This window comes from Streptomyces sp. R-07, from assembly GCF_049913175.1.
Taxonomy (GTDB): Bacteria; Actinomycetota; Actinomycetes; order Streptomycetales; family Streptomycetaceae; genus Streptomyces.
This window is the reverse complement of sequence record NZ_CP183978.1, coordinates 6,159,042-6,384,603: the sequence shown is the minus strand read 5'-3', so window position 1 is coordinate 6,384,603 and position 225,562 is coordinate 6,159,042. Positions and strand designations below refer to the sequence as shown.

Here is a 225,562-nt window from a genome sequence, read left to right as displayed (position 1 = left end):
CGGAGGAGGTCGACTTCGGCGAGCTCCACGTCTTCGTGGGCCCGGACTTCCTCATCACGGTCCGGCACGGCGCCGCCCCGGACCTCTCGGCCGTCCGTCGCCGCATGGAGGAGAACCCGGACCTGCTGGCCCTGGGCCCCGAAGCGGTCCTGTACGCGATCCTCGACGCGGTGGTCGACGGCTACGCCCCGGTGGTGGCGGGCGTCCAGAACGACATCGACGAGATCGAGACGGAGGTCTTCGGCGGCGACCCGGCGGTCTCCCGCCGCATCTACGAACTCTCCCGAGAAATGGTCGAGTTCCAGCGCGCCACCCGCCCCCTGGTGGGCATGCTCCACGCGCTCATGGCCGGCTTCGCCAAGTACGGCACGGACGAGGAACTCCAGCGCTACCTCCGCGACGTCGCCGACCACGTCACCCACACCAGCGAACGCGTGGACGGCTTCCGCCAGGCCCTGACGGACATCCTCACGGTCAACGCGACCCTGGTCACCCAGCAACAGAACGCGGAGATGCGGGCCTTGGCGGAGGCGGGCTTCGAACAGAACGAGGAGATCAAGAAGATCTCCTCCTGGGCCGCCATCCTGTTCGCACCCACGCTGGTGGGAACCATCTACGGCATGAACTTCGACCACATGCCGGAGCTGCACTGGGCAGGCGGGTATCCGTTCGCGGTGGTGCTGATGGCGGTGGTGTGCGTGAGCCTGTACGTGGTCTTCAAGAAGAAGGACTGGCTGTAGCAGCCCACCCCAAACTCTTGATCGTCAGCGTCCGGCTCGATGGTTCTTGAGGTACGCCTCGCCATTCTGGCCGGCCAGGTACGCGTGTACGTGCCGGGCGGCGGGGTTCGGGCGGCGTCACGCCGGCCCCTGGTGGGAGGGCGGTTCGCGTCTGGGACCATGAGCGGATGTCCGAGGAGTCGCACCTGATGTCAGGCCTGTGGCCGCTCGCGCCATCCGGGGCCACGGATTGGCTGCTGGAGCTGTGCGGCGACGGCATCACCGGGTTCATGCCTCCGGCGATGCCCGACGCGGTGTGGGTGCTCAACGCCATGTACGAGCACGAGCAAGGGCCGGCCGACGTGTCGTACCACGAGCACCACCAGGCGCGGCTGGCGGACGGGAGTGTCCAGCGGCACGTGTTCGCGGGCATCGACCTCGACGCCGTGGGCGTCGCCACGGGGGGAGGGCTCGGCCGCGCCGAGCACCCGGGGCCCGGTTGGCGGCGGCTGCGCTGGGCCGAGCTTGCCCGGCGAACCGGCGACCAGGTCGTGGCCGACGGACTGATGCCCTCCTACCGTTGCTTTCCCTTGGCCAAGAAGGAGGGCAGCTGGCCGCTGGGCGTGGTCCCGCCGACCGAGGGCAGCCTGGACCGTGAGACCTGGAACCGGCTGATCGCCATCCTCACCCAGTACAGTCCCACGGGCCCGGACACCCGCTGTCTGGCCTACTACAACCCGCTGATGCTCGGGGCCGTCGACTTCGACAACCCCCACGTGCGTGCGGGTCGGCTCGGCGACGCCGAGGTCCTGTACGACCAGTCCGAGGCCGACTTCAGCCCGTCCAACCTCTGGGCCGATGACCACTCGTGGGTCCTGTGCACCGACTACGACCTGTGGGCCACCAAGGTCGCCGGGCCCCCAGCCCTCATCGACGCGTTGCTGAACGACTGTGAAATCGAGGCGGTCCGTCTGCCTTGGGCCCACTGACGACGATCTGCTCGGACTCTTCTCCAGCGCCGAAGCGCGGGCGCGTTCCTGTTCCTGACCGCTGGGGTCGGCCTGCCCTGGAGTGCGTGGTCGGTTCCGTGGTGGAGAGGCGTCCGGGCGCTCTCCTGTCGCTGCCGAGTTTCTGCGCCGGCTGGACCTGATGGGTACCGACGATCGAGGCGGAGCTTCTGAACGACGACCGGCTGGGCCGGGCCCTGGACGCCGTCGCGCCGCACCTGACGGAGCTCACCGACAGTATCGGGGCCTACCACCTGCGCCGCCCCGGCCCGGACTTCGTGATCCTGGACGCCCAGCCGACCGCGGGCGGGGCCTGGCAGCACACCTGGGACTCCCTGCACCTCCTCTCCCCCGCTCCGTACTCCTCCCTGCCTGGCCGACTGATGCCGCCGCAGTCCCGCCGACTTCACCGGCCGCCGCGTGATCGTCGTCGGAGGCGGCAACTCCGGCGCCCAGATCGCCGCGGACCTCGCGTACGACACCGACCTCACCTGGTCACCCTCCGCGAACCCCGTCACCTCCCCGACGACATCGACGGCCGCGCCCTCTTCGACCACGCCACCGCGCGTCGCCGCGCCCTGGACGAGGGCCGCGCCGACACGGGTGGCGTGGCCTCGCTCGGCGACGTCGTGGCCCTCCCGCCCGTGCGCGCCGCCCGCGACGCCGCCGCCTCCACCTCCTCGGCTACGGCGGCTGGACCGGCCCCGCCTCCGCCACCCTCATCGGCGTCGGCCGCCCGGCCCGCGAGGCCGCACGTGCCCTCGCCGACTTCCTCAACCGTCCTCGGTGAGGGTGAGCTGGCGTCGGTGGAAGTCGAAGTGCCGGGTCGGATACCGGTACAGCTCCGCGACGGTCATGAAGTCGTCGAAGAAGGGGTCCCAGCGGTCGGGGTAGGGCATGCCGCGCGCCAGCCCTATCTCCGCTTCGGAGTCCAGCCGGTGGTGGAGGTCGGCGATGACGTGGTCGAACAGGGCAGTCATTCGGCGGGGTCGAAGCACCCTGACGGCGCCGACGGGGCCGAGATAGTTGACGAGGTCGAACGGCCGCGTTCCTGCGTTCAGCACGCCGGCGAAGGCTCGGCCGGCACGGTCGGGAAGCCGCTGGAAGACGCGCATCACGATCAGCAGCGGGCGGATCAGGATGTAGCCGAAGAGCATGTGGACGAGCAGCTGCTCGTTGGTCCAGCGCGTGCCTGCCGTGCGCCTGTGTAGTTCTTCCTCGGTGGCATCGGCCACAAGGTGATGGAAGGCGCTACGTGCCCGCTCAAGCTCTCCATGGATCACCTGACGGTCCACCGGCGGCTCATCTGTCATCGGAGCCACCCGCTCTCGGGACGCCTCAGGCCATCCGGCCGATGGCCGCCTGATCTCTTGATGCCCCGTGTGGTGTTGCACTTACCTCTGGGCAGCCGGGTCAGTCGACGTGGGGGCTGCGGCGCTCGACGAGGACGGTGTCGCGCCAGCGGCCGTGGTGGCGGCCGATCCGCTCACGTCTGCCGATCACCCGGAAACCGGCCCTCTCGTGGAGGGCCAGGCTCGCGGTGTTCTCCGGGAAGATGCCGGACTGGATCGTCCAGATCCCGGCAGCCTCGGTGGAGTCGATCAGCGCCTTCAAGAGGGCACCCGCGACTCCGCGGCCCCTGGCGTCGGGGTGGACGTACACCGAGTGCTCGACGACGCCCGTGTACACGCACCGGTCGGAGACGGCGGTGGCGGCGACCCAGCCGAGGACGCTACCGCCGCCGCTGTCGAGGGCGACGAACCGGTGCTCGGGCGACTTGGACGCGTCGAAGATCTCCCACGTCGGCGCGGTGGTCTCGAAGGTGGCGTTGCCCTCGTCGATGCCGGCCTGGTAGATCGCCAGGACCTGCCCGGCGTGGTCGGCGGCCATCGGGGCCACGACGAACTCAGCACTCATCGGGCACCTCCTCCCCCATGATCGCCCGCACGGCGCGCGGGAACACCGACAGACAGGTGCGGTTCACGGCGTACAAGGTCGAGGTGCCCTGCTTCTCGGGCAGGACGAAGCGGACCTCGGCCAGGATCTTCAGGTGGTGGGAGACGGTCGACTGCCCGATGTCCACCTGGGTGACGAGCTCTCCCACGGTCATCGGGCGCCCTGCCCCGGCGAGCAGATGCAGGAGCCGTACGCGGGTGGGGTCGCCGAGGGCGCGGAACCACGTGGCGTACGTACGGGCCTGTTCTTCGGTGAGCGACTCGGATGCCTTCATCGATCATCGATGATATTCGATGAAGGAGGCCTTTGGCCAGAGCGGCGACGGTCGACGACGCGCTCGGTCACCCCGACTCGGAGTGGCCGTTCCGCACCACGCGAGCCACGAGCGTCCGCGACATCGATGTCGCGGCCCGTCGACTCCGGGGGCACGTGGGTCGGGGTCATGACGGATTCCTGCCCGCACCATCGCGTTCTACCGCCGCAGCGGCTTCGTCCCGACGGGCCACGAGGAGCCGTACCCGCTCGATGAGAGCCGGCGGGAATGTCGCCGCTGCCCAGGCCACACCGCTCAGGACCTCTGCGCTCCCGCCCGCCCCGCACGACGTGCAGGCGTCGCAGCGTCTCGTTCACGGCGACGGCGGAGACCATGGCGCTGAGCGGGCCGTAACCGGGGGCCTCGTCCTGGCGGTGCTCGCACCGTTCCGGGAACCCCGGTCCCACGTGCAGGGGCTCGGCGCCGTGCTCCGCCGTAGACGTCGGCCGGTTTCCCGCCCGGGACGTGAGGTGCAAGCTGGAAGGGAGACCGTCCTCCCATCCCGGGAACGGGCTCGGGCGCGGTCTCGCCACTCCGAGTGAGCTCCTCGCAGCTCGGCTGGAGGAAGCGATATGACACAGCAGGCCACCACCGGCACGCGCTGGCATCTGGCCGGCGACTGGTTCGACGTATGCAAGTGCGCGATTCCGTGCCCGTGCACGTTCGCGCAGCCCCCGACCTACGGCGACTGCGAAGGCGTCATGGTCTGGCACATCCGGGAAGGCAACTTCGGGGACGTACGGCTCGACGACCTCAATGTCCTGATGCTCGGGTCGTTCGAGGGCAACCCGTGGGCCGGCACGCATACCGACCCGTACGCCGCGGTCTTCCTGGACGAACGTGCCGACGATGAGCAGCGGGCCGCGCTGGGGACCGTGTTCGGCGGTGAGGCGGGCGGATGGCCGGCGGAGTTCGGGGCGATGTTCCACCCCGAGATGCGGGGCATGGACGTCGTCCCGATCCACGTGGAGATCGACGAGGGTCTCGCCACGTGGCGAGCCGAGATCCCGGGCCTCGTCACGGCGACCGCCGAGGCGCTCACCGGCCCGACCACCCCGAACGGCGAACGCGTCCAGGTCCTCAACTCCCCGGGCTCCGAGGTGGGGCCGGGCCAGATCGCCACGTGGGGGCGGTCCACCGTCGACCGCGCCGACGCGTTCGGCTTCTCCTGGGAACGCACCGGGAAGTCGAGCAAGTACTTCCCCTTCGACTGGAGCGGCCCTGACTGAAAGCCCGTCTGCCCGGCCCGTGCCCCCGTAGGAGTGCAGCACCAGGACTGCCTGCCGCCCAGGACTCCGGGTCCCGATGGCATCGATGGGCGGCTCCCCTCTCACCTGGGCTTTCGGGAGCGAGCTGCCGCCGGCCGGCCGTCGACAGCTGAAGACACCCGCGTCGCTGGACACGCAGAACGGCACCAGGAAGGTGAACGGCACCCGCAGCAGGCCCGGCCAGGCTCGGTGACCTGGGCTGGGACCCCGGCCCGGGCTGAGGGGTCAAGCCGTTCGCGCCACCGCGGACGGACGGCTCCGCCTCCGGGATCCGGACGCTGAACGTCGGTCTGCGAAGCAGGTCGACGAGAGGGACGGGCACGAGGGTGACGCCGTCGGTTGAGGTGGACGAAGCCACTCCGCGCGCGTCACGGCGTAACCCTCCGCATCCCCGCGAGCACGACTGGCTGTAGTCGACACATCGACACCAGGCCCGGCCGGCGCCGGGGCGGCGAAAAGCCTGGCGCGCGGGGCCGACGGAACCGGGTAACGTCTTTGTCATGTTCTTCCAGACGCCGATTTACGAGTGAGAGCGTGACGGGCCCCTGCTGACCTGCTTCGACGTCGCCGCGCCCGTCCCCCACCGTTGAATCCGTAGATCACTTCACATCATCCCCGGGAGAGCCCGTGACCGACAGCAAGAACATCAACAACCCAGTGGGCCAGGGCGGCGGCCCGCGCAAGAAGCTGTCCCGCGCCGAACGGCAGAACAACGGCCCGCACCGCAACCTCGACCGCAAGAGTGCCGCCGACCGTAAGGCGGAGCTGGTGCGCAAGATGCGCGAGAAGGCAGCCGCAGCCGAGGGCGCCGGGCAGGCGAGCGACGACACCGCACAGAGCTGACACACCGCCGCCGCAGGGCGGCACCGCACGGGGCAGGGCCCGGACCGCGACGAGCGGTCCGGGCCCTGTTGCCGTACCGGGCACGGCCGGTCCCGCTCGGCTCTCGGCAGACCAGGCGCGGCATCCGCAGCGAGGCGGCGCGTCAGCCACTCGGCGCGGAGGCGCGAGGCGCGCCTCGCCCTGCTGCGGGCCGCCGCTCGTCCATCCCGAACCTCGCCCCGCCGAGGGAGGCGTCAGAGGTGCCTCAGCGCGCTGCGGGCCGCGTTGTAGCCGCACATGCCGTGGGCGCCGGCTCCGGGCGGGGTGGCGGCGGAGCAGAGGTAGACGCCGGGGATGCCGGTGGCGTACGGGTCGAGTGCCACGCGCGGCCGGAAGACCAGCTGCAGGGGATCGTTGGCGCCGGTCACGATGTCACCGGCGACGTAGTTCTCGTTGTGTCGGCTCATGTCCGTGGTGGTGCGCACGTGCATGGCCCGGATCCGGTCCCGGAAGCCGGGGGCGTACCGCTCGATCTGTGCGGTGATCGTCTCGGTGGCGTCGCCCGTGTAGCCGGCCGGCACATGGGCGTAGGCGTAGAGCGGGTGCACGTCGCGGGCCGAGCGGGTCGGGTCGGCGAGGTACTGCTGACCGACGAGGACGAACGGCCGCTCGGGCATCCGGCCGGCCACCACGTCCTTCTCGGCGGCGGCGATCTCCGCGACGCTGCCGCCCAGGTGCACCGTGCCGGCGGAGCGCGAGCCCTCGTGCGTCCACGGCACGCCGCCCTCGACGGCGTAGTCGACCTTGAACGCGCCGGGCCCGTGCCGGTACCTGGTGTACGCCCGGCGCACTCCCGCCGGCAGCCGGTTCCCCGCGATCCGGACGGCGGCGGACGGCGAGGTGTCCAGCATCACGAGGTCCGGGTCCTCCAGTTCGTCCAGCGAGGTCACCCGGCGGCCGGTCTCGAACTTCACCCCGCGCTCGGTCGCGCGGCGGACGATCGCGTCCCGGAGCGCAGCCGAGCCACCCTCGGCGACCGGCCAGCCATAGGCGTGGGCGGCCGCGGTCAGGGCGACCCCGATGGCGGAGGAGAAGAGCGTGTTCAGCGGTCGGAAGCTGTGCGCCGCCGTGCCGATCCACAGGGCGCGCGTCTCGGGCGAGCCGAAGCGGCGGGCGAGGAGCGTGGCGGGCAGACCGCCGTACATGCCGAGCCGGGCCAGGTGGAGGGGGTGGCGCGGGATGTGCAGCACCGGCTGCAGGAACTCCTGGCTGATGGTCCCGAACCGCTCGGCGAGCGGACCGAAGACGGCCTTCCAGCCGGAGCCGCCCGCCCCGAGCCCGGCCGCGGTCCCGGTGACGGAGCGGAGGGCGACCGCGCCGCGACCGCCGTCGAGCGGGTGGGAGAACTCGACGGGTGCCCAACGCCAGGTGAGCCCGGCGCCGGCCAGGTCGAAGCGCTGGGCGAAGGCCGAGCCGGGGCCCAGGGGGTGCATGCCGGAGCACTCGTCGTGGAGGAGGCCGGGCAGGGTCAGTTCGCTGGAGCGGACGCCGCCGCCGAGGACGTCCGCGGCCTCGATGACCCGGACGCGGACGCCTTCGGCGGCGAGGGTGAGGGCGGCGGCGAGCCCGTTGGGCCCGCTGCCGACCACGACTGCGGTGGTCATGTGACGGCCTCTTTCCCGTCTGCGGCCCGGTGGGCCGGGTGGTGCTGGGGGTGGCGCCGGGTGATCCGGAGCGGGAGGGAGCCGTTGGGCAGCCAGGGCTGCCGGCCGCCGAGGTCGCGCACGTGCCAGCGGCCCCGCTCGACGATGCCCGGGGCGGCGTCCATCACGAAGCACTCCTACTCCTGGACGGCCGGTGGATCGATTCCACCCAGAAGACCACGAACTCGCCCGGCGCGAAGTGTAAGCGGCGCTGGATCGCCTCGATCGGCTGATCGTCGTGGGACGGGCCGTTCACGGAGGCGCTCCTCGGCGCCCGTCGCCGTCGCCCGGACCGCCGACGCCCAGCGTGGTGGACCCCTGCCGCGGACGAGGGAGCACCCGAGGAGGCCTCCGGCGACGAGGCATCCGGCGAGGCCGGCCGGTTCGGGTCGGTCCTGCTGCTCCCCCTCCGGGCCCACCACACCCTCGACGACATACAGAGCGGCATCGGCTTCGCCCACAACGCGTTGATCTTCACTTCGGCTCTGCGAGGCTGACCACTCGGCGAAGTCACCTGTGGAGGTGGGAAGGTGCGCGAGGAATACGGTGCGGTGAGCGTGCTCGTCGGCCAGGACCGGGGCGCGTACCCGTACGGCAACTCACTGCTCGTACGGGGTACGTCCGAATCACTGGTCGTCGATCCGTCGCTGTCGCTCGTCGCAGGAGCACCGGCGGCGGACGTGGTCCTGGTGAGCCACGCCCACGAGGACCACATCGCCGGTCTGGGCAGCTACGAGGTGCCGGTCCACGTCCACGAGGGCGATGTGGAGGCCCTCAGGTCGCGCGAGGTCATGCTCGCGGGCCTCGGGCTTCCGCCGGAAGCGGTTCCCGGCATGGACAGGATGCTGCGCGAGCAGTTCCACGTGCGGGGCCGGCCGGACGCGAAGGGCTTCGAGGACGGCACGGTGTTCGACCTCGGGGGCCGCACGGTGACGGTCGTGCACCTGCCGGGCCACACGGCGGGGCACAGCGGCTTCCTGATCGAGCCGGACGGCTTCCTGTTCGTGGCGGACATCGACCTGACGTCCTTCGGTCCGTACTACGGCGACCTCGGCAGCAGCCTCGTGGAATTCGAGGCGTCTATGCGCCGGTGCCGGGAGATCGACGCCCGCTGGTACGGAACGTCCCACCAGAAGGGCGTGATCGAGGGCGCGGCGGAGTTCCGGCGCCGCCTCGACGCGTTCGCGGCCGTGGTGGCGAAGCGGGACGCCGCACTGCTCGGCTTCCTGGCCGAGCCGCGCACGGTCGAGGAGATCGTCGAGCACCGGCTGGTCTACCGCCCGCACGTCGAGGGCGCCCACGTGAGGCCGGTGGAGCGGCGGACCGCCGTGCAGCACCTGGACCGGCTGACGGCCGGCGGGCTGGTCACCGAGGCGGAGGAGGGAAGGTTCCGCGCGACACCCGGAGCGGGCACGTGACGTCTTCGGCATGAATTTCGGCAACATGCCGGAGCCGCGCCGGGCCGTCGGGCATCGGTTGGCCATCCTGCTTCCACGTCATTCTCGAGAAAGCGGGAGCGGGCCATGGGTGATCTCCTCCTGATCCGGCACGGCGAGACGGAGTGGAGCGCCGCCGGACGGCACACCGGGCGCACCGATCTGCCGCTCACACCGGACGGCGAGGCCGAGGCGCGGTCTCTCGCACCGTTCTTCGAGGGCCGCGCCTTCGCCTTCGTGCTCACCAGTCCGCTGCGGCGGGCCCGGCACACGGCCGAGCTGGCCGGGCTGCGGGACGCGGAGCCGGACGAGGACCTGTGCGAGTGGGACTACGGCGGGTACGAGGGCCTGACGACAGCCCGGATCCACGAGACCCGGCCGGACTGGTCCCTGTGGCGCGACGGCGTGCCCCCGCACCCCGACGGCCGGCCGGGCGAGTCGGCCGAGGACGTGGGCCGGCGCGCCGACCGGGTCCTGTCACGCGTCACGCCCCGCCTCGCGGCATCCGCGGAGGACGGTGTGCTGGTGGCACACGCCCACCTGCTGCGGGTCCTCACCGCCCGGTACCTGGCCCTGCCGGCGTCGGAGGGCCGGCTGTTCCTCCTGACGACGGCGACGGTCGGCCGCCTGTCGACGGAACACGGACTGCCGGTGATCGCGGGCTGGAACCAGCGGCCCCTACCCCGTACCGGCACCTGACGGCTCGGTCCGCGATCGTGCGGTGCTCGGGGATATTCGCTGGTCGCTGCTTGCCGGTGGTGTCCATACTGCCGCCATGGATCCGGTGACTCTTGAGACCGACCGTCTGGTGCTTCGGGCCTTCACACCTGCCGACGTGGATGCGGTGTACGAAGCCTGCCAGGACGAGGACATCCAGTTCTACACGCCGGTGCCGGTGCCGTACCGGCGCACGGACGCGGAGAAGCTCGTCGGCGAGAAGCTGCCCGCTCAGTGGGCCGAGGACAGGGACTACACCCTCGGCGCGTTCCGCAGGGACACCGGCGCCCTGGTCGGCTCGTACTGCCTGACCCTGCTCAGCCGCGGCGTCTGGGAGCTCGGTTACTGGGCGGTCAGGGAACAGCGCGGACGCGGGTACTCGGTGGAGGCCGCTCGGGCCCTGTGCGACTGGGGCTGGGCCACCCTCGACGTCCACCGCATCGAGTGGTGGGCCATGGCCGGGAACACCGGCTCGCGTGCCGTGGCCGAGAAGCTCGGCTTCACCGTCGAAGGGACACTGCGCCATCGCAGCATCGCCAACGACGGCGAACCTCACGACTGGTGGGTGGGCGGACTGCTGAGGCCCTGACGCCCGGTCCGGTGCGAGTCGGAGCTTCGTGAGCGGCGTGGCGCCGCGCGGCGGCGGGAGGCCGATGCGCGGCGGCGAGGACCCTCTCCGTCTCTCCGTCTCTCCGTCAGACGCTGTCCAGGGCTGAGACGAGGCTGGCCACCGTGACGGTGTTGAAGACGAACGCGATGCACGCGTTGGCCGTCACGGTCCGGCGCATCTCCCGGGACGTCACGTTGACGTCGGTGGTGCCGAACGTCGTCATGACCGAGAAGGCGAAGTACACGTAGTCGACCCAGATCGGCTTCTCCTCGCCGGGGAACTCCAGCGCCCCTTCGTCCTCCACGAGGTTGTCGCCCTGGAAGGCGACCGCGAAGGAGATCGCCACGCAGATCCAGGCGAGGGCGACCATGACGAGCGCCACCGCCGCGCGGGCAGCCGGCTCGAACGAGGAGCCGATGTGCCCGGGACGCCACACCACGGCCACCACGAGCGCGGCGGCCGAGATGAAGATCGAGACCCCCGGTCCGGGCGCCGTGCCGTACACGTACCGCTGGAGGACCGTGCCCCGTGACGAACGGCCGGCCCACCTGCGGACCCGTTCCGGGGACGCGGTCGAGAAGGCGACCGTCGTGAGCATGAGGTACGGGAAGAGGTAGGCGAGCAGCAGCAGGACGCACACGTCCGTCCCGGAGATCTCCGTCCAGGTGCCGTCGAGGACGAGGAGCAGCGCCGCCGTACCCGCCGCGACGACTCCGCTCACCGTCGACCGGCGGCGCTCGGAGAGCCACTGGTTCCGGCTGTGTGGGGAGTGGTTCTGAGGCACGGACGGGACTCCTCGGAGTACAGGGCACCGTTACGGCGAGGCGAAGGTCAGGGCGTCGGGGCGGTTCCCCGGCGGGTCGCTCGGGGCTCCGTCGGGGCGGTTCACCGGCCGGTTCCTCGGGCTCCGTCACGGCGACTCCGCGGCCGGTCGCCCGGGGCTCCGTCACGACGACTCCGCGGCCGGTCCCTCGGGCTCCCTTACGGCGACTCCGAGGCCGGTCGCCCGCGGCGGCCGAACGCGAGGCCGAGGACCCGCCGCCACCGCACGGGCGGCACGGGTGCCGGGACGCCGGGGCGGTCGCGCGGTACCTGGACCCGCAGGGCGCGCGGGCGCAGCGTGACCACGACCGGGGTGGGCATCCGCAGCGCCTCGCCGTCCACCGCCACCGGGATCTCGTCCGTGTCTGCGGTCACCTCGACGCGGCGTGCGGTCAGGACGGTGATGCCGTTGGACTGCAAGCCCCGTACGGCCAGGTCCGCGGCCTGCGCCGCGTCCTCCACCCGGATGCCGAGCACCCCCAGCTCGCCGTCGTCGAGGCTGGTCCGGCGGCCGCCGCCGCTGAGCTCGTCGGGCGAGACGTACGGGTTGTTGCTGACGAGGAGCGCCTGCTGGGACGAGAGCGCCGTGCCGTCGGCCCGTGCGTCGAGCCGTCGCAGGCCCTCGCCGAGCAGCAGGTCGGGCATGAGGGTGAGGGCCGTGCCCGCCTTGTCGTCGCGGTACTCGGGGCGCTGGACGACGTCGGCGTACACCCCGAAGGACACGGTGTTGACGAAGGCCCGGCCCGCGACGTCGCCGAGGTCGATCCGGAGCTCCTCGCCGTCGGTCAGCGCGTCGAGGCAGCGGGACGGGTCGGAGCGGTCGAGGCCGAGGTCCAGAGCGAAGTGGTTGCGGGTGCCGGCGGAGACCACCAGGAACGGCAGGTCGTGTTCGGCGGCGACGGCCGCGACCAGGGCCTGGGTGCCGTCGCCGCCCGCGACGCCGAGCAGGTCCGCGCCGTCGGCCACGGCCCCGTGGGCCAGCGCGGCGACGTCGGCCGGGGCGGACGGGTCGAGCAGGATGACCCGCGCGCCGAGCTCCTCCGCCCGCTCGACGAGGCCGAAGCGGCCGACCTTCCCGCCCCCGGACTTGGGGTTCATGATCAGGACCGGTCGTTTCGGCCGGGGTGCCGCGACCGCCCGCTGCGACCGCGCAGGACGCGATCTGCGCAGCGCGGCCCTCGCGCAGGCCAGGGCCGCGCCCCAGCACAGGCAGAGGATCAGCGCCGTCAGCCACAGGCCGCCGTGTGCGAAGAGGACGAGGACGGCGGCGGGGGCGGCGACCGCGAGGAGCGCCCCGAGGAGGCGTACGGCGCCGCGGTGCGCCACGAACCACCAGACGCCGACGGCGAGGAGGACGAGACCGAGGAACCCGCCCCCGACCACCAGGAGGCCGCCGTCCCCCAGCGCGAGCAGGAGCACGACCAGCGAACCGGCCGCCGCGAGCAGGGCCAGCCGCGCCAGCAGCCGCGCGGCCGGGGTCCCCCCTTCGGGGCCTGACACTTCCATGCCGTCCTCTCCCTGCCGTGCTCGACCGCGAGGCCGCGGGACCCCGGGGCCTCGAAGCCGCGGCACCGCGGGGCCGTGGGGCCGTGGGGCCGTGGGGCCGTGCGGCCGTGCGGCCGCGTGCCCGGTCCGAGGCACCAGCGTGCCCATTCCCGGTCCGGAGGGCACCCTGACGCGGTCCGTTCGGGGCCGGACGGGACGGCCCCTCACCTTCACATTCACCTTCGGGTCGAGATCGTGTCGTGCAGCAGGACGCTCAGCAGGATCAGGCGACGGCGAAGACGATGGACGTGACACCCCGCGAGCATGCCGCCCGACGGCCGCGGGGCCCGACCCCCGTCCGGGCGAATTCGGGGACGTCGGGCCCCGCGGCTTTCCGGCCGGTGGTCAGGCGCGGCAGCGCAGCATCTCGAAGGGCGGGTTGGCGAGGCAGTCCGCCCAGAAGTCCGCGCCGAACGCCCGGACGCCGGCCTCGGACACCTGCAGCGGGATCCACGTCAGCCCGCCGAATCCGGCCGCCCGCAGCGAGTCCTCGTACACCTCGCGGCGCGGACAGGCGCCGACGAACGAGACCGGCGGGTCTAGCAGCGCCGTGATCCGCACGCGCGGGCCGGTCTCGATCTCCTCGCCGGTCGGCTCGCAGAGGAAGCCGTACTTGGCCAGGGACGGCCCGTCGAAGCGGTAGTCGGGCTTCTGGGCGAGCACGAAGAACTCGGCTCCGGGCTTCAGGCTCCGGTGCACGTTGCGGCACATCCGCTCCATGGCGGCGATGTCCGGCGCGTAGTTGAGCAGCTGGACCCCGAGCGCGAGGTCGAAGGGCTCGTCGAGGGTCCGCAGGTCGGACACGTCGCCCACCTCGTAGCGCACGCCCAGCGGTTCCGCCTCCTCGAACGCCTGGGCCACGGCGACCATTTCGCCGGAGATGTCGATGCCGAGCACCTCGGAGGCGCCGCGCCGCTTGAACTCCCTGCTGTAGAAGCCGGTGCCGGAGGCGAGGTCGAGGACCGACTTCCCCGTCACGTCACCGACCATGCCCAGGAAGCTGGGCACCTCCCCGTACTGCGTCATCGGCAGGGACTTGAACCCCTCGAACGCTTCACCGATCTCGTCGTACAGCTGTACGCTCATCGCGCTGTCCTCCCCAGTGCTTGGTCATGTCCCTGGTGATCAGTCGTGCCTTGGCAGTCTTGCCGGACCGCGACGGAACTCCGTACTGGCAGATCCCACGAAGTCCCGGCCGCCGGGCTGACCTCCCGTACGGGAGGACGCAAGGCTCCGAGGGGCCGCCGGAGATTCCGGAACTCGTCCGCCGATTCCTGTTATCGGACCGGCTCGGCGTGATCTCCCAGGTGTTGGCGGTCGACGACAGCGGGAACAGGCAGGGTGATTCGGAGCATGGGCGCACAGCACGGTACGGAACTGGTCAGGGCGGCACAGAGCGGAGACCCGCGGGCGCAGGACCGGCTCATCGCGCTCCACCTGCCCCTGGTCTACAACATCGTGGGCCGGGCGATGAACGGTCACCACGACGTCGACGACGTCGTGCAGGAGACGATGCTGCGGGCGCTCGCGGGGCTCGGCGGCCTCCGCTCCCCCGACAGCTTCAGGTCCTGGCTGGTGGCCATCACCATGAACGGCGTCCGCGGCCACTGGCACCGGCAGCAGCAGGCCGGTCTCCCCGCGGGCGGCCTCGACGACGCCCGTGAGATCGCGCAGCCGGGGGCCGATTTCGTGGAGCTGGCCGTCGTGCGCCTGAACCTTTCCGGCCAGCGGCGCGAGACCGCCGAGGCGACCCGTTGGATGGAGCCGGACGACCGGGACCTGCTGTCCCTGTGGTGGCTGGAATGTGCCGGTGAGCTGAGCCGCCACGAGGTGGCCGCCGCCCTCCAGCTGTCCCCCCAGCACACCGCGGTGCGCGTCCAGCGGATGAAGGAGCGCCTCGAGGCCGCGCGGGTCGTCGTACGGGCCCTGTCGCAGAACCCGCCCTGCCCCACCCTGCGGTACGAGATCGACACCTGGGACGGCCGTCCCTCCGCCCTCTGGCGCAAGCGCATCGCCCGGCACGCGCGCGCGTGCGCGCACTGCGCCGGCCTGTGGACCGGCCTCGTCCCGGCGGAGGGGCTGCTCGCCGGACTGCTTCTGGTGCCCCCGGCCGCGATGCTCCTCGCGGGCGTCCGCGCGCGGGCCGGCTTCGGGACCACCGCGGCGACCGCCCGGACCGCCATGCCGTTCGGCACGCCGCTCGACACGCCGTTCGCCGACCCGGTCGCCGACCCGGCGGCCGACCCGCTCGCGTCGTCGCACCACGGCGTAGCGACCGACTCCGGGCCCGGTGGAGGCCCGACGGGCCGTGGTCCCCGGAGCAGCCGCGCCGCCCGGCGCCGGCGGCGGCAGCGGCGTGGCCGCAGGCGCGCCGTCATCGCGGCGGGCATAGCCGTGGTGGCCGTCACCGGCGGCGCCTTCACCCTGACCACCGGCCCCGACGAGGGCGCGGAGGCCAGGGACACGACGCTCGCAGCGACCACCGGCGCCGGCCTGCCCAGCCCGCAGGAGACGACCGCGGACCCGGTGGCCACCTCCACCTCGGCGAGCCCTTCGCCGTCGGCGACACCGACCGTCCGCAAGACGCCCAAGCCGTCCCGGCCCACGCCGACCGCCTCCCGCACCACCCCGACGGCCGCGCCCCGGCCGCCGCGCACGACCGCGCCCGCGCCGGCGCCCCGCCCCACCAGCACACAGACGACCTCAGGATCCGGTTCCGGTTCCGGTTCCGGTTCCACCGCGCAGCAGGTCATCAGTCTGGTCAATTCGGAGCGGGCCAAGGCGGGCTGCGGGCCGCTCGCCGAGCACCCCCTGCTGACCAAGGCCGCCCAGGGGCATTCCGACGACATGGCCGCGCGGGACTTCTTCGACCACACCAACCCGGACGGAGACGGCCCCGGCGAGCGCATCACGGCCGCCGGATACACGTGGTCGGCGTACGGCGAGAACATCGCGAAGGGCCAGACCACCGCGGCCCAGGTGATGGAGTCCTGGATGAACAGCCCCGGCCACCGGGCGAACATCCTGAACTGCGACTTCAAGGAGATCGGCGTCGGCATCCACACCGCCGGCGGTCCGTACTGGACGCAGGCCTTCGGCAGCCGCTGAGCGGGGCCCGCCGTGGCGGCGTACGGCCCCGGTGTGACGAGTACGACGTCCGACAGGGGGATCTTGACGGTTCCCTGACGCGTGACCCCGGATCGGGGGCTCGCGGGCTGCTTAGGCTTGCCCGGCCGTCCAACTGATGGCCGAAAGTCGACAGCCAGGTCGACCACTCGTCGACACACCAGCACCCAGGGACACCCGATGGCCACCACGAAGGACGCCCGCACCGGACGATTGCGCGCGTGGATGCTGGAGGGCCTCTCCGACATGGGGAAGGGCAAGCCCTCCCGGCCCGTGGAAGCGGCGCCGGACGCCGGCCACAAGGGGCAGCGCTGGTGGCGGGTGATGTGCCTGACCGGTGTCGACTACTTCTCGACCCTCGGCTATCAGCCCGGCATCGCCGCCCTGGCCGCCGGGCTCCTCTCCCCCGTCGCGACGATCGTCCTGGTGATCGTGACGCTGGCGGGCGCGCTGCCCGTCTACCGGCGGGTGGCGGAGGAGAGCCCGCACGGCGAGGGCTCGATCGCGATGCTGTCGCGGCTGCTGTCCTTCTGGAAGGGCAAGCTCTTCGTCCTGACGCTGCTGGGCTTCGCCGCGACCGACTTCCTCATCACCATCACCCTGTCGGCGGCCGACGCCTCCACCCACCTGGTGGAGAACCCGCACCTGGAGTCGGCCCTGCAGGACAAGCAGGTCCTGATCACGATGATCCTCATCGCGCTGCTCGGCGCGGTGTTCCTCAAGGGCTTCCTGGAGGCGATCGGGGTCGCCGTCGCGCTCGTCGGCGTCTATCTCGCGCTCAACGTGGTCGTCGTGATCACCGGCCTGTGGCACGTCCTCACCGAGGGCCACGTCGTCACGGACTGGACGGCCGCCCTCACCGCCGAGCACGGGAACGTGTTCGCGATGGTCGGCGTGGCGCTGCTCGTCTTCCCGAAGCTGGCGCTGGGCCTGTCCGGCTTCGAGACCGGTGTGGCGGTCATGCCGCACGTCCAGGGCGACCCGGACGACACCGAGAAGAAGCCGACCGGCCGGATCCGCGACACGAAGAAGCTGCTGACCACGGCCGCGCTCGTCATGAGCGTGTTCCTCATCTTCACCAGCTTCATCACCACGGTCCTCATCCCGCAGAAGGAGTTCGAGTCCGGCGGCCAGGCGAACGGCCGCGCGCTCGCCTACCTCGCCCACGAGTACCTCGGCAACACCTTCGGCACCGTCTACGACGTCTCGACGATCGCGATCCTCTGGTTCGCGGGCGCCTCCGCCATGGCCGGCCTGCTCAACCTGATGCCCCGATACCTGCCGAAGTACGGCATGGCACCCCACTGGGCCCGCGCCGTGCGCCCGATGGTCATCGTCTTCACCCTGGTCGCCTTCCTCGTCACCTGGATCTTCGACGCCGACGTCGACGCCCAGGGCGGCGCCTACGCCACCGGTGTCCTCGTCCTGATCTGCTCCGCGGCCATCGCCGTGACGATCGTCGCGCGCAAGGCCGGGCAGAAGGGCTGGACGATCGGCTTCGCCGTCATCTCCGCCGTCTTCCTCTACACCACCGTCGTCAACGTCATCGAGCGCCCCGACGGCGTGAAGATCGGCGCCTGCTTCATCGCCGGCATCATCCTCATCTCGCTGCTCTCCCGGCTCGGCCGCGCCTTCGAGCTGCGCGTCACCCACATCGACCTCGACGAGATGGCCCAGCGGTTCATCCAGGACATCTCCCGCCGCACGCCGCGCTTCATCGCGAACGAACCGGACAAGCGGGACATCGCCGAGTACCGCGACAAGATCGAGCAGATCCGCGCCGACAACGACCTGCCGACCACCGAGGACTTCGTCTTCATCGAGGTCACCGTCACCGACCCGTCCGAGTTCGAGGCCGGTCTGACCGTCCGCGGCGAGGTCCTCCACGACCGCTACCGCGTCCTCACCGTCGAGTCCTCCTCCGTCCCCAACGCCCTCGCGGCCCTGCTGCTCCACTCCCGCGACCTCACCGGCACCCGCCCGCACATCTACTTCGAGTGGACCGAGGGCAACCCCTTCGCCAACTTCTTCCGCTTCTTCCTCCTCGGCCAGGGCGAGGTCGCCCCCGTCACCCGCGAGGTCCTGCGCGAGGCGGAGTCCGACCGGGAGCTCCGCCCCCGCGTCCACGTCGGCTGAGCCCCGGCCGCGATCTCACACGCCGGCGGGCCGGTGCGTGCGGGGGGTGTAACCCCCGGGGCTCCTGAGGTGTGACGGGCCGAAATTCGATCTTCCTACGGTGCTGGTCGTGGGACCGTTCCGCCCGGGGCGGCACGGCCCCGGCTCTGGACGGTACGTGCCGTGAGGTGGGATTTCGGTGGGATCAGGCTCGAACACCGACGGGAACGACGGCAGCGTCCGCACCGTCTGCTCCTACTGCGGGGTCGGCTGCGGAATCGTCCTGGACGTGCGGCGGGACCCCGCCACCGGGCGCCGCCGCGCCGTGAAGGCCTCCGGGGACAAGGCGCACCCCGCCAACGCCGGACGCCTGTGCACCAAGGGGGCGACCAGCGCGGACATGCTGGCGGCGCCCGGGCGGGCGGCGAAGGCGCTGGTCCGTCCGGAGCGGGGCGCGCAGCCGGTCGAGACGGACGTGGACGAGGCGATCGGGTCGGTCGCCGCCCGGCTGAAGGCGGTCCTGGAGGAGCACGGGCCGGACGCGCTGGCCTTCTACGTGTCGGGGCAGATGTCCCTGGAGGCGCAGTACCTGGCGAACAAACTGGCCAAGGGTTTCGTCCGCACCAGCCGGATCGAGTCGAACTCCCGGCTCTGCATGGCCTCCGCCGGGTCCGGCTACAAGCTGTCGCTCGGCGCGGACGGGCCGCCCGGCTCGTACCAGGACCTCGACCACGCGGACGTGTTCTTCGTGATCGGCGCCAACATGGCGGACTGCCACCCGATCCTGTTCCTGCGCATGATGGACCGGGTCAAGGCCGGCGCCAAGCTGATCGTCGTCGACCCGCGCCGCAGCGCCACCGCCGACAGGGCGGACCTCCACCTGCCGATCAGGCCCGGCACCGACCTGGCCCTGCTCAACGGCCTGCTGCACCTGCTCGTCGAGAACGGCCACACCGACGAGGAGTTCATCGCCGAGTTCACGGAGGGCTGGGAGCAGATGCCCGGCCTCCTCGCCGACCACCCTCCCCACCGGGTCGCGGAGATCACCGGTCTCGCCGAGGAGGACATCCGGCGGGCCGCCCGGTGGATCGGCGAGGCCGGAGCGTGGACGAGCTGCTGGACCATGGGCCTGAACCAGTCCACCCACGGCACCTGGAACACCAACGCCCTGGTGAACCTGCACCTCGCCACCGGCGCGATCTGCCGCCCCGGTGCCGGCCCCTTCTCGCTGACCGGCCAGCCCAACGCCATGGGCGGCCGCGAGATGGGCTACATGGGGCCCGGTCTGCCCGGCCAGCGCTCGGTGCTCGTCGCCGAGGAACGCGCCTTCGTCGAGCGGCTGTGGGACATCCCCGAGGGCTCCCTGCGCACCGAGGCCGGCAGCGGCACCATCGAGATGTTCGAGCGGATGGCCGCGGGCGACATCAAGGCCTGCTGGATCATCTGCACCAACCCCGTCGCCTCCGTCGCCAACCGGAAGACCGTCATCGCCGGCCTGGAGGCCGCCGAACTCGTCGTCACCCAGGACGTGTTCGCCGAGACCGAGACCAACGCGTACGCCGACGTCGTCCTTCCGGCGACGCTGTGGGCGGAGTCCGACGGCGTGATGGTGAACTCCGAGCGGAACCTCACCCTCGTCCAGGGGGTCGTCGACCCGCCCGGGCAGGCGCTGCCCGACTGGGAGCTGATCGCCCGGGTCGCCCGCGCCATGGGATTCGCCGACGCCTTCGCGTACTCCTGCGCCGAGGAGGTCTTCGAGGAGCTCAAGCAGGCGTGGAACCCGGCGACCGGCTGGGACCTGCGCGGTGTCACGTACGAACGGCTGCGCGCCACCCCGGTCCAGTGGCCGGCCCCGGACGCCGACGGCCCCGACCGCAACCCGATCCGCTATCTCAACGACGGCGTCAGCCGGACCCTCCTGGAGCGCGCGGACGGCACCCGCCCCCGGCTGGCCTTCCCGACCGCGAGCGGGCGCGCCCGGTTCTTCGCCCGCCCGCACCTGCCGGCGGCCGAACTCCCCGACGACGACTATCCGTTCGTCCTGAACACGGGCCGCCTCCAGCACCAGTGGCACACCATGACGAAGACCGGCAAGGTCGAGAAGCTCGCCAGGCTCCACCCGGGCCCGTTCGTCGAGATCCACCCCGAGGACGCCTGGGGCCTCGGGATCGCGGAGGGCGACCACGTGGAGATCGCCTCCCGCCGCGGGCGCGCCGTCCTGCCCGCGGTGGTCACCGACCGGGTGCTGCCGGGGACCTGCTTCGCGCCCTTCCACTGGAACGACCTGTTCGGCGAGTACGTCAGCATCAACGCCGTCACCCACGACGCCGTCGACCCCGTCTCCTTCCAGCCCGGCTTCAAGGCCTGTGCCGTCACCCTCACCAGGACGGCCGCGCCCGTGACGGCCGAAGCGCCTGAGGCCGCGGGCACGAGGGCGGAGCCCGCGTCCGTGGCCGCAACACCCTTTGCCGCGGACCCCGTTGCGGCGCTGGCCTCGCTGCTCGGGATCGACGACCTGGCCCCCGTACCGCTCGCCGCACCGGAGCGCCGCTATCTCGCGGGCTTCCTCTCGGGGCTCGCCCTCGCCCCGCCCGACGGGCGCGTCCCGGTGCTGCCGGCCGACGCGCCGTTCGCCCCGGACCCCGCCACGTGGGTCAACGGCGTGCTCGCCGGCATGTTCTCCCGTACGGCCGCGCCCGAACCCGTATTCGAGTCCCCTGAGGAACCGGCGGCGGACCCGGCCGCGCCCGCCCGCCGGCTGCTGATCCTGTGGGCCTCGCAGACCGGTACCGCCGAGGAGTTCGCCGTCACCGCCGCCGCGCGTCTGACCGCCGCCGGCCGCGTCCCCGAGTTGCTGCCCATGACGGACCTCACCCCGGCCCGGCTCGCCCCCGGCACCGATCTGCTCGTCGTCACCAGCACCTTCGGCGACGGGGACGCCCCCGACAACGGCGCCGGTTTCTGGGAGGCGTTGTCCGCCCCGGACGCCGCGTCCCTGGAGGGCGTCCGGTACGCCGTGCTGGCCTTCGGCGACACCTCGTACGACGACTTCTGCGGCCACGGCCGGCGCGTCGACGAACGGCTCGCCGCGCTCGGCGGCACCCGCCTCGTCCCGCGTACGGACTGCGAGCCCGACTTCGAGGAGGCGGCCGAGCAGTGGCTCGGCCAGGTCGTCACGGCCCTGGGCGCGGCCGGGGAACGGCGGACCGCCGCCCCCGTACGACCGAGCACCCCCACCAAGGCATCGCCCTTCGCGACCCTCCTCGTCGGCAACAGGCTGCTGAGCCTGCCCGGTTCGCAGAAGGAGGTGCGGGAGTTCGCCTTCGACACCCGTGACGGCGAACTCGCCTACGAGGCCGGTGACGCCCTCGGCGTGTGGCCGGTCAACGGCGCCGCGCTCGTGGCCGAATGGCTGGCCCTCACCGGCCTCGACCCCGCCGGACCCGTGAACCTCGGGGACGGGTCGCCGCTCCCCTTCGAGGAGGCCCTGCGCACCCGCCTGGACATCTCCCGCATCACCACCGAGCTGCTGCGGTTCCTGGCGACGCGCACCGGCAGCCACGAGCTGAAGCGGCTGCTGCGCCCCGACAACAAGGAGGCGCTGGCGAAGTGGAGCTGGGGCCGGCAGGCGGCCGACGTCGTCGCCGCGTTCCCCGTCCGGGCCTCCGCCGAGGAGTGGGCCGCCGCCCTCGGGCGTCTGCGGCCCCGCCTGTACTCGATCTCCTCCAGCCCCCTCGCGCACCCCGGCGAGGTGCGGCTCACCGTCTCCGTCGTCCGGTACACGAACGACCTCGGCCGGGACCGCAGGGGCGTGTGCTCGACCTATCTGGCCGACTGCGCCGACGACGGCCCGGTGCAGGTCTTCGTCCGGCGCTCGCCCGGCTTCCGCCCGCCCGCCGACCCCTCGACGCCCATGATCATGGTCGGTCCCGGCACCGGCGTGGCCCCGTTCATCGGCTTCCTCCAGGACCGTCTCGCCCGCGGCCACACGGCTCCCAACTGGCTCTTCTTCGGCGAGCAGCGCGAGGCCACGGACTTCTACCACCGCCGGGAGCTGGAGGCGTACCGGGAGTCCGGTCACCTCGACCGTCTCGACCTGGCCTTCTCGCGCGACCAGCGGAACAAGGTGTACGTCCAGGACCGGATGCGGGAGAACGGCGCCCGCCTGTGGCAGTGGCTCCGGGACGGCGCCCACTTCTACGTGTGCGGCGACGCGGAGCGCATGGCCAAGGACGTCGACCGGGCCCTCAGGGACGTGGTCGCCGCCCACGGCGGCATGGAGGCCGACGAGGCCGCCGCCTACGTCCGGCGGCTCGCCGCGGACAAGCGGTACGTCCGGGACGTGTACTGACGGAGGCGGGGCCGCCGGTCCCGGTCTCCCGTGTTACGCGCGGGCGGCGGGCGGGCACACATGCGGTTCCCGTCCGTCGCCGAGGTGGAGGATTCCCCGACATGAGCGTGCCCGAGTCGCCGAGGTCCCGGGGGGAGGGCTTCCGCCGGGAGGTGTCGCCGCTGGAGCTGTTCTACGACCTCGTCTTCGTCTTCGCGGTCTCGCAGCTCTCCCACCACCTCCTGGAGCACCTCACCTGGCGCGGCGCGGCGAGGACGTCCTCACGGCCTTCCTGGAGCTCACCGACGACCCGGTGCGGTCCGTCCGGCTCGGCGTGAACAGCGCCTATCTCGTCCTCGCCGCCCTGGTCGCCCTCGCGGTGGGCAGCGAGCTCGCGATCGCCCACCCGCTGGGCGACGGCTCCGCCACCCTGGCCCTGCTCCTCTTCGGCGGGCCGGCGCTCTATCTCGCCACCACGGCCTGGTTCTACCGCGCGACCACCGGCGGGGCGTGGGCCGAGCGGCTGCTCGGCTGCGCGGCCCTCGCCGCCGGGGGCGTCGCCGCCGTCTGGCTGCCGCCGCTCGCCTCCGTCGCCCTCCTGGACGTCGTCCTCGTCGCGTCCGTCACCGTCCTCGTCCGCGCCCACCGGAACCTGACCCGCGCGCTGCGGGGGGCGGCGGCGTAGGGGGACTCAGGGCAGCTGGACGATCTGGATGAGGTTGCCGCAGGTGTCGTCGAGGACCGCGATGGTGACCGGGCCGGCCTCGGTCGGCTCCTGCGCGAAGCGGACCCCGAGGGCGCTCAGGCGCTCGTGCTCCGCGCGGACGTCCTCCACGGCGAAGGAGGTGACCGGGATGCCGTCCGCCCGCAGCGCCTTCGTGTACGACCTGGCGGCGGGGTGCGCGTCGGGCTCCAGGAGCAGTTCGGTGCCGTCGGGGGCCTCGGGCGAGACGACGGTCAGCCAGCGGTAGTCGCCGAGGGGGACCTCGGTCTTCTTCACGAAGCCCAGTTTCTCGGTGTAGAAGCGGAGGGCCTTGTCCTGGTCGTCGACGAAGACGCTGGTGACGTGGATCCTCATGACGTTTCCTCCGGTGGGACGGGCAGGTGCGTGGCGCGGGCGGGCGTGCCGTCGGGGCCGGTGCCCCGCGGTGACCCCCGGTGCCGTCGGACGACGGTACCGGGGCATCCGGTGGCACGCCCGGCGAAGGGTCAGGTGATCGCGAGCGGGTCGTTCGGGGCGAGCGCGGCCGCGATGCGCTCGGCGACCACCTCGGCCGTGTTGCCTTCGGGCGTGTCCGGGGTCTTCGTCGAGGAGACCGCGATGGCGAGCCGCTCGGAGGGGAGGTACGCCTGGATCGCCGCGTACCCGGAGAACGACGGGTTCTGCAGCACCCAGCCGTTGATGACGATGACGCCGAGGCCGAAGTGCTTGGCCTCGGTCTGCTTCAGGCAGACCGTGGCGGGGCAGTGGGCGGTCGCGCCGCCGAGGCCGACCGTGCCCGGGTTCAGGAGGGTGCGGTAGGAGCGGTACGAGAGGAGTTCGCCGCTGCCGATCGCCCGCGCGGACGTGGCGAGGTCGCAGATGTGGGTGGTGATGACCGCGCCGGGCGCGGTGGTCCACGAGGGGTTCCAGAAGGTGGACTCCTCGTAGAAGCCGCGCTCCGAGGTGAAGGCGTGCAGGACCGGGCGCGGGATGTCGGGGGTGAAGTTGTTCTGCGTGTCGCGCAGGCGGAGGGGGCCGGTGACCCGCTCCTCCACGAGCCGGTCGATGCGGGTGCCGGTGATCTTCTCCAGCGCGGCGACGAGGAGGACGTAGTTGGCGTGGGAGTAGCTCCAGCTGGTCCCCGGCTCGTACCAGAAGGAGTGCTTGAGGGGGTAGGCGACGAGCTGGGCCGGGGTCCACTGGCGGAAGGGGTGTGCCTCCAGCTCGGCGAGGAAGGCCGGGTCGGTGACGTAGTCGTGGAGTCCCGTGGTGTTGGTGGCCAGCATCCGCAGGGTGATCCGGTCCGCCTTGGGCAGGTCGGGCAGCCACCGCTCCACGGTGTCGTCGAGGTCGACCCTGCCCTCCTCGACGAGCTGGAGGAGGGCCGTGGCGATGTGGGCGAAGGCCACGGAGCCGGCCCGGAAGTGCATGTCCGGCTCGGCGGGGACGCCGGTCATGGACTCGCCCAGGGCGTCGGTGACGACCTCGTGTCCGTCGACGGTGACCCGTAGCTCGACGGACTTGAGCTTGAGGTCGCTCTTGGCCTTGCGGGCGATGTCGAGGATCCGGCGGGCCTTGCCGTCGAGGGGCCGCTCGGTCCGCACGCAGTCCCGCCCGTGGTGACCGGGGCCGCCCGGGCCCTGGGGGCGCGAGGCGAGTGCCGGGGCGGCGGCGGTCTGGACGGTGAGGGCGAGGAGGGCGGCGCAGAGCAGCGCTCTGCGGGTCCGGGTCCGTGTGGGGGTGGGTGTCATGCCCCGCACTATGTCGGGACGAACCGTCATGATCCGGTCGAACACTCCACAGTCGGGACGAGAGACATCCATGTGGGGCAGACGGAAGAGCCGGCACCCTGGGGCACCGGCTCTTCCGCGGGAGTACGCGGGCCGTCAGGCGGCGAGCCCCTCCCGCTGCGTCTCGTCGGCGGCGGGTGCCGGCTTGACGTCCCGCATGACCAGGGTGGCGAGGGCGGCCGCCGCGAGGACCCCGATGGCGCTGATCGTGAAGGTGGTGGACATCGAGGAGGTGAAGGCGTCCCGGGCGGCGGCGACCAGTCCGGGGTCGCCCTGGGCGGCGGCCAGCGCGCCGCCGATGGACTGCTTCGCCTGCTCGGGGGCGTCGGCCGGCATCTCGCGGGAGAAGGTGCTGGTGAGGAGCGAGCCGAGGATGGCGATGCCGAGCGCGGTACCGGCCTGCTGGATGGTGTCGTTGAGGGCGGAGCCGACGCCGGCCTTCTCCTCGGGGATGGTGCTCATCAGCGCGCCGACCGCGGCCGGCATGGCGAGCCCGGCGCCGAGGCCGAGGAGCCCGAGGGCGATGGCGGGGACGGTGAAGCCGGAGTGCGCGTCGACGGTGGTGAGCAGGGCGAAGGAGGCGGCCATGACGAGCATGCCGGCGAGGATGAGGATCCGGTTGCCGATCTTGGCGGCGAGCCCGGCTCCGGCGCCGTTGCCGATGAGGGCGGCGACGGCGAGCGGCACGAAGGCGAGGCCGGCCTTGACGGGCGAGTAGCCGAGGACGAACTGCAGGTACTGGGTGAGGACGAGGAGCAGTCCGCCGTTGCCGATCTGCACGAGGGTCAGCGAGAGCGAGCCGCCGCTGAAGTTGCGGTGCTTGAAGAGGACCAGCGGCACCATCGGCTCGGGGGTGACGTTCTCCCAGATCACGAAGCCGACGAGGGTGACGACCGCGACCGCGAGGGTGATCAGCGAGCGGCCCTCGAAGGCGCCGTGCTGCGGGATCTCGATGATCCACCAGATCAGCGCGGTCATGCCGACGGCGGAGAGGATCGCGCCGAGCGGGTCGGGCTTCTGCCAGGGGCCCTTCGACTCGGGCATGAGGGTGAGCGCGGCGAGGACGGCGAGGGCGACGACCGGGACGTTGATGAAGAAGATCGAGTGCCAGGAGAAGTGGTCGATCAGGACGCCGCCGAGGACCGGGCTGCCGACCAGGCCGAGCATGGACACGGAGCCCCAGGCGGCCATGGCGCGGGGTCGCTCGTCCTCGTCGAAGACGGTGATGAGGATGGAGAGGGTCGAGGGCATGATCAGCGCGCCGCCGACGCCCATGGTGATCCGGGCGGCGATGACCTCGCCGGGTGTGGTGCAGACCGTGGCGGCGAGTGAGGCCGCGCCGAAGAGCAGCAGGCCGGTGACCATGACCTTCCGGCGGCCGAAGCGGTCACCGAGGCTTCCCGAGGTCAGCAGGAGTCCCGCGAAGACCAGGATGTAGGAGTCCAGGATCCACTGGATGTCCTGGGCGCTCGCCCCGATGTCCCCCGTCATGGACGGGACGGCGACGGTGAGGGCCATGCTGTCGACGACCAGGACCAGGGTGCTGAGGCACAGCACGACCAGGATCCACCAGCGGCGTGGGTTGCGGGTGTCCATCGGGAGTTCCCCCTCGGGTTTCGTTCGCGCCCTCTTGGAGCGCCCTTCGATGCGAACACTGTACGCAGCTGCGCACACTGTTCGCAACCCAGGAGACCTGTACGCTGGATGCGAACGCCGTACGCAGTGAAGGAGGACCATGGCCGCCAAGGCGAACCCCGTCCCGTCCGTGTGGGCCCGCGAGCAGTCCGCCCCCGATCAGCCCGCGCTCAGCCGGGCCGCGATCGTCCGCGAGGCCGTCGTCATGCTCGACGCCGACGGCATCGAGGCGCTCAGCATGCGCAAGCTCGGCGCGCGGCTGAACGCCGGCGCGACCTCCCTCTACCGCCATGTCGCCACCAAGGACGAGCTGATGGAGCTCGCCGTGGACGAGGTCGCCGCCGAGATCGCCGTCCCGCCCGCGGGCAGCCCCTGGCGGGCCGCCGCCACCGAGGCCGCCGGGTCCTTCCGCGCGACGGCCCTGCGTCACCCCTGGCTCTCGTCGACCCTCGGCCAGGCGGGCCTCGCCTACCTGGGTCCCAACCTGATGTCGTACTCGGAGCGGCTCGCCGCCCTGTTCTCGGCGGCCGGGTTCCCCGAGCCGAGCCGAGCGATCGACACCCTCCTGTCGTACGTCATCGGCATGAGCACCACGGAGGCCGCCTGGCTCACCACGGTCGCCCGCTCCGGCGAGACCGAGGCCGGGTTCATCGCCCGCCTCATGCCCGCCGCCCAGCAGGCGGCGTCCGGCCACGACCACCTGGCCGAGGCGTACGCCGACGCCGCCACGCACGCGGCGGTCGACCCGGTCGCCATCAGGGACGCCAAGTTCGCCTACGGGCTGGACGTGGTCCTGGACGGTCTGGAGATGCGGCTCCCCCGCTAGGGGGTGTCTTGTCGATGCGGAACGGGTGCGCGTGGTGCGCACCGGACCCGGCCAGGTGCGGGTGACCGGCCGGGAGTCCGGGGTGGACGTGGTCGAGCTCGGCCGGGTCCTCGCGGGGCCAGAGGAGCGCCGCGCCCACGGCCCCGAGGAGGGCGAGGGCGGCGAGCACGGCCGCCGAGGCGGCGGGTCCCGCCCACGCGGCGAGCCCGCCGGCGAGCGGGTAGGCGAGCAGCCAGCAGGCGTGCGAGAGGGAGAACCGGGCGGCGAAGGCGGCCGGCAGGTCGCCGCTGCCGACCGAGCGGCGCACCACCCTGCCGCCGGGGGTGAGGACCGCCGAACCGGCCGCGCCGGCGAGCAGCCAGACCGCGAGGAGCGCGGGCCAGGACCAGGCGCCGGGGGCGGCGGCGAGGCCGAGGGCGAGGAGGGCGAGGGCCCCGGGCAGGACGAAGGCCGCCCGCACCATGACGGCCCGGTCGTCCGCCCGCCTCAGGACGCGCGGCAGCAGCAGCGCCACGGCCATGGACCCCGCCCCGTAGGCCCCGAGCGCGAGCGGGACGTCCCCGGCGGGGCGGCCGAGGGTGTCGCGGACGAGGAGCACGGTGTCGACGAGGACGACGGCCCCGGCCGCCGCGACGGCGAGGTCGAGCGCGAGGAGGGCGCGCAGGCGCGGGGTGGCGAGGAGGAGCCGGATGCCGAAGGCCACCTTGGCGTACAGACGCTCCCCGGCTCCCTCCGTCCCGGTGTCGGGCGGTGCGGGCAGGGTGGTCGTCCGGACGAGGAGGGCCGAGGCGAGGAATCCGGCGGCGGTGCCGGTGAAGAGCCAGGAGTACGGGACGACGGTGAGCAGCGCGGCGGCGAGCACGGGGCTGACCAGGCTCTCCAGGTCGTAGGCGAGCCGGGAGAGCGAGAGGGCCTCGGTGTAGTCGCGCTCCTCGGGCAGCACCTGCGGGATCGTCGCCTGGAAGGCGGGGGTGAAGGCGGCGGAGGCGGCCTGGAGCAGGAGGATCAGGACGTACACCTGCCACACCTGCGTCACGAACGGCAGGGCGAGCGCGACGGTCGCCCGCGCCAGGTCCATCGAGACGAGCAGCGTCCGCCGGGGCACGCGGTCGGCGAGCGCGCCGGCGAGCGGGGCGATCCCCACGTACGCGGCCATCTTGAGGGCGAGGGCGGTGCCGAGCACGGCGGCGGCGTCCGCCCCGGCCAGGTCGTACGCGAGGAGGCTGAGCGCCACGGTCGCGAGGCCGGCGCCCGCGAGGGCGACGACCTGCGCGCCGAGGAGACGGCGGTAGGTGCGGTTGCGCAGCACGGACAGCATGAGGGCGCCCCCGGTCGGCCACGGCGGACGGCTGAGACCTCCACCGTAGCCGACGCGTGCACGAGTGCGCACATGTTCACGTCAGTCGTGCCAGGGCTCTCCGGTCACCTGGTGGTCGGCGCGGCTGATCGCCTCGACGACCAGGCGCTTCAGGTGCCCGTCCGGCATCGCGTACACGACCCGGCGCCCGTCCTTGCGGGTCGTGACGAGCCCGCCGAGGCGCAGCTTGGCGAGGTGCTGGCTGACGGCGGGACGCGCGGCGCCGCACGCCTCGGTCAGGGCGCTCACGTCGGCCTCGCCCCGGGTGAGCAGCCACAGCAGATGGAGCCGGGTGGGGTCGGAGAGCAGCCCGAACACCTCGGCCGCCGCCGCGAGTTCACGCGCTCCCGGGGTCCGCTCGTGCGGGCGGGCGGCGGCAGCGGGGTCTACGGACTCGGGCGTGGACATGGGCCCACCGTACCCAGGAAGCGGATGTGCGGGCGCCCCTCGGGCCCGGGTTGGGTCACGGCGCTGCGGACCCGGTAGACCTCGGCGATGAGCTCCTCGGTGAGGACCTCGTCCGGGGTGCCGCTCGCGACCACCCGGCCCCGGGCGAGGACCACGAGCCGGTCGCAGTGCATCGCCGCGAGGTTGAGGTCGTGCAGGGCGACGACGGCGGTGAGGCGGAGGTCCGCGACGAGGGCGAGGAGGTCGAGCTGGTGCTGGATGTCGAGGTGGTTGGTGGGTTCGTCGAGGAGGAGTTCGCGCGGTTCCTGGGCGAGGGCGCGGGCGATCTGCACGCGCTGGCGTTCGCCGCCGGAGAGGGTCCGCCAGGGCTGCCGGGCGCGTTCGGTGAGCCCGGTCCGTTCGAGGGCGGTGCGGACGGCGGTCTCGTCGGCCGCCGACGGCGGCGTCCAGGCCCTGCGGTGCGGGATACGGCCGAGGCGTACGACGTCGGCGACGGTCAGGTCGGTCTGGGTGTCGGCCTGCTGCTCGACCGTGGCGAGGCGCCGGGCGACCGTGCGGCGGCCGAGCCCGGCCAGCGGGTCGCCGTCGAGGGTGACGACTCCGGCGTCGGGGGCGAGGACGCCGGCGAGCAGGCTCAGGAGGGTGGACTTGCCCGAACCGTTGGGCCCGAGCAGCCCGGTGACGGTGCCGGGAGCGAGGGTGAGGCTGACCCCGTCGAGGACGAGGGTGCCGCCGGCCGTGCGCGAGACCCGCTCGGCGCGAAGCCCTGCGCCCGCGTGGGCGCTCGCGCTCATCGGCTGCTCCTGGTGCGGTACAGGACGAGGACGAAGGCCGGTACGCCGATCAGCGAGGTCACCACGCCCACCGGCACCTCCTGCGGGTCGAGGACCGTACGGGCGAGCGTGTCGGCCCAGACGAGGAACACCGCCCCGGCCAGCGCGGTGACCGGCAGGAGGCGGGCGTGCCCGGGGCCGGCGAGGGCACGGGCGGCGTGCGGCAGGACGAGGCCGACGAAGCCGATCGCGCCGGCGGCGGAGACCAGGGCGGCCGTCAGGAGGGCGGTGACGCACAGCAGGACGAGCCGGGTCCGCGCGACGGCGACGCCGAGGGCGGCGGCGGCCTCCTCCCCGAAGGCGAAGGCGTCGAGGGTCCTCGCGTGTCCGCCGCAGACCAGCAGCGCCGCCGCGAGGACGGCGAGGCACACCCACACGTCGCTCCAGCCGGCCCCGGCGAGCGAGCCGAGGAGCCAGAAGAGCACGCCCCGGGTGGTCTCCGCGTCGGCGGCGGTCATCACGACGAAGGAGGTGAGGGCGGAGAAGAGCTGCATCGCGGCGACGCCCGCGAGCACCACCCGGTCCGTCGAGCCGCCGAGCGTGTGGCTGAGCAGCAGGACGAGCGCGAAGGAGACCACCGCTCCCAGGAACGCCCCGCCGGTGACGGAGAGGACTCCTCCGCCGACGCCGAGGACGACGACCGCGACGGCGCCGGTCGAGGCGCCGGAGGAGACGCCGAGGACGAAGGGGTCGGCGAGCGGGTTGCGCAGGAGCGACTGCATCACCGCCCCGCAGACGGCGAGTCCGGCGCCGCAGACGGCGGCGAGGACGGTGCGGGGCAGCCGCAGGTCCCAGACGATCCCGTCGCGGATCGGGGAGAGTGCGGAGACGCCGCCGCCGAGGTGGGCGGCGACCACGGAGCCGACCTCGCCGACGCCGATGTCCGCCGGGCCGATGGTGATGGCGACGGCCGCCGACAGGACGAGGAGGGCGAGGCCGGCGGCCGTCCACAGCAGCGCCGTGGCACCGGCGCGTACCGGCGTGGCCGCGGACGAAGGCGTGGGCGTAGGCGGCGCGGGCGTGGGCGTCAGAGAGGTCGTGCTCACTTCGCGAGACCGTACGAGCGGAGCGCGGCCGCCACCTTCTCGACGCCCTCGACGGTGCGGAGGGTGGGGTTCATGGCCTGGCCGCTGAGCAGGACGTACCGCTTGTGCCGCACCGCCGTCATGTTCCGGGTGACGGGGTCGGACTCCAGGAACTCGATCTTCTTGGCGGCGCTCTCGGCCGACTGCGCGCGGCGGCTCAGGTCGCCGATCACGAGGACGTCGGGGTCGCGGTCGGCGACGGTCTCCCAGTTGACCTGGGGCCATTCCTCGCGCGTGTCGTCGAAGACGTTCTTCGCGCCGAGCGCGTTCGTGACGATGCCGGGGGCTCCGCAACAGCCCGCCATGTAGGGCGCCTTGGCGTCGGAGTACCAGTAGAGGACGGTGGCGTCGGTGAAGTCGGCCGCCGCCGTGGCCCTCGCCACCCGGGCCTTGAGCCCGGCGACGAGCTTCTCGCCCCGCTCGGGGACCGCGAACACCCGGGCCAGGTCGCGGATCTCGCCGTAGACCGTCTCCATGGTGAGCGGGCGGGTGCGGACGCCGTCGCCGTCGCCGCTGTTGTCCTTCCCGACGCAGTCGGTGGGCGACAGGTAGGTGGGGACGCCGAGCTGCTCGAAGCGCTCGCGGGGAGCCACGCCGCCCTTGCCGAGGGTGTACGCGAACGAGGCGGCCGCGAAGTCGGGTTCGGTGTCGAGGACCTTCTCGAAGGAGGGGTAGCGGTCGGCCAGGCGCGGCACCTTCGCGTTCTCCTTCTCCAGGCCCTTCAGGACCGGGTCCGTCCAGGTGGCGGTGCCCACCATGCGGTCGGCGAGGCCGAGGGAGAGCATGATCTCCGCCGCTCCCTGGTCGAGGGCGACGGCCCGGCGCGGGGCGCGGTCGACGCGGACCGGCCGTCCGCAGTTGTCGTCGAGGGTCACGGGGTGGCCGCGCTCCGGGGACCCGGCCGCGTCCCGCGCGGACGCGTCCTTCCCGGACGGCCGGGCGGATCCGCCGCCGCAGCCGGTCAGCGTCGCGGTGAGGAGCAGGACGCCGGCCAGGGAGAGCACGGCGGAGCGGACGGGGTGTGCGAGCGGCACGGGGACTTCCTCTGCGGCCACGGCTCATACGCGGAGCCTGTCGTACGGTGCTCCCCGGGCAGCGGCGTGCCGCCGGGGCCGCCAGCAGGTCTTCGGACTCGGGGTCAGCCGGACGGAGCGCCTTCCCGGGCCCGTCGTGCCGCCCAGTGGCCGATGCTCCGCCCGTCGCCCTCACCGCTGCGCGTCAGTTCCGGTCTTCCACCGGATTCCCTGACCCGTGCACGTACCCGTTCAGGTGCGTACAAAGGTGCGACTGGCCTCGGCACAGTACCACCGGCCGATCTTCGTGCCGGGGGCCCCGGCCGGTGTCAGAGGCGCAGCTCCTTGGCCTCGAAGCGGCCGTCGCCGAGGACCAGGACGAAGGAGACCTGCTGCCCCTCGGAGACCGTGCGGTCCGCGCCCTCGATGTCCTCGGCGCTGAAGTACACCTGCTCCTCGGAGCCCACGGGGACGACGAAGCCGTACCCGCCGAGACGGTTGAAGGACTGCACGAACCCTTTGCTTCTGCCTTCCACGGCGGCCTCCTCGTCGTCACGGCGACGCGGGCGAGGGTGTCCGGGCCGGGGCGCCCGAGTCCGCGTCTCAGGGGAGATGTACCCCGTCGGTCCGTGCTTCGCCACCGCCGTCGTGTGCGCCGTTCACCCCGACGATCTCGTACAATGTTCAACAGAGGCCCGCTGCCGGATATCCCCCGTGTCCGTCAGCGGGCCTCGTCTACCCTCCGGGCCCCCACGGATCAGGCGCGGCCGCCCGGGTACGCGATCCGCGCCGTGATCCTGGCGATGCGCCGCGCGGACTCCTCCGGCGGGGCCACGGGCTGGACGATGTGGCTGACGGTGAGCCGCACGATCGTCTCGACGGCGAGTCCGCGGGACTCCTCGTCGACGTCGGGCCAGGCCTCGATCGCGTACGCGTCGAGCATCGCCATCGCGGTGCCGAAGACCGGCTCCGGGCGGGTCGTGAGGTAGGCGAGGAGATCGTCCTCGCCGCCGCGCGCCGCGAGCAGGACGCTCTTGATGAGGGGGTTGTCCACGGCCTGCTGGAGCGTGTAGCCGACGCCCGCCACGGCCGCCGCCTCCAGCTCTCCCCGGTGGGAGTCGAGTTCGCGCTGGATGCCGACCAGGAAGCCCTCCAGCTCGCGCTGGATCAGGGCGTTGCCGATGGCCTCCTTCGAGCCGAACTCGTTGTAGAGCGTCTGGCGACTGATGCCAGCGGCCCGCGCGATGGCGGTCATGCGCAGCACGCCCCAGCCGTCGGCGGCCACGAGCCGGTAGGCGGCGTCGAGCACCTGCTCACGCAGGAGGGACCGAACACTCTCGCGAAAACGTGTCATCGTGCCCCCACTTTATCCACCGGGCACTGTCCAGAGGATTGACGCTCAAGGGGCTTTCCGTCTATCAACTGGACAGAACGCATGTGAAGTGTCCACCCTCTCCGAGGAGCCGGCCTTGGCCCTGCACAGCGACTCCCCCGAAGCCCCCGCCGCCTGGCGCGACCCCAAGCGCTGGCTCTGGCTGCTCGGCCTGCTCATCCCGGCCTTCCCCTTCCTCTCCTGGGGACTGGTGAACGCCACCGGACTCCGCCTCTTCTGGTGGACCGGGATCCTCGTCCTGTACGCGATCTTCCCGGTCGTCGACCACCTCATCGGCAAGGACTCCGCCAACCCGCCGGACAGCGCGATCGCCCACCTCGAACAGGACCGCTACTACCGCTGGTGCACCTACCTCTACCTCCCCCTCCAGTACGGCGGTCTCGTCCTCGGCTGCTGGCTGATCACCCGGGGCGACCTCTCCCTCGTGGACAGGATCGGACTGACCTTCACCCTCGGCGGGGTCGCCGGCATCGCCATCAACACCGCCCACGAACTGGGGCACAAGACGGAGTCCCTGGAGCGCTGGCTCTCCCGGATCGCGCTCGCCCAGACCTGGTACGGCCACTTCTACGTCGAGCACAACCACGGCCACCACATCCGCGTCGCCACCCCCGAGGACCCGGCGAGCGCCCGGCTCGGCGAGAGCTTCTGGCGCTTCCTGCCCCGGACCGTCCTCGGCAGCCTCACCTCGGCCTGGCGCCTGGAGAAGCGCCGGCTCGCCCGCCGCGGCCGGTCCGTGTGGAGCCCGCGCAACACGGTCCTCGGCTCCTGGGCGCTGTCGCTCGCGCTCTTCGCGGGGCTCGCGCTCGCCTTCGGCCCGGGGGTCCTGCCGTACCTCGCGGTCCAGGCGGTCTTCGGCTTCTGTCTGCTCGAAGTCATCAACTACACCGAGCACTACGGCCTCAAGCGGGAGCTCACCGCGAGCGGGCGGTACGAGCGCTGCGCCCCGCGCCACAGCTGGAACAGCGACAACGTCGCCTCGAACGTCTTCCTCTACCACCTCCAGCGGCACAGCGACCACCACGCCCACCCCACCCGGCGCTACCAGTCGCTGCGCCACTTCGACGAGGCCCCCGAGATGCCGACGGGGTACGCGGGGATGATCGTCCTCGCGTACGTCCCCCCGCTCTGGCGCCGGGTCATGGACCCCCGGGTCCTCGCCCACTACGACGGGGACGTGACCCGCGCGAACCTCCAGCCGTCCCGCCGGGCCCGTCTGCTCGCCCGGTACGGGACCGCGAGCGGGTGAGCGTCAGCCGCCCCAGGTGGGCCGGCCGCCCAGGTACGTCGCCGTGACCCGCGCCTCCTCCGGGAGCTGTGCGGCCGGGACGGTGTACGGGTCGCGGGCGAGGACCGTGAGGTCGGCGCGCAGGCCCGGGCGCAGCGAGCCGGTCTCCCCGTCGAGGTGGAGCTGCCAGGCCGGGTGCGCGGTGACGGCGAGGAGCGCCTCGTCGAGGGTGAGGCGTTCCGCGGTGCCGTGGATCCGGCCGCTGGCCGGGGTGCGGCGGGTGAGGGCGGTCGCGACCGAGGCGAGCGGGTCGGTCGGGGAGCACATGCCGTCGTTGTGGAGCGAGACGCGGTGGCCCGCGTCCCAGGCGGAGCGGACGGCCATCCAGCGGTCGGCGACCTCGGGGCCGAAGAGGTCGTCCGCGAGGACGTCCCCCCACCAGCGCAGGTGGTCCATGAACAGGCTGACGGTGGCGCCGAGTCCGGCGGCCGCGCGGTACTGGGCGGGGGTGACCGCCCCGCAGTGCTCCATGCGGGGACGCAGGGCGCGGAAGGCCTCGGGGTCGGCGGCGGCCGCGCGGGTGTAGGCGGCGAGGACGGCGTCGAAGGTGACGTCGCCGTGGACGTGGCAGGCCACCGGATAGCCCTGGGCGGTGAACGCCGTGGCGAGTTCCGCGAGGTGGTCGGGGGTGTAGTTCATGGGGGCGTGGTCGCAGCGGCCCGGCCCCATCGCCCGGGTGGCGGGGCTGTCCAGATAGGGGAAGCTGGTCGCGACCGTGCCCTCCCAGGCCGTGCCGTCGGCCCACAGCTTCATGCCGGAGACGCCGAACAGCTCCTCGGCGGGGGCGTGTCCGGCGAAGCGGCGGCCGGGGTCGGCGGCGAGTTCGGGGGTGCCGATGAGGTACGAGCGGACGCGGACGGCGGCGCCGGGGCGCCGTGCCGCGGCGTGCAGCGCGGGCAGGAAGCGCGGTTCCGTGGCGAGGTCGGCGACGGTGGTGATGCCGACCCGGGCGTGCTCCGCGTACGACCAGTCGAGGGCGGCGGCCAGCCGGTCGGGCTTGAGCCGGTCCCCGGCGACCACCCAGAGGAGGGCTTCGACGGCCGCGCCTTCGTGCGCCTCGCCGGTGGGTTCGCCGCTCGCGTCGCGCAGGAACCGGGCGCCCGCCGGGTCGGGGGTGTCCCGGGTGATGCCGGCGGCGCGCAGGGCGGCCGAGTTGGCCCAGGCGGCGTGGCCGCTGTTCGCGACGACGACGAGGGGCGCGTCGGGTCGGAGCGCGTCGAGCGAGGCCCGGGTCGGCGGGGTCAGGTCGCGCTGGAGCAGCGGGTCGACGCCGTAGGCGCAGACGGGTTCGCCGGGCGCGGCGGCGGCCACGGCGGCGCGGATCCGGTCCATGGCCAGCGCGCCGGTGGGGACGGTGAAGGGCCGGACGTCGACGGCGGGCGGGGCGACGGCGAGGGCGAGCATGACGGGGTGGCCGTGGGCCTCGACGAAGCCGGGCAGCAGGGCGCGCCCGGCCAGGTCGACGACCTCGGTGGTACGGCCCCGCAGGCGCAGGACCTCGTCGCGCGAGCCGACGGCGGTGATGCGTCCGGCGCGGACCGCGAGGGCCTCGGCGCGGGGGCGGGCCGGGTCCATGGTGAGGACGGGGCCGCCGGTGAACACGAGCTCGGGCGGGGTGTCAGGCACCGGGGGTCTCCTTCGTCGGCGCCGGGGCGGCGGCCACCGTGGACGGGCCGGCAGCCGTCAGCCACGGGGCGGCGGCCGCGAGGAGGGCGGTCACGCCGAGGGGGATCGTCGGGCCGGGTACGGGGGCGAAGTGCGGGGAGTGGTTGGCGGGGACGGTGTCGGGGAGGCCGTTCTCCAGGAGGGAGTCGGGGTCGATGCCCGCGTACAGGGCGGGGTCGCCGCCGCCGAAGTGCCAGAAGACGGACGGGACGCCGAGCGCGGTCCCGAAGACGCCGAAGTCCTCGCTGCCGGTGACGGCCTGCTGGAGCGTGAAGACCCGCCCCTCGCCGAGGGCTTCGGCGAGCGCGGCCTGCACGACGGCCGTCGCCTCCGGCTCGTTCACGGTGACCGGGAAGGAGTTGATGGGGGCGATCTCGGGCTCCTTGGGGGCGCCCGAGGCGGCGGCCTCCGCGCGGACGATCCGCTCGACGGCGGCGAGGACCCGGTCGCGGACCGCCGGGGTGGTCGAGCGGATGTTGACCTTGAGCTCGGCGGTGTCCGGGATGATGTTCTCCTTCGTCCCGGCGTGCAGCGAGCCGACGGTCACGACCGCCGTCTGCGAGGCGCCGATCTCCCGGGAGACGACGGTCTGCAGCCGCATGACGACCGCGGCGGCCATCACCACGGGGTCCACGGCCGTCTCGGGCGTGGAGCCGTGCCCGCCGCGTCCGAAGAGGGTCACCCGGAGGCTGTCGGACGCGGCCATCACCGGTCCCGGTCGGGTGCCGAGGAAGCCGACGGGGGCCGGGGCGACGTGCTGGGCGAGGCAGACCTCGGCGCGCGGGAAGCGGTCGAGGAAGCCGTCCTCGATCATGGCGGGCGCGCCGCCGACCTCCTCGGCGGGCTGGAAGACGGCGACGACGGTGCCGTGCCAGGCGCCCCGGTGGGCGGCGAGCTGCCCGGTGGCGCCGAGCAGGCAGGTGACGTGCATGTCGTGCCCGCAGGCGTGCATGACGGGCACGTCGTGGCCGTCGGGGTCGGTGCCGGTCGCGGTGGAGGCGTACGGCAGTCCGGTCTCCTCCTTGACGGGGAGGGCGTCCATGTCGGCGCGGAGCAGCACGACGGGGCCGGGGCCGTTGGCGAGGACGCCGACGACGCCGGTGCGGCCGACGCCCTCGGTGACCTCCCAGCCCTGGGCGCGCAGCCGCTCGGCGACGACACCCGCGGTGCGGAACTCCTGGAACGACAGCTCGGGGTGGGCGTGCAGGTCCTCGTAGAGGGCGCGCAGTCCGGGCAGGCGGGCATCGAGTCCGGCGAGGAGCGGGGTGACGGAGGCGGCGGAGGCCCGCGGCGTGGATCCGGCGGCCGGCGGGATGGCGGCGGAGGCCCGCGGGGTGGATCCGGCGGCCGGCGGGATGGCGGCGGAGGCCCGCGGGGTGGATCCGGCGGCCGGCGGGGTGGCGGCGGAGGCCCGCGGTGTGGATCCGGTGGCCGGCGGGGTGGCGGCGGTGGTCATGCGGCGGGTTCCTTTGCGGTGCGGGAGGGGCGGGGCGCGCGGTCGGCGGCGGCGCGGAAGGCGTCGGCGTCCTGCGGGGTCAGGCAGGCCATGACGGCGGCGATCAGCGCGCCGAGGACGAGGAAGCCGAAGGCGACCCGGAAGGAGAAGGCGTCGGCGAGCGCGCCCATGACGGGCGGCGCGACCATGCCGGCGACCTGGCCGCCCAGGATGATGACGGCGCTGCCGACGCCCACGTACGCGGGGGTGAGCCCGGCGAGGGGGACGGCGAAGATCGGCATGTAGGCGAGGGAGGCGGAGAAGACGGCGACGGTGCCGAAGACGACGAAGCCGGTGAGGGAGGGCGTGTTCGCCATGAGGAGCAGGGCTACGGCGGCGACGGCCATGCCGGGGACGATGATCACGCGGTGCCGGCCGCCGAGGCGGTCGGAGATCCGCCCGCCGAGGACGGTGGCGACGGCGGCGCCGAGCGCGGGAACGGCGAGGAGGGCGCCGGCGGAGGTGAGGGAGACGCCGTGCTCCTCGCTGAGGTACGAGGGGACCCAGGTGTTGAGGCCCCAGATGATGGTGTTGTAGCCGAACATCATGAGGGCGAAGCGCCACAGGACGCCCTTGCGCAGGACGGCGCGCAGCTCCGGGCGAGGGGCCTCGGCGTCGTCCGTACGGGGCAGCGGGGCCGGGAGCCAGAGCCGTACCGCGAGGAGGACGAGGACGCCGAGGGCGGCGGTGGACCAGAAGGCCGAGCGCCAGCCGAAGGCGGCGACGAGCGGGGCGACGGCGAGGGGCGTGATGACGGCGGCGAGGGCGTTGGAGCTCATCACCGTGCCGTTGGCGCTGCTGCGTTCCTCGAGCCGGGTGCGTTCGAACAGGACCTTCATGGAGGCGGGCGGGAAGACGCCCTCGGCCGCGCCGAAGGCGAAGCGCAGGGCGAGGAGGACCGCGAAGGACCAGGCGAAGCCGGTGAGGGCGGTGAAGACCGACCAGGAGAGGAGCGCCCAGAGGGTCACCCGCCGGCCGCCGAACCGGTCGGCGAGCAGGCCGCCGGGGATCTGGCAGAGGGCGTAGGCGAGGAAGAAGGCGGAGACGACGAGGCCCTGCCGCGTGCGGTCGATGTCGAACTCGGCGCCGATGGACGGCAGGACGAGGTTGATCACGAGCCGGTCGGCGTAGTCGACCAGCCAGGCCGCGAAGAGCAGGACGACCGTGAGCCGGACGGTTCTGCGGTGCGCGGGCGGCGCCGCCGGGGACGCGGGATGGGTCGGAGCAGGCACGGTACTCCTCTCACGGGTGGCCGGAACTGGTGGTCCGGCCGGAAGTGCCCCTACGATCCGGTCCGTGAGCGAGAACCCTCCGGGATTGCCGGAAAGCATCTTCGGAAGGGCCATTACGCCGGATTCCCGCACCGGAGGGTCCACCGCGGCCTTCTCCGAGCTGGATCTGGCGCTGATCGACGCCCTCCAGGCCGCGCCCCGGGCGCCCTGGACGCGGATCGGGCGGGCGCTCGGGGTGAACCCGACGACGGCCGCCCGGCGGTTCGAACGGCTCCGCGCCGAGGGGCTCGCCTGGGTCACCGCGTACGACGCGGCGAAGACGGCCACGGTCGCCTATGTGGAGGTGCGGTGCCGGCCGCGCGCCTTCGACCGGGTGAGCGCGGCGGTCACGGCGATGCCGTGGGTGTTCAGCGTCGACGAGACGGCCGGGGACTTCGACCTGTTCCTCTCCGTCGCCGCCCCGGACCTGCCGTCCCTGGGCCGCGCGGTGCACACCGGGATCGGCGGACTGCGCGGCGTCCGCTCCACCCGGACCCGGCTGGGCATGACCCTGTACGGGGAGGGGCGGGACTGGCGGATGCGGGCGATGAACCCGGCCGAGCGGGCCGGGCTCAGCGAACCGGGCAGCGCCGCCCGGGCCCGGACGTACAGCACGCATCTCCACGCGCGGCCCTCGCCCGAGGACCAGGCGCTGGTGACCGCGCTGGGTGCCGACGGGCGGCTCGGGTACGGGGAGCTGGGCGCTCTCACGGGCATGAGCGAGCACACGGCGCGGCGCCGGCTCCAGCGGCTGATCCGGGACGGGGACATCACGCTGCGCTGCGATCTGGCGCACCCGCTGGCGGGGCTCTCCACGATGGTGATCTACCGGACGTCGGTGCCGCACGCCCTGCTGGAGCAGACCGGCAACGCGCTGGCCCGGCACGAACAGGTGCGCATGTGCGTGTCGGTGAGCGGCCCGTACAACCTGCTCGTCCTGGTCTGGCTGCACGGGCTCGGCGCGGTGGACCCCTTCGAGGCGCTGCTCGCGGAGCGCTTCCCGGCCCTTGAGGTGCGCGACCGTACGGTGGCCCTGCACTCCCCCAAGCGCATGAGCTGGCTCCTGGACGAGCACGGGCGGGCCACGGGCCGGGTCGCGCTGGGGCTGCCCGAACACTGAGGACGCGGGCGGGGGAAGGGTTGGTGCCACGGCGCGCCGTCGCTCCCGTTCTGACCCGGTCGGGGGTGGGCCCGGGGGGAGGCGGCGGTGCGCCGTGGCACCGGTCTGGGGCGGCCGGTCAGGACACGATGCTCGGGTCCGGGTCGAGGGCGGGCGTCTCGTCCTCGAGGACGCCGACCGCACTCGCGGCGCCGAGGGCGGTGGCCTGCCGGAGCGTCTCCGTCAGGTTCTGGCGGTCGATGGCGGGCCGGGTGTCGTGGCGGGCGAGGACGAGGGAGGCGTTCCAGCGCATCCGGGGCACGCCGGGGAGGGGGCGCAGAGCACCGGTCTCCTCGTGTTCGGCGACGAGGGCCATGGGGAGCATGGCGCAGCCGAGGCCCGACTGGGTGGCGGCGCGGACGCCCGCCATGGAGCCGAGCTCGTGGATCTCGGGCGGGCTGTCGCAGCGGAGCCGGAGGAACTCGGGGAGCCAGCGCTGGGAGGGACAGTCGGGGTCGGCGATGACGACCTGCCGGCCGTGGCCGCCGGGCCGCCGGGCGACGCCGGTGACGGGCGCGAACTCCACTTCCTGGAGCCGTACTTCGGTCAGCTCGTCGGAGCGGTCGGGGTAGGACGGGTCGGCCAGCAGGTCGGCCGGGTCGTCGACGACGGTGAGGACGAGGGCGCCGTCGATCGTGCCGGCCCGGAAGGCGTCGTGGACCTCGGCCGTTCCCATGATGCGCAGGGCGAGCTGGACGCCGGAGAGGAGCCGCCGCCCGACGTGGGTGACCCGGGCGAGCTGCTGCCCGTACGCCAGGGCGGGGACGATGCCCACGGTCAGGCGCGGCGGGTTGGCCGCGGGCCGGCGCAGGGCGGTCTCCATCTCGCCGACGAGGGTGAGGATCTGGCGCGCGTAGTCACGCAGGACGGTTCCGGCGTGGGTGAGCCGGACGCCGCTGGGGAGCCGCTCGAAGACGGGTTCGCCCACCTGCCTCTCCAGGGCACGCATCTGTGCCGTGACGCTGGACTGTGAGTATCCGAGACGGCGCGCCGCCTGGGTGAACGACCCGGTGAGGGTCACCTCGCGGAAGGTCCGAAGGGTTCTTGCGTCGATGTCCACGTGATTCCCCCCTGCCGCGCGCGGGCGGCAGATTCCTCGCACCAGGTGGTTGGTCCGCCACCCGCTTCGATCGCCCCAGTCGGTCAAACAGCCGCAGGGGTGCCGGACGCCACGTCGCGCCCGGCACCCCTGCTCGGCGCGAAGACTCTACTCGGCGAGCTGGGCCGGGACCAACGGAAAGTCCAAGTCCGGCTGCGCAACGTGATTGAAGAAGTTCGACAGCACGTTGAGCGCGACGTGGCCGACGACCTCCGCGATCTCGGCGTCGGTCACCCCGGCGGCGCGGGCGTCGGCGAGGGCCTCGTCGGTGACGCGGCCGGCGGTCGCCATGACGGTGCCGGTGAACCGGAGCACCTGGTCCATGTGCGGGTCGCCGGCGTCGCCGCCGCGGCGCGTGTCGAGCAGTTCCTGCTCGCTCAGGCCGACCTTGCCGCCGCGCAGGGTGTGCGCGGAGACGCAGTACGTGCAGTCGTTGCGCTGCGCGATGTAGAGCGCGAGCTGCTCGCGCTGCCGGGCGCTGAAGCTGCCGCCGACGAGGGCCTCGCGCATGGCGAGGTAACCACGGAGCGCGGCGGGCCCGTTGGCGAGGGAGGCGTACAGGTTGGGCAGCTTGCCGAGCTGCTTGAGGGTGCCTTCGAGCAGCTCGCGCTGCTCCTCGTTGGCGGTCTCGACGGTCAGTTGGGGCAGGCGGGGCATGGAGCTCTCCTTGAGCCGGAGCAGAACGGAACTGGTCGGTACCATCCAGACGGTACCGATCGGTTCCGTCTTGCGCAACGGGAGTCCACCACTCCGCCGTTCACATCGGAATCCCTGATACGGCACCGAGTGGTACCGTCTGGTATGGCCACGAACGCGAAAGAACGGCTCCTCAGCGCGGCGGAGCGTCTGTTCTACGAAGAGGGGATCCGGGCCGTCGGGATCGAGCGGATCCTGTCCGAGTCCGGAGTCGGCCGCGCCTCCTTCTACCGCCACTTCCCCAGCAAGGACGACGTCGTCGTCGAGGTGCTGCGCCGGCGCGACGGCATGTGGCGCGCCTGGCTCGACGGGCGCATCGCCGCCAGCGGACGCTCCCCCGAGGAACTGCCGCTCGCCCTCTTCGACGGACTCGCGGAGCGGTTCGGCGCGGCCGAGTTCCGCGGCTGCGCCTTCATCAACACGATGGTCGAGACGGCGGACCCCGACAGCCCGGCCCACCAGGTGGCCGCCGAGCACAAGGAGAGGGTCATCGCGGTCCTCGACCGGCTGCTGACCGAGGGCGGCTACCGCGACCACGAGGCCCTGGCCCGCCAGCTCGCCCTGCTCGGCGACGGCGCGATCGTCACCGCCGTGCGCGAGGGCACGACGGAGGCGGCGGTACGGGCCAGGGGCGTGGCGGAGGTCCTTCTGCGCACGGCGGACCGGGAACCGGTCAGGACGTAGCGCCTGGCCGGCGGAGTTCGGACCCTCGTGCCACCGCGTCGTGGGCATGCGTTCCGTCAGGGCCTGACGGAACGCGGGCGCAGTTCGCCGCGCCGCACCTTGCCCGAGCGGGTGCGGGGCAGGCGGGGGACGACGTCGACGCCGCGCGGGACGAAGACGGGCGCGAGCCGTTCGGCGGCCAGGGCGAGGAGCTCGGCGCGGATCCGTTCGCGCCGGTCACCCGACGGCCCGGCGTCGATCCGTACGCGCCGGTCGCCCGACCGCTCGGCGTCGATCCGCTCGCGCCGGTCGCCCGACCGCTCGGCTCCCGGCTCGTGCAGTTCCACCACCGCGTACGGCGCCAGACCGCCCGCCGGGTCCGGGCAGGGGATCACCGCCGCGTCGGCGACCTCCGGGTGGGTGCGCAGGACCGCCTCGATCTCCGGCGGGGACACCCGGTGGCCGTGGGACTTGAAGACCTCGTCCATCCGGCCGAGCAGCCGGATGGAGCCGTCCGCGCACCGCTCGCCCCGGTCGCCCGTGCGGTACAGGCCGCCGGCGAAGGCCTCCGCCGTGCGCCCGGGCAGGTCGGCGTACCCGCGCATGAGGCCCGGCGGACGGTCCGTCAGGTCCACGCACACCTCACCGGCCTCGCCCGGCTCCCCCGTCTCCGGGTCGCGCAGCACGATCCGGTAGCCGGGGAGCGGGTGCCCGAGCGGGGTGAGCGGTTCGGGGCCGCCGGGGGCGCGGCCGATGAGGGCCGTGGCCTCGGTCTGGCCGTACCCGTCGCGTACCCGTACCCCCCAGGCGGCATCGACGCGCTCCACCGTCTCGGCGGTCAGGGGCTCACCCGCCGCCGTGGCCTCGCGCAGCCGGGGGGCGCCCGCTCCCCCGGTGACGTGCGGGAGCATCGACCGCCAGGCGCTGGGCGGCGCGCAGAAGCTGGTGACGCGGTGCTCGGCGAGCACGCGGGGCAGTACGGCCGGCGGGAGGCCGCCGTCCGGGGGTGCGAGGACGGTCGCCTCCGCCGCCCACGGGACGAAGAAGCTGGACCAGGAGTGCTTGGCCCAGCCGGGCGCGGAGAGGTTGAGGTGCCGGTCGCCGGGGCGCAGCCCGCTCCAGTACAGGCTGGAGAGGTGGCCGACGCCGTACCCGGCGTGGCTGTGCTCGACGAGTTTCGGCAGGGAGGTCGTCCCTGAGGTGAAGTAGCAGAAGGACGGGTCGGCGGCCCGGGTGGGCCCGTCCGGCACGAAGGGCCGCCGGCCGGGGCCGCGCGTGTCGGGGTACGGGGACCAGCCGGCCCGGTGGGCGCCGGGTGCCATGCGGAGGCCCTTGACCGGCAACTCGTGGAGCAGCGGCACGAGTTCGGGTGCGCAGACCACGTGCCGGATGCGGCCCCGGGTGATCCGGTCGGCCGCCTCGTCCCGGGTGAGGTCCTGGTAGGCGGGCACGACGACGGCTCCGAGCTTCACGCAGCCGAGCAGGGTCTCCCACAGTTCGGTCCTGGTGCCGAGCAGCACGAGGACGCGGTCGCCCCGGGCGACCCCCCGCTCCCGCAGGGCGTTCGCCAACGCGCCGGAGCGCGCGGAGAGTTCGGCGAAGGAGACCCGGTCGACGACGGGAACGGCGCCGTCCGGGTCCGGGTGGCCGAGGAGTTCCAGGGCCGGCCGGTCGTTGCCCTCGGCGATGACGTCGAACCAGTCGAGGGCCCAGTTGAAGTGCTCGGCGCGCGGCCACCGGAAGGCGGCGCGGGCCGCCTCGTGCTCGCCCCGCAGCCGGAGGAGCAGATCACGGGCGGCCCGGTACTCCTCGTGGGCGGCCGTACGGACGGCGCTCACGCGGCATCGCCTCCCAGGAGGGCCGCCGCGATCGCGTCCGCGTCGCGGGTGAAGGAACCCCAGGGGCCCGGTCGGCCGCTGCCGACCTGGGTGAACCAGCGGGTGTGTTCACTGGGGATGCCGATGACGTGCGTGCTGGTGTCCACCGATCCGTCCGCCCGTACCGGGTGGAAGGGGGAGTCGGTGCAGTCGAGGCCGCCGGTGGCGAACTCCCCCGCTCCCTCCGCCGCGTTGGTGAAGGTACGGATCTCGCCGTCGACCATCAGGCCCCGGATCAGCGGATCGCGGTCCGCCGCCAGGTCGGTGCCCGGCACCCGGGCGTCGACGACGACGTCGAGGGCCACCCAGGAGTTCTCGACCTGCGCGGACTCCACCGCGAACCGGCCCTCGACGGGGTCGGCCTCGAACCGGGCGCCGGGTCCGACCGGTTCGAGGACCCCGGCGGCGAGCAGGGCGAGGAACTGCTCCGAGCGCAGCTGCGGCGGCCCGGTGGAGACCATCGCGGCGACGGGGCCGAACTCGGCGAGGAACCAGCGGTGCGAGTCGGGGGTGAGCCCGCCGAAGTCGACCACGGTACGGATCGTCTGCCGGACGTCCCGCAGCACGTCGGCGGCGGCCTTGAGGGGGCCGTCGGCGTTCCCCCGGCGGGCCTCCGCCAGGTCGGCGCGGAGCCACTCGGTGAGCACCTTGTGGTACTCGGCGGAGGAGCCGAAGCGCCGGCCGGCGAACGGGCGGGCGAGCGCGTCGAGTCCGGTGAGCGGCCGCGGGTCGACCCGGTAGCCGTAGCCGGCGGCGAGCCGCTCCAGGAGCCGGGGGCGCGGATCGGCGAGGTCGGCGAGGAGCGCCACACCGCGCTCGGTGAACTCCTCGGCCGCCGCCGGGCCGTGGAACTGCCGGATCCGGGTGGCGAGGAGCACCAGGTTCACCTCGGCCAGCAGCCAGGGAAGGACGGTCCGCTCGAAGTCGAGCGGCGCCTCGGCCGCCCTGAGCGCGGCCATCCGCTCGGGGGTGAAGAGCCGGGCCTGGTAGCGGTGTTCGGGTCCCTTCTGGTTGGCGCCCCGGGTGAGCAGCGGCACTCCCCCGCGCGAACCGGCCAGGATCCTGGGCTCCTTGCCGCTGGGCAGGTAGAGGAGTCCCTCCTCGCCGTGGGTGAAGGTGCCGCCGCGCCCGAGGGTGAGCTCGGTGAGGATGTCGTAGAAGGTGAGCCCCATGCCGAGGATGCCGACGCTCGCGCCCGCCGGGATCTCGGCGAGCGGCATCTCGCTCGCGGAGCCGCCTGCCACGTACCGGACGGGCCGGGCGGGGGTGCTGTGCTCGCGGGCGAACCGCTGCCAGGCGCGCTGCTCGGCGTCGAGTTCGGTGAGGGGGTGTCCGGTGGCGAGGACGAGCCGGTCGACGGTGAGGACGTCGCCCCGGTCGAGCCGCAGCCGGTGCGCGCCGCTCTCCGCGCCCGCCGTGCCGTCGGGCCGGTCGCCGTCCCGCGGGCGGTCGGCGCAGATCACCCGGGCCGGGACGCGGTGGACGGTGAGGGAGGGCGGCAGGGTCTCCTCGATGCGGGCCATGACGTACGTCAGGTACCGGCCGTAGACGGCGCGCGGCGCGTATCCCTCGGGATCGGCGGCGGCCGGGTCGTGCTGCGCCCACCACTCGCCGAGGGTGGGCCCCGCGCCGGGCCGGTGCGGTCCGTCGTCGGCGGGCCCGGAGAACATGGTGACCTCCTGGGCCGGGGTGTTCATGAGGAACCAGGGCGACTGGTCCGTGCGCCAGATGCGGCCGGCCCCCGCCTCGTACGGATCGACCGCGAACACCTCCACGGGTCGCGCGGGCGGCTCCTCGGCGCAGCGGGCGGCGAGCCGCTCCAGTACGGAAAGGCCCCGCGGGCCCATGCCGGCGAACGCGACGCGCAGCGGCGTGCCGGTCGGCGGCGGAGCGGCGCGGGGCGCCGGGTCGGGGGTCGGGTGGGTCTCGGCGGCCCGGTCGTGTTCGCGGGCGACACGGCCGAGCATGCCGGAGAGCTGGCGCGAGGTCATCGGAGTGGTCCTCCTGCGGGTGGTGAGCAGCGGCAGCGCGCCCAGGTCGGTCCACTGCAGGCGCCCGTCGGGTGCGACGGTGGACCGGACGGCGCCGCGGTTGTCCGGGTGCAGGCAGAACGGCACGTCGAGGAGGCCCCGGTCGAAGGCCTTCAGGAGGGCGACGCCGAGGTCGTCGGAGAGCGCGAGGACGGTGGTGACGAGCGCGCGGGCCTCGGCGTAGGTCTCCTCGCCGTCGGCCCCCGCGCCGGAGGGGGTGCCGTGGGCGGCGCGGGCCGCGTCGGCGGCGATCCGCAGGGCGGTCAGGTTCTCCTGGACGGTGGGGATCCGGTGCGCCTCGGTCTCGGTCTTCACGATGAGGCGCTGCGCCCCGCCGCGTACGGCCAGTTCGGCGCTGCGGCGCAGCAGGAGCCGGGCGCCGTGCACGGTCTTCGGGTACACGCCCATGTACGTGTAGAGCACGATGTGGCGGTCGACCGACGGCGGCAGGAACTCGTCGGCGAGCCTCCGCAGCGCGGTGAGGGCGCCCGTGTCCTGCGCGGGGTGGGTCTGCTGGGCGTAGCTGAGGGAGACGCTGGTCGCGCCGTTGGCCACGAAGAAGAGGCATTCGAGGACCGAGACGGCGACGAGCAGCGAGGGCGGGCAGAGCTGGCCGAGCAGGCAGCCGCCGAAGGATTCGAGGTGGGCGCGGCGGCCGCGCTTGCGGCTCTCCTCCGTCAGGAACTGGACGGAGTCGCGCCAGGCGGCGACGGATTCGGCGAGCGGGGTGCGGCCGTAGGGCAGGCAGTACGAGACGGGGCCGCCCTCGGAGGCGGCGAGCCCGGCGGCGGCCATGGTGCGGAAGATGGCCATCGGGTCGGCTGAGCCGTGCCGGACCTGGACGGGGGTGCCGCGTCCGGCCGCGGCGGCGACCCGGGCGCCGGTCCTCGGGCCGTGGCTGACCAGCGGGAAGCCGTTGAGGGGGCGTCCGGCGCGGAGGGCGGCGGTGGCGGCGGCGTGGTCGCCGACGCGGGTGTAGCTGTCGATGGTGAGGGTGGCGACGGTCCGTTCGGGCAGCTCGGCGACGGCGGCGACTCCGTGGGCCATCTCCTCGGGCCCGGCCATGCCCATGCGGGGCTGGACGACCAGTTCGCCGGCGTCGGCCGACGCCCGGACGAAGGCGCCGAGGTCACCGGCGGCGAGCGCGGACGGGGGCGGGGGCAGGGCGGAGGTGGTCACGCCGCGGCCCGCCCGGTACACGCGCCGCCGAGACCGGCGAGCCGGCGCAGCAGCGCCGTGGGCGGGGTGCCGTCCCCGTACACCTCGTCGTATCCGGCGTCGAGGAGTTCGGCGGTGCGGGTGGCGGCGCCCTCCGGGGAGATGCCGAGGAGTCCGCCGATGACCATCGGGACGGAGCGGGTGCGGTCGTCGGCGCGCAGGGCGCGGGCGGCGCGCAGTCCGTCCTGGTGGCCGTGGCCGTTGACGGAGGAGAGGACGACGAGGTCGGGGCTCGTCATCCGGGCGGTGTCGACGAGCAGCTGCTCGGGGACGCACGGGCCGAGGTTGAGCACGGAGTGCCCGTGCTCCTCCAGGAAGAGCTGGAGGTGGACGAGGTTCCAGGTGTGGGCGTCGGAGGAACCGGTGGTGAGCAGGACCCGGCGGGAGGGCTCGGGACTGCGCAGGGACTGCGGCCGTGCGGACGGTGTCATGGCGTCTCTCTCCGGAAGTGTCTACGGGCGGGGTGCGGGTACAGCGCGAGGCCGCCGGGCCCGTGCGAGGGGCCCGGTGGCCTCGGGGTGTTCGGGGTGGGTCGGGCGGCCGGGCGCCAGTGCTGGAGCCCGGTGGCCTCGGGGTGTTCGGGGTGGTTCGGGCGGCCGGGCGCCATTGCTGGAGCCCGGTGGCCTCGGTGCCTTCGGGTCGGTCAGGCGCCCGCGCCGACGCCCGTGGTGATCTCGCCGGCCTCCGGGGCGCGGCCGGCGGCGGGGCGGGCGCGGACGGCGAGGACGGTGCAGCCCTCGGCGCTGGACATCTGGTGCCGGGTGCCCGGCTCCTCGACGACGAGGTCGCCGCGGTGGAAGCGGCGCCCGTCGCTGTGGTCGAGGGTGCCGTCGAGGACGAGCATCAGCTCGTGGCCGAGGTGTTCGTGGAAGTCGCCGTGCGCCCCGGGCGGGAAGCGCAGCAGGAGGGAGGAGGAGTCCTCGTCCCGGGCGGGGTCGGGGCCCCAGAGCACGACGTACTCGACGCCGACGCGGCCGGGTTCGGTCCACGGCACCCAGGGCAGGTCGGTCTGGTCGAAGCCGCTGCGGAGCACGTCGCGGAAGACGGTGACGTCAGGCACGGGCGGGAACCTCCGGGGCGCGCTGGGCGACGATGGACGGGATGCCGTCGGGGCCCCACGGCTGGGGTCCGTGGACGATGGGGGCGCCGATGAGGGAGCCGAACTCGCGCCAGGCGCCGTCGTAGTTGCGGACGTCGGGGAGGCCGAGGAGCTCGCTGAGGACGAACCAGCTGTGGGCGGAGCGCCAGCCGACCCGGCAGTACAGGACGGTGGGGGCGTCGGTGCGGACGGCCGCGTAGGCGCGGGCCAGTTCCTCGTGGTCACGGAAGGTGCCGTCGGGGCGGACGGCGGTGTGCCAGGGGATGTGCTCGGCGGAGAGGGCGTGGCCGCACCGCACGCCGAGGTCCTCGGGGACGCCGGGCGGGGTGTTGCTCTGCCCGAGGTACTCCTCCAGGGAGCGCACGTCGAGGAGTTGGTGGCGGCCGATGTGGTCGAGCATGTCCTCGCGGCGGGCGCGGACGGTCTCGTCGACGGCGGGTACGGGGTAGGTGACGGGCTCGCGCTCCGGGACGTCCCGGGTGAGGGGGCCGCCGAGCGCCTCCCAGCGGGCCCGGCCGCCGTCGAGGAGGCGCAGCTCCCGGTGGCCGTACAGCTTGAACTGCCAGTATCCGGCGGCGGCCCACCAGTTGTTGTTGCCGCTGAGGAGGACGACGGTGTGCTCGGCGGTGATTCCGTGCCGGCCGAGGAGCGCGGCGAAGGCCTCGGGGCCGATGAGGTCCCGGCGTACCGGGTCCTGGAGGTCGCCGGTCCAGTCCAGCCGGACGGAGCCGGGGACGCGGCCGAGCTCGCTGCCGCCGTCGGTGATCTCGACGAGGACGGTGCGCTCGTCCCGGGCCGCGGGGTTCCGCAGCTGTTCCCTGACCTGCTCGCAGCTGACGAGCAGTCTGTCTCGGTTCACGGGGCCTCCGTTGAGGGTGCGGGCGGGAAGGGGGGCGGGGGTCACCACCAGTACGTCGGGTACTTGCCGATCACGCCGAGCCGGGAGGCGAGCAGGCCCACGAGGACGAGCAGTGCGCTGCCGACGGCGAGCAGGACGAGGAAGCGCAGGGGCGCGGGGTCCTGGAGGACGGCGAGGACGGCGGTGGCGGCGGCGGGCGCGTGGACGGCCCGCAGCAGCAGCATCAGGCCGACGCTGAGTCCGGCGGCGACGGCGGCCACCCAGAGGGAGTGGCCGAAGAGGGCGACGGCGACGAGGCCGAGGACCCCGGAGCCGACCTGGCCGAGGAGGACACCGCGGGGCTGGGCCGGGGGCAGGGCGGGGGTGGAGCAGATGATCATGGCGGTGGCGGCCAGCGGGGCGATCATCAGGAGGTACCCGGTGGCCTCGCCGAGTGCCACCAGGATCAGCAGCGACACGACGGTGGCGAGGGCGCCGAGGGCGGCGGGCCGGGTGCCGGGGAAGGGCGGGGCGCCGCCCGCCCACCGGCTCCGGGCGGGCGGGGCCGCCGCACCCGCGGGGGTCTGGGTCTGGTTGCTCACGGTGTACTCCTCGTGCGAAGGGCGGGGGCGGCGGGACGGCGGGGACGGGTCAGCGGTGGGAGCCGTTGAAGTAGCGCTCGGCCTGGCAGTGGACGACCTTGCCGATGCGGTGGCCCATCTCGATGCCGGGCTCGTTGTCGAAGCTCCAGTGCATGCCGCCGTAGACCCGGGAGATGCCGGCCTGGTGGGCGGCGTCGCTGAAGGTGGGCCAGTGCAGGACGACGTCGGTGCGCGGGGTGAGGCCCGGCTCGACGGTGGAGGCGCCGGCCTTGAAGCGGTACGAGTCGCCGAAGGAGTCGGAGCCGGTGAAGCGGCGGAGGAACTCGGCGGCGGCGCCGGAGAAGGTGCTGTGTCCGGAGACGGTGGCCGGGAAGGGCGGAACGGCCACGTACGCCTGCCAGTTCACGCCGTCCATGGTGACGGTGCCCTGTCCGGGGCCGCCCCAGGCACGGATCTGCTGCCCGCGCCGGTCGTACGGGACGAGGGTCGAGGGACGCGCGAAGTTGTACTGGGCCTTGACGGCCCAGGAGCCGATGGCGGCGTCGCACTCGGCCATGTTGAGGCCGAAGAAGAGCCGGGCGTCCTCGTCGACGCCGTGGCCGTCGCGGGCGGAGACGTACCGTCCCCACATCTGCTGCGCGCCGGGCGGGGTGACGTCGTCGTTGAGCCAGAACTCGGCTATCGCCTTCTGCTCGTCCGTCAGGTCGGCGCTGATGGCGAGGAGTTCCTCGATGGCGGCCGTCATGCGGACGGAGGGGTACGCGGGCGGGGCGGGGACCGTGAACTGGTCGGGGCGGCTCAGGGCGAAGGGCTGCATCACCGCGAACTGCGGGGTGAGGTAGCGCTGCGTCTTGCCGTTCACGATCAGCGGGGTCCAGTGCGCCGGGTCCGTGATCGTGGACGGGTCGAAGGCCCCGGCGATCTGCGGGCTGTTGCGCGGCTGGTAGCCGGTGGTGTCGGTGTACGCGGGGGTGCCGAGCTGGTTGGCGCCGTCGGCGTGCCGGTACTCGAGGACGGCGCGGGCGGTGCGGAGGCCGATCCAGGCGGGGCTGTACGGGCGGGGGTCCGTGAGCTCGGGGTCGCCGCCGAGGCTGCGCAGCATGGAGTCGATGGCGACCTTGTACTCGGGGTACAGGTCGAGCAGGGCGAGGTGCGCCGCGTAGCTGATGGCCTCGTTCTTGTTGTCGAGGGTCCGCTCGGCGCGGGGCCGGCGCAGGGAGCCGCCGAAGCGGGTGCCGACGGCCTGGCGGTCGTAGCAGGCCCAGGCGTCGTAGATGGCGTTGTGGACGATCGCGAGGGCGCGGGCGTTCACGGTGGCGGGGCCGAAGCGGTTGCCGGCGGCCTGGTAGCGGCCGAGGATCGCGTCCATGGCGGCCTGGTTCCAGCGGATGACGACGCTGGGGTCGGCGACGGCGCCGGGGGCGCGGCGGCCGGTGCGGGTCTCCGCCTCGAAGCTGGTGGGGACGGCCCAGGCCGCGGTGCCGGGCAGGGCGAGTGCCCCGGCCGCGGCGGCGGACGTGGTGAGCACCCGGCGCCGGGTGAGCGGGGTGCGGGCCGCGGCGGTCGTGGTGGGGGCGGGGGCGGCGGGTCGGTGGGTCATCCGTGGATTCCTTCGCAAGGTGCCGGAGCGGACGGACTCGGTCCGGGTCCATGGATCACCCGCGGAGCACGCATGGATCGCCGCCCATGGGTCGCCCGTGGATCAAACACAAACTCGAACAGTTCTCAGGCTGGCGAGAATTGATCGCGTCCGGCAACGGCCGATCGACTTCTTCCATCGCAGGCATGCAAGGAAGCGATGGGCGTCGCGGGGGCCCTCGGGGGGTCGTTAGCGTGAGCCCACGGCGTCCGCCCCTCCGGCCTCGATTTCGGCGTGATCCGAGCGGTCCACCGCCCGGCTCCGCCCCGTCCGGCCTCGATCCGCCCCGTCCGGCCCCGTCCGGCCCCGCGTCGACTCGTGTTGGAGATGCCCGCGCATGACCGTTTCCTCCGAACTGACACCTCCCGTCACGACCTCCGTCCCAGGACCCGTCCCGCCGCCGCCCGCCGGCGTCTTCGACCGGCTCGCGCCACGGCTGCACCTCTACGGCCTGGGCATGCTCCGGGCAGGCCTCGGCGGGGTGTTCGTCTGGTTCGGCGTGCTCAAGGTCGCCGGTCTCAGCCCGGCGGCCGCGCTCGTCGTCGCCGTCCTGCCGTTCCCCGCCGGGGCCTGGTTCGTGCCCGCCCTCGGCGTGGCCGAGGTGGCCCTCGGCGTCTGGCTGGTGTCGGGCCGCGCCCGCGCCGCCGCACTCCCGGTGCTGGTCGGCCACCTCTGCGGCACCTTCGCGGTCCTGGTGCTCACGCCGTCGGTCGCCTTCGCCCACTCCAACCCGCTGCTGCTCACGCTGGTCGGCGAGTTCGTCGTCAAGAACGTGGTGCTGCTCGCGGGCGCGGTGGTGGTCCTGACGCACCCGCGGCGCACCACCAGGCCCTGACGACGGCCGGGCACATCGCGACGGAACACGCCCTCTGCCACTGAGAGGTTCATCGGGCCTGCCCCGAGACGAACCTCGTACAATACCAAGCAGTCGGTTTAAGGCCGTCGGGGGGCACGGCACGACGGGGCATGCGCCGGTGCCGCCGCGACACGTGGTGCTACTGGAGCCATCGGTGACCAAACAAGAGCGGTCCGCACGGACCCGCGACGCGCTGATCAAGTCGGCGGCCAGGGAATTCGACCGGCACGGCTACGCCCTGGCCACGCTGTCCGCGATCAGCTCGGGAGCGGGCGTGAGCCCCGGCGCGCTCCACTTCCACTTCGAGAACAAGGCGGCGGTCGCCGGCGCCGTCGAGAGCGAGGCGTGCACCGCCCTGCGCCGGACCGCCCGGATCGTGTACGGGCAAGGGTCGAACGCCCTGCAGAACCTCGCCGACACCTCGCACGCCCTGGCCCGGCTGCTCCGCGACGACATCGTCGTCCGCGCCGGCTTCCGGCTCAGCTGCGCCGACGAGGCGCGTACGGAGCTGAACCTGCGCCAGGAGTGGCAGAGCTGCGTCCAGCTGCGGCTCGCGGAGGCCGCCGACGAAGGCCTGCTCGCCGCCGGCACCGGGCGTCGACAGGACCTCGCCAGCACGATCGTGGCGGCGACGATCGGCCTGGTGGCCCTCTGCCGGGACAACGGCGAATGGCTCTCGCCCAAGACGGTCACGGGCCTGTGGCGCACTCTGCTGCCGATGGTGGCGGGACCCGAATCGCTCGCCACGCTCGAACCGGCGGGCACGCCGACCGCCGTGGCCCCCGCCCCTGTCGGCTGAGGCGCCGGCCCCGGACGCCGCCCGCCGCCCGGGGTGAGGACGGCGGCGGTGGGGCGTCAGAGCGCGCTGCCGCCCGACACGTCCACGTACTGGCCGGTGATCCAGCGCGCGTCGTCGGAGACGAGGAAACCGACCACGTCCGCGATGTCGGCCGGCGTCCCGAGCCGGTTGAAGACCGAGTAGGCGGCGAGGGCGGCGGTCGCCTCCGGCGTCGTGCGCCGCCGCGCGTTCATGTCGGTCGCCACGTAACCGGGGGCCACGGCGTTGACCGTGATGCCCCGGGGCCCCAGCTCCTTGGCGAGGGCCAGGGTCATCGTGTCGACGGCCCCCTTGGTCATCGCGTACGTGACGGAGTCGGGGAAGGCGTTCTTCGTCGCCCCCGAGGAGATGTTGACGATCCGCCCACCGTCGCGCAGCCGGTCGAGGCCCCGTTGGATGATGAAGAGCGGGGCCTTGACGTTGATCGCGAAGAGCCGGTCGAAGACCTCGGTGGTCAACTGGTGGATCCGCCCCGAGCCGCTCCCCGCCGCGTTGTTGACGAGGATGTCGAACCCGGGGCCGGCGCCCTGCTCCGCGAGACCGGCCTCCAGTGCGGCGTAGAACGTGTCCACGGCGTCGGGCTCCGCGAGTTCCGCACGGAACGCGAAGGCCCGGCCGCCCGCCTCCTCGATGATCTTCACCGTCTCCTGGGCGGCCGCCTCGTTGTTGCCGAAGTGCACGGCCACCAGGGCGCCGTCCCTGGCCAGCCGCTCGGCGATTCCTCTGCCGATGCCGCGGCTCGCCCCGGTGACGATCGCGGTCTTTCCGTCCAGCGCGGGCATGCGGGGTTCCTTCTGTTCAGAGTGGTTCTTCGTCAGGAGTGGCCGAGGAGGCCCCGGTACCACGGCATGTGGTCCGCGATCGTCGCGGCGAAGCCCGGCCCCGGGTCGCAGCCCCACTCCCGCCAGGGCCGGTCGTCCTCGAACCAGTGGTCGCCGGCGAGCATGGCCAGGTGGTGCTGCGCGAAGGGGAGGTCCGCGAGCAGAGCGCGGGCCTCGGCGACGTCCACCGCGGGTCCGCGGGCCGGGCCCGCCCGTGCGGCGAGGAGTGCCTCCCCGGAGGCGAGCAGTTCCGCCACTGCAACCGGCTCCGGGTGGTTGACGAAGTGGGCGCCCGCCCGCGTCCGCGGCGAGAGCGCCGCGCCGAGCAGGGCCCGCGCGAGGGTGTCCACGTCGATCAGGGAGTGCAGCGAGGAACCCCCGTCGAGCGGGCCGGGCAGCGCGGCGAGCAGCTGGACGATGCCGGGCATCAGCTGCCGGTCGCCCGTGCCGTACACGAGGTGGGGCCGCAGTACGGTTCCGCCCGCGTCCAGGACGTGCCGCTCCCCCGCGGCCCTGGTGCGGCTGGTCGCGGAGCCGGGGGCGAGCGGCAGCGTGCCGGGGGCCGCCGCGCGGAAGGGGCCGCGGCCATGGACGGAGGCGGTGCTCAGGGAGACGATCCGGGTCACCCCTGCGCGTACGGCCGCGTCGATCAGGGCCCGGGTCCCCTCGTCGTTGACGGCGCGGGCCACGTCCTCGTCCGCGCCGATCGCCGAGGCGCAGTGGATCAGTACGTCGACGCCCTCGCAGGCGCGGCGCAGCGAGCCGGGGTCACGGAGGTCGCCGATGACGGTCTCGGCCGTCGGTCCCCCGCGGTCCCCCGCTCCACCGGCCGGCGGCGTGAGGGGGCGGCGGGCGAGCAGTCGCACGGGCAGGAGCTCCGCCACCGCCGTCGCCGTCAGCCGGCCGCCGATGAACCCGGTCGCGCCGGTGATCAGTATGCGAGGGCCCATCGATCCGATCCGGTTCAGCTCGCCAGCCGGCTGTCGAGGCCGACTCCGGCCACCGCCAGTTCCGGGGACGGAGAAGTGAGCGTACACATGAAGACCGGCTGGTCCTCCTGCCGGCCGGTGACCCGGACGACGGTCGTCGAGGGGTCGGGGCCGGACACGACCTCGGCCTCTATCCAGCACGGGCTGTCGAGTTCGGCGTAGCGCTCGAAGGAGATGTCCACGCCGGTGGGCAGGAAGGCGCCGCCGCCGACCGCGATCGTCGCGGCCTGCCGGGCGGCCTCGATGAGCGTCATCCCCGGCACGTGGTCGTTCTTGCGCCGGAAGAGGATGGCGTGGCCGGTGTCGATCCGCAGCTGCCACTGGCCCGCCCAGGCGCCCGGGCCCAGGACGACGTCCTGCGGCCGCCGCCGGCCGACCAGGTGCGGGGCCACTCCCTGGATCAGCGGGACCGGCCGGCCGAGTGCGGCCATCCGCTCGCCCCGCAGCCGGCGGTAGGCGAGTGCCGAGGTGTAGCCGGCCAGGCCGCCACCGGTGGCGAGCAGTCGGCCGCCCCGGGTGATGCGCACGGTGGTGGGCAGGTTCCGGGGCCTGCCTCGACGGCCGTCGAGACCGGAGAAGGCGATGTCGACGGTGACGTCCGACGGGAGGCCGTCGACGGCGAGGGCCTCGGGGTCGGCGGTGAAGTGGAGGTCCCACATGACGAACTGATCGTCGACGGGTACCCCGAGTTCGGCATGAGCGACGAGCATGGTGGCCTGGCGTATCGTCTCGGCCACCAGTACGGGGTCGTGCCGGTCCCCTGCCACCGGAGAGAAGAAGGGATGTGCGGCAGGCCATCGGGCAGCGACGGAGAATCGGTTCTCCCGCAGCTGCGTCCAGCCCGTGGGGAAGATGTCCGCGGGATCCGCTCGGTGAACGAACTCACCGGGGACCTGTGCCGTCACTCCTTGGCGGTTCTCGTCCATGGATCCCCCTAGTGTCCCCACACCCCGGGCGGCATACCCGCCCGGTCGTAGAGTACGTACACTGCGGTTTTCTTTTCAATGCTTCACGTCACACGTCGAGCACAGACAGCGATACAGCAGGAGGCGCTTTGGCGCAGCAAGCGCGTGCGATCCGAACGCGGCGGACGATCCTGGAATCGGCGGCCGCTGTCTTCGCGGAGCGCGGCTACGAGCGGACGACCATCGGGGAGATCCTGGTGCGCGCCGGGGTGACCAAGGGCGCACTGTATTTCCACTTTGCTTCCAAGGAAGATCTCGCCCTCGGCGTGCTCGACGCCCAGATGCTCGACGTGCCGCTCGCTCCGCAGCCCATCAAACTCCAGGAGCTGGTGGACCAGGGCTTCCTCCTCGCCCACCGCCTGCAGCGCGACCCGCTCGTGCGCGCGAGCGTCGCCCTGGCCCTGGACAGCGGAGCCACCGGGATCGACCGGGCGGCCCCGTTCCGGGCCTGGATCGACCAGGTGTCGGAGGGCCTGACGGTCGCGAAGGCGCGCGGGGAGCTCCTCGGCCACGTGAACGTGACGGACACGGCCGAACTCTTCTCGGGCGCGTACGCGGGAATCCAGACCATGTCCCAGATCCTGTGCGATCGCAACGACCTGACCCATCGGGTCCTGGTGCTGCTCCAGCACGTCCTGCCGACCATCTGTACGCCGGTCCTGCTGACCCGGCTGGAGATCACCGAGGACCGCGCCCGGAAGCTCGGCGCCGAGTACGACGCGCACAGGCTCCGGCAGGACGAGGCGAATCTGACGGAAACGCGGAGTTAAGAAAACCGACCGATCGGTTCTTTGAGCGCCCCGACGCAGTTCTGCGTCGGGGCGCTCTGGCGTCATGGCACTGAGTGTGTTTTGCTGAGGGTACTCAGTGCCACAAGCGTCTAGGGGAGCTCCACATCATGGGTAAGGACTTCGACCTGTATCGGCCCTCCGAGGAGCACGACATGCTCCGGGAGTCGGTGCGTGCCCTCGCGGAGGCGAAGATCGTGCCGTTCGCGGCGGCGGTGGACGAGGAGGGCCGGTTCCCGCAGGAGGCCCTGGACGCGCTGGTCGCCAACGACCTGCACGCCGTGCACGTCCCCGAGACCTACGGCGGCGCCGGCGCGGACGCGCTCGCGACGGTGATCGTGATCGAGGAGGTCGCGCGCGCGTGCGGCTCCTCCTCGCTGATCCCGGCGGTCAACAAGCTGGGCTCGCTGCCGGTGATCCTGTCCGGCTCGGAGGAGCTCAAGCACAAGTACCTCGGCCCGCTCGCCAAGGGCGACGCGATGTTCTCCTACGCGCTGTCCGAGCCCGACGCGGGCTCCGACGCGGCCGGCATGAAGACCCGCGCGGTGCGCGACGGCGACTTCTGGGTCCTCAACGGCGTCAAGCGGTGGATCACCAACGCCGGCGTCTCGGAGTACTACACCGTGATGGCCGTCACCGACCCCGACAAGCGCTCCAAGGGCATCTCCGCGTTCGTGGTGGAGAAGTCCGACGAGGGCGTGTCCTTCGGCGCCCCGGAGAAGAAGCTCGGCATCAAGGGCTCCCCGACCCGCGAGGTCTACCTCGACAACGTCCGCATCCCCGCCGACCGCATGATCGGCGCCGAGGGCACCGGCTTCGCCACCGCCATGAAGACCCTCGACCACACCCGCATCACCATCGCCGCCCAGGCCATCGGCATCGCCCAGGGCGCCCTCGACTACGCCAAGGGCTACGTCAAGGAGCGCAAGCAGTTCGGCAAGCCCATCGCCGACTTCCAGGGCGTGCAGTTCATGCTCGCCGACATGGCCATGAAGCTCGAGGCCGCCCGCCAGCTCACCTACGCCGCCGCCGCCAAGAGCGAGCGCGTGTCCGCCGGAGGTGACAAGGAAGACCTCACCTTCTTCGGCGCCGCGGCCAAGTGCTTCGCCTCCGACGTCGCCATGGAGGTCACCACCGACGCCGTCCAGCTCCTCGGCGGCTACGGCTACACCCGCGACTACCCCGTCGAGCGCATGATGCGCGACGCCAAGATCACCCAGATCTACGAAGGCACCAACCAGGTCCAGCGCATCGTCATGGCCCGCAACCTCCCGTAACCACCAGCCTCTCGAAAGGAGACAGGCCGTGACCCTGAAGATCGCTGTCTGTGTGAAGTACGTCCCCGACGCGACCGGCGACCGCGGTTTCGCCGACGACCTGACGACCGACCGTGAGGCCGTCGACGGGCTGCTCTCGGAGCTCGACGAGTACGCGGTGGAGCAGGCCCTGCGCATCTCCGAGGAGTCCGACGACGCCGAGGTCACCGTCGTGACCGTGGGCCCGGACGACGCCAAGGACGCGCTGCGCAAGGCGCTGTCGATGGGCGCCGACAAGGCCGTCCACGTCAACGACGACGACATCCACGGCTCCGACGTGATCGCGACCTCCGCGATCCTGGCCAAGGCCCTGGAGAAGACCGGCTTCGACCTGGTCGTCTGCGGCATGGCCTCGACCGACGGCACGATGGGCGTCCTGCCCGCGCTGCTCGCCGAGCGCCTGAGCCTGCCGCAGGTCACGCTGCTGTCGGAGCTCTCCGTCGAGGACGGTCTCGTGAAGGGCCGCCGCGACGGCGACGCCGCCACCGAGCTCCTGGAGGCCCCGCTGCCGGCCGTCGTCTCGGTCACCGACCAGTCCGGCGAGGCCCGTTACCCCTCCTTCAAGGGGATCATGGCCGCCAAGAAGAAGCCGGTCGAGGAGCTGGACCTGGACGACCTCGACATCGACGCCGACGAGGTGGGCCTGGCCGGGGCCTGGACCCTGGTCGACTCCGCCACCGCGCGTCCGGCCCGTACCCAGGGCACGATCGTCACGGACGAGGGCGACGGCGGCAAGCAGCTCGCCGCCTTCCTCGCCACCCAGAAGTTCATCTGACCCACCGTCATCCCACCTCAGGAGCAAGGAATCATGGCTGAGATCCTGGTTCTCGTGGACCACGCCGACGGTGCGGTCCGCAAGCCGGCCCTCGAACTGCTGACGCTGGCCCGCCGCATCGGCGAGCCCACGGCGGTCGTCCTCGGCGCCGGCGAGGCCGCCGCCTCGATCGCCGCCACGGCCGGCGAATACGGCGCGGCCACCGTGTACGTCGCGGACGGTGCCGAGTTCACCGAGCAGCTCGTCGTCCCGAAGGTCGACGCGCTCACCCAGCTGGCCAAGGAGAAGGGGGCGGCCGCCGTCCTGGTGACCTCCTCCGGCGAGGGCAAGGAGATCGCGGCCCGTGTCGCGCTCCGCCTCGGCTCCGGCCTGATCACCGACGCGGTGGAGCTGGAGGCCGGCGAGAACGGCCCGGTCGCCACCCAGTCCGTCTTCGCCGCCTCGTACCAGGTGAAGTCGACGGTCTCGCACGGCGTCCCGGTCATCACCGTCAAGCCGAACTCCGCCGCCCCGGAGGCCGCTCCGGCCGCCGGCACGGTCGAGAACGTCACCGTCGCCTTCACCGGCAACGCCGCACGGGTCGTCTCGCGCACCCCGCGCGTCTCCACCGGCCGCCCCGAGCTGACCGAGTCCGCGATCGTGGTCTCCGGCGGCCGCGGTGTCGGTGCCGCCGAGGGCTTCGCGGTCGTCGAGAAGCTGGCCGACTCGCTCGGCGCGGCCGTCGGCGCCTCCCGCGCCGCCGTGGACGCCGGCTGGTACCCGCACTCCAACCAGGTCGGTCAGACCGGCAAGCAGGTCTCGCCGCAGCTGTACGTGGCGGCGGGCATCTCCGGCGCGATCCAGCACCGGGCCGGCATGCAGACCTCGAAGACGATCGTCGCGGTCAACAAGGACCCCGAGGCCCCGATCTTCGACCTGGTCGACTACGGCGTGGTCGGCGACCTCTTCGAGGTCCTGCCGCAGCTGACGGACGAGATCGGCGCGCGCTGATCCCGTAGACGGAAAAGAAGGGGCGGGTGGCACTCTGTGCCACCCGCCCCTTCCTCGTGTCCGCGCTCAGTACCAGCCGTCGAGCGGGACCTCCTCGCAGAGCCGGACGACCGGCCGGCGCCCGGAGACCGCCGTTCCGGAGACCTTGACCCGGACTCCGGGGCGCACCGCGTGCAGGGGTCCGTCGACGCGGCAGCGGACGACGAAGCCCTCCGTCATGTGGACCGGCCAGAGGTCGGCGTCGGCGGCGGCGACCCCGCGGCGTACGGAGATCACGCCCTCGCCCTCGCTGAGTTCGGGCGCGAGGTCGGTCGACCCGCAGGTCGGACAGAGCAGGCGCTGGAACGTCGTGGTGTGGCACCAGCGGCAGCGCTGGAAGTACAGCTCGGGGTCGGGGGCCGTCTCTTCGGCCTGGACGGCGGTCCCGCTCCTCAGTCCCGTGTGGAACACGATGCCTTCTCCTTGCACTCGGCGGCTCAACCGTGCATGGAGCAAAGATATGGCACTGAGTGCCATCAAATAAAGACCTGAGTTCCCTCAATTAGAGATACTCGGAACCCTGCGCCGCCCGTCAGCTCTCCCCGAGGCTCGACTCCACCTCGCGCACCACCCGCCACATGGGGGTGGACCGCTTGGTGATGACCACGACGACGTCCTCGGCCTCCTCGGCCGGGGCGTCCGCGACCTGGCCGGGGGCCCAGGTGGTGCGCACGAACTCCAGGGCTCCGTCGACCTCGGCCAGCGGGTCGCCCTCGCCGCCCGAGCGCAGCCAGTGCCGCAGGGCGTGGTTGTGGGCGGCGACCACGGCCGCCGCGACGACGTTGGCGCGCAGGGTGCCGTCCCTGCGGTCGGCCCAGCGGGTGCGCAGGTAGTCGCCGAGGGTCTTCTCGTACCGCCAGACCACCGACAGCTCGTACGTGCGCAGTCCGGTCACCTCGCGGGTGAGCCGGTAGCGCTGCACGGAGAAGGTGGGGTTCTCGGCGTACATCCGCATGACGAGCCGGGCGGCGTCGCAGACGCGGACGACCGGGTCGTCGGAGTCGGCGCTCGCGGCGAGGAAGCGGGTCATGTCGGCGAGGCACTGCTCGTGGTCGGGGAAGACCACGTCCTCCTTCGACGGGAAGTACCGGAAGAAGGACCGCCGGCCGACGCCCGCGAGCGTGACGATGTCGTCGACGGTGGTCTGCTCGTAGCCCCGCTCCAGGAAGAGCTGGAAGGCCGCGGCGATGAGGGAGTCCCGCATCGCGGGCTTCGTGGAGTTCGTCGACGCTGTTCCCATGGCCCGAACCTAACACCCGGACGGGCCTCGGCGGCACTTGGTGCCGGAATAATCCGGCACCGAGTGCTGCGAAGAGGGTACGGAGGCTCAGCGCACGGCCATGGCCTCCGCAGGCTCGTCAGGGCCTCGGCGGTCCGTCAGGAGCTCATCGCGCCGTCATGCGGAGCGCGCCGTCCATGCGGATCGTCTCGCCGTTGAGGTAGTCGTGCTCGGCGATCATCGTCACGAGCCGGGCGTACTCCTCCGGACGCGCGAGGCGCTGCGGGAAGGTGACGCTCGCCGCGAGACCGGCCCGGACGTCCTCGCCGAAGCCGGCCATCATCGGGGTGTCGACGATGCCGGGGGCGATCGTGACGACCCGGATGCCGAACTGCGCCAGGTCGCGCGCGGCGGTGACGGTCATCCCGGCGACGCCCGCCTTGGAGGCGGCGTACGCGATCTGCCCGACCTGGCCCTCGAAGGCGGCGATCGAGGCGGTGTTGACGACGAGGCCGCGCTGCCCGTGCTCGTCGGGCTCGTGCCGGGCGATGGCCTCGGCGGCGAGCCGCATCACGTTGAAGGTGCCGAGCAGGTTGACGTTGAGCACCGCGCGGAACAGGTCGAGGTCGTGCGGTCCCTTGCGGCCCAGGATGCGGGCGGACGGGGCGATGCCGGCGCAGTTCACGGCGAGCCGCAGCTCGGCGCCGTCTGCGTCGATCGCGGCGAGGGCCTCGCGGACCTGGTCCTCGTCGGTGACGTCCGCGGCGAGCAGCCGGACGCCCTCGGGCAGCTGCCCGGCGGCGGCCACGGCCTTGTCCAGGTCCAGGCCGTAGACGGTGGCGCCACCGGCGGCGAGCGCGGCGGCGGTGGCGGCACCGAGGCCGGAGGCGGCGCCGGTGACGAGAGCGGCGGAGCCTGCGATGTCCATGGAACTCCTCGTTCGTGTCGTGCGGGTGCGACCCTGCCGCCGGGATGGCCGCCGGATCGGGCGCGTGCCCGCGGAGGACCGCGCGGTCCGCGCGATCTGCGCCGCCCACCATAGAACCGCGTGCGGCGCCGCCGGAAGCGGAGGCCGAGCACGGGCGGGGAAGGAAGTAGTCGACCGGTCGTACACTCTCGCCATGGGGCGAACGAGTGACGCGCGCGAGCGCATCCTGGCCGCCGCGAGGACGCTCATGCTGTCGCGCGGCTACTCCGCCCTGGGCGTGGCCGAGATCTGCGCGGCGGCCGGTGTGCCGAAGGGCAGCTTCTACTACTTCTTCGCGTCGAAGGAGGAGCTCGCCCTCGCCGTCGTCGAGGAGCACTGGGCGGAGCAGCGCGCCACGTGGACGCGCGCACTCGACGGGGACGTCCCTCCGCTCGGGCGGCTGCGGCGGCTCTACGAGTCCACCGGGGCCGAGCTGCGCGCCGGCCGGGAGAGCTGTGGCGCCGTCACGGGCTGTCTCCTCGGGAACCTCGCCCTGGAGCTGAGCACCCGCACGGAGAGCGTCCGCGAGCGGCTGCGGGAGATCTTCGACGAGCAGGTCGCCCTGGTCGCCGGGACCGTCGCCGAGGCTCTCGCGCGCGGCGAGGTCACGGTCGCCGACACCGACGCGGCCGCGCGGGCCCTGGTCGCCCAGCTGGAGGGCAGGGTCCTCCTCGCCAAGCTGTACGACGATCCGGGCCGCCTCGACGCCCTGTGGGCCGACTCGCTGGCCCTGCTGGGTGCCGGGCAGACCCGGATCGCTGGCTGACCGACCGTCAGAAGGGCTTGGTCGGCAGGTACTTGCCGTCGAGGGTGATGACGGCGCGCTCGCCGCCCTCGGGGTCGGCGACCTTCTTCACGTCCAGCTTGAAGTTGATCGCGGAGATGATCCCGTCGCCGAACTGCTCGTGCACCAGCTCCTTGAGCGTGGTGCCGTAGACCTGGAGCATCTCGTAGAAGCGGTAGATGGTCGGGTCGGTGGGGACGGCACCGTCGAGGGAGCCGCGGGTGGGGATCGTCCGCAGCAGGCGGACCGCGTCCTCGTCCAGGCCGAGGAGCTCGGCGACGGCCCGGGCGGACTCCTCCGGCAGGGCGTGCTGGCCGAGGACGGCGGCGGTGGTGAAGGCGACGGAGAGGCCGGAGGCGTCCGCGATCTGCTGCCAGCTCAGGTCCTTGCGGATCTTGGCGTCGACGGCGGCGATCGCGAGGGCGCGGCGGGCGGTGGGGTCGAACTGGGCGTGCACCATGAGAGGTACGTCCTTTTCTCTGGAGATCGGTGGGGTCAGGCGGCGAGCGCGGGGCGCGCCGTGGTGGGGAGTTCCTCGACGGTGCCGTCGGCGATGTCGAAGACCCAGCCGTGCAGCCGCACTTCGCCCGCGGCCAGGGCGCGGGCCACCGAGGGGTGGGTGGCCAGGTTCGCCAGCTGCGCGGCGACGTTCTCCCGGACCAGGGCGGCCACGTCGACCGTGCCGCCGGCGGCGGCGCGGGCGAGGGAGGCGTCGGCGTGCCGCAGCCAGGCGGCGACGGCGGGCGCGCCGCTCAGGTCGTGTCCCTCGGCGAGCGCGGTCATCGCGCCGCAGGCGGAGTGCCCGCAGACGACGATGTCCCGCACGCCCAGGACGGCGACGGCGTACTCGACGCCGGCGGTGACTCCGTCGGCGCCCGGGGTGTGGGCGGGGACGAGGTTGCCGGCGTTGCGGATGACGAAGAGCTCGCCGGGATCGGTCTGGGTGATCAGTTCGGGGACGACACGGGCGTCCGAGCAGCCGATGAACAGCGTGCCGGGCCGGTGGGCGGAGGCCAGGCGGGCGAAGAGGCCGGCCTTGGCAGGGAAGACCTCCCGCTGGAAGCGGGCGATTCCCTCGGCGAAGTGGGGCATGTCCCTACCGTGCACGACCAGTGCCTATAGCGTCCAAGACCTGCTGTCGATCTCTGCTATAGATGACATCTATAGTCGGCCGTATGCAGCCGGAACTCCGTCATCTCCGCTATCTGCTCGCCGTCGCCGAGCACGCCAACTTCACCCGCGCCGCCGAAGAGCTCCGCATCGCCCAGCCCACGCTGTCCCAGCAGATCAAGCAGCTGGAGAAGGCCCTCGGGGCGCAGCTCCTGGACCGCACCGGCCGCACCGTGCGCCTCACGGACGCCGGGGAGACCTACGCGCGCTACGCCCGGCGCGCCCTGCGGGACCTGGCGGCCGGCGAGCGGGCGGTGCTCGACGTGCACGACCTGTCCAGGGGCCACCTCCGGCTCGCGGTCACCCCCACCTTCACCGCGTACCTCACCGGCCCCCTGGTCGCCGGCTTCCACACCCGCCATCCGGGCATCAGCGTGGAGGTGCGGGAGCTGCCCCAGGACCGCATCGAGGCCGAGCTCCTCGCCGACCGGCTCGATCTCGGCATCGCCTTCCACGGCGAGCACCTCCCGGGCGTCGAGGCCACGGAGCTGTTCACCGAGACCCTCGGTCTCGTCGTGGGTCCCGGCCATCCCTTCGCGGGCCGGACGGAGCCCGTACCGGCCGGCGAGCTGAACGACCATCACCTCGCGCTCCTGAGCCGGGACTTCGCCACCCGCCTGCACATCGACGCGTACGTCTCCGAGCACCGCGTCCGGCCCCGGATCGCGGTGGAGGCCGACTCCGTCAGCGCCCTCACCGAGATCGTCCGGCGCACCTCGCTGGCCACCGTCCTGCCCGACGCCGTCACCCGGGACCACCCCTGGCTGAGCCCGGTGCCGCTCTCCCCCGCGCTTCCGTCCCGCGCCGTGGCCCTCCTCCGGCGGGCGGCCGGCTACCGGAGCGCTGCGGCCGGGGCCTTCGCCGAACTGGCCGCGCGGTGGGGAGAAGAGGTGCGGGGCCGGCCGGCGGGCGAGGAGACGGAGGGGCGGTGAGCCGCCCGGGGTCGACCGATCGGATGACCCCTGGGTCCACCGTTGCGGGCACCGGGTGCAGCCGGGACGACGACGGGTGGCGGCAGGGTACGCCCCGAGGATGGAGAGCAGAGCGGGCCACGGTTCCCGACGGCCCCCGCGGTTCCCCGAGTTCACTGGAGCAGATCCCATGAAGCACGTGAAGAAGGCCTCCTCGCGCACCCGTGTCGTGACCGGTGGCGCGATCGTCGCCGCCCTCGCCCTCGGCGGCTTCGGGGCCTACTCCGCGAGCGCCACCGGCGAGGACACGGCCGCCGCGCCGGCCGCAGCCGTCGCCAAGGCGGACGCCAAGAACAAGAACACGACGGAGTCCACGCACCTGACGATCGAGGCCGCCACCAAGGCCGCGCAGGCGACGCTGGACGCGGCCGAGAAGGAGAACCAGCGGGTCTCGGTCGCGGTGGTCGACCGCAACGGCAACACCCTCGTGACCCTGCGCGGCGACGGCGCCGGCCCGCAGTCCTACGAGTCGGCCGTGAAGAAGGCGTACACCGCCGTCTCCTGGAACGCCCCGACCTCCGAGCTGGCCAAGCGCCTCACCAACGCGCCGACCCTGAAGGACATCCCCGGCACCCTCTTCCTCGCCGGCGGCGCCCCCGTCACCGCCAAGGGCGCCCCCATCGCGGGCATCGGTGTCGCCGGTGCCCCGTCGGGCGACCTCGACGAGAAGTTCGCGCAGGCCGGCGTCGCCACGCTCGGCAAGTAAGTCCCGCAGCAGGCGCCCGCGTACGAGGAAACCCGCCATGAACGCGCTCGACCACACCCTCCTGGCGGCCGCCGCGCACGGTGACACCGTCGCCGTACGCGCGGCCCTCGACGCGGGCGCCCGCGTCGACGTCCGCGACCGGCACCGCCGCACCCCGCTGCTGCGGGCCGCGCTGCGCGACCACGTCCCCGCCGCCCGGGCGCTCCTCGCCGCGGGCGCCGACCCGAACGCACAGGACGACCGCTCCGACAGCCCGTGGCTGGTCACCGGCGTCACGGGCAGCGTCGCCATGATGCGGACCCTGCTCCCGGCGGGCCCCGACCTGAGGCTGACCGACCGCTACGGCGGCACCGCGCTCATCCCCGCCGCGGAACGCGGCCACGTGCCGTACGTCCGTGCCGTGCTCCACGAGACCGCGATCGACGTCGACCACGTCAACCGGCTCGGCTGGACCGCCCTCCTGGAGGCCGTGATCCTCGGCTCGGGCGCCCGCGCCCACCAGGACGTCGTCGCGCTCCTCCTCACGGCGGGTGCCGACCCCGAACTCCCCGACCCGTACGGCCGCACGGCCCTCCACCACGCCGAACGCCACGGCCTCGGCGAGATCGCCACCCTCCTCAGGTGCGGGCCCGGGGTCAGGGGACGTCGGTGACGGACTCGCAGCGCGCGGCGACGTCGGCGGTGCCGGCCGTGAGGGGCAGAGCCCTGCAGGACCTCCAGGCCTCCGAGCGATGGGCAGAACCAGGTCTGCCCCGCTGCACGGCGCTTCGGACGCACCTGATCCGTTTGCCGCAGGCCCGTCGCTCGAACAGGCCCCGCGGCCGCCCGTCGGCCGAAGAGCCTGCGATCCGCGCTCGACCTGCTATTTCCCGGTCTGGGCGAGCCCCCGGCTGATGACCAGGCGCTGGATCTGGTTGGTGCCCTCGAAGATCTGCATGATCTTCGCCTCGCGCATGTAGCGCTCGACGGGGAAGTCGCGGGTGTAGCCGTAGCCGCCGAAGACCTGGACGGCGTCCGTGGTGACCTTCATCGCCGTGTCGGTGGCGATGAGCTTGGCCGCGCTGGCCTGGCGGCTGAAGGGGCGGCCCAGGTCGCGGCGGCGGGCCGCGTCCAGGTAGGTGGCGCGGGCCGCGTCGACGGCGGCGGCCATGTCGGCGAGGAGGAAGCCGAGGCCCTGGTGGTCGACGATCCGGCGGCCGAAGGTGGTGCGCTCGTTGGCGTACGCCACGGCGGCGTCGAGCGCGGCCTGGGCGAGGCCCGTGGCGCAGGCGGCGATGCCGAGGCGGCCGCTGTCGAGGGCGCTGAAGGCGATCTGGAGGCCCTGGCCCTCGTCCCCGATGCGCCGGTCCTCCTCGATGACGGCGCCGTCCCAGTACGCGGCCGTCGTCGGCACGGCCTGGAGGCCCATCTTGCGCTCCGGGGCGCCGAAGCTCAGGCCCTCCGCGCTGCCCGGCGCGAGGAAGCAGGAGATGCCGTGGCTGCCGGGGGCGGTGCGGGCGAAGAGCGCGTAGAAGTCGGCCTTGCCGCCGTGGGTGATCCAGGCCTTGGTGCCGGTGACCCGGTAGCCGCTGCCGTCGTCGAGGCGCTCGGCCTTGCAGGTGAGGGCGGCGGCGTCGGAGCCGGCCTGCGGCTCGGAGAGGCTGTAGCCGCCGACGGTCCGGCCCTCGAGGATCGCGGGCAGCCAGCGCTCCTTCTGCTCCGGGGTGCCGAAGGTGTGGAGGGGGTGGCTGGCGAGCGTGTGGACGCTGGTGGCGACGGCGACGGCGGCCCAGCGCGCGGCGAGCTCCTCCAGGACCTGGAGGTAGACCTCGTAGGGCTGGCCTCCGCCGCCGTACTGCTCGGGGTACGGCAGGCCGAGGAGTCCGGCCTCTCCGAGGGTCGCGAAGAGCCCTTCGGGATAGGTCTCGGCGGCCTCGTGCTCGTTCACCCGCGGAGAGAGCTCCTTGTCGGCGATCTCCCGGGTGAGGGCGATGAGGTCCGCTGCCTCGGGGGTGGGAAGCAGGCGGTCGACATCCATGGCGACTCCAGCGGCGCGCAAAGTGGTACTGGGAAAGGTACTGCAGTACCGCTGAGAGTAGCGCAGAAGGATGCCGCCGTAACCCCCTGAACGGGCGGCCTGGAATACTGGCGGGGTGATCGAGACCTCCGCCGCCGACGCCCCCCAGCTGACGGGCCGCGGAGCGGCGCGCCGCTCCGCCCTCTTCGAGGAGCTCGTCGCCCTCCTCGTCGGCGAGGGCTTCGCCCGGCTGACCCTCGACGATCTCGCCGCGCGGCTGCGCTGCTCGAAGCGGACCCTGTACGGCCTGGCCGGCAGCAAGGAGCAGCTGGTCCGGGCGGCGGTCGTGCACTTCTTCCGGCGCGCCACGGCCCGGGTCGAGGCGGTCCTCGCCGCCGCGACGGATCCGGCCGAGCGGCTCGCCGCCTATCTGCGGGCGGTTTCGGCCGAGCTGGCCCCCGTCTCGCCGCAGTTCTTCGACGACGTGGCGGCCTTCGAGCCGGCGGCCGAGGTGTACGAGCGGAACACCCGCGCGGCGGCGGGCCGGGTGCAGCAGCTCATCGAGGAAGGTGTGCGGGCCGGCGTCTTCCGCGAGGTGCACGTGACCTTCGCGGCCGATGTCATCTCCTCGGTGATGGTCCGCATCCAGCGGCGCCAGGTGGCCGCGGCGACCGGACTCGCCGACGCCGAGGCGTACGAACAGCTGGCCGAGCTGCTGCTCAGCGGACTCCGCAAGGCCTGAGCCCCGAGGGGCCCGGATGGCCGGTTCTCGCCCCGCGTTCGATCACTCTGCGCAGGTGATCCACTACTGTGTGCGGCGCCACTGACCACCCCACCCCAGGGAGCCTCCGCGTGGAGCGCAGCCGTACCGTCCTCAGGATCCGTGCCGTCCTCGCCGCCATGGGCGTCACCGCCGCCCTCGCCGCGGCCCCCGCGGCGCAGGCCGCGCCCGCCGGGAAGCCCGTCGCCGCTCCCCCGGCCCCCTGCACCGGGGAGTTCGAGGGCGACAAGCGGCTCGGCCCGAAGTTCCTGCCGAAGAAGTGGCAGGAGCCGGTCGGCCCGCTGCTCAACCGCTACCACCGGACCGGGACGCTCTCCTCCGCCGACTTCCTCAAGAAGTACTGGGAGGGTCCGGCCGACACGGGCAGCTGGAAGTACCCGCCGAACGACGGTTTCGGCGAGGTCAACGGCACCGTCGACAAGGCTCCCGAGGTCCTGGCCGAGGGCGAGCGGCTCGACCGCTTCGGCTCGGAGTACGGCGGCTATCTGGCCCCGGCCGGCGACGACTACGCGAAGCGGGCGCTGCCCCCGCAGAACCTCAACACCCGTGACGCGGCCTTCCCCTGCGACTACCACCTGTACGAGGTGACGAGGAGCTTCGTCGTCTGGGAGGGCTCCATCGCGCCCTGGTTCGAGCAGCCGGGCGGCGGCCGCCAGATCAAGCTCGACGCGGCGTTCCTGGACCCCGGCCAGGGCCAGCGGCTCAACGTGAAGTGGCTGCTCGACAACGGCTACCTGGTGCGCGTCCCGGCGTGACGGACCGCCGCACCCTCGCGCGGGCACTCCGGGAGGCCGGGGTGCCCGCCGCGTACTACTGGATCGAGGGCGTCCACGAACCGGCGCCCACCCCGCCCGACTTCGTCTATCTGCGGACGAGGCCGGGCGCGGGCGGGGGCGGCGAAGGCGGCGTAGGCGGCTGGGAGACCGGGGTGTACGAGCGGGGCGCGTACGAACCGGTGGCCACGCACGCGACGGAGGCGGAGGCCTGCGCCCACCTCCGGAGCCTGCTGGGCGTGTGAGCGCGCGGACCGGTCCCGGAGGCCGCTAGGCGTGCAGCGCGCGGTGGGCGCGGACCAGTTCCGCGTACCGCCGTCCGCTCGTCTTCACGGTGCGGCGCTGGGTCGCGTAGTCGACGTGGACGAGCCCGAAGCGCTTGTCGTAGCCGTAGGCCCATTCGAAGTTGTCGAGCAGGGACCAGGCGTAGTACCCGGCGAGCGGGACGCCCTTGCGCAGGGCGCGGGCGCAGGCGGCGAGGTGCTGTTCCAGGTAGCGGGTGCGCTCCGGGTCGTGGACCGCGCCGTCGGGGCCGGCGGCGTCGGGGAAGGCGGAGCCGTTCTCGGTGACGTACAGCCTGCGCACGCCGTACTCCTCGGTGAGCCGCAGCAGGAGGGCCTCCAGGCCGCCCGCGTCGATCTGCCAGTCCATGCCGGTGCGGGGCACGTCGGGGAGGCGTACCTCGCGGGCGCACGGGACGGGGCCCGTCGGGTCGTCGGCGACGGTGACCGGGAAGTAGTAGTTGAGGCCGTGCCAGTCGAGCGGGGCGGCGATGGTCTCCAGGTCGCCGGGCCGCTCGGGGAGTTCGACGCCGTACAGCTCGCGCAGGTCGGCGGGGAAGCCGCGGCCGTACACCGGGTCGAGCCACCAGCGGTTGGTGTGGCCGTCCATGCGGGCGGCGGCGGCGACGTCCTCGGGGCGGGTGCTCGCGGGGGCGACGGTGGAGTGGTTGGTGACCAGGCCGACCTGGGCGCCGGGGGCGGCGGCGCGGACGGCGGCGGTGGCGAGGCCGTGGCCGAGCAGCAGGTGGTACGAGGCGCGTACGGCGGCCGTGAGGTCGGTGAGGCCCGGCGCCATCCGGCCCTCCAGGTGGCCGATCCAGGCGGAGCAGAGCGGTTCGTTGAGGGTGGCCCACTGGGTGACGCGGTCGCCGAGGCGCGCGGCGACGACGCCGGCGTAGGCGGCGAGGTGCTCGGCGGTGTCGCGGACGGTCCAGCCGCCGCGGTCCTGGAGGGCCTGCGGCAGGTCCCAGTGGTAGAGGGTGACGGAGGGGGTGATCCCGGCGTCGAGGAGGCCGTCGACGAGCCGGTCGTAGAAGTCGAGTCCGGCCTTGTTGACGGGTCCGTCGCCGCCGGGGACGACGCGGGGCCAGGCGACGGAGAGCCGGTAGGCGTCGGTGCCGAGGCCCTTCATCAGGGCGATGTCCTCGGGCCAGCGGTGGTAGTGGTCGCAGGCGGTGTCGCCGTGGTCGCCGTGGTCGATCGCGCCGGGGACGCGGGAGAAGGTGTCCCAGATGGACGGGGCGCGGCCGTCCTCGGCGACGGCGCCCTCGATCTGGTACGCGGAGGTGGCCGTGCCCCAGGCGAAGGAGGCCGGGAAGGCGGCGAGGTCGAGCGGTTCTGACACGGGAGTCCTTTCGGGCCGGGGGGTCGTCACTTGACCGCGCCCGCGGTGAGGCCGGTGACGAGGTAGCGCTGGAGGAGCAGGAACCCGGCGACGACGGGGACGCTCACCACGAGGGAGGCGGCCATCACCTGGTTCCAGTAGACGTCGTTCTGGGTGGCGTAGCCCTGGAGGCCGACGGCGAGGGTGCGGGTGGTGTCGGTGGTCATGACGGAGGCGAAGAGGACCTCGCCCCAGGCGGTCATGAAGGCGTAGACGCCGACGGCGACGATGCCGGGGACCGCGGCGGGGACGACGACCCGGAAGAGGGCGCCGAGCGGACCGCAGCCGTCGACCTTGGCGGCCTCGTCGAGGTCGCGCGGGACGGCGTCGAAGTAGCCGATGAGCATCCAGATGGAGAACGGCAGCGAGAAGGTCAGATAGGTGAGGATCAGACCGCCGCGGGAGCCGAAGAGCGCGATGCCGGTGGCGTTGCCGATGTTGACGTAGAGGAGGAACAGCGGCAGCAGGAAGAGGATGCCGGGGAACATCTGGGTGGAGAGCACCGTCACGGTGAAGACGCGTCTGCCGCGGAAGGCGTAGCGGCTGACGGCGTAGGCGGCGAAGACCGCGACGACGAGGGAGCAGACGGTGGCCGTGCCCGCGACGACCAGGGAGTTCACGAAGTAGTCGGCGAGCGGGACGGTCCGCCAGATGTCGACGTACGGGCGGAGGGTGAGGCCGGAGGGGATCCACCGGAACTTCCCCGAGACGTCCGCGAGCGGTTTCAGGGAGCTGGAGACCATCACGTACACCGGCAGCAGGACGAAGCCGGTGAGCAGGGTGAGGAAGATGCGCCGGCTCCAGAGGAAGGAGCGGGGCGCGGCCATGGGCGAGCGGGGCCGGTGTCTACGGGGCATCGGTGGCCCTCCCTTCCCCGGGCGTTCGCGGCCCACGGGTCGTCCGGTTCGCCCGGGCCGTGAGCAGCAGGTAGGCGCCGGTGACCGCGAGCAGGAACAGCAGCAGGAGCACCGACATCGCCGAGCCCGTACCGAAGTTCCAGGTCTGGAACGAGGACTGGTAGATGTGCAGGGAGATCAGGTCGGCGGCTTCGGGGGCCGCCTTGCCGAAGAGGACGAAGGGGGTGTTGAAGTCGTTGAAGGTCCACAGGAACAGGACGAGGACGAGGACCTGGTTGACCGGCCGCAGGGACGGCAGGGTGATGTGCCGGAGCTGCTTCCACAGGCCTGCGCCGTCGAGGGCGGCGGCCTCGTACATCTCCCGGGGGATGTTCTGGAGTCCGGCCATCAGGACGAGGAAGGCGAAGGGCCAGCCCTTCCAGACGGAGACGACGAGCAGGGTGACGAAGGCGTTGTCGCCGATGAGCCAGAAGGCGGGGCTGTCGCCGATGCCGAGCTGGTCGTGCAGGACGTGGTTCACGAGGCCGTTGTCCCGCTGGAACATGAACGCCCAGGTGATGACGGCCGCGTAGACCGGCAGGGCGTACGGGACGAGGAAGAGCGCGCGGAGGAAGCCCCGGCCGCGGAAGGTCTCCTGCATGAAGACGGCCGCGGCGGCGCCGAGGAGCCAGCACAGGCCGACCGAGCAGAGGGTGAAGAGGCAGGTCGTGACGAACGACTTCAGGAGCGCCTCGCCGACGGGGGCGTCGAAGTCGACGGAGACCGCGTAGTTGTCGAGTCCCGCCCAGGGGGCGGCGACCCAGTCGCGGATGAAGAACTGGGTGAGCTCTTTGAAGCTCATCACGATGCCGATGAGCATCGGGACGAGGTGGACGAGGAGTTCGAGGAGGAGGGCCGGAAGCAGCAGGAGGTAGGGCAGGGCGCGGGCCCGGAGCCGCCCGGGGCGGCGCCGGCGCGGGGCCGCCCCGGGGGTGTGCCTCTGTCCGGTCCGCCCGTGGGGCTTCTTGATGGCGGTGGTGGTCATGGTGGCGTCGGGGCTCACTTGTTGGGCATCTGCTGCTGGGCCTTGTCGAGCTCGGCCCGTACGGACTCGGTGGTGACCGGTCGGCCCGCGGCGGCGTCGGCGAAGAGTTCCTTGACGGCGGTGCCGACGACGGTCTCGAACTGCGACTCCTCGGGGACCTGCGGCAGGGCGGCGGCGCTGGTGGCGAGGGTCTGCTTGAGGACGGTGACGGTGGGGCCGGCGAAGGCGGGGTCCTGCTGGGCGGTCTTGACCGGGGGGATCGAGCCGTAGGCGCGGTTGAGCATCTTCTGCTCGTCGTCGCCGGTCATGAACTTCACGAACTTCAGGGCGCCGTCGCGGTTCTTCGTGTTCTTGAAGACGGCGAGGTTGATGCCGGCGACCATGGAGTTGATCTGCCGGCCCTGGCCGGGGGTGCCGGTGGGGACGGGGGCGGGGGCGACGCCCCAGTCGTCGGGGCCCATGCCCTGGGCCTCGAAGGTCGTGCCGGGGGTCTGCCAGAGGACCATGGCGGTGCGGTCCTTGGCGAAATCGGCGAGGGACTGGTTCTGGGCGTACTCGGCGTTGCCGGGGGCGACGATCTTGTGGGCGGCCATGAGGTCGACGTACTGCTTGACGGCGGCGACGGCGCCGTCGGAGGTGAAGTCGGCCTTGCCGTCGGGGGTGAAGAAGTCGGCGCCGTGCTGCTTGCCGAGGACGAAGACCTGGTGGATGTTGTTGGCGAGGCTGCCGCCCTCGACGCCGATGGCGGACTTGCCGTCCTTGCTGAGCTTCTTGCCGTCGGCGATCAGCTCGTCCCAGGTGGCCGGCGGCTTCGCTATGCCGGCGTCCTTGAACATCTTCTTGTTGTAGTAGAGCGCGTAGGCCATGGAGTAGAGCGGGACGGCGGCCGGGTCCTGGCCGGTGGCGCCGGTGGAGCCGAGCGCGGAGTCGACGAAGCGGTCCTTGCCGCCGATGGCCTCGAAGTTCTTCGCGTCCCAGGGCAGCAGGGCGCCGCTGGCCTGGAGGGAGGCGCTCCAGGTGTTGCCGATGTTGAGGACGTCGGGGCCCTGGCCCGAGGTGGTGGCGGTGAGGATGCGGTTGAGCAGGTCGGACCAGGGGATGACCTCCAGCTTGACCTTGATGCCGGTCTGCTTCTCGAACTGGTCGAGTTCCGGCTGGAGGACCTTCTTGTCGACCTCCAGGCTCGCGCCCTGGTTGGAGGCCCAGTAGGTGAGGGTCTTGCCGCCGCCGGAGCCGGAGCCGTCGGTCGGGGAGCCGCCTCCGCAGGCCGCGGCGGTGAGGACGAGGGAGAGGGTGACGGCACCGGCGGCCGCGGCTCTGATTCTGCGCATGGCTCCTCATGGCCCTTTCGGGGAGTGACGGGGAGCTGGGGAGGGCGGGGTCGGTGGACGCGTCCCGCGTTCAGGAGGTGAAGGCTCCGACGGCCCCTCCCCGGCTTATTTCAGGACGTGAGTTAAACCTCAAGAGAAGGTCGCGTCAAGGGTCCCGGCAGCGGTATGTTGCGGTCAGGACTACTTCACCAGGGGGCCCAAGTGACCATGCGGAACGGCCGCACCGTGCGTGACCTGCGACGCGAGAACCGCACCGCCGTCCTCCAGCGCCTGTACTTCGACGGCCCCATGAGCCGCTTCTCGCTGGGCCCCGCCACCGGACTGAGCTCCGGCTCCGTCAGCAACGTCGTCGCGGAGCTCGTCGCGGAGGGCCTCGTCGAGGAGGCCGGCAGCGTCGACTCGGCGGGCGGGCGCCCCCGTACCCTCCTTCGCATCACCCCGGGCAGCGGCTGCATGATCGGCGTGGACGTCGGCGAGACCCGGGTCAGGATCGAGCTGTTCGACCTCACCCTCACCGAACTCGCCCGCACCGAGCGCCCCTTGGCGGTCGAACGGCCGAACCCGCACGACCGGTACGAGGTCGGGGTCGTCGTCGACCACGTCCGCGCGGGCATCGCGGAGGTCCTCAGGACCGCGGGCGTCCCCGCCGAGCGCCTGCTCGGCGTCGGCGTCGGCGTGCCCGGCATCGTGGCCCGCACCGCCGAGGAGGGCGCGGTCGTGCACGGCCAGACCATCGGCTGGGACGCGGTCCCGCTGGAGCGGCTGCTCCGCGCGAGCGTGGACCTGCCGGCCTCGGTGCCGTACTGGATCGACAACGGCGCCAAGACCCTCGGCCAGGCCGAGATGTGGTTCGGCGCGGGGCGGGGCGCGCGCAGCGCCGTGGTCGTGCTCTTCGGCTCGGGCGTCGGCGCCTGTGTCGTCACGGACCCGATGGGGCCCGGCCGGGCGCTCGAATGGGGCCACCTGACGGTACGGGTGCGGGGGCGCCGCTGCCGCTGCGGCGCCCGGGGCTGCCTGGAGGCGTACGCGGGCGCGGAGGCGCTGTTGGAGCGCTGGCGCGAGGCGGGCGGGCGGCCTCCGGCGGGCGCGGACGAGGAGACGGCACTGACGGCGATGCTGGCGGCGGCGTACCCGGTCGGAGCGGGGATCGAGCCGGACGCCACGGCCCGCGAGGTCCTGGAGGAGACGGCCGAGTACCTGGGCGCGGGATTCGCCGATCTGATCAACCTCTTCCAGCCCGAGCGCATCCTCGTCGGCGGCTGGGCGGGCCTCCAGCTCGGCGCCCGCTTCCTGGAGACCGTGAAGGGGTACGCCGCCGAGTACGCCCTGAAGTACCCGGCGGCCCGCGTCGGCATCGACATGGGGACCCTGGGCCCGGACGCGGTGACGGTCGGCGCGGCGATCCTGCCGCTCGCGGACTTCTTCGCCCGGGGCGGCCGGCGGGCCGAGGCGGAGGCCGTGGAGGAGCAGCCGGCCTGGGCGTCGACCGTACGGGAAAGGGCGGCGCACTGAGCGTGCGCCGCCCTCCGCCTCACCCGGTGGGGGTCAGGGGTACGAGACCACCGTGGACGGCACGGTGGCGGTGCCCGAGGTCGGGGCCCCCACGCCGTTGATGACGTGCTCGTACTGGCCGTTGCCGCCGAGCGAGACGACCAGCAGGTCGTGGAACTTCACGCCGGGCTTCACCGGGGCCCGGAAGCCGTGGTCCTGACGGATCGTCGGGTCCACGTTGTAGTAGCAGTAGCTGCCGAGCGCCCAGCCCTCGTGGGTGTTCACGGAGTCGTCGACGCGGTAGGCCGCGTACCCCTTGTACGGGCCGTCCTGGACGGCGGCCTGGTTCGGGGCGTCGTACGCCTTCTCGTTCTGGAAGAAGATCGTGCGGCCGCGCTCGCCGAACCACTCGACGTCGTACTTGTTGAAGTGCTCGACGAACAGTCCGGTGGCGAGGACGTCGTCGCCGTAGACGCGAACGCCGTAGTCGGAGCGGTTGGTCTCCCAGCCGACGCCCTCGCCGTGGTCGGCGCGCCAGACCCAGGTGTGGTCGACGATCGTGTCGTCGCTGTGCACCGCCATGGCGACGGTCGCCTTTCCGGGGCCCGCGCCGCCGACGCGGAGGTACACGTCCTGCACGGTGGTCGGGTTCGCCGCGTGGTCGGCGGCGGCGTTCTGCGGGCCGATCTCCAGGAGGACCGGGGAGTTGACCGGTCCTGCGTCGACGAGGAAGCCGGCGAGCCGGACGCCGTCGACGTCGCCGACCTTCAGCGCGGTGACGCCGTTGTCGGGGACGACGGTGGCGAGTCCGAGGCCGAGGACGATCGTGTCGGGCCGGTCGACCTGGATGGGCCGGTCGACGTGGTAGACGCCCGGGGTGAGGAGCAGGTGGAGGCCCTGGCGCAGGGCCGCGTTCATGGTGGCGGCGGTGGTGCCGGGCTTGACGACGTAGAACTGGCTGAGCGGGATCGACCGGCCCTGCGGGGTGCCGGAGGCCCAGCTGGTGCCCCGGGCGTTGACGCGCTTGGCCGGGGCGAAGACCTTGAACTCGCCGCCCTCCCAGTACAGGTAGGGCTTCTCGCGGGAGACGGGGGTGGTGTCGAGCGTGGTGTACGGCGGGTCGGGGAAGCCGGTGGCGGGGGCGCCCTCGACGCCCGAGAAGGCCATGTTCCAGACGCCGTTGAGCCAGCCGCCGATGGAGCTGTCCCGGGTGTACCACTGCTGCTGGGAGTACGGCTGGACGGTGCCGTCGATCTTCGAGTCGGCGATGTAGCCGCCGCTGGCCCAGCCGTAGCCGCTGGGGGCGAGGTTGAGGTTGCCCTTGACGTGCATGCGGCGGAAGGAGGAGGCCTGGGAGACGGCCCAGCGGTCGGTGCCGTTGACCGGGTTGAGCGCGAGGTTCTCGGCGGCGCGCCAGAAGTTCTGGGTGGCGTTGCCGTTGAACCAGCCCGCGTCGACGGTCACGTCGCCGTTGATGGTGGTGTCGTCGGGGCGCAGTCCGAGACCGGCGATCTGGGTGTAGAAGCCGATCTGGGCGTTGAGGCCGTCGTAGGTGCCGGGCTTGAGGAGGAAGGCGTGCCGGCCGCCTCCGAACTGGGCCGACTCCTGCTGGGCGAACACCTCGTCCAGCTTGGCCTGGATGCCGGGCGTGGACGGGTCGAAGACGTGCACATTGGGCCCGAGGTCGCCGCCGCCGGGCAGCGGGGGGCCGTCGTCGCCGGTGCCGTAGACCTGGAACTCCCAGAGGGAGTAACCGTATCCGGTGGCCCGCTGGGTGCCGTACACGCGCACGTACCGGGCGGTGCCGGTGACCGGCAGGGACTCGTTGCCGCCGGGGCCGTTCGCGGTGCTGTAGGCGGTGGTCCAGTCGGTGCCGTTGCCGGACAGCTCGATGCGGTACGCCTTGCCGTAGGCGGCCTCCCAGCGCAGGTCCACCCTGCTGAGCGCGGCCGGGGCGCCCAGGTCCACCTGGATCCACTGCGGATCGGCGAAGGCGCTGGACCAGCGGGTGCCGGGGTCGCCGTCGACGGCGGCGGCCGCGGGGGTGCCGGCGTTCTCCTGGCTGGAGGCGGTGACGTTCCTGCCCTGCGAGAGCAGGACGGGGGCGGCCGCGGCGGGCGGCGCGGCGACGAGCGCGAGCAGGCCGGCGAGGAGCGCGGTGACGAGCGTGGCGGCGGTGGCGCGGGGCCTTGGACGTGGGGGTGGCGCGAGGCGGGTGCCGACTGCGGGCATGGGTCGAACTCCTCGGATATGAGGGGGAGTCGGGGAAAGGGAGCGCGCTCTCCGCAGCAGATGCTGACGGTTGGCCCTTACGGGGGTCAAGGCATCCGACACTACTTTTCTTTTGGCTTGCATTAAGTGTCGAGCGAGATGCCGAGGACAGACCTCGAAGCTCCTCCGGGCACGCCGGAGCCCCGGACCGCCCGCCGGCCCGGTCACCCGCGCGGAAGCGTTCCGGGGCTAACGGCCGGTGGACAACGGGGACTTGGCGTTCATCATCAGACCCGCGGTCAGGCCTGCGAGAAGCAGGAGGACGACCGCCCACCAGGGCGGCCCGCCGAGGCTGCCGACCATCGCGGCGCCGAATCCGGCGCCCACCGTCTGGGCCGTGACGACGGCGGCCGAGGCCGCGCCCGAGTGCCCGCCGAGCCCGGCGGCGACCACGGTGGCGAGGATCGGCATGAAGGCCAGTCCGACGCCCAGGCCCGCGAGGAGCATGAACGGGAGCAGGGCCGGGTATCCCCCGCCGCTGTTGATGCCGACGATGGTCAGGGCCACGCCGAGCGGCGTGACCACCAGGCCCGCGACGATCAGGACGCGTGGCGCCACGGCGCGGTTCAGGAGGCGCGGGGCGACCTGGGTGGCGCCGACGGCGATCGCGGCGACCATGGGCAGCATGGCGAGCCCGGCCGTGGTCGCGGAGTACCCGAGGTTCCACATCATGATGGCGGCCAGGGTCGGCATCAGGGCGAGGCCGCCGGCACCGGCGAGGAACATGGTGAGGAGACCGCCGAGCCGCCCGCGGTCCTTGAGGACGTACGGGGGAAGCAGCGGGTTCGACGCGGCGCTCTGCCGCCACAGGAAGGCCGCGAGCAGGACGACACCACCCGCGAGCAGGCCCAGGACCAGGGGGCTGTCCCAGCCCAGCGGCACCCTGATGGAGCCGTACACGACCAGGGCGATCCCGAGGGCGCCGAGCAGGACTCCGGGCAGGTCGAAGCGGCTGCCGGTGCGGTCCGGGCGGTCCTGGGGCAGGACGCGCGTCCCGGCCAGGGCGATCAGGGCGAGGATCGCGACGACGCCCAGGACCGGGCCCCAGCCCAGCGGTCCGTTCACGAGCAGTTCGAGGGCCGTGCCGCCGATGCCGGCCGTGGCGTAGACACCGAAGGCCCGGATCCGCTCCCCCGGTTCGGGGAAGGCGGTGGCCACCAGCGTCAGCGCAGCCGCCGTCACCAGCGCGCCGAACCCGCCCTGCAGGACGCGGGCCACGATCAGCCAGACGTCGGCGACGGCGACGGCCGCGCTACCGAGCGCGGAGGAGGCCGCGAGTCCCGACAGGCCGACGACCAGCGCCCGTCTGCCGCCCACACGGTCGGCGATGTGGCCGCCGAGCAGCAGGAGCGCCGAGAAGGGCACCGCGAAGGCGTACAGGTGCGGGCTCTCGCGGCCGAGGTCGTAGGGATCCTGCGTCGCCGCCCCGACCAGCACCGCCAGCTGGGCGAGCACGATCACCGCCAGGCCCCGCAGGCGGCGGGGCGCCGGGACGGCGACCTCGTGGGCCGGAGCGGTCGGGGTGTACGCGGCGGCCGGGGCACGCGTGGGGGCCTCCACGGGCGCCGCGACGGCCGGGGCGGGGGCCGGCGCGGCGGCCGGGGTCCGGGGCGCCGTCTCCGTGACGGGCTCGGTGGCGGGCGTCTCAGCTCGCGCGACCGGCACAAAGTCCAGCAACTGCGCCGCGTGCCGCCCCAGTTGGACCAGGACCTCTCCCGGCAGCCAGACCCCGCCCTCGTCCGCGCCGGTGAGGTCGGCGATCCGCTCGGGGGTGGGCCGGGCGGCCGGGTCCTTCTCCAGACAGGCACGGACGAGATCGAGCAGCGACTCCGGTACGCCCGTGAGGTCGGGCTCCTCCTCGGCGACCCGGAAGAGGTGGGCGTTCAGGCCGGTGTCGGTGGCGCCGAAGAGGAGGCGTCCGGTCGCCGCGTACACGAGGACCGCCCCGAGACAGAACACGTCGCTGGCGGGGGTGAGTTCGAGGCCGCGGACCTGCTCCGGCGACATGAAGCCGGGCGAGCCGATCAGCATGCCGGTGCGGGTGTGCAGGCTGTCGCCGGCCAGGCTGTCCATCGCGCGGGCGATGCCGAAGTCGATGACGCGGGGCCCGTCCACCGTCACCAGGACGTTGGAGGGCTTGAGGTCGCGGTGGATCAGGCCCGCCTCGTGCACGACCCGGAGGGCGAGGGCCAGGCGGTTGGCGAGGACGCGGACCGAGTGCTCGGGCAGCGGGCCGAAGTCCCGGGCGACGACGGTGGTCAGATCGGGTCCCGCGATGTACTGGGTGGCCACCCACGGCACCGCGACCTCGGCGTCCGTGTCCGCGTCGAGGACGTCCGCCGTCCAGCTGCCGCCCACCCGCCGGGCGGCCGCCACCTCGCGGGCGAAGCGCCTGCGGAACTCCGGCTGGGCGGCGTACTCGGACTGCACCACCTTGACGGCGACCGTGCGGCCGACGTCGGAACGGCCGAGGTAGACGAGGCCCATACCGCCCGCCCCCAGACGGGCGATGAGGCGGTACGGGCCTACGTGCGTCGGGTCTTCGGAGGTCAGCGGGTCCACCCGGGAAATCTAGCCGAGGCCTCCGGCCCCGTCCGGGAAACGGGGTGACGCGACCGAACCTACGCGCCCGCCCGGGAAACCGGGTTACGCGACCGAACCTATGCGCCCGTCCGGCTCGCGGGGGCCGTCGTGGTGGATCGGGGTGTGGGCGCCGGTGAGGGAACGGCCGCTGCCGCCCCGGCGGTTGGCGACGATCTCGGCGCCGATCGACAGGGCGGTCTCCTCCGGCGTACGCGCGCCGAGGTCGAGGCCTATCGGGGAGCGCAGGCGGGCGAGTTCGAGTTCGGTGACGCCGACCCCGCGGAGGCGCTCGTTGCGGTCCTCGTGGGTGCGGCGGGAGCCCATCGCGCCGATGTAGGCGACGGGAAGCTTGAGGGCGGCCCGGAGGAGGGGCACGTCGAACTTGGCGTCGTGGGTGAGGACGCAGAGGACGGTGCGGCCGTCGACCTCCGTCGACTCCAGGTAGCGGTGGGGCCAGTCGACGACGATCTCGTCGGCCTCGGGGAAGCGGGCCGGCGTCGCGAAGACGGGCCGCGCGTCGCAGACGGTGACGTGGTAGCCGAGGAACTTGCCGACCCGGACGAGGGCGGCGGCGAAGTCGATGGCACCGAAGACGATCATGCGGGGGGCGGGGACGGAGGACTCGACCAGGAGGCTCAGCGGCTGTCCGCAGCGGCTGCCGTCCTCGCCGATCTCCACGGTGCCGGTGCGGCCCGCGTCGAGCATCGCGCGCGCCTCGCCGGCGGCGGTGCGGTCCAGCTCGGGGTGGCCGCCGAGCTTCCCCTCGTACGAGCCGTCGGGACGGACGAGCAGCGCCTGCCCCAACAGGTCCGCGGGTCCGTCCACGATCCGGGCCAGGGCCGCGGCCTCCCCCGAGACGGCGGAGGCCAGCGCGGCGGGGAAGACCCCGCCGCGGACCGGGGTGACGAGGATGTCGATGATGCCGCCGCAGGTCAGACCGACGGCGAAGGCGTCCTCGTCGCTGTAGCCGAAGCGCTCGACGACGGTCCTGCCGTCTTCGAGGGCCTGGACGCACAGGTCGTAGACCGCGCCCTCCACACACCCGCCGGAGACCGATCCGATCGCCGTGCCCTCGCTGTCGACGGCGAGGGCGGCTCCCGGCTGCCGGGGCGCGCTGCCGCCGACCGCCACCACGGTGGCGACGGCGAACGTGCGTCCCTGCTCGACCCACCGGTGCAGCTCTTCGGCGATGTCCAGCATTTCGGTCTCCTTGGCTGTGTGTGGAGGGCGACGGTCGGGCGTCAGCTGACGCCCAGCCATCCCTCGATCGGGTGGAGGGCGAAGAACACGATGAAGATCGCGGTCAGGGCCCACATGAACGCGCCGACCTCGCGCGCCTTGCCCTGCGCCACCTTGATGACGGTGTAGGCGATGACGCCGCCCGCGACTCCCGGGGTGATGCTGTAGGTGAACGGCATCAGTACCACGGTGAGGAAGACCGGGATGGCGACGGAGCTGTCGCCCCAGTTGACGTGCTTGGCGTTCATCATCATCATCGCGCCGATGACGACCAGGGCGGCGGAGCCGACCTCACGGGGGACGATCTGGGTGATCGGGGTGAAGAAGATGGCGGCCGCGAAGAACAGGCCGGTGATCACCGAGGAGAAGCCGGTGCGGGCGCCTTCGCCGACGCCGGTGGCGGACTCCACGAAGACGGTCTGGCCGGAGGCGCCGGAGACGCCGCCGATCGCGCCGCCCGCGCCGTCGATGAACAGCGCCTTGGAGAGGCCGGGCATCCGGCCCTTGTCGTCGGCGAGGTTGGCCTCGGTGCCGACGCCGATGATGGTGGCCATCGCGTCGAAGAAGCCGGCGAGGACGAGGGTGAAGACGATGACGCCGACGGTGATGTAGCCGACGTCGCCCCAGCCGCCGAAGGAGACGTCGCCGAAGAGCGAGAAGTCCGGGCTGGAGACCGCGCTGCCCTTGAGTTCGGGAGCGCCGTTGGCCCAGGAGCCCGGGCCCTTGGCCGGGATGTCGGCGACCGCGTTCACGATCAGCGAGACGATGGTGCCGGCGACGATGCCGATGAGGATCGCGCCCGGGACCTTGCGGGCCTGGAGGGCGAAGATCGCGAGCAGGGTGACCGCGAAGATCAGGACCGGCCAGCCGACGAGTTCGCCGCCGGCGCCGAGGGTGATGGGCGGGCCGAACTGCGGACCGGCGCCGACGAAGCCGGCCTTGTTGAAGCCGATCAGCGCGATGAAGAGGCCGATGCCGATGGTGATGCCGTGCTTGAGCGGCAGCGGGATCGCGTTCATGATCATCTCGCGGAGACCGGTGACCACCAGGAGGCAGATCACCAGACCGTAGACGACGCACATGCCCATGGCCTGGGGCCAGGTCATCTGCGGCACGACCTGCGTGGCGAGCACACCGGAGACGCTGAGTCCCGCCGCGAGGACGAGCGGCACCTTGCCGACGAAGCCCATCAGCAGGGTGGTCACCGCCGCCGCGAAGGCGGTCGCCGTGATGACGGCGGAGGCGGCGAGGACGTGCTTGTCGACGTCCGGACCACCGAGGAGGATCGGGTTGAGCAGGAGAATGTACGCCATCGCCATGAAGGTGGTGATGCCGCCGCGGATCTCCGTCGAGACGGAGGATCCTCTCTCCGAGATGTGAAAGTACCGGTCGAGCCAAGAACGGCCGGCGGGGACGTTGGAGCCGGAGCCCGCGTCCTCCGATGCGGTCTTGGGCTCCACAGACGACTGGGTCATGGGGCCTACTCCCAAGGTTCAAAGGGGCACCCGCATCAGACTTCGAAGGACTTCTGATCTGGCGAGACTGCGGGATTTGGGATGCTGCGTGGGCTGCACGACCCGGGGGACGGCCCGAGACGGACGGGGGTGAATCGGTACTGCGGGTACTGCGGGTACTGCGGGTGGTGCGGTACTGCGGTGGGGAGAGCGCTCCGGGCGGTGCGAGCGGTGGAAGTGTGACGTTCCTGGGAGGCACACACCGCCCGGAGAGTCCTACAGGGTGCCGGTGAGCGCCTCGGGGCGGACCGGCGTCTTGTTGAGCTCCAGGCCCGTCGCCGCCCGGATCGCCGCGAGGACGGCCGGGGTGGACGACAGGGTCGGGGCCTCTCCGATACCCCGGACGCCGTAGGGCGCGTTGGGGTCGGCCAGCTCGAGGTAGTCGACCGGGATGGTCGGCGTGTCGAGGATGGTCGGGATCAGGTAGTCCGTGAAGGAGGGGTTGCGCACCTTCGCGGTCTTCGGGTCGACGATGATCTCCTCCATCACCGCGACGCCCAGGCCCTGGGTGGTGCCACCCTGGATCTGGCCGACCACGGAGAGCGGGTTGACCGCCTTGCCGACGTCCTGGGCGCAGGCCAGCTCGATCACCTTCACGAGGCCGAGCTCGGTGTCCACCTCCACCACCGCGCGGTGCGCGGCGAAGGCGTACTGGACGTGGCCGTCGCCCTGGCCGGTGACGAGGTCGAAGGCCTGGGTCGGACGGTGCCGCCACTCCTCCTCGACCTCCACGGCCTGGTCCTCCAGGACGTCCGCGATGGTGGCGAGGGCCTCGCCGCCGTCGGTGACGACCTTGCCGCCCTCCAGGAGGAGTTCGGCGTTGGCCCAGGCCGGGTGGTACGAGCCGAACTTGCGCCGGCCGATCTCCAGGACCTTCTCGCGGACGATCTCGCAGGAGTTCTTGATGGCGCCGCCGGTCATGTACGTCTGGCGGCCCGCGGAGGTCGAACCGGCCGAGCCCACCTGGGTGTCGGCGGGGTGGATGGTGACCTGCTGGACGCCGAGCTCGGTGCGGGCGATCTGCGCGTGGATGGTGACGCCGCCCTGGCCGACCTCCGCCATGGCGGTGTGGACGGTGGCGACGGCCTCGCCGTTGATGACCTCGATGCGGATCTTGGCGGTCGAGTAGTCGTCGAAGCCCTCGGAGAAGCCGACGTTCTTGATGCCGACGGCGTAGCCGATGCCCCGTACGACGCCCTCGCCGTGCGAGGTGTTGGACAGGCCGCCCGGCAGCGCGCGGACGTCCGCGCCCTCGCCGGCGGTCTCCCACTGGCGCTCCGGCGGCAGCGGACGGGCCTTGACCCGGCGGAGGAGCTCGGCGACCGGGGCCGGGGAGTCCACGACCTGGCCGGTCGGCATGATCGTGCCCTGCTCCATGGCGTTGAGCTGGCGCAGCTCCACCGGGTCCATGCCCAGCTTCGCCGCGAGCTTGTCCATCTGCGCCTCGTAGGCGAAGCAGGCCTGGACCGCGCCGAAGCCGCGCATGGCGCCGCAGGGCGGGTTGTTGGTGTAGAGGCCGATCGCCTCGATCTCGACGTCCTCGATGACGTACGGGCCGACCGAGAGGGAGGAGGCGTTGCCGACGACCGAGGCCGTGGACGAGGCGTACGCGCCGCCGTCCAGCACGATCTTGCACTTCATGTGCGTGAGCTTGCCGTCCTTGGTGGCGCCGTGCTCGTAGTAGAGCTTCGCCGGGTGCCGGTGGACGTGCCCGAAGAAGGACTCGTACCGGTTGTAGACCATCTTGACCGGCTTGCCGGTGCGCAGGGCGAGGATGGAGGCGAGGATCTGCATCGAGATGTCCTCGCGGCCGCCGAACGCGCCGCCGACGCCCGCCATGGTCATGCGGACCTTCTCCTCGGGCAGGCCGAGGCAGGGGGCGATCTGCTTGAGGTCCGAGTGCAGCCACTGGGTGGCGACGTAGAGGTCGACGCCGCCGTCCTCGGCCGGTACGGCGAGGCCGGACTCGGGGCCGAGGAAGGCCTGGTCCTGCATGCCGAAGGTGTACTCGCCCTTGACGATGACGTCGGCGCGCTTGGCGGCCTCGTCGGCGTTGCCGCGGATGATCGGCTGGCGGTGCACGATGTTCGGGTGCGGGACGTGACCCGAGTGGTGGTCGTCGCGGTTCTCGTGGACCAGGATCGCGTCAGGGGCGATGGCCGAGGCCTCGTCCGTGATGACCGGGAGCTCCCGGTACTCGATCTTGATCTTGGCGGCGGCGCGGCGGGCGGTCTCCGGGTGGTCGGCGGCCACGAGGGCGACCGGCTCACCGTGGTGACGGACCTTGCCGTAGGCGAGGACCGGGGTGTCCTGGAACTCCATGCCGTAGTTCTTCGCGGCCGGCAGGTCCTCGTGGGTCAGGACGGCGTAGACGCCGTCCATCACGAGGGCCTCGGAGGTGTCGATGGACACGATCTCGGCGTGCGCGACGGTGGAGCGCAGGATCTGGCCCCACAGCATGTCCTCGTGCCACATGTCCGAGGAGTAGGCGAACTCGCCGGTGACCTTGAGGGTGCCGTCCGGGCGGAGCGTGGACTCGCCGATGCCGCCCTTGACGTGGTTCTGGGTGACGTCGGTGGGCGTGCCCACCGGTACGGTACGCGTGTTCTGAGCCATCGTCAGACCGCCTCTCCCTGACGCTCCTGGCGAGCGGCCGCGAGGCGGACCGCGTCGAGGATCTTCTCGTAACCGGTGCAGCGGCAGAGGTTGCCGGAGAGCGCCTCGCGGATGTCCGCGTCCGTCGGGGACGGGTTGCGCTCCAGCATCTCGTCGGCCGCGACGAGCAGGCCGGGGGTGCAGAAACCGCACTGGACGGCGCCGGCGTCGATGAACGCCTGCTGGATCGGGGAGAGTTCGACACCCTCACCGGTCTGGGAGTCCTGCGCGGGCTTGGCCTCCCACTTCTTGGCGGCGTCGACCGAGGTGCCGCAGGCGCCGCTCGCGCAGCCGCCGTGCTCCTCGCGCTGCTTGGCGAAGTCCGCCAGGCCCTCGACGGTGACGACCTCGCGGCCCTCGACCTGACCGGCGGCGACCAGGCAGGAACAGACCGGCACCCCGTCGAGACGGACGGTGCAGGAACCGCACTCGCCCTGCTCGCACGCGTTCTTGGAGCCGGGCAGCCCCAGGCGCTCACGCAGAACGTAGAGGAGGGACTCGCCCTCCCAGACGTCGTCGGCTTCCTGCGGACGACCGTTGACCGTGAAATTGACGCGCATGGTTATGCAGCTCCCTCAAGCGTGCGGCCGGCGCCGCGGTACTGCTCCCAGGTCCAGCCGAGCTGGCGGCGAGCCATGATGCCGACGGCGTGGCGCCGGTACTTGGCGGTGCCGCGGACGTCGTCGATCGGGTTGGCGGCGGCCGAGCAGAGGTCGGCGAACTGCTTCGCGACCGACGGGGTGATGATCTTGCCGTTGTCCCAGAAACCGCCCTCCTCCAGAGCCGCGTTCAGGAAGGCCTCGGCCTCCTTGGCGCGGATCGGGGTCGGCGCGGCGGAGCCGATGCCGGTGCGCACGGTCCGGGTCTCCGGGTGCAGGGCCAGGCCGAAGGCGCAGACGGCGATGACCATCGCGTTGCGGGTGCCGACCTTGGAGTACTGCTGGGGGCCGTCCGCCTTCTTGATGTGGACGGTCTTGATGAGTTCGTCGGGCTGGAGCGCGTTGCGCTTCACACCCGTGTAGAACTCGTCGATCGGGATGAAGCGGTTGCCGCGCACCGACTCGACCTCGACCTCGGCGCCCGCGGCGAGCAGGGCAGGGTGGGCGTCGCCGGCGGGCGAGGCCGTGCCGAGGTTGCCGCCGACGCCGCCGCGGTTGCGGATCTGCGGGGAGGCGACCGTGTGCGAGGCGAGCGCGAGACCGGGCAGCTCGGCCCGGAGGTTCTCCATGATCTGGGTGTACGGCACGGAGGCGCCGAGGCGGACGCTCTCCTCGCCGACCTCCCACTCGCGCAGCAGCTCGATACGGTTCAGGTCCAGGAGGTACTCGGGGCGCCGGTGGTCGAAGTTGATCTCGACCATGACGTCGGTACCACCGGCGATGGGCACGGCCGTGGGGTGCTCGGCCTTGGCGGCGAGCGCCTCCTCCCAGCTGGCGGGGCGAAGGAAGTCCATGGTGGCTCTCTTCTAGTGATTCTGGTGATCGGGGGTCGAGCTACTGGGTCCGGGGGGACGGCCGGCCCTCGACATCGTGTTCATGTGCTGTTCACGCGGTGTGTGGCCTAGTACACAAGCCACACTCGCCCGGGTGCAGTCACCGAAAACATGAAGGAGTTGGCTGGTGCCCATCGTCGTCTTGTAGATTCGAACGAAAGGCGGGGAACAGATACCTCGCCGTTTCCCCCTGGAAACGGTGGCACCACCCCACCGTCGACAACGCGACACCCACCATCACCGAACGAAGGAACGGCGGCGACACGATGCGGCTGCGCGCACTGCTGGAGAACGACGCGCTCGGGCTGCGCCTGCTCGGCGGCGACGACGAGCTGGACCGGACCGTCCGAGGCGTGATGACGACGGACCTCAAGGACCCCAGCCGGTACCTCTCCGGCGGGGAGCTGGTGCTCACCGGCCTCGCCTGGCGGACGGAACCGGCCGACGCCGAGCCCTTCGTCCGGATCCTGGCGTCGGCCGGAGTGGCCGCCCTCGCCGCGGGCGAGGCCGAGCTCGGCGACATCCCCGACGATCTCGTAGAGGCGTGTTTGCGCCACCGGCTTCCGCTGTTCGCAGTGAACGAGTCCGTTGCGTTCGCGACGATCACCGAACATGTTGTTCGACAGGTCTCCGGCGAGCGGGCCGGCGACCTGGCGGCCGTCGTCGACCGGCACCGGCGGCTCATGACCTCGGGACCGGCGGGCGGCGGGCCCGAGGTCGTCCTCGACCTCCTCGGCTCCGACCTCGACCTGCGGGCCTGGGTCCTCTCCCCCACCGGCCGCCAGATCGCGGGCGCGGGCGAGCCCCTGGAGCCCGGGCTCGCCGCCACCCTGGCCGGTGAGCACCTGGCCGCCACCCGGACCGGACGGCGCGGCCCGCACCGGCTCAGCGTCGCCGGAGCCTCGTACTCGCTCTTCCCGATCCGCAACACCGGCCGGGGCGCCGCGCCCGCCTCCCGGGACGTGCGCGAGACGGTCCTGTCGGACTGGCTGCTCGCCGTCGAGGCCGACGCCGGGGAATGGCCGGCCGCCCGGCTCGACCTGCTCCAGGGCGTCACCCAGCTGATCGCCGTCGAGCGGGACCGGCGCGACGCGGCCCGCACGGTACGGCGCCGGCTCGCCCAGGAGGTCCTGGAGCTGGTGCAGACGGGCGCCGCGCCCGCCGAGATCGCCGCCCGGCTCCGGGTCGCCGCCCCCGTGCTGCTGCCCGGGCTCGGCACGGCCCCGCACTGGCAGGTGGTCGTCGCCCGCGTGGAGTGGGACCAGGAGGCCGGTCAGGCCCCCGTGGACAGCGGGCCGGTCGCGCAGGCGCTCCTGGAGGAGATCCTCGTCGACCCGGCGACCGTCGGCGCCGAGTCGGCCGACCGGATCGCGGTCGCGCACAGCGGCGACGAGGCGATCGCCCTGGTCCCGCTGGCCGCGAGCCCGCTGCCGGAGAGCGAGGACGAGGGCCCGGCCCCCGCCCTCGGCCTCCACGCGGACGCGCTCCTCGCCTCCGTACGGGCGCCGCTCTCCTCGGGTCTCGACGGCGACGGGCGCCTCACGCTGGGCGTCAGCGCGGCCGTGCACTCGGCGGAGGGCCTGCGCGGGGCCCTGGAGGAGGCCCGGCACGCCCGCCGGGTGGCCGCCGCCCGCCCGGGCCGGGTCTGCGCCGCCGGGCACCACGAGCTGGCCTCGCACGTGCTGCTGCTGCCGTTCGTCCCGGACGACGTCCGGCGCGCCTTCACGGCCCGGCTGCTGGACCCGCTGCGCGACTACGACCGGCGTCACCGGGCGGAGCTCATCCCGACCCTGGAGGCGTTCCTGGACTGCGACGGCTCCTGGACCCGCTGCGCGACCCGCCTGCACCTGCACGTGAACACGCTGCGCTACCGGGTGGGCCGGATCGAGCAGCTCACCGGCCGTGACCTCTCCCGCCTGGAGGACAAGCTCGACTTCTTCCTCGCCCTGCGGATGAGCTGAGTCGAACGGTTCGGGATTCACCCCTTCGGGCGAGTCCGGAGGGGTGACGTCCGGGCCCGCGGCGGACCCGCGGCGCGGGGTCCCGCGGACCGGGCCCGGGCCTGATCACCGGCTTGATCACGGGCCGAACGGCCCTCTGACGGTCCGCCGGAACCGGTCGGTGCGGGGACCCCCGCACCCTCCGGCGTCTTGTGAAATTTTTCACCCGACCCCTTGGCCGGGTGCTCTCCTTCGTGCTGAGATGCCGTCCTACTCAACAGCTCAATGGCGCGCTCGGGGAGGGCAATGTGGCGGATACCGCCATGTCTGGTTCCGAATCAAGGGGTGGCGAAGATCCGTCCCTCGCCTACGGCAAGGAGACACCTGTGGAGACCGCCATATGGCGGCTCCGCTCCCGGGGTTGCTGGACGGACGCGGCGGCGCTGCTCGCGCCGCGCGCGACCGAACCGGCCGCCGCACTCGAACGTGCCGCGCTGCTCATCGAGCGCTGCCTCTACACCGAGAAGGGCTGGGCCGACGCCGAGGAGGCCCTCCGGGCGGCCGAGGCGGTCGCCAGGACCGACGAGGAACGCGGGGCCGCGGCCTGCGAACGCGGCTATCTCGCCTACGCCTCCACCCTGTTGGGGGTACGCGACCGGGCCGACGAGGCCCGGATGGCGCTGGGCCGGGCGGCGGCGCTCATCGCCCCCGCCGCCGAGGGCCGGCCGCTGCTGGACTTCCGGCGCGGGCTGATCGCGCAGAACCTCGGCGACTCCCCGCAGGCGGCCCGCGCCGCTTACCGCAGGGCACACGCCGGGGCGACCGCCCAGGGGGACTCGCTGCTGCTCTCGTTCACCTGGCGGCACCTCGCCGGACTCGCCCTGCGCGAGGGGGAGTTGGCGGAGGCGCGGCACGGTTTCGCCGAGTCCCTGCGGATCCGCGAGGAGCTCGGCTACCTGGTCGGCACGGCCCCCGCCCTCACGGCGCTCGCGGACACGGAGACGGAGCCGGAGGCCGGCCGCCTGCGCGCCGAGGCGAGACGCCTCTTCCGTCTGCTCGGCGGGGTGCCGACCTGGCTGGGGACCCAGCTGACACCCCGGGCGGCCACCTGAAGTCACCTGCACGGGGCCTCTGCTGAGGTCCCGTCAGGTTTCAGCTCCTCGGCACGAGGCACACCAGGCTCTCGTCGGTGCCGACGAGCAGGGCGCCGGCGCCGGTGACCGCGACCGCGCGGACCGGGGGGCCCGGACGGAAGGCGAGCGTCGGGCCGCCCTCCGGCCGGTGGAGTTCGACCAGACCGTCGGCCCAGGCCGCGGCGACCAGCGGCCCGTGCGGGGTCTCCGTCGCGTGCAGGGAGACGACCGGCGAGGGGCGTTCGGCGAGGGGCGCGGGCCGCGGTTCGCGGCCGGGGGTCCAGAGCCGGACGGTCCCGTCGGCGCCGCCGGAACAGACGAAGGGGGTCTCGGACTCGACCGCCGCGACGGCCGTGACCCGGCCGCTGTGCGAGGCCGACTGGTGAAGGCCCGTCAGGCCGAAGGCGTGGACGGAGCCCAGCCGGTCCCCCACCACCACCGAGCCCGCGATCGCCGCGAGGGCCGTACCGGGGTGGCGGGCCAGGGTCGCCGAGACCGCCTCGGTGAGCCGCTCCAGGTACGGGGGCCGGGGCGCCGTTCCCCGTACGGCGTGCAGCCGGCCCCGGTCGTCCAGGAGCAGCACCGTGCCGTCGGGGGCGGGCGCGAGCGCGGTGACCCGGCCGGGGACGGTGTGCGCGAGGCGCCCCGCGGGGCTCGCGTCGGCCTCGTGGAGCAGTCGTACGGTGCCGGTGGGGTCGCCGACGAGGAGGGTGCCCTCCAGCGGGCCGCCCGCCGCGCCGAGCACGGTGACCGGGCCCGGCCAGGGCGGGGTCAGGTCGCCGCGGTGACGGGCCCACCGGACCCGCCAGGGCGCGCCCTCCGCGAGGGCGGCGAGCGCGGGGCGGAGCCGGGGGTCGGCGCCGTCGCCGAGCGCGGCGAGGAGGACCAACGCCCGCTCGGCCGGGGCCTGTTCGCGGCAGAGCGACTGCCCGGCGCGCATCCAGGCGGTGCGGAGTCCGCCGTGCTCGTCGACGGTGCCCTCACCGGGCCGGGCGGACGGTTCGGGTCCGTCGAGGGTGCCCGGCACCCCGGCGAGGGCGGCGCCGGTGACGTACGCCGTGGTGACGAGCAGCGGGTCGGCGGCGCAGACGGCCACCGGGTCGGAGAGGTCCGGCAGCGGCGGGGCCGGCTCGTCCCGGGCGCCGTCGGCGGTCTCGGGTTCGCCGTCGAGGTCGACGACGGTGACCCGGCGCTCGGCGCGCAGGACGGCGGGGGCCGGGGTGCCGCTCCGGGCCTCGACCACGAGACGGATCCTCCCGACGCCCGCGAGCTCGGCGATGAGCCGGGTGAGTGCGGCGGGTTCGGCGGCGGCGTGGAGGTCCGTGAGGAGGAGCACGGCCCGGCCGCCGGGCCGTACCTCGCTGGTGGCGAGGGCGTGGACGAGGTCGCCGGGCGACCGGGCCACCACGCCGAGGCGGTCGGCGATCGTCCAGGCCGCGCCGAGCGCGCTCTGCCCGGCGAGCGGGACGAGCACCCGCGCCGCGCGGCGGCGGGTGCGGCCGGAGCGCGGACCGTAGGCGGCGAGCCAGCCGAGGAGGGCCGTCTTGCCGCTGCCCGGGGCGCCGGTGACGAGGCAGAGCCGGGGCGCCTCGGGATCGGTGAGCCAGCCGAGCAGCGCGGTGGCCTCGGCTTCCGTACCGTCCCACACCTGGGACGGAGTCGCGGACGGCATGGGACACCTCACGGGTGACACGGTGCGGGCAGCTGACGCCTCCGACCTTAGTCGTCCGGGGGGCCGGGGGAAGCCCTGTCGATCAGGCCGGTCCGAGGGCTGGTCCGCGCCGGACGGACCTAAGGGGTGTCTTGTCGGTCAGGCCGGTCCGAGGGCTTGTCCGCGCGGGGACTGCCTCAGCACTCCGATCCGGTGAAGTGCTCTCGTACGAGGCTCTGGACGACGGTCAGGTCCTGGGCGATCAGGGCGTCGAGCAGGGCGGTGTGCTCGGCGGCGTCGGCGACGAGGACGCCGTGGCGGAGGGCGGGGGCGCTGATCAGGGGCCACTGGGAGCGGCGGTGGAGGTCGTCGGCGACGGCGAGCAGCTGCTCGTTCCCCGCGAGGGAGAGGACGGCCCGGTGGAAGGCCCGGTCGGCCTCGGCGTAGTGGGCACGGTCGCCCCGGGCGGCGGCGGCCGAGGTCGCCTCGGCGAGCGGCCGGAGCTCGGCCCAGCGGGCGGCCGGGATCGTGCGGGCGAGCCGCAGCATGACGGGGACCTCGATGAGCGCACGGACCTCGGCGAGCTCGGCGAGCTCGCGGGGGGTGCGCTCGGTGACGCGGAAGCCGCGGTTCGGCACGACCTCGACGGCTCCCTCGACGGCGAGGCGCTGCATGGCCTCGCGGACGGGGGTCGCGGAGACGCCGAAGCGTTCGGCGAGGGCGGGGGCGGAGTACACCTCGCCGGGGCGGAGCTCGCCGCCGACGAGGGCGGTGCGGAGGGCTTCGAGGATCTGGCCGCGGACGGAGTGCCGGCGCACGGCGCGGGGGCCGAGGGCCACCGGTTCGTCGTGGGTGTGCTCGCCCCGGGCGTGCTCGGCGCCCCGGGCCGCGTCCGCACCGCACGCCTGCTCCGGCACCCGTACGGACTGCGCGTGTGCGGCGTCACCGAAGGGCGGGGACGGTATCTCCGTCGCCCGCTCGCGTGCTGCGCCCTGCTCCACCCGGGTCCTCCTGCGGCCTCGTGCCGGGCCCGGCTCGCGTCGCCCGGGTCCCCTGTGCACCATAGGCGAACGGACCGACATCCGGGGCATACGGGCTGCCCCGCAGGTGGGAGGGGTTCGTCGGCGGTGAGAGGCCACCCCAAATCGGGTAAGGTAAGGCTAACCTGCCAACGCTCGCGATTCGGTGGTACGCATGACCGTCCCCGCCCTGTTGCCCGCTCCCCCCACCTCGCCCGTCGCGGCCTCCTACGCCCGGCTGGCCGAGGTCTTCCCCCCTCTGCGGATGGAGGAACACGTCGAGGGCCGGCGGCTGCCGAGCGGGGCGGGCTGGGTCGGCGCCGCGGACCTCGCCGCCGGCGGCCCCGACCTCGACGCCTTCCTCGCCTGGGACGACGCGCAGGTGCTCCGCGACCACGGCGCCCGGGCCCGTCCCGACGTCGTGGCCGGTTTCGGGCTGCACCGCTACGCCTGGCCCGCCTGTCTCCTCGTCACCGTCCCGTGGTTCCTGGACCGGCGGGTGCCCCGGCTGCCCGTCCGGAACGTGGCCTTCCAGCGCGCTCGCGGCCACATGGCGGTGCGGGTGGAGGAGTTCGCCTGCCTGCCGGGCGACCCCGCGACCGCCCTGCCCGGCGCCCGGGTCGTCGCCGACGAGGAGGCGCTGCGGGCCGAGGTGCGCGCCTCGCTCGCCGAGCACTTCGAGGCCGTCCTCGACGGCTTCGGTCCCCGGATGCGGCGCGGCCGCCGGGCCCTGTGGGGCATGGCCACGGACGAGATCGTCGAGGGCCTCTGGTACATCGCGGCCCTGCTGGGCGAGGAGCACCGGGCCATGGCCGAGCTCGAACTCCTCCTGCCGGGCACCCCCAAGCCGTACAAGCCGTACGCGGGCAGGGCGGGCTTCCGCGAGCTCGCGGGCGCCGAGGGGCCGGACGGCGCTCCGCGCGCCACCCGCGACCGGGCCACCTGCTGCTTCTTCTACACCCTGCGCCCCGCGGACACCTGCCTCACCTGCCCGCGCACCTGTGACGCCGAGCGCGTCCGCCGTCTGACCGCGGCCGCCTGAGACCTCCCGGGCCGCGGCGGCGATTACGCCACCCTTTCGGGTGGCGTGAATCGAACTCAATCCCCTTTCCCTGCACGCGCGTTCGACCAGATCGCACCTATTCGTATGCCGCGTGACCCCGATGGCGTGCTCTTGCCCGGAAACCCCTTGAGCGCCCCACGGGGTCGGCCAGTATGGGCCGCCAAACGCCCTACTGCGATGCAAGGGACACCGCATGAGACTGACCGACATATCGCTGGACTGGCTGCTTCCGGGCGGCGTGATGGTGGCCGGAGTCCTGACGGCGGTGGCGGTGCTCGCGCGCGGGAAGCGCGCCGGTGACCAGGCCGCGGCCGACGACTCCTGGGAACGCAGCGAGGAGCGCCGCAGACGCAAGGAGGCCGTCTACGGCTTCGCCTCGTACGGGCTGCTCTTCCTCTGCGCGGCCGTCGCGGCGGCGCTCTCCTTCCACGGCCTCGTGGGCTTCGGCCGGCAGAACCTGAACCTCGCCGGGGGCTGGGAGTACCTCGTCCCCTTCGGCCTCGACGGCGCCGCCATGTTCTGCTCGGTGCTCGCGGTCCGCGAGGCCAGCCACGGCGACGCGGCCCTCGGCTCGCGCCTGCTCGTCTGGCTGTTCGCCGGCGCGGCGGCCTGGTTCAACTGGGTGCACGCACCGCGCGGCATGGGCCACGACGGGGCCCCGCACTTCTTCGCCGGCATGTCCCTCTCGGCGGCCGTCCTCTTCGACCGGGCCCTGAAGCAGACCCGCAGGGCCGCGCTGCGCGAGCAGGGCCTGGTGCCCCGCCCGCTGCCGCAGATCCGCATCGTGCGGTGGCTGAGGGCGCCCCGGGAGACCTTCGCGGCCTGGTCCCTGATGCTCCTGGAGGGCGTACGGACCCTGGACGAGGCGGTCGACGAGGTGCGCGAGGACCGACGGGAGAAGGAGGAGAACCGGCTCCGCCGGCGCGACCAGGTCAAGCTCGACCGGGCGAGACTCAAGGCGATCAACCGTCAGCACCGTGCCTTCGGGCTCGGCCGCGGCGGCGGACGCGAGGTCGAGATGGCGGCGCTCAACTCCTCGGCCGGCGCTGGTCCCGGCCCGGGTGCGGGCGGCGGTTCGGGCTCCGCGACGGGGGCCGTGCAGGCCGCCGTCGCGGAGCCCGCCATAGCGGACCCCGGACAGCTGCCGCTTCGACCCCGGCCCTCCCTGCAAGCCGTCAAGGGCGCTGAACCGCGCCCCGGCGAGTCCCGGACGGTGGACCTCACCGCCGAGGACGACACCCAGGCGCTGCCCCGTCTCGACTCCCTGGAGCGCAAGCTCAAGGATCTGGAGCAGCAGTTCGGCTGAGCACGGGACATGGAAGGAAGACCGGCGGGGCCGCCTCTCAGGCGGCCCCGCCGTTCAGTTCGAACCACACCACCTTGCCCGCCCCGTGCTCCTCGACTCCCCAGGAGTCGGCGAGGGCCTGGACGAGGACGAGCCCCCGGCCGTTCGTACCGTCGTCGGCGGGCGGTACGCGCGGTCGCGCGAGTCCGGGCACGAAGTCGCGGACCTCGACCCTCAGCTGCTCGGGGACGACCGTCGCGGTCACGACGGCCCCGTGCTCGGTGTGGACCAGAGCGTTGGTCACCAGTTCGCTGGTGAGCAGTTCGGCCACGTCGGAGGCGCCCGGTCCGCCCCATTTCCGCAGCAGTTCACGCAGGGCATGTCGCACCTCCGGCACCGCGGTGAGATCCGCGCATCCCACCTTTCTGAGCAGTTGAGTCGGCTGTCGTGCCTCCCCGGCCATATCCCCCACCCACAGGTCGCGTCGAACAGGCTCACGGGGATGCATGCCCCGCATCACCGTCCGCATTCATGAGGTGGTGGTGGACCGTACGGATGTGTCCGGACATCGCCTCAGGGCCTGGGCACGTTCCGCAGGTTGGAGCGGGCCATCTGGAGCATCCGGCCCACGCCGCCGTCGAGGACGATCTTGCTCGCGGAGAGGGCGAAGCCGGTCACCATCTCGGCGCTGATCTTCGGCGGGATGGAGAGCGCGTTCGGGTCGGTGACGACGTCGACCAGCGCCGGTCCCTTGTGCTTGAAGGCGTCCTTGAGCGCGCCCGCGAGGTGCTTGGGCTTCTCGACCCGGACGCCGTAGGCCCCGGCCGCGCGGGCGACGGCGGCGAAGTCGGGGTTCTTGTTCGCCGTGCCGTACGAGGGGAGCCCGGAGACGAGCATCTCCAGCTCCACCATGCCGAGGGAGGAGTTGTTGAAGACGATCACCTTCACGGGCAGGTCGTACTGGACCAGGGTGAGGAAGTCGCCCATGAGCATGGAGAATCCGCCGTCGCCGGAGAGCGAGACGACCTGGCGGTCCCGGTCGGTGAACTGGGCGCCGATGGCCTGCGGCAGCGCGTTCGCCATGGAGCCGTGGGTGAACGAACCGATGATCCTGCGACGCCCGTTGGGCGAGAGGTAGCGGGCCGCCCACACGTTGCACATGCCGGTGTCGACCGTGAACACGGCATCGTCGGCGGCGAGTTCGTCGATGACGGAGGCGACGTACTCGGGGTGCAGGGGGACGTGCTTCTCGACCTTGCGGGTGTAGGCCTTGACGACGCCCTCCAGCGCGTCGGCGTGCTTCTTCAGCATCTTGTCGAGGAAGCGGCGGTCGGTCTTGGCGCGGACGCGCGGCACGATGCAGCGCAGCGTCTCGCGGACGTCCCCCCAGACGGCGAGGTCGAGCCGGGAGCGGCGGCCGAGGTGCTCGGGCCGCATGTCCACCTGGACGATCCTGACGTCGTCGGGCAGGAAGGCGTTGTACGGGAAGTCGGTGCCGAGCAGGATCAGCAGATCGCACTCGTGGGTGGCCTCGTAGGCGGCGCCGTACCCGAGCAGACCGCTCATGCCGACGTCGTACGGATTGTCGTACTGGATCCACTCCTTGCCCCGCAGCGCGTGGCCGACCGGCGCCTTGACCCGCTCGGCGAACTGCATCACCTCGGCGTGCGCCCCGGCCGTGCCGCTGCCGCAGAAGAGCGTCACCCGGTCGGCGTCGTCGATCATCCGCACGAGGGCGTCGATCTCGGCGTCCCCCGGGCGGATGGTGGGCCGGGAGGTGACGAGCGCGGTCTCCGTCGTCTTCTCCGGGGCCGGCTGGGAGGCGATGTCGCCGGGCAGCGAGACGACGCTGACGCCACCGCGGCCGACGGCGTGCTGGATCGCCGTGTGGAGCAGCCGGGGCATCTGCTGCGGGTTGGAGATCAGCTCGCTGTAGTGGCTGCACTCGCGGAACAGCTGGTCCGGGTGGGTCTCCTGGAAGTAGCCGAGGCCGATCTCGCTGGACGGGATCTGCGAGGCGAGCGCGAGGACCGGGGCCATGGAGCGGTGGGCGTCGTACAGGCCGTTGATGAGGTGCAGGTTGCCCGGGCCGCAGGAGCCGGCGCAGGCGGCGAGACCCCCGGTGATCTGGGCCTCGGCGCCGGCGGCGAAGGCGGCGGTCTCCTCGTGCCGCACCTGGATCCAGTCGATCGCCGGGGTACGGCGGATGGCGTCGACGACCGGGTTCAGGCTGTCGCCGACCACGCCGTACAGACGCCGGACGCCCGCGCGGACGAGGATGTCGACGAACTGTTCCGCCACGTTCTGTTTGGCCATGGCTCCATCAACACACGGCCCGGCGGGTTACGCCTCCCAGACGGCCACCCCCGTACGGTCGTCGGCGTAACCGGTCACCCTCAGCTGGGTGTCGGCGAGGAAGGCGGCGAGGCCCGGCGGTTCGGCGTCGGACCAGCGGTCGGCGAGCTCGTGGGCGAGGGCGGGTTCGCCGCGCATCGGCTCGGCGAGTCCGGGCGAGGCGAGGAGCAGGGTGTCGCCCGCGCGGGCGACGGAGGCGCGGAAGCGGAAGGGCTCCACGGGCGGCGGCACGGGCTCCTCGACGAGCGGCGGCGCGGTGGTGATGCCGAGGTCCATGGTGAGCCTGTCGCCCTCCTCGGTCGCCTCCGGGACGGCGGGCGGCGAGCCGAAGCCGACGACGGGGGCGCCGGTGACCGCGGCCGGTTCGGGCAGGAGCGGTTCGAGGTCCTGCCAGGAGCCGTCGCGGAGTCGGAAGAGACCGCCTCCGCCGATGCCGAAGAAGACCCGGGTGCGGCAGTCGGGGTCGGCGGGGACGAGGAGGCAGCGGAGGGTCGCGGTGTACTCGTCGGGGGCGAGGCCCCGCTCGGCCGCGCGGGCCCGCAGCTTGCCGTAGGTCCGGTCGGTGAGCCGGTGCAGTCCGGACTTGAGGTCGCCGCGGCGGCCGGACCTGATGTCCTCGGAGAGCCGGGCGTGGCTGCGGCAGACGGCCTCGGCGATCCAGTGGCAGGCGTCGGCGGCGGCGAGGTGGGCGTCCTCGGCGGCGCGGGAGCCGGCGGCGACGGCGACGAGGACGAGGGCGGTCTCGTCGTGGCCGAAGCGTGCGGTGAGCAGGGCGTCGCGGCGGGGCTCGCCCCGGTATCGGGCGGAGTCCCCGCGGACGGAGGCGGCGCGCAGGGTGCAGGTGCCGTAGCGGGCGCCGTCGAGGACGGTGTCGGCGACCAGCTCGGCGAGCTCGCCGGGGCGGGCGACGGGCAGCGCGGTGGGCTCGGCCTCGTAGGTGGGCGGCCTGCTGCCGATGAACCCGGTCCTCGGCCGGGGCACGGACGCGGACACCTCGACGGTGAGGTCGGGGCCGGCGTCCGGCTCCTCCGTGAGCGGGCCCTGGGGCACCGGCACCTGGACGGTGGGCGTCTCGACGGGCGCGGCGGCGGGCGCCTCGGCCGGCGGGGCGGGCGGGGGTGGAGCCGGGGGCCCAGGGAAGGTCCGCGGCCCGGCCTCGGGCACCTCCCAGGGCGCCCGCCGGGGCACGGGGGGCGGGGGGCGGGGGAACCGAGGCCACGCTCGGTACCGGGGGCACCGGGGGCACGCTCGGCGGCGGTGATGCCGGGGGCGGGCCGAGTACCGAGGCCGTGCTCGGCGGCGGTGGCACCGGGGGCGGGCTCTGTACGGAGGCCGCGCCCGGTCGCGGGGGCGCCGGGGGCGGGCTCGGGGGTGTCGGGGCGTGCGGTGGTGTGGGGCCCGGTGGGCCCTGCACGGCGCGGGGCGCCGTGTCGAAGTGGTCGTCGAGCGTGTCACCCGAGACCGTCGGGGCCGTGTCCGGCTCCGATTCGTCGTAGAGCTTGTCCCACCAGTTGTCCCCCTGCTGAGTCATGCCCTTATTGTCCACCGCGCACGGCGCCCGAAAACGGGACATCAGGAAAACCGTTGCCGCAAATGGGTGGTCCGCCGGGCGACCCCACCCCCCACGGGAAGGACGCCCGGCGGACCGGCGTGATCAGCGCACGTCGTAGGCGCGGACCACGGTCTGGGTGACGGAGTTGCCGTTGGCGTCCGTCAGTTCGGTCTTCAGGGTGACCTGCTTGCCGGTCGCGCCCGTGTGGTTCACGGTCGCGGTCCAGCCGCCGCCCTGCTGGGAGACCCGCGCTTCGGTCCAGGTCGTACCCCCGTCGTAGGAGTACGAGAGCTTCGCCGAGGTGAGCGCCGCGGGAGTGTAGCCCGCGTGACCCGTCGCGGTGAGGCCGATGTGCTGGCCGTCGGTCGCGGTGAGGGTCTTGAGTCCGTCCTCCGGAAGGTCGTACCGGGGGAAGAGAATCGGGATGCCCTGAGAATAGACGCTCTCGTCAAGCTTGGAGGTGAATTTCCACACCGAGTTGACGGATGTGGAGCGGGCCCACACCTTGCTGCCGATCTTCATGGTGTTCTGTTCGAGCGTGTACGTCCCGGCTTCGGCCGGTACCTCGAAGGCGCCGAACGGCCAGCTGCTCTCGCCGATGAGCTCTCCGTCGCGGCGGAGGCTCAGGTTGCCGATGTCGCCGAAGGAGCCGGGCTCGGCGTAGTGGGTGTTGTCGCCCCACATGGCGTTCGCGAAGCCGATGAGGTTGCCCTGCCGCTCGGCGGCGAGGACCGGCTCGCCGGTGGTGTCGCGCGGGGCGGTGGGGGCGATGACGCCGTCGTACCACTTCTCGGTGCGCTTCTCGCCGGGCGTGTACGCGTGGCGTGCGCCGATCATGATCTCCCCGAACGGGAAGCTGCTGTTGACCATCTGCTGCCAGGCGGTGTCACCGGCGGAGTAGTACTCGGTGCGGGTGCCGGGCGCGGGGACGGTCTCGAGCGAGCCGAAGGAGATGCCGACGCCGTCGGGGCGGTAGGCGGCCGGGAAGTCCGTGAAGTCGGTGGTGATGCCGGCCGAGCCGTAGGTCGAGTCCGTGCGGCCCAGTTGGGCGTCGCGGACCCGGTACTCCTTGTCGTCGCGGATCGCGCGGGTCTCGGGGAAGGCGAGGTTGTAGAGGTACGGGCTCTTCGCGGTGGCCTGCCAGGCGAGGGTGACCTCGCCGGCCGCCAGCCTGCCGAGGAGCGCGGTCGCCTCGGTGGACGGGACGGAGAGGACGGGGAGGCCGAGGCCGGTGAACCCGCCCGCCGGGTACCAGCGGCCGGGGGCCGAGTGGTACGTGACGAGGGCGACGGCGCCGGCGGCCTTGGCGTTCCGCGCGAGGACGCCCACGGAGCTGGAGTCGTCCGGGAGCCGGACGAGGGCGACGCGGCCCTGGACGCCGGCGGCCTTCAGCTCGTCGGGGGTGCCCGTTCCGGCGTCGACGAGGCGGGCGGAGCCGGTGCCGTCGAGGTTGTCGGAGCCGAGGGTGGCGGTCAGCGGGTGCAGGGTCAGGCCGTCGCCCGTGCGCAGCGAGGTGATCTGCGGGGCCGCGGCGCGCCAGTAGCTGCCGAACTCGAAGTCGCCCTCGTCGGCCGCGCCTTCGACCGAGGCGTAGTAGCCGCGGATGGTGCGCGGTCCCGCCGCGGTTCCGGCGTGCAGCCAGAAGTCGTCCCAGGAGCGGGAGAACGCCAGGGTGGCGCCGCGGAGTTCGGAGGCCTGGTCGGTCTTCACCGACAGCTTGTGGGCCTTGCGGGCGTCGAGGACGACGGTGGTGTCCTTCTTCAGCTCCACCTGCGGGCGGCCGAGGTAGCTGAGCGAGTCGTTCAGCGTGGCGCCCTCGCCCGCGTCGGGCGTGGTGACGAAGGAGGAGAGGAAGTAGCTGCCGGGGCGCAGGCGGTAGACCTGGTCGGCGGCGCCTTCGTTGAAGCGGCGCTCGCCGCTGGCGTCGTCGGTGCCGATGACGTCGAGGGAGGAGGCGCCGGAGGCCGGCTTGCCCTGACGGTCGATCAGTTCGACGCGCAGGGTGACGGTCTCGGGCTCCACGTAGAGCGAGAACGGGGTGGAGAGGTGGATGCCGCCCTTGCCGGTGGCGACGACACGGCCGGTGACGTCGCCGTACTGGGCGCGCTCCAGGCGGGCGTCGGGGTCGAGGGCGAGCGGGACCTCGACGGTGGCGCCGGCCGGGACGGTGACGGTGCGCTCACCGAGGCGGGCGACCGCGGACCGGACTGCGGAGCCGTCGTTGCCGGTGACCTTCTCGACGGCCAGGTCGAGGGTGACGGGCGCGTCGGAGGTGTTGGTGTACGGCACGGAGACCGTGGTGCGGTCGCTCTTGTCCTGCGGCCAGTCGAAGGTGCCGCCCTGGACGGCGGGGGCGCCGAGGACGGTCTGGTCGATGGCGGCCTTGACGTCGAGGCGGCCGCCGCCGACCTCGCGGACGTCGCCGGGGACGGAGCTGTCTGCGGAGGCGACGAGCGCGGACTTGACCTGCTGGGCGGTCCAGTCGGGGTGGCGCTGCTTGACGATGGCGGCGGCGCCCGCGACGTGCGGGGTGGCCATCGACGTACCGGACATGGACTGGTACGCGTACACGCCCCGGCCGCCTGCCGCGGCGGCGGAGATGCCGACGCCGGGCGCGGCTATCTCGGGCTTGAGGGTGTGGTGGACGATCGTCGGGCCGCGGCTGGAGAACCACGCGGTGGAGTCGTCGCGGTCGGTGGCGCCGACGGTGAGCACGCTGGGCGCGCAGCCGGGCGAGGAGACCGTGTTGTGGGTGGGGCCCGAGTTGCCGGCGGCGATGACGAACAGCGTGCCCTCGTTCTGGGCGAGTTCCTCGGCCGCGGCGCTCATCGGGTCGGTGCAGTCGGTGGGTACGGTGCTGCCGAGGCTCATCGAGACGACGTCGGCGCCCTGCGCGACGGCCCACTCCATGCCCGCGATGATCCAGGAGGCGGCGCCGGAGCCGGAGTCGTTGAGGACCTTGCCGTTGAGGAGGTCCGCGCCGGGGGCGACGCCCTTCTTCCTGCCGTCGCTGGCGGCGCCGGAGCCGCCGACGGTGGAGATGGTGTGGGTGCCGTGGCCCTGGCGGTCGCCGGTGGTCTCGGAGTCGGTGAAGTTCTCCGAGGCGGCGATGCGGCCCTTGAGGTCGGGGTGCTCGGCGTCGGCGCCGGTGTCGAGGACGGCGACCTTGGTGCCCTTGCCGTCGTAGCCGGCGGCCCAGGCCTCGGGGGCGTGGATCTGCTTCGTCGACTGCTCCAGGGTGGCTTGGACCTTACGGTCGAGCCAGAGCTTCTTCAGGCCGGATGCGGAGCGGGCGGCCGGGGCGCCGACCTCCGCCCAGAAGGTGGCGGCCTGCTTCTTCTCCGCCTTGAGCGCGACGCCGTCGACGGCCTTGAGGACCTGGCCGCGCCTGGCGCCGCGCGGGGCGGCGGGTACGGAGCGGGCGAGGTCGGAGCCGTAGACCGCGATGAGGGGGACCGTGGTGGTGGAGGCGTCGTCGTAGCCCTGGCGGATCAGGCCGGTGACGTTGAAGAGCTCCTCGTCGACGCGTCCGGCGGCGAGCGCGGCGGTGGCGTCCTCGGGGTAGACGTACAGGTCCTGGCCGGAGCGGCGGGTCTGGACCAGGGGGACGGTCCCGTCCTCGCGGGGCAGGGCCGTGGCCGCCGGGTTGCCCTCGGCGTCCCGGGTGACCAGGACGCGGTCGCCGGTGATCAGGGTCACCGTGGCGGTCCTGGCGCCGGCGCGGGCCGGGGCCTCACTGCCGACCAGCGGTCGCTCGGCGGTCGTGCCGTCCTGCGGCTCATCGGCCATGGACGGCGCGACCGCGGTGACGGCCAGGACGACGGCGGTCGCCGCCCCCAGGGCCGTACGCGAAATCGGACGCATCGCTCTCCCCATCTGAATCCGGAAAAAGGGCATAAGACACCCTTCGCCGAAGGCTGTTGGTGCTGCGGTGGCGCCACATTGGCAGAGGTGAGGGCGGTACAGGGATGATGGGAGAGGCGGGAATACGCCGTGGCCGTTTCCCGCCAGGTCACCAACGGAACGAATGCCTCCGGTGAACGTCCCTGGAAGATCCGGGACGCCCGCCGGGGGTACGGCGAGGGGTGGGGCATCCATGCTGGGAGCGATAGGACTCGACGAGCGCCAGGAGTCCGCGTACCGCGCACTGGTCGCGCTGGGCGCGGCCGAGGTCACCGACCTCGCCCACCGGCTCGCCCTGCCCGAGCGGGACACCGAGCGGGCGCTGCGCCGCCTGGAGTCGCAGGGGCTCGCCGCCCAGTCCTCGGCCCGCACCGGCCGCTGGGTCGCGGCCCCGCCCGGGGTCGCGCTCGGCGCGCTGCTGACCCAGCAGCGGCACGAGCTGGAGCAGGCCGAGCTGGCGGCCAAGCTGCTCGCCGAGGAGTACCGGGCGGAGGCGGCGGAGGGGGCCGTTCACGACCTGGTGGAGGTGGTGACCGGCCACAGCGCGGTGACCCATCGCTTCCTCCAGCTCCAGCTGGGCGCGCAGGAAGAGGTCTGCGCCCTGGTGACGGGCAAGCCGATCGCGGTCTCCGGCCTGGAGAACGACGCGGAGGAGCAGGCCGCCGGGCGGGGGGTGCGCTACCGGGTGGTGATCGAGCGCGAGGTGCTCACGCTCCCGACGGGCCTGCTGGAACTGTCGGCGGCGCTCGGCCGCGAGGAGCGGATCCGGATCGCGGACCGGGTCCCCACGAAGCTGGTCGTCGCCGACCGGTCCCTGGCCATGGTCCCGCTGACCGGCCGGGGCGCCGAGCCCGCGGCGATCGTCGTGCACGCGAGCGGGCTCCTCGAATCGCTGATGGGCCTCTTCGAGTCGGTGTGGCGGGAGGCGCTGCCACTGCGGCTCGGGGCTGGCGCGCAGATCACCGAGGACGAGGCGCCGGGCCCGGACGTGATGGACCTGGAGATCCTGTCGCTGCTGCTCGCCGGGATGACGGACGCGAGCGTGGCGAAGCAGCTGGACCTGGGCCTGCGGACCGTGCAGCGGCGGGTGAAGGGGCTCATGGAGCTCACCGGGGTGACGACCCGGCTGCAGCTGGGGTGGCACGCGTACGAGAAGGGCTGGGTCGCCCGCGGCTGAGACAGGGGCGTATGGGAAGGTGAGCGGCCGGTTCCGCATGCACCTTCACCTCAGGAGTACCGCCGCCCCATGAACGGACGACGCCGTCGCGCCCTGCTGGCCACCGTCACCCCGATGCTGGAGCCCGGAGAGCGGGTGGAGGTGACGTGCGTCGTCGGCCTGAACACCGTCTCGGTGCGCCGGACCGCCGCGTTCGGCGTGGCGTCGGCCGTCCTCAGCGGTGGCGCGATGGCGGTGATACCGACGCCGGTCCCGATGTACCTGGCGATGACCGACCGGCGGCTCTTCGTCTTCCGGGCCGATCCGGTGTTCGCGAAGCCCGTGGAGCACACGATGACGATCCCGCGGGACGGCCTGTTCCGCTCGGAGATCAAGGAACGGATCCTGAACTCCTCCTTCGTCCTCTCCTCGTCGTACAGCGAGACCGGCCTGAAGATCATCTTCCCGTTGATCAGCCGCAAGGAGCGGAATCTCGTGGCCGCCGCCCTGCCCCTGGCGGCCTGACCGCCCCCCTCCCCTCCCCCGTAACCCGTCCGCCCCGCGCGACCTGCGGGAATCCGCATCATCGTGCACCCTGGGCAGCGTGGGTGTGTGGCAGCTCCTGATGATCGCGACGGTGATGCTGCTCGGTCTGTTCGGGGTTCTGGCCCCCGGCGTGCCGGGGACGTGGCTGGTGTGGGCGGCGATGCTCTGGTGGGCGCTGCACGAGCGGACGGACCTGGCCTGGATCCTGCTCGCCTCCTCGACCGGCCTGCTGCTCCTCACCCAGGTGATCGTCTGGCAGCTGCCGCCGCGCCGGATCCGGGGCGTCGGGATCACCCGGCGGATGGTGACGTACGCGGGGGTGGGCGCCGCCCTGGGCTTCGTCCTCGTCCCGGTGGTCGGCGCGATCCCCGGCTTCGTCGGCGGGATCTACCTCTCGGAGCGGCTCCGGCTCGGCGGCCACGGCCAGGCCAGGGCGGCGACGCGGACGGTGATGCGGGCGGCCGGCACGAGCGTGCTGGTCGAGCTCTTCGCCTGTCTGCTGATCGTGGGCGCCTGGGCGGGCGCGGTCATCTGGGGCTGAGCCCGGTCACAAGTCCTAGGACGGAGGGCGGAGACGGGACCCGTCCCGCTGCCGATCCGCCGGGGTCACGGCCGCGCGATCCTGGGCGTATGAGGGATTTCGAGGGTTTCAGCGAGGCCGAGCGCGCTTATCTCACGGAGGGCCGGAAGCTCGGCCGGATGGCGACCGTCGACCCGTCCGGCCAGCCGCAGGCCAACCCGGTGGGCTTCTTCCCGCAGGACGACGGCACGGTCCTGGTGGGCGGGATGGCGATGGGCCGGACGAAGAAGTGGCGCAACCTGCGACAGAACCCGAAGGTGGCGCTGGTCGTCGACGACCTCGCGAGCGTCCGCCCCTGGCGGGTGCGGGGCGTCGAGATCCGCGGCGAGGCGGAACTCCTCGTGGACCCGCACGCGCTCGGCCCGCACTTCAGCGAGGAGGTCATCCGGATCCATCCGCGCCGGATCCACAGCTGGGGCCTGGAGGACTACGAACCGGAAGGCCCGGAAGCATCCGAAGGCCCGTGAGCCTCGGAAGGCCGGGAAACCTCGGAAGGCCGGGAATCTTCGGAAGGACCGGAAAGACCGGAAGCCTCTGACGGCCCGCAAGGCCCCACGCCCAGGTAGCGCGCCGCGTAGGAGCGCCACGGCCGCCACTCCTCCCTCTGCGGGGTGCCCGCCGGGGGTACGTCGGGGTCGCCGAGGGCCCGCATCCGGATCAGCGCGGCGGCCTCGGCGGTCACCCCGGGGACGGCGAGCAGGGCCTGCTCGGCCTCGTCGCGGTCGGCGCCGGGGTCGAGGCGTACGGCTCCGTCGGCGAGGGCGCGGGCCAGCGGCCCCGCGACGGGGTGGCCGGTGAGGGCGGCGGGCTCGGGGAAGACATGGGTGAGGGTTCCGCAGGCGGTGGCCAGCGGGGTGCCGTACCGCTCGACGAGCCGGGCGGACTCCTCGGCGCCGAGGACCGTCCGCAGCGCGAACTCCTCGGGCTCGGCCGTGCCCGGGGAGCGCACGCCCGGCCTGGCGGCCACCTCGGCGGCGAGCCCGGGGGTGGCCCCGAGGCGCTCGGCGACCGCGTACGGGTCGGCGTCGAGGTCGAAGAGGCGGCGCAGCCGGTGCACGGCGGTGGTCAGGTCGCGCAGGTCGGTGAGGTGGATCCGGGCCTCCAGCCAGCGCCCGCGGGAGCGCTCGTCGACGGAGACGACGCCCGTCCCGTACGGGAGGCGGAGCGTCCGCCGGTAGGTGCGGGCGCCGGGCGCGCCGACGACCTCCTCCACGTGGGACACGGCCTCGGCGGCGAGCAGGTCGAAGACCTCGCCGGCGGCGTACGGGCCCCGGTGGGCGAGCCGGAGCGGCACCCCGGCGGCGAGCGCGGTCCGGGCTCCCGCGCCGCTGCCCGCCTCGGCGCGCAGGGCGGTGGGGGTGCGGGCGTAGACGCCGCGGATCGTCTCGTTGAACTGGCGGACGCTGGCGAATCCGGCCGCGAAGGCGATCTCGGTGACGGGCAGCCCAGTGGTCTGGAGCAGCAGCCGCGCGGTGTGCGCCCGCTGGGCGCGGGCGAGCGCGACGGGTCCGGCGCCCAGCTCGGCGGTGAGCTGACGCTGCACCTGCCGGGTGCTGTAGCCGAGGCGGCCGGCGAGCCCGGGCACGCCTTCGCGGTCGACGACGCCGTCGCCGATCATCCGCATCGCACGCCCGACGACATCGGCCCGTACGTTCCACTCGGCCGAGCCGGGGACGGCGTCCGGCCGGCAGCGGCGGCAGGCACGGAAGCCGTGCCCCTGGGCGGCGGCCGCCGTCGGGTAGAACGAGACGTTCTGCCGCTTGGGGGTGACGGCGGGGCAGCTGGGCCGGCAGTAGATCCCGGTGGTCCGGACGCCGAAGAAGAACTCTCCGTCGAACCGCGCGTCCCTGCTGCTGACCGCCTCGTAGCGGGTGTCGTCGTCTCCCATGGGTTCCAGTGTGCGGGCCCCGACACCCCCCGGCTCGCGGTTTTCGGACACCGCGCTCCGGCGGGGGTCGGACAGCGCACTCGCCCCCGGCAGGGGCTACCGGAGCCGGCCCTCGCGCTTGAACTCCATCTGGGCGCGACCGCCCGCGCCCATCCGCTTCCACTCCTTGAGCATCTCGGAGCGCATCCGGGCGTCGGTCTTGGCCACGATCCGCCGGTTCTCGCGGATCAGCTTGCGGTAGCTCTCCAGGCGGCGCACGGGCAGCGAGCCGTCCTCGATCGCCGCCGCCACCGCGCAGCCCGGCTCGGACTCGTGGGCGCAGTCGTGGAAGCGGCAGTCCCCGGCCAGCTCCTCGATCTCGGAGAAGACCTGGCCGACGCCCGCCTCGGCGTCCCAGAGCCCGACGCCGCGCAGTCCGGGGGTGTCGATGAGGACTCCCCCGCCGGGCAGCACGAAGAGGTTGCGGGTGGTCGTGGTGTGGCGGCCCTTGCCGTCGACGTCGCGGGCGGCCTGGACGTCCATCACGTCCTCGCCGACCAGCGCGTTGGCCAGGGTCGACTTACCGGCGCCGGAGACGCCGAGCAGCACGGTCGTGCCGCCCGCGATCGTCGCGGCGAGCACGTCGATCCCCTCCCCCGTGGCGGAGCTGACGGGCACCACCTGCACGCCGGGCGCGACCGTCTCCACGTCCTCGACGAGGTAGGAGAGCCCGACCGGGTCGGGCACGAGGTCGGCCTTGCTGAGGACGACGGTCGGCTGGGCGCCGGACTCCCAGGCCAGGGCGAGGAAGCGTTCGATCCGGCCGAGGTCGAGCTCGACGGCGAGCGAGACCGTGATGACGGCGTGGTCGACGTTGGCCGCGAGGATCTGCCCCTCGGACCGCTTGGACGAGGTGGAGCGCGCGAAGGCCGTACGGCGCGGCAGGCACGCCCGTACGTAACGGGGGTCGCCGGCGTCCGCCGGGTCGACGGCGGCCCAGTCGCCGGTGCAGACGACCCGCAGCGGGTCGTGCGGGGTCACGAACGCCGTGTCGGCGCGGATGACTCCTTCGGCGGTGGCGACGTCGCACTGGCCGCGATCGACGCGGATGACCCGCCCCGGGACGAGTCCCTGGGCGGCGTAGGGCGCGAAGGCGCCGGCCCAGCCGGAGTCCCAGCCGTGGGCGTCGAGGGAGGAGGAAGAGACGGGGGAAAGCGGGAAAGACAAGGGGGACCCTTCACAGGGCGGCCCCGGCGCTGAAAGACGGAAGAGTGAGGTCAGCCGGTGGCCGCGGAGGTGGTGTGGATGAACATCCGCGTGTGGGCGAGGCCCTTCGTGACGACAGCCATCAGTCACACCTCCTGTGTGTCTTTCGCGATCGCACCCGTGCGCGATCTTGTGCGTGATCCACCGTAGCCGGAGCGGTCCGAGGCCGCCACGGGTTATTTCAGGCCACGGCGAGCAGGGTCACGAGCGCCGTCGTGAGCACTCCGGTGAGCAGCAGGACCGGAGTGCCCGGGGGCGGGGACCAGAGGCGCGGGGCGGTGACCGGGTCCTCGGTGCGGGCGGCGGCGCGGGCCCGGGCCAGTTCGGCGGCGGGCGGGTCCTGCGGGAGGTCGACGAGCCAGGGGCGGCGGGGGTCGTGCCGGACGAGGGCGGCGCGGTGGACCCGTACGTCCTGGAGGTCGAGCGGGTGCTCTACCTCGATCCGGTACGGGGCGCCCCGCTCGGGCCGTACGGTCAGGTCGAAGACGAAGGCGGTCCCGCGGGTGGTGAGGGCGTTCAGCCGGGCGGGCGCGTGGGCGGCCCCCTCGTCGGGAACGGGTCCGTGGGCCACGCCGGGGCGGTGGCGCAGCCGCGCCGAGCCGAGTGCGACGAGCAGGGCGATGGTGCCGTCGAGGCCGAGCATCATGATCCAGCGCGGCCCGTCGAGGGCGCCGTGCACGAGTGCGGTGGCCGCGAGGGTCCCCGGGACGGCCGCGAAGAGGGTGGTCGGTGCGACGAGCAGGCGCAGCAGGGCGGGCACGGCCGGGCGGGCACGCGGGCGCGTGGACTCGTCCTCCTCCGCCGTCGGCCGGCGGCGTACGGCCCGCACCGCTCCGGCCATCACGAGGACGACGCCGAGCGCGGCGAGGGCGTACGCGGCGACGATCGCGTGGTCGTCCTCGCGGCGCACGAGGAGCCCGAAGGCGGCGAGGAGCGCGGCGACACCGGCACCGCCGAGGCCGAGGAGGGGGGCGGCGAGCACGGCGGCGGCGAGCGCCGAGGGCACCGCGAGGAAGAGCGCCCCGCCCGCGAGGTCGTTGGTGCCGCAGCCCTCGGAGTCGCAGTCCCAGCGCACGCGCGAGTGCTCGGTGGCGTACACGTGGAAGAGGTACCAGGTCTGCCAGAACAGCAGGACGGCCGCCGCGGCCCAGGGCCAGGACGTCCGTCCGTACGCGCGCGTGCTCATGGCCCGACCGTAGCCCGAGGGCCGGAGGGTGCGGGAGACGGGGTGCCGCGGGGATCGGAGGGCGCGGCCGGATCCCGGACGGTGCGGCCGGCGGGGTGCCGCGTGGCCGACCCACGGGGGGCCGGGTCCCGCGTCCGATTCGTACAAGACCGGCCGCGCACGCCGTGCCTACCGTCCCGTCATGGACACAGCACCCCGCATCACTCCTCGTTTCGACCTCGTCGGCCTCGTCGTCTCGGACATGGCCGCCTCGCTCGCCTTCTACCGGCGCCTCGGCCTGGACGTGCCGGCCGGGGCCGAGTCCGCCCCGCACGTGGAGGCGGCGCTGCCCGGCGGGCTGCGGATCGCCTGGGACACGGAGGACGTCGTCCGTTCCTTCGATCCCGGCTGGACGCGGCCCGCGGGCGGCAACCGGGTCGAGCTCGCCTTCCGGTGCGGTTCGCCGGCGGACGTGGACGCGGTGTACGAGGAGCTGGTCGCCGCCGGACACCGCGGGCATCTGAAGCCCTGGGACGCGTTCTGGGGGCAGCGTTACGCGGTGGTCCTGGACCCGGACGGCAGCGGGGTCTCGCTCTTCGCCGACGCGCCCACCGAGAGCGCGTAGGCGCCGAGGGTCGTGCCGGCCAGGGCACGGGTCTCGCGGGCGAGGTGGGCCTGGTCGGCGCAGCCCGCGCGCAGGGCGGCCTCGGCGAACGGCACTCCGGCGCGGACCAGGGCGAGCGCGCGCTGGAGGCGCAGGACGCGGGCGAGGGTCTTGGGGCCGTAGCCGAAGGCGTCCAGGGAGCGCCGGTGGAGCTGCCGGGCGCCGAGCCCGACCGCCTCGGCCGTCTCGGCGACCGGCCGGCCGGCCGCGAGGCGCGCCACGACGGCCCGGAGCAGCGGATCGGGTCCGGGGGCCCGGGCGGCCCGGCGCAGGACGAGCTCCTCCAGGGCGGCGGCCGGGTCGGGGGCCTCGGTGATCCGTTCGCCGAGCCGCCGCGCCTCCGCCTCGCCCCACAGCGCACCGAGGGCGACCCGCCGGTCGCGGAGTTCGCGGGCGGGGACGCCGAGGAGGCCGGGGGCGTCACCGGGGGCGAAGCGGACGCCCGCGTAACGCGCGGCGAACTCGCCCGGTACGTACGCGCGTGTGTCGGGTCCGGCGACGAGGAGGCTCCCGTCGGCCCAGATCAGGTCCATGCAGCCGTCGGGCAGGACGGGCCGCTCCGCCGCCGGGCCTGCGGCGGTCCGGGTCCACAGCACGGCTCCGTCGAGCAGGGCGGGGCGCTCCTCGTACATCCTTCGAGCGTAAGGCTGCGAAGGAGGGTCAGTCCTTCTCCCAGCCCGAGTGGAGGCGGGACTTCACGTCGTCCGGGGGCAGGAACTTCGACCAGCGCTCGGGGAACTCGGAGGGCATGTCCGGGTCGTCCTCGTCGACGTCATCCGCCTCGGCCCGCACGCGGGCCACGAGTTCGGCGGCCTGGACGGCGCGGGCCCGCTCGTTGGCCTCGCGGGCGGCGGCCGTGGCGACGGAGGGCCAGACGCGGTCGATGGCGGCGTTCACGGCGGCCCCGACGAGGACCGCGAAGGCCGAGATGCCGATCCAGAGGAGGACGGCGATGGGGGCGGCGAGGGAGCCGTAGATGGTCGGGCCCTCGACCTGGCTGGTCAGGTAGACGCGCAGCAGGAAGCTGCCGAGGACCCACATGCCGAGCGCGACGAGGGCGCCGGGGATGTCCTCGATCCAGGGCGATCTGACCGGCACGGACACGTGGTAGAGCGTGGTGAGGAAGGCGATGGACAGCAGGATGACGGCCGGCCAGTAGAGGACGGCGACGACCTCGGTGCCCCAGGGGACGAGCTCGACGACCCGGTCGGGGCCGACGACGGCCAGGGGCAGGACGACGGCTCCGATGAGCAGCGCCACGATGTAGAGGAGCAGCGCGAGGAGCCGGGTCTTGACGATGCCTCGGCGCCCGTCGAGTCCGTACATGACCGTGATGGTGTCGATGAAGACGTTCACCGCGCGCGAGCCCGACCAGAGGGCGATGGCGAAGCCGAGGGAGATCAGCTCGGGCCGTTTGCCCTGGGTGATGTCGTCGAGGAGGGGCTCGGCGATCTGGTGGACGCCCCGGTCGGAGAGGACCGTGCCGGCCGCGTGGAGGATGTTCTCCCGGATGCTGGCGACGGTGTCGGTGTTGGTCCAGTCGTCGGCGTAGCCGAGGACGGCGATCAGGCCGAGGAGGAGCGGCGGCAGGGACAGCAGGGTGAAGAACGCGGCCTCGGCGGCGAGGCCGAGGATCCGGTACTCGATGCACGAGTTGACGGTGTCCTTGAGGAGCAGCCAGGCCATCTTCCGCTTCGAGACGTTGCGGTAGAGGACGCGCGCGCGGTGGAGCCTGCTCCAGGGCCGCCGCTCGGGCCGTTCGGGTGTTTCTCTTGCTGCCTGCACCTGCTTACCGTATCGGCATGGCAGCGAGCACCCACACCGTGACCAACCAGGCTCCGCCCCTGACGGGATACGACGTCTTCACGAGCGACCTGGCGCTCGCGGAGGCGGTCGGGCGGCACCTCGCGCCGGAGCTCCTGGAGGAGGTCCGCGAGGAGCTGAGCCTGCTCGGCCGGGCGACCGGATCGGCGCAGGTACGGGAGTGGGGTGAGCAGGCGAACGAGCATCCGCCCCGGCTGCGGACCCACGACCGGTACGGCCACCGGATCGACGAGGTCGAGTTCCATCCGGCCTGGCACCGGCTCCTGGGGCGGTCCGTGTCGGCCGGACTGACGCACGCGTGGGGCCGTCCGGGTGGTCATGTGCGACGGGCCGCCGGGTTCCTGGTGGCGTCGCAGGCGGAGGCGGGGCACGGCTGTCCGCTGTCGATGACGCACGCGGCGGTGCCGGCGCTGCGGGCCGAGCCGGAGCTCGCGGCGGTCTGGGAACCGGCGGCCCTCTCCCACGTGTACGAGCGGGGGCTGCGTCCGGTCGCGGAGAAGCCCGGCGTGCTGCTCGGCATGGCGATGACGGAGAAGCAGGGCGGCAGCGACGTCCGGTCGAACACGACGGAGGCCCGGCCCCTCGCGGCCGACGGCGCGTACGTCCTGACGGGGCACAAGTGGTTCTGCTCGGCGCCGATGTCGGACGGGTTCCTGGTCCTCGCGCAGGCCCCGGCGGGGCTCACGTGCTTCCTGGTGCCCCGGGTGCTCGCGGACGGCTCGCGCAACGCCTTCGCGATCCAGCGGCTGAAGGACAAGCTGGGCAACCGGTCGAACGCCTCGGCCGAGGTGGAGTTCGACGGGACGACCTGGGCGCACCGCGTCGGCGAGGAGGGGCGCGGGATCCGGACGATCATGGGGATGGTGGCGGCGACCCGGCTCGACTGCGTGCTCGGCTCGGCGGCGCTGATGCGGCAGGCGGTGGCGCAGGCCGTGCACCACGCCTCGTACCGCTCGGCCTTCGGCGGACCGCTCGTCGAGAAGCCCCTGATGCGGAACGTGCTCGCCGATCTCGCCCTGGAATCGGAGGCGGCGACGGTCCTGGGACTGCGGCTGGCCGCCGCGTACGACTCCGGGACCCCGGCCGAGCTGGCCCTGCTCCGCATCGCCGTGCCGGCGGCGAAGTACTGGGTGACGAAGCGGTGTACGCCCTTGGTGGCGGAGGCGCTCGAATGCCTGGGCGGCAACGGGTACGTGGAGGAGTCGGGGATGCCCCGGCTGCTGCGGGAGTCGCCGCTCAACTCGGTCTGGGAGGGCTCGGGGAACGTGCAGGCGCTCGACGTGGTGCGGGCGCTGCGGACCGAGCCCGCCGCCCTGGACGCGCTGCTCCGGGAGGTCGGGGCGGCGCGGGGCGCCGACCACCGGCTCGACCGGGCGATCCGGGGCCTGCTCGTCGAACTGGCGGACCTGGAGGGGATCGAGGCGCGGGCGCGGCGGCTGACGGAACGGCTGGCGCTGGTGCTCCAGGGCTCGCTGCTGGTGCGCTGGGCTCCGCCGGAGGTGGCCGACGCGTTCTGCGCGGCGCGGCTCGGCGGGGACGGCGGCGCGGCGTTCGGGACGCTCCCGCACACGCTGGACCTCCGGGCCCTGGTGGAGCGGGCGCGGGTGGTGATCTGAGGGGGCGTACGGAAGTGCTGTGCAGCGCGGACCGGGCGTGAACGGCCACGTGCTGTGCCGCGCGGATCGTGGTGTCAACGGTCAAGTGCTGAGCCGCGCGTACCAGGGGTGGACCTGAGGGGGTGTCGTGCCGCATCAGGCCGGCACGCGCGGAAAAGCGGGGGTGGTGCTGCGCCGACACGGCACCACCCACCGCTTCGACCACCTTCGCCCAGGGGGCCGGACCATCGCCAGAGTTGCAAAGGGTTGCAGGATTACCCGAACCGGGCCTCGCCGGGCGGTCCCGGACGGCACGATGGGCACCGACACTCCGGACATCTGCCCTGTGCAGAACCGATACAGCACCCCGGGTGGCTGGGAGAGACCGATGAAGAACACGCAGCTCGACATGAAGCGGCTCGCCACCATGGACGCCGCCCAGGCCACCCGGCTGCTGCACCGGGTGCGCGAGGAGACCCTGGCGGGCCGGAGGCCGCCGATCGCGCCCCGCCCGGTGATCGACGCGTCCTGGCAGCGCATGGCCCGGCTCGGCCTCGACCCGGACCAGGGCACGAGCACGGTGCTGCTCCAGCGCGACGAGCTGGAGGAGCGGCGCAGGACCACGCTCCTCTCCGAGGTGATGCAGACGCTGAGCGGCGGGCTCGCCGGCATCGCCGACGCCTCCCTCCAGATCATGGTGGTCACCGACGAACAGGGCCGGGTGCTGTGGCGCCAGGGTCATCGCGGGGTGCTGCGGCGGGCGAACGGCATCTGTCTGGAGGAGGGCGCGGCCTGGGCCGAACACGCCACCGGGACGAACGCGGTCGGCACGGCCCTCGCGATGGGCCGGGCGGTGCAGGTGCACTCCGCCGAGCACTACGTGCAGGCGCTGCACAACTGGACCTGCGCCGCCGCGCCCGTGCACGATCCGCGCGACCAGCGGCTCCTGGGGATCCTGGACGTGAGCGGTCCCGCGTCCAGCTTCCATCCGGCGATGCTGGCCCTGGTCGGCTCGGTGGCGCAGCTCGCCGAGGCGGAGATGCGGGAGCGGCACCGCGGGTCGATCGAGCGGCTGCGGGCGGTGGCCGCGCCGATCCTGTGCCGGGTGGGCGGCCGGGCCGTCGCGGTGGACCCGCACGGCTGGACGGCGGCGGTGACCGGACTCGCGCCGGTGGACCGGATCGCGCTGCCGAAGTCGTTCCGGGCCGGCCGGGTCTGGCTGCCCTCGCTCGGGGTGTGCGCGGTGGAGCCGCTGCCGGGCGGCTGGCTGCTGCGGGTCGAGGAGGAGACCGTGCCCGAGGAGCCGGACGCGGGGGCGGCGAGCCGGGTGGTGCTCGACCTGAGCCGGCCGCGCCGCTGGACGGTGGCCGTCTCGGGGGTGGCGGGCAGCTGGCAGCAGGAGCTCAGCCCCCGGCACGCGGAGCTCCTCTATGTACTGGCGCTGCACCGGGACGGGCGGACGGCGGCGGAGCTGGCGGACGACGTGTTCGGGGACCGTACGCGGACGGTCACCGTGCGGGCGGAGATGTCCCGGGTGCGGCGGAACCTGGCGGGGGTCCTGGCGCACCGCCCGTACCGCTTCCGGGAGGAGGTCGCGGTGGAGGTCCTGCGCCCGGAGCGTCCGGCGGACCTGCTCCCCCACTCGACGGCCCCGGCTGTCCGGGCCGGGACAGGCGTCTAGAGGGCGTCCAGCATGTGGACACGGGTCTCCCGGGAGGGCCGCCCGCTGCGGACCCCCCTGGGAATCCGGCGCTCCGCATGATGCGATGACCCCATGAGCATCACTCTCACCACCTGGTCCCTCGAGCAGACCTCGCCCTCCGACCTCCGCCCCGCCACCCCGCCGCAGGGCGACGACGTGGCGATCCGGCGCGCCGAGGTGCCCTCGGCGGAGTTCAGCCGCTTCCTCTACACGGCGGTCGGTGGCGACATCCTCTGGACCGACCGGCTGCAGCTGACGTACAAGCAGTGGCAGGAGATCGTGGAGAAGCCGGGCGCCGAGATCTGGGTGGCGTACGACAAGGGGACGCCGGCCGGGTACGTGGAGCTGGACCCCCAGGACGACGGTGCGGTGGAGATCGTCTACTTCGGCCTGATCCCGGCCTTCCGGGGCCGCCGGATAGGCGGGCACCTCCTCTCCTTCGGGGTGGCGCGAGCCTGGGACCTGGCCGAGCGCTGGCCGGAGCGGGAGGCGACGCGGCGCGTCTGGCTGCACACCTGCTCGCTCGACGGACCGCACGCGATGGCCAACTACGAGCGGCGGGGCTTCCGGCTCTTCGACACCAAGGTCGAGGAGACCGAGGAGGCGGAGACCCCCGGCCCCTGGCCCGGCGCGTACGCCTGAGCCACGCCGTACCGACACGGCCGCACCGCCGCACCGCCGCACCGATGCACCGCCGCACCGCCGCACCGCCGCACCGCCGCACCGATGCGCATGAAGGGGCCCTGTTCAGGGCCCCTTTCGCGTGACCCAGACCACACCGTCTCGACCTGCGAGACGACTATGTCCAAATCCTGGACGATGCTGGACTGGGTCCAAAGTCCCGTGACACGCTTCCGTCATGTCTGGAACTGGAATTGCCTTGGTGAGTCGGCGGCACGTCGACCTCGGCCGCATGTCCAGCGCCATCTGTTCGGCGCGCTGAGAGAACCAGCACCGCCGCGATCTCCGCATAGCCCGACTCTGCCCCACCCTGCTGCGCACTGACGCGCCACCCTCTGACCTGAGCGCGAGTGTGCAGGTCAGAGCCGCCCTCTCGCAGTCCCGAAGGACAAAACGCCATGGCCGCCACCCCGGAAAACCCCACTCCCGCCGCCGCCCGCCGCAAGGCCGGGCGCCACCGTGGCGAGGGTCAGTGGGCCGTGGGGCACTTCACCCCCCTGAACGGCAATGAGCAGTTCAAGAAGGACGACGACGGTCTCAATGTACGGACACGTATTGAGACGGTCTACTCGAAGCGCGGCTTCGACTCCATCGACCCCAACGACCTGCGTGGACGCATGCGCTGGTGGGGCCTCTACACCCAGCGCAAGCAGGGTCTGGACGGCACCAAGACGGGCGTCCTGGAGCCGGAGGAGCTGGACGACGAGTTCTTCATGCTCCGGGTCCGCATCGACGGCGGCCGGCTGACCACCGAGCAGCTCCGGGTGATCGGTGAGATCTCCGAGGAGTTCGCCCGCGGCACCGCCGACATCACTGACCGGCAGAACGTCCAGTACCACTGGATCCGCATCGAGGACGTCCCCGAGATCTGGAACCGCCTGGAGGCGGTCGGCCTGTCGACCACCGAGGCCTGCGGCGACACCCCGCGTGTCATCCTCGGCTCCCCCGTGGCCGGCATCGCCGCCGACGAGATCATCGACGGCACGCCCGCCATCGAGGAGATCTACCGGCGGATCGTCGGCAACAAGGACTTCTCCAACCTGCCCCGCAAGTTCAAGTCCGCTGTCTCCGGCTCGCCGCAGCTCGACGTGGCGCACGAGATCAACGACATCGCCTTCGTCGGCGTGGAGCACCCGGAGCACGGCCCCGGCTTCGACGTCTGGGTCGGCGGCGGTCTGTCCACCAACCCGAAGCTCGGCGTCCGCCTCGGCACCTGGGTCTCCCTCGACGAGGTCCCCGACGTCTACGAGGGCGTCATCTCGATCTTCCGCGACTACGGCTACCGCCGGCTGCGCAACCGCGCCCGCCTGAAGTTCCTCGTCGCCGACTGGGGGCCGGAGAAGTTCCGCCAGGTCCTGGAGGACGAGTACCTGCAGCGGAAGCTGACGGACGGCCCCGCCCCCGAGCAGCCCGCCGGCCAGTGGCGCGACCACATGGGCGTGCACGAGCAGCAGGACGGCCGCTTCTACATCGGCTTCGCCCCGCGCGTGGGCCGGGTCGACGGCGCCACCCTGACCAAGATCGCCGACCTGGCCGAGCGGCACGGCTCCGGCCGGGTGCGGACCACGGCGGACCAGAAGATGCTTCTGCTGGACATCGAGCAGGACCAGGTCGACTCGGCGGTCGCCGCCCTGGAGGCGCTCGACCTGCGGGTGACCCCCACCCCGTTCCGGCGCGGCACGATGGCCTGCACCGGCATCGAGTTCTGCAAGCTCGCGATCGTCGAGACGAAGGGCCGCGGCTCCTCGCTCATCGACGAGCTGGAGCGCCGCCTCCCCGAGTTCGAGGAGCCGCTGACGATCAACATCAACGGCTGCCCGAACGCCTGCGCCCGCATCCAGGTCGCGGACATCGGCCTCAAGGGCCAGCTGGTCCTGGACGACGACGGCAACCGCGTCGAGGGCTACCAGGTCCACCTGGGCGGCGCGCTCGGCCTGGAGGCCGGCTTCGGCCGCAAGGTCCGCGGCCTCAAGGTCACGGCGGCCGAGCTCCCGGACTACGTGGAGCGGGTCCTCAAGCGCTTCCAGGCGGAGCGCGAGACCGGCGAGCGCTTCGCGACCTGGGCGGCCCGCGCCTCCGAGGAGGCGCTGTCATGAGCGAGCGAGCCGCACCGTTCCACTGCCCCTACTGCGGGGACGAGGACCTGCGTCCGAACGAGCAGGGTCACGGCGCCTGGGAATGCGCCGCGTGCAGTCGAGCCTTCCAGCTGAAGTTCCTGGGGCTCCTCGCCCCGGCGACTTCGAGCAACACCCCTGGAAGGGAAGAGATATGACGATCACTCAGGATGCCACCGCGGCCGACCTCAAGGCACTCGCCGAGCAGGCCGGCCGTGATCTGGAGGACGCCTCCGCGCTGGAGATCCTCCGCTGGGCCGTGGACACCTTCGGCGACCGCTTCTGCGTCACCTCCTCCATGGAGGACGCGGTGGTCGCCCACCTCGCCTCCCGGGTCCGCCCCGGCGTGGACGTCGTCTTCCTCGACACGGGCTACCACTTCGAGGAGACCATCGGCACCCGCGACGCCGTGGACGCCGTCATGGACGTCAACGTCATCACCCTGACCCCGCGTCAGACCGTGGCCGAGCAGGACGCCGAGTACGGCCAGAGGCTGCACGACCGCGACCCCGACCTGTGCTGCGCGCTGCGCAAGGTCAAGCCGCTGGAGGAGGGCCTCACCGCCTACGGCGCGTGGGCCACCGGCCTGCGCCGCGACGAGTCCCCGACCCGGGCGAACACCCCGGTCGTCGGCTGGGACGAGAAGCGGCGGAAGGTCAAGGTCTCCCCCATCGCCCGCTGGACCCAGGACGACGTCGACGCCTACGTCACGGAGCACGGTGTCCTCACCAACCCGCTCCTGATGGACGGCTACGCCTCCGTCGGCTGCGCCCCCTGCACCCGCCGCGTCGAGGCGGGCGAGGACGCCCGCGCCGGACGCTGGGCGGGCCGCGCCAAGACCGAATGCGGGCTGCACGGATGACGGACACTCAGGAAAATCAGGAGAAGCACGTGACGGGTGCCACCATCTGGCTCACCGGTCTGCCGAGCGCCGGCAAGACGACCATCGCGTACGAGCTGGCCGGCCGGCTGCGCGGGGAGGGCCACCGCGTCGAGGTGCTCGACGGCGACGAGATCCGCGAGTTCCTCTCCGCGGGCCTCGGCTTCACCCGCGAGGACCGGCACACCAACGTGCAGCGCATCGGCTTCGTCGCCGAGCTGCTCGCCTCCAACGGCGTGAAGGTACTCGTCCCCGTCATCGCACCGTACGAGGACAGCCGCGAGGCGGTCCGCAAGCGCCACGCCTCCGAGGGCACCCCGTACGTCGAGGTGCACGTCGCCACTCCGGTGGACGTGTGCTCCGTGCGCGACGTGAAGGGGCTGTACGCCAAGCAGGCCGCGGGCGAGATCAGCGGGCTCACCGGCGTCGACGACCCGTACGACGAGCCGCGCAACCCCGATCTGCGGATCGAGTCCCACACCCAGACCGTGCAGGAGTCGGCAGCGTCGCTCCACGCGCTGCTCACCGAGAGGGGTCTCGCATGACGACCGTCGCCCATGCTCACGACACCACGGACAGTCCGTTCGCGCTGTCGCACCTCGACTCGCTGGAGTCCGAGGCCGTCCACATCTTCCGTGAGGTGGCGGGCGAGTTCGAGCGGCCGGTGATCCTCTTCTCCGGCGGCAAGGACTCCATCGTCATGCTGCACCTGGCGCTGAAGGCCTTCGCCCCCGCGCCGGTCCCCTTCACGCTGCTGCACGTCGACACCGGGCACAACTTCCCCGAGGTCATCGAGTACCGCGACCGCGTCGTCGCCCAGCACGGACTGCGGCTGCACGTCGCCTCCGTGCAGGAGTACATCGACGCCGGCAAGCTCCGCGAGCGCCCGGACGGCACCCGCAACCCGCTGCAGACCGTCCCGCTGACCGAGGCGATCCAGCAGCACCGCTTCGACGCCGTCTTCGGCGGCGGCCGCCGCGACGAGGAGAAGGCCCGCGCCAAGGAGCGGGTGTTCTCGCTGCGCGACGAGTTCTCGCAGTGGGACCCGCGCCGCCAGCGCCCCGAGCTGTGGCAGCTCTACAACGGCCGGCACGCCCCCGGCGAGCACGTCCGGGTCTTCCCGCTGTCCAACTGGACCGAGCTGGACGTCTGGCAGTACATCCAGCGGGAGAAGATCGAGCTCCCCGAGATCTACTTCGCCCACGAGCGCGAGGTGTTCGCCCGCAGCGGCATGTGGCTGACGGCCGGCGAGTGGGGCGGCCCCAAGGAGTCCGAGACGGTCGAGACGCGGCTGATCCGCTACCGCACCGTCGGCGACATGTCCTGCACCGGCGCCGTCGACTCCGACGCCACCACGCTGGACGCCGTCATCGCCGAGATCGCCGCCTCCCGGCTCACCGAGCGGGGCGCGACCCGCGCCGACGACAAGATGTCCGAGGCCGCGATGGAAGACCGCAAGCGCGAAGGGTACTTCTAATGAGCACGTCCACCGAGCAGCTGTCCGAGCAGCTGGCGGCCACCACCCTGCTGCGCTTCGCCACCGCCGGCTCCGTCGACGACGGCAAGTCCACGCTGGTGGGCCGGCTCCTCCACGACTCCAAGTCGGTCCTCGCCGACCAGCTGGAGGCCGTGGAGCACGCCTCGCGCTCCCGCGGCCAGGAGGCGCCCGACCTGGCGCTCCTCACCGACGGTCTGCGGGCCGAGCGCGAGCAGGGCATCACGATCGACGTGGCCTACCGCTACTTCGCGACGCCCCGCCGCCGCTTCATCCTCGCCGACACCCCCGGGCACGTGCAGTACACCCGGAACATGGTCACCGGCGCCTCCACCGCCGAGCTGGCCGTGGTCCTGGTCGACGCCCGCAACGGCGTCGTCGAGCAGACCCGCCGGCACGCCGCCGTCGCCGCGCTCCTGCGCGTCCCGCACGTGGTCCTCGCCGTGAACAAGATGGACCTGGTCGACTACCAGGAGCCCGTCTTCGCCGCGATCGCCGAGGAGTTCACGACGTACGCCTCCGAGCTCGGCGTCCCGGAGATCACCGCGATCCCGATCTCGGCGCTCGCCGGCGACAACGTCGTGGAGCCGTCCGCGAACATGGACTGGTACGGCGGCCCGACGGTCCTGGAGCACCTGGAGACCGTCCCGGTCAGCCACGACCTGACGGCCTGCCACGCCCGCTTCCCGGTGCAGTACGTGATCCGCCCGCAGACCGCCGAGCACCCCGACTACCGGGGCTACGCCGGTCAGATCGCGGCCGGCGCCTTCCGCGTCGGCGAGGAGATCACCGTCCTGCCGTCGGGGAAGAAGTCCACGATCACCGGGATCGACGCGCTGGGCGAGTCCGTGGACATCGCCTGGGCCCCGCAGTCGGTGACGATCCGGCTCGCCGACGACATCGACATCTCGCGCGGCGACCTGCTCGCCCCGAGCGGTGACGCCCCGGCGACCACGCAGGACATCGAGGCGACCGTCTGCCACGTGGCGGACCAGCCGCTCGCCGTCGGCCAGCGGGTCCTGCTCAAGCACACCACGCGCACGGTCAAGGCGATCGTCAAGGACATCCCCTCGCGGCTGACCCTGGACGACCTCTCCCAGCACCCGAACCCCGGGCAGCTGGTCGCCAACGACATCGGCCGGGTCGTGGTCCGCACCGCCGAGCCGCTCGCGCTCGACGCGTACGTCGACTCCCGCCGTACCGGGTCGTTCCTGCTGATCGACCCCGCGGACGGCACCACCCTCGCGGCGGGCATGGCGGGCGAGTCCTTCGCCACGACCAAGGCCGTCGTCGCGGTGGACGAAGAAGAAGGGTGGGACTTCTGATGACGGGTCAGGACTTCTGGGCCACCTTCGCGAAGGAGGGCGGCCGGGTGGGCTCCGGCGCCCTCGGCGCGGGCCGGGGAGGTGTCGCGCGATGTGCGTGCTGACCTCGATGCACCGCGTGAGCGGTGCGACACGGCTCCACCCGCTCCACCCCGAACGACATAAACGCAGACTTCGCTGAGAAGTTGAACCGAGGGGAACACCACCCGTGCCTGCCACCACCCGTAACACCCTGCGCCGCGGCCTGGCCGCCGCTGCCGCCCTGCCGCTGCTGATCGGCGCGCTCGCCTCCTGCGGCTACGGCTCCGAGGCCAAGAACGACGAGAAGAAGGTGGCCGCCGAGGGCGAGAAGCTCTCCGCCGACACCGTACGGCTCGGGTACTTCCCCAATCTCACGCACGCCACCGCGCTCGTCGGCGACCAGGAGGGCATCCTCCAGAAGGAGCTGGGCGGCACCCAGTTGGTGCCCACCACCTTCAACGCCGGCCCGTCCGAGATCGAGGCGCTCAACGCCGGCTCGATCGACATCGGCTTCATCGGCCCCTCGCCGTCCATCAACGGCTACGTCAAGACCAAGGGCACCAACCTGCGGATCGTGGGCGGCGCCGCCTCCGGTGGCGTGAAGCTCGTGGTGAACCCGGCGAAGATCAAGACCCTGGACGACGTCAAGGGCAAGAAGATCGCCACGCCGCAGCTCGGCAACACGCAGGACGTGGCCTTCCTCAACTGGATCTCCGAGAAGGGCTGGAAGGTCGACGCCCAGAGCGGCAAGGGCGACGTCTCCGTGGTCCGCACGGACAACAAGGTCACCCCGAACGCCTACGCCTCCGGCGCCGTCGACGGCGCCTGGGTGCCCGAGCCGACCGCGTCGAAGCTGGTCGCCGACGGGGCGAAGGTGCTGCTCGACGAGTCCGACCTGTGGCCGGACAAGAAGTTCGTCATCACGAACATCATCGTGTCGCAGAAGTTCCTCAAGGAGCACCCGGACGTCGTCGAGGCGTTCCTGCGCGGCTCGGTGAAGACCAACGAGTGGATCAACGCCAACCCGGACAAGGCGAAGGCCTCGGCCAACGCCAAGCTGAAGGCGCTCTCGGGCAAGGCGCTCGGCGCCAAGGTGATCGACGCGGCCTGGCCGTCCATCCAGTTCACCAATGACCCGCTGGCGGCCACGCTCCAGGCCCAGGCCGACCACGCGGTGAAGGCCGGTCTCCTGGAGAAGCCCGAACTGTCCGGCATCTACGACCTGAAGCCGCTCAACAAGGTCCTGAAGGCAGCGGGTCAGCCCGAGGTCTCCGACGCCGGTCTCGGCGCGAAGTAACAGCCCGCAGCCCATCCCCAGGAGGTGACGACCATGGCCACGACCGCGACGCTCGCCAAGGCCGAGGACCGTGCGGCGGTGACCCATGCCGCACGCATCGAGCACGTCTCCAAGTCCTTCGGCGGACCCGCCGGCGGGCAGCTCGTCCTCGACGACATCTCGCTCGATGTCGCCCCGGGCGAGTTCGTCACCCTCCTGGGCGCCTCGGGCTGCGGCAAGTCCACGCTGCTCAACCTGGTCGCCGGGCTCGACCGGCCGTCCGCGGGGTCCATCGAGACCCCCGGCGGCCGGCCGGCCCTGATGTTCCAGGAGCACGCCCTCTTCCCGTGGCTCACCGCGGGCAAGAACATCGAACTGGCCCTGCGGCTGCGCGGGGTCCCCAAGACCGAGCGCCGCGACGAGGCCGAGCGGCTGCTCGACCTCGTCCGGCTCGGCGGCTCGTACGGCAAGCGGGTCCACGAGCTGTCCGGCGGCATGCGACAGCGGGTCGCGCTGGCCCGCGCGCTCGCCCAGGACAGCGATCTGCTCCTGATGGACGAGCCGTTCGCCGCGCTCGACGCCATCACCCGGGACGTGCTGCACGACGAGCTCACCCGGATCTGGCGGGAGACGAAGCTGTCGGTGCTCTTCGTCACCCACAACGTGCGCGAGGCCGTGCGGCTGGCCGAGCGCGTCGTCCTCCTCTCGTCCCGGCCCGGCCGGATCGCGCACGAGTGGACCATCGACATTCCGCAGCCGCGCCGCATCGAGGACTCCGACGTCGCGGAGCTGTCCCTCGAGATCACCGAGCACCTGCGTGGGGAGATCCGCCGCCATGGCCAGCACTGACACCACCCCGAAGTCGCCGAAGACCGACGACCTCGCCGGGCTCGAAGCCGGTCTGGACGCCCTCGACAGTGTGCAGATCCGGCGGACCCCGGTCCGCGAGGTGCTGGTCAAGAAGGTGTTCCCGCCGGTCGTCGCCGTCGCCCTCGTCCTCGTGGTGTGGCAGCTCCTGGTGTCCTTCAAGGTCACCGACGAGTTCAAGCTGCCCGCCCCGTCCGCGGTGTGGGACAGCCTGACCACGATGTGGCTGGAGGGCACGCTCCTCAGCGTCCTGTGGACCAGCATGTCCCGGGCCCTGCTCGGCTTCCTCCTGGCGCTCGTCATCGGCACGCCGCTCGGCCTGCTCGTCTCCCGCGTGAAGTTCGTGCGTGCGGCGATCGGCCCGATCCTCGCGGGGCTCCAGTCGCTGCCCTCGGTGGCCTGGGTGGCGCCCGCCGTCCTGTGGCTCGGCCTCAACGACAGCATGATGTACGCGGTGATCCTGCTCGGCGCCGTCCCCTCGATCGCCAACGGCCTCGTCGCCGGCGTCGACCAGGTCCCGCCGCTCTTCCTGCGGGCCGGCCAGACGCTCGGCGCCACGGGCGTCAAGGGCGCCTGGTACATCGTGATGCCGGCCGCGCTCCCCGGCTACCTGGCCGGCCTCAAGCAGGGCTGGGCGTTCTCCTGGCGTTCCCTGATGGCCGCGGAGATCATCGCGTCCTCGCCGGACCTGGGCCTCGGCCTCGGCCAGCTCCTGGAGAACGGCCGCAACAACATCGACATGGCCGGGATCTTCCTGGCGATCATCCTGATCCTGCTCGTCGGCATCGCCATCGACCTGCTGATCTTCAGCCCGCTGGAGCGCGCGGTGCTCCGCCGCCGCGGTCTTCTGGCGAAGGGCTGAACCGGACCATGAACCGCCCCGTCCTCCTCGTGATCGCGCACGGCAGCCGCGACCCGCGGCACGCGGCGACCGTCCAGGCGCTGGTGCGCCGGGCCGGTGCGCTGCGGCCGGGGCTGCGCGTGGAGACGGCGTTCCTGGACTTCAACCTGCCGTCGGTGCCGGGGGTGCTCGACCGTCTCGCGGCGGACGGGGTACGGGACGTGGTGGCCCTGCCGCTCCTCCTCACCCGGGCCTTCCACGCGAAGGCCGACATCCCCGCCGTACTGCGCCAGGCACCCCCGTCCCTGAGCATCCGCCAGGCGGAGGTCCTCGGCCCCTCGCCGCTGCTGATCGCGGCGGTGGAGCGGCGGCTCTACGAGGCGGGCCTCACGCCCGCCGACAAGCCCACGACCGGGGTCGTCCTGGCCTCGGCGGGCTCCACAGACCCGGAGGCGATCGCGGTGATCGCAGAAACGGCGCGGGAGCTGCGGCGCACCGGTTGGTGCTCCGTGCGGCCCGCGTTCGCCTCCGCATCTCTTCCCCGTACGGACGAAGCCGTCCGGGCCCTGCGCACGGAACCGGGCGTCCGGCGGGTGGCCGTCGCCCCGTACGTGATCGCCCCGGGCCGCCTCCCGGACCGCATCGCGACGGGCGCGGCCGAGGCCGAGTTCCTCGCCGAGGTCCTCGGCCCCTCCGCCGAGCTGGCCGCGCTGCTCGTCGAGCGCCACGAGTCGGCGGTACGCGCCCCGGAGCGCGTGGCGCTCGTGGGTTAGTTCTTCGGGTTCCGGCCGCTGAGGGCCAGGGCGCGATCGAACGCGGCGGCGTCGCCGGGTACGTCGACGACCGCGGCGAAGCCCTCGTACTGGCGGTACATCTCCGCGTACCGCTCGACCACGCCGAGCAGGTAGACCGCCGTCGCCTCCGGCAGGGTGAAGTCCTGTCCGGTGGAGCGGGCCAGGTCCCAGCCGTGCAGGGCGAGTTCCTCGACGAGCATGGCGGCGATCTCGGCGGCCGGCATGCCGCTGCCGCCCAAGTCGACCTCCCCCTCCCAGGCGTCCGGGCTCTCCCAGGCGGCCAGGGCCCGGTCGAGCTGGGTGCGGTAGGCAGCCGCCCAGTGGTCCTCCCCGGCGAAGTCCCGCTGGACGGTCTCCTCGGGGAGCTCGGTGCGCAGCGCGCGGTGTTCGAGGCCGTGCGCGGAGTAGAGCACCAGGTGGTTGGCGAGTTCGCGGACCGTCCAGTCGGCGCAGACCGAGGGGGTGCCGAGCTGTTCGGCGGTGACGGCGCGGGCGACCCGGCTCGCCTCGGCGGCGCAGACGGTGAGGTGGGTGTGGATCTCGTTCATGCCACCGACGCTACGAACCCCCCGCCGCCCGGTCTTGAACTTTCGCGACATCCGTCGCCACCCCCCGTTGTGGGCATGCGTTCCGCAGGGACGATTGCCCACACGGCGGTGGGTGCGGGTGCCGGCAGCCGCCGAGGGGCTAGTTGAAGTCCAGGCCGCCCGTGCGGGTGCGCTTCAGTTCGAAGAGGTCGGGGTGGGAGGCGAGGACCCGGAAGCTGTCGAAGAGTTCGGCGGCCTTCTCGCCGCGCGGGATCGCCCGAAGGACCGGGCCGAACCAGACCGTGCCGTCGACGTGGATCGTCGGGGTGCCGACGTATCCCTCGGCCTCGGGGTCCTTGCCCGCGTCGTGGCTGCGGCGGACCACCGCGTCGTACGCCGGATCGTGGGCGGCGGCGGCGAGTTCGGGCGGGAGGCCGAGCTCGTTGAGGGATTCGGCGATCACGGCGTCGAAGTCCTTCTGCTTCTTCTCGTGGATGCGGGTGCCGTACGCGGTGTAGAGCGGGCGCAGGATGTCCTCGCCGTGCTGCTCGGCGGCGGCCGCCGCGACGCGGACCGGCCCGATCGAGGCGTCGACGAGCTCGCGGTACCAGTCGGGCAGGGTGTTGCCCTCGTTGTGGAAGTACAGGCTCATGACCTTGAAGCGGAGGTCGATGTCCCGGTGGCGCTCGACCTCCAGGATCCAGCGGGAGGTGATCCAGGCGAAGGGGCAGGCGGGGTCGAAGTAGAAGTCGACGGTGGGGCGGGGCGTGGTCTCGTTGCTCGTCATGACAGGGAATCTAGTCGGGAGTTGGCCCGCGGCCACGGGCCATTCCACGCCCTCTCGACTGGGCCACTTCGGGGTCAGTTCTCCTGCGTCATCTCGATGAGCTTGAGCATGGTGTTCCAGTTCCTGGCGGTGGTGACGAGCCCCTTCATGACGGACGGGCGGGAGATCACCGGGGCCAGCCTGGACGTCCCGAGGCCGTCGGGGACGTAGAGGTAGAGCACGCGGTCGCCGAGGGCGAAGTCCTCGGGGAGGTAGGCCTCGCGGTCGATCGCGGCGAAGCGATCGGAGGTGACGGGCCCGGAGCAGAAGAAGGCGTGGAGTTCCTTGCCCTTCACCTCGGCGGCGGGAAAGGGGCAGGCGTCGGCGGCCGCGGCGAGGTAGTCGCCGTCGCGGACGAGGCAGTCGACGCGGAAGTCGAAACGCTCCTCGATCGCGTCCTCGATCGCGGTCCTGAGCTCGTCCTCGCCGGCGCCGGAGTCGGTGGTGAAGACGGCGTTGCCGCTCTGGAGGTAGGTGCGGACGTCCGTGTGCCCGAGACCTTCGAGGAGGCTCCGGAGCTCCGCCATGGGGACCTTGCGGTGCCCGCTCACATTGATGCCGCGGAGCAGGACCGCGTACGTCTTCGTCATGGACTCAATCTAGGGGGCCACCGCGCCTCGTGGGGGGCGGCGCGGTGGCCGGTTCGAACACTGTCCGATGGTGAGGGTCCGGAGAAGACCCTTCACCCATCTGTGACTTATTCAACAAGGTTTCGTAATGACGAATCCGTCATCTGCGCTGATAGCGGGCGAGGACCCGGTTGCCGTCCTCGACCAGTCGTCTGCGCAGTTCGGCACCGTCGATGGCGCCGCTGTAGTACTCCTGGAAGGCCGGGGTCGCCACCTTGTCCTTCCACTCCGGATAGCCGCGCACCGACTGCGCGGGGGCGGGCCGCAGGTGTTCGGCCACCGCCGCCCCGGTCGCCCAGCCGTCCCGCGCGGTGTGCAGGGCGGGGTCGGCGAGCGCGGCCGTGCCGGTCGGCAGCATCCAGTCGCCGCGCGCGAGCCGGACCATGTTCGGCGGGCGCAGGAAGAAGTCGAGGAACTGGGCCGCCTCCTTCTTGTGGGGGCTGTCCTCGGCGATCGACAGGGTCTGCGGCGAGACGCCCTGGGCGAGCCCCTCGCTGCCGACGGGTGCGGGCAGCACGGTCCACTCGAAGCCCTCGGGTGCCTGCTGGGCGATCTGCTGCCGGTAGGCGAAACCGAGCGGGACCATGGCGTACTTGCCGGCGAAGAGGCCGGGGAGGGTGTCGGAGCCGCCGCTGCCGAGCGTCGTGCGCGGGGCTGTCCGGTCGGTGACGACCTGGTCGTGGACGGTGCCGGGGACGATGCCGTCGGCCTCGGTGAAGTCGACGGTCACGCGGCCGTCCGGGTCCCGTCGGAAGAGCCGGCCTCCTGCCGAGATCCCGAGGTTGAGGCTGACGGAGACGGGTTCCTTGAGCGGCCAGGCGACCGCGTACCGGCCGGGTCCCATGGTCCGGGTGAGGTCCTGGGTGACCTGTCGGAACTCGCTCCAGCTCCAGGGCTTCTCCGGGGTGGGGACGCGGATCCCCGAGGACTCCAGGATCTTCCGGTTGGCGATGATCACGCGCGGTTCCTGGAGGAACGGCACGCCGTAGACGCCCTCGCCGAAGGTGGTGGTCTCCCAGCTGCGGGCGGGGATGTCGGCGCGCAGCCGTTCGGGCAGCAGCGGGCGGAGGTCGGCGAGGTGGCCGCCGTAGGCGAAGTCGGCCAGGTCGTCGGAGGCGTCGTGGATGATGTCGGGCGCCTCGCCGCCCTCGAAGGAGGTGAGGAGCTGGTCGTGGACGGAGTCCCAGCTGCCCTGGACGTAGTCGACCTGGACGCCGGGGTGGGTGGCGTTCCACTCCTTCACCAGCTGCCGGTTGGCGTCGACGGACTCCTGCTGCCAGGCGAGGGACTGGAAGCGGAGCCGTACGACACCGCCGTCGGGTCCTTCGCCGCCCGAGGTGCAGCCGGTGAGGAGCAGGGCGAGGGAGGCGACGAGGACGAGGACGCGTCTCATGACTTCACCGCCCCGGCGAGCATGCCGCCCGTGATCCGTCTCTGGAGGACTCCGAAGACGAGGAGCGACGGCAGGGTCGCGAGGAAGGCCGCGGCGGCCAGCGGGCCGAGGTCGGCGACGCCCTCGGCGCCGAGGAAGTGGGTGAGGACGACCGGCAGGGTCTGCTTCTCGGGGGTCTTGAGCAGGACGAGGGCGAAGAAGAACTCGTTCCAGGCGGTGACGAAGGCGAAGAGCGCGGTGGCGACGATGCCCGGGACGAGCAGGGGGGCGGTGACGGAGACGAGGGTGCGGATCCGGCCGGCGCCGTCGACGGCCGCGGCCTCCTCCAGTTCGGCCGGGACGGCTCTGACGTACCCCATGAGCATCCAGAGGGCGAAGGGCAGCGACCAGACCACGTAGACGAGGACGAGGCCGGCGACGCTGTTGATCAGGTGCAGGTTCTTGAGGATCAGGAAGAGCGGGATGATCACGAGGACGAAGGGGAAGGCCTGGCTGATCACCACCCAGCCGGTGGCCGCCCCGGCGAGCCTGCCCCGGTGGCGGGCCGTCACATAGGCGAGCGGGGTCGCGACGGCCACCGCGATCACGGCGGCGCAGACCGCGGCGAGCAGGCTGTTCGCGGCTGCCCTGAGCAGGGGCTGCTCGTCGAAGGCCTGCCGGAAGTTGTCGAGGGTGGGGTCCTTCGGGATCCAGGTGGGGTGGAGCGAGGCCAGCTCGGGGGCGGGCTTGAAGGCGATGGAGACCAGCCAGAGGAAGGGGAAGGCGAGGAAGACCAGGTACGCGAGGAGGGCCAGGTACTGGCCTGCTCGCGCGGGCCCGCTCGTCCGGAGGGCGCTCACCGGTCCTGGTCCCCTTTCAGACGGCGTACGAGGGAGAGGGCGATGAACACCGAGACGGCGGCGATCATCACGCAGCCCATCGCGGCGGCGTAGCCGAACTGCCCGTAGCGGAAGGCCTCTTCGTAGGCGAAGAGCATCGGGAGCCGGGTCCGGCCGCCCGGTCCGCCGTTGGTCAGGACGTAGACCAGGGCGAAGGAGTTGAAGTTCCAGATGAGGTTGAGGGCGGTGATGGCGAGGGCCACCGGCCGGAGCGCGGGCCAGGTGACGGCGCGGAAGCGGCGCCAGGCGCCGGCGCCGTCGAGGGCGGCGGCCTCGTGGAGTTCCGCCGGGGTGTTCTGGAGTCCGGCGAGCAGGGCGACGGTGGTCTGCGGCATGCCGGCCCAGACGCCGACGACGATGACGGCGGGGAGGGCGGTGGCGAGCCCGGAGAGCCAGTCGTGGCCCTCGCCGAGGCCCAGGTTCCGGAGGGTCTCGTTGAGGATGCCGGCGTCGGGGTTGTAGACGAGCCGCCACATGATGCCGACGACGACCTCCGGCATCGCCCAGGGGACGATGGCGAGGGCCCGGGCCAGCCAACGGAAGCGGAGGTTCTGGTTGAGCAGGAGTGCGAGGCCGAGGGCGAGCAGGAACTGGGGGATCGTGACCCCGACGGCCCAGACCACGCCGATGCGGAACGAGTCCCAGAAGAGGGTGTCGTGCAGCAGGTCCTGGAAGTTGAGGGTGCCGACCCAGCGGGTGCCCTGGGTGCGGCCGGACTGGGCGTCGGTGAAGGCGAGCGCGATGCCGTAGAGGAGCGGGCCGACGCTGAGGACGAGGATGGGCAGCAGGGCCGGGAGGACCAGGAACCAGGCGCCGAGGTCGGGGCCGCGCGGCCGTGTCCCGGGGGCGGCGCGCGGTGTGCGCGCTCTGCCCGGCCGCTTCGTCACGGTCACCGAGCTCACCGAAGGACCCCCGGCCGCTTCGTCACGGTCACCGAGCTCACGATCCGACCCCCGTCCGCCAGTGAACACGCCGTCGTGGGAACCCCGTCATGGTGCTGACGGGGTGTGAGGCCGTCAAGGCGCTCTGCGGGATGAGCTGCGCGGATGGGAGACTTTGGCTCAAACGCACAGGTGAGGGAGAGGTCGATGGACGAGGCGCGGGCGCGGGAGATCCTGGACGGGGCGGGGCTGCCGGTCGCGGAGGCGCGGCTGCTCGCCCTCGGGGAGAACGCCGTCTTCGCGGTGGGCGATCTGGTGGTGAAGGTCGGCCGGGACGCGGAGCTGTTCGAGCGGGCCGAGCGGGAGCTCGCGCTGGCCTCCTGGCTGGAATCGTCGGGTGTTCCGGCCGTACGGGCCGCCGAGGAGAAGCCGCGGCTGGTGGACGGGCATCCGCTCACGTTCTGGCACCGGCTGCCGGAGGCGGTACGGCCCCCGGAGCCCCGCGACCTGGCGCCGCTGCTGCGGCGGATCCACGCCCTGCCCGAGCCGACGGGTTTCACGCTCCCCCGCCGTGAGCTGCTCGGCGGGGTCGAGCGGTGGCTGCGGCTCGCGGGGGACGCGATCGACCCGGCGGACGCGGCGTTCCTGCGGGAGCGGCGTGACGCCTTCGCCCCGGCGGCGGCCGCGCTGACCCCGCGTCTGACCCCGGGCCCGATCCACGGGGACGCCCTCCCCCGGAACGTCCACGTCGGGCCCGAAGGACCGGTCCTGGTGGACCTGGAGACCTTCTCCTCGGACCTGCGCGAGCACGACCTGGTGGTCCTCGCCCTGTCCCGGGACCGGTACGGCCTGGACCCGGCGGCGTACGAGGCCTTCACCGAGGCGTACGGCTGGGACGTCCGGGAGTGGGAGGGGTGCGCGGTGCTGCGCGGGGCGCGGGAGACCGCGAGCTGCGCGTGGGTGGCGCAGCACGCGCCGGTGAACCCGAAGGCCCTGGCCGAGTTCGAGCGGCGGGTGGCCTCGCTGCGGGACGGCGACCCCGAGGTGCGCTGGTACCCGTTCTGACATCATGGTGCCCGTCGAACGGGCCGGTGACGAACGGGGTGTTGAAGATGCGGGTGGAGCTTTCGGAGGTCGCGCTGGACGTCGAGGTGAGCGGCGAGGGCCCCGCAGTCCTGCTGGTGCACGGCTTCCCGGACTCGCACCGCCTCTGGCGCCACCAGGTCGCCGCGCTGACGGCGGCGGGCTTCCAGTGCGTCGCCCCCACGCTGCGGGGCTTCGGTGCCTCCGACCGTCCCGAGGGCGGCCCGGAGGCGTACCACCCGGGCAAGCACGTCGGCGATCTGATCGAGCTCCTGGCCCGGCTCGACCTGGACCGGGTCCATGTGGTGGGCCACGACTGGGGTTCGGGCATCGCCCAGGGCCTGACCCAGTTCTTCCCGGACCGGGTGCGGAGCCTGAGCATCCTGTCCGTGGGGCATCTGGCGTCGATCCGGTCCGCGGGCTGGGAGCAGAAGCAGCGCTCCTGGTACATGCTGCTGTTCCAGCTGGCCGGGCTCTCCGAGGACTGGCTGGCGCGGGACGACTTCGCGGGCCTGCGGGACATGCTGGGCGAGCACCCGGAGGCGGAGGCCGTGATCGAGGCGCTGCGGGCGCCGGGTGCGCTGACGGCCGCGCTGAACATCTACCGCTCGGGCATCCCTGCGGAGGTCCAGTTCGGCGCCGAGGCGCCGGCGGTGCCGCTGCCCGAGTCCGTTCCGGTGATGGGCGTGTGGTCGACCGGCGACCGGTTCCTCACCGAGCGGTCGATGTCCGGGACGGAGGAGTACGTGGCCGGCAGCTGGCGCTACGAGCGGGTCGAGGACGCGGGCCACTGGCTCCAGCTGGACCAGCCGGAGAAGGTGAACGAGCTGCTGCTCTCCTTCCTCAAGGAGAACGGCTAGCCGGCCACCGCAACGGCCGGGCGCAGGGGCCACGTGGAGTCGACGACCGCCTTCGCGTCGCCCTTGCGGCGCAGGAAGTCCTGGAAGTTCTCGGCCCAGGCGCGGTACCAGCCGATCTGCCGCTCGTGCAGCTCCGCCGGGTCGAGGGCGGCGACCTGCGGGTGCCGCTCGGCTATCGCGACGGCGACCCGGACGGCGGCGAGTGCGTCGGCGGCGGCCTGGTGGGCGGCTTCGAGGACGACGCCGTACTCCCCGCAGACCGCTTCCAGGTTCCGCTTGCCGCGCCGGTAGCGGTCGACGGCCCGGTCGATGGTGTACGGGTCGACGACCGGGCCGATGGCGGTCCCGCCGAGGCGCTCCTCCAGCGACGGCAGCCCGTGGCGGCGCAGCTCGGCGGCGAGGAGCGTGAGGTCGAAGGAGGCGTTGTACGCGACGACCGGGACGCCGTCCTCCCAGTACGCGGCGAGGGTCCTCGCGATCTCGTCGGCGACCTCGCGGACCGGCCGGCCCTCGGCGGCGGCGCGCTCGGTGCTGATGCCGTGGATCGCGGAGGCCTGCTCCGGGATGCGGATGCCCGGGTCGGCGAGCCAGTCCCGCCGGTGTGCGATCCGTCCCCCGCCGTCGACCTCGATGATCGAGGCCGTCACGATACGGGCCTCCAGCGGTTCGGTGCCGGTCGTCTCCAGGTCGAAGCCGACCAGCGTCTCGCCGTGCCAAGCCATCGGGTCCTCCTTACGTGATCTCCCCCGTGGTGCTGACCACCCTCGCACGCACCACTGACAACGCCTCCGGCTGCCCCCGGCGGGGAGTCAGGAGACGGGCCGGGAGTCGAGCCAGACCGATTCGAATTCCTCCCGGTACGTCTCGAAAAGTCCGTGATCTCCGTCACGGGCCGGCTGCCCGTGCCGGACGACGTTCCGTCCGCCGCCGCGCAGGACGAGGACCGGGGCCTCCATGCCCCGGGCCCGGCGCAGATAGGACTGGACGACGCCGACCCCGTCCGGGCCGTCTCCGTCCACCAGGTAGGCGGTGAAGCGGGGGGTCTCGTCGAAGACGTGGATCTGGAAGGCGCCCGGGTCGCGCAGTTTCGAGCGGACCCGGCGCATGTGCAGGATGTTCATCTCGACCGAGCGGCTCAACTCGCCCTTCTTCAGCCCGAGTTCGCGCTCGCGGCGCTTGACGGCGCTGCTGGCGGGGTTGAGGAAGAGGAGCCGGGTGCGGCAGCCGGACTCGGCGAGCCGGACCATGCGGCGGCCGGAGAAGTTCTGCACCAGCAGGTTGAGACCTATGCCGGTGGCGTCGAGGCGCCGGGCCCCGCCGAAGAGGTCCTCCGCGGGCAGCTGCCGCTGGAGCCGGACCCGGTCGGGGTGGACGGAGACGACGTCCGCGTACCGGTCGCCGACGAGGTCCTCGACCGCGTCGACGGGCAGCCGGTCGGCGGACGGCACCCCGGCGCCGCTGCCGAGGATCTCCAGGATGCGGGCGGAGGCCCGTTCGGACTGGGCGAGGACGGTCAGCGAGAGCGCCCGGTTGCGGGAGACCACGTTGCGCGTGACCTCCAGCTCGTCGAGGGCGAGTTCGACCTCGCGCCGGTCGTCGAAGTAGGGCTCGAAGCAGGGCCAGTGCTGCACCATCAGTTCGCGCAGCTGGGGCAGCGTGAGGAAGCTCAGCACGTTGTCGTCGGCCGGGTCGAGGAGGTAGCCCTTGCGCCGGGAGACCTCGCGGACGGCGACCGCCCGCTGGACCCATTCCTGGCCGGCGGGGCCGGCCGCGGCCACCACCCACTCCTCGCCGTGCACGGGTTCGTACACGGGCCGCAGGACGGCGGCGACCACGGCCCGCAGCCGCTGCTCGACGAGGTTCAGCCAGATGTAGGCGCGGCCGGCGCGCTGGGCCCGGGTGCGGACCTCGCTCCAGGCCTCGGCGCCCCAGTCGAGTTCCGCCCCGATCTCCACCGGCCGGCCGACGGTGACGGTGCCGGGCGGCACGACCGTGCCCGGCGGCAGGACCACCCCCGGCGGCGCGGCCGAGCCCGGCGGTGCGACCGCTCCGGGCGGCGCCTCTGCGGGGTCGGCCGGGCCCCCCTCGTGACCCGCGTCACCTGGGGGCAGCTCCAGACCTCCCGAGCTCACCCGCGCACCGCCTTCTGCTCCCGGACACCCGTTCCGGCGGACTGGATGACCATGTGACAACGATCAAGGAAGGGTACTCCGCGAGCGGGAGGCGGTGCAGCAGGATCGTCAGGCTGCTTGCTCAACTACCCAGATCGGGCTGCCCGTTCTGGGAGGCGAGATCGGCCGGAGTGAGCGGATTCATAGCGGTTACGTCCCTGGGCGCGAGCTGGAAGCCCTGCCAGTGGACGGGCATCGGCTGCTGGTCCTCGTCCCGGGCGATGTGGTGGAACCCGATGTTGACCCACACGGACGGTTTGGTCAGGGTCTCACCGTTCACCCATGTGTCCACGCTGTCACCGGCGCCCGCGGCGCAGTCGCCGATGTTGTTGCTCGCGAACTTCTCGCAGGCGCGGGACTGGGTGAAGTACACGTCGTGCTTGGTGAATCCGCGGCCCGCGTGGGTGTCGGTGTGGCCTGGCACGATCTCGTACGAGCGGGCGTGGCCGTCGGCGTTCTTGCCGGTGCCGCTGACCACCCGCCACCAGCGCATGTTCTTGGCGTCGCCGGCGAGTTCCTTGGTGACCACGGTGCGCTTGGTCTTCACGGTCGGTCCGCCGCCGCCCGCGGGGGGCGCGGTGACGGTGGAGTCGAACTGCTCGATGCGGTCCTTGGTGGAGCCGTCCAGGCCGAAGTCGAGCTTCCAGAAGACGTTGTGGGCGTGGCTGGTGGCGTAGCCGCGGGCGCCCTTGCCGAGGGGCCAGCTCCGGCCGTCGGTGGCGTTGTAGTCGACGGGCGAGAGGCTGCCGGTGGCACCGACGTTGGCGCCGATGGTGCCGTCGGCGGTGAAGCGCCACTCGGTGATGTACTCGTACCAGCCGACCTTGTTGACCGTGTAGACGAGCAGGTCCTTGGCCTGCGCCTGCCAGACCTTGGAGCCGCTGTCGCTGGCCATGCGGTACGCGTGTCCACGCGCCCGCGTGGTGGTGCACAGGCCCTTGACGTCGCCGACCTCGGGCACCTTGACGGTGGTGAGGGTGCCGCCGGGGCACTCGGCCGTCTTGAGGTTCTGCAGGCCCCAGCCGAAGCCGGCGCCGGTGAGGTCGTCGTACTCGGCGCCGCCGTCGTCGTACGGCACGTGGATCTGGGCGAGCCGGGCGCTGCTGAGGACGGGGATGGGGGCGGCCGCGCCGGGCGGCTGGTAGGTGACCCGGGTGAGCGTGAGCCCGGCTTCGGTGTCGTAGCGCCAGCACATGCGCCAGGTCGTGCCGCCGTCGAGCTTCTGGGTGATGCGGTACGCGGCCGAGCAGTCGGGCGTGGGGTGCGCCGGGTTCGCCGGGGTGGGAACCGGCGGGGCGGGCGCGGCGGTCGCGGGCCCGGCCGCGGCCATGGCGGTGCCGAGCAGGGCGGCGGCGGTCAGGACGGCGCCCCGCTTGCGGGTGCGCCGCTTCGCCCGGGTGGACGACGGGTCGCGCTGGATGGACAGGTCGCGCTGGGTGGACATGGGGACGTACTCCCTCGTACGTGGTGTGAAGGCTGTGGAGAGGCCCGGCGGCGGTGGTCAGCCGACGCGGGTGACGGTCCTCGCGGAGAGGTCGACGATCAGGTTCCGGGTGTCGATCCAGGCCCCGTTGAGGACCTTGGTGACGAGCCGGACGCACCGGTGCTCCCCGCAACGGGCGAGCTGCGCGGGCACGTTCGCCTCGCGGTAGGTGCGGTAGACGTCGCCGTTGAACCACAGCTGCCTGCTGGAGGTGAGCTCCTTGCCGGTGGCGTCCTTGTAGTCCTCCTTGACGCCCTTGCCGAGCGGGCTCGCGAGGATCAGCTCCAGGGCCTCGCGCAGCTCCTCGGGGTGGGCGGAGGGCTGGACCCCGCGCTGCGCGCCGGACTTCTCGACCTTGCCGGTGTCGAGGTTGACGGTCTTCGTGACGAGCTCGTCCCGCGCGTAGTCGTAGAGGCGGACCTCGGCGCGGCGCGACGCGTCCCCCGGCACCGGGTCGGCGAGCCGGGTGCCGAGGCGCTGGGCGCCCCGGCCGCCCGTGACGTCCTGCTGGGCGGAGGCGGCGGGCGGCGTCAGCGCCAGCGCCTCGGCCCGTGCGAGCTCGTCGTCGGTGAGCGGGTCGCTGCCGACGCCCTTCTTCCCCTCGGCCGCCGGCGGGACGACGGTGGCCGGCGGCGGCGCGGAGACCGCGGCCTGCTCACCGGCCTGCCCCTGCCCGAAGGCACCGGATCCACCGGACGCTCCGGCCGTACCGGCTCCCGTGGCGGGCCCCGCGGCCGCCGTACCCCGGCCGCCGGGCGTGTCTTCGGCCCCCGCCGAGCCGGGCAGGCTGATCGCGACCGCGACGGCGGTTCCCGTCACCGCCATGGCCGCTCCGGCCACCACCTTCCCCAGGTGGCGGCGCGCTATTTCGTACACACTTCCCCCTCTATCCCCCTCTTGGTCCTGCGGTCACCCGGTAGGACGGGGTGAAGTCCTAGGAGGTTGCACCTCTTTCGGGCAGGATCTGGCCGAAGAAGAGTGTCGAAACCCGGACAGAAGAGGAAGAGTCATATCCATGCAGGTCTGGCCGGGACAGGCGTACCCCCTGGGCGCCACCTATGACGGAGCGGGAACCAACTTCGCGGTCTTCTCGGAGGCCGCGCACCGGATCGAGTTGTGCCTGCTGCACGACGACGGCTCGGAGACGGCGGTGGAGCTGCGCGAGACCGACGCGTTCGTGCGACACGCCTATCTGCCGGGTGTGATGCCCGGTCAGCGGTACGGGTTCCGGGTGCACGGCCCGTACGCGCCGGAGCGCGGGCTTCGCTGCAACGCGGCGAAGCTGCTGCTCGACCCGTACGCGCGCGCGGTGTCGGGGCAGATCAAGTGGGGGGAGGCGGTGTACGGCTACCCCTTCGGGCGGCCCGACGCGCGCAACGACCTCGACTCGGGCCCGCACACGATGACCTCGGTCGTGGTCAATCCGTACTTCGACTGGGGCGACGACCGGCGCCCGCGCACCGAGTACCACCACACGGTGATCTACGAGGCCCATGTGAAGGGCCTGACGATGCTGCACCCGGACCTTCCGGAGGAGCTGCGCGGGACGTACGCGGGGCTCGCGCACCCGTCGGTCATCAACCATCTGAAGGAACTGGGCGTCACGGCCCTCGAACTGATGCCCGTGCACCAGTTCGTGAACGACCACCGGCTCGTCGACGCGGGACTCTCCAACTACTGGGGCTACAACACGATCGGCTTCTTCGCCCCGCACAACGCCTACGCGTCCTGGGGCGACCGGGGTCAGCAGGTCCTGGAGTTCAAGTCGGCGGTCCGGGCGCTGCACCAGGCGGGCATCGAAGTCATCCTGGACGTGGTCTACAACCACACCGCCGAGGGCAACCACCTGGGCCCGACGCTCTCCTTCCGGGGCCTCGACAACCCCTCGTACTACCGGCTCTCGAACGACCCCCGGTACTACACGGACACGACCGGCACCGGGAACTCGCTGCTCATGCGCTCCCCGCACGTGCTCCAGCTGATCATGGACAGCCTGCGGTACTGGGTGACCGAGATGCACGTGGACGGTTTCCGCTTCGACCTGGCGGCCACCCTGGCCCGGCAGTTCCACGAGGTGGACCGGCTGTCCTCGTTCTTCGACCTGGTGCAGCAGGACCCGGTGGTGAGCCAGGTGAAGCTGATCGCCGAGCCGTGGGACGTCGGCGAGGGCGGCTACCAGGTGGGCAACTTCCCGCCGCTGTGGACCGAGTGGAACGGCAAGTACCGGGACTGCGTGCGCGACCTGTGGCGCGGCGAGCCGCGCACCCTGGCCGAGTTCGCCTCCCGGCTCACCGGCTCCTCCGACCTGTACCAGGACGACGGGCGGCGCCCGCTCGCCTCGGTCAACTTCGTGACCTGCCACGACGGCTTCACCCTGCGCGACCTCGTCTCGTACAACGACAAGCACAACGAGGCGAACGGCGAGGGCAACCGGGACGGCGAGAGCTACAACCGGTCCTGGAACTGCGGGGTGGAGGGCGACACCGAGGACGTCGGGATCGCCGAGCTGCGCGCCCGGCAGATGCGCAACTTCCTCGCCACGCTGATGCTCTCGCAGGGCGTGCCGATGCTCAGCCACGGCGACGAGTTCGGGCGGACGCAGGACGGCAACAACAACGCGTACTGCCAGGACAACGAGGTCTCCTGGGTGCGGTGGCCGAAGGCCGACAGCGAGGCGGAGGCCACGCTGCTGCGCTTCACGCGCGCGATGGTCCGGCTGCGCCGGGACCATCCGGTCTTCCGGCGCCGCCGCTTCTTCCACGGGCGGCCGGTGGAGGGCACCCACGACGAGCTGACCGACATCGCCTGGTTCACGCCCGAGGGCGAGGAGATGACCTCCCGCGACTGGCAGGCGGCGCACGCCCGGGCGCTGACCGTCTTCCTGAACGGCAACGCCATCTCGGAGCCGGGCACGCAGGGCGAGCGGATCGCCGACGACTCCTTCCTGCTGATGTTCAACGCCTCGTCGAAGGAGCTGGAGTTCGCGGTCCCGGACAGCCACGGACGGTGCTGGCGCATGGTCGTGGACACCTCGGACCCGGAGGGGATGCCGCCGCAGGAGGGCCAGGAGCTGTCGGGCGGCGAGCGGGTGACGCTCGCGCCGCTCAGCCTGACCGTCCTGCGCCGGCCGGCCTGAGCTACACCGGCCTGATCGGCAGGACACCCCCTACACCGGCCTCAGCTCCCGTACGGGAGACGTGACCCGGACCGACCAGGACAGCACCGCGCAGGCCGCGGCCGCCCCCACCGCCACCGCGAACGCGGCGGGGGCGCCGTGGCCCTCGGCGAGCCGGCCGGAGACCGCGAGGGCGAGGGCCTGGCCGCCCACGATCCCGCTGGTGAGGAAGGTCATCGACTCGGCGAGCCGGGAAGCCGGCACGGTCCGCTCGGTGAGCCCGAAGACGGTGATCAGGTGCGGGGCGTAGGCGGCGCCGAGGACGACGACGACCGCGTACAGCGCGCCCAGGGAGCCGACGAACAGCAGGGGTACGGAGAGGACGACGAGCCCGGCGGTGGCGGCGCGCCAGCGGGTCGTGAGCCCGATCCGGGCGGGCACGGCGGCCATGGAGAGGCCGACGGCGGCGCTCATGACGCCCATGGCCGCGTAGACGAGCCCGGCCTGTGCGGGCGCGCCGAGCCGCTCGGTGAGGGCGGTGATCCCGGCCTGTGAGGCGCCGAACATGGCGCCCTGGAGGACCATCGTGCCGCGCAGGGCGTACGCGGATCCCGGCAGCCTCGTCCGTTCGGCGGCACTCGTACGGGTGGAGGAGTCGCCCGTCGGCTCGGTGGCCCGGGCCGTCGGGTGGAGGGCGAAGGCGGACCCGCAGACGGCCAGCAGGAGCGCCGCCAGGAGGAGCGCGGCGGCGGGGTGGGCGAGGGCGGCGGCGAGGCCGACGAGCGCCGGGCCGAGGACGAAGGAGACCTCGTCGAGGGTGCCCTCGAAGGAGAGCACCGCGCCGACGAGCCGGTCGTCCGCGCCGGAGCGGCGGGCGAGGGCCACGGAGCGGCTCCGGGCGAGCGGCCCGACCTGCGGGACGGTGGCCCCGGCGAGCGCCCCGAGCGCCATGAGCGGGCCGGTGGAGACGTCGGCGAGGGCGGCGAGGATCAGGGCGGTGACGGCGACCGCGTTGGCGAGGGAGGCCGCCAGGACGACCCGGCGCTGGCCGCGCCGGTCGGCGAGCCGGCCGATGACGGGCCCGGCGACGGTCTGTCCGGCGGCGAGCGCGCCGCCCGTGAGGCCCGCGGTGGTGAGCGAGCCGCTCGTCTCGGCGACCAGGAGCAGGCTGCCGAGCTGACACATGGCGGTGGGCAGCCGGCCGAGGAAGGAGACGACCGGCAGGGCCGGTCCGAGCAGGGACAGCGTGTCGCGATACATCCGGAGCATCACGCGAACATAACGCGATGCACTCGAACGGGAGCATGGGGCGATGACACAGAAGCCCTCCGACGGGGTACGTACGTTCGCATGACGCCCATTCCTCCCACGTCGACCTACCGGCTCCAGCTCCAGCCGGAGTTCCCGTTCGCGGCCGCCGAGCGCGCCGTGCCGTACCTGGCCGGGCTCGGGGTCTCGCACCTCCACCTCTCCCCCGTCCTGGAGGCGGTGCCCGGCTCGACCCACGGCTACGACGTCACCGACCACCGGTCCGTACGGGCCGAACTGGGCGGGGAGGAGGGACTGCGGGCCCTCGCGGCGACCGCGCGGGCGCACGGCCTCGGGCTCGTCGTGGACCTGGTGCCCAACCACATGGCGGCCTCCCCGGCGCACAACCACGCGCTGCGCGCCGTGCTCCGCGAGGGCCCGGACTCGCCGTACGCCCGCTGGTTCGACATCGACTGGCGGGCGGGGGACGGCCGGATGCTGCTTCCGGTGCTGCCGGCGCGGCTCCCGGAGGTACGGGACCGGTTCCGGGTCTCGGGCGGTTCCCTGCACCTGGACGGGCAGGAGTTCCCGCTCCGGCCGGGCACGGAGGGGCTGCCGCTCGACGAGCTGCTCGACGCCCAGTGGTACCGGCTCGGTTGGTGGCGGCTGGCCAGGACCGAGCTCGACTACCGGCGCTTCTTCACCATCTCGGAGCTGATCGGGGTGCGGGTGGAGGACCCCGAGGTGTTCGCGGCGAGCCACGCGAAGATCGTGGAGCTGGTCGCGGACGGGGTGATCGAGGGGCTCCGCATCGACCACCCGGACGGACTCGCCGACCCGCAGGGCTATCTGGAGGACCTGGCCGCGGCGACCGGCGGGCGCTGCTGGACGGTGGTGGAGAAGATCCTCACGGGAGCGGAGACGCTGCCCGCCGCCTGGCCGGTCGCGGGCACCACCGGGTACGACGCGCTGCGGCAGCTCGACGGCGTCTTCACCGACCCGGTGGGCGCCGATGAACTCGCCGACGTCTACCGGGAGTTCGTCGGCAAGACCGGGGACAGGGGCGGCCACTGGGAGGCGACCGCGCGGCGCGCCGCGTACGAGGTGGTCGGCCACGACCTGGCCGCCGAGACGGCCGCGCTGACCCGGATCGCCGAGCGGATCTGCGCCGCCGACCCCGCGCTCCGGGACCACGCCCCCTGGGCGCTGCGCACCGCGGTCCGGGAGCTCCTCGTCCGGGTCCCCGTCTACCGTCCCTACCGGACCGGCGGCGAGGAGGTGTTGACCCCGGAGGCGGCGCGCGGCGCGAAGGCGGCGTTCGCGGTGCCGGAGGAGGCGACGGCGGTCGACGTGGTGCGGGACCTGGCGCTGGGCGCGCGCGGTGACGGGCCCGAACACCGGGCGTTCCGCGCCAGGTTCGCCCAGACCTCGTCCGCGTTGCGGGCCAAGTCCGTCGAGGACACCGCCTTCTACCGGTACACCCCGCTCCTCTCGGCGAACGAGGTCGGCGGGGACGCGGGCCGCCCGGCGGTGCCGGTGGACGAGTTCCACGCGTACTGCCTGCGGATCGCCCGGGACTGGCCGGGCAGCGGCACCGTGCTGTCCACGCACGACACCAAGCGCAGCGCGGACGTCCGGGCCGCGATCGCGGTCCTCTCCCAGTGCCCGGAGGTGTGGGCGGAGCTCCTCGGGGAGGTCGCCGGGGTGCCCGCGCCCGACCCGCACGTGGCGTGGACGGCCTGGCAGACGGCCTTCGGCTTCGGCGTCCCGGACCCGGACCGGCTGGGTCCGGCGATCCTCAAGTCCGTACGGGAGGCGGGGCTGCGGACCAGCTGGACCGAGCCGGACGCGGAGTACGAGCGGGCGGTGGCCGAGTTCGCGGCGGCCGGGCCGGGCCGGATCCCGCTCCGGGCGGCCTCGGAGGCGGCCTTCGCCCTGGAGCCGCACATCCGGGCGCACGCACTGGGCGCCGCGCTCGCGCAGCTGACGATGCCGGGGGTACCGGAGCTGTACCAGAACACGGAGCGGGAGTACCGGGCGCTCGTCGACCCGGACAACCGGGCGCCGTTCGCCGTCGGCCCGGACGACGAGCGGACGGCCGTGGTGCGTGCGGCGCTGCGGCTGCGGCGCGCGCACCCGGAGGCCTTCGGCCCGGGCGGCACGTACGTCCCGCTCGTGGCGGAGGGCCCGGCGGCCGCGCACTGTCTGGCCTTCGCCCGCTCCGGCCGGGTGATCACGGCGGCGACCCGGCTCTCCCTGCGGCTCGCCCAGGCCGGTGGCTGGCAGGACACGGAGCTGGTCCTGCCGGAGGGGCGCTGGACCGACGCGCTCGACGGCGTGCGGGAGTTCACGGGCGGTCCGGCGACGGAGGTCAAGCTCGCGGAGCTGTTCGCGGAGCGGCCGGTCGCGCTTCTGGCCCGGGTGGAGTGAAGCGGCGCCCCCACCCATGAAAAGCTGATGATCATGACAAAGGATCAAACCGGCCGGCTCATCGGCGGCGCCTTCGGGCTCGTGTTCATCCAGGCCAACGCGGGCAGCCTGCCGACGGCGGTCGCCACGCCGCTGCGCCTGCTGGCCCTCGCCTGCTTCGTCTGGGTGGCCGTCTTCGGGCGGCGCGGCCGGACGGCTCCGCAGGCGGAGACGACCTCCGGCACCCGGTTCGGCCGCCGCTACTGGTACGTGGCGGCGGCAGAGGTCGCCGGGCTCGCGGCGGGGCTCCTGGTGATCGCCCAGGTGCTGCACACCCCGCAGGCGTCCGTGGGCTGGATCGCCTTCGTCGTCGGCGTGCACTTCTTCGGCCTGGCGGTCGCCTGGCGCAGGCCCACGCTCCATGTGCTGGGAGCGTCGATCGCGGCCTGCGGCGCGGCGGGCCTGGTCCTTGCGGGGTTCGACGCCCCGATCGCCGTGATCAGGACCGTCGCCGGAGTCCTCCCCGGCGTCCTGTTGCTCGCCTCGGTGCTGCGGCCGGGCCGTACGACCCCGGCCGCAGCAGCGTCCGAGATCAGGAGCGGGACGCCTTCGTGACGACGCACTCCGTGTACTCGGAGGCGTCGCCGGTTCCCGGGTACGGGGCGGACATCTCGACGCTCTCGGAGGCGTCCGACGCGACGGCGATGGCGGTCGTCCTCGCGGTGACGGGGGCGACGCTGCCGCCGTCCTCGCCGGTGAACTTCATCGTGACGTCGTAGTCGTAGTCCAGCAGGTTGTCGTTCTTGATGGTGATCTTGGCGACGAGGTTCTTCTTCGCCGCGTCGAACTTGCACGCGTCGATGGTGATGTCGCGAATGGCCTTGTCTGCGCTGCCGGTGCTGCCGGAGACGGAGCCGGTGGAGCTGCTGCCCGAGGTGCCGTCGTTGTCGCTGTGGTTGCTGCCGGAGCTGTGGCTGCCGCCGGAGCTGCCACCGCAGCTGCCGCCGTGCGAGCCTCGGGCACCGGTCAGGGCCACGACCGCGATGCCGAACACAGCGATGGCACGGACATGACGCATTTTCATATGTGAATCCCCGTTGGAAGTGGTGTTACGTGCGCCCATTGACGAGCGCACGTCACCTTCTCACAGCGGTTTCGGGGCCGCTCGGCCGACCCCGGATCCGGCTCAGCCGCCCGGCCGGACGATCAGGCTCCGGGGAGCCCGGGTGATGAGACCCGTGGGTGTGGGACGGAAACCGTCGGCGAGACGCAGGCGGGGCATGGCCGTGAAGAGGGCCCGAAGGGCGTACTCCGCTTCGAGGCCGGCGAGCAGCACCGCCGGGCAGAAACCCGCCCCGTAGGTGAGCTGGCCCGGGTCGTCCCGGAACGGGTCGAAGCGGTCCGGTTCGCGGAAGCGATCGGAATCACGGCCCGCCGAACCGACGAGCAGGGCGACGGACGCACCCGCCGGAACGACCCCGCCGCTCACCGGAACCTCGGCGCTGGTGCGGCGCACCGCGATCTGCACGGGCGGGTCCCGGCGCAGCGACTCGGTCCATGCGCGGACGACGAGACCGGCGGGTGCGTCGCGGAGGGCGGCGACCTGGTCGGGGTCGGCGAGGACGTTGCCGAGGAAGGAGGCGAGCGCCTTCTCCCGTACGGCGATCTGGCCGCCGCACTCCCCCGCGAGCGCGCCCGCAGCCCGGCCGCGCACGAGCCGCATCATGTCGCGGTAGGGCACGCCGACGGCCGCGGCGACGGTGCCGGCGGGCAGCCAGTGGCAGAAGTCGGCGACCAGGTCGGCCTGGTGCCGCTCGGCGATCCGGCGGGCCAGGACGTAGGCGGTGCGTTCGGTGACCGAGCGCAGGGCCTCGGCGTCGACGTCGACGTGGGCCCGCGCGCACGGCGGGTCGCCGGGCCGGTGCCCGTGCGTGAAGCGGTCGTCGGTGAGGGCGGCGGCCACGTCCGCGTACCGGCTGAGGACCCAGGCCCGGAGCAGCGGGTCGTACGTGAGCGGGAACTCCTCGCGCAGCGTCCGGTGGATCCCGTGCGGGTCCCGCGAGGCGCCGGGGTCGAGGGGGCTCGGGGCGACGGTCCGCCCACCGGGCGGGACGGGTCCGGCGACGGCCGGGTCGACCAGGGTGCGTACGCGTCCGGGGACGGGCGTACGGGCGGGGGCACCGGCCCCGGTCCTCGTGGGGGTCGCGGCCGGCGGTGCCGCGGGAGCCATCGACGGCAGCCGGGTCCAGGGGTCCCCGGCATCCTCCGGCCGGTCGCTCCGTATGCCCCGGTTCGGCTCGCGGTTCGGCGCGTCGCTCATCTCGACCCCTGTCGATCGGCGGTGGGTGCCGCGGCCGCGGAGCGTGGCGCGCGTCCGCCCAGCCCATCACCGCCCGGGCCGCACCGCCCGCCGGGTACCGCCGAACGGGTGAACCGCCTCGGGGTCGCGGCGCTCAGTTCTGCGAAAGCCGGAACGACATCTGGCCGAAGCCGACCACGTCCCCCGGCCGCACCACCACGGCGCCGGTGACCCGCCGTCCGTTGACCGTGGTGCCGTTCGTCGAGCCGAGGTCGCGGAGCACCCACAGCCCGCTCTGCAGCGAGAGTTCGGCGTGCAGCCGGGAGGCCGTCTCGTGGCTGAGCCGCAGTGCGTTGACCGGGTCGCGGCCGATGCGCAGCGGGTACGGGCCGGGGTGCGGCAGCAGCAGCTTCGGCAGCCGCTCCGCGCTCCAGGCCCGGCCGATGCGCGCCGTGAACGCGGACATCCGCTCGACCGCGCCGACCACCCGCCGGGTCCAGGTTCCCTCGGTCCTCAGGTCGGCGGTGAGCAGGGCGAGTTCGTCGGGCCTGCGGGCCTGGAGCGCGCGCTCCATCCGGAAGACGAAGGTGTCGTGCGAGAGGCGGCCCTGAGCGGCGCCCTCACGGAGCAGCACCAGCGCGCGGTCCCGCTCGGCGTCGGTCAGCCGAGGGGAGTTCGCCGGAAGCTCGAAAGGGGTCGTCACACCCAGGATTGTCGGCCCGCCGGGCCCGAAGTGTCCAGAAGGGCCCCGAACCCGGCCACGAACCACCCCCGCCTCCGGCCACCAGGACCCCCGTCACGGCCCCTGACCTGGAAACTCCCTACCGGTCGCCGCGCGGACGCTGTTACGGTCTGCGGGCTCCTCAACCGACCGTCCCCCGGGGGAAACACGACGTGACCACGTCCACTTCATCGTCAGCCGGCGACCTCGTCATCCGTCCGCTCGCCGGACCCGAGGAACTCGACCTGTTCCTCCGCCTCACCTACTCGCTCGACCACGAACTCGCCGACGACCTCGCCACCGGCCGACGCCTCCCCGCCTGGATGTGGGTGGCGCTCGACGGCGACCGGCTCCTCGGCCGGCTCGCCTGGTGGACGCACGCGGCGGGCGGCGATCCGCAGGCGCTCGACTTCCTCGACCTCGCGCCGGAGCTGTCCGCCGAGGAGCGCGTCGAGGTCGGGCTGCGGCTCCTGGAGACGGCGACGGCGGCGGTGATCCCGGCGGGCGTGCAGCGCCCCGAGTTCGGGCGGTTCATGCCGGCCGACTGGCGCGAGGTCCCGGAGACCCGGTCCCTCCTGGAGTCCCTGTTCTCCGTCCTGGAGCGCACGGGCGCCCGCCCGCTGGTCGAGCGGCTGCGCCTGGAGTGGCGCCCGGGCACCCCCGTACCGGAGCCGAAGGGGCGTCTGGAGTTCCGTCCGGTGCGGGACCGCGAGGACCTGCTCGCGCTGATGACGCCGGTGATGGAGGGCACGCTCGACGCGCACGGCCGGGCCGATCTGGCCTCCGGCCTGTCGGCGCGGGCGGCGGCGGAGCTGCACTTCGACGAGGAGCTCGGTACCTATTCCTCGCCGCGCGAGTGGTGGCAGGTCGCCGTGCTGCCGGAGAGCGGCGAGCCGGTCGGTTTCGTCGTCCCGGCGAAGAACAACTACCACCACACGATCGCGTACATCGGTGTGCTGCCCGCCCACCGCGGGCACGGGTACAGCGACGACATCCTGGCGGAGGGGACCCGGATCCTGGCCGCCGCCGACGTGCCGCGGATCCGGGCGGCGACGGACCTGGGGAACGTGCCGATGGCCGCGTCCTTCGCCCGTGCGGGCTACGTCACGTTCGAGCGCGCGATCAACTACGTGTGGGACGCGCCGGGCGCGTCGGGGTCCTGACTGCCAGGATGGTCGCGGTGGTCATGCGTTGATCCACCGAGTGGCTGGACCGTCGACGAGGGGATTCGCGTGCTCTTCGAGGTGTGGGCGCCGAGCGCCCGTGACCGGGTGGCGCTGGAGCTGAACGGCTCCGGCCATCCCCTGGACCGGGACCCGGAACGGGACGGCTGGTGGTCGGGCGTGGTGCCCGCCGGGGACGGCGACCGGTACGGCTTCTCGCTCGACGGCGGGCCCGTCCTGCCCGACCCTCGCTCGCGGCGGCTCCCCGACGGGCCCGACGGTCTGAGCGCGGTCGTCGACCACTCGGCGTACACCTGGCGGCACGACTCCCCGCGCCTGCGGCTGCGCAGCGCCGTCCTGTACGAGCTGCACGTCGGCACCTTCACCCCGGAGGGCACGCTCGACGCGGCGGCCGCGCGTCTCGGGGAGCTCGCGGGCCTCGGCATCACCCATGTGGAGCTGATGCCGCTGTGCCCGTTCCCCGGGGTGCGGGGCTGGGGGTACGACGGGGTGGCGCCGTGGGCGGTCCACGAGCCGTACGGCGGACCCGAGGCGCTGAAGCGGTTCACGGACGCGGCGCACGGGCTCGGCATGGGCGTGGTCCTCGACGTGGTGCACAACCACCTGGGCCCGTCCGGCAACCATCTCCCGTCCTTCGGCCCGTACTTCACGGACACCCACCACACGCCGTGGGGCGCGGCGGTGAACCTGGACGCGCCGGGTTCGGACGAGGTGCGGGCGTACTTCCTGGGGAGCGCGCTCGCCTGGCTGCGGGACTACCGGGTCGACGGGCTGCGGCTCGACGCGGTGCACGCCCTCGCCGACACACGCGCACTGACCTTCCTGGAGGAACTGTCGGCCGCAGTGGACGAGTTGGCGAAGGAGCAGGGCCGCCAGCACTTCCTGATCGCGGAGTCCGACCTCGCCGACCCGCGCACCACCACCCCGCGCACGCTCGGCGGTCTCGGCGTCCACGCCCAGTGGAACGACGACTTCCACCACTCCCTGCACACCGCCCTGACCGGCGAGTCCCAGGGCTACTACGCGGACTTCGCGCGGGCCCCGATGGCGGCGCTCGCCAAGACCCTCACCCGCGTCTTCTTCCACGACGGCACGTACTCCTCCTTCCGGGCCCGCCACCACGGGCGCCCGGTGGACCGCGAGCGCACCCCCGCCCACCGCTTCCTGGGCTACGCCCAGACGCACGACCAGATCGGCAACCGGGCCCTCGGCGACCGCCTCTCGGCCTCGCTCTCCCCCGGCCTGCTCGCCTGCGCGGCGACGCTCGTCCTCACCGGCCCCTCGGTGCCGATGCTGTTCATGGGCGAGGAGTGGGGGGCCGGCACGCCCTGGATGTACTTCACCGACCACACCGATCCGGAGCTCGCGGAGGCCGTACGGCTGGGCCGCAAGCGGGAGTTCGCGGCGCACGGCTGGTCCGAGGACGAGGTCCCCGACCCGCAGGAGCCGGCCACCCGCGACCGCTCGGTCCTCGACCGCACCGAACGCGAACGGGACCCGCACAGGCGGCTCCTCGCCTGGCACCGCCAGCTCATCGCGCTGCGCCGCACCCTGCCCGACCTGACGGACCCGGACCTGGGGGGCGTGAAGGTGGCCTTCGACGAGGAGGCCCGCTGGCTGGTCTTCCGGCGCGGGGACCTGCGGGTGGCGGTCAACCTGGGCAAGGAGCCGGCGGTGATCCCGCTCGGCTCCAACGGCCGCGACCGGGTCCTGGCCTCGTGGGACCCGGTCGACCCTCCGGCGGCGGACGGCGTCCTGCGCCTCCCCGGAGAATCGGCGATCGTCCTGACGGACGGCTGAACCGCCGGGCGTGGGCGGGTGGATAGCCGCCACCGTACCGATGTTCCCGGAGCGGATCGCGGCGCTGGTGTCGTCGGGCCGGTAGCCGCTACCCGACGATGGCCATCTCGTGCGGGGTGTTGTTGAAGCGGCGGCCCGCGCCGTCCTCGGTGGCCGTGACGATGTCCTCGATGCGGACGCCGAAGCGGCCCGGGAGGTAGACGCCGGGTTCGATGGAGAAGCACATGCCGGGGACGATGGGGAGCTCCTCGCCCTCGATCATGTACGGGGGTTCGTGGGTGGTGACGCCGATGCCGTGGCCGGTGCGGTGGATGAAGTACTCGCCGTAGCCGGCGTCCGTGATGACCTTGCGGGCCGCCCGGTCGACGTCCTGGCAGGCGACCCCGGGGCGTACCGCCTCGAAGCCGGCCTGCTGGGCCTCGCGGACGAGGTCGTGGATCCGCCGCTCCTCGTCGGTGGGCTCGCCGACGTGGACGGTGCGGGTGGTGTCGGAGCCGTATCCGTGCTTGAGGCCGCCGAAGTCGAGGACGACCATGTCGCCGCGCTCGATGACCCGGTCGCCGGCCTCGTGGTGCGGGTTGGCGCCGTTGGGGCCCGAGCCGACGACGGTGAAGTCGACCTGCGAGTGCCCGAACTCCATGAGGAGCCTGGCGAGGTCGGCGGCGACGTCGGTCTCCTTGCGGCCGGCGAAGCGGACCTTGAGGATCTCGCCGTACGCCTGGTCGGCGGCGGCTCCGGCGGCCGCGATCCGGGCCAGCTCGTGGGCGTCCTTGACGCCCCGGAGCATCGGCAGGGCCTCGGTGAGGGAGACGTACGAGGAGCCGGGCAGGGCCTGCTGGAGGCCGAGCAGGTGCATGGCCCAGGCGTTGTCGCTGACACCGAACCGGCCGTCGACGTCGAGGAGCGGGGCGGTGACGGCGTACGGGTCCTTGCCGTCGGTCCAGTCGCGAAGGGTGAGCGCGGACGCCCCGGTGGCCTTCTCGGCGTCGGGCGCCTCCAGGGTCGGGACGACGAGGACCGGCTGCTGGCCGGCGGCGAGGACGAGGACGGTGAGCCGCTCGGTGATCGCGGTCGGCTGGTAGCCGGTGAGGTAGACCAGGTCGGGTCCGGGGGCGACGAGCACACCGGCGAGTCCGGCGTCGGCGGCGGACTCGGCGGCGCGCGTCATCCGGGCCCGGTAGTCGTCCGCGGTGAAGGGCACGACCTCTTCGGTGGCGTGGGTGCTCGACATGGGGGCTGCTCCTCGGCTTCCTCGTCCGGTGCGTCGTACAGCATCCTGCCGGGCGGGCGCGCGGGCCGCGACCGGATCGGCGACGGCCGCTTCAGCGGCGGTCGGGGCCCTGCGCGATGAGCCGCTCCAGGAGGTCGTGGAAGTCGTCGCCGACGACGATCCGCAGGTCGCCCCGCTCCTCGTCGTGCTCGCTGAGCTGGGTGAGCGTGCCGCCCCGCCACCAGAAGACGTACGGGCTGATGGCGCCCGGCACGTCCTCGTATCCGGAGGCGGCGAAGGAGGCCATCGCGCCGAGGGCGGGGATGATCGAGGTGTCCCGGATGGGGTGGAAGGCGAGCTGGTGCCGGAAGGGCATGGCGACGAGGGCGCCGTGCTCGCCGAGCGGGAGGCCGGTGACCCGCTGGACGACCCCGTCGAGGTCGAGGACGCGGCTCGCGGTGTAGAAGGAGTCGCCGAGGATGATCTCGAAGCACATGCCGTCGGCGTCCCGCACGGTCTCGTGCTCCTCGACGGGCAGCCCGCGCAGGTTCCGCAGGGCGCGGTCGCGCAGCTGCGCGTGGTCCCCGAGCCGTTCGAGGGCCTCGTCGGTGAGCATCATGACGCTCTCCGGCAGGTCGAGGGCGAGGACCTCGTAGAGGCCGGGGGCGACGGTCCTGGCGTAGCCGAAGGCGGCGGCGTCGATGCCGTCGCCGCTGACGACCCGGGGGTAGAGCTGGGAGCGGATCTGCTCGGGCGGCAGGGTGTCGAGCGCGGAGGGGCCGTCCATGGCGCGGACGACGAGGCCGATGTGGCGGTGGATCAGGCTCGGCCAGACGCGGGGGCCGCGGTGGTCCTGGTGGCAGACGGCGGCGAGGTTGCCGAGTCCGAAGCGCCGGGCCTTGTCGTCGATGACGTGGTCGGCGTAGACGGTGACCTCCAGGCCGAGTTCGGCGAAGGTCTCGCGGACGCGACCGCGGAAGAGGGCGGCCTCGCGCTGGGAGAAGTACGCGAACTCGGGGTCCCTCGGTGCGTCGTCGCCGTCCCGCCTGGGTCCTCGTCGCAGCCACCCCACGCCCGTCCGCCTTCCGTCGCCGTTGGGCCCAGGGTAGCGACTGCCGGTGTCAGCTCTTGAGCCGTCTCGCGAACTCGGCCACCGGGCCGGTGGGTTCGCGGTCCGCACCGGGCCCGCGGTCGTGCTGCGCGCCGGCCGGAAGGGCACGGTCCGCGGCGGCCGGGAGTTCGCGCTGCGCGCCGGCCGGGAGGAGGAGTTCGGTGCGGTGGACGAGGCGGGGAGCGACCAGGGGAACGGCGGTGGCTCCCGGGACGCCCTCCGCCGCGACGAGGGGCAGGAGCGCCAGACCGTGACCGGCGGCGGCCAGGGCGGCGAGGGTGCGGGTGTCGGTGCCGTCGTAGCGCAGGGCGGGGCGGAAGCCGCGTCCTGCGGGCCCGCCGTGGACGGCCCGGAGCCGGTCGAGGGGGATGCCGGCGGCGGGCGCGTCCAGCCAGCGGGCGTCGACGAGGTCGTCGAGGCGGAGCCCGGGGCGTCCGGCGAGGGGGTGGTGGGCGGGCAGGACGACGGCGAGCGGTTCCTCGGCGACGCCGGTCGCGGTGAGCGGGGCGACGTCGGGCAGCCGCAGCGGGTCGCTGGGCGCGGCGATGCCGTCGACGAGCCCGGCGTCCGCCTCGCCGGTGGCGACGGCGACGGGCACCTGCTCGCGGGGCAGCGCGCGCAGGGTGACGCCGGTGGCGGGCAGGGCGGCGAGGGTACGGGGGGTGAGGGCGAGCGGGGAGACGGCGACGCTCAGGGTGGCGCGGGGCGCGGCGGCGAACCGGTCGAGGTCGGCGCGGGCCGCTTCGAGGCGGAGCAGCAGCGCCTCGGCGTGTTCGAGGAGCCGTTCCCCGGCGGGGGTGGGGGCGACGGGCCGCCGGGTGAGCAGGGGCAGTCCGAGGTCGGTCTCCAGGGCGGCGATGTGCTGGGAGACGGCGGACTGGGTGTAGCCCAGCTCGCGCGCGGCCTCGGAGAAGGACGCGAGCCGGGCGACGGTGACGTACGTACGGAGGAGGTGCGGGTCCACCGGCTCAGGACCCCCAGGGGGTCTTCAGGAGGTCCTTGGCGTAGTAGGCGAGGGAGCGGTTGTAGCGGGGCAGCAGGGGCGCGAGGGCGCCGAGGGCGAGGGAGGCGGCCTCGCGGTCGCGGCCGGTGTCGGCGAGGGCGAGGGCGAGGAAGGCGTCGACGGCGCCGGAGAGGGCCTGCTCGTCGGCGTCGAGCCGGTCGGCGGGGCGGGCCCGTTCCTCGGTGAGGAGTTCGACGCTGCGGTCGGGGCGGCCGAGGTTGCGCAGGCTGCTGGCGAGCTGGATGACGGCGCGACGGCGGCGCAGTCCGGTGAGGCCGAGGTCGAGGGCCCGCTGGTAGTGGACGACGGCTTGCTCGGGCATGCCGGTGGAGTCGTGGGCGGCGCCCAGCTCGAAGAGGGCGGCCGGGTCGTCGGCGGGCCGCTCGGCGGCGAGTGCGGCGACGCGGGCGCGGAAGTCGGCGGGCTCGTGCTCGTCGATGCGCTCCCAGAGGGCGGCGACGCGGGTCTCCCAGTCGTGATCGTTCGTCATGCGGCCACCCTAGCCTGGCGGACATAAGCATTCGTGATGGATGGTGCAGGAATGATCGTTGGACGTGAACGGGGGCCGCCGCCCAGCATGGTGGCCATGAACACGAACACGCACATGCCCTCGCACACCCCTCGGATCGCCCTGGTCGGCGACCGCTCCCCGCACGTCCGCTCGCACGTCCGCATCCCGGTCCTCCTGGACGCCCTCGCCGAGCGGGACGGGCTCGCCCTCGACGCGTACTGGATCCCGACGGTCGACGCGGAGGCCCCGGGCGCCGTGAAGGGCTTCGACGCGGTGTGGGTGCTGCCGGGGAGCCCGTACGCGAGCGAGGCGGGGGCCCTCGCGGCGATCCGTACGGCCCGCGAGGACGGCATCCCGTTCCTCGGCACGTGCGCCGGTTTCCAGCACGCCCTGATCGAGTACGCGCGGGACGTCTGCGGCCTGGAGCGGGCGGCGCACGCCGAGAACGACCCGGAGGCCGACGCCGGCGATCTGCTGATCGCGCCGCTCGCCTGCTCGCTCGTCGGCCACGAGGGCGTCGTACGGGTCACGCCCGGCTCGCTCGCCGAGAAGGCGCTCGGCGCGGAGCGCACGACGGAGCGGTACCACTGCAACTACGGACCGGACAGCCGCCACCTGGACACCCTGCGGGCGCACGGCCTGCGCTTCACGGGCGCGGACGAGGAGGGCGGGATCCGGATCGCCGAACTCCCCTCGCACCCCTTCTTCCTGGCGACCCTCTTCCAGCCGGAACTCGCGGGCGACGGCACCCGCCCGCACCCCCTGGTCAGGGCGCTCGCGGTGGCGGCGACGGAGCACGCGGGGCGCGAGGCGTAACAGTCTTCGCGAAGGGCGGCCCCGGCACGATCGACGCGTCCACGCGGACCGTCGACTTCCCCCCCCGAGCCCACGAGCGCCGAGAACCGCATCCTCCTCTGCGCCGGGACCACGGTGGCGGGCCGCTCGGTCCGCGCCTGCGACACCCACGTCGACTTCCACACGCTCAACACGACGGCCCGGATCGCCCAAGTGGCGTCGATCACCCGCGGGTTCGTCGACAGAGCCGTAGGAGGTGGGGCCTCTCTCCCGGATCACGGAACGTGATCGCGGCAGTCCTCGGCGTTCCGCTACGGTCCGTCCATGTTCGTTGTCACAGTGACCTACACGGCACCGCTGGATGAAGTGGACCGATGGAGACCGGCCCACGGCGACTGGTTGAACCAGCTCAAGTCCCAGGAGTGAGCGGCTTCTCCGTGCTGTGAGCGGAGCCGGACGAGGAGTGCGGCTGCGGTCGCGGTGCCGACACCGGCCATGTCGCAGGACCCTTCTCTCACCGGGGTCGCCGACTACGCTTTTCGTGATCACAGCCGAGATCGAACAAGGGGGGTACACCTGTGCCGTACGAGACAGGCGCGAAGGTGAAGTTGGCCAGGGATGTGCAGGTCAGCGCGCACGACGGGGTGGGCAGGAGCGGCTTTCCCGGTCCGTTGTTCCTGGCCGAGGGGCTTGCGGGCATCGTCGCTGCTTCGGCGACGCAAGCCGGTGGTGTGGGCGGCCAGGACGCGCTCGCGAGCTTCGATCAGCAGGTCCGCGGCATCCGGACCGACCCCTTCACTGCCGGTGTGCTCGACGACTTCCGTCAGCGGATCGTCCAGCACTCGGCGTTCGACGGCGGAGGCGGCTCTCGGATCAGGTACAGGGTGCGCTTCGAGAACGGGTTCGTTCTCGACGGCCTGGAAGAGGACTGGCTGACCCGAGCCTGAGTGCCTCAGTGGCAGCCACTGACGCCCCCGCCCTACGGCGGGGGCGTCGCGGTCCTCAGGCGGGGTACGTGATGGAGCCCAGCGGCGGGCAGGGAACGAGTACGGTGCCGGCGCCGGGGCGTTCGACGAAGGCCCGGGCCTCGGCGGCGCGCTGGCGACGGGAATCCAGATCGTCGGCGTACCAGGCGTCGCGTCTGGCCCGGGTGTAGTCCCACGAGTCGTCGATGAGGCTGAGGCTGGTGTTGCCGGCGCTGCGCTGGAACTCCGCCTTCAGGGCGGTCTGCTGGAGCGCGGTCTGGGCAGCCGCGAGATCGATGCGGGTGATCAGGACGCCGGGGGTGTTCGGTTCGCGGGTCGGCAGGGGGGCCTGCGGGAGCAGCGACACCCCGGTGTCGAGGCGGCCGAGGTTGTCGACGCTCGCGTCCTGGGCCTCCCTCACCATGGTCTGCATCTCCTGGTGCAGCCAGAAGAACTCGTCGAGATCGGCCTGGGTGACGCGCATCCGCTGGTACAGGGCCTGGAATCGGGGATCGCGGTGCAGCGGACGTATCGGGGCGACGTGCAGCGCCACGCAGTCGTTGTAGCCGGCCGCCACCGCGGCATCGAAGTGGAAGACGGCCAGGTCCGTCTGTCCCTGCAAGCAGGCCACATCGCCCAGGCACGCATGGCCCGCGGCGACGATCCACGCGCCGTCGGGGCCGAGCGCCGTGGCCCGCGCGACGACGTCGTGGGCGCCCGCGGTGCCCACCGCGGCGGGACCCTGGGTCAGGAACGCCACCAGCAGTTCGTGAAGGCGGGCGGCCAGTGACTGGACGGTGTCGACCATGGTTCTCCTCGGACCTCGGCGGTGAAGAGCGAAAGGGGTGCCGGGAGGGTGGCAACCCCCGTGGAGATGACGGGCGTTGCCGATTCCGCGGCGACCCCCGTGGAGATGACGGGCGGACGGGGTGGGCGGTTCCTGCTCGCGCCCGGCCGTGATCACGGGTGACGTCGGCATCCGGAAGGCACCGCCTGGCCCGCGACGCCCGGCGCCCCCTACGACATCCGCACGACCAGATGTGCGCGGTCCCGGCCGCGGGTCACCAGGCGGGCGTTGGCCTCGTCCGAGTCGTGGACCCAGCGCTCGGCGTGCGCCCGGTCCTTGCCGAAGCGGACGTGCCGCTCGACGAGGCGCGGCACCCGGCGCCGGGCGTCCAGGTCGAGGTACCAGGCCTCGTCGAGGAGGGGCAGGACGGCGGCCCAGGCGCCCTCGTCGTGCAGGAGGTAGTTCCCCTCGGTGACGACGAGCGGTACGTCGGGGGCGACGGGTACCGCCCCGGCGACGGGCTCCTCCAGGGAGCGGTCGAACGCGGGCGCGTAGACGGTGGTGCCGGGTACGGGGGCCCGTAGCCGGGCGAGCAGCGCGGCGTACCCGGCGGCGTCGAAGGTGTCCGGCGCGCCCTTCCTACCGGCCCGGCCGAGGCGCTCCAGCTCCGCCTGCGCGAGATGGAACCCGTCCATCGGAACGAGCACGGCGAGCCCGTCGAGCCGGGCGACGAGCCGCGCGGCGAGCGTCGACTTCCCGGCCCCGGGCGCGCCGGCGATCCCGAGGATCCGCCGGCCTCCGGGCACGGCGAGCCCCCGCGCCCGCCCGACGAGCACCTCGAACTCCTGCGCGTCCATGCGGGGCATTCTCGCACCGGCGCCGAACGCCGTCACCGCCCCGCGCCCCACCGTCTCCTCGCGGCGCCGGCTCCTACTCCTCCGTCGCGGGTGACACGTAGGTGTCCGCGTCGGCCCGTGCCCAGTCGCTCTGACCGGCGTCCTGGATCTCGTACATGTTGTTCTGGGTGTCCTTGGCCCACCGGATGAAGGTGTTCAGTGCGGTCATCGCCGCCAGGAGCTGGAAGTAGAGAAGCGCGTACTCGTTCTTGGTGTTCGTGAGCCAGGTGTTGAAGGCGTTTGCCTGGCCGTTCCCCAGGCGGTTGTTCCTGATCTTCGTCACCGCGTCCGGGTCGAAGATCCTTGCTTCGAGGAAGGCCCCCCAGGCCTGACTGGTGACGTTCAGGTCGCCGAGCTCCCATCCGTCCGTCCCTGCCGCCGCGGCTTTCTGGGTCAGGTCGCGGGAGAAGTCTCCGAACGTCCCGGCGTTCGCGTCCGGTCCCGAGACCGAGTCCTCCGCCAGGGTCGCGATGAACGAATAGTGGGGAACGCTCACGTCGTGCGGATGGCCGAGGTTTCCGGCCAGTGTCGCGGTCGCCCGCAGAGTCGTGCAGGCGGTCGTCACCGCAGCGAGTCGCGCGGAGAACTTCGTGGCGAGGGCTGCATTTCGCCCGATGGCTCGCTTGGTGTCGTCGTCGAGTTCCTGACCCCTGCGAAACGCGGTCGCACGCGCCTCGAGGGCCGCCGCGATGCTCGCGGCCGTGGTGTCGAGGGCGTTGAACACGTGGTCGCCCTGCGCATGGCCTCCTCCGGTGGCGCGCTGGACCACGGTGGCCGAACGGTGGGCGTGCCCCCCGTCTGCGTGGGGTGTGTCCCGGCCGGCCCTCTGTACCTGCGGAACCGGCCCCGACATGACGCGGTCGGCGTTGGCCTCGGCTGCGCGCTCGAAGCGGTCACCGGGGTCGCTGACCGACAGCCCGTCGCCGTTGTCGGCGCCGGAGACGGGCCCTCGCCGTTGCTGGATCACATGGGTGAGCTCGTGCGCGAGGGTGTGCTTGTCGCCGCCGCCGTCGCCGATGACGACGTGGTTGCCGGACGTGTAGGCGCGAGCCCCGACCCCGGCCGCCGAAGCCCGGGCGGCGCTGTCCTCGTGGATGCGGACGTCGGAGAAGTCCGCGCCCAGGCGGGATTCCATCTCCTCCCGCAGCGGGGCGTCGAGCGGCCTGCCGGATCCCGCCAGCACTTCCTGGACGGCGGATCGCTGGACCGGGGCGCCGGCCGCCGTGGCCTGTTGATGGCCGCAGCCCGCCCCGTGCTGGTGCTGTGCGTACGGGTGGCCCGCGCGTTGCAGCATGTGCAGCACCGCGGCGTTTCCGGCGCTGCGCTGAAGGGCCATGACCCCGGCGGGGTCCGCGGGGGCCGGGACCCGGGGTGCTGGCTGTTTGCCGGTGGCCCGGTCAGGGCCTCGCTCGTGCAACAAGGGAACGCCTTTCGACGACGACACGGACCCCCGCCACGAAACACGCCGTGGGCGGTCTCCGGAAGGTGCCCGGGGGCAGACCCCCGGGCAAACCCGCTGCCCGCACGGCCCTGGCCACCGCGGCCCCGGTCCCGACCCTCGCCCGCCCCTCCCCCGGACCCTCGTACGCACCCGCCTTCCCGCAAGGGTCACCCCTTGCCGCGACGCGGGTCGACGCGGGTCGATTCCACCGCTTCACGGCATTACGTTGGGGTAATGCCGTCCATCGCACTCGTCACCCTCGTCGTCCGTGACTACGACGAGGCCATCGCCTTCTACACCGACGCCCTCGGCTTCGACCTCGTCGAGGACACCGACCGGGGCGACGGAAGCCGCTGGGTCGTCGTCCGCCCGCGCGGCGCGGCCGGTGTCGGCGGTCTCGGCAACGCCGGACTGCTCCTGGCGCGCGCCAAGAACGAGGAGCAGGAGGCCTCGGTCGGCAATCAGACCGGCGGCCGGGTCGGCTTCTTCCTCCACACGGAGGACTTCGCCCGGGACCACGAGCGCATGTCCGCGGCCGGCGTGAAGTTCCTGGAGGAGCCGCGCCACGAGCCGTACGGCTCGGTCGCCGTCTTCGAGGACCTGTACGGCAACCGCTGGGACCTCCTCCAGCCCGCGGAACAGTCCGCCGAGCAGCTCGCCGAAAAGCCCGCCGACCACCCTGGCGACCACCCCGCCGAATAAACCGGTGTCGCTCGCGCGGTGACCCTCCCTAGACTCGCGGCACGGCGCACCGACCGGTGCGCCGTGCCGCGAGTGTCTACCGAGGAGAGCCGACCGTGCGTACGCGCCGCTTCGACGTGATCCTCGCCTCTCGCCCCGGCCGGTGGCGGCTGCGCGCCCGCCATCGCCGACCCGTGACGTACTGATCCCCCAGGGATCCGTCAGGGATCCCCCAAGGGATCCGTCCGGGAATCGCGCTGCCCCGTTCTTCACGCAACGCAGCAGCGAAAGGCACGACACCGTGCGTACCACTCTGGACATCCGCAACCTCGGCATCCTCGCCCACGTCGACGCCGGCAAGACCACCGTCACCGAGCGGGTCCTGTTCCTCACCGGCGCCACCCACAAGCGCGGCGAGGTCCACGACGGCACCACCGTCACCGATTTCGACCCGCAGGAGCGGGACCGGGGCATCACGATCTTCGCCGCGGCCGTCAGCTGCGACTGGGCCGGGCACCGCATCAACCTGATCGACACGCCCGGGCACGTCGACTTCTCCGACGAGGTCGAGCGCTCGCTCCGCGTCCTCGACGGCGCCGTCGCCGTCTTCGACGCGGTGGCGGGCGTCGAGCCGCAGAGCGAGACGGTGTGGCGGCAGGCCGACCGGCACGGCGTCCCGCGCCTCGCGTTCGTCAACAAGCTGGACCGCGCGGGCGCGGAGCTCGACAGCGCCGTCGAGTCGATCCGTACCCGCCTGGGCACGATCCCCCTCCCCGTCCAGCTCCCCATCGGGCGCGAGGACGGCTTCACGGGCGTCGTGGACCTGGTCCGGATGCGGGCGTACGTGTGGGCCGAAGGCGCCGACACGTTCGCCGACCTGCCGGTCCCCGACGAGCTCCGGGACGAGGCCCTGCGTCGCAGGCGCGGCCTGGTGGAGACGGTGGCGGAGCTGCATCCCGGTGCCCTGGAGGAGTTCTGCGAGCGGGGCACGCTCTCCGAGGAGACCCTGAAGGGCGCGCTCCGGGACCTCACGCTCTCCGGGGACGCCGTGGTCGTGCTGTGCGGCTCGGCGTACCGCAACCGGGGCATCGAGCCGCTGCTCGACGCGGTCGTCGCGTACCTCCCGGCGCCGTCGGACATGCCGCCGGTGCGCGGCGAGGTCCCGGCGGATCCGGAGGCGCCGTTCACGGCACTCGCGTTCAAGGTGACCGCGACGGCCACCGGCCGCATGACCTACCTCCGCGTCTACGCGGGCACGATCGGAAAGGGGGACACCGTGCTGGACACGGCCGCCGGGCGTACGGAGCGGATCGCCCGCATCCTGCGCGTCCAGGCCGACCGGGCGACGGAGGTGGACGCGGCGCGCGCCGGTGACATCGTCGCCGTCGTCGGGCCGAAGTCCGCCCGTGCCGGGGCGACGCTGTGCGCCCCGGACGCGCCGGTCGTCCTCGAACCGCCGACGACCGCGGACCCGGTGGTCTCGGTCGCGGTGGAGGCCCGCCGCAGCACGGACACGGGCCGCCTGGCGACGGCCCTCGCCCGGATGACGGAGGAGGATCCGTCGCTCGTGGTGCGATCGGATCCGGAGACGGGCCAGACGGTCCTGTCGGGTCTCGGCGAACTGCACCTGGAGGTCGCGGTGGAGAAGCTCAGGCGCGACCGGGGCCTGGAGGTCACGGTCGGCCGGCCGCAGGTCGCGTACCGGGAGACGGTGGCGAAGGGCGTCACGGGTCTCCTCCACCGTCATGTCAAACAGGACGGCGGCGCGGGCCAGTTCGCCCATGTCGTCATCGACGTCGAACCGACGGGGAGCGAGGAGGAGTTCGAGTTCCGGTCGACGGTCACGGGCGGCCGCGTCCCGCAGGAGTACATCCGCGCGGTCGAGGCCGGCTGCCGGGACGCCCTCGTCGAGGGTCCCCTCGGCGGCCACCCGGTGACGGGTGTCCGGGTCACGCTCACGGACGGCGCGACGCATCCGAAGGACTCCTCGGAGATGGCGTTCCGTACGGCGGGCCGGTTCGCGCTGCGCGAGGCGCTCCGCGCGAGCGAGATGACCCTGCTGGAGCCGGTGGCCGAGGTGACGGTCACCGTTCCGGCGGAGTCCGTCGGCGCGGTCCTCGGCGACCTCGCGGCCCGCCGGGGCCGGGTCACGGACCAGACGACCCGCGCCGGCACGGCGGTGGTGGAGGCGACGGTGCCGCTGGCCGAGCTGTTCGGCTACGCGTCCCGCCTGCGCGGCCGCACCCAGGGCCGTGGCACGTTCACGACCCGCCCGGCGGGGTACGCCCCGGCTCCACGGGTCCCGGGAGGCCAGGTCGTCTGACCTGACGAGGCGGCGTCCGGGCCGCGGTGATCCCGCGGCCCGGACACTCAGCCGCGGTCCGGCCTCCCCTCCGGGAGGCCGGGCCACGGACGGGCTCCGCGGGCCGCCGCCGCGCGAGGACCGCCGACCAGACCGACATCACCACGAAGAACAGGCCGGCGGCGCCCGACCCCACGGTGAGCACGGCCGCCCCGCCGCCGGACAGGTCCCTTTCCGTGGCGACCGCCCGGAGATCGTCCGTCCGGTACCGGATGGTCAGGCGGGTGCCGGCGGAACCGTGCCTGCCGCCGCTCCCCACCGGCAGTTCCGCCACGACGGCCCGCCCCTCGACCTCGAACGCGACCTTGCACCGGCCCGTCATGCACGGGCCGTTCGTCAGCAGCGTCGCCCGGGCCCGCTCACCGTCCTGGAAGGAGCGGAGATGCTGGGCCGCCGGAAGCATCACGAGCAGCGACAGCGCCCCCAGGAGCAGCCCGAGCACCAGCACCACGAGGGGCCCGGCGCGAAACCCCGGCACCTCCTCGGCCACCCTTCCCCCGCGCGCACCGGAAGTGCCCGCGCTCGCTCGGGCGCCCATGCCCTCCACCCCCGTCCGATGGTGTCCCCGTGGCGGTGCGCGCATCCAGCATGGGCACGCCCGCCCTCACGACTCAGCGAGCAAGATAGCCGCACGATCCGGCGGTTTCATGAAGCGATGTCGGCAGACGGGAGAAGACCGGGATGCCGGGTGTCGGCAGTGCGGTTCCCGCGCCCGGGAGTTCATGGCCGCGCGGGCCCGTGCGGACCGAGGTCGAGCTCGGCCCGTACGGTCTTCCCGACCGGTACGCGATCCAGCACCGCCCACCGCGAGGCCAGCGCCTCGACCAGCAACGCGTCGAGGTCGCCCTGCCCCACCACCGTCCACGTCCGCGACTCCAAGAACCCCACCGGTCCGCAGCTCGCCCTCTCCCCCATCACCTGGACGGAGTTCCTCAGCCGGCTCGGCTGAGGTGCGCGTGCGGAAGCATCACCTCCATGTCCTCGGTTCGTAACGAGCCGGAGCGAAGGGGCATACGGCAGCCGCTCCGGTGCAGAATCCGCTCGACAGCAACACGTTCGAGCCATGCGAAGTACACGGGGGACCACCATGCGCGCTGCCCGCAAGAGCTGGAAGACGTACGCCCTGGGAGCCGCGGCCGTGGCCGCGCTCCTCTCGTCCACGGCGTGCGGGCCGGACGGCGGTACGGAGGACGGGGCGGCGGCGCCGACCCCGTCCGGTACCACGAGCGCGAGCGACTCCGCCCCGACCGCCGCCCCGAGCCCGAGCGACTCGGCGAAGCCCAGCGCGAGCGAGTCCGCGAAGCCCGGCGCGACGAGCTCCGGCAAGCCCGGTGGCTCGGGTTCGGGCGGCTCCGGTACGGGGAACACGGGCAAGGCCCCGGCCTGCGCCGACGGGGACCTGTCGATCGGCACGTCGTACTGGGCGCATGACTCGGGTCAGCACCTCCTGATCACGGCCACGAACGTGACCGACAAGCCGTGCACCCTCTACAACTACCCGTTCATCACCTTCGGTCAGGACGTCGACAGCCCGCTCCAGCCGATGGAGTCGCAGCCGAAGGCGCTCGCCACGATCGGGCCGAAGCAGAAGGCGTACGCGGGCGTGAAGCTGTTCCTGGGGGGCGAGAAGACGGACACGTACGAGTCGTTCGGCCTGGCGTACGCGGACCCGAGCAGCAACAACGACGGCTCGCCGATCGACGTGGCGCTGTCCGACGAGGTCCAGTTCGTGAACGTCGGCCAGAAGCCGTCGGTGACGTTCTGGAACCTGGACCGCAGCGAGGTCGAGAAGTTCGTGTTCAAGGCCAGGTGACGCCGCCGGCTACACCCCGGCGCGGTGCTCGCTGGGCCGGGTTCCGTAGACGCGTTTGAAGGCCACGCTGAGCCCGAACGCGCTCTGGTAGCCGACCTGTCGGGCGATCGACTCCACGGTGGCGTCGGTGCGGGACAGCAGGTCGGCGGCCATGGCGAGGCGCCAGCCGGTGAGGTACGTCATGGGCGGTTCGCCGACGAGGTCGGTGAAGCGGCGGGCGAGTGTGGCGCGGGAGACGCCGGTCGCCTCGGCGAGGGCGGTCACGGTCCACGGGCGCGCGGGCCGGTCGTGGATGAGGCGCAGGGCCCGGCCCGCGACGGGGTCGCCGAGCGCGCGGTACCAGGCGGGCGGGTCGGACTCGGGGCGGGCGAACCACTCCCGGAGGGTGGACAGCAGCAGGAGGTCCAGGAGCCGGTCGAGGACGGCCTGTTGGCCGGGGTCGTCGCGGCTGATCTCGCGGTCGGTGAGTTCGAGGATCGGTCCGGCCTTGCCGTCCTGGGGGACGACGAGCACGCGGGGCAGGCCGCCGATGAGGCGTTCGGAGACGCGGCCGTCGACCTGGTAGCTGCCGGTGAGGAGCACGGTCGTGCCGCCGGGGGCGTTGGCGCAGGTGCGGAGGCCGAGGATGACGTCCTCGCTGACGTCCTCGCCGTCGGCGGTGGTGCAGTGGCCGGGGTGGATGACGTAGAAGGGCGGGGTCCGGGCCCGGGCGTCGTCGGTGACGGTGAACGGCTCCGCGCCGGTCACGACGGCCACGTCGCCGGGGCCGAGGGCGACGGGGGCGGTGTCGCCGCCGGGGACGACCCAGCCGGTGCCGCGGAGCATGGTGACGACGGCGAGAGGGGTGCCGTCGGCGAAGCCGATCGACCAGGGCGGGACGAGGATGTTGCGGCTGAACAGGGCGCCGTCGGAGCGGACTTCGTACAGAAGGCTTGCGAGCGGATCCACGGGGCGAGTCTAGAGAGCCTGAGCGGCTGAGACATCGAGATGAGCGCGTGAACCATTCCGTGACTCACCGGCCGACGGTTTGGCTGATCGCATGACGACGAAGACGAACGACAAGAGGACGAAGCCGAGGCCGATCCTGGTCCTCGGCGGGACGGGCAAGACGGGCCGCCGCGTGGTCTCCCGGCTGAAGGAACGCGGGTACGAGGTCCGGGCGGCGTCCCGTCAGGGGCCCGCCCGGTTCGACTGGAACGACGAGAACACGTGGGAGCCGGTGCTCGACGGCGCAGGAGCGGCCTATCTGGTCGACTCGATGCGGAGCGACGCGGCGACCTCGATGAGCGCCTTCGGGAAGCTCGCCGCGTCGGCCGGTGTCGAGCGGCTGGTCCTCCTCTCGCACCGCGACTGGGTGGCGGCCGAGGGCGAGGAGAAGCTGCCCTGTGAGCGCGCGGTGCGGGAGTCGGGCGCGGAGTGGACGCTCCTGAAGCCGGCCTGGTTCGCGCAGAACTTCAGCGAGGAGGCGTTCTTCCGCGGGCAGGTCCTGGACGGCGAGGTCGTGTGGTCGACGGGGACGGGCGCGGAGCCGTTCGTGGACGTCGAGGACGTCGCGGACGTCGCCGTGGCGGCGCTCACCGAGGACGGCCACGCCGGGCAGGCGTACGAACTGTCCGGCCCGCGGCTGCTCACCCTGGGCGCGGTGACGGAGGAGATCGCCCGGGCGACGGGCAGGAACATCACGTACCGCCCGGCCGCACCGGACGAGTTCTCGACGTACGCGACGGGGAAGGGCCTGCCGGAGGACTTCACCGCCCTCCTGAACACGCTCTTCGGCTGGATCGCCGAGAGCCGCTTCGCCACCCTCGGCGACGGCGTCCAGCGCGCCCTCGGCCGCGAGCCCCGCGACTTCGCCGCCTACGTACGGGCGACGGCGGCGACGGGGATCTGGGCGTCGGCCGGGCGGTTGCGGCCGACGGACGGGCGGGTGGTGCGCGGACTCAGGTGAGGGCGGCGACCAGCACGGCGAAGGCGGCGATGAGGACGGCGACGCGGGCGTAGTGGTAGCGGTCCCAGCGGTTCGACTGCTCCTTCCAGTCGGCGGGCCGGTTGTCGGGGGTCCACGTCTTGCTCCGGTTGTTGATCGGGACGAGCAGCAGGACCGACATGAGCACGCTGACGATCAGCAGCGCGCCGGCGGTCACGACGAGGCCGGTACCGGGGTGGTGCCATGCGGCGGCGGCCCAGGCCACGACGAGGACGAGCGAGCCGATGTACCAGAACGGCATCACGGCGCCGAGCATCCGGCCCCCGTGGGCGCGGCCGAGCTGGCCGCTGTCCTCCGGGAGGGCGTCGAAGATCCGGTTGATGACGAAGGCGACGGAGAACTCCACCCCCACCAGCACGCCGACGACCACGGTGGTGAAGACCTGAAGTGCGTTGAGCATGATGACCCCTCCAGGGATCTAGCGCCGCTAGCTGATGGGGCAACGCTAGCGCTTCTGCCGCTCGATTGTCTAGCGGTGCTAGGATCGAGTCATGTCGGTACAGGAACGCAAGGAACGCGAACGGGCGGACCGCGAACGCCTCATCGTGGCGACGGCCCGCGAACTCGCCGAGCAGCAGGGCTGGGACGCGGTCACGACCCGCCGGCTCGCCGAACGCATCGAGTACAGCCAGCCCGTCCTCTACAGCCACTTCCGCGGCAAGCGCGAGATCATCGGCGCCGTCGCCCTCCAGGGCGCCGCCGAGATGGCCGCGGCGGTGCGGGCCTCGGCCGCCCGGGCGAACAGCCCGCGCGAGCGGGTCGCCGCCCTCGCCCGCGGCTACCTCGACTTCGCCGCGCGCAACCCGGCGGTCTACGACGCCATTTTCCAGCTCGACGGCGGCCTGGCGTTCGCGCAGGAGGACACCCCGGAGCCCCTCAAGGACGCCTTCGCCGCGCTGCTGGAGAGCCTGGGCGAGGTCGCCGGGGACGGCGTCCACCCGGGGATGTTCACCGAGGTGTTCTGGGCGTCCCTGCACGGCCTCGCGACCCTGACCCGGGCGGGACGGCTGCCGCCGGAGGACACCGAGCGGAGGACGGAACTGCTGGTGGACCGGCTCGCCGTGCTCTGACGCACCCTCCCGACGGGCACCCTCCCGACGGGCACCCTCCCGGGGCCTCGGGTCCCGGGAGGCCGTCGCCGTCGCCCCGCGAACACGTGTGCCAGGATGCGTGTACCTGCCCGCCACCTACCCGAGGAGCGACTCCCATGAGCACCACCCCCGGCGGCTACCTGTCCGGACTGTTCTCGCTCGAAGGGCGCACGGCCCTCGTCACCGGCGGCAGTTCGGGCATCGGCAAGGCCATCGCCGGGGCCCTGGCCCGCGCCGGGGCGCGCGTGGTGATCGTGGCGCGCAAGGAGGCCGAACTCGTCGCGACCGTCGAGGAGCTGACGGCCGAGGGCTGCCGGGCGGCCTGGGTGAGCGCCGACCTGAGCACCCGGGAGGGCATCAAGGAGGGGGCGGAGGCCGCGGCGGCGGTCTTCGGGGAGCCCGACATCCTGGTGAACTCCGCCGGCATCAACCTCCGTCCGCCGTTCGGCGAGTTGAGCGACGAGGAGTGGGACACGACGATGACGGTGAACCTTGAGGCGCCGTTCCTCCTCGGCCGGCGCTTCGGCCCCGGCATGGCAGAGCGGGGCTTCGGCCGGATCATCCACATCACGTCCCAGCAGGCGCACCGCGCGTTCGTCCAGAGCGGGGCGTACGGAGTCTCCAAGGGCGCCCTGGAGTCCCTGGCCCGCTCGCAGGCCGAGGCCTGGTCCCCGTACGGCGTCACGGCCAACACCCTGGTCCCCGGCTTCGTGATGACCCCGCTGAACCAGCGCCTGTCCTCCGACCCGGAGAAGGTCGCCGCCCTGGCCGCCCGCACGATGACCGGCCGCAACGGCCTGGCCCAGGACTTCGCGGGCGCCGCCGTCTTCCTGGCAAGCCCCTCCTCGGCCTACGTCACGGGCCACTCCCTCTTCGTGGACGGCGGCTTCTCGGTCCACTAGGCGGGGCGTGGGTCAGGCCGGGGACTCCGCCCAGTGGGCGAGCCCCCGGGCGCAGGCCTCCAGGGCCTTCGCCGTGGGGCCGGACGTCGCGGACAGCGCGGCCGACAGGATCAGGGCGGCGTCGCCGGCCTCGCCGCCCACCGTCACGGCACAGGCGACCGTCGACGGCGGGCCCTCCGTGCCGGGCGGGGCGGACACCGTCAGGACCAGCTCGCAGGACCCCGCCCGTACCCCTTCCGCCGCGAGACGACCGGTCATCGCCTCGGCGAGCGGCTCGGCGTTGCCCTCAAGCGCCCCCGGGCGCAGCGGGAACTCCTCGTCCACGGCCACGGCGCCGATCCCCCGCAGCGTGGTGGCCCGCAGGTGCAGCGCGCGGGCGCTGTAGACGCCGGAGCTGTGGAGGACGTACACGGCGACGAGGGCGGCTCGCACGGCCGCGCCGAGGTCGCTCTCGCGGCCGGGCAGCGGGTGGCGCCACCGGGGCGGGCGGAGTCGTGCCGGCGCGATCCCGGTGGCGAGCGCCGTCAGACCGTCGTGGACCGTCTCGCCGAGGAGCCAGGGCCCGCCGGGGCCGAGCATCAGGAGCCGGCCGTGCTCGTCGACCGCGAGCGGCGCGTCCGTGTCCGCACGGCCGAGCGGGAAGAGCCGTACGCCGAGGGAGCCGGCGAGCCGGTTCAGGGACGGGACGTCGTGGCGGGCCTCGCGGGGGTCGACCACGCTGCCGACGGCGGCGACCTCCCGGCCGCCGGTCGCGGCGGGCAGGACGGTGAGGCCGTGGAACGCGCGCACGGCCCGCTCGGCGGCGGGGAAGAGCTCCGCGCCGACGGTCACCGCGACGAGGACCGCCAGCATGGCGGCGTCCCCCGCGTCGCGACCGGGCCGCCAGCCGGCTTCCGTCAGTACGTCGCTCATGCCTGGTCGTGGAGGATCGCGATCCCCAGCCGGTCGAGCAGCGCCGAGCACGAGCGGCACACCTCGGCCTCGGTGCCGTGCTCGGGGTCGCCGTGCGGGCGGATCTTCCGGGCGACGATCGCCGCGCCCGCGAAGTGCGGGACGGCCTCGTCGAGGGTGGCGGTGCGGCCGTCGGCGCGCTGCCGGTCGAAGCCGAAGAGCTCGTCGGAGACGAGGGCGGACTCGGCGCAGTAGCCGACGAAGGGCTCGCGCAGGGCCGGCGGAAGCCCGTCGAAGAACTCCCGCACGGCGGGGTGGAGCTGGGGCTCGCCGTCGCCGGTGAGGTTGGTGTGGCTGGTGATCGTGCCGTGGATGAGCAGCGAGGCCGCCGTACCGGGGATCAGGTCAGACATAGAGGTCCTCCGCGTCCTGCATGGGGGGGTGGGCGAGGGAGATCATGGCCTCGTACTTGTCGGCTCCCATGTAGTAGTCACCCGTGTGGTGCATGAAGAAGAACCGGCCCCGTTCGTCCATCAGGACGGGTGAGCCCTCCGAACCGTCGATCCCGATCGGAAAGAGCCGCACGCCGAGGCCCCGGCTCAGCTCGGCGACATCCTCCGGCATGGATCGGTGGCCGAGGTACGGCGAGAAGTAGAGGTAGTCCTCCCGCTGGGCGTCGATCGTGAGGCGCAGACCGCCGTGCTCGGCGAGGAAGGCCGCTGCGGCCTCGAAGAGATCCACCGGGAACCCCGCCGCCCGGTACTCCTCGACGATCTCCGCGATCATCGCCGGTACGGTCTCCGCCACGTCACGTCCCGGGAACCATCCGTACTCCCGGAACCAGGCGTCGACATCCTCTGGGGTGTTCATGCTCGGCATGTGTGCTCCTTATCCGGCGTACGCCGTGATACCGGCCATGTCCATGGCTATCGCGCAGGACCGGCACGGCGGCTTGTACTCACCGTGGCCGAGAGGGTGAGGCTTGATCTGCTCGCCGATCTGCACGCTGTAGACCTGCGCCCCCTTCATCGCGTCGCGGACGTTCTCGACCGAGGTGATCCCGGTGCCGTCGGGGTCCAGCTGCCGGAGCCGGTCCGACACGAGGTTCGCCTCGGCACATTTTCCATGACCCGCGCCGGGGAATCCGTCCTCGGCCCTGATTCGTTGGTCGACCTGGTCGTAGATCGACTGCATCGCCGGGTGCAGGTCAGGGGTCTTCTGCCCGGCTCCCTTGGTGGCGCTGGAGTGGCTGGTGACGACGCCGTCGTGCAGGAGGCTCCCGGCGCACGAGCCGTCGAGGAGATTCGTGCCGGGCGGGAAGTGGGTCTTGGCCAGGTCGATCTTGTGCTTCGGGTCGTCCGGGTTATCGGGGTCGGCCTTGCGCGCCTTGTCCGCGAGATCCCGGGCCTCCTGGACCAGGGCCTCGCGCTGCTGCTCGGGCGTGAGGTGACTGACGTCCAGCGGGTCGGTGCGGTGGTGGCGCATGGTGCCCGCCGAGCTGCCGTGCCAGGGCGGAGCCGGGGTGATGCGGTTGCCGCCGGGGTTGTTGCCGGAGCCGCCGTTGCCGCCACCGCCGGGGGGATTGCCGTTCCCTCCGCCACCGCCGCCCGCACCGCCCTTCCCGTCGTTGTCGTGGTCGCCCTTGCGCTGGCGGGCGAAGCGGTCACGGAGGTCGTCGTCGGTGTTCTTGTGGTCGACCGAGATCTGCTTGACGACCTTCGGGAGCGTCTGGCCGACGTGGTCGCCCATCGTCTTCGCGGCCTTGGTCAGGGCCTCCATCGCCTTGTCCGCGATCGGGTCGATCGCGTCGGCGATCGAGTCACGCCCCCGCGTGCGGCCGTGCGCGGTCTTCGCCTTCGTGAGTTTGCCCGCCGTCTTGCCGTGGATGCTCACGCTGACGGTGTTCAGCTGGGTGGAGGCGTGGGTGTGCTCGGCATGCTCGATGTGCAGGTTCTTCAAGCCGCCACCCGGGCCCTTGGAACCCCCGCCGCCTCCGGCCGAGGCCAGGTGCATGGCCTCCTTGCCGGACTGCACCCCGTCCTTGAAACCGTCCGTACCCGCGCCCTTGGTCTGGTCGAGGTCCACCCCGTCCTGCAGCCCGAGCGCCACCGCGCCCAACTGCACCACCAGGTCCGCCGCCATGCCCTCCAGGGCCGCCACCGCCGGCTCGGTCATCGCCGACACGACGTACCCGACGGCCTCCTCCACACACTCCTTGATCAGCCGCTTGACCACCTCCTGCGTGGCCCGCATCGCCCCCGCACCGATCAACGACGACAGACCGAACGTCACCGGGATCAGCGAGATCGCGATACCCGCCTCGGCGGCCAGATACCCCAGCTGCACCAGCGCCGCGAGCTTCATCCCCTCGATCGCGCCGGCCGCCGTGTCCAGACCGCCCGCGATCGTGCGGGCCGCACCGGAGATGTCCTTGATGTGCTTGGACTTGACCTTGGACCAGTGCTCGTTGAGCGCGTCCATCGACTCGCCCTGGCCCGAGGACAACAAGCGCTCGAAATGGTTGTTCGCGAGCTGACCGTCGTCCTCCAGGTCGTCCGCGAACTCCCGCAGCGCGTCCGCCATCTCGCGGTACGCGTCCTCGTCGACGTTCGGCCAGGCCACACCGATCAGATCGAGAAGGGTGTCGGCCCAGTCCGGAACCGTGACAGCCACGTTTCTGCCCCCCGTTGCCGGCTGTTTGCAATCCGCAACAGTCCTACCACAGGGGGCAGCTGACGTACCGTCCGGGTTTCAGTCCTCCTGGGGCTCCAGGCGCAGCGAGATCGAGTTGATGCAGTACCGCTGGTCCGTCGGGGTCGGGTAGCCCTCGCCCTCGAAGACGTGACCCAGGTGGGAGCCGCAGCGGGCGCAGCGGACCTCGGTGCGGATCATGCCGTGGGTGGTGTCCGCGACCAGTTCGACGGCTTCGCTGTCCTTCGGGTCGAAGAAGGACGGCCAGCCGCAGTGCGACTCGAACTTCTCGTTCGACGTGAAGAGCTCCGCCCCGCAGGCGCGGCAGGAGTAGACGCCCTTCGTCTTCGTGTCGGTGTACTCACCGCGGAACGCGGGCTCCGTGCCGGCCAGCCGGAGCACCTGGTACTCCGACGGGGTCAGCTGCGCCTGCCACTCCTCGTCCGGCTTCTCGACCTCGTACGCCATCGCTCGTCCACTCCCTCAGCTCGACAGGCGGGCGAGGATCTGCGGACCGAGGTCCGTGACGTCGCCCGCGCCCATCGTGAGAACGAGATCGCCGGGGCCGGCCATTCCCGCGATCACGTCGGGGACGGTCGCCTTGTCGTGGACGGGCGTGACGTCGGCGCCGGCGGCGCGGGCCGCCGTGATGATCAGCTCGCTGGTGATGCCCGGGATCGGGTCCTCGCGGGCCGGGTAGATGTCGAGGACCACGGAGGCGTCCGCGAGGGCCAGCGCGTCGCCCATCTCCCTGCCCAGCTCCTGGGTGCGGGAGAAGAGGTGCGGCTGGAAGACGACGAGGAGGCGGGAGGCCCCGGCGGCGCCGCGCATCGCCTCCAGGTCGGCGGTCATCTCGGTGGGGTGGTGCGCGTACGAGTCGATGACCTGCACGCCCTTGGCCTCGCCCTTGAGCTGGAGCCGGCGGCCGACGCCCGTGTAGGCGGTCAGGGCCTGGGCCAGCTCGGCCGGGTCGATGCCGACGCGGGCGCCGGCGGCGAGGGCCGCGGCGGCGTTGTGGGCGTAGTGGCGGCCGGGGACCGAGACGGTGAAGGTGTGCTCGACGCCGTCGAGGAGGACCGTCACCTCGCTCTTCATCCCGTTCGGGACGATCTTCAGGATGCGGGCGTCGGAGTCCTCGGACTCGCCGACGGTGACGATGGCCAGACCCTCGCGGTCCGCGACCCGGCGGGCCAGCTCGCGGGCGCCCGCGTGCTCGCCGACGACCAGGGTGCCGCCGGGGCGGATCTTGGCCGTGAAGGCCTCGAAGGACTCGTAGATCTCGTCCATGGAGGCGTAGTTCGCGTGGTGGTCCAGCTCGACGTTGAGGACGATCGCGACCTCGGGGTCGTACTTCTGGAAGCTGCGGTCGCTCTCGTCGGCCTCGGCGACGAAGACCTCTCCTGCGCCGTGCCGGGCGTTCGTGCCCGGGCCCGCGAGGTCGCCGCCGATGGCGTACGAGGGGTCGAGGCCGAGCTCGGTGAGGGCGACGGCCAGCATGGAGGTGGTGGTCGTCTTGCCGTGCGTGCCGGCGACCGCGATGGCGCGCAGGCCGTCCATGAGGGAGGCGAGCGCGTCGGAGCGGTGGACGACGGGGATGTCGAGCTCGGCGGCGCGGGCCAGCTCGGGGTTGTCGGCGCGGATGGCGCTGGAGACGACGACGGCGGAGGCGTCGTCGGCGAGGTGCTCGGCGGCGTGCCCGATGTGCACGGTGGCGCCGAGGGCGCGCAGCGACTCGGCGGTCGCGGACTCCTTGGCGTCGCTGCCGGCGACCTTGGCGCCGCGCTGGGCGAGGATCTTCGCGATGCCCGACATTCCGGCACCGCCGATGCCGATGAAGTGCGGCCGTTCCATGGCGGCAGGGATGGCGGGTGCCATGCGGATCTCTCCCCTGGGTGCGTCGTGCGTGGAAGCCCCCAGCCTAGTGGTTCCGGCCGAATGACCCCGGCGGGCTCCGAGCCCGTGTCCGCGCCCCCCTGCACGGGACGGCGGATCGCTCCGGCCGGGTCCGCACCCCCTGCACAGGACGCCGGATCGCTCCGGCCGGGTCCGCACCCCCTGCACAGGACGCGGACCCGGTCCGGTCGTCGCTACTCGCTGTGGGCGAAGAGCTTCAGGACGGGGACGCCGACCTTGTGGCGGGCCCGGGAGGCCCAGTCCCGGTGGAAGAACTCCTCCACGTAGTGCGGGGCGGTGAGAACGATCACCTCGTCCGCCTCCGACTCGTCGACCACCGCCTTCATCTTGTCGAGCGGGTGGTCCTCGACGACCTGGCCGACCGCCTCGCAGCCGGCGTTTCTCAGGGCCTGGAGCGAGATCTCCAGGGCCTGCTCGGCGGGGACCCTGGCCGCCTTGCCCTCCGGTTCTTCGCCCTCGCGCGTGGCTTCCTTCAGTTCGCCCATGGCGACGTCGTCGATGGCACGCAGCAGTACATCGGCCTGGTCACCACGCGGCTGCATGAGAACGATGAAGGACACGCCCTCGTCGCCATGCAGGGTGGTGACGAATTCCACGTCGACGGACGTGAGGGGCTTCTCGATCATCAGAACGCTTGTGAACACCTCAGGAGCCCTTCTGCGGAAACCATCCTTCCCCGTGCCCGCACGGGGTCTACGACAGCAAGTGTGCCCAGCGGACGGTAAGCGGAACGACAAATTCCGCCGATTGTCAGATCCGACGGTAGCGGGTGAAGAGGAAGCCGTCCTGCTCCAGCACGGAAGCCACCTGGAAGCGTGTCGGCACGGCCACCGAAGGGCCCCCGGCGATCCGCTGAGCATCACCCGCAGTCATCATCGGCGAGACCGTCAGACACAGCTCGTCGAGGACCCCCGCCCCCACGAACTGGCCGAGCAGCCGGGGCCCGCCCTCGGTCAGCTGGCGCCGCAGCCCGCGCTCCGCGAGCACCGCCGCCGCGCGGGCCGGCACCACCCGGGCCCCGTCGCCCGCGAACAGCACCTCGGCGCCGGCCTCGCGGGCGGCCCGGATCCGCTCGGAGGGCGCGCCCGTCCCGGTGAGGACCAGGGTCGGTACCAGCGGCTCGGTGAAGAGCGGCAGCGAGAAGTCCAGGTTCAGGGAGGCGCTGACCACGGCGATCACGGGCGCCGGGCCCTGTCCGGCGGCGGCGCGGCGGGCCGCGAAGGCCTCGCGTGCGCGGGCCGGGCGGTAGCCCTCCAGACGAACCGTTTCCGCGCCCACCACGACCACGTCGGCGAGCCCGCGCAGGATCCCGAAGATCCGCATGTCCGTATCGGAGGAGAGCGGCTGGGAGCGCCCCTCGTGCTGGCCGGCCCCGTCGAGCGAGGAGACCATGTTGGCCCGCAGCCACGGAACGTCGCCCTCCGGATACGCGTAGGCGTCGGCGAGCGCGTCGAGCGACCACTCCCGGTCGGAGGCGGCGGCAGGGGCTGTCATGTCCGTCACAGGGAAGAGCTGGCGCATGATCGAAGTCTGACACGGCGCTTACAGTGGGGAACTGTGTCGACCCGTGCCCTCACCGAAGCCGCCTCCACCGATGCGGCCCCGCTCTCGCTCTGCTCCCGAGAGCCCCACGTCCCCGCCGACCGGCTCGTCGCGGAGATGGTGCCGCCGCCACGCTTCGACTCCGTACGCTTCGACACGTACCTCCCCGACCCGAACCAGCCGAGCCAGACGGACGCCGTCAAGGCCCTGAGCTCCTTCGCCGAGGGCCTCGGCGGAGCGCACGCCACCGGCGCCGGCAAGCGCCGCTGGTTCGCGAAGAAGCCGGCCGCCCCGAGCGGCCCGCGCGGGGTCTACCTCGACGGCGGGTACGGCGTCGGCAAGACCCACCTGCTCGCCTCGCTGTGGCACGCGACCCCCGCGGAGCCCGCGCTGAAAGCATTCGGCACCTTCGTCGAGCTGACCAATCTGGTCGGCGCGCTCGGCTTCCAGCAGACCGTGAAGACGCTGAGCGAACACCGTCTCCTCTGCATCGACGAATTCGAGCTCGACGACCCGGGCGACACCGTCCTCGTCTCCAGCCTCCTCGGCAAGCTCGTCGAGTCGGGCGTGGCCCTCGCCGCCACCTCGAACACGCTCCCCGGCAAGCTCGGCGAGGGCCGCTTCGCCGCCGCCGACTTCCTCCGCGAGATCCAGGGCCTCTCGGCCCACTTCATGCCACTGCGGATCGACGGCGAGGACTACCGCCACCGCGGTCTGCCCGAAGCTCCGTCCCCGTACTCCGACCAGGTGGTCACCGAGACCGCGTACGCGACGCCGGGCGCCTCCCTCGACGACTTCCCGCACCTGCTCGAACACCTGGCCAAGGTTCACCCGAGCCGGTACGGCGCCCTCACCGACGATCTCAGCGCGGTCTGCCTCACCGACGTCCAGCCGGTCCCGGACCAGTCGACGGCACTGCGGCTCGTCGTCCTCGCCGACCGGCTCTACGACCGCGAGATACCCGTGCTCGCCTCCGGTCTTCCGTTCGACCGGCTCTTCAGCGACGAGATGCTGAACGGCGGCTACCGCAAGAAGTACTTCCGGGCGATCTCCCGGCTCACCGCGCTCGCCCGCGACGCGAAGGGACTCGTCGCGCAGTAGCTTGGGGGCCGTACCCGATCGAAAGGGATCCACCATGGCCACCGTGCGTCACGCCCACACCGTCTGGCAGGGCGACCTCCTCAAGGGCTCCGGCGTCGTCACCCTCGACTCCTCCGGTCTCGGTTCGTACGACGTCTCCTGGCCGGCACGGTCGGAGGAGCCCAACGGCAAGACGAGCCCCGAGGAGCTCATCGCCGCCGCGCACTCCTCCTGCTTCTCGATGGCCTTCTCGAACGGCCTGGCGAAGGCGGGCCACGCGCCCGAGCGCCTGGAGACGAAGGCCGACGTCACCTTCCAGCCGGGCGAGGGCATCACGGGCATCCACCTGACCGTGCGCGGCAAGGTCTCGGGCCTGGACGCGGACGAGTTCAAGGCGCTCGCCGAGGACGCGAAGAAGAACTGCCCGGTCAGCCAGGCCCTCACCGGCACGACCATCACGCTCACCGCCGAACTGGCCTGACACCAGGTCAGAACGGGCGCCACATGGGGAAGTTGTGGCCCGCATAGTTCACGCGCTCCGAGAGTGCGTGATACACACATGCGGGTCACACGTCACATCACACCTGTCCGCCAACAGGAAAAGTGGGTGCCTCATGTCCGCAACACGACGTCAGCTCCTCTCCCGCACCGGCGCCTCCGTCGCCGGGATCGCCTTCACGGGCGCCCTCTCCGAACTCTTCGCCGGAAGCGCGGCGGCCGCGAGCCGCCGGGGAGGCTACGGCCCCCTCGTACCGGACCCGGACGGTCTCCTCGACCTCCCGGCCGGCTTCCGCTACCGGGTCCTCTCCCGGCAGGGCGATCCGCTCCGCTCCGGCGAGGGTCCCGTCCCCAGCAACCACGACGGCATGGGCGCCTTCGCCGGCCGCCGCGGCCGGGTGCACCTCGTCCGCAACCACGAGAACCGTGTCACCGGAAAGATCGCCGTCCCCACCGTCCCCGGTCTCACGTACGACCCGGCGGGCAAGGGCGGCTGCACGGTCCTCGAACTCGACGGCCGGAACAACGTCCTCGGCGAGCGGGTCGCCGTCGCCGGGACCGCCGTCAACTGCGCGGGCGGGCCCACGCCGTGGAACACCTGGCTGACCTGCGAGGAGACCGAGGACCGGGCCGGCACCAACGGCTACACCAAGGACCACGGCTTCATCTTCGAGGTCGACGGCGCCGACCCGCACCGCACCGGAGCCGTCCCGCTCACCGCGATGGGCCGCTTCCAGCACGAGGCGATCGCGATCGACCCGGCGAGCGGCATCGTCTACGAGACGGAGGACGCGTTCGAGCACCCCTTCGGCCTCTTCTACCGCTTCCTCCCCGAGAAGCCGCTCGGCGGCACCGGCTCGCTGCGCGCGGGCGGCACCCTGGAGGCCATGCGGGTGCCCGGCGTACCGGACCTCTCCCTCATCCAGGAGACCGGCGCCCGCTTCGAGGGCGTCGAGTGGGTCCCCGTACCGGACCCGCTGGCGACCGGGACCCCCATCCGGCACCAGGACTTCGGCCCCGGCGGCATCACGCACGCCCAGAAGCTGGAGGGCTGCTACTGGGGCGGGCGGGCCGTCTACTTCGTGTCCTCCTTCGCCCGGGCCAAGGACGGCTCGGCGGCCACGCACTTCGGCCAGGTGTGGAAGTACGAGCCGCACCGGCGCCGCCTCACGCTCGTCGTCGTCTTCGGCCCGAGCACCGACGTCCAGCTCCCCGGCGAGTCCCCGGACAACATCTGCCTGGCGCCGACCGGAGGCCTGATGGTCTGCGAGGACGGCAACGGGGCGCAGCACGTCTTCGGGGTGAGCCCGCGGGGCGAGGTGTACGCGGTCGCGCGCGGCGCGCAGAACATCGGCACGCCGGAGGCCCCGGAGTGGGGCGAGTTCGCGGGCGTCACCTTCTCCCCGGACCGGAGCACGATGTACGTCAACTGCTACACGCCCGGCACGACCTTCGCGGTGACGGGCCCCTGGTGCTGAGCTGACCGCGTGCGGGGGACCGGATTCCGTCGCAGGATCGGGAGAGGAGGACGACGGTCGGCGCGGCGGAAGGGGCACGAGGTGGCGAAGAAGGAAGGCGGGAAGAAGGACGGCGGAAATAGGGACGGCGGGAAGAAGAGCGCCGGCAAAGGGCAGCGGAAGGCTCCCGAACCCGTCCTGCGCGAGGTCCTCCGGGTCCCCGAGGGGGAGCGGATCGACCTCACCGCGTACGACGCGAGGGCGACCCCCGCCGGTCCCACCGACAAGGCGGCGGGGCTCGCCGCCACCGCCGCCCTCGGCCCGCGCCTCGCCGACCTCCAGGAGCGGCTGTACGCGTCGAGCACCGCCGGCGACCGCCGGCGCGTGCTCCTCGTCCTCCAGGGCATGGACACCAGCGGCAAGGGCGGCACGGTCAAACACGTCATCGGCCTCTTCAACCCGTCCGGTTGCCGCATCCGCGCCTTCAAGGCCCCGACGCCGGAGGAGCGGAACCATCCGTTCCTCTGGCGGATCATGCGGGCGCTCCCCCAGCCGGGCGAGATCGGCATCTTCGACCGCTCGCACTACGAGGACGTCCTCATCGCCCGCGTCCGCGACCTGGTCCCCCGCCGGATGCTCGGCCGACGCTACGGGCAGATCAACCGCTTCGAGAAGTCCCTCGCCGAGGACGGCGTGACCGTCGTCAAGGTCTTCCTCCACCTCTCGTACGAGGAACAGCGCGCCCGGCTCCTCGAACGCCTGGACAACCCCGACAAGCACTGGAAGTTCAACCCGGGCGACATCGAGGAGCGCGCGCTGTGGCCGGCGTACCGGCAGGCGTACGAGATCGCCCTGGAACGCTGCACGACGGACGAGGCGCCGTGGTACCTGGTCCCGGCGGACCGCAAGTGGTACCGCAACTGGGCGATCAGCAAACTGCTGCTCGAACACCTGGAGGCGCTGGACCCGACGTACCCGCCGGGGGACTTCGACGTGGAGGAGTGCCGCGCGCGGCTACTGGCCACGTGAGCGGCGCCGCCGCGCGGCGACGGTGCCGTCGACGAGGGCCGGCCTTCCGTCGCGGGCCATGGCGGTGAGGAACCGGTCGAGGAGTGCGGGGTTGGCCGCATGCATCAGTTGCTCGGCGACCGAGCTCCGTGGTGTGCGTCAGCTCAGCGCGTGGACTCGGGTGCTGCTGCTGTCGAGTCGCGAGCGTTAAGCACTTTGATCGGATAACTTCCGAACGTGAACACTTCTGTACGAAAGATGGCGGCGCTCGGTCTTCTGAGCGCCGCCCTCGTCGGCTGCGGCAGCAGCGCGGAGACCCCCGCCCCCAAGGCCGCGGCGGAGGCGACCGTCGCCCACAGCCCCTCGCCCAGGGCCAGCGCGGCCGCCCCCGGCCCGAAGCCCGCGCGCGTCCCCGCCGCCCCGCCCACCATGGCGCCCGGCCCCGGCGGCCTCACCCCCGTGTACACGCGCCGCGCGAAGGGCGCCGAGAAGGTCGTCGCACTCACGTTCGACGCCGACATGACGGCCGATCAGGGACCCCGGGCGGCACGCGGGGAACACTTCGACAACCCCGAGCTCATCGCGACCCTGCGCCGGCTCAAGGTGGACGCGACCGTGTTCATGACCGGGCGCTGGGCGGAGGAGTACCCCGACCAGGCCAAGTCCATCGGCGGCGATCCGCGCTTCGAGATCGCCAACCACTCCTACAGCCACTACGCCTTCGCGTCCCCCTGCTACGGGCTGCCGACCGTCGCCGGCCCCGACATGGCGTCCGACGTACAGCGCGCCTTCGACGCCTTCCGCGACGCCGGGGCCGTCAACGTCGTCCCGTACTTCCGCTTTCCCGGCGGCTGCTACGACGACGCGGCCCTGCGCGCCCTCGCTCCCGCCGGAGTCACCGCGGTCCAGTGGGACGTGGTCAGCGGCGACGCCTTCGCGAAGGACGCGGATGCCGTCGCCGAGCAGGTCCTCGACGGGGTGAAGCCCGGTTCGCTCGTCGTCATGCACTGCACGCGCAGCGCCGCCCCCGTGACCGAGCGGGCGATCCGCCGGATCGTCCCGGAGCTGCGGGCCCGCGGCTACCGCTTCGTGAAGGTCTCGGAGCTCATGAGCCGCTGACCCGGCACCTCATTCCAGGCGCGCCGTGGCCCGGCACGCCAGGGCCGCCGTCGCCGCCGCGAGCAGCAGCGCGCCGCCGCACGCGAGCCACGGCGGGTCGGCGGTCGTCGTGCGGGCGCCGGTGACCAGGGCGGTCATGGCGTGCTTCGCCGGGGAACCGGTGGTCACGAGCGCGAGGAGCGAACCGAGGACGAGCGCGGCGACGGACCAGCCGGGTGCCCGCAGGAACGGCCGGGAGGCCAGCGCGCCGACGACGGCTCCCGTCAGGGCGCAGGCCAGGGCCGCGAGGAGCCCGGCGGTGGCGGCGGCGGGCACGGTGACCCCGCGCCGGTTGCCGATCGCCGTCACCACGAGGACGGCGACCGTGCCGACGAGGACCGGCCAGGCGGCCCCGGTGAGGAGCGCCGCGAGATGCGCGCGGCCCCGGCCGGCCGCCGCCGCGACCACGGTCCGGGCGGCGGTCGGCTCCTGCGTGAGGCAGATCCGTACCGACCAGGCGGACACCGGGAGCAGCGCGGCGGCTGTGAAGCCGAGCGCGCCGAGCACCGGTTCGCCGGCCTGGACGCCGACGCCGATGAAGGCCGCGTACAGGAGAAGCGGTGCCAGCCAGCGCTGGGAGCGGAGCAGCAGACCCGACTGGTAGCGCAGGAGCGCCGTCATACCCGTACGCCTTCGGTGCCGAGGTGGTGGATGTGCCAGGACGCGGCGAGCAGCGCGCCGAGGAGGGCGTCGGAGTGCGCCGCGTCCACGGTGAGGACGGTGGTGCCGCCGGGGCCGGGGGTGACGACCGGGTCACCTGGCGGATGCCCGGGGAGCGACGTTCCGCCGGAGACGACGATACGGACGCAGGCCCCGGGGGCGACGGGAGCGGCCCCCGGCAGGGGCACGGCGGGACCGGGCCCGATCCCGCCCGCCGACCCACCGACCGCCCTCGGCCGGCTCCCGGGCCGGGCACCCCGCAGTCCCCCGCCCGTCGTCACGGACTCGGGCCCGGCCGACGCAGGCACCGGCGCCATCTCCCGTACCCCGCCGCCCTCCACCCCGTACACCACCGCCGACTCCCCCTCCAGCCGACGGGGGTCGTGGTCGACGAAGACGACCGTCGCGCCCGCCGCGAGGCGTTCGCGGACGGCGGTGTCCAGTTCGGCGCGGGCGCCGGTGTCGAGGCCGGTCCAGGCCTCGTCGAGGACGAGCAGCGCCGGGTCGGCGAGGAGCGCCTGGGCGACGGCGACCTTCTGGCTGGTGCCCTTGGAGAGCTCCGAGAGCCCGGTCCCGGCGTGCGCCCCGGCCCCGAAGCGCTCCAGCCACTCCCCCGCCCGGGCCCGCGCCGACGCCCGGTCGAGGCCCTGGACGCGTCCGAGGTGGACCAGGTAGTCGACGGCCGTGAACGGCAGGGCGACGGGGAACCGTTCGGGGACGTACGCGGTGCGGGCCGGCCGCCCGGTGACGCGGCCCTCGGTGGGCGCGTCGACGCCGGCGAGCAGCCGGAGCAGCGTGGACTTGCCGGTGCCGTTGGCGCCGACGACCCGGACGAGGGCGGCGGCCGGCAGGTCGAGCGACACCTCCCTCAGCACCCACGGCCCCCGCAGGCCGTGCCGCCGCCCGACGTGCTCCAGCCTCAATTCGAGGTGTTCTTCTGCGGGGTGAGCTCGCTCGGCCGGACGACGACGAAGCCCTGGCCGTCCAGCCTGAGCTGCACGGCCTCGCCCGAGCCGCCGCGGAGCATCGAGCCGAGGGACTGCGAGCGGTGCAGCGAGGTGTGCAGCTGCTCGCTCCAGCCGACGACGGCGTCCGTGTCGACGCAGACGGGTGCCTCCGGGGTGACGGGGATGACGATCGGGCTGCCCTCGCACATCAGGGCGACCTTGCCGTAGCCGGAGAAGACGGAGTTGAACAGGCCGCCGCCGGTTATGCCGGCGCCCTTCACCGTCCTGATCTCGTAGTGGAGGGTGGAGTCGAAGCAGAGCACGTTGCGACCGTTGACCGAGAACGCGTCGCCCTGCTCGATCTCGACGATGAAGCAGTTCTGCGCCTCGTGCGCGAACCAGGCCTCGCCCTGGCCGCGTACGGCCATCAGCGCCAGACCCTCACCCGTGACGGCGCGCTTGAGCATGCCGCCGATGCCCTGGCCCTTGCGCTCGAACTGGAGGTCGCCGCGGAAGGCGATCATCGAACCCTGGCGGGCGTGCATCTCGCCGCTCACGGTGTACTTGACCGACTTGGCGTTCTGCAGGGTCATCCCCGGGAAGGTCGCCGCCTCGGCGAGGTGCTCGCCGGCAAAAAGATCGCTCTTCATGAGGGGCATCCTGGCCCGGAAGCGATGATTCCCACAAGAATCGTTCCTCACGACGGTGGCAGACTTGCCGGGTGAGCAGCAACGAGACCGATCTCCGCGATGAGAAGCCCCAGTTCGTCCTCCCCCTGGTCGTCCGGATCGAGCGCGACGCGCCCCCGAGCCGCACCGACGCCCTGGAGACCGCGGCGCGGGCCGTCCTGGAGATCCTGACCGACGACCGCTCCCTCGACGACGGCGAGTGGGCTCAGGCGATGACCGACTGGCAGGACGCCCGGATCCGCAAGGTGGTGCGCCGGGCGCGCGGCGCGGAATGGCGCCGTGCGAACACGCTGCCGGGCATCACGGTGACCGGCGCGGAGGCGGAGGTACGGGTGTTCCCGCCGGTCCCGCTCGACGGCTGGCCCAAGGACCTCGCCAAGCTCCAGGTGTCCGGCACCGACCTCGACGACCCGGCCGCGCCCGGCCCCGTGCCGGAGGGGGCCGCGGTGCTGTGGCTCAACCCGGAGCTCGACATGTCGGCCGGCAAGGCGATGGCCCAGGCCGGCCACGGGGCGCAGCTGCTGTGGTGGGCGATGCCGGAGGCCGACCGGAAGGCCTGGCGCGAGGCGGGCTTCCCGCTGGCGGTGCGGACCGCGAAGGCCGAGGACTGGGCGGGCCTGACGTCGAGCGGCCTGCCGGTGGTGCGGGACGCCGGCTTCACGGAGATCGCCCCGGGCTCGTGCACGGTGGTGTCCGCGTTCCCGAAGCTCGCCTGACGCCCCCCGTTCTCCTTCTCCGAACCCCGCGCCGGTCATCCGGCGCGGGGTTCGTCAGTCTGCCTCCGGGCGGGTGCGACGGGCGTAGGCGCGGGCGGCGCGGGCGCGGTCGCCACAGCGGGTGGAGCACCAGTGGCGGCGTCCGCGGCGCAGCAGGTAGCGGGTGCAGGGGGCGGAGCCGCAGGCGGTGAGGCGGTCGGCCTCGGGGCCGGTGAGGAGGTCGGCCGCGTCGGCCGCGAGCGTCGCGAGGGCGCGGGCGAGGATCTCGTCGGTGGGACAGAGGGTCGCGCGGTAGGGCCCGTTCTTCTCGTCCCAGTACAGCAGGGCGGCCGCGGGCGCCCCGCTCAGCGCCTCGTTGACGGCGGAGAGCGCCGGGGGCAGGGCGGGCAGCCCGGCGACGCGGGCGGCGAACAGCGCCCTGATGTGTTCGCGCAGGGCGCGCAGTTGCGCCACGCACATCTCCGAGACCCCGGCGTCGGCCGGCGCGAGTCCGTGCGCGGTGAGCCACCGGTTCACGTCCTCGGGGCTGCCGAGAGCGTCGGCGAAGTGCCCTCCCGGCAGTGCGACGGCGCTGTTGACGAAGTCGAGGGCGAGGTGGTCCTCCGCGCCCGGCGCGGGCGGGAGGACGGTTTCGACGGTCGAGGTCTCGCTCATGGTCCTCATGGTACGGGTTGCTTTCATCCGTGAGTCACCCTCTATGATCCTCACGGATACACCACCACCTATTCGTGAGGTTCTGATGGCCGACACCAGCATGCCCACCGCACAGCTCCCCGTCCGTGTCCTCGGCGGCCCGACCGCCCTCTTCGAGTACGGCGGTCTGCGGTTCCTGACGGACCCCACCTTCGACGGCCCCCGCGACTACCCCGTCCCGGGCGGCCGGCTGACGAAGACCGCGCCCGCCTCCGCCGCGCCGGCCGACCTCGGCCGGATAGACGTGGTCCTCCTCTCCCACGACGAACACCCCGACAACCTCGACGAGTCCGGCCGGGCCCTGCTCGCCGACGTCGCCCTCACCCTGACCACGCCGGGCGGCGGACAGCGCCTGGGCGCGGGCGCCAGGGGGCTGGCCGACTGGGAGCAGGTCGAACTGGACCGCCCCGACGGCGGCACCCTCACCGTCACGGCCGTTCCCGCGCTCCACGGGCCCGGCACGCGCGAGGAGGTCGAGGCGGTCACCGGCCAGGTGGTCGGCTTCGTCCTGACCGGGGAGGGCCTGCCCACGGTCTATGTCAGCGGCGACAACGCCTCGCTCGGCGCGGTGAAGGAGATCGCCGAACGCTTCGGCCCCGTCGACACCGCGATCCTCTTCGCCGGAGCTCCCCGCTTCCCCCAGCTGTTCGGCGGCGAGCAGATCGTCCTCGACAGCGCGCAGGCCGCCGAGGCCACCACGATCCTCGGCGCCCGCCGGGTGGTTCCCGTCCACTGCGACAGCTGGGCGCACTTCACCGAGGGCCGGGACGACCTGGTCGCCGCCTTCACCGACGCCGGGCTGCTCGACCGCCTGGACCTGGGCGAGTGAGCGCCATTCGGGTCCGCAACCTCAAATGAAGCTCTGAACGTCCCCCTCCTGGGGTTCGAACGATCCCGCCGGGGTCATCAGGTGGATGACTGAGGACCGAAGGAGGGGGACATGACGGAACTCGGCATCGGCATCGGCTGGCGTCCCGAGATCGCGGAGGCGGTGGAGGGGCTGTCCGGCGTCGACTGGGTGGAGGTCGTCGCGGAGAACATCTGCGCCGACCATCTGCCCGACTCGCTGACCCGGCTGCGCGAGCGCGGCGTGACGGTCGTCCCGCACGGCGTCTCGCTCGGGCTCGGCGGCGCGGACCGGCCGGACCCGGCGCGGCTCGCGGCGCTCGGGGAGAAGGCGCTGGCCCTGGGGGCGCCGCTGGTGACGGAGCACATCGCGTTCGTACGGGCCGGGGGGCCGCTCACCGCGACCCCGCTGCTCGAAGCGGGCCACCTGCTGCCCGTACCCCGGACCCGGGACGCGCTCGACGTGCTCTGCGAGAACGTGCGCATCGCGCAGGACGCGCTGCCCGTGCCGCTCGCCCTGGAGAACATCGCGGCCCTGATCGCCTGGCCGGGCGAGGAGATGACGGAGGGGCAGTTCCTGGCGGAGCTGGTGGAGCGTACGGGGGTACGGCTCCTCATCGACGTCGCCAACCTGCACACCAACCACGTCAACCGGGGCGAGGACCCGGCCCGGGCCCTGTCCGAACTGCCGGTCGAGGCGATCGCGTACGTGCACGTGGCGGGCGGGGTCGAACGGGACGGCGTCTGGCACGACACCCACGCCCACCCGGTACCGGGGGCCGTGCTGGATGTGCTGGCCGACCTCGCGTCGCGCGTCTCCCCGCCGGGAGTGCTCCTTGAGCGGGACGACGACTTCCCGCCGGCGGAGGAGCTGGCGGCGGAACTGAAGACGATCCGTGAGACCGCCGCTGTGGGCATACGTGCCGCAAGGGCGGAACGGGGCACAGCCCACGCGCACGGCGCCCGTCCTCTGGTACCCGCACCCCGACAGGCCTCACTGCTGATCGGCGCCGGGGCGAGGGTCTCGGGAGGCCCGATGCCCGGGGCGGCACCCGTCGTCGAGGAGCCGGCACCCTGCGAGGGGGCACGCCAACGCCTCGCCGTCACCCAGGCCGCACTGCTCTCCGCCCTCGTCGCCGGCACCCCCGTCCCCGAAGGCTTCGACTCCCACCGGATCGGGGTCCAGAGCCGCGCCCTCGCCGCCAAGCGGGCCGGAGTCGTCGCGAAGGTCGCACCGGAGCTGCCGGAGATCCTCGGCAAGGGCTTCCGGCCCGCGTTCCTCGCCTACGCCAGGTCCCGTCCCATGACCGGCGGCTACCGCCGGGACGCCCTCGACTTCGCCGAGCACCTGCTGGTCGCCGGGCGCCCGGAGGATCCGACGGCACGGAAGCGGCTCACGGAGTGGTGGCAGGACCGTTCCGGCAGCCGCCCGCCGGGCCGTGCCACCCGGCTCGTCCGGGCCGCCCGCCACGCCCTCGTACGGAGATGACCATGGACCTCCTGCTCGTGCTCGTCTACCTCGCAGCCGCCGCCGGCATCGCTCTCGTCATCACGCGGGTCGCCCGGACGCGCGGCGGTCCGGGCGGCCCGGTCCACGACCGGTACGAGGTCGCCTTCCTCAACGGCGGCCCGGCCCGCGTCGTCGACACCGCCCTCGCCGCCCTCCAGGCGGACGGCAGGCTCGCGATCGGCGGCCCCGGCATCGTCGCGGTCGTCCGCCCCACCGCGTACGACCCGGTCGAGCGCGCCGTGCTCCAGGAGCACGCCGCCGCCCCGCACGGGGCCCTGCACCACCTGCGGATGGGCGTGATGCGGCACCCGGCGGTCCAGGAGATCGGCGACGCCCTCGGGGCGCGCAAGCTGGTGGTCGACCCGGCGACGCGGCGGACCACCGGCCGCTGGTGCGCGGCCCTCGGTCTGACGGCGTTCGTCCTCTTCCCGGTCTCGATCGTCCTGACGGTGATCGACTTCACCACCGACCCGGAGTTCCATCTCCCGTTCGTCATCAAGGTGCTGCCGGCGCTGTTCGCCGCCGGCATCACCGGCATCGTGTGCGGGTCCATCTCCGCCAAGCAGGTCACCTCGGCCGGGCGCCGGGCGGTCTTCGCGTACGGGCGGGCGCACGGCCATGTCGCGGACGCCGGCCACCTCGTGGCCCTCCACGGGCTGCGGGCCCTGCCGGACCCGGTGCTCCGCGAACAGCTCGTCGCGGCCGCCCGGTTCTACGCGCCGCCGCGGCGGAACGGGCGCGGCGGGAGGCCCTCGCCGTCGCACTTCTCCTCCTCCGACGCGGCCGTCCTCGGCGTGGCGACCGAGTGGTGCGCGACCAACAGCTCCTGCGGAGGGGGTGGCGGGAGCTCCTGCTCGGGCGGCGGCTCGTCCTGCTCGTCCGGTTCCTGCTCCTCGGGCTCCTGCTCCGGCGGCGGGTCGAGCTGCGGCGGCTCCGGTGGCAGTTCCTGCTCCAGCGGCAGTTCGTGCTCCAGTTCCAGCTCGTGTTCGAGTTCGAGTTCCAGCTCGTGTTCCAGCTCCAGCAGCTGAGCGTCCCCGGCCGGGCGGCCATTCGGGTGGCGGGCGTGACCGTCCTCCCGTAGAACCGGGACATGGTCTGGGTTCCGCTTCTCCTGGTGGCGTACGTCGTGGCCGGTGTCGGCTGTGCGCGGGTCTGCCGTGCCTCGCTCGCCGCCGCCCGGCCCCGCCAGACGCCCGGCGGTACGGGTGAACTCACCGTCTGCGAGGCGGCCTACCTCGCGGGCGGGCCGCTCCGGGTCACCGATCTGACCCTGGTCTCGATGCACCGGGCGCGGCGGCTGCTGCTCGCCCACACCGGCTGGGCGACGGTCGTGGACGCCTCCGGTGCCGGGGACGAGCTGGAACGCGCGGTGCTCGGTGCCATCGGCCCCGCCGGCCAGTCGCCGGTGCCTGCCGTCCGACCGGTGGTCGCCGCCGCCGAGTCCGTACGTCTCCTCGCGGAGGGTCTCGTCGACCGGGGGCTCGCCGTGTCCGAGGAGGGCCGCCGCGAGGTCGCAGCCGGGGTGCGGGCGGTACGCGCGGGGTTCCTGCTGACCCTGGTGCTCGGGACGGTCGCGGCGCTCCTGGTGCCGGGGTCCGAACGGGCCCCGGTGGTCGCCGGGTTCGCGCTGCCGCTGCTCGGGTCGGGGCTCTGCCTGCTGATCGGGCGGATCGAGGTGTATCCGTACACCCGCTGGGCCTCCCCGGCCGGGCAGCGGCTGCTCTCCGGGCTCTCGCCGTCCGATCCGCTCACGGCTCTCGCGACGCGCGGTCCCGCCGTCCTGGAGCCTGAGCTCCGCGCGGCCCTGCGGGGCTGAGGGCCCGCGCGGTCCCACGACCGTGAAAAGGTCCCGGAAATGACGCCGGTGCGGCGCGCGAGACGCGCGCCGCACCCGGAGCCGGACCCGGTGTCGCTGGAGCGCCGGGCAATGGTGCCGCCCGCCGTCTGATCTTCCGGGTCAAGGGGTGGCGCGCCCGGCCGGGAGCCGGGCGCGCCACCAGGTTTCGTACGGCCGTCAGGCCAGGCCCGCCACCAGGTCGGCGACGCTCTTGCGGCGGCCGGTGTAGAACGGGACCTCTTCGCGGACGTGCATCCGCGCCTCGGAGGCGCGCAGGTGGCGCATGAGGTCGACGATGCGGTGCAGCTCGTCGGCCTCGAAGGCGAGCAGCCACTCGTAGTCGCCGAGCGAGAAGGAGGCGACCGTGTTGGCGCGGACGTCGGGGTAGCCGCGGGCCATCTTGCCGTGGTCGGCGAGCATGCGGCGGCGGTCCTCGTCCGGCAGCAGGTACCAGTCGTAGGAGCGCACGAAGGGGTACACCGAGACGTAGTCGCGCGGGTTCTCGTCGGCCAGGAAGGCCGGGATGTGCGACTTGTTGAACTCGGCGGGGCGGTGCAGCGCCATGTTCGACCAGACCGGCTCCAGAGCGCGGCCCAGCTTGGTGCGGCGGAAGAGGTTGTACGCCTCCTGGAGCTCGTCGCTCGTCTCGGCGTGCCACCAGATCATGACGTCGGCGTCGGCGCGCAGACCGGACAGGTCGTACGTGCCGCGGATCGTGATGTCCTTGGCCGCGAGCTGGTCGAACAGCTCCTGGACCTCGTCGGCGTAACCGCCGCGGTCCTCGGGGAGAACGTCGCGCAGCTTGAAGACGGACCACAGGGTGTAGCGGATGACCTCGTTGAGGTCCTTCGCCTTCTTACCGGCGTTCGGGATCTTTTCGGGCGCACTCATACGCCTATTCTCGCCCGTCACGAGGAGTGCCCCGCACCGGGGTGCCCCGTTCCCGACGTGGCGATGATCTCGTCGGCCGCGCGGTGGGCCGAGGCGACGCAGGCGGGGATGCCGACACCGTCGTACGCGGCGCCCGCGAGCCGCAGTCCGGGCAGGGCGGCGACGGCCGCGCGGACGCGGGCGACGCGGGTCAGGTGACCGACCGGGTACTGGGGCAGGCCGCCGGTCCAGCGGGTGACCGTGGAGGCGACCGGGCGCGCGGAGAGTCCGGTGGCGGCGGCGAGGTCCTTGAGGGAGGCGTCGACGAGGTCGGAGTCCTCGCGGTGGAGCTGCTCCTCCTCGCCGTGGCGGCCGACGGAGGTGCGCAGCACGAACAGGTCGGGGGCACTGTCGGAGACCCACCGCCACTTCTGGCCGGAGAACGTGGAGGCCTTGATGGTGTGGCCGTCGACGGGCGGCACCAGGAACCCGGAGCCGTCCAGGGCGGGCATGTCGGAGCGGCGGAAGGCGAGGGTGATCAGGGCCATGGAGGCGTAGTCGATCGCGTCGAGCTCGGCGGCGGCGTCCGGGGCGTGGCCGCCGAGGAGCCCGGCGGCCACGCCGGCGGGGGTGGCGAGGACGACGGCGTCGGCGTCGAACGTCCGGTCCCGGGTCACGACCTGCCAGCCGGTGGCTCCGGTGCGGACCAGGGCGGTCACGGGCGCCGCGGTGAGGATCTCCCCGCCCGCCGCGCGGATCGCGTCCGCGACGGCGCCGGGAAGGGTGCCGATGCCGCCCTCGATGCCGAGGAAGACGGAACCGCCGAGGCCGGTGGCGGCGCCCGCCGCGTCGGCGGGGGTGGCGGCGCCGGCCCGCTGGACGGCCCGGACGGCCTCGGTGAGCGTGGGGTGGACGCGGGCGGCCTCGAAGAGGGCGGGGACGGCGGCCTTCATCGAGATGCGGTGGGCGTCACCGGCGTACACCCCGCCGAGGAGGGGTTCGACGAGCCGGTCGACGACCTCGTGGCCCATGCGCGCGGCGACGTACGCGCCGATGGCGATGTCCTCGCCGATCTCGGTGGGCGGCAGCTCCAGATCGCCGCCGATCCGGCGCACGCCCTCCGCGGAGAGGAGCCCCTCGACGGCGGCGGGGGCGCCGGGGACACCCATGACGTGCCCCTTCGGCATGGGGACGAGCTCGCCCCGGGACCAGACGGACGCGGTGGTCGTGGCGGGGGCCTGGAGCCGGTCGCCGAGGCCGACGGCCCGGGCGAGGGCGACCGCCTCGGGGCGGCGGGCGAGCAGCGACTCGGCGCCGAGGTCGACGGGCGCGCCCGCGATCTCCCCGGCGAGGAGCTTGCCGCCCAGCCGGGCGTCCGCTTCGAGGAGGGTCACCCGGTGGCCGGCGAGGGCCAGCCGGTGGGCGGCCGCGAGTCCGGCGATCCCGCCTCCGGCGACGACGACGTGAGGCCCGGCGTGCTGTCCCGTGGTGTCCGCGTTCATGGGACCACTCTCTCAAATCGCCCGCCCGCTCCCGTTCCGAGGCCGGACCGTGACTGCATCGCTACCGCGGGACGGCAACCTGCGCCAGGGGCTCGTACGTCCAACGGGCATCACTCTTCACCACCCTGGGGGGAATCTCGTGCGCACAGCGAGAACGACGACGGCCGCGGTCCTGCTGACGGCCTCACTGGTCCTGACCGGCTGCGGAGCGGGCGCCTCGGACACGGCCGCGGACGCCAAGGGCGGCATGGCGGCGGCGAAGCCCGCCGACGGGGCCCGGGACGCGGCGGACGCGGGCGCCGCGGACGGCTCGGCGGCGACGGGCTCGTCGGGGGCCGCCGGGAAGCCCGGGGCGAAGGCGCCGGCGCAGCAGCACGTCATCCGTACCGCCTCGCTCTCCGTCGAGGTGAAGGACGCGGCGAAGGCCCTGGCCACGGCCCGCCGGGTCGCGGCGGACGCGGGCGGGCGCGTCGAGAACGAGTCGACGGAGCGGGTCGACGACACGTACCTCGCCTCGCAGATCGTGCTGCGGGTGCCGCAGGAGCGGTACGACTCCGTCCTCACCGCGCTCGCGGGCACCGGGAAGCTGCTCGACCGGAAGGCGGACGCCAAGGACGTCACCGACCAGGTGGTGGACGTGGACAGCCGGATCGCCACCCAGCGGGCGAGCGTGGCGCGGGTGCGGGCGCTGATGGACCGGGCGGAGAAGCTGTCCGACGTGGTGACCCTGGAGGGCGAGCTGAGCCGCCGCCAGGCGGACCTGGAGGCGCTGCTCGCCCAGCAGTCCTCGCTGAAGGACCGCACCACCCTGGCGACCATCACCCTCCGCCTGTCCGAGAAGGAGAAGCCGCGGCCGGAGGAGCCGACGGAGGAGAGCCGTCCCGGTTTCGGTGACGCCCTGGGCGGCGGGTGGAACGCGCTGGTGGGCGCGGCGGCCTGGATCGGCATCGTGCTCGCCGCCCTCGCCCCGTGGCTCGCGGTCGCCCTGATCGGCTTCGTCCTGTGGCGCCGTCTCATCCGCCCGCGCCTCGCGGCCCGCACGCGTCCGGCGAACCCGGCCCCCGCCCTGCCGGACACCCCGCGGAACGCCGCCGGGGCACCCGTGGCACCCGAGCCGCCGAAGACCCCGCGTGACGCCGCCGGGACGCCCACGGCCCCCGAGGCGCCGAAGACCCCGCAGCCCCGGGAGGCCCCCGAGAAGTAGCGTCTCCCCATGAGCGAACGACTGGTGGTCATCGGTGGCGACGCGGCGGGCATGTCCGCCGCCTCGCAGGCGCGCAGGCTCAAGGGCCCCGGGGAGCTGGAGATCGTCGCCTTCGAGCGCGGGCACTTCTCCTCGTACTCGGCCTGCGGCATCCCGTACTGGGTCGGCGGCGACGTCGCCACGCGCGGGGAGCTGATCGCACGCTCCCCCGAGGAGCACCGGGCGCGTGACATCGATCTGCGGACGCGGACCGAGGTGACGGAGATCGACGTCCCGGGGCAGCGGGTCCGCTCTCGGGATCTGGAGGCGGGTACGGAGGCGTGGACGGGCTTCGACAAGCTGGTCATCGCGACCGGGGCCCGGCCGCTGCGCCCGCCGCTGCCCGGGATCGACGCGCCCGGGGTGCACGGTGTGCAGACCCTCGACGACGGCCAGGCGCTCCTCGACTCGCTGTCCGGTACGCCGGGCCGGCGGGCGGTCGTCGTCGGCGCCGGGTACATCGGGGTGGAGATGGCAGAGGCCCTGCTGAACCGGGGCTACGAGGTGACGGTCCTGACCCGGGGCGAGCAGCCGATGGCGACCCTCGATCCGGACATGGGGCGGCTCGTGCACCGGGCGATGGACGGGATGGGGATCACGACGGTCGCCTCGGCTCCGGTGACGAAGATCCTGACGGGCGATGGGGGTACCTCCCTGCTCGAGCGCAGCCGAGAGCGTGGGGGAGGCCGGGTGCGGGCGGTGGCGACGGACGCGGCCGAGTATCCGGCGGACGTGGTGGTGCTCGGCACGGGCGTGGTGCCGGAGACCGCGCTCGCGCGGGCGGCGGGGCTGCCGCTCGGGACGTACGGCGGGCTGCTCACCGACCTGGCGATGCGGGTCCGGGGCCACGGGAACATCTGGGCCGGCGGGGACTGCGTGGAGGTCCTGGACCTGGTCTCGGGCCGGGAGCGGCACGTGCCGCTCGGCACGCACGCGAACAAGCACGGCCAGATCATCGGATCGAACGTGGGCGGCGGCTACGCGACCTTCCCGGGCGTGGTGGGCACGGCGGTCTCGAAGGTGTGCGACCTGGAGATCGCCCGGACGGGCCTGCGGGAGAAGGACGCCCGGGAGGTGGGGCTGCGGTTCGTCGCGGTGACGGTCGAGTCGACGAGCCGGGCGGGCTACTACCCGGGGGCGGCGCCGATGACGGTGAAGATGCTGGCCGAGCGACGCACGGGGCGGCTGCTCGGGGTGCAGATCGTGGGCCGGGAGGGCGCGGCGAAGCGGGTGGACATCGCGGCGGTGGCGCTCACGGCGGGGCTGACGGTGGAGGCGATGACGGCCCTGGACCTGGGGTACGCGCCGCCGTTCTCACCGGTCTGGGACCCGGTCCTCATCGCGGCGCGCAAGGCGGTGGCGGCCGTTCGGGCGGCGGATTGACCCGAGCGGCGGCGTGACCGATGGTGACGAGTTGCGGCCGTATGGTGACCATGGGTCACTGATCGCATGATCAGACACACGATGCGTGCGCTCTGCGCCGCCACTCTCGTCATAGCCCCCGTCGCGCTGACCGCGACGCCCGCCCACGCGACGACCACGTGCCGGGTCAACGGCATCACCGTCAGCAGCACCAACGTCGTCGGCACGGCGGGCGCCGACTACATCACCTGCGGCTCGCTCGCCCCCGGTGACCAGGTCAGCGGCCTGGGCGGCGCCGACTACATCCTCATCGGCGGCAACGTCGGAAGCGGCGCCGTCGTCCGGGGCGGCACCGGGGGTGACTACATCACGGTCAACGGCTCCGTCGCGCCGATGGGCCAGGTCCTCGGCGAGGCGGACGGCGACTACATCCGGGTCGGCCCGAACGCGGGCGCCGTCAACGGCGGCACCGGGTTCGACCTGTGCCGGGTGGCCTCCGGCAACCCGCCCGTCAACTGCGAGGCCTGACGCCCGTCCACGGTGCGCCGCCGGAGCCCGGCGGCGCACCGTGGCGTGCGGGCACCGCTCAGCGGGCCGTCCGCATGTGCACGTACTCGACGAGACGGCTCAGGGCGTCCGGGTCCATCGCCGGCATGACGCCGTGACCCAGGTTGAAGACGTGCCCCTCCAGGTCCTTCGCGGCGGCCAGGACCTCGTCGGTCTTGGCCTCCACGACCTCGCGCGAGGCGAAGAGCACGGCCGGGTCCAGGTTGCCCTGGAGCGCCTTGCCCGGGCCCACGCGGCGGGCGGCCTCGTCGAGCGGGACGCGCCAGTCGACGCCGACGACGTCCGCGCCGGCCTCGCCCATGAGACCGAGCAGCTCGCCCGTACCGACGCCGAAGTGGATGCGCGGGACGCCGTAGTCGGCGACCGCGTCGAAGACCTTCACGGAGGCCGGCATCACCGAGCGGCGGTAGTCGGCCGGGGCGAGGGCGCCGACCCAGGAGTCGAAGAGCTGCACGGCGGAGGCGCCGGCCTCGATCTGGACCTTGAGGAAGGCGGAGGTGATCTCGGCGAGGCGGTCGAGCAGGTCGGCCCAGAGCTGCGGGTCGCCGTACATGAGCGCCTTGGTGTGCTCGTGGCTGCGCGACGGGCCGCCCTCGACGAGGTAGCTCGCGAGGGTGAAAGGCGCACCGGCGAAACCGATGAGCGGGGTGTCGCCCAGCTCCTCGGTGAGCATCCCGATGGCCTCGGTGACGTAGTGGACGTCCTCGGGCGTGAGGTCGCGCAGCCGGTCGAGGTCCGCGCGGGTGCGGATCGGGTCGGCGACGACGGGGCCGACGCCGGGCTTGATGTCGAGGTCGAGCCCGATGGCCTTGAGGGGGACGACGATGTCGCTGAAGTAGATGGCCGCGTCGACCTTGTGGCGCCGCACCGGCTGGAGCGTGATCTCGGTGACCAGCTCGGGCCGCATGCACGACTCCAGCATGGGGATGCCCTCGCGGACCTTCAGGTACTCGGGGAGGGAGCGCCCGGCCTGCCGCATGAACCAGACGGGCGTGTGGGGCACGGGCTCGCGCCGGCATGCCTTGAGGAACGCGGAGTCGTACGTCCGCGACTGCTGCTTCGTCTGCTGGCCCTGCGGGCTGTCCATGGCACTCACGCCCAGAATCTTCGCATGTGGCGGGAAGCCGCTCGTCCGGGCCGGGTGTCCCTCCCTGCACGGAGGCCCCGTTCCGCCTACTCTTCCCCGCATGGCTGCGGCTCAGGGACATTTTTCCGATCATTCCGACGGCGATCGAGGGACGGACGAAACAGCGGACAGCAAGGAGACGAACCCGGTTCCGCCCGCGTTCCGGCGGGCGGTGGAGGCCTTGCGGTCGGCGAGGCTGCGGTCCGAGATCGAGATCGACCCGACCAGGCCGCCGCAGCGGCTCGCCCCGTACGCGTACGCGGTGGAGGCGGCCGTCGTGGACGGCGAGGAGGACCTGGCGGACGGGCGGCTCGTACTGCTGCACGATCCGGACGGGCACGAGGCCTGGAAGGGCACGTTCCGCCTGGTGACCCTGGTCCGGGCGGAGCTGGAGCCGGAGATGGCGGCGGATCCGCTGCTGCCCGAGGTGTGCTGGTCCTGGCTGACCGGGGCCATGGAGGCGCGGGGGCTCGCGTACGGGGAGGCGAGCGGGACCGTGACGATGGCGGGCTCGCACTACTTCGGCGGTCTCGCGGACCGCAGGCCGGCGACCCAGATCGAGATCCGGGCGTCCTGGACCCCGCGCGAGGGCCTGGGCGGGGTGCCGGACACGGGGGCGCACCTGGCGGCCTGGTGCGATCTGCTCTGCCAGATCGCGGGACTGCCGCCCGCACCGGCGGATCCGGGGGCGGGGACGGTGACGGGCGCGGGGGTCGTCTCACTGCCCCAGCGACGGGGCCCCCAGGGAGCCTGAGGGTGCGCCCGCGGGGGGCCTGAGGCCACCACCCGCGGGGGCTTGAGCGGGCACGCCCGCGGCGGGTCTGCGGGTGTCCGGGAGGGGCCGTCCCGGGGTCCCTCGTGGGTCCCTCGCGGGGGTGACGGGGCGGGGCCCGCTCGTAGGATGATCGATCACGCGTCCGAATTGCCCTAATTATTACTCACCAAATCGTGATCTTTCCCTAAAGGCGGGCGGCCCAGCTGCCGAAGGAGTCAGTGACCCCTTCACAGCACGGGTTCGCCCCCGGCTTCTTCCCCGAGCCGGCTCCGTCCCGCACCCTTCCCCCCAGGAGGCCTGGTGTCCGTTCTCCTCGAGCAGCCCGCAAGCCTGGTCGCCTACCGCCCGAACAAGCCGACGGCCATGGTCGTCGTGGCCGATCCGCGCGTCCGTTCCACCGTGACCCGCCACCTGTGGGCCCTCGGAGTACGCGACGTGATCGAGGCTTCGTCCATCGCGGAGGCCCGTCCCCGCGTCGGCAACCCACGCGACATCTGCGTGGCCGACGTCCACCTGCCCGACGGCAGCGGCCTGACCCTGCTGTCCGAGACCCGCGCCGCGGGCTGGCCCAACGGCCTCGCCCTCTCGGCCGCCGATGACATCGGCGCCGTACGCAACGCCCTGGCGGGCGGCGTGAAGGGCTATGTCGTGACCGGTACCCGGACCAACATCGGTCACCCCACCCGCCCCGGCGCCGCCCCCATCGGCGCCGCGGCATCCCGCCTGGGCCACCGCCGCCCCCCGGGTGCTCCGAGCCACCCGGGCGGCTACCGCGAGCTCTCCGGCCGCGAGGTCGAGGTGCTGCGGCTCGTCGCGGAGGGCCAGTCGAACAAGGCGATCGGCGTCTCCATGGGCCTCTCCGCCCTGACCGTCAAGAGCCACCTCGCCCGCATCGCCCGCAAGCTGGGCACCGGCGACCGCGCCGGCATGGTCGCGGTGGCCCTGCGGACGGGCATCATCCACTGACGGCCGGTGGACACGGGCCCGCGCCTGTCGACGGAACGTTCCGTCGACAGGCGCTTGCCGTTCACCGATACCCTTGACACGTGACCGACGCCCAAGAGACCGCAGCAGACACAGCACTGCGCACCACCGGGGGCGGCCCCCCGGACGACGATGTCCCTGCGAATGGGCTTCCGATCCCGTTGCTGGAGCCCCGCGAGGGGATTCCGCCCGTCGTCGAGACGGAGGAAGCCCTCGCCGAGGTGATCGCCGCGTTCGCCGCCGGAAGCGGTCCCGTGGCCGTGGACGCCGAGCGCGCCTCCGGCTACCGCTACGGCCAGCGCGCCTACCTCGTCCAGCTCCGCCGCGAGGGCGCGGGCACCGCCCTCGTCGACCCCGTCGGCTGCCCCGACCTCTCGGGGCTCGGCGAGGCGCTCGCCGGGACCGAGTGGATCCTGCACGCCGCGACGCAGGACCTCCCGTGCCTCCGTGACATAGGCATGCTCCCCACCTCGCTCTTCGACACCGAGCTCGCCGGGCGCCTCGCGGGCTTCCCGCGGGTCGGCCTCGGCGCGATGGTCGAGTCCGTCCTCGGCTACGCCCTGGAGAAGGGCCACTCGGCCGTGGACTGGTCGACCCGTCCGCTGCCCGAGCCGTGGCTCCGGTACGCGGCCCTGGACGTCGAGCTGCTCGTCGACCTGCGGGACGCCCTGGAGAAGGAGCTCGACCGGCAGGGGAAGCTGGAGTGGGCCCACCAGGAGTTCGACGCGATCGCCTCGGCCCCGCCCGCCCCGCCCCGCAAGGACCCGTGGCGCCGGACCTCCGGCATGCACAAGGTGCGCCGCCGTCGCCAGATGGCGGTCGTACGGGAGCTGTGGACGGCCCGTGACAAGGTCGCCCAGCGGCGTGACGTCTCCCCCGGCAAGGTGCTGAGCGACGCGGCGATCGTGGAGGCGGCGCTCTCGGTGCCGCTGAACGTGGCCGCGCTCACCGCGCTGCCCGGCTTCGGCAACCGGATGGGCCGCCGTCAGCTGGAGCAGTGGCAGGCCGCGGTGGACCGGGCCAGGGCCCTCCCGGAGAGCGAGCTGCCCCAGCCGGGCCAGCAGGTGGCGGGCCCGCCCCCGCCGCGCGCCTGGGCGGACAAGGACCCGGCCGCTGCGGCCCGCCTCGCGGCGGCCCGCACGGCGGTCTCGGCCCTCGCGGAGGAGCTGAACCTCCCCCAGGAGAACCTGATCACCCCGGACACGGTGCGCCGCGTCTGCTGGGAGCCGCCGAACCCGGCGACCCCGGACACGGTCGCGGCGGCCCTCGCCGGCTACGGCGCCCGGCCGTGGCAGGTGGAGCTGGTGACCCCGCTGCTGGTGAAGGCGCTGACGGCGACGGCGTGAACCCGCCCGGAGAGCCCCCGGTGCCCGGAGAGGCGCCGGGGGCTCCGCCGTGTCCCGGGACGGGCCCTACGGGGCCGGGCTGAGGTTCCCGTCGAGGTCCATGTCGAAGACACCCTGGGTCTTGCCGTCGACCTTGAGGTGTTTGAGCCAGTGCTTCGAGAGCTCGTGCACGTTCCCGTGCTGGATCTCCCACGGGGCGGAATGCCCCGCGCAGTCCAGCTTGACCATCAGCTTGTGGGCGCCCGTGACGGAGTTGTAGAGCGCGGGGACGGAGAAGTTGAGCTCCGGGTTGCTGCTGGGCGGTTTCGTGTTGGCCTGCCTGTCGTGCTCCCCGTACACGAGCAGCACGGGCACGCTTCCGCCGAGCACCCCGCCCTGCGCCGCGGTGGTCTCGTTCCATCCCCACCGGGCGAAGCTCCGGTACCGGCTGAGCCCGTCGATGTTCCCCCAGACGCTGCCGACCGGATCGCTCTTCAGCAACGCGTCCCAGACCACGTCGACGATGCCCTCCTCACGCTGACCGTCGCAGTGCAGTTCGCCGGCCCAGCCCTGGTCCAGTCCCTTCTTCGTGCTGAGGTTGGTCGGGAAGCCCGGCACCGGCAGCGACGCCGGAGGATTCGAGGTGCCCTTGGCCGGGAAGATCGGCGCCAGCAGGAACAGGCTCTCGACCTCGCCGGGGTTCTTGACCGCGTACGGCCCCATCCAGAACGCGGCGGCGGACCAGCCGATGAAGGCGACCTTGTCCGCCTCGCACAGCTTGCGGATGAACGTCACGACGGTGTGCAGCTCGTCCCGGTCGCTGTTGGAGTCGTTCAGCTGGTACGGGTAGTTCGGCAGGCCCGGCGTGAATCCCGGCGGCCGCGGCGTCAGCAGGTTCTGCTGGTTGGGGTTGACGTTGCGGGGGTCGCCCATCGTGGGCCGCGCCGAGAGGCCGGAGCCCTGGAGGTCCATCAGGAAGACGTCGTAGCCGGCCTGCGCCAACGCCCCGGCCCAGCTGTACGTCTTGTACCGGAGGTCGAAGCCCGGGAGCACCGGGATGCTCCGGCCGTGGAGCATGAGGACCGGCTTGCGCTTCTGTCCGGGGGGCGTGCCGTTCCGCTCCCGTACGAAGAGCTCGACCTCCTCGTCCTTGTTGGCGGGGACGGTGGACGTGTGCCAGACCCAGTGGTCGGTGGTGGTGACCTTCGCCATGGGAGTCCGTTCTGTCGGGGGGGCCGGGGCCCTACACCCCGGTCCGGCCAGCGTCTTCCGGGCGGGGGGCGGGTGCCACGGCACGGCCGCCCCGCTGGGCCCATCGGGTTGCCGGACCGTCCCAACGGAGGGGCGCGCGGAAGGGGCGCGCGCGGTGGTGCGGGGTGTGACCTTCGCCGCTTGGCCCTCAGGGGCTGGGCAGCTTGGTTACCCACAAGTAGCATGGGTGGAGCAAGCGCACGCTTAGGCGTGGGCCGCAGCAGCAGTGCCACCCCGCACCCTGGAGGAGAGCCATCGTGCCTCGTACCGTCAGGGACGTCGTCTTCGTCGACGGCGTCCGCACCCCGTTCGGCAAGGCGGGCCCGAAGGGCATCTACCACGAGACCCGCGCCGACGACCTCGTCGTCAAGGCCATCCGGGAGCTGCTGCGCCGCAACCCGGGCCTCGACCCCGCGCAGATCGACGAGGTCGCCATCGCCGCGACCACGCAGATCGGTGACCAGGGTCTGACCCTCGGCCGTACGGCGGGCATCCTCGCCGGCCTGCCGCAGTCGGTGCCGGGCTACTCCATCGACCGCATGTGCGCCGGTGCCCTCACGGCCGTGACCAGCGTCGCCGGTTCGATCGCGTTCGGCGCGTACGACGCCGTCATCGCCGGTGGCGTCGAGCACATGGGCCGCCACCCCATGGGCGAGGGCGTCGACCCGAACCCGCGCTTCGTCAGCGAGAAGCTGGTCGACGAGTCCGCCCTCTTCATGGGCATGACCGCCGAGAACCTGCACGACCGCTACCCGAGCATCACCAAGCAGCGGGCCGACGAGTACGCCGTGCGCTCGCAGGAGAAGGCCGCCAAGGCGTACGCCGACGGCAAGATCCAGCAGGACCTGGTGCCGATCTCGGTGCGCCGCACCGACGCCTCCACCGGTGAGACCGGCTGGGGCCTGGTCACCGCCGACGAGCCGATGCGCCCGGGCACCACCCTGGAGTCGCTGGCCAACCTGAAGACGCCGTTCCGCGTCCACGGCAACGTCACCGCGGGCAACGCGGCCGGTCTCAACGACGGCGCCACCGCCTCGATCATCGCCTCCGAGGACTTCGCCCGGGAGAACAACCTCCCGGTCAAGATGCGCCTCGTCTCCTACGCCTTCGCCGGCGTCGAGCCCGAGGTCATGGGCTACGGCCCGATCCCGGCGACCGAGAAGGCCCTCGCCAAGGCCGGTCTGTCCATCGAGGACATCGACCTCTTCGAGATCAACGAGGCCTTCGCGGTCCAGGTCCTCGCGTTCCTGGAGCACTACGGCATCGCCGACGACGACGCCCGCGTGAACCAGTACGGCGGCGCGATCGCCTACGGTCACCCGCTCGCCTCCTCCGGCGTCCGTCTGATGACGCAGCTGGCCCGCCAGTTCGAGGAGAACCCGCAGGTCCGCTACGGCCTCAACACCATGTGCGTCGGCTTCGGCATGGGCGCGACGGTCATCTGGGAAAACCCCCACTGGGAGGGCAAGTGAGCACCACCGCCGAGCTTCTGAAGGGCGCCGCCGAGCTCTTCCCGGACGAGGTCGTGACCTCGGCCCACGTACGGCACTTCGAACTGCCCGCGGGTGCGGGCCGGTTCGCGCTGATCACGCTGGACAACGGCTTCGACCACACCAAGCCGACCACCTTCGGCCCGCAGTCCCTCGCCAACCTGAACACGGCGATCGACCAGGTCGAGGCCGAGGCCGCGAACGGTGAGATCGTCGGCGTCGGCATTACCGGCAAGCCGTTCATCTTCGCCGTCGGCGCCGACCTCAAGGGCGTCGAGCTGCTCAAGAAGCACGACGAGGCGCTCGCCATCGGCAAGGGCGGCCACGACGTCTTCAAGCGCCTCTCCGCGCTCGCCGTGCCGACCTTCGCGTACTACAACGGCGCGGCCATGGGCGGCGGTGTCGAGGTCGGTCTGCACTGCACCTACCGCACCGTGTCGAAGGCCCTGCCGGCCTTCTCGCTGCCCGAGGTCTTCCTCGGCCTGGTGCCCGGCTGGGGCGGCTGCGCCATCCTGCCGAACCTGATCGGCGCCGAGAAGGCCGTCTCGGTCATCATCGAGAACTCGCTGAACCAGAACCGTCAGCTCAAGGGCAAGCAGGTCTTCGAGCTCGGCATCGCCGACGCGCTGTTCGAGGGTGCCGACTTCCTGGAGCAGTCCCTCATCTGGACCGCCGGCGTCCTCAACGGCTCCGTGGCCGTAGAGCGCCCGGAGATCGACCGCGGCGAGGCCTGGGACCAGGCCGTCGCCAAGGGCCGTCTCGTCGCCGACTCCAAGGTGCACGGCGCCGCCCCCGCCGCCTACCGCGCCCTCGACATCATCGAGGCCGCCAAGGACGGGGACCTGCAGAAGGGCTTCGACGCCGAGGACCAGGCCCTCGCGGACCTGATCATGGGCGGCGAGCTGCGCTCCGGCATCTACGCCTTCAACCTGGTGCAGAAGCGCGGCAAGCGCCCCGCCGGTGCCCCGGACAAGTCGCTGGCCCGCCCGGTCACCAAGGTCGGTGTCGTCGGCGCCGGTCTGATGGCCTCCCAGCTGGCCCTGCTCTTCCTGCGCCGCCTGGAGGTGCCGGTCGTCCTGACCGACATCGACCAGGAGCGCATCGACAAGGGCGTGGGCTACGTCCACGGCGAGATCGAGAAGCTGCTCGGCAAGGGCCGTATCAACCAGGACAAGGCCAACCGTCTCAAGGGCCTGGTCTCCGGTGTGCTCGACAAGGCCGCGGGCTTCGCGGACGCGGACTTCATCATCGAGGCCGTGTTCGAAGAGATGGGCGTCAAGCAGCAGGTGTTCGCGGAGGTCGAGGCGGTCGCCCCGGCGCACGCGATCCTCGCCACCAACACCTCCTCGCTGTCCGTCTCGGAGATGGCCTCCAAGCTCCAGCACCCGGAGCGCGTGGTCGGCTTCCACTTCTTCAACCCGGTCGCGATCCTCCCGCTCCTGGAGATCGTCCGCGGCGAGAAGACGGACGACGCCTCCCTGGCCACCGCGTTCGGTGTCGCCAAGAAGCTGAAGAAGACCGCGGTCCTCACCAAGGACGCCCCGGCGTTCGTCGTGAACCGCATCCTGACCCGCTTCATGGGCGAGATCCAGAACGTCATCGACGAGGGCACCTCGGTCGAGACCGCCGAGAAGGCGATCGAGCCGCTCGGCCTGCCGATGTCGCCGCTGGTGCTCCTGGAGCTCGTCGGCCCGGCGATCGGTCTGCACGTCTCCGAGACGCTGAACCGCTCCTTCCCCGAGCGCTTCAAGGTCTCCCCCAACCTGAAGGCGGTCGTCGAGGCCGGCAAGCGCGGCTTCTACGTCTACAACGCGGAGAACGGCTTCAAGCCGGAGCTCGACCCCGCGGTCGCCGCGCTGCTCAAGCAGGGCGACGTCGTCCTGACGGAGGAGCAGGTCCGCGACCGCGTCCTGGACGCGGTCGCGCAGGAGATCGGCCTGATGCTGGAGGAGGGTGTCGTCGCCGAGGCGCAGGACATCGACCTCTGCCTGATCACGGGCGCGGGCTGGCCCTTCCACCTGGGCGGCATCACGCCGTACCTGGACCGTGAGGGCGTCTCCGAGCGCGTCAACGGCAAGCGTTTCCTGGCGCAGGGCGTGGCGAGCGTCCCGGCGTAACACCTCAGGGCGTGACAGAACGGCCCCGGCACCTTCTCCAGGTGCCGGGGCCGTTCCGTGGTCACGGGGCCGTTCCGTGGTCACGGGGCCGTTCCGTGGTCACGGGGCCGTTCCGTGGTCACGGGGCCGTTCCGTGGTCACGGGGCCGTTCCGTGGTCACGGGGCCGTTCTGTGTCGTGTCACGGGGCCGTTCCGCGTGGTGTCACGGGGCCGTTCCGTGTGGTGTCACAGGGGCGGTCACCCTATGGAGCGCCAGCCTTCCAGCAGGAGCCCGTCCGCCGCCGCCTTCTGGCGGGTGGCGAGGAGCGTCGTCCCGTCGGCCAGGGCCATCACGACCAGGCGACCGTCGAGGCCCCGGGTGAGGACGGTGTCGAGCGTGCCGTGCGGCTCACCGGTCTCCGACCAGTGGATGCCCTCCGCCTCCTTCTCGCTCGGGTAGGCGGCGAGGGCGAGCCGGCCGTCGGCGGACTGCTGGGCGAGGACCGTGCAGTCGAAGCCGTCGATGAGACAGCGGGTGGCGGACAGCCGTCCGGTGCCCACCGCCTTGCCGAGGACGGTCGGCTCCAGGGAGCGCTCCGGCGACCAGGCGCGGACCTGGCCCTCCTGGTCGAGGTAGAAGAGGGTGACGTGCCCGGAGGGGCCGGTGGTGGCCGCCAGGGTGCCCATGGTCACCGAGGCCGGCAGCAGCTCCTCGCGCAGCGGCTTCGCCCCCGCCTCGCGCTGTACGTAGCGGGCGAGGCCCGTGGCGTGCGAGCTGTACAGCTCGACCAGGCCTGAGCCGTTGGTGACGGCGACCGGCGAGGGGTCGGTCTTCGAGCCCTTCAGGTCCCACCAGGGGTGCCAGCCGCCGGCGTCCTTCTGCGCGCGGAGGCTGAGGCCGCCGCCGCCGTTCCGCACGAAGACGTGGGCGCGGCCCTGGGCGTCCACCGCGACGGCGGGGTTGCCCGTCCAGGCGCTCTTGACGTTCGAGTGCCCCAGGGAGCGCCAGGGGGCGGCCGGGCGGCCCGTCTGGAACTGGACGGCGTGCACCAGCTCGACGTGTCCCTCGGTGCCGCCCGTGGGCCGCAGGCCCACCAGGTGGACGTACCGGTCGGCGCCCTGGCCGACGGCGAGGAACGGGTTCAGCGCGCCGTCACCGAGGGACACCGGGCCGCTCCAGCCGCCGGGCTCCTCGGTCCAGCGCACCACCTCGCCGTCCCGGGGCAGGTAGGCGCTGAACCGGCCCTCCTCCCCTCTGGTCAGCCAGCCGCCCTGGAGCACGGGGGCGGCGGGGCCGTGGGAACGGTCGGTGGGGGCCTGGGATCGATTCGCCATGGGGGGATCCAGCACTCCGGTCGTCGGGAGGAGTTCGGGTACGAAGCGACTTTAGTCGCCCTCCCGGACGGTCTCCTCCGCGCCTACGACCTCACCCGCTCAGTACATGGCGTCCCGGCCCTGCCGCCCGAGCCGGCTGTGACCGCGCCCGTACAGGAAGTACACGACGAAGCCGATCACCATCCAGACGGCGAAGCGGAACCAGGTCTCGCCGGGCAGATTGAGCATGAGCCAGACGGAGGCGGCGATGGAGAGGATCGGCAGCGCCGGCACCCAGGGGGTGCGGAAGGACCGGTGCAGGTCGGGGCGGGTACGGCGGAGCACCATGACGCCCAGGGCGACGACGACGAAGGCGAAGAGGGTGCCGATGTTCACCAGGGTCGCGAGCTCGTTGATGCTGGTGAAGCCGGCGACGATGGCGATGATCACACCGAGCAGGATGGTCGGCCGGTACGGCGTCCTGAACCGGGGGTGCGTGACGGAGAAGAAGCGCGGCAGCAGGCCGTCGCGGCTCATGGCGAAGAAGACGCGGGTCTGGCCGAGCAGCAGGATCAGACAGACCGTGGTGAGACCGACGGCGGCGCCGAAGCTGATCACGCCCGCGTACCACGGGTGTCCCGCCGCCTTGAAGGCGTCGGCGAGGGGGGCGCTGGTGGACAGCTCGGTGTACTTCTGCATGCCGGTGACGACGAGGGCGACCGCCACGTACAGCACGGTGCAGATGAGGAGCGAGCCGAGGATGCCGCGGGGCATGTCCCGCTGCGGCAGCTTGGTCTCCTCCGCGGCGGTGGCGACCACGTCGAAGCCGATGAAGGCGAAGAAGACGACGGAGGCGGCGGTGAAGATGCCCATGACGCCGAAGTTGGTCGGCTCGTAGCCGAAGATCAGCTGGACCATCGGGGAGTTCCAGCCGGAGGTACCGCCGGGCGGGCTGACGGCCGGCGGGATGAAGGGCTTGTAGTTGTCGCCGACGATGAAGAACAGGCCCGCGATGATCACGATCATCACGACGGTCACCTTGATCGCGACGACGACCGCGGTGATCCGGGCGGAGAGCTTCATGCCGAGGACGAGGACCACGGTCAGCACGAGGACGAGCAGGAAGGCCAGGAGGTCGAAGGTGCCGCCCGCGACGTCCGGCCCTTCGAGCGAGGCCGGCAGGTGCCAGCCGATGTTGTCCATCAGGGATCTGACGTAACCGGACCAGCCGACGGCCACCACCGCCGTACCGAGGGCGAACTCCAGGACCAGGTCCCAGCCGATGATCCAGGCCGGCAGCTCGCCGATCGAGGCGTACGCGAAGGTGTACGCCGATCCCGCCACCGGCACCGTCGAGGCGAACTCGGCGTAGCACAGGGCGGCGAGGGCGCAGACGATGCCGGCGGCGACGAAGGCGAGCGCGGTGGCCGGCCCGGCGTTCTCCTTGGCGACCTTGCCGGTCAGGACGAAGATGCCGGTGCCGATGATGACGCCGACACCGAACACCGTCAGATCCCAGGCCGACAGGGATTTTCGGAGCGCGTGCTCCGGCTCCTCCGTGTCGCGAATCGACTGTTCGACCGACTTCGTCCGGAACAATCCGGTGTTGGCGCGTGGCTGCTGATCCGTACTCACGTCGCACCTCCCTGCCATGGGGCTGCCCGCCCTGTGGTCAGAATGCACGCGAAAGGGCCGGTCGGCACTCCGAAGAGTGAGCCGACCGGCCCAAAGGTGACGCCGGGTGACGGTGGCCCGTCAGTCGCGGGCGGGCTCCACGGCCTGCGCGCTGCTCTCGAACCGTCCGTCGAGCCGCGAGACCAGACCGGTGACCTGGCGGGCGATGTCCGGGGCGGTCAGCCCGATCTCCGCCAGGACCTCGCCCCGCGAGGCGTGGTCGAGGAAGCGCGGCGGGATGCCGAAGTCACGCAGCGGTACGTCGACGCCGGCGTCGCGCAGCGCCTGGGCGACGGCGGAGCCGACACCGCCGACACGGCTGTTGTCCTCGACGGTGACGACCACCCGGTGGCGCTCGGCCAGCGGGGCGAGGGCCTCGTCGACCGGCTTGACCCAACGGGGGTCGACGACGGTGGTGGAGATGCCCTGCCGGTCGAGGAGGTCGGCGATCTCCAGGCACATGGGGGCCAGGGCGCCCACGGAGACCAGGAGGACGTCCGGCCGCTCCGAGCCGGGCTCGCGGAGCACGTCCATGCCGCCGACGCGGCGCAGCGCGGGGACGGCCGGGCCGACCGCGCCCTTGGAGAAGCGGACCACGGTCGGGGCGTCGGTGACCTCGACGGCCTCGCGCAGCTGGGCGCGGACCTGGTCGGCGTCGCGCGGGGCGGCGAGCCGCAGGCCGGGGACGACCTGGAGGATCGACATGTCCCACATGCCGTTGTGGGAGGCGCCGTCGGTGCCGGTGACACCGGCCCGGTCGAGGACGAAGGTGACGCCGCACTTGTGCAGGGCCACGTCCATCAGGACCTGGTCGAAGGCGCGGTTGAGGAAGGTCGCGTAGACCGCGAAGACCGGGTGGAGGCCGCCGGTGGCGAGGCCGGCCGCGGAGACCGCGGCGTGCTGCTCGGCGATGCCGACGTCGAAGACCCGCTCGGGGAAGGCCTTGGCGAACTTGTCGAGACCGACGGGCTGGAGCATGGCCGCGGTGATGGCGACGATGTCCGCGCGCTCCTTGCCGAGCTTCACCATCTCCTCGCCGAAGACCGAGGTCCAGTCGGCGCCGGAGGAGGCGATGGGCAGGCCGGTGTCGGGGTGGATCTTGCCGACGGCGTGGAAGCGGTCGGCCTCGTCCTGGAGGGCGGGCTGGTAGCCGCGGCCCTTCTCGGTGAGGCAGTGGACGATCACCGGGCCGCCGAAGCGCTTGGCGCGGGTGAGGGCGGACTCCAGGGCCTCGATGTCGTGGCCGTCGATGGGGCCGACGTACTTGAGGCCGAGGTCCTCGAACATGCCCTGCGGGGCGATGAAGTCCTTGAGGCCCTTCTTGGCGCCGTGCAGCGTCTCGTACAGCGGCTTCCCGACGACGGGGGTGCGCTCCAGGATGTCCTTGCCGCGGGCGAGGAAGCGCTCGTAGCCGTCGGTGGTGCGCAGGGTGGCCAGGTGGTTGGCGAGGCCGCCGATGGTGGGCGCGTAGGAGCGCTCGTTGTCGTTGACGACGATGACGAGCGGGCGGTCCTTGGCGGCGGCGATGTTGTTCAGCGCCTCCCAGGCCATGCCGCCGGTGAGGGCGCCGTCGCCGATGACCGCGACGACGTGGTCGTCCTTCTTCAGGACCTCGTTCGCCTTGGCCAGGCCGTCGGCCCAGCCGAGGACGGTGGAGGCGTGCGAGTTCTCGATGACGTCGTGCTCGGACTCGGCCTGTGAGGGGTAGCCGGAGAGGCCGCCCTTCATCTTGAGCTTCGAGAAGTCCTGGCGTCCGGTGAGGAGCTTGTGGACGTAGCTCTGGTGGCCGGTGTCCCAGAGGACCTTGTCCTTCGGGGAGTCGAACACCCGGTGCAGGGCGATGGTCAGCTCGACCACACCGAGGTTGGGGCCGAGGTGCCCGCCGGTCTTGGAGACGGCGTCCACGAGGAACGTCCTGATCTCGTCGGCCAGCTGGTCCAGCTGTTCCGGGGAGAGCCGGTCCAGATCTCGCGGTCCCCTGATACGGGTCAGCAGAGCCACCCGTTCCTCCTTGCTTTGAGCTGGTCGAGCTTGCCGATTTGTCGAGTCTAATGTTCCGTCTTGGATCGTGGGCATCGGGCCAGGGGGTGAGGCGTCACCCGCACGGCCGACATACCGCTGATCTGTACGGCTCTGTACGCGCGCGTGCACTGCTCCGGACGCGCGGCAGCCCGGCACCGGTTTCCCGGTGCCGGGCTGATGTGACAGGTGTTACGCGCGGCCCGCTGTCTTCTGCGTGCGGCGGGACACCGAGTCGATGATCACGGCGATGAGGAGCACCGCTCCGGTGATCATGTACTGGATCGCGTTCGAGGACAGGTTCATCTGGTTGAGGCCCTGGACGATCGACTGGATGACCAGGATGCCCAGGAGCGCCGACCAGACCTTGCCGCGTCCGCCGAACAGGGACGTGCCGCCGATGACCGCGGCGGCGATGCACATCATCAGCTGGTTGCCGCCGCCGAGGGAGCGGTCGGCGCCGCCGGTCGCGGAGGCGAGGAAGAGACCGCCGATGGCGCCCATCGTGCCGGAGATCATGAAGACCGAGATCCGGATCCACGACACGTTGATGCCGGCGCGGCGGGCAGCCTCGATGCCGCCGCCGACCGCGAAGACCTGACGGCCGTACGTGGTGCGGCGCAGGACGAAGTCGGTGACGAGCAGGATCACCAGGAAGATCACCAGGGAGAGCGGCAGGCCCTGCTCCTGGTTGAAGCCGTACGCGGCGACGAGGACCAGGACCGCGAGGACGGCGGTGCGCAGGATGATCTCGCTCTGCGGGCGGTGCGGCAGCTCGGCGGCCTTGCGGCGGCGGGAGTCGCGCAGCTGGGCGAGGTAGAAGGCGGCGACGACCACCACGGCGAGGCCGTAGGCGGCGGCGACGTCGGAGAAGTAGTACTTGGTGAGGTCGCCGACGAAGCTGCCGATCGGGGTGGGGATGGTCGACCGGTCGCCCATGACCCAGGTCTGCAGACCGGCCCAGCCGAGGAAGCCGGCGAGGGTGACGACGAAGGCGGGCACGCCGATCTTGGCGAACACCATGCCGTGGAAGGCGCCGATCAGGGTGCCGGACAGGATGCCGAGGAGGATGGCGAGGCCGTCGGGCATGTCGGTGCCGAGGACGCCCCAGACCGAGCCGGCCAGACCCGCCACGGAGCCGACGGCGAGGTCGATCTCGCCGAGCAGCAGCACGAAGACGATGCCGACGGCCATGATGCCGGGGCCGACCGCGTACAGCGTGATCTGGTCGAGGTTGTACGAGGTGATGAAGTTGCCGGTGAGGGCCTGGAAGACGATGCCGATGACGATCAGGCCGACGACGACGGGCAGCGAGCCGATCTCGCCCGAGCGGATCTTGCGCTTGAACTCGTCGACGTAGCCCTTGAAGCCCTGTTCGCGGACGAGGAGGCGGGGGTCGACGGCGGGCACGGCGGCGGCGGCCGGCGCCTCCACGCGCGGCTCGGGCACCGTGTCCTCGGAGGTGCTGGGGGTCGTGCTCACTTCGCTACCTCCGCGTTGCGGGCCTGGCGGCGGGTCACGGCGTTGTCCGTGGCACCGGTGATCGCGGCGATGATCTCTTCGTGCGTGGTGGTGGCCACCGGGAAGGTGCCGTTGTTGCGACCGAGGCGGAGCACGGCCACGGTGTCGGCGACGGCCTTCACATCGGCCATGTTGTGGCTGATGAGGATGACGCCGAGGCCCTGCTCGCGCAGCCGCTCGACCAGGTCGAGGACCTGCGCGGTCTGCTCGACGCCGAGCGCGGCGGTCGGCTCGTCCAGGATCACGATCTTGGGGTCGCCGACCAGGGCGCGCGCGATGGCGACGACCTGCCGCTGGCCGCCGGAGAGGGCGGCGACGGGTATGCGGACGCTGGGGATGCGGATGGAGAGCGTGGAGAGCAGGTCCTTGGCCCGCTTCTCCATGGCGACCTCGTCGAGGACGCCGCCCTTCTTGATCTCGCGGCCGAGGAACAGGTTGGCGACGACGTCGAGGTTGTCGCAGAGCGCGAGGTCCTGGTAGACGGTCGCGACACCGAGGTTCTGGGAGTCGTGCGGACGCTGGATCTCGACCTGCTCGCCCTCCCACTCGATGACGCCCTCGTCGATGGGGTGCACGCCTGCGATCGTCTTGACCAGCGTGGACTTTCCCGCTCCGTTGTCGCCGACGAGCGCGACGACCTCTCCTGCGTGGACTTCGAGATCGACACCGGAGAGGACCTGGACCGCTCCGAATCGCTTGAAGATCCCGCGCAACGCCAGCACGGGCGTCTGGGACACGTGAACCAACTCCTTCGCCGCCCGGAGGGCGGCGGCATGTCGCGCCGCCGGTGCAGCGCCGAAGTTTCGGGGGGCTGGGCTCGTCCGGCCCCCGGACCGACAGCGGGGTCTGGGTCGGCCGGGGACCGGACGGGCTGGGGGACGGATCCGGGCGTCGTACGCCGGCCGGGGTTACCGAGGGTCTTCACCCTGTGTACGCGGCCGGCGGCGCCCCTGTGCGGGGCGGCGGGTGCCGGTATCCGTGGCGCCGGGCCCGTAGGGACCCGGCGGGTGGGACATGGGTTACTTGATGCCCAGCTCGGTGCACTTGGCGGCGAGGTCCGCCGTGCAGAGGTCGGCGGCCTTGTAGATGCCGTCCTTGACCACCGTGGTCTGGATGTTGGTCTTGTCGACCACGACCGGGGCGAAGAGCGTGGAGGGCACGCCGTCGGTCGTGCCCTGGGCGCCGAGCTCCTTGCCCTTGAGCAGGTTCACCGCGAACTTGGCGGCCTCGGGGGCCAGCTGGAGCGGCGACTTGTAGATGGTGAAGGTCTGGGTGCCGGCGATGATGCGCTGGACGCCCGCGACCTCGGCGTCCTGGCCGCCCACCGGGATGCCCTTGACGCCGGCGTTCTCGAGGGAGGTGATGATGCCGCCGGCCATGCCGTCGTTCGCCGAGTAGACGGCGCCGATCTTGTCCTTGCCGACCGAGGAGATCGCGGCGGACATCTTCTCGCCCGCGACCTTCGGGTCCCACTCGCCGGAGGCCTCGTAGGCGATCTTGCCGACCTTGCCGTCGAGGGCGGTGTGGGCGCCCTTCTTGAACAGACCGGCGTTCGGGTCCTTCTCGTCGCCGTTGATCATCACGACGTTGGCGGTGGCGGCCTTCGCGCCGAGCGCGGCCAGCAGGGCCTGGCCCTGGAGCTCGCCGACCTTGTTGTTGTCGTGGCTGACGTAGGCGTCGGCACCCGGGACGGCGCGGTCGTACGCGACGACCTTGACGCCCTTGGCCTTGGCGTCCTTGACCCAGCCCTCGGCCTTGGCGGCGTCGACCGGGTCGAGCGCGATGACCTTGACGCCGTCGGCGATCAGCTGGTCGAACTGCTGCTTCTGCTTCACGACGTCGGAGACCGCGTTGTTGTAGACGATCTCGCAGTCGGAGCAGGCGGCCTTGACGGCCTTCTCGAACTGGGGCTTGTCCAGGGCCTCGTAGCGCGAGGTCTTGTTCTCGGGCAGGAGCAGGCCGATCTTGGTCGAGCTGCCCTTGTCTCCGCTGTCGCCGCCGCCGGCCTGGCCGCAGGCGGCGAGCGAGAAGGCCATCGAGACCGCGGCCGTGGCTATGACGGCGCGACGCGTCACTGCGTTCATGTGGGGTTGCCTCCCTGACGAGGCCGCGACATTGCGGCCGAGGTGGCACGAAGTCAACTCGGCTGCAACGTTGACGTCAAGAAGTAAATCCTTAACGAGATGACAACGACGGTGTTCGTTATCTAAGTGAAGGCAAGACGCGAGGCCGGGCCGGTGGTGGGCAGCGCACTCTCCAACAGGGTCGAATCGCCCATTTCGCTCAGCACGAGGGCGAGCGCGCCCAGCACCTCGGCGCGCCCGCCGAGGGCCCCCTGAGCCAGCGAGAGCTGCCGGGCGGCGCTGGGGATCGCGTACCGCGAGACGGAGTCCCTGATGGGCGCCAGGACCAGCTCTCCGGCCTCGGCGAGGTCGCCGCCGAGCACCACCCGGCTGGGGTTCAGGAGGTTGCAGAGGTTGGCGATGCCACTGCCGATGTGCCGGCCGACGTCGGCGATCACCCGGCGGCAGCCGGGATCGCCCTCCCGGGCCAGCTGGACGACCCGCTCCATGGTCAGATCGGGGCCGTGGCTGGGCTGGAGCAGCGGCAGGACGTAGCGCGCGGCGGTGAAGGTCTCCAGGCAGCCGCGGTTGCCGCAGCGGCAGACGGGACCCGACTCGTCCAGGGTGATGTGCCCGATCTCGCCCGCCGTGCCGCCGGGCCCCCGGTAGACCCGCCCGTCGATGACGAGCCCGGCGCCGACGCCGCTGGCCACCTTGATGTACGCCAGGTCCTTGACGCCCCGGCCGCTGCCCCAGACCAGCTCGCCGAGCGCGCCGAGGTTGGCGTCGTTGTCGACGTGCACGGGGACGCCGAGGCGGCCGGAGAGCTCCTCGGCGGGGTTGATGCCGCTCCAGCCCGGCAGGATCGAGGTCGAGCCGAGGGTCCCGGAGGAGACGTCGATCGGGCCCGGCACGCCGAGGCCGACGCCGATCACCTTGTCGGGGCCGATGCCGGTGGCCCGGATGAGCCGCTTGACCAGCTGCTCGGCGCGGTCGAAGCCCTCGGCGGCGGAGGCGTCCACGTCGAGCGGCTCGGCCTCCTCGGCGAGCACCTGGTGGGCGAGGTTGCCGACGGCGACCCGCAGGTGGGTGTGGCCGAAGTCCACGCCGATCACGATGCCCGCGTCGCCGGAGAGCGAGACGCTGCGGGCCCGGCGGCCGCCCGCGGAGGTGGGCGTGACCTCGACGGTGCCGCCGTCCTTCAGCTCCCGAACGATGTTGGAGACCGTGGCGGCGGACAGGCCCGTCGCCCGGGCGATCTCCGCCTGGGTGAGCGAGCCGGCCATGCGCACCGCCCGGACGACCCGTTCGAGATTGGCCCTGTGCAGAGACGTCTGCGACCCCGGAGTCTCCATCGACTCACTCACTCCCACCGTTTTCTCCAACATGTGAACCCTAAGGGGACGCTTTCGGCTTGGTCCCCGTCAAGACCTTGAGTGTCGGACGGTGAGTGTCACACGACGTGCGGGGCCCCCGGCGCGAGTGCGCCGGGGGCCCCGTGAGTCGCGTCAGAGGGGTTACTTCACGGCGCCGGCGGTCAGTCCGGCCACCACCTGCCGCTGGAAGACGATGTACGCGGCGAGGACCGGGAGCATCGCCATCACCAGGCCGGCGAAGAGACCGGACCAGTCGCCCTTGTAGCCCTGGCTGACGGCCAGCTGGACGAGGCCCTGCGAGAGCACCTTCTTCTCCGGCTCGGTGTTCAGCACGGTCGGCAGCAGGTACTGGTTCCACTGGCCGAGGAAGTTGAAGATGCCGACGCTGATGAGGCCCGGCTTGGCCATGGGCAGCATCACCTGGAAGAAGGTCCGGGTGTGCGAGGCGCCGTCCACGAAGGCCGCTTCCGCCACCGAGCTCGGCAGGGTGCGGAAGAAGGCCGTGAGGAAGAAGACGGTGAACGGCAGCGAGTACGCGATGTAGACCAGGATCAGGCCGTGCAGCGTGTTGAGCAGGGCCATGTTCTGGAGGACGTAGAAGAGCGGCACGAGCGCCAGGATGACCGGGAAGCTCATCCCTCCGATGAAGAGGAAGTAGATGAAGCGGTTGCCCGGGAAGTCGAAGCGGGCCAGGACGTAGGCCGCCATCGAGCCGAGGAGGAGCGTGCCGAGGAGCGAGCCGCCGACCACCAGGATGGTGTTCAGGAAGTAGTCGCTCATGTGCGCCTCGGTCCAGGCGCGCGACCAGTTCTCGAAGTGCAGCTTGTCGGGCAGCGACCACGGGGAGGTGAAGATCGCCTTGTCGGTCTTGAAGGAGGTCATGACCGCCCAGAGCAGCGGCATGACGACCATGATCGCCCAGATGATGAGCACGCCGTGCGAGAAGACGTTGAGGGTCGCGCCCTCGGCCTTGGCGGTCCTGCGCGGGGCCGGCGCCACGGTCTTGGTGACCGTGGGGCCCGGGCCCGCCGGGGAGCCGGAGCTCTCGACGCCGGTGGTGGCAGTGTCGGTCGTCTTCATCAGAACTCCAGCCGCTCGCGCCGGCCCACCTTCATCACGACGGCCGCGAAGGCCAGCGTGACGACGAGGAGCGCGACACCGATGGTCGTTGCGTAGGCGGCCTGACCGTCCCGGAACGCCTTCTGGTACACGTACAGCGGAAGGACGATGGTGGAGAAGTCGGGTCCGCCGCCGTTGGGGCCGACGGTCATGATCTGGACGACGGCGAAGGACTCCGCGCCGAGCGCGAGGATGCCCATGTAGATCCAGCCGGACTGCACGGTGTCCCAGAGCAGCGGCAGGGTGATCTTGAAGAAGGTGGTGAAGCGGTTCGCGCCGTCGAGCAGGGCCGCCTCGTAGAAGTCCCTCGGAATGGACGCCATGCCGGCCGAGAAGAGGACGACGAAGAATCCGACCGTGGACCAGACGAGGACGACCATCACGCAGATCAGGGCCAGGTCCGGATCACCGAGCCAGTCCGGCTGGATGCTGTCGAGACCGACACCCTTCAATACGGAATTGATCGCTCCGCTGTTCGGGTTGTACGCGAACTGGAAGAGCAGCGCGACGATCGCGATCGACAGCACCTGCGGGAAGAAATAGACGATCTTGTAGAACGAGGAGCCGCGCACACCCGCGATCGCCGCGCCCCCGCGGCGCCGACCGCCGACATTCAGCATGAAGGCGAAGAAGAGCGCGAGTCCCACGGTCACCAGCGGCAGCACCACCGCGAAGGTCAGACTGTGCTGGAGCGATTTCCAGAAGACCTCGTCGTCCAGCATTCGGCTGTAGTTGTCGAATCCGACCATCCCGAATTCGGGACTCAGTCCGGTCCAGTCCGTGAACGAGTAGTAGATGGACTGGATGAACGGCCAGATGACGAACAGCACGTAGAGCGCGAGGGGGGCCGCCAGGAACCCCACGATGAAACGGTACTTGCCGTGTTGCATTCCTACCGACCCCGATCTTCCCGCGGAGACGCGCCGCTGGTGCCACGCGCCATGGGGCCGGGGCCCGCTCCCGGTCGGCGGGAAGGGGCCCCGGCACTGCTCACTGGTGCTTGTAGTGCTTGATCGAGGAGTCCTTGGCCGCCTCGTCGGCGTACTTCTGGATCTTCTTGATCGTCTCGGCCGGGGTCGCGCGGCCGGCCATCATCTCGCCGAGGCCGGCGACACCGATCTTCTCCTTCTGGAGGGCGACGTACCAGTCCTGGAGGCGCGGGTTGACGACGTTCTGGCCGGCCTTGTCCAGGGCGGCGACACCGGACTTGAGGCCCGGGGTCAGCTCGATGCCGTCGGTGCCGCCGTTGAGGGCGGTCAGGGACTTCACTGACTGGGTGAAGTTCTTCGAGGAGGCCTCGCTGAGCATGATGCGCAGCTGCTCCAGGCCGCCCTCCATGTTCTTCGCCTTCGCCGGGACGATGAAGGGCTCACCGCCGGAGGCCCAGATGGTGCCGAAGGGCATCTTGTCGGAGGAGTCGATGCCGGTCGGGGCGGAGACGGCCAGATCGAAGTCGGCCGGCATGGTCTTCGCGGCCTCGTTCTCGACCCAGGAGCCGTTCGGGATGAACAGCGCCTTGCCCTCGGTCCAGGCGGTCTGCGACTGGATGTGGTCGAGGCCGGGGGTGCCCTTGAGGATGTAGCCCTTCTTGACGAGCTCGTAGTACGCCTCGAAACAGGCCTTGACCGCGGGGTGCTCCCAGGCCTTCGGCTCCAGGTTGTCGATGGCGTCCAGGACCTCGCGGCCGCCGACCTTGCCGATCATCGGGTAGAGCGAGAAGGGGACGTAGTACGGGTACTTGCCGGCGTACGTCCAGCCGGCGATGCCCTTCTTCTTGGCCTTCTCGCAGACGGCCAGCATCTCGTCCCAGGTCTCGGGGTACTTCGCGTCGAGCGAGTCGAGCAGCTTCTGCGAGTACCAGACGCCGTAGACCGTGTAGGCGTAGTACATGATCCACACCGGGTCGCCGTCGAACTGGCCCATCTCGACGATGCCGGGCCGCAGGGTGTCGCGGACCTTCTTGCTCGGGTCGTCGATGGACGGAGCGTCCAGGAGCGGGGTGAGGTCCGCCAGCTGCTTCTGGCCGACGAGGACACCCATGTCCATCTGCTCGGCGCCGGAGTTGTCGATGAGGTCCGGCGGGGTGCCGCCGTTGAAGCGCGGCTGCAGCGTGGTGGTGATCTTCTGGGTCGGCGTGAACTTGACGCTCGCCTTGGGGTAATTGGTCTCGTAGACCTTGATCGCGTCCTTGGCGTACTGCTGTCCGAATCCGCCGTCGAAGAGGACGAAATCGAGCGGTGCCGACTCGTTCACCCCGAGCGGGTTCTTTTCGGACTTCGTGCCCTTCTCGACCTTTCCGTTGCCACCGCTGTCACTGCTCGCGCAGGCGGACAGGAAGCCCATGGTCGGCACGGAGATCAGACCGATAGCGGCAGAACGCTTGATCAGATCGCGACGGCCGAGGCCCTCATCGTTGTGTGCGGAGGTGGATCCCATGCTCAAGTCCTCGCCTTCATTCAGGACTCAGGCGGTGTACCGGTCGCCCGTACTCACTCGCCACAGGCGAAGGGCCCCGCCACCGCGGTCATTTGCAGCCGGGTCGTGCACGCGTCGGGCCGTCGCCGGATTGCTCCGACTGGCTGGACGCCGACAGGTATAGTCCACTTCCCTTCACGGGAGCAAGATCGAAACCAGGTTTGCACGACCATCTTTCCCGAGTTGAGACCTCCGGGATAAGCACGCTGGATCTGCGGCGTTTCGTCCAACCATTCGCCACGCAACACCCTTGACACGGCATCAGGGTCACCCCATCCCCCGGCTTCCCACCGGAACCGGTTGAAGGTGCGCGGAAGGAAAGGGGCATAGGGAACATACGAACGCCATCGAAACAGTTGTGTCACAAACCAGTTGCCTGGTGAAGATCTCGTGAGAAGGATCCGGGATCATAGAGGTCCCGCCACCACCCTGCCTCCGGCACGGGCGCGCGGTGGGACCTGCCTCATTCCATACGGATCTGGAGTACACGTGGCCAACTCTTCTGGCCTGAACCGCACGGGCATCCTGTCCCGTGTCACGGTCGCGGCGATAACCGCCGCGCTGGTCGGCACCACGACGGCCGCGGTGGCGGCCGAGGCGCCGCAGCCCGTCTCCTCCGGCATCGCGCGGAGCTCGAACGCGAGCGCCTTCGCGGCCACCTCCACCGCCGCCGCGGCGCCGGTCAACTACCTCCTCGGCGTCAACAGCGCCGGCACCGTCTGGGCCTACGAGCCGGTCGGTGGCGGCGTCATCCAGCGCCTCGCGGACAACTCCGGCACGGGCTGGAACTACCACAGCCGCTTCGCCCAGGCCGATCTGGACGGCGACGGCCACTCCGACGGCTGGTACGCCGTCCGCAACGGCCGCCTGAACTTCGTCGACACCGGCGCCCCCCGCGACCTCGGCGGCGGCTGGAACATCTACAACAAGATCGTCTCCGCCTCCAACACGGGCGGCGGCGCGGCCGACGACATCCTCGCGCGCGACACCTACGGCGTGCTGTGGCACTACCTCGGCTACGGCAACGGCGCACTGACCACGCGTTACAAGGTCGGCGGCGGCTGGAACGCGTACAACCAGATCGCCGGCAAGGGCGACCTGACCGGCGACGGCCGTCCCGACATCGTCGCCCGCGACGGCTCGGGCGTGCTGTGGCTGTACAAGGGCACCGGCAACTACAAGGCGCCCTTCACCACCCGCACCCGCATCGGCGGTGGCTGGAACACGTACAACACCCTCGTCTCCTCCGGCGACCTGAACTTCGACGGCAAGGCCGACCTCGTCGCCCGCAACAGCGCCGGCGAGCTCTGGCTGTACAAGGGCACGGGCAACGCCTCTGCCCCGTACAGCGCCCGCGTGAGGATCGGCACGTCCGGCTGGAACAGCTTCCGCGAGCTGTTCTGATCGGCTCCCGCTCAGCGCAAGGGCCCCGCTCCTCTTCCGAGGAGCGGGGCCCTTTCCGTTCATCCGATCCGTCAGCCGCGGATCAGGTTGCGGAGCACGTACTGCATGATGCCGCCGTTGCGGTAGTAGTCCGCCTCACCGGGGGTGTCGATGCGGACGACCGCGTCGAACTCGACACCGGTGTCGGTGGTGACCTTGACCGTGCTCGGCGTGGTGCCCTCGTTCAGCTCCGTGACGCCCGTGATGGAGAAGGTCTCCTCGCCGGTCAGGCCGAGCGAGTCGGCCGACTGGCCGGCCGGGAACTGGAGCGGCAGGACGCCCATGCCGATGAGGTTCGAGCGGTGGATGCGCTCGTACGACTCGGTGATGACGGCCTTGACGCCGAGGAGCGCGGTGCCCTTGGCGGCCCAGTCGCGGGACGAGCCGGAGCCGTACTCCTTGCCGCCCAGGATGACCAGCGGGGTGCCGGCGGCCTGGTAGTTCTGCGAGGCGTCGTAGATGAACGACACCGGCGCGTCGGCCTGGGTGAAGTCGCGGGTGAAGCCGCCCTCGGTGCCCGGCGCGATCTGGTTGCGCAGGCGGATGTTGGCGAAGGTGCCGCGGATCATGACCTCGTGGTTGCCTCGGCGCGAGCCGTAGGAGTTGAAGTCACGACGCTCCACACCGTGCTCGGTGAGGTACTTGCCGGCCGGGGTGTCGGCCTTGATGGCACCGGCCGGGGAGATGTGGTCGGTGGTGACCGAGTCGCCCAGCTTGGCCAGGACACGGGCGCCGGTGATGTCGGTGACCGGGGTGGTCTCCATCGTCATGCCCTCGAAGTACGGGGGCTTCCGGACGTAGGTGGACTCGGTGTCCCACTCGAAGGTGTTGCCGGTCGGGATCGACAGCGCCTGCCACTGGGCGTCGCCCGCGAAGACGTCCTGGTAGGACTTGTTGAACATGTCCTCGCCGATGGCGTTGGCGACGACGTCGTTGACCTCGGCCTCGGAGGGCCAGATGTCCGCCAGGTAGACGGGCTTGCCGTCCTGGTCGACACCGAGGGCGTCCTTGGTGATGTCCACCTTCATGGAGCCCGCGATGGCGTACGCGACGACCAGCGGCGGGGAGGCCAGGTAGTTCATCTTGACGTCGGGGTTGATGCGACCCTCGAAGTTGCGGTTGCCCGAGAGCACCGAGGTCACGGCCAGGTCGTGCTCGTTGACGGCCTTGGAGACCTCCTCCGGCAGCGGGCCGGAGTTGCCGATGCAGGTGGTGCAGCCGTACCCGACGAGGTTGAAGCCGACCTTGTCGAGGTACGGGGTGAGGCCCGCCTTGTCGAAGTAGTCGGTGACGACCTTCGAGCCCGGGGCGAGGGTGGTCTTGACCCACGGCTTGCGGGTCAGGCCCTTCTCGACGGCCTTCTTCGCGACGAGCGCGGCGGCGACCATCACGTACGGGTTCGAGGTGTTGGTGCAGGAGGTGATCGCGGCGACGGTGACGGCGCCGTGGTCGATCTCGTACGTCGAGCCGTCGGGGGCGGTCACCTGGACCGGCTTCGACGGGGCGCCGTTCGGGTGGTTCGCCGGGGCGTCGGAGGCCGGGAAGGACTCCTTGCCCGCCTCGTCGACCTCGTCGACGTAGTTGCGGACGTCCTGGGCGAACTGCGCGGCGGCGTTCGCGAGGACGATGCGGTCCTGCGGGCGCTTCGGGCCGGCGATGGAGGGGACGACCGTGGAGAGGTCGAGCTCCAGCTTCTCGGAGAAGTCGGGCTCGGCGGCCGGGTCGAGCCAGAGGCCCTGCTCCTTGGCGTACGCCTCGACGAGCGCGACCTGCTGCGCGGAGCGGCCGGTCAGCTTGAGGTAGTTCAGGGTCTCGTCGTCGATCGGGAAGACCGCGGCGGTGGAACCGAACTCCGGCGACATGTTGCCGATGGTGGCGCGGTTCGCGAGGGAGGTCGCGGCGACGCCCTCGCCGTAGAACTCGACGAACTTGCCGACGACGCCGTGCTTGCGCAGCATCTCGGTGATCGTGAGGACGAGGTCGGTGGCGGTGGTGCCGGCCGGGAGCTCGCCGGTCAGCTTGAAGCCGACGACGCGCGGGATGAGCATGGAGACCGGCTGGCCGAGCATCGCGGCCTCGGCCTCGATGCCGCCGACGCCCCAGCCCAGCACACCGAGGCCGTTGACCATGGTGGTGTGCGAGTCGGTGCCGACGAGGGTGTCGGGGTACGCCTGGCCGTTGCGGACCATGACCGTGCGGGCCAGGTGCTCGATGTTCACCTGGTGGACGATGCCGGTGCCCGGGGGGACGACCTTGAAGTCGTCGAACGCGGTCTGGCCCCAGCGCAGGAACTGGTAGCGCTCCTTGTTGCGGCCGTACTCGAGCTCGACGTTCTGCGCGAAGGCGTCGTTGGTGCCGAACTTGTCGGCGATGACGGAGTGGTCGATGACCATCTCGGCCGGGGAGAGCGGGTTGATCTTCGCCGGGTCGCCGCCGAGCGCGGCGACGGCCTCACGCATGGTGGCGAGGTCGACGACACAGGGCACACCCGTGAAGTCCTGCATGATCACGCGGGCGGGCGTGAACTGGATCTCCTGGCTCGGCTGAGCCTGCGAGTCCCAGTTGCCGAGGGCCCGGATGTGGTCGGCGGTGATGTTCGCGCCGTCCTCGGTGCGGAGCAGGTTCTCCAGGAGGACCTTCAGGCTGTAAGGGAGGCGCGCGGAGCCCTCGACCTTGTCCAGCTTGAAGATCTCGTACGACTCGTCGCCCACGCGCAGCGTGCTGCGGGCGTCGAAGCTGTTCGCCGACACGACAGTCTCCTTCATATATGTGCGCGTTCCACCACATCCTGCCGCCACGTACACGTCGTCGATCCGCTAAGGTAAGGCTAAGTTAGGTAACCCTTACCGGGTTGGCGGCAGCGGTGCGCCTCGGCAGATATCTCGATGTCGAGATAACTCTAGTACATCACCGCCGAACGGTCATGCCTGGCATGCCCCGAAGCCGGTGCAGGTTCGCCGCCACCAGGAGGGTGCGCACGCGGTCGACGTCGCCGGGGTGCTGGGCCCCCCGCTTGGGCAGCACGAAGACGACGCCCGTGCGCCGGGTCCTGAGGACGAAGAGCTCGGAGGTCTCCACGTACCAGGGGAACACCTGCCAGTCGATGCCGCTGGCCAGCCCCCCGCCCGTGGTCGTCATCCCCTGGCCGCCGACCACCGTCCGGCAGATGCCGTACTCACCCATGCCGTCGAACTGCCCCCGCGCGTAGCGCGTCGTGCTCCGGTGGACGACCACCGCCAGGACGACCAGGACGACGGCACCCCAGACGGCCGCCGCCTCGGGCGTGAACCCTCTGCGCCACGCGGCGTACGACGCGAGCAGGTCCGCCGTCGCCACCACGAGCACCAGCCCCCCGAGCCCCCGCCAGGTCCCGAACCTCAGACGCCGTACCGCCGCCCGGTAGTCGGCCTCCGTCGGCTCATAGACGAATGCGATGTCCACGCCCCGCGCGTCCACCTGTATGCCATCCCCGCCCTCACGCATGGCGGCAGATCCTAGCCGTACCCCCTCCCGCCCCGTACGGCCGCCGCCCGATTGCCGGGCCGGGGCGGCCGGTCGAGGATCGGAGCATGTTCAGTGGCGCGCATGTGATTCTCTACACCCGCGACGCGGAGGCCGACCGCGCCTTCCTCAAGGACGTCGTCGGCTTCGAGCACGTGGACGCCGGCGGGGGCTGGCTCGTGTTCAAGCTGCCGCCCGCCGAGATCGCGGTGCACCCGACGGAGGGCGAGCCGAAGCACGAGGTCTATCTGATGTGCGAGGACCTCACCCGTACGCTCACCGAGCTGGAGGACCGGGGCGCGGAGATCTCACGGGCCATCACCGAGCAGACCTGGGGGCTGCTCGCGGCGGTACGGCTGCCGAGCGGCACGGAGCTCCCCCTGTACGAACCGCACCACCCCACCGCGCTGAATCTCCCCGGATAGACCAATCCGGTCATAGCGGCCCATACGTAACGGGGCATCACTCGAACGCACCACCGCAGTGATCGTCACATCTCATATCTGAGATAACGTGACGGCATGGCAGACGACTACCTCGTACGCATCGGCAAGCTCATCCGTGACGCCCGGCAGCACCGCGGCTGGACGCAGACGCAGCTCGCCGAAGCGCTGGCCACGAGCCAGAGCGCCGTCAACCGGATCGAGCGCGGCAACCAGAACATCAGCCTTGAGATGATCGCCCGGATCGGCGAAGCCCTCGACAGCGAGATCGTCTCACTCGGCTACGCCGGCCCCATGCACCTCAGGGTCGTCGGCCGCCGACGCCTCTCCGGCGCCATCGACGTCAAGACGAGCAAGAACGCCTGTGTCGCGCTGCTCTGCGCCTCGCTCCTCAACAAGGGCCGCACCGTCCTGCGCCGCGTCGCCCGCATCGAGGAGGTCTTCCGCCTCCTGGAGGTCCTGAACTCCATCGGTGTCCGCACCCGCTGGATCAACGACGGCGTCGACCTGGAGATCGTGCCGCCGGCCGAGCTCGACATGGAGTCCATCGACTCCGAGGCCGCGATCCGCACCCGCTCGATCATCATGTTCCTCGGCCCGCTGCTGCACCGCATGGACCGCTTCAAGCTGCCGTACGCCGGCGGCTGCGACCTCGGTACGCGCACGATCGAGCCGCACATGATCGCGCTGCGCCGCTTCGGCCTGGAGGTCACGGCCACCGAGGGCATCTACCACGCCCAGGTCGAGCGCTCCACCTCCCCCGACCGCCCGATCGTCCTGACCGAGCGCGGGGACACGGTCACCGAGAACGCGCTGCTCGCCGCCGCCCGCCACGACGGCGTGACCGTCATCCGCAACGCCTCCTCCAACTACATGGTCCAGGACCTGTGCTTCTTCCTGGAGGCCCTCGGCGTCCGGGTCGACGGCATCGGCACCACCACCCTGACCGTGCACGGCGTGCCGCAGATCGACGTGGACGTGGACTACTCCCCCTCGGAGGACCCGGTCGAGGCGATGAGCCTCGTCGCGGCCGCGGTGGTGACGGAGTCCGAGCTGACGATCCGCCGGGTCCCGATCGAGTTCATGGAGATCGAGCTCGCGGTCCTGGAGGAGATGGGCCTCGACCACGACCGCTCGGCGGAGTACGCCGCGGACAACGGCCGTACGCGCTTGGTCGACCTGACGGTCCGCCCCTCCAAGCTGGAGGCGCCGATCGACAAGATCCACCCGATGCCGTTCCCGGGCCTGAACATCGACAACGTCCCCTTCTTCGCGGCGATCGCGGCGACGGCCCAGGGCAAGACCCTCATCCACGACTGGGTCTACGACAACCGCGCCATCTACCTCACCGACCTCAACCGCCTCGGCGGCCGCCTCCAGCTCCTCGACCCCCACCGGGTCCTGGTGGAGGGCCCGACCCGCTGGCGCGCCGCCGAGATGATGTGCCCGCCGGCCCTGCGCCCGGCGGTCGTCGTCCTCCTGGCGATGATGGCGGCCGAGGGCACGTCGGTCCTCCGCAACGTCTACGTCATCAACCGCGGCTACGAGGACCTGGCGGAACGCCTGAACTCGATCGGCGCCCAGATCGAGATCTTCCGGGACATCTAGGGCTCCCCGTCGCGCGTTCGCCGACGCCCCCGCTCCAGGAACTCCGGGGCGGGGGCGTCGGTGTCAGGTCTCGATCCGGGCACAACGGGGTGGTGGGATTCCGGGGGTGTCTACGATCCCGGCGTGGACTTCTACCCCTCCTCTGCCCCGCCACCGCCCCCACTGCCGCCCCGGGCGGTCGCGCGGCGGTGGTGGCAGCATCCCGGGGTCGTCGTCGGGGCGCTCGTCGTGTTGCCGCCCCTCGGGATCGTGCTCGCGTGGCTCGGTCCCTGGGGCCGGGGCCGGAAGATCGTCGCCACCGTGCTCGCGGCCGTCTGGTTCGTGCTGCCCTTCCTCGTCGGCGGTACGCCGGAGGAGAAGCGACCGGTGCCGGACGACGCTCGGGCGCCGAAGGCCGTCCCCACCGCCACCGTCTCCGTCGCGCCCAAGCCCTCCGGGCCTCCCGTTCTCGTGGGGAAGGGGCTCAAGGAGGCTCAGGGCGTCGCTTCCGCCGCCGGGTATTCCACCGTGTCGCACGACGCCTCCGATCAGGATGCCGGGCAGTGGGACGCGGATGAATGGAAGGTGTGCTTCCAGACCTCCGCGGGGCAGCGGAACGGTGGGCGGCCCTCCCTCGATCTCGGCGTGGTGCGCGTCGAGGCGCCCTGTCCCGCCGCCGACGGGGAGAAGATCCCCTGGCCGACGATGCCCGCCGTCACCGGCATGACCTTCGCGCGGGCCGGCGAGACCCTGAAGACGGTCGCGTTCAAGAAGGTCGAGCCGGAGAGCGCCTACTCCGATGTGGTGCTGCCCGGCGTCGCCGATTCCTGGCGGGTCTGTTTCCAGGATCCCGCGGCCGGCAAGCAGATCGAGAACCCGCAGTTCAACACCGTGTACCTCAAGCTCGCCCCGCCCGACGCGGTGTGTCCCGAGCGGCCGTACGCCCAGCTGCATCCGACTCCGACGCCGACGCGGTAGCAGGACGCTCAGGCTCCCGGCATCATGCCGCCGCCCTTGAGCCGTTCGATGTCGGAGGGACGGACCTGGATCACGAAGATGGCGACCAGGGCGCCGACGACGGCGAAGATCGCCGCTGTGACGAAGCCCGCGGAGACGCCGGTGGCGAGGACCTGGTCGCTCCAGGGCGGTGGGAGCTGGCCGGTCTTGGCGAACTGGGCCTTCTCCAGCGGGCCGGCCTGGGAGAGGAAGGCGGGGACCTGGGTTTCGGCCTCGTTGCGGCTGGCCGTGCCGAAGACGGTCACCAGGATCGAGAGGCCGAGCGAACCGCCCACCTGCTGCGTCGAGTTGAGCAGGCCGGACGCGGCTCCGGCCTCCTGCGGTTCGACGTTCGACAGCGCCATGATGGTCAGCGAGACGAACATCAGGCCCATGCCGAGACCGAAGACGAGGATCGGTCCGAGGATGCTGCCCGCATAGGTGGAGCCCACATCGGTGAGCGTCAGCCAGGACAGGCCGGCCGCGGTGAGCAGCGAGCCCGTCACCATGAAGGGCTTCGGGCCGAACCTGGGCAGCAGGTTGGACGTGAAGCCCGCGCCGACCGCGATGATCGCGCTGACCGGCAGGAACGCGAGACCCGTCATCAGGGGACTGAAGCCCAGCACCTGCTGCACGAACAGGGTGAGGAAGAAGAACATCCCGAAGATGGCCGCCGCCAGACAGAGCATCATGACGTAGGTGCCCGAGCGGTTGCGGTCGGCGAACATGTGCAGGGGCGTGATGGGTTGCTGGGAGCGCCGTTCGATGAGGATGAACGCGGACAGGAGGACGACCGCGGCTCCGAACGAGGCGATCGTGTAGGGATCGCTCCAGCCCTCCTGTGCGGCCCGGATGAATCCGTACACCAGCGCCACCATGCCGAGCGTCGCCGTCACCGCGCCGGCGAGGTCGAAGTGGCCGGGGTGCCGCTCGGACTCCTTGACGTGACGCGGCGTGAGGATCGCGATCACGATGGCGATCGGGACGTTGACGAAGAAGATCCAGCGCCAGTCGAGCCATTGGACGAGCATCCCTCCGGCCACCAGGCCGATCGCGCCGCCGCCGGCGGAGACGCCCGCGAACACGCCGAAGGCCCGGTTGCGTTCCGGGCCTTCGTCGAACGTGGTGGTGATCAGGGACAGCGAGGTCGGCGAGGCTATCGCGCCGCCGACGCCCTGGAGCGAACGGGCTGCGAGGAGTTGCCACTCGCTCTGCGCGAGTCCGCAGAAGAGGGAGGCGAGTCCGAAGAGCAGCACGCCGAAGATGAAGACCCTGCGGCGGCCGAGGATGTCGCCCGCGCGTCCGCCGAGGAGGAGCAGGCCGCCGAAGGTGAGGGTGTAGGCGTTGACGACCCAGGACAGGCTGGTCGTGGAGAAGTCCAGCGCGCTCTGGATGTGTGGGAGCGCGATGTTCACGATGGTGATGTCGAGGACCACCATCAGCTGACAGGACGCGATCACGAACAGGGCGATGCCCTTGCCGTCGCCGCCCTTCTTCGGGGTGGCGGTCTGTGCCGGTGTCGTCGGCTTGGGTGTACTCATTTGGCGCCTCGTGCCTCGCCTGGTGAGTGTGCCGTGGGCCGGTCAGTCCACCTTTCGACATTAAGCCCGGCCTGCACGGGTGACCAGTTGATCAAGCGCCCGC

At 72.5% G+C, this 225,562-nt stretch carries 205 protein-coding genes, 3 pseudogenes and 1 riboswitch (2 of these 209 only partly in view); of the genes and pseudogenes, 92 read left to right on the top strand and 116 right to left on the bottom strand.

Annotated elements, in window-relative coordinates; genetic code table 11:
- The 3 genes and pseudogenes from ACN9M0_RS29290 to ACN9M0_RS29280 all read left to right on the top strand — a co-directional run.
- Window positions 1-740 carry the 3' portion of a magnesium and cobalt transport protein CorA gene (locus tag ACN9M0_RS29290; RefSeq protein ID WP_366039431.1) on the top strand. 367 nt of this gene lie to the left of the window's left edge, so the window shows 740 of its 1,107 coding nt (coding positions 368-1,107); the start codon falls outside the window, past its left edge; it ends in the stop codon at window positions 738-740.
- Between the two features lie 167 nt (window positions 741-907).
- Window positions 908-1,708, top strand: a complete 801-nt coding sequence (locus tag ACN9M0_RS29285) for a hypothetical protein (protein ID WP_399700282.1) — start codon at window positions 908-910, stop codon at window positions 1,706-1,708.
- 236 nt (window positions 1,709-1,944) lie between these two features.
- Window positions 1,945-2,516: pseudogene (locus tag ACN9M0_RS29280) on the top strand (hypothetical protein).
- Here ACN9M0_RS29280 and ACN9M0_RS29275 read toward each other — a convergent pair.
- The 3 genes from ACN9M0_RS29275 to ACN9M0_RS29265 all read right to left on the bottom strand — a co-directional run bounded on the left by ACN9M0_RS29275 (window position 2,500) and on the right by ACN9M0_RS29265 (window position 3,956).
- Window positions 2,500-3,021 (bottom strand): DinB family protein, encoded by a 522-nt coding sequence (locus ACN9M0_RS29275; protein WP_399700284.1) that lies wholly within the window; start codon window positions 3,019-3,021, stop codon window positions 2,500-2,502. The pseudogene ACN9M0_RS29280 and the gene ACN9M0_RS29275 sit on opposite strands and share 17 nt — an antisense overlap.
- Window positions 3,022-3,139: 118 nt before the next feature.
- Window positions 3,140-3,643 carry a GNAT family N-acetyltransferase gene (locus ACN9M0_RS29270; RefSeq protein WP_366039428.1) on the bottom strand — a complete coding sequence of 168 codons (504 nt, stop codon included), beginning with the start codon at window positions 3,641-3,643 and terminating at the stop codon, window positions 3,140-3,142.
- A complete protein-coding gene (locus ACN9M0_RS29265; protein ID WP_366039427.1) occupies window positions 3,633-3,956 on the bottom strand; it encodes an ArsR/SmtB family transcription factor in 324 nt (107 codons plus the stop codon). The genes ACN9M0_RS29270 and ACN9M0_RS29265 overlap by 11 nt, the downstream gene beginning before the upstream one ends.
- A 611-nt stretch (window positions 3,957-4,567) precedes the next feature.
- On the opposite strand from ACN9M0_RS29265, the gene ACN9M0_RS29260 reads away from it, so the two are divergent.
- Both ACN9M0_RS29260 and ACN9M0_RS29255 read left to right on the top strand, forming a co-directional pair.
- Entirely contained in the window at window positions 4,568-5,224 is a 657-nt protein-coding gene (locus ACN9M0_RS29260) for a DUF1326 domain-containing protein (protein ID WP_366039426.1), read from the top strand.
- Window positions 5,225-5,890: 666 nt separating this feature from the next.
- The gene (locus ACN9M0_RS29255; RefSeq protein WP_366039425.1) at window positions 5,891-6,106 is read left to right on the top strand and encodes a DUF6243 family protein; all 216 of its coding nucleotides are present in this window, start codon (window positions 5,891-5,893) and stop codon (window positions 6,104-6,106) included.
- Window positions 6,107-6,339: 233 nt separating this feature from the next.
- On the opposite strand, the gene ACN9M0_RS29250 is transcribed toward ACN9M0_RS29255, so the two are convergent.
- On the bottom strand, window positions 6,340-7,749 hold the full coding sequence (locus ACN9M0_RS29250; RefSeq protein WP_426404462.1) for a phytoene desaturase family protein: 1,410 nt from the start codon (window positions 7,747-7,749) through the stop codon (window positions 6,340-6,342).
- Window positions 7,746-7,913 carry a DUF3556 domain-containing protein gene (locus tag ACN9M0_RS29245; RefSeq protein ID WP_366039464.1) on the bottom strand — a complete coding sequence of 56 codons (168 nt, stop codon included), beginning with the start codon at window positions 7,911-7,913 and terminating at the stop codon, window positions 7,746-7,748. Before ACN9M0_RS29245 ends, ACN9M0_RS29250 begins: the two co-directional genes overlap by 4 nt.
- A gap of 405 nt (window positions 7,914-8,318) precedes the next feature.
- Between ACN9M0_RS29245 and ACN9M0_RS29240 the strand changes: the two genes are divergently transcribed.
- From ACN9M0_RS29240 to ACN9M0_RS29230, 3 genes are all read left to right on the top strand, one after another.
- Entirely contained in the window at window positions 8,319-9,206 is an 888-nt protein-coding gene (locus ACN9M0_RS29240; protein ID WP_399700291.1) for an MBL fold metallo-hydrolase, read from the top strand.
- Window positions 9,207-9,311: 105 nt separating this feature from the next.
- The gene (locus tag ACN9M0_RS29235; RefSeq protein ID WP_366039422.1) at window positions 9,312-9,923 is read left to right on the top strand and encodes a histidine phosphatase family protein; all 612 of its coding nucleotides are present in this window, start codon (window positions 9,312-9,314) and stop codon (window positions 9,921-9,923) included.
- A gap of 76 nt (window positions 9,924-9,999) precedes the next feature.
- A complete protein-coding gene (locus ACN9M0_RS29230; RefSeq protein ID WP_366039421.1) occupies window positions 10,000-10,530 on the top strand; it encodes a GNAT family N-acetyltransferase in 531 nt (176 codons plus the stop codon).
- Window positions 10,531-10,636: 106 nt separating this feature from the next.
- Here the strand turns inward: ACN9M0_RS29230 and ACN9M0_RS29225 are convergent, their stop codons facing one another.
- The 3 genes from ACN9M0_RS29225 to ACN9M0_RS29215 all read right to left on the bottom strand — a co-directional run bounded on the left by ACN9M0_RS29225 (window position 10,637) and on the right by ACN9M0_RS29215 (window position 14,004).
- Window positions 10,637-11,335 carry a DUF1345 domain-containing protein gene (locus tag ACN9M0_RS29225; RefSeq protein ID WP_366039420.1) on the bottom strand — a complete coding sequence of 233 codons (699 nt, stop codon included), beginning with the start codon at window positions 11,333-11,335 and terminating at the stop codon, window positions 10,637-10,639.
- Window positions 11,336-11,532: 197 nt separating this feature from the next.
- Window positions 11,533-12,879 carry a diacylglycerol/lipid kinase family protein gene (locus ACN9M0_RS29220; RefSeq protein WP_366039419.1) on the bottom strand — a complete coding sequence of 449 codons (1,347 nt, stop codon included), beginning with the start codon at window positions 12,877-12,879 and terminating at the stop codon, window positions 11,533-11,535.
- A 384-nt stretch (window positions 12,880-13,263) separates the two neighbouring features.
- Window positions 13,264-14,004, bottom strand: a complete 741-nt coding sequence (locus tag ACN9M0_RS29215) for a class I SAM-dependent methyltransferase (RefSeq protein ID WP_426404461.1) — start codon at window positions 14,002-14,004, stop codon at window positions 13,264-13,266.
- A 267-nt stretch (window positions 14,005-14,271) separates the two neighbouring features.
- Between ACN9M0_RS29215 and ACN9M0_RS29210 the strand changes: the two genes are divergently transcribed.
- The 5 genes from ACN9M0_RS29210 to ACN9M0_RS29190 all read left to right on the top strand — a co-directional run bounded on the left by ACN9M0_RS29210 (window position 14,272) and on the right by ACN9M0_RS29190 (window position 23,174).
- The gene (locus ACN9M0_RS29210; protein ID WP_426404460.1) at window positions 14,272-16,026 is read left to right on the top strand and encodes a sigma-70 family RNA polymerase sigma factor; all 1,755 of its coding nucleotides are present in this window, start codon (window positions 14,272-14,274) and stop codon (window positions 16,024-16,026) included.
- A gap of 198 nt (window positions 16,027-16,224) precedes the next feature.
- Window positions 16,225-18,180, top strand: a complete 1,956-nt coding sequence (locus tag ACN9M0_RS29205) for an amino acid transporter (protein WP_366039416.1) — start codon at window positions 16,225-16,227, stop codon at window positions 18,178-18,180.
- 178 nt (window positions 18,181-18,358) lie between these two features.
- A complete protein-coding gene (locus tag ACN9M0_RS29200) occupies window positions 18,359-22,510 on the top strand; it encodes a molybdopterin-dependent oxidoreductase (protein WP_426404459.1) in 4,152 nt (1,383 codons plus the stop codon).
- Window positions 22,511-22,611: 101 nt separating this feature from the next.
- Window positions 22,612-22,827, top strand: coding sequence for a low temperature requirement protein A (locus ACN9M0_RS29195; protein ID WP_426404458.1), 216 nt, complete (start codon window positions 22,612-22,614; stop codon window positions 22,825-22,827).
- Window positions 22,803-23,174, top strand: a complete 372-nt coding sequence (locus tag ACN9M0_RS29190) for a low temperature requirement protein A (protein WP_426404457.1) — start codon at window positions 22,803-22,805, stop codon at window positions 23,172-23,174. Before ACN9M0_RS29195 ends, ACN9M0_RS29190 begins: the two co-directional genes overlap by 25 nt.
- Window positions 23,175-23,180: 6 nt before the next feature.
- Here ACN9M0_RS29190 and ACN9M0_RS29185 read toward each other — a convergent pair whose 3' ends face one another.
- The 3 genes from ACN9M0_RS29185 to ACN9M0_RS29175 form a co-directional block, all read right to left on the bottom strand.
- Window positions 23,181-23,567: a VOC family protein gene (locus tag ACN9M0_RS29185; RefSeq protein WP_366039413.1), complete on the bottom strand. Its 387-nt coding sequence runs from the start codon at window positions 23,565-23,567 to the stop codon at window positions 23,181-23,183.
- A gap of 131 nt (window positions 23,568-23,698) precedes the next feature.
- Window positions 23,699-24,943 (bottom strand): serine hydrolase domain-containing protein, encoded by a 1,245-nt coding sequence (locus ACN9M0_RS29180; RefSeq protein WP_366039411.1) that lies wholly within the window; start codon window positions 24,941-24,943, stop codon window positions 23,699-23,701.
- Window positions 24,944-25,078: 135 nt separating this feature from the next.
- Window positions 25,079-26,578 carry an MFS transporter gene (locus ACN9M0_RS29175; protein WP_426404456.1) on the bottom strand — a complete coding sequence of 500 codons (1,500 nt, stop codon included), beginning with the start codon at window positions 26,576-26,578 and terminating at the stop codon, window positions 25,079-25,081.
- A gap of 139 nt (window positions 26,579-26,717) precedes the next feature.
- On the opposite strand from ACN9M0_RS29175, the gene ACN9M0_RS29170 reads away from it, so the two are divergent.
- The gene (locus tag ACN9M0_RS29170) at window positions 26,718-27,443 is read left to right on the top strand and encodes a TetR/AcrR family transcriptional regulator C-terminal domain-containing protein (protein ID WP_366039408.1); all 726 of its coding nucleotides are present in this window, start codon (window positions 26,718-26,720) and stop codon (window positions 27,441-27,443) included.
- Here the strand turns inward: ACN9M0_RS29170 and ACN9M0_RS29165 are convergent.
- The 7 genes from ACN9M0_RS29165 to ACN9M0_RS29135 form a co-directional block, all read right to left on the bottom strand.
- Window positions 27,373-28,761, bottom strand: a complete 1,389-nt coding sequence (locus tag ACN9M0_RS29165; RefSeq protein ID WP_366039407.1) for an MFS transporter — start codon at window positions 28,759-28,761, stop codon at window positions 27,373-27,375. The genes ACN9M0_RS29170 and ACN9M0_RS29165 overlap by 71 nt on opposite strands.
- Window positions 28,762-28,842: 81 nt before the next feature.
- The gene (locus ACN9M0_RS29160; RefSeq protein WP_366039406.1) at window positions 28,843-29,208 is read right to left on the bottom strand and encodes an ArsR/SmtB family transcription factor; all 366 of its coding nucleotides are present in this window, start codon (window positions 29,206-29,208) and stop codon (window positions 28,843-28,845) included.
- A complete protein-coding gene (locus ACN9M0_RS29155; protein ID WP_426404455.1) occupies window positions 29,187-30,002 on the bottom strand; it encodes an ABC transporter ATP-binding protein in 816 nt (271 codons plus the stop codon). Before ACN9M0_RS29155 ends, ACN9M0_RS29160 begins: the two co-directional genes overlap by 22 nt.
- Window positions 29,999-31,072 (bottom strand): FecCD family ABC transporter permease, encoded by a 1,074-nt coding sequence (locus tag ACN9M0_RS29150; RefSeq protein WP_399700347.1) that lies wholly within the window; start codon window positions 31,070-31,072, stop codon window positions 29,999-30,001. Before ACN9M0_RS29150 ends, ACN9M0_RS29155 begins: the two co-directional genes overlap by 4 nt.
- An 11-nt stretch (window positions 31,073-31,083) precedes the next feature.
- Entirely contained in the window at window positions 31,084-32,160 is a 1,077-nt protein-coding gene (locus ACN9M0_RS29145) for an ABC transporter substrate-binding protein (RefSeq protein WP_366039404.1), read from the bottom strand.
- A 66-nt stretch (window positions 32,161-32,226) separates the two neighbouring features.
- Window positions 32,227-32,433, bottom strand: a riboswitch (cobalamin riboswitch).
- A 35-nt stretch (window positions 32,434-32,468) separates the two neighbouring features.
- A complete protein-coding gene (locus ACN9M0_RS29140; RefSeq protein ID WP_366039403.1) occupies window positions 32,469-32,675 on the bottom strand; it encodes a cold-shock protein in 207 nt (68 codons plus the stop codon).
- Window positions 32,676-32,896: 221 nt separating this feature from the next.
- Window positions 32,897-33,493: a TetR family transcriptional regulator gene (locus ACN9M0_RS29135; RefSeq protein ID WP_426404454.1), complete on the bottom strand. Its 597-nt coding sequence runs from the start codon at window positions 33,491-33,493 to the stop codon at window positions 32,897-32,899.
- 115 nt (window positions 33,494-33,608) lie between these two features.
- On the opposite strand from ACN9M0_RS29135, the gene ACN9M0_RS29130 reads away from it, so the two are divergent.
- A complete protein-coding gene (locus ACN9M0_RS29130; protein ID WP_426404453.1) occupies window positions 33,609-34,781 on the top strand; it encodes an alkane 1-monooxygenase in 1,173 nt (390 codons plus the stop codon).
- A gap of 3 nt (window positions 34,782-34,784) precedes the next feature.
- Here ACN9M0_RS29130 and ACN9M0_RS29125 read toward each other — a convergent pair whose 3' ends face one another.
- The 3 genes from ACN9M0_RS29125 to ACN9M0_RS29115 are packed head-to-tail and all read right to left on the bottom strand — an operon-like array spanning window position 34,785 to window position 39,212.
- Window positions 34,785-36,446 (bottom strand): amidohydrolase, encoded by a 1,662-nt coding sequence (locus ACN9M0_RS29125; protein ID WP_426404452.1) that lies wholly within the window; start codon window positions 36,444-36,446, stop codon window positions 34,785-34,787.
- Window positions 36,439-37,941, bottom strand: a complete 1,503-nt coding sequence (locus ACN9M0_RS29120; RefSeq protein ID WP_426404451.1) for an amidohydrolase — start codon at window positions 37,939-37,941, stop codon at window positions 36,439-36,441. Before ACN9M0_RS29120 ends, ACN9M0_RS29125 begins: the two co-directional genes overlap by 8 nt.
- On the bottom strand, window positions 37,938-39,212 hold the full coding sequence (locus ACN9M0_RS29115) for an MFS transporter (protein ID WP_426404450.1): 1,275 nt from the start codon (window positions 39,210-39,212) through the stop codon (window positions 37,938-37,940). The genes ACN9M0_RS29120 and ACN9M0_RS29115 overlap by 4 nt, the downstream gene beginning before the upstream one ends.
- A gap of 64 nt (window positions 39,213-39,276) precedes the next feature.
- Between ACN9M0_RS29115 and ACN9M0_RS29110 the strand changes: the two genes are divergently transcribed.
- Complete coding sequence (locus tag ACN9M0_RS29110) at window positions 39,277-40,371, top strand: Lrp/AsnC family transcriptional regulator (RefSeq protein WP_426404449.1); 1,095 nt, start codon at window positions 39,277-39,279, stop codon at window positions 40,369-40,371.
- Window positions 40,372-40,489: 118 nt separating this feature from the next.
- Here the strand turns inward: ACN9M0_RS29110 and ACN9M0_RS29105 are convergent, their stop codons facing one another.
- Window positions 40,490-41,470, bottom strand: a complete 981-nt coding sequence (locus tag ACN9M0_RS29105) for a LysR family transcriptional regulator (RefSeq protein ID WP_366039394.1) — start codon at window positions 41,468-41,470, stop codon at window positions 40,490-40,492.
- Between the two features lie 147 nt (window positions 41,471-41,617).
- A complete protein-coding gene (locus ACN9M0_RS29100) occupies window positions 41,618-42,166 on the bottom strand; it encodes a carboxymuconolactone decarboxylase family protein (RefSeq protein ID WP_366039393.1) in 549 nt (182 codons plus the stop codon).
- Window positions 42,167-42,310: 144 nt separating this feature from the next.
- On the opposite strand from ACN9M0_RS29100, the gene ACN9M0_RS29095 reads away from it, so the two are divergent.
- The gene (locus tag ACN9M0_RS29095) at window positions 42,311-42,889 is read left to right on the top strand and encodes a TetR/AcrR family transcriptional regulator (RefSeq protein WP_366039392.1); all 579 of its coding nucleotides are present in this window, start codon (window positions 42,311-42,313) and stop codon (window positions 42,887-42,889) included.
- 56 nt (window positions 42,890-42,945) lie between these two features.
- Here ACN9M0_RS29095 and ACN9M0_RS29090 read toward each other — a convergent pair whose 3' ends face one another.
- The 7 genes from ACN9M0_RS29090 to ACN9M0_RS29060 all read right to left on the bottom strand — a co-directional run bounded on the left by ACN9M0_RS29090 (window position 42,946) and on the right by ACN9M0_RS29060 (window position 52,132).
- Window positions 42,946-44,706 carry an acyl-CoA synthetase gene (locus tag ACN9M0_RS29090; RefSeq protein ID WP_426404448.1) on the bottom strand — a complete coding sequence of 587 codons (1,761 nt, stop codon included), beginning with the start codon at window positions 44,704-44,706 and terminating at the stop codon, window positions 42,946-42,948.
- Entirely contained in the window at window positions 44,703-47,954 is a 3,252-nt protein-coding gene (locus ACN9M0_RS29085) for an FAD/NAD(P)-binding protein (RefSeq protein WP_366039390.1), read from the bottom strand. Before ACN9M0_RS29085 ends, ACN9M0_RS29090 begins: the two co-directional genes overlap by 4 nt.
- Window positions 47,951-48,424, bottom strand: a complete 474-nt coding sequence (locus ACN9M0_RS29080; protein WP_366039389.1) for a cobalamin B12-binding domain-containing protein — start codon at window positions 48,422-48,424, stop codon at window positions 47,951-47,953. The genes ACN9M0_RS29085 and ACN9M0_RS29080 overlap by 4 nt, the downstream gene beginning before the upstream one ends.
- Window positions 48,425-48,636: 212 nt before the next feature.
- Window positions 48,637-49,053 (bottom strand): cupin domain-containing protein, encoded by a 417-nt coding sequence (locus ACN9M0_RS29075; RefSeq protein ID WP_366039388.1) that lies wholly within the window; start codon window positions 49,051-49,053, stop codon window positions 48,637-48,639.
- Window positions 49,046-49,951, bottom strand: a complete 906-nt coding sequence (locus ACN9M0_RS29070; RefSeq protein WP_366039387.1) for a sulfurtransferase — start codon at window positions 49,949-49,951, stop codon at window positions 49,046-49,048. The genes ACN9M0_RS29075 and ACN9M0_RS29070 overlap by 8 nt, the downstream gene beginning before the upstream one ends.
- A gap of 41 nt (window positions 49,952-49,992) precedes the next feature.
- The gene (locus tag ACN9M0_RS29065) at window positions 49,993-50,532 is read right to left on the bottom strand and encodes an HPP family protein (RefSeq protein WP_399700319.1); all 540 of its coding nucleotides are present in this window, start codon (window positions 50,530-50,532) and stop codon (window positions 49,993-49,995) included.
- Window positions 50,533-50,581: 49 nt separating this feature from the next.
- Complete coding sequence (locus tag ACN9M0_RS29060; protein WP_399700321.1) at window positions 50,582-52,132, bottom strand: vanadium-dependent haloperoxidase; 1,551 nt, start codon at window positions 52,130-52,132, stop codon at window positions 50,582-50,584.
- A 376-nt stretch (window positions 52,133-52,508) separates the two neighbouring features.
- Between ACN9M0_RS29060 and ACN9M0_RS29055 the strand changes: the two genes are divergently transcribed.
- Both ACN9M0_RS29055 and ACN9M0_RS29050 read left to right on the top strand, forming a co-directional pair.
- Window positions 52,509-53,006 carry a hypothetical protein gene (locus ACN9M0_RS29055; protein ID WP_426404447.1) on the top strand — a complete coding sequence of 166 codons (498 nt, stop codon included), beginning with the start codon at window positions 52,509-52,511 and terminating at the stop codon, window positions 53,004-53,006.
- Between the two features lie 175 nt (window positions 53,007-53,181).
- On the top strand, window positions 53,182-53,826 hold the full coding sequence (locus ACN9M0_RS29050; protein ID WP_366039383.1) for a ScbR family autoregulator-binding transcription factor: 645 nt from the start codon (window positions 53,182-53,184) through the stop codon (window positions 53,824-53,826).
- A 56-nt stretch (window positions 53,827-53,882) separates the two neighbouring features.
- On the opposite strand, the gene ACN9M0_RS29045 is transcribed toward ACN9M0_RS29050, so the two are convergent.
- Genes ACN9M0_RS29045 through ACN9M0_RS29035 form a run of 3 tightly spaced genes read right to left on the bottom strand, consistent with a single transcriptional unit; the run spans window position 53,883 to window position 56,601 of the window.
- A complete protein-coding gene (locus tag ACN9M0_RS29045) occupies window positions 53,883-54,647 on the bottom strand; it encodes an SDR family oxidoreductase (protein WP_366039381.1) in 765 nt (254 codons plus the stop codon).
- A gap of 32 nt (window positions 54,648-54,679) precedes the next feature.
- The gene (locus tag ACN9M0_RS29040) at window positions 54,680-55,636 is read right to left on the bottom strand and encodes an NAD-dependent epimerase/dehydratase family protein (RefSeq protein WP_426404446.1); all 957 of its coding nucleotides are present in this window, start codon (window positions 55,634-55,636) and stop codon (window positions 54,680-54,682) included.
- Between the two features lie 14 nt (window positions 55,637-55,650).
- The gene (locus ACN9M0_RS29035) at window positions 55,651-56,601 is read right to left on the bottom strand and encodes a ScbA/BarX family gamma-butyrolactone biosynthesis protein (protein ID WP_366039378.1); all 951 of its coding nucleotides are present in this window, start codon (window positions 56,599-56,601) and stop codon (window positions 55,651-55,653) included.
- 128 nt (window positions 56,602-56,729) lie between these two features.
- On the opposite strand from ACN9M0_RS29035, the gene ACN9M0_RS29030 reads away from it, so the two are divergent.
- The 4 genes from ACN9M0_RS29030 to ACN9M0_RS29015 all read left to right on the top strand — a co-directional run bounded on the left by ACN9M0_RS29030 (window position 56,730) and on the right by ACN9M0_RS29015 (window position 60,509).
- Entirely contained in the window at window positions 56,730-57,410 is a 681-nt protein-coding gene (locus ACN9M0_RS29030) for a ScbR family autoregulator-binding transcription factor (protein ID WP_366039377.1), read from the top strand.
- A gap of 128 nt (window positions 57,411-57,538) precedes the next feature.
- Window positions 57,539-58,705, top strand: coding sequence for an acyl-CoA dehydrogenase family protein (locus ACN9M0_RS29025; protein WP_266970386.1), 1,167 nt, complete (start codon window positions 57,539-57,541; stop codon window positions 58,703-58,705).
- A 28-nt stretch (window positions 58,706-58,733) separates the two neighbouring features.
- Entirely contained in the window at window positions 58,734-59,519 is a 786-nt protein-coding gene (locus ACN9M0_RS29020) for an electron transfer flavoprotein subunit beta/FixA family protein (RefSeq protein WP_366042841.1), read from the top strand.
- A gap of 33 nt (window positions 59,520-59,552) precedes the next feature.
- Window positions 59,553-60,509: an electron transfer flavoprotein subunit alpha/FixB family protein gene (locus tag ACN9M0_RS29015; protein ID WP_366042840.1), complete on the top strand. Its 957-nt coding sequence runs from the start codon at window positions 59,553-59,555 to the stop codon at window positions 60,507-60,509.
- 66 nt (window positions 60,510-60,575) lie between these two features.
- Here the strand turns inward: ACN9M0_RS29015 and ACN9M0_RS29010 are convergent, their stop codons facing one another.
- The 3 genes from ACN9M0_RS29010 to ACN9M0_RS29000 form a co-directional block, all read right to left on the bottom strand.
- Window positions 60,576-60,959 (bottom strand): zinc ribbon domain-containing protein, encoded by a 384-nt coding sequence (locus ACN9M0_RS29010; protein ID WP_366042839.1) that lies wholly within the window; start codon window positions 60,957-60,959, stop codon window positions 60,576-60,578.
- A gap of 121 nt (window positions 60,960-61,080) precedes the next feature.
- Window positions 61,081-61,788: a TetR family transcriptional regulator gene (locus tag ACN9M0_RS29005; RefSeq protein WP_366042838.1), complete on the bottom strand. Its 708-nt coding sequence runs from the start codon at window positions 61,786-61,788 to the stop codon at window positions 61,081-61,083.
- Between the two features lie 145 nt (window positions 61,789-61,933).
- On the bottom strand, window positions 61,934-62,695 hold the full coding sequence (locus tag ACN9M0_RS29000; RefSeq protein ID WP_426404445.1) for an SDR family NAD(P)-dependent oxidoreductase: 762 nt from the start codon (window positions 62,693-62,695) through the stop codon (window positions 61,934-61,936).
- A gap of 193 nt (window positions 62,696-62,888) precedes the next feature.
- Here ACN9M0_RS29000 and ACN9M0_RS28995 point away from each other — a divergent pair, with 193 nt between their 5' ends.
- Complete coding sequence (locus ACN9M0_RS28995; RefSeq protein WP_426404444.1) at window positions 62,889-63,500, top strand: TetR/AcrR family transcriptional regulator; 612 nt, start codon at window positions 62,889-62,891, stop codon at window positions 63,498-63,500.
- Between the two features lie 7 nt (window positions 63,501-63,507).
- Here the strand turns inward: ACN9M0_RS28995 and cynS are convergent, their stop codons facing one another.
- Window positions 63,508-63,978, bottom strand: coding sequence for a cyanase (gene cynS, locus ACN9M0_RS28990; RefSeq protein WP_366042835.1), 471 nt, complete (start codon window positions 63,976-63,978; stop codon window positions 63,508-63,510).
- A gap of 35 nt (window positions 63,979-64,013) precedes the next feature.
- Window positions 64,014-64,610, bottom strand: a complete 597-nt coding sequence (locus tag ACN9M0_RS28985; protein ID WP_366042834.1) for a carbonic anhydrase — start codon at window positions 64,608-64,610, stop codon at window positions 64,014-64,016.
- 83 nt (window positions 64,611-64,693) lie between these two features.
- On the opposite strand from ACN9M0_RS28985, the gene cynR reads away from it, so the two are divergent.
- The 3 genes from cynR to ACN9M0_RS28970 all read left to right on the top strand — a co-directional run bounded on the left by cynR (window position 64,694) and on the right by ACN9M0_RS28970 (window position 67,017).
- A complete protein-coding gene (gene cynR, locus ACN9M0_RS28980) occupies window positions 64,694-65,620 on the top strand; it encodes a transcriptional regulator CynR (RefSeq protein ID WP_426404443.1) in 927 nt (308 codons plus the stop codon).
- Window positions 65,621-65,798: 178 nt separating this feature from the next.
- On the top strand, window positions 65,799-66,365 hold the full coding sequence (locus tag ACN9M0_RS28975; protein WP_399701429.1) for a heme-binding protein: 567 nt from the start codon (window positions 65,799-65,801) through the stop codon (window positions 66,363-66,365).
- Between the two features lie 37 nt (window positions 66,366-66,402).
- The gene (locus ACN9M0_RS28970) at window positions 66,403-67,017 is read left to right on the top strand and encodes an ankyrin repeat domain-containing protein (protein ID WP_366042042.1); all 615 of its coding nucleotides are present in this window, start codon (window positions 66,403-66,405) and stop codon (window positions 67,015-67,017) included.
- A gap of 210 nt (window positions 67,018-67,227) precedes the next feature.
- Here the strand turns inward: ACN9M0_RS28970 and ACN9M0_RS28965 are convergent, their stop codons facing one another.
- Complete coding sequence (locus tag ACN9M0_RS28965) at window positions 67,228-68,382, bottom strand: acyl-CoA dehydrogenase family protein (protein WP_366042043.1); 1,155 nt, start codon at window positions 68,380-68,382, stop codon at window positions 67,228-67,230.
- Between the two features lie 115 nt (window positions 68,383-68,497).
- On the opposite strand from ACN9M0_RS28965, the gene ACN9M0_RS28960 reads away from it, so the two are divergent.
- The 3 genes from ACN9M0_RS28960 to ACN9M0_RS28950 all read left to right on the top strand — a co-directional run bounded on the left by ACN9M0_RS28960 (window position 68,498) and on the right by ACN9M0_RS28950 (window position 70,160).
- Complete coding sequence (locus ACN9M0_RS28960; RefSeq protein ID WP_366042044.1) at window positions 68,498-69,103, top strand: TetR/AcrR family transcriptional regulator; 606 nt, start codon at window positions 68,498-68,500, stop codon at window positions 69,101-69,103.
- A gap of 158 nt (window positions 69,104-69,261) precedes the next feature.
- On the top strand, window positions 69,262-69,897 hold the full coding sequence (locus ACN9M0_RS28955) for a TNT domain-containing protein (RefSeq protein ID WP_366042062.1): 636 nt from the start codon (window positions 69,262-69,264) through the stop codon (window positions 69,895-69,897).
- Complete coding sequence (locus ACN9M0_RS28950) at window positions 69,894-70,160, top strand: hypothetical protein (protein WP_366042045.1); 267 nt, start codon at window positions 69,894-69,896, stop codon at window positions 70,158-70,160. Before ACN9M0_RS28955 ends, ACN9M0_RS28950 begins: the two co-directional genes overlap by 4 nt.
- 25 nt (window positions 70,161-70,185) lie before the next feature.
- Here ACN9M0_RS28950 and ACN9M0_RS28945 read toward each other — a convergent pair whose 3' ends face one another.
- The 4 genes from ACN9M0_RS28945 to ACN9M0_RS28930 are packed head-to-tail and all read right to left on the bottom strand — an operon-like array spanning window position 70,186 to window position 74,792.
- On the bottom strand, window positions 70,186-71,541 hold the full coding sequence (locus tag ACN9M0_RS28945; protein WP_426404442.1) for a GH1 family beta-glucosidase: 1,356 nt from the start codon (window positions 71,539-71,541) through the stop codon (window positions 70,186-70,188).
- 26 nt (window positions 71,542-71,567) lie between these two features.
- Window positions 71,568-72,407, bottom strand: a complete 840-nt coding sequence (locus tag ACN9M0_RS28940; RefSeq protein ID WP_426405337.1) for a carbohydrate ABC transporter permease — start codon at window positions 72,405-72,407, stop codon at window positions 71,568-71,570.
- 19 nt (window positions 72,408-72,426) lie between these two features.
- Window positions 72,427-73,461 carry a carbohydrate ABC transporter permease gene (locus ACN9M0_RS28935; protein WP_426404441.1) on the bottom strand — a complete coding sequence of 345 codons (1,035 nt, stop codon included), beginning with the start codon at window positions 73,459-73,461 and terminating at the stop codon, window positions 72,427-72,429.
- A gap of 14 nt (window positions 73,462-73,475) precedes the next feature.
- Window positions 73,476-74,792, bottom strand: coding sequence for an ABC transporter substrate-binding protein (locus ACN9M0_RS28930; RefSeq protein ID WP_366042047.1), 1,317 nt, complete (start codon window positions 74,790-74,792; stop codon window positions 73,476-73,478).
- A 201-nt stretch (window positions 74,793-74,993) separates the two neighbouring features.
- Here ACN9M0_RS28930 and ACN9M0_RS28925 point away from each other — a divergent pair, with 201 nt between their 5' ends.
- Window positions 74,994-76,304, top strand: a complete 1,311-nt coding sequence (locus tag ACN9M0_RS28925) for an ROK family transcriptional regulator (protein WP_399701389.1) — start codon at window positions 74,994-74,996, stop codon at window positions 76,302-76,304.
- Between the two features lie 33 nt (window positions 76,305-76,337).
- On the opposite strand, the gene ACN9M0_RS28920 is transcribed toward ACN9M0_RS28925, so the two are convergent.
- The 7 genes from ACN9M0_RS28920 to ACN9M0_RS28890 all read right to left on the bottom strand — a co-directional run bounded on the left by ACN9M0_RS28920 (window position 76,338) and on the right by ACN9M0_RS28890 (window position 87,998).
- A complete protein-coding gene (locus ACN9M0_RS28920; protein ID WP_426404440.1) occupies window positions 76,338-78,515 on the bottom strand; it encodes a discoidin domain-containing protein in 2,178 nt (725 codons plus the stop codon).
- A gap of 228 nt (window positions 78,516-78,743) precedes the next feature.
- Window positions 78,744-81,116, bottom strand: coding sequence for a bifunctional serine/threonine protein kinase/MFS transporter (locus ACN9M0_RS28915; protein ID WP_426404439.1), 2,373 nt, complete (start codon window positions 81,114-81,116; stop codon window positions 78,744-78,746).
- An 84-nt stretch (window positions 81,117-81,200) separates the two neighbouring features.
- Entirely contained in the window at window positions 81,201-82,337 is a 1,137-nt protein-coding gene (locus ACN9M0_RS28910) for an XdhC/CoxI family protein (RefSeq protein WP_366042051.1), read from the bottom strand.
- Between the two features lie 41 nt (window positions 82,338-82,378).
- Window positions 82,379-83,851, bottom strand: coding sequence for an NCS2 family permease (locus ACN9M0_RS28905; protein ID WP_366042052.1), 1,473 nt, complete (start codon window positions 83,849-83,851; stop codon window positions 82,379-82,381).
- A 255-nt stretch (window positions 83,852-84,106) separates the two neighbouring features.
- Window positions 84,107-86,506, bottom strand: coding sequence for a xanthine dehydrogenase subunit D (gene pucD / locus ACN9M0_RS28900; protein ID WP_366042053.1), 2,400 nt, complete (start codon window positions 86,504-86,506; stop codon window positions 84,107-84,109).
- Window positions 86,507-86,508: 2 nt separating this feature from the next.
- A complete protein-coding gene (locus ACN9M0_RS28895; protein WP_366042054.1) occupies window positions 86,509-87,105 on the bottom strand; it encodes a (2Fe-2S)-binding protein in 597 nt (198 codons plus the stop codon).
- 2 nt (window positions 87,106-87,107) lie between these two features.
- Window positions 87,108-87,998 carry an FAD binding domain-containing protein gene (locus ACN9M0_RS28890; protein ID WP_366042055.1) on the bottom strand — a complete coding sequence of 297 codons (891 nt, stop codon included), beginning with the start codon at window positions 87,996-87,998 and terminating at the stop codon, window positions 87,108-87,110.
- A gap of 305 nt (window positions 87,999-88,303) precedes the next feature.
- Between ACN9M0_RS28890 and ACN9M0_RS28885 the strand changes: the two genes are divergently transcribed.
- Both ACN9M0_RS28885 and ACN9M0_RS28880 read left to right on the top strand, forming a co-directional pair.
- Window positions 88,304-89,998, top strand: coding sequence for a PucR family transcriptional regulator (locus ACN9M0_RS28885; protein WP_366042056.1), 1,695 nt, complete (start codon window positions 88,304-88,306; stop codon window positions 89,996-89,998).
- A 302-nt stretch (window positions 89,999-90,300) separates the two neighbouring features.
- Window positions 90,301-91,089, top strand: a complete 789-nt coding sequence (locus ACN9M0_RS28880; protein ID WP_366042057.1) for a hypothetical protein — start codon at window positions 90,301-90,303, stop codon at window positions 91,087-91,089.
- 40 nt (window positions 91,090-91,129) lie between these two features.
- Here the strand turns inward: ACN9M0_RS28880 and ACN9M0_RS28875 are convergent, their stop codons facing one another.
- Together ACN9M0_RS28875 and ACN9M0_RS28870 are read right to left on the bottom strand one after the other, a co-directional pair.
- Window positions 91,130-92,782, bottom strand: coding sequence for a WD40 repeat domain-containing protein (locus ACN9M0_RS28875; protein WP_426404438.1), 1,653 nt, complete (start codon window positions 92,780-92,782; stop codon window positions 91,130-91,132).
- A gap of 176 nt (window positions 92,783-92,958) precedes the next feature.
- Window positions 92,959-93,762, bottom strand: a complete 804-nt coding sequence (locus ACN9M0_RS28870) for a GntR family transcriptional regulator (RefSeq protein ID WP_426404437.1) — start codon at window positions 93,760-93,762, stop codon at window positions 92,959-92,961.
- Window positions 93,763-93,955: 193 nt separating this feature from the next.
- On the opposite strand from ACN9M0_RS28870, the gene ACN9M0_RS28865 reads away from it, so the two are divergent.
- Complete coding sequence (locus tag ACN9M0_RS28865; RefSeq protein ID WP_426404436.1) at window positions 93,956-94,822, top strand: (2Fe-2S)-binding protein; 867 nt, start codon at window positions 93,956-93,958, stop codon at window positions 94,820-94,822.
- 214 nt (window positions 94,823-95,036) lie between these two features.
- Window positions 95,037-96,149 (top strand): DUF2637 domain-containing protein, encoded by a 1,113-nt coding sequence (locus ACN9M0_RS28860; protein WP_366042061.1) that lies wholly within the window; start codon window positions 95,037-95,039, stop codon window positions 96,147-96,149.
- 37 nt (window positions 96,150-96,186) lie between these two features.
- On the opposite strand, the gene ACN9M0_RS28855 is transcribed toward ACN9M0_RS28860, so the two are convergent.
- From ACN9M0_RS28855 to ACN9M0_RS28840, 4 genes are all read right to left on the bottom strand, one after another.
- On the bottom strand, window positions 96,187-96,636 hold the full coding sequence (locus ACN9M0_RS28855; protein ID WP_399701366.1) for an ATP-binding protein: 450 nt from the start codon (window positions 96,634-96,636) through the stop codon (window positions 96,187-96,189).
- A gap of 65 nt (window positions 96,637-96,701) precedes the next feature.
- Window positions 96,702-98,444: a pyruvate dehydrogenase gene (locus ACN9M0_RS28850; RefSeq protein ID WP_366040311.1), complete on the bottom strand. Its 1,743-nt coding sequence runs from the start codon at window positions 98,442-98,444 to the stop codon at window positions 96,702-96,704.
- Between the two features lie 27 nt (window positions 98,445-98,471).
- Window positions 98,472-99,647, bottom strand: a complete 1,176-nt coding sequence (locus ACN9M0_RS28845) for a protein phosphatase 2C domain-containing protein (protein ID WP_426404435.1) — start codon at window positions 99,645-99,647, stop codon at window positions 98,472-98,474.
- A 490-nt stretch (window positions 99,648-100,137) separates the two neighbouring features.
- The gene (locus ACN9M0_RS28840) at window positions 100,138-103,899 is read right to left on the bottom strand and encodes a S8 family peptidase (protein WP_426404434.1); all 3,762 of its coding nucleotides are present in this window, start codon (window positions 103,897-103,899) and stop codon (window positions 100,138-100,140) included.
- Between the two features lie 232 nt (window positions 103,900-104,131).
- Here ACN9M0_RS28840 and ACN9M0_RS28835 point away from each other — a divergent pair, with 232 nt between their 5' ends.
- The 4 genes from ACN9M0_RS28835 to ACN9M0_RS28820 all read left to right on the top strand — a co-directional run bounded on the left by ACN9M0_RS28835 (window position 104,132) and on the right by ACN9M0_RS28820 (window position 106,687).
- Window positions 104,132-105,115, top strand: a complete 984-nt coding sequence (locus tag ACN9M0_RS28835) for a helix-turn-helix domain-containing protein (RefSeq protein ID WP_366040308.1) — start codon at window positions 104,132-104,134, stop codon at window positions 105,113-105,115.
- Window positions 105,116-105,184: 69 nt separating this feature from the next.
- Entirely contained in the window at window positions 105,185-105,619 is a 435-nt protein-coding gene (locus ACN9M0_RS28830) for a hypothetical protein (protein ID WP_366040307.1), read from the top strand.
- A gap of 79 nt (window positions 105,620-105,698) precedes the next feature.
- Window positions 105,699-106,181, top strand: a complete 483-nt coding sequence (locus ACN9M0_RS28825) for a DUF456 domain-containing protein (protein WP_366040306.1) — start codon at window positions 105,699-105,701, stop codon at window positions 106,179-106,181.
- Between the two features lie 89 nt (window positions 106,182-106,270).
- Window positions 106,271-106,687 carry a PPOX class F420-dependent oxidoreductase gene (locus tag ACN9M0_RS28820; protein ID WP_366040305.1) on the top strand — a complete coding sequence of 139 codons (417 nt, stop codon included), beginning with the start codon at window positions 106,271-106,273 and terminating at the stop codon, window positions 106,685-106,687.
- On the opposite strand, the gene ACN9M0_RS28815 is transcribed toward ACN9M0_RS28820, so the two are convergent.
- The 3 genes from ACN9M0_RS28815 to ACN9M0_RS28805 all read right to left on the bottom strand — a co-directional run bounded on the left by ACN9M0_RS28815 (window position 106,648) and on the right by ACN9M0_RS28805 (window position 110,539).
- On the bottom strand, window positions 106,648-108,108 hold the full coding sequence (locus ACN9M0_RS28815) for a DNA-3-methyladenine glycosylase 2 family protein (protein ID WP_426404433.1): 1,461 nt from the start codon (window positions 108,106-108,108) through the stop codon (window positions 106,648-106,650). The two genes, ACN9M0_RS28820 and ACN9M0_RS28815, sit on opposite strands and share 40 nt — an antisense overlap.
- Window positions 108,109-108,204: 96 nt before the next feature.
- Window positions 108,205-109,314 carry a ribosome small subunit-dependent GTPase A gene (gene rsgA, locus ACN9M0_RS28810; protein WP_366040303.1) on the bottom strand — a complete coding sequence of 370 codons (1,110 nt, stop codon included), beginning with the start codon at window positions 109,312-109,314 and terminating at the stop codon, window positions 108,205-108,207.
- A 220-nt stretch (window positions 109,315-109,534) separates the two neighbouring features.
- Window positions 109,535-110,539 carry a hypothetical protein gene (locus ACN9M0_RS28805; RefSeq protein WP_366040302.1) on the bottom strand — a complete coding sequence of 335 codons (1,005 nt, stop codon included), beginning with the start codon at window positions 110,537-110,539 and terminating at the stop codon, window positions 109,535-109,537.
- 181 nt (window positions 110,540-110,720) lie between these two features.
- Between ACN9M0_RS28805 and ACN9M0_RS28800 the strand changes: the two genes are divergently transcribed.
- On the top strand, window positions 110,721-111,143 hold the full coding sequence (locus ACN9M0_RS28800; protein ID WP_366040301.1) for a VOC family protein: 423 nt from the start codon (window positions 110,721-110,723) through the stop codon (window positions 111,141-111,143).
- On the opposite strand, the gene ACN9M0_RS28795 is transcribed toward ACN9M0_RS28800, so the two are convergent.
- Both ACN9M0_RS28795 and ACN9M0_RS28790 read right to left on the bottom strand, forming a co-directional pair.
- Window positions 111,071-111,814 (bottom strand): helix-turn-helix domain-containing protein, encoded by a 744-nt coding sequence (locus ACN9M0_RS28795; protein ID WP_366040300.1) that lies wholly within the window; start codon window positions 111,812-111,814, stop codon window positions 111,071-111,073. The two genes, ACN9M0_RS28800 and ACN9M0_RS28795, sit on opposite strands and share 73 nt — an antisense overlap.
- 28 nt (window positions 111,815-111,842) lie before the next feature.
- On the bottom strand, window positions 111,843-112,967 hold the full coding sequence (locus ACN9M0_RS28790) for a YihY/virulence factor BrkB family protein (protein ID WP_366040299.1): 1,125 nt from the start codon (window positions 112,965-112,967) through the stop codon (window positions 111,843-111,845).
- 17 nt (window positions 112,968-112,984) lie between these two features.
- Between ACN9M0_RS28790 and ACN9M0_RS28785 the strand changes: the two genes are divergently transcribed.
- The 14 genes from ACN9M0_RS28785 to ACN9M0_RS28720 all read left to right on the top strand — a co-directional run bounded on the left by ACN9M0_RS28785 (window position 112,985) and on the right by ACN9M0_RS28720 (window position 126,576).
- Window positions 112,985-114,622, top strand: coding sequence for an acyl-CoA dehydrogenase family protein (locus ACN9M0_RS28785; RefSeq protein ID WP_366040298.1), 1,638 nt, complete (start codon window positions 112,985-112,987; stop codon window positions 114,620-114,622).
- Between the two features lie 367 nt (window positions 114,623-114,989).
- The gene (locus ACN9M0_RS28780) at window positions 114,990-116,282 is read left to right on the top strand and encodes a helix-turn-helix domain-containing protein (RefSeq protein ID WP_366040297.1); all 1,293 of its coding nucleotides are present in this window, start codon (window positions 114,990-114,992) and stop codon (window positions 116,280-116,282) included.
- Window positions 116,283-116,375: 93 nt separating this feature from the next.
- A complete protein-coding gene (locus ACN9M0_RS28775) occupies window positions 116,376-116,945 on the top strand; it encodes a GNAT family N-acetyltransferase (RefSeq protein WP_399701339.1) in 570 nt (189 codons plus the stop codon).
- 217 nt (window positions 116,946-117,162) lie between these two features.
- Window positions 117,163-117,246 (top strand): putative leader peptide, encoded by an 84-nt coding sequence (locus tag ACN9M0_RS28770; protein WP_351188065.1) that lies wholly within the window; start codon window positions 117,163-117,165, stop codon window positions 117,244-117,246.
- A gap of 136 nt (window positions 117,247-117,382) precedes the next feature.
- Window positions 117,383-119,080: a nitrite/sulfite reductase gene (locus ACN9M0_RS28765; RefSeq protein WP_366040295.1), complete on the top strand. Its 1,698-nt coding sequence runs from the start codon at window positions 117,383-117,385 to the stop codon at window positions 119,078-119,080.
- Window positions 119,077-119,256: a hypothetical protein gene (locus ACN9M0_RS28760; protein WP_328941972.1), complete on the top strand. Its 180-nt coding sequence runs from the start codon at window positions 119,077-119,079 to the stop codon at window positions 119,254-119,256. Before ACN9M0_RS28765 ends, ACN9M0_RS28760 begins: the two co-directional genes overlap by 4 nt.
- A complete protein-coding gene (locus ACN9M0_RS28755) occupies window positions 119,253-119,960 on the top strand; it encodes a phosphoadenylyl-sulfate reductase (RefSeq protein WP_426404432.1) in 708 nt (235 codons plus the stop codon). The genes ACN9M0_RS28760 and ACN9M0_RS28755 overlap by 4 nt, the downstream gene beginning before the upstream one ends.
- Entirely contained in the window at window positions 119,942-120,523 is a 582-nt protein-coding gene (gene cysC, locus ACN9M0_RS28750) for an adenylyl-sulfate kinase (protein ID WP_399701332.1), read from the top strand. Before ACN9M0_RS28755 ends, cysC begins: the two co-directional genes overlap by 19 nt.
- Window positions 120,520-121,455, top strand: coding sequence for a sulfate adenylyltransferase subunit CysD (gene cysD, locus ACN9M0_RS28745; RefSeq protein WP_366040292.1), 936 nt, complete (start codon window positions 120,520-120,522; stop codon window positions 121,453-121,455). Before cysC ends, cysD begins: the two co-directional genes overlap by 4 nt.
- Entirely contained in the window at window positions 121,455-122,798 is a 1,344-nt protein-coding gene (locus ACN9M0_RS28740) for a sulfate adenylyltransferase subunit 1 (protein ID WP_366040291.1), read from the top strand. Before cysD ends, ACN9M0_RS28740 begins: the two co-directional genes overlap by 1 nt.
- Before the next feature lie 208 nt (window positions 122,799-123,006).
- Window positions 123,007-124,116, top strand: coding sequence for an aliphatic sulfonate ABC transporter substrate-binding protein (locus ACN9M0_RS28735; RefSeq protein ID WP_366040290.1), 1,110 nt, complete (start codon window positions 123,007-123,009; stop codon window positions 124,114-124,116).
- A 33-nt stretch (window positions 124,117-124,149) separates the two neighbouring features.
- Window positions 124,150-124,944 (top strand): ABC transporter ATP-binding protein, encoded by a 795-nt coding sequence (locus tag ACN9M0_RS28730; RefSeq protein ID WP_366040289.1) that lies wholly within the window; start codon window positions 124,150-124,152, stop codon window positions 124,942-124,944.
- Complete coding sequence (locus ACN9M0_RS28725) at window positions 124,931-125,824, top strand: ABC transporter permease (protein ID WP_366040288.1); 894 nt, start codon at window positions 124,931-124,933, stop codon at window positions 125,822-125,824. Before ACN9M0_RS28730 ends, ACN9M0_RS28725 begins: the two co-directional genes overlap by 14 nt.
- An 8-nt stretch (window positions 125,825-125,832) precedes the next feature.
- A complete protein-coding gene (locus tag ACN9M0_RS28720) occupies window positions 125,833-126,576 on the top strand; it encodes a sirohydrochlorin chelatase (RefSeq protein ID WP_426404431.1) in 744 nt (247 codons plus the stop codon).
- On the opposite strand, the gene ACN9M0_RS28715 is transcribed toward ACN9M0_RS28720, so the two are convergent.
- From ACN9M0_RS28715 to ACN9M0_RS28690, 6 genes are all read right to left on the bottom strand, one after another.
- A complete protein-coding gene (locus ACN9M0_RS28715) occupies window positions 126,573-127,145 on the bottom strand; it encodes a TIGR03086 family metal-binding protein (protein WP_426404430.1) in 573 nt (190 codons plus the stop codon). The genes ACN9M0_RS28720 and ACN9M0_RS28715 overlap by 4 nt on opposite strands.
- 139 nt (window positions 127,146-127,284) lie before the next feature.
- The gene (locus ACN9M0_RS28710) at window positions 127,285-127,911 is read right to left on the bottom strand and encodes a DsbA family protein (RefSeq protein ID WP_366040285.1); all 627 of its coding nucleotides are present in this window, start codon (window positions 127,909-127,911) and stop codon (window positions 127,285-127,287) included.
- 74 nt (window positions 127,912-127,985) lie between these two features.
- Window positions 127,986-128,540: a DUF1697 domain-containing protein gene (locus tag ACN9M0_RS28705; protein WP_366040284.1), complete on the bottom strand. Its 555-nt coding sequence runs from the start codon at window positions 128,538-128,540 to the stop codon at window positions 127,986-127,988.
- A gap of 139 nt (window positions 128,541-128,679) precedes the next feature.
- Window positions 128,680-129,972, bottom strand: a complete 1,293-nt coding sequence (locus ACN9M0_RS28700; RefSeq protein WP_426404429.1) for an ABC transporter substrate-binding protein — start codon at window positions 129,970-129,972, stop codon at window positions 128,680-128,682.
- On the bottom strand, window positions 129,969-130,811 hold the full coding sequence (locus ACN9M0_RS28695) for a carbohydrate ABC transporter permease (RefSeq protein WP_366040282.1): 843 nt from the start codon (window positions 130,809-130,811) through the stop codon (window positions 129,969-129,971). The genes ACN9M0_RS28700 and ACN9M0_RS28695 overlap by 4 nt, the downstream gene beginning before the upstream one ends.
- On the bottom strand, window positions 130,808-131,752 hold the full coding sequence (locus tag ACN9M0_RS28690; protein ID WP_399701310.1) for a carbohydrate ABC transporter permease: 945 nt from the start codon (window positions 131,750-131,752) through the stop codon (window positions 130,808-130,810). The genes ACN9M0_RS28695 and ACN9M0_RS28690 overlap by 4 nt, the downstream gene beginning before the upstream one ends.
- Before the next feature lie 186 nt (window positions 131,753-131,938).
- On the opposite strand from ACN9M0_RS28690, the gene ACN9M0_RS28685 reads away from it, so the two are divergent.
- Window positions 131,939-132,796, top strand: coding sequence for a phosphotransferase enzyme family protein (locus ACN9M0_RS28685; RefSeq protein ID WP_366040280.1), 858 nt, complete (start codon window positions 131,939-131,941; stop codon window positions 132,794-132,796).
- Window positions 132,797-132,843: 47 nt separating this feature from the next.
- A complete protein-coding gene (locus ACN9M0_RS28680; protein WP_366040279.1) occupies window positions 132,844-133,674 on the top strand; it encodes an alpha/beta fold hydrolase in 831 nt (276 codons plus the stop codon).
- Here the strand turns inward: ACN9M0_RS28680 and ACN9M0_RS28675 are convergent.
- The 4 genes from ACN9M0_RS28675 to ACN9M0_RS28660 all read right to left on the bottom strand — a co-directional run bounded on the left by ACN9M0_RS28675 (window position 133,671) and on the right by ACN9M0_RS28660 (window position 138,204).
- Entirely contained in the window at window positions 133,671-134,396 is a 726-nt protein-coding gene (locus ACN9M0_RS28675) for a 3'-5' exonuclease (RefSeq protein WP_366040278.1), read from the bottom strand. The two genes, ACN9M0_RS28680 and ACN9M0_RS28675, sit on opposite strands and share 4 nt — an antisense overlap.
- A gap of 87 nt (window positions 134,397-134,483) precedes the next feature.
- Window positions 134,484-135,806, bottom strand: coding sequence for an SAV2148 family HEPN domain-containing protein (locus ACN9M0_RS28670; protein ID WP_366040277.1), 1,323 nt, complete (start codon window positions 135,804-135,806; stop codon window positions 134,484-134,486).
- Window positions 135,807-135,927: 121 nt separating this feature from the next.
- Window positions 135,928-137,289 carry a copper amine oxidase gene (locus ACN9M0_RS28665; RefSeq protein ID WP_426404428.1) on the bottom strand — a complete coding sequence of 454 codons (1,362 nt, stop codon included), beginning with the start codon at window positions 137,287-137,289 and terminating at the stop codon, window positions 135,928-135,930.
- A gap of 57 nt (window positions 137,290-137,346) precedes the next feature.
- Window positions 137,347-138,204 (bottom strand): Tat pathway signal sequence domain protein, encoded by an 858-nt coding sequence (locus ACN9M0_RS28660; RefSeq protein WP_366040275.1) that lies wholly within the window; start codon window positions 138,202-138,204, stop codon window positions 137,347-137,349.
- Window positions 138,205-138,343: 139 nt separating this feature from the next.
- Here ACN9M0_RS28660 and glgX point away from each other — a divergent pair, with 139 nt between their 5' ends.
- Complete coding sequence (glgX, locus tag ACN9M0_RS28655) at window positions 138,344-140,464, top strand: glycogen debranching protein GlgX (protein ID WP_366040274.1); 2,121 nt, start codon at window positions 138,344-138,346, stop codon at window positions 140,462-140,464.
- A 30-nt stretch (window positions 140,465-140,494) separates the two neighbouring features.
- Here glgX and ACN9M0_RS28650 read toward each other — a convergent pair whose 3' ends face one another.
- On the bottom strand, window positions 140,495-141,703 hold the full coding sequence (locus ACN9M0_RS28650; protein WP_426405336.1) for an MFS transporter: 1,209 nt from the start codon (window positions 141,701-141,703) through the stop codon (window positions 140,495-140,497).
- Between the two features lie 99 nt (window positions 141,704-141,802).
- Between ACN9M0_RS28650 and treY the strand changes: the two genes are divergently transcribed.
- The gene (gene treY / locus ACN9M0_RS28645; protein ID WP_426405335.1) at window positions 141,803-144,121 is read left to right on the top strand and encodes a malto-oligosyltrehalose synthase; all 2,319 of its coding nucleotides are present in this window, start codon (window positions 141,803-141,805) and stop codon (window positions 144,119-144,121) included.
- 33 nt (window positions 144,122-144,154) lie between these two features.
- Window positions 144,155-144,715: a hypothetical protein gene (locus ACN9M0_RS28640; protein WP_426404427.1), complete on the top strand. Its 561-nt coding sequence runs from the start codon at window positions 144,155-144,157 to the stop codon at window positions 144,713-144,715.
- Here the strand turns inward: ACN9M0_RS28640 and ACN9M0_RS28635 are convergent.
- The 3 genes from ACN9M0_RS28635 to ACN9M0_RS28625 all read right to left on the bottom strand — a co-directional run bounded on the left by ACN9M0_RS28635 (window position 144,693) and on the right by ACN9M0_RS28625 (window position 147,102).
- Window positions 144,693-145,178 carry a hypothetical protein gene (locus ACN9M0_RS28635; protein ID WP_426404426.1) on the bottom strand — a complete coding sequence of 162 codons (486 nt, stop codon included), beginning with the start codon at window positions 145,176-145,178 and terminating at the stop codon, window positions 144,693-144,695. The two genes, ACN9M0_RS28640 and ACN9M0_RS28635, sit on opposite strands and share 23 nt — an antisense overlap.
- Window positions 145,179-145,286: 108 nt before the next feature.
- A complete protein-coding gene (locus ACN9M0_RS28630; RefSeq protein WP_399701299.1) occupies window positions 145,287-146,420 on the bottom strand; it encodes a cytochrome P450 in 1,134 nt (377 codons plus the stop codon).
- Between the two features lie 133 nt (window positions 146,421-146,553).
- Window positions 146,554-147,102 (bottom strand): DUF1707 and FHA domain-containing protein, encoded by a 549-nt coding sequence (locus tag ACN9M0_RS28625; protein ID WP_366040270.1) that lies wholly within the window; start codon window positions 147,100-147,102, stop codon window positions 146,554-146,556.
- A gap of 191 nt (window positions 147,103-147,293) precedes the next feature.
- Between ACN9M0_RS28625 and ACN9M0_RS28620 the strand changes: the two genes are divergently transcribed.
- Together ACN9M0_RS28620 and treZ are read left to right on the top strand one after the other, a co-directional pair.
- Window positions 147,294-148,283 (top strand): GNAT family N-acetyltransferase, encoded by a 990-nt coding sequence (locus ACN9M0_RS28620; RefSeq protein WP_426404425.1) that lies wholly within the window; start codon window positions 147,294-147,296, stop codon window positions 148,281-148,283.
- A gap of 69 nt (window positions 148,284-148,352) precedes the next feature.
- Complete coding sequence (gene treZ / locus ACN9M0_RS28615) at window positions 148,353-150,104, top strand: malto-oligosyltrehalose trehalohydrolase (protein ID WP_366040268.1); 1,752 nt, start codon at window positions 148,353-148,355, stop codon at window positions 150,102-150,104.
- 88 nt (window positions 150,105-150,192) lie between these two features.
- Here the strand turns inward: treZ and ACN9M0_RS28610 are convergent, their stop codons facing one another.
- From ACN9M0_RS28610 to ACN9M0_RS28595, 4 genes are all read right to left on the bottom strand, one after another.
- Entirely contained in the window at window positions 150,193-151,335 is a 1,143-nt protein-coding gene (locus tag ACN9M0_RS28610) for an aminopeptidase P family protein (protein ID WP_426404424.1), read from the bottom strand.
- A gap of 91 nt (window positions 151,336-151,426) precedes the next feature.
- On the bottom strand, window positions 151,427-152,386 hold the full coding sequence (locus ACN9M0_RS28605) for a hypothetical protein (RefSeq protein WP_366040266.1): 960 nt from the start codon (window positions 152,384-152,386) through the stop codon (window positions 151,427-151,429).
- A 49-nt stretch (window positions 152,387-152,435) separates the two neighbouring features.
- Entirely contained in the window at window positions 152,436-153,389 is a 954-nt protein-coding gene (locus tag ACN9M0_RS28600; RefSeq protein WP_399701289.1) for a LysR family transcriptional regulator, read from the bottom strand.
- A 4-nt stretch (window positions 153,390-153,393) separates the two neighbouring features.
- The gene (locus ACN9M0_RS28595; RefSeq protein WP_366040264.1) at window positions 153,394-153,918 is read right to left on the bottom strand and encodes a tetratricopeptide repeat protein; all 525 of its coding nucleotides are present in this window, start codon (window positions 153,916-153,918) and stop codon (window positions 153,394-153,396) included.
- Window positions 153,919-154,014: 96 nt separating this feature from the next.
- On the opposite strand from ACN9M0_RS28595, the gene ACN9M0_RS28590 reads away from it, so the two are divergent.
- On the top strand, window positions 154,015-154,755 hold the full coding sequence (locus ACN9M0_RS28590; protein WP_366040263.1) for a CTP synthase C-terminal region-related (seleno)protein: 741 nt from the start codon (window positions 154,015-154,017) through the stop codon (window positions 154,753-154,755).
- A 557-nt stretch (window positions 154,756-155,312) separates the two neighbouring features.
- Entirely contained in the window at window positions 155,313-155,681 is a 369-nt protein-coding gene (locus tag ACN9M0_RS28585; protein WP_366040262.1) for a hypothetical protein, read from the top strand.
- 55 nt (window positions 155,682-155,736) lie between these two features.
- Here ACN9M0_RS28585 and ACN9M0_RS28580 read toward each other — a convergent pair whose 3' ends face one another.
- The 3 genes from ACN9M0_RS28580 to ACN9M0_RS28570 all read right to left on the bottom strand — a co-directional run bounded on the left by ACN9M0_RS28580 (window position 155,737) and on the right by ACN9M0_RS28570 (window position 158,718).
- On the bottom strand, window positions 155,737-156,507 hold the full coding sequence (locus tag ACN9M0_RS28580; RefSeq protein ID WP_366040261.1) for a hypothetical protein: 771 nt from the start codon (window positions 156,505-156,507) through the stop codon (window positions 155,737-155,739).
- 209 nt (window positions 156,508-156,716) lie between these two features.
- Window positions 156,717-157,352, bottom strand: coding sequence for a nucleoside/nucleotide kinase family protein (locus tag ACN9M0_RS28575; RefSeq protein WP_399701284.1), 636 nt, complete (start codon window positions 157,350-157,352; stop codon window positions 156,717-156,719).
- A 64-nt stretch (window positions 157,353-157,416) separates the two neighbouring features.
- Entirely contained in the window at window positions 157,417-158,718 is a 1,302-nt protein-coding gene (locus ACN9M0_RS28570; RefSeq protein ID WP_426404423.1) for a DUF4157 domain-containing protein, read from the bottom strand.
- Between the two features lie 339 nt (window positions 158,719-159,057).
- Between ACN9M0_RS28570 and ACN9M0_RS28565 the strand changes: the two genes are divergently transcribed.
- On the top strand, window positions 159,058-159,525 hold the full coding sequence (locus ACN9M0_RS28565) for a VOC family protein (RefSeq protein WP_366040259.1): 468 nt from the start codon (window positions 159,058-159,060) through the stop codon (window positions 159,523-159,525).
- Between the two features lie 280 nt (window positions 159,526-159,805).
- A complete protein-coding gene (gene fusA / locus ACN9M0_RS28560) occupies window positions 159,806-161,827 on the top strand; it encodes an elongation factor G (RefSeq protein WP_366040258.1) in 2,022 nt (673 codons plus the stop codon).
- Here the strand turns inward: fusA and ACN9M0_RS28555 are convergent.
- Window positions 161,766-162,344, bottom strand: a complete 579-nt coding sequence (locus tag ACN9M0_RS28555; RefSeq protein ID WP_426404422.1) for a hypothetical protein — start codon at window positions 162,342-162,344, stop codon at window positions 161,766-161,768. The genes fusA and ACN9M0_RS28555 overlap by 62 nt on opposite strands.
- A gap of 242 nt (window positions 162,345-162,586) precedes the next feature.
- Window positions 162,587-162,697 (bottom strand): annotated as a pseudogene (locus tag ACN9M0_RS28550) (ATP-binding protein); the annotation flags it as partial.
- 13 nt (window positions 162,698-162,710) lie between these two features.
- On the opposite strand from ACN9M0_RS28550, the pseudogene ACN9M0_RS28545 reads away from it, so the two are divergent.
- Window positions 162,711-162,815: pseudogene (locus tag ACN9M0_RS28545) on the top strand (DUF397 domain-containing protein); the annotation flags it as partial.
- Between the two features lie 114 nt (window positions 162,816-162,929).
- A complete protein-coding gene (locus ACN9M0_RS28540; RefSeq protein ID WP_366042797.1) occupies window positions 162,930-163,679 on the top strand; it encodes a DUF4232 domain-containing protein in 750 nt (249 codons plus the stop codon).
- 9 nt (window positions 163,680-163,688) lie between these two features.
- Here ACN9M0_RS28540 and ACN9M0_RS28535 read toward each other — a convergent pair whose 3' ends face one another.
- The gene (locus tag ACN9M0_RS28535) at window positions 163,689-164,627 is read right to left on the bottom strand and encodes a cupin domain-containing protein (protein ID WP_426404421.1); all 939 of its coding nucleotides are present in this window, start codon (window positions 164,625-164,627) and stop codon (window positions 163,689-163,691) included.
- Between the two features lie 91 nt (window positions 164,628-164,718).
- Between ACN9M0_RS28535 and ACN9M0_RS28530 the strand changes: the two genes are divergently transcribed.
- A complete protein-coding gene (locus ACN9M0_RS28530) occupies window positions 164,719-165,627 on the top strand; it encodes an NAD(P)H-binding protein (protein ID WP_426404420.1) in 909 nt (302 codons plus the stop codon).
- On the opposite strand, the gene ACN9M0_RS28525 is transcribed toward ACN9M0_RS28530, so the two are convergent.
- Window positions 165,620-166,066, bottom strand: a complete 447-nt coding sequence (locus ACN9M0_RS28525) for a DUF1772 domain-containing protein (RefSeq protein WP_366042800.1) — start codon at window positions 166,064-166,066, stop codon at window positions 165,620-165,622. The genes ACN9M0_RS28530 and ACN9M0_RS28525 overlap by 8 nt on opposite strands.
- A gap of 91 nt (window positions 166,067-166,157) precedes the next feature.
- On the opposite strand from ACN9M0_RS28525, the gene ACN9M0_RS28520 reads away from it, so the two are divergent.
- Together ACN9M0_RS28520 and ACN9M0_RS28515 are read left to right on the top strand one after the other, a co-directional pair.
- Window positions 166,158-166,736 carry a TetR/AcrR family transcriptional regulator gene (locus tag ACN9M0_RS28520; RefSeq protein WP_426404419.1) on the top strand — a complete coding sequence of 193 codons (579 nt, stop codon included), beginning with the start codon at window positions 166,158-166,160 and terminating at the stop codon, window positions 166,734-166,736.
- A 137-nt stretch (window positions 166,737-166,873) separates the two neighbouring features.
- Window positions 166,874-167,659 carry an SDR family NAD(P)-dependent oxidoreductase gene (locus ACN9M0_RS28515; protein ID WP_366042802.1) on the top strand — a complete coding sequence of 262 codons (786 nt, stop codon included), beginning with the start codon at window positions 166,874-166,876 and terminating at the stop codon, window positions 167,657-167,659.
- A gap of 12 nt (window positions 167,660-167,671) precedes the next feature.
- Here the strand turns inward: ACN9M0_RS28515 and ACN9M0_RS28510 are convergent, their stop codons facing one another.
- From ACN9M0_RS28510 to ACN9M0_RS28475, 8 genes are all read right to left on the bottom strand, one after another.
- Window positions 167,672-168,571, bottom strand: coding sequence for an SUKH-3 domain-containing protein (locus ACN9M0_RS28510; RefSeq protein ID WP_426404418.1), 900 nt, complete (start codon window positions 168,569-168,571; stop codon window positions 167,672-167,674).
- Entirely contained in the window at window positions 168,568-168,963 is a 396-nt protein-coding gene (locus tag ACN9M0_RS28505; protein ID WP_366042804.1) for a YwqJ-related putative deaminase, read from the bottom strand. Before ACN9M0_RS28505 ends, ACN9M0_RS28510 begins: the two co-directional genes overlap by 4 nt.
- On the bottom strand, window positions 168,956-169,420 hold the full coding sequence (locus tag ACN9M0_RS28500) for an SUKH-3 domain-containing protein (protein WP_366042805.1): 465 nt from the start codon (window positions 169,418-169,420) through the stop codon (window positions 168,956-168,958). Before ACN9M0_RS28500 ends, ACN9M0_RS28505 begins: the two co-directional genes overlap by 8 nt.
- Before the next feature lie 18 nt (window positions 169,421-169,438).
- Window positions 169,439-171,223, bottom strand: coding sequence for a YwqJ-related putative deaminase (locus ACN9M0_RS28495; protein WP_426404417.1), 1,785 nt, complete (start codon window positions 171,221-171,223; stop codon window positions 169,439-169,441).
- 78 nt (window positions 171,224-171,301) lie between these two features.
- Window positions 171,302-171,709 (bottom strand): peptide-methionine (R)-S-oxide reductase MsrB, encoded by a 408-nt coding sequence (msrB, locus tag ACN9M0_RS28490; RefSeq protein ID WP_366042509.1) that lies wholly within the window; start codon window positions 171,707-171,709, stop codon window positions 171,302-171,304.
- 15 nt (window positions 171,710-171,724) lie between these two features.
- Window positions 171,725-173,116, bottom strand: coding sequence for a UDP-N-acetylmuramate--L-alanine ligase (gene murC, locus ACN9M0_RS28485; protein ID WP_366042508.1), 1,392 nt, complete (start codon window positions 173,114-173,116; stop codon window positions 171,725-171,727).
- 212 nt (window positions 173,117-173,328) lie between these two features.
- Window positions 173,329-173,799 (bottom strand): indole-3-glycerol phosphate synthase, encoded by a 471-nt coding sequence (locus ACN9M0_RS28480; protein WP_366042507.1) that lies wholly within the window; start codon window positions 173,797-173,799, stop codon window positions 173,329-173,331.
- A gap of 106 nt (window positions 173,800-173,905) precedes the next feature.
- Entirely contained in the window at window positions 173,906-174,676 is a 771-nt protein-coding gene (locus ACN9M0_RS28475; protein WP_399701262.1) for a pyrimidine reductase family protein, read from the bottom strand.
- A gap of 36 nt (window positions 174,677-174,712) precedes the next feature.
- Between ACN9M0_RS28475 and zapE the strand changes: the two genes are divergently transcribed.
- The 5 genes from zapE (at window position 174,713) to ACN9M0_RS28450 (ending at window position 179,859) form a co-directional block, all read left to right on the top strand.
- Window positions 174,713-175,798, top strand: a complete 1,086-nt coding sequence (gene zapE / locus ACN9M0_RS28470; protein ID WP_366042505.1) for a cell division protein ZapE — start codon at window positions 174,713-174,715, stop codon at window positions 175,796-175,798.
- 34 nt (window positions 175,799-175,832) lie between these two features.
- Complete coding sequence (locus tag ACN9M0_RS28465; protein WP_366042504.1) at window positions 175,833-176,258, top strand: OsmC family protein; 426 nt, start codon at window positions 175,833-175,835, stop codon at window positions 176,256-176,258.
- Window positions 176,259-176,391: 133 nt separating this feature from the next.
- Window positions 176,392-177,753, top strand: coding sequence for an alkaline phosphatase PhoX (locus ACN9M0_RS28460; RefSeq protein WP_426404416.1), 1,362 nt, complete (start codon window positions 176,392-176,394; stop codon window positions 177,751-177,753).
- 177 nt (window positions 177,754-177,930) lie between these two features.
- Window positions 177,931-178,761 (top strand): PPK2 family polyphosphate kinase, encoded by an 831-nt coding sequence (locus ACN9M0_RS28455; protein WP_366042511.1) that lies wholly within the window; start codon window positions 177,931-177,933, stop codon window positions 178,759-178,761.
- A gap of 237 nt (window positions 178,762-178,998) precedes the next feature.
- Window positions 178,999-179,859, top strand: coding sequence for a polysaccharide deacetylase family protein (locus ACN9M0_RS28450; RefSeq protein WP_366042510.1), 861 nt, complete (start codon window positions 178,999-179,001; stop codon window positions 179,857-179,859).
- 9 nt (window positions 179,860-179,868) lie between these two features.
- Here the strand turns inward: ACN9M0_RS28450 and ACN9M0_RS28445 are convergent, their stop codons facing one another.
- From ACN9M0_RS28445 to ACN9M0_RS28435, 3 genes are read right to left on the bottom strand one after another with little or no spacing between them, the layout of a single operon-like run.
- A complete protein-coding gene (locus tag ACN9M0_RS28445; RefSeq protein WP_366042502.1) occupies window positions 179,869-180,519 on the bottom strand; it encodes an ABC transporter in 651 nt (216 codons plus the stop codon).
- Entirely contained in the window at window positions 180,516-181,481 is a 966-nt protein-coding gene (locus ACN9M0_RS28440) for an ATP-binding cassette domain-containing protein (protein ID WP_366042501.1), read from the bottom strand. Before ACN9M0_RS28440 ends, ACN9M0_RS28445 begins: the two co-directional genes overlap by 4 nt.
- A complete protein-coding gene (locus ACN9M0_RS28435; RefSeq protein ID WP_426404415.1) occupies window positions 181,478-182,155 on the bottom strand; it encodes an AIM24 family protein in 678 nt (225 codons plus the stop codon). Before ACN9M0_RS28435 ends, ACN9M0_RS28440 begins: the two co-directional genes overlap by 4 nt.
- Window positions 182,156-182,226: 71 nt before the next feature.
- On the opposite strand from ACN9M0_RS28435, the gene ACN9M0_RS28430 reads away from it, so the two are divergent.
- The gene (locus tag ACN9M0_RS28430; RefSeq protein WP_366042499.1) at window positions 182,227-182,910 is read left to right on the top strand and encodes a peptidyl-tRNA hydrolase; all 684 of its coding nucleotides are present in this window, start codon (window positions 182,227-182,229) and stop codon (window positions 182,908-182,910) included.
- 54 nt (window positions 182,911-182,964) lie between these two features.
- Here ACN9M0_RS28430 and ACN9M0_RS28425 read toward each other — a convergent pair whose 3' ends face one another.
- Window positions 182,965-183,564: a CGNR zinc finger domain-containing protein gene (locus tag ACN9M0_RS28425; RefSeq protein WP_366042498.1), complete on the bottom strand. Its 600-nt coding sequence runs from the start codon at window positions 183,562-183,564 to the stop codon at window positions 182,965-182,967.
- A gap of 85 nt (window positions 183,565-183,649) precedes the next feature.
- On the opposite strand from ACN9M0_RS28425, the gene ACN9M0_RS28420 reads away from it, so the two are divergent.
- The 4 genes from ACN9M0_RS28420 to ACN9M0_RS28405 all read left to right on the top strand — a co-directional run bounded on the left by ACN9M0_RS28420 (window position 183,650) and on the right by ACN9M0_RS28405 (window position 187,775).
- Entirely contained in the window at window positions 183,650-184,432 is a 783-nt protein-coding gene (locus tag ACN9M0_RS28420; protein ID WP_366042497.1) for an MBL fold metallo-hydrolase, read from the top strand.
- Window positions 184,433-184,543: 111 nt separating this feature from the next.
- The gene (locus ACN9M0_RS28415; protein ID WP_366042496.1) at window positions 184,544-185,938 is read left to right on the top strand and encodes a DUF692 domain-containing protein; all 1,395 of its coding nucleotides are present in this window, start codon (window positions 184,544-184,546) and stop codon (window positions 185,936-185,938) included.
- 2 nt (window positions 185,939-185,940) lie between these two features.
- A complete protein-coding gene (locus ACN9M0_RS28410) occupies window positions 185,941-186,987 on the top strand; it encodes a TIGR04222 domain-containing membrane protein (protein ID WP_366042495.1) in 1,047 nt (348 codons plus the stop codon).
- 62 nt (window positions 186,988-187,049) lie between these two features.
- Entirely contained in the window at window positions 187,050-187,775 is a 726-nt protein-coding gene (locus ACN9M0_RS28405) for a TIGR04222 domain-containing membrane protein (RefSeq protein WP_366042494.1), read from the top strand.
- A gap of 198 nt (window positions 187,776-187,973) precedes the next feature.
- On the opposite strand, the gene hemQ is transcribed toward ACN9M0_RS28405, so the two are convergent.
- Both hemQ and hemG read right to left on the bottom strand, forming a co-directional pair.
- Window positions 187,974-188,687 (bottom strand): hydrogen peroxide-dependent heme synthase, encoded by a 714-nt coding sequence (gene hemQ / locus ACN9M0_RS28400; RefSeq protein ID WP_041663021.1) that lies wholly within the window; start codon window positions 188,685-188,687, stop codon window positions 187,974-187,976.
- Window positions 188,688-188,704: 17 nt separating this feature from the next.
- Window positions 188,705-190,168 carry a protoporphyrinogen oxidase gene (gene hemG / locus ACN9M0_RS28395; RefSeq protein WP_426404414.1) on the bottom strand — a complete coding sequence of 488 codons (1,464 nt, stop codon included), beginning with the start codon at window positions 190,166-190,168 and terminating at the stop codon, window positions 188,705-188,707.
- 139 nt (window positions 190,169-190,307) lie between these two features.
- On the opposite strand from hemG, the gene ACN9M0_RS28390 reads away from it, so the two are divergent.
- The 3 genes from ACN9M0_RS28390 (at window position 190,308) to ACN9M0_RS28380 (ending at window position 193,301) form a co-directional block, all read left to right on the top strand.
- Window positions 190,308-191,372, top strand: coding sequence for a DUF4349 domain-containing protein (locus ACN9M0_RS28390; protein ID WP_426404413.1), 1,065 nt, complete (start codon window positions 190,308-190,310; stop codon window positions 191,370-191,372).
- A 9-nt stretch (window positions 191,373-191,381) separates the two neighbouring features.
- Entirely contained in the window at window positions 191,382-192,794 is a 1,413-nt protein-coding gene (locus ACN9M0_RS28385) for an FAD-dependent oxidoreductase (RefSeq protein WP_366040166.1), read from the top strand.
- A gap of 66 nt (window positions 192,795-192,860) precedes the next feature.
- Complete coding sequence (locus ACN9M0_RS28380) at window positions 192,861-193,301, top strand: hypothetical protein (protein ID WP_366040167.1); 441 nt, start codon at window positions 192,861-192,863, stop codon at window positions 193,299-193,301.
- Window positions 193,302-193,359: 58 nt separating this feature from the next.
- On the opposite strand, the gene hemE is transcribed toward ACN9M0_RS28380, so the two are convergent.
- Entirely contained in the window at window positions 193,360-194,436 is a 1,077-nt protein-coding gene (hemE, locus tag ACN9M0_RS28375) for a uroporphyrinogen decarboxylase (protein WP_426404412.1), read from the bottom strand.
- 91 nt (window positions 194,437-194,527) lie between these two features.
- Here hemE and ACN9M0_RS28370 point away from each other — a divergent pair, with 91 nt between their 5' ends.
- The 3 genes from ACN9M0_RS28370 to ACN9M0_RS28360 all read left to right on the top strand — a co-directional run bounded on the left by ACN9M0_RS28370 (window position 194,528) and on the right by ACN9M0_RS28360 (window position 197,571).
- Window positions 194,528-195,220: a DUF3000 domain-containing protein gene (locus ACN9M0_RS28370; protein WP_366040168.1), complete on the top strand. Its 693-nt coding sequence runs from the start codon at window positions 194,528-194,530 to the stop codon at window positions 195,218-195,220.
- Window positions 195,221-195,541: 321 nt separating this feature from the next.
- On the top strand, window positions 195,542-196,207 hold the full coding sequence (locus ACN9M0_RS28365) for a LuxR C-terminal-related transcriptional regulator (protein WP_250917434.1): 666 nt from the start codon (window positions 195,542-195,544) through the stop codon (window positions 196,205-196,207).
- Window positions 196,208-196,287: 80 nt separating this feature from the next.
- Window positions 196,288-197,571: a ribonuclease D gene (locus ACN9M0_RS28360; protein ID WP_366040169.1), complete on the top strand. Its 1,284-nt coding sequence runs from the start codon at window positions 196,288-196,290 to the stop codon at window positions 197,569-197,571.
- Between the two features lie 66 nt (window positions 197,572-197,637).
- Here the strand turns inward: ACN9M0_RS28360 and ACN9M0_RS28355 are convergent, their stop codons facing one another.
- On the bottom strand, window positions 197,638-198,762 hold the full coding sequence (locus ACN9M0_RS28355; RefSeq protein WP_366040170.1) for an alpha/beta hydrolase: 1,125 nt from the start codon (window positions 198,760-198,762) through the stop codon (window positions 197,638-197,640).
- A gap of 296 nt (window positions 198,763-199,058) precedes the next feature.
- On the opposite strand from ACN9M0_RS28355, the gene ACN9M0_RS28350 reads away from it, so the two are divergent.
- Entirely contained in the window at window positions 199,059-200,273 is a 1,215-nt protein-coding gene (locus ACN9M0_RS28350) for a thiolase family protein (RefSeq protein ID WP_366040171.1), read from the top strand.
- Window positions 200,270-202,408, top strand: a complete 2,139-nt coding sequence (locus ACN9M0_RS28345) for a 3-hydroxyacyl-CoA dehydrogenase NAD-binding domain-containing protein (protein ID WP_426404411.1) — start codon at window positions 200,270-200,272, stop codon at window positions 202,406-202,408. Before ACN9M0_RS28350 ends, ACN9M0_RS28345 begins: the two co-directional genes overlap by 4 nt.
- A gap of 237 nt (window positions 202,409-202,645) precedes the next feature.
- Here ACN9M0_RS28345 and ACN9M0_RS28340 read toward each other — a convergent pair whose 3' ends face one another.
- From ACN9M0_RS28340 to ngcE, 10 genes are all read right to left on the bottom strand, one after another.
- Window positions 202,646-203,722: a hypothetical protein gene (locus tag ACN9M0_RS28340; RefSeq protein ID WP_366040173.1), complete on the bottom strand. Its 1,077-nt coding sequence runs from the start codon at window positions 203,720-203,722 to the stop codon at window positions 202,646-202,648.
- Between the two features lie 99 nt (window positions 203,723-203,821).
- Window positions 203,822-205,354 (bottom strand): amino acid permease, encoded by a 1,533-nt coding sequence (locus ACN9M0_RS28335; RefSeq protein WP_399699007.1) that lies wholly within the window; start codon window positions 205,352-205,354, stop codon window positions 203,822-203,824.
- 102 nt (window positions 205,355-205,456) lie between these two features.
- Window positions 205,457-207,376 carry a 1-deoxy-D-xylulose-5-phosphate synthase gene (dxs, locus tag ACN9M0_RS28330; RefSeq protein WP_366040175.1) on the bottom strand — a complete coding sequence of 640 codons (1,920 nt, stop codon included), beginning with the start codon at window positions 207,374-207,376 and terminating at the stop codon, window positions 205,457-205,459.
- Between the two features lie 210 nt (window positions 207,377-207,586).
- Window positions 207,587-208,876, bottom strand: a complete 1,290-nt coding sequence (locus tag ACN9M0_RS28325; protein WP_366040176.1) for a sugar ABC transporter permease — start codon at window positions 208,874-208,876, stop codon at window positions 207,587-207,589.
- Window positions 208,873-209,661: an ATP-binding cassette domain-containing protein gene (locus tag ACN9M0_RS28320; RefSeq protein WP_167348157.1), complete on the bottom strand. Its 789-nt coding sequence runs from the start codon at window positions 209,659-209,661 to the stop codon at window positions 208,873-208,875. The genes ACN9M0_RS28325 and ACN9M0_RS28320 overlap by 4 nt, the downstream gene beginning before the upstream one ends.
- Before the next feature lie 273 nt (window positions 209,662-209,934).
- Window positions 209,935-210,999: a sugar ABC transporter substrate-binding protein gene (locus tag ACN9M0_RS28315; protein WP_366040177.1), complete on the bottom strand. Its 1,065-nt coding sequence runs from the start codon at window positions 210,997-210,999 to the stop codon at window positions 209,935-209,937.
- Window positions 211,000-211,121: 122 nt separating this feature from the next.
- Window positions 211,122-212,333, bottom strand: a complete 1,212-nt coding sequence (locus ACN9M0_RS28310) for an ROK family transcriptional regulator (RefSeq protein ID WP_366040178.1) — start codon at window positions 212,331-212,333, stop codon at window positions 211,122-211,124.
- A gap of 162 nt (window positions 212,334-212,495) precedes the next feature.
- Window positions 212,496-213,434 carry a carbohydrate ABC transporter permease gene (locus ACN9M0_RS28305; RefSeq protein ID WP_366040179.1) on the bottom strand — a complete coding sequence of 313 codons (939 nt, stop codon included), beginning with the start codon at window positions 213,432-213,434 and terminating at the stop codon, window positions 212,496-212,498.
- Entirely contained in the window at window positions 213,434-214,363 is a 930-nt protein-coding gene (locus ACN9M0_RS28300; RefSeq protein ID WP_366040180.1) for a carbohydrate ABC transporter permease, read from the bottom strand. Before ACN9M0_RS28300 ends, ACN9M0_RS28305 begins: the two co-directional genes overlap by 1 nt.
- 100 nt (window positions 214,364-214,463) lie before the next feature.
- Window positions 214,464-215,909, bottom strand: a complete 1,446-nt coding sequence (ngcE, locus tag ACN9M0_RS28295; protein WP_366040181.1) for an N-acetylglucosamine/diacetylchitobiose ABC transporter substrate-binding protein — start codon at window positions 215,907-215,909, stop codon at window positions 214,464-214,466.
- A 528-nt stretch (window positions 215,910-216,437) separates the two neighbouring features.
- Between ngcE and ACN9M0_RS28290 the strand changes: the two genes are divergently transcribed.
- Complete coding sequence (locus ACN9M0_RS28290) at window positions 216,438-217,352, top strand: FG-GAP repeat domain-containing protein (protein ID WP_399699003.1); 915 nt, start codon at window positions 216,438-216,440, stop codon at window positions 217,350-217,352.
- 71 nt (window positions 217,353-217,423) lie between these two features.
- Here the strand turns inward: ACN9M0_RS28290 and acnA are convergent, their stop codons facing one another.
- Together acnA and ACN9M0_RS28280 are read right to left on the bottom strand one after the other, a co-directional pair.
- Window positions 217,424-220,141: an aconitate hydratase AcnA gene (acnA, locus tag ACN9M0_RS28285; RefSeq protein WP_366040183.1), complete on the bottom strand. Its 2,718-nt coding sequence runs from the start codon at window positions 220,139-220,141 to the stop codon at window positions 217,424-217,426.
- A 157-nt stretch (window positions 220,142-220,298) separates the two neighbouring features.
- Window positions 220,299-220,832 carry a hypothetical protein gene (locus ACN9M0_RS28280; protein WP_399699001.1) on the bottom strand — a complete coding sequence of 178 codons (534 nt, stop codon included), beginning with the start codon at window positions 220,830-220,832 and terminating at the stop codon, window positions 220,299-220,301.
- 128 nt (window positions 220,833-220,960) lie between these two features.
- On the opposite strand from ACN9M0_RS28280, the gene ACN9M0_RS28275 reads away from it, so the two are divergent.
- The 3 genes from ACN9M0_RS28275 to ACN9M0_RS28265 all read left to right on the top strand — a co-directional run bounded on the left by ACN9M0_RS28275 (window position 220,961) and on the right by ACN9M0_RS28265 (window position 223,900).
- Window positions 220,961-221,317, top strand: a complete 357-nt coding sequence (locus ACN9M0_RS28275) for a VOC family protein (protein WP_366040186.1) — start codon at window positions 220,961-220,963, stop codon at window positions 221,315-221,317.
- Between the two features lie 96 nt (window positions 221,318-221,413).
- On the top strand, window positions 221,414-222,943 hold the full coding sequence (locus ACN9M0_RS28270) for a helix-turn-helix domain-containing protein (protein ID WP_366040187.1): 1,530 nt from the start codon (window positions 221,414-221,416) through the stop codon (window positions 222,941-222,943).
- Between the two features lie 123 nt (window positions 222,944-223,066).
- Window positions 223,067-223,900, top strand: coding sequence for a PASTA domain-containing protein (locus tag ACN9M0_RS28265; RefSeq protein ID WP_426404410.1), 834 nt, complete (start codon window positions 223,067-223,069; stop codon window positions 223,898-223,900).
- Between the two features lie 8 nt (window positions 223,901-223,908).
- Here ACN9M0_RS28265 and ACN9M0_RS28260 read toward each other — a convergent pair whose 3' ends face one another.
- The gene (locus ACN9M0_RS28260; RefSeq protein WP_366040189.1) at window positions 223,909-225,459 is read right to left on the bottom strand and encodes an MFS transporter; all 1,551 of its coding nucleotides are present in this window, start codon (window positions 225,457-225,459) and stop codon (window positions 223,909-223,911) included.
- A gap of 91 nt (window positions 225,460-225,550) precedes the next feature.
- On the bottom strand, window positions 225,551-225,562 hold the final stretch of the coding sequence (locus tag ACN9M0_RS28255; RefSeq protein WP_366040190.1) for a RidA family protein. The gene runs 402 nt beyond the window's last position; the window shows 12 of its 414 coding nt (coding positions 403-414); its start codon lies off the right edge, out of view; its stop codon occupies window positions 225,551-225,553.

Coding starts and splice junctions, on each gene's coding strand:
- ACN9M0_RS28405 (WP_366042494.1), top strand. CDS start 187,050: ATGGTCTGGGTTCCGCTTCTCCTGGTGGCGTACGTCGTGGCCGGTGTC.
- ACN9M0_RS28880 (WP_366042057.1), top strand. CDS start 90,301: ATGTCTGGTTCCGAATCAAGGGGTGGCGAAGATCCGTCCCTCGCCTAC.
- ACN9M0_RS28300 (WP_366040180.1), bottom strand. CDS start 214,363: ATGCAACACGGCAAGTACCGTTTCATCGTGGGGTTCCTGGCGGCCCCC.
- ACN9M0_RS28435 (WP_426404415.1), bottom strand. CDS start 182,155: ATGAAGAGCGATCTTTTTGCCGGCGAGCACCTCGCCGAGGCGGCGACC.
- ACN9M0_RS28305 (WP_366040179.1), bottom strand. CDS start 213,434: ATGAAGACGACCGACACTGCCACCACCGGCGTCGAGAGCTCCGGCTCC.
- ACN9M0_RS28595 (WP_366040264.1), bottom strand. CDS start 153,918: ATGACGAACGATCACGACTGGGAGACCCGCGTCGCCGCCCTCTGGGAG.
- ACN9M0_RS28935 (WP_426404441.1), bottom strand. CDS start 73,461: ATGACCACCACCGCCATCAAGAAGCCCCACGGGCGGACCGGACAGAGG.
- ACN9M0_RS28575 (WP_399701284.1), bottom strand. CDS start 157,352: ATGCCCCGCATGGACGCGCAGGAGTTCGAGGTGCTCGTCGGGCGGGCG.
- ACN9M0_RS28570 (WP_426404423.1), bottom strand. CDS start 158,718: ATGGCCCTTCAGCGCAGCGCCGGAAACGCCGCGGTGCTGCACATGCTG.
- ACN9M0_RS28835 (WP_366040308.1), top strand. CDS start 104,132: ATGCTGGGAGCGATAGGACTCGACGAGCGCCAGGAGTCCGCGTACCGC.
- ACN9M0_RS28370 (WP_366040168.1), top strand. CDS start 194,528: ATGGCTGCGGCTCAGGGACATTTTTCCGATCATTCCGACGGCGATCGA.
- ACN9M0_RS29235 (WP_366039422.1), top strand. CDS start 9,312: ATGGGTGATCTCCTCCTGATCCGGCACGGCGAGACGGAGTGGAGCGCC.
- ACN9M0_RS28525 (WP_366042800.1), bottom strand. CDS start 166,066: ATGCTCAACGCACTTCAGGTCTTCACCACCGTGGTCGTCGGCGTGCTG.
- ACN9M0_RS28445 (WP_366042502.1), bottom strand. CDS start 180,519: ATGACGGCGCTCCTGCGCTACCAGTCGGGTCTGCTGCTCCGCTCCCAG.
- cysC (WP_399701332.1), top strand. CDS start 119,942: ATGCGGGCTGCACGGATGACGGACACTCAGGAAAATCAGGAGAAGCAC.
- ACN9M0_RS28475 (WP_399701262.1), bottom strand. CDS start 174,676: ATGCGCCAGCTCTTCCCTGTGACGGACATGACAGCCCCTGCCGCCGCC.
- ACN9M0_RS29230 (WP_366039421.1), top strand. CDS start 10,000: ATGGATCCGGTGACTCTTGAGACCGACCGTCTGGTGCTTCGGGCCTTC.
- ACN9M0_RS29220 (WP_366039419.1), bottom strand. CDS start 12,879: ATGGAAGTGTCAGGCCCCGAAGGGGGGACCCCGGCCGCGCGGCTGCTG.
- ACN9M0_RS29245 (WP_366039464.1), bottom strand. CDS start 7,913: ATGGACGCCGCCCCGGGCATCGTCGAGCGGGGCCGCTGGCACGTGCGC.
- ACN9M0_RS29165 (WP_366039407.1), bottom strand. CDS start 28,761: ATGCTGTCCGTGCTGCGCAACCGCACCTACCGCCGTCTCCTCGGCGCG.
- ACN9M0_RS28795 (WP_366040300.1), bottom strand. CDS start 111,814: ATGTACGAGGAGCGCCCCGCCCTGCTCGACGGAGCCGTGCTGTGGACC.
- hemQ (WP_041663021.1), bottom strand. CDS start 188,687: ATGAGTGCGCCCGAAAAGATCCCGAACGCCGGTAAGAAGGCGAAGGAC.
- ACN9M0_RS28885 (WP_366042056.1), top strand. CDS start 88,304: ATGCGGCTGCGCGCACTGCTGGAGAACGACGCGCTCGGGCTGCGCCTG.
- ACN9M0_RS28940 (WP_426405337.1), bottom strand. CDS start 72,407: ATGGCCGCGCCCCGCTCCTTCCTCTGGAGCCGGCGCATCTTCCTCACC.
- ACN9M0_RS29005 (WP_366042838.1), bottom strand. CDS start 61,788: ATGGGAACAGCGTCGACGAACTCCACGAAGCCCGCGATGCGGGACTCC.
- ACN9M0_RS28270 (WP_366040187.1), top strand. CDS start 221,414: ATGGCAGACGACTACCTCGTACGCATCGGCAAGCTCATCCGTGACGCC.
- ACN9M0_RS29015 (WP_366042840.1), top strand. CDS start 59,553: ATGGCTGAGATCCTGGTTCTCGTGGACCACGCCGACGGTGCGGTCCGC.
- pucD (WP_366042053.1), bottom strand. CDS start 86,506: ATGGCTCAGAACACGCGTACCGTACCGGTGGGCACGCCCACCGACGTC.
- ACN9M0_RS29040 (WP_426404446.1), bottom strand. CDS start 55,636: ATGGGCCCTCGCATACTGATCACCGGCGCGACCGGGTTCATCGGCGGC.
- ACN9M0_RS28650 (WP_426405336.1), bottom strand. CDS start 141,703: ATGTATCGCGACACGCTGTCCCTGCTCGGACCGGCCCTGCCGGTCGTC.
- ACN9M0_RS28930 (WP_366042047.1), bottom strand. CDS start 74,792: ATGCGCAGAATCAGAGCCGCGGCCGCCGGTGCCGTCACCCTCTCCCTC.
- ACN9M0_RS29025 (WP_266970386.1), top strand. CDS start 57,539: ATGGGTAAGGACTTCGACCTGTATCGGCCCTCCGAGGAGCACGACATG.
- ACN9M0_RS28955 (WP_366042062.1), top strand. CDS start 69,262: ATGGGCGTCACCGCCGCCCTCGCCGCGGCCCCCGCGGCGCAGGCCGCG.
- ACN9M0_RS29100 (WP_366039393.1), bottom strand. CDS start 42,166: ATGCCCCGCCTGCCCCAACTGACCGTCGAGACCGCCAACGAGGAGCAG.
- ACN9M0_RS29060 (WP_399700321.1), bottom strand. CDS start 52,132: ATGACCCACCGACCCGCCGCCCCCGCCCCCACCACGACCGCCGCGGCC.
- ACN9M0_RS28710 (WP_366040285.1), bottom strand. CDS start 127,911: ATGACGAGCAACGAGACCACGCCCCGCCCCACCGTCGACTTCTACTTC.
- ACN9M0_RS29000 (WP_426404445.1), bottom strand. CDS start 62,695: ATGGACATCGCAGGCTCCGCCGCTCTCGTCACCGGCGCCGCCTCCGGC.
- ACN9M0_RS28780 (WP_366040297.1), top strand. CDS start 114,990: ATGAAGAACACGCAGCTCGACATGAAGCGGCTCGCCACCATGGACGCC.
- ACN9M0_RS28520 (WP_426404419.1), top strand. CDS start 166,158: ATGTCGGTACAGGAACGCAAGGAACGCGAACGGGCGGACCGCGAACGC.
- ACN9M0_RS28770 (WP_351188065.1), top strand. CDS start 117,163: ATGTCTGGAACTGGAATTGCCTTGGTGAGTCGGCGGCACGTCGACCTC.
- ACN9M0_RS28630 (WP_399701299.1), bottom strand. CDS start 146,420: ATGAGCGACGCGCCGAACCGCGAGCCGAACCGGGGCATACGGAGCGAC.
- ACN9M0_RS28720 (WP_426404431.1), top strand. CDS start 125,833: ATGAACCGCCCCGTCCTCCTCGTGATCGCGCACGGCAGCCGCGACCCG.
- ACN9M0_RS29160 (WP_366039406.1), bottom strand. CDS start 29,208: ATGTCCACGCCCGAGTCCGTAGACCCCGCTGCCGCCGCCCGCCCGCAC.
- ACN9M0_RS28335 (WP_399699007.1), bottom strand. CDS start 205,354: ATGGCAGGGAGGTGCGACGTGAGTACGGATCAGCAGCCACGCGCCAAC.
- ACN9M0_RS28675 (WP_366040278.1), bottom strand. CDS start 134,396: ATGGCTTGGCACGGCGAGACGCTGGTCGGCTTCGACCTGGAGACGACC.
- ACN9M0_RS29215 (WP_426404461.1), bottom strand. CDS start 14,004: ATGAGCGTACAGCTGTACGACGAGATCGGTGAAGCGTTCGAGGGGTTC.
- ACN9M0_RS28805 (WP_366040302.1), bottom strand. CDS start 110,539: ATGAGCACGCGCGCGTACGGACGGACGTCCTGGCCCTGGGCCGCGGCG.
- ACN9M0_RS28260 (WP_366040189.1), bottom strand. CDS start 225,459: ATGAGTACACCCAAGCCGACGACACCGGCACAGACCGCCACCCCGAAG.
- ACN9M0_RS28310 (WP_366040178.1), bottom strand. CDS start 212,333: ATGGAGACTCCGGGGTCGCAGACGTCTCTGCACAGGGCCAATCTCGAA.
- ACN9M0_RS28910 (WP_366042051.1), bottom strand. CDS start 82,337: ATGCTGGACATCGCCGAAGAGCTGCACCGGTGGGTCGAGCAGGGACGC.
- ACN9M0_RS28815 (WP_426404433.1), bottom strand. CDS start 108,108: ATGGGAGACGACGACACCCGCTACGAGGCGGTCAGCAGCAGGGACGCG.
- ACN9M0_RS29120 (WP_426404451.1), bottom strand. CDS start 37,941: ATGACCACCGCCGCCACCCCGCCGGCCACCGGATCCACACCGCGGGCC.
- ACN9M0_RS28380 (WP_366040167.1), top strand. CDS start 192,861: ATGATCAGACACACGATGCGTGCGCTCTGCGCCGCCACTCTCGTCATA.
- ACN9M0_RS28680 (WP_366040279.1), top strand. CDS start 132,844: ATGCGGGTGGAGCTTTCGGAGGTCGCGCTGGACGTCGAGGTGAGCGGC.
- ACN9M0_RS28820 (WP_366040305.1), top strand. CDS start 106,271: ATGAGGGATTTCGAGGGTTTCAGCGAGGCCGAGCGCGCTTATCTCACG.
- cynS (WP_366042835.1), bottom strand. CDS start 63,978: ATGGTGCACGCCCAGTTCGACCCCACCGCCCGCCGCGCCCTCGCGATC.
- ACN9M0_RS29260 (WP_366039426.1), top strand. CDS start 4,568: ATGACACAGCAGGCCACCACCGGCACGCGCTGGCATCTGGCCGGCGAC.
- ACN9M0_RS28985 (WP_366042834.1), bottom strand. CDS start 64,610: ATGCCCCACTTCGCCGAGGGAATCGCCCGCTTCCAGCGGGAGGTCTTC.
- ACN9M0_RS29185 (WP_366039413.1), bottom strand. CDS start 23,567: ATGAGGATCCACGTCACCAGCGTCTTCGTCGACGACCAGGACAAGGCC.
- ACN9M0_RS28700 (WP_426404429.1), bottom strand. CDS start 129,972: ATGAGACGCGTCCTCGTCCTCGTCGCCTCCCTCGCCCTGCTCCTCACC.
- ACN9M0_RS28540 (WP_366042797.1), top strand. CDS start 162,930: ATGCGAAGTACACGGGGGACCACCATGCGCGCTGCCCGCAAGAGCTGG.
- ACN9M0_RS28510 (WP_426404418.1), bottom strand. CDS start 168,571: ATGAGCGACGTACTGACGGAAGCCGGCTGGCGGCCCGGTCGCGACGCG.
- ACN9M0_RS28515 (WP_366042802.1), top strand. CDS start 166,874: ATGAGCACCACCCCCGGCGGCTACCTGTCCGGACTGTTCTCGCTCGAA.
- ACN9M0_RS28860 (WP_366042061.1), top strand. CDS start 95,037: ATGAGACTGACCGACATATCGCTGGACTGGCTGCTTCCGGGCGGCGTG.
- ACN9M0_RS28705 (WP_366040284.1), bottom strand. CDS start 128,540: ATGACGAAGACGTACGCGGTCCTGCTCCGCGGCATCAATGTGAGCGGG.
- msrB (WP_366042509.1), bottom strand. CDS start 171,709: ATGGCGTACGAGGTCGAGAAGCCGGACGAGGAGTGGCAGGCGCAGCTG.
- hemG (WP_426404414.1), bottom strand. CDS start 190,168: ATGAACGCGGACACCACGGGACAGCACGCCGGGCCTCACGTCGTCGTC.
- ACN9M0_RS29055 (WP_426404447.1), top strand. CDS start 52,509: ATGACCGTTTCCTCCGAACTGACACCTCCCGTCACGACCTCCGTCCCA.
- murC (WP_366042508.1), bottom strand. CDS start 173,116: ATGGCACCCGCCATCCCTGCCGCCATGGAACGGCCGCACTTCATCGGC.
- ACN9M0_RS28315 (WP_366040177.1), bottom strand. CDS start 210,999: ATGAACGCAGTGACGCGTCGCGCCGTCATAGCCACGGCCGCGGTCTCG.
- ACN9M0_RS28865 (WP_426404436.1), top strand. CDS start 93,956: ATGACCGTCCCCGCCCTGTTGCCCGCTCCCCCCACCTCGCCCGTCGCG.
- ACN9M0_RS28785 (WP_366040298.1), top strand. CDS start 112,985: ATGGCAGCGAGCACCCACACCGTGACCAACCAGGCTCCGCCCCTGACG.
- ACN9M0_RS28450 (WP_366042510.1), top strand. CDS start 178,999: ATGGCGGCGCTCGGTCTTCTGAGCGCCGCCCTCGTCGGCTGCGGCAGC.
- ACN9M0_RS29170 (WP_366039408.1), top strand. CDS start 26,718: ATGGCCGCCAAGGCGAACCCCGTCCCGTCCGTGTGGGCCCGCGAGCAG.
- ACN9M0_RS28275 (WP_366040186.1), top strand. CDS start 220,961: ATGTTCAGTGGCGCGCATGTGATTCTCTACACCCGCGACGCGGAGGCC.
- ACN9M0_RS29265 (WP_366039427.1), bottom strand. CDS start 3,956: ATGAAGGCATCCGAGTCGCTCACCGAAGAACAGGCCCGTACGTACGCC.
- ACN9M0_RS28970 (WP_366042042.1), top strand. CDS start 66,403: ATGAACGCGCTCGACCACACCCTCCTGGCGGCCGCCGCGCACGGTGAC.
- ACN9M0_RS28460 (WP_426404416.1), top strand. CDS start 176,392: ATGTCCGCAACACGACGTCAGCTCCTCTCCCGCACCGGCGCCTCCGTC.
- ACN9M0_RS29045 (WP_366039381.1), bottom strand. CDS start 54,647: ATGCCCGCGCTGGACGGAAAGACCGCGATCGTCACCGGGGCGAGCCGC.
- ACN9M0_RS28685 (WP_366040280.1), top strand. CDS start 131,939: ATGGACGAGGCGCGGGCGCGGGAGATCCTGGACGGGGCGGGGCTGCCG.
- ACN9M0_RS28965 (WP_366042043.1), bottom strand. CDS start 68,382: ATGGATGTCGACCGCCTGCTTCCCACCCCCGAGGCAGCGGACCTCATC.
- ACN9M0_RS29095 (WP_366039392.1), top strand. CDS start 42,311: ATGGCCACGAACGCGAAAGAACGGCTCCTCAGCGCGGCGGAGCGTCTG.
- ACN9M0_RS28800 (WP_366040301.1), top strand. CDS start 110,721: ATGGACACAGCACCCCGCATCACTCCTCGTTTCGACCTCGTCGGCCTC.
- ACN9M0_RS29270 (WP_366039428.1), bottom strand. CDS start 3,643: ATGAGTGCTGAGTTCGTCGTGGCCCCGATGGCCGCCGACCACGCCGGG.
- ACN9M0_RS28590 (WP_366040263.1), top strand. CDS start 154,015: ATGAACACGAACACGCACATGCCCTCGCACACCCCTCGGATCGCCCTG.
- ACN9M0_RS29205 (WP_366039416.1), top strand. CDS start 16,225: ATGGCCACCACGAAGGACGCCCGCACCGGACGATTGCGCGCGTGGATG.
- ACN9M0_RS29210 (WP_426404460.1), top strand. CDS start 14,272: ATGGGCGCACAGCACGGTACGGAACTGGTCAGGGCGGCACAGAGCGGA.
- ACN9M0_RS28415 (WP_366042496.1), top strand. CDS start 184,544: ATGACGGAACTCGGCATCGGCATCGGCTGGCGTCCCGAGATCGCGGAG.
- ACN9M0_RS29180 (WP_366039411.1), bottom strand. CDS start 24,943: ATGACACCCACCCCCACACGGACCCGGACCCGCAGAGCGCTGCTCTGC.
- ACN9M0_RS28635 (WP_426404426.1), bottom strand. CDS start 145,178: ATGCGTCATGTCCGTGCCATCGCTGTGTTCGGCATCGCGGTCGTGGCC.
- ACN9M0_RS29175 (WP_426404456.1), bottom strand. CDS start 26,578: ATGGACACCCGCAACCCACGCCGCTGGTGGATCCTGGTCGTGCTGTGC.
- ACN9M0_RS28755 (WP_426404432.1), top strand. CDS start 119,253: ATGACGATCACTCAGGATGCCACCGCGGCCGACCTCAAGGCACTCGCC.
- ngcE (WP_366040181.1), bottom strand. CDS start 215,909: ATGGGATCCACCTCCGCACACAACGATGAGGGCCTCGGCCGTCGCGAT.
- glgX (WP_366040274.1), top strand. CDS start 138,344: ATGCAGGTCTGGCCGGGACAGGCGTACCCCCTGGGCGCCACCTATGAC.
- ACN9M0_RS28355 (WP_366040170.1), bottom strand. CDS start 198,762: ATGGCGAAGGTCACCACCACCGACCACTGGGTCTGGCACACGTCCACC.
- ACN9M0_RS28505 (WP_366042804.1), bottom strand. CDS start 168,963: ATGTCTGACCTGATCCCCGGTACGGCGGCCTCGCTGCTCATCCACGGC.
- ACN9M0_RS29135 (WP_426404454.1), bottom strand. CDS start 33,493: ATGACACGTTTTCGCGAGAGTGTTCGGTCCCTCCTGCGTGAGCAGGTG.
- ACN9M0_RS28640 (WP_426404427.1), top strand. CDS start 144,155: ATGACAAAGGATCAAACCGGCCGGCTCATCGGCGGCGCCTTCGGGCTC.
- ACN9M0_RS29035 (WP_366039378.1), bottom strand. CDS start 56,601: ATGGACGAGAACCGCCAAGGAGTGACGGCACAGGTCCCCGGTGAGTTC.
- ACN9M0_RS28850 (WP_366040311.1), bottom strand. CDS start 98,444: ATGGCCAAACAGAACGTGGCGGAACAGTTCGTCGACATCCTCGTCCGC.
- ACN9M0_RS29250 (WP_426404462.1), bottom strand. CDS start 7,749: ATGACCACCGCAGTCGTGGTCGGCAGCGGGCCCAACGGGCTCGCCGCC.
- ACN9M0_RS28890 (WP_366042055.1), bottom strand. CDS start 87,998: ATGGACTTCCTTCGCCCCGCCAGCTGGGAGGAGGCGCTCGCCGCCAAG.
- ACN9M0_RS28340 (WP_366040173.1), bottom strand. CDS start 203,722: ATGGCGAATCGATCCCAGGCCCCCACCGACCGTTCCCACGGCCCCGCC.
- ACN9M0_RS28920 (WP_426404440.1), bottom strand. CDS start 78,515: ATGCCCGCAGTCGGCACCCGCCTCGCGCCACCCCCACGTCCAAGGCCC.
- ACN9M0_RS28725 (WP_366040288.1), top strand. CDS start 124,931: ATGGCCAGCACTGACACCACCCCGAAGTCGCCGAAGACCGACGACCTC.
- ACN9M0_RS28730 (WP_366040289.1), top strand. CDS start 124,150: ATGGCCACGACCGCGACGCTCGCCAAGGCCGAGGACCGTGCGGCGGTG.
- ACN9M0_RS28995 (WP_426404444.1), top strand. CDS start 62,889: ATGGGGCGAACGAGTGACGCGCGCGAGCGCATCCTGGCCGCCGCGAGG.
- ACN9M0_RS28610 (WP_426404424.1), bottom strand. CDS start 151,335: ATGTCGAGCACCCACGCCACCGAAGAGGTCGTGCCCTTCACCGCGGAC.
- ACN9M0_RS28580 (WP_366040261.1), bottom strand. CDS start 156,507: ATGGTCGACACCGTCCAGTCACTGGCCGCCCGCCTTCACGAACTGCTG.
- ACN9M0_RS28500 (WP_366042805.1), bottom strand. CDS start 169,420: ATGAACACCCCAGAGGATGTCGACGCCTGGTTCCGGGAGTACGGATGG.
- ACN9M0_RS28830 (WP_366040307.1), top strand. CDS start 105,185: ATGAACGGACGACGCCGTCGCGCCCTGCTGGCCACCGTCACCCCGATG.
- ACN9M0_RS29195 (WP_426404458.1), top strand. CDS start 22,612: ATGAGCGTGCCCGAGTCGCCGAGGTCCCGGGGGGAGGGCTTCCGCCGG.
- cysD (WP_366040292.1), top strand. CDS start 120,520: ATGACGACCGTCGCCCATGCTCACGACACCACGGACAGTCCGTTCGCG.
- ACN9M0_RS29080 (WP_366039389.1), bottom strand. CDS start 48,424: ATGACACCGTCCGCACGGCCGCAGTCCCTGCGCAGTCCCGAGCCCTCC.
- ACN9M0_RS29155 (WP_426404455.1), bottom strand. CDS start 30,002: ATGAGCGCGAGCGCCCACGCGGGCGCAGGGCTTCGCGCCGAGCGGGTC.
- ACN9M0_RS28855 (WP_399701366.1), bottom strand. CDS start 96,636: ATGCATCCCCGTGAGCCTGTTCGACGCGACCTGTGGGTGGGGGATATG.
- ACN9M0_RS28530 (WP_426404420.1), top strand. CDS start 164,719: ATGACGACGAAGACGAACGACAAGAGGACGAAGCCGAGGCCGATCCTG.
- ACN9M0_RS28905 (WP_366042052.1), bottom strand. CDS start 83,851: ATGACCCAGTCGTCTGTGGAGCCCAAGACCGCATCGGAGGACGCGGGC.
- ACN9M0_RS28765 (WP_366040295.1), top strand. CDS start 117,383: ATGGCCGCCACCCCGGAAAACCCCACTCCCGCCGCCGCCCGCCGCAAG.
- ACN9M0_RS28410 (WP_366042495.1), top strand. CDS start 185,941: ATGGACCTCCTGCTCGTGCTCGTCTACCTCGCAGCCGCCGCCGGCATC.
- ACN9M0_RS29285 (WP_399700282.1), top strand. CDS start 908: ATGTCCGAGGAGTCGCACCTGATGTCAGGCCTGTGGCCGCTCGCGCCA.
- ACN9M0_RS28385 (WP_366040166.1), top strand. CDS start 191,382: ATGAGCGAACGACTGGTGGTCATCGGTGGCGACGCGGCGGGCATGTCC.
- cynR (WP_426404443.1), top strand. CDS start 64,694: ATGCAGCCGGAACTCCGTCATCTCCGCTATCTGCTCGCCGTCGCCGAG.
- ACN9M0_RS28840 (WP_426404434.1), bottom strand. CDS start 103,899: ATGCGTCCGATTTCGCGTACGGCCCTGGGGGCGGCGACCGCCGTCGTC.
- ACN9M0_RS28875 (WP_426404438.1), bottom strand. CDS start 92,782: ATGCCGTCCGCGACTCCGTCCCAGGTGTGGGACGGTACGGAAGCCGAG.
- ACN9M0_RS28665 (WP_426404428.1), bottom strand. CDS start 137,289: ATGTCCACCCAGCGCGACCTGTCCATCCAGCGCGACCCGTCGTCCACC.
- ACN9M0_RS28465 (WP_366042504.1), top strand. CDS start 175,833: ATGGCCACCGTGCGTCACGCCCACACCGTCTGGCAGGGCGACCTCCTC.
- ACN9M0_RS28715 (WP_426404430.1), bottom strand. CDS start 127,145: ATGAACGAGATCCACACCCACCTCACCGTCTGCGCCGCCGAGGCGAGC.
- ACN9M0_RS28775 (WP_399701339.1), top strand. CDS start 116,376: ATGAGCATCACTCTCACCACCTGGTCCCTCGAGCAGACCTCGCCCTCC.
- ACN9M0_RS28895 (WP_366042054.1), bottom strand. CDS start 87,105: ATGCGCGTCAATTTCACGGTCAACGGTCGTCCGCAGGAAGCCGACGAC.
- ACN9M0_RS28760 (WP_328941972.1), top strand. CDS start 119,077: ATGAGCGAGCGAGCCGCACCGTTCCACTGCCCCTACTGCGGGGACGAG.
- ACN9M0_RS28740 (WP_366040291.1), top strand. CDS start 121,455: ATGAGCACGTCCACCGAGCAGCTGTCCGAGCAGCTGGCGGCCACCACC.
- ACN9M0_RS28420 (WP_366042497.1), top strand. CDS start 183,650: ATGGCCGACACCAGCATGCCCACCGCACAGCTCCCCGTCCGTGTCCTC.
- ACN9M0_RS28425 (WP_366042498.1), bottom strand. CDS start 183,564: ATGAGCGAGACCTCGACCGTCGAAACCGTCCTCCCGCCCGCGCCGGGC.
- ACN9M0_RS28565 (WP_366040259.1), top strand. CDS start 159,058: ATGCCGTCCATCGCACTCGTCACCCTCGTCGTCCGTGACTACGACGAG.